The 230,686-nt window shown below is 35.2% G+C and carries 224 protein-coding genes and 1 tRNA gene (1 of these 225 cut by a window edge); 98 read left to right on the forward strand and 127 right to left on the reverse strand.

Features of this window, described 5'->3' with window-relative positions:
* Positions 1-355: 355 nt before the first annotated feature.
* From H3U97_RS06990 to murA, 6 genes are all read right to left on the reverse strand, one after another.
* Complete coding sequence (locus tag H3U97_RS06990; protein WP_198198599.1) at positions 356-1,426, reverse strand: acyltransferase; 1,071 nt, start codon at positions 1,424-1,426, stop codon at positions 356-358.
* A gap of 151 nt (positions 1,427-1,577) precedes the next feature.
* On the reverse strand, positions 1,578-1,829 hold the full coding sequence (locus H3U97_RS06995) for a GNAT family N-acetyltransferase (RefSeq protein ID WP_198192348.1): 252 nt from the start codon (positions 1,827-1,829) through the stop codon (positions 1,578-1,580).
* Positions 1,830-2,004: 175 nt separating this feature from the next.
* On the reverse strand, positions 2,005-2,967 hold the full coding sequence (pfkA, locus tag H3U97_RS07000; protein ID WP_065577808.1) for a 6-phosphofructokinase: 963 nt from the start codon (positions 2,965-2,967) through the stop codon (positions 2,005-2,007).
* 93 nt (positions 2,968-3,060) lie between these two features.
* Positions 3,061-3,957, reverse strand: a complete 897-nt coding sequence (locus H3U97_RS07005; RefSeq protein WP_198198600.1) for a cation diffusion facilitator family transporter — start codon at positions 3,955-3,957, stop codon at positions 3,061-3,063.
* A gap of 11 nt (positions 3,958-3,968) precedes the next feature.
* Positions 3,969-4,544: a DJ-1 family glyoxalase III gene (locus tag H3U97_RS07010; RefSeq protein ID WP_198198601.1), complete on the reverse strand. Its 576-nt coding sequence runs from the start codon at positions 4,542-4,544 to the stop codon at positions 3,969-3,971.
* Positions 4,545-4,597: 53 nt separating this feature from the next.
* Entirely contained in the window at positions 4,598-5,851 is a 1,254-nt protein-coding gene (gene murA, locus H3U97_RS07015; RefSeq protein WP_086321235.1) for a UDP-N-acetylglucosamine 1-carboxyvinyltransferase, read from the reverse strand.
* Positions 5,852-6,154: 303 nt separating this feature from the next.
* Here murA and H3U97_RS07020 point away from each other — a divergent pair, with 303 nt between their 5' ends.
* The 4 genes from H3U97_RS07020 (at position 6,155) to can (ending at position 9,333) form a co-directional block, all read left to right on the forward strand.
* Entirely contained in the window at positions 6,155-6,352 is a 198-nt protein-coding gene (locus tag H3U97_RS07020; RefSeq protein ID WP_034883017.1) for a YbdD/YjiX family protein, read from the forward strand.
* Positions 6,353-6,369: 17 nt separating this feature from the next.
* Positions 6,370-7,404 (forward strand): GTP-binding protein, encoded by a 1,035-nt coding sequence (locus H3U97_RS07025; RefSeq protein WP_198198602.1) that lies wholly within the window; start codon positions 6,370-6,372, stop codon positions 7,402-7,404.
* Positions 7,405-7,558: 154 nt separating this feature from the next.
* Positions 7,559-8,617 (forward strand): FAD-binding protein, encoded by a 1,059-nt coding sequence (locus H3U97_RS07030; RefSeq protein ID WP_198198603.1) that lies wholly within the window; start codon positions 7,559-7,561, stop codon positions 8,615-8,617.
* A 56-nt stretch (positions 8,618-8,673) separates the two neighbouring features.
* Positions 8,674-9,333: a carbonate dehydratase gene (gene can / locus H3U97_RS07035; RefSeq protein ID WP_065577815.1), complete on the forward strand. Its 660-nt coding sequence runs from the start codon at positions 8,674-8,676 to the stop codon at positions 9,331-9,333.
* A 2-nt stretch (positions 9,334-9,335) separates the two neighbouring features.
* Here can and nrdG read toward each other — a convergent pair whose 3' ends face one another.
* From nrdG to trxA, 5 genes are all read right to left on the reverse strand, one after another.
* Positions 9,336-9,800 carry an anaerobic ribonucleoside-triphosphate reductase-activating protein gene (nrdG, locus tag H3U97_RS07040; protein WP_065577816.1) on the reverse strand — a complete coding sequence of 155 codons (465 nt, stop codon included), beginning with the start codon at positions 9,798-9,800 and terminating at the stop codon, positions 9,336-9,338.
* Between the two features lie 17 nt (positions 9,801-9,817).
* Entirely contained in the window at positions 9,818-11,953 is a 2,136-nt protein-coding gene (nrdD, locus tag H3U97_RS07045; RefSeq protein ID WP_198192344.1) for an anaerobic ribonucleoside-triphosphate reductase, read from the reverse strand.
* Positions 11,954-12,327: 374 nt separating this feature from the next.
* Positions 12,328-13,743: an NADP-dependent phosphogluconate dehydrogenase gene (gene gndA, locus H3U97_RS07050; RefSeq protein ID WP_198198604.1), complete on the reverse strand. Its 1,416-nt coding sequence runs from the start codon at positions 13,741-13,743 to the stop codon at positions 12,328-12,330.
* A gap of 178 nt (positions 13,744-13,921) precedes the next feature.
* On the reverse strand, positions 13,922-15,184 hold the full coding sequence (gene rho / locus H3U97_RS07055; protein ID WP_065577819.1) for a transcription termination factor Rho: 1,263 nt from the start codon (positions 15,182-15,184) through the stop codon (positions 13,922-13,924).
* Between the two features lie 326 nt (positions 15,185-15,510).
* A complete protein-coding gene (gene trxA, locus H3U97_RS07060; RefSeq protein ID WP_086356641.1) occupies positions 15,511-15,837 on the reverse strand; it encodes a thioredoxin TrxA in 327 nt (108 codons plus the stop codon).
* A 153-nt stretch (positions 15,838-15,990) separates the two neighbouring features.
* Here trxA and rhlB point away from each other — a divergent pair, with 153 nt between their 5' ends.
* Positions 15,991-17,217, forward strand: coding sequence for an ATP-dependent RNA helicase RhlB (gene rhlB / locus H3U97_RS07065; protein ID WP_198198605.1), 1,227 nt, complete (start codon positions 15,991-15,993; stop codon positions 17,215-17,217).
* 87 nt (positions 17,218-17,304) lie between these two features.
* Here the strand turns inward: rhlB and H3U97_RS07070 are convergent, their stop codons facing one another.
* Positions 17,305-17,922 (reverse strand): TfoX/Sxy family DNA transformation protein, encoded by a 618-nt coding sequence (locus H3U97_RS07070; protein WP_065651301.1) that lies wholly within the window; start codon positions 17,920-17,922, stop codon positions 17,305-17,307.
* Positions 17,923-18,258: 336 nt separating this feature from the next.
* Here H3U97_RS07070 and H3U97_RS07075 point away from each other — a divergent pair, with 336 nt between their 5' ends.
* Positions 18,259-18,903 carry a hypothetical protein gene (locus H3U97_RS07075; RefSeq protein ID WP_034903558.1) on the forward strand — a complete coding sequence of 215 codons (645 nt, stop codon included), beginning with the start codon at positions 18,259-18,261 and terminating at the stop codon, positions 18,901-18,903.
* Here H3U97_RS07075 and glnB read toward each other — a convergent pair.
* Both glnB and H3U97_RS07085 read right to left on the reverse strand, forming a co-directional pair.
* Complete coding sequence (gene glnB / locus H3U97_RS07080; RefSeq protein WP_065577823.1) at positions 18,896-19,234, reverse strand: nitrogen regulatory protein P-II; 339 nt, start codon at positions 19,232-19,234, stop codon at positions 18,896-18,898. The two genes, H3U97_RS07075 and glnB, sit on opposite strands and share 8 nt — an antisense overlap.
* A gap of 25 nt (positions 19,235-19,259) precedes the next feature.
* The gene (locus tag H3U97_RS07085; protein WP_370545680.1) at positions 19,260-20,867 is read right to left on the reverse strand and encodes an NAD+ synthase; all 1,608 of its coding nucleotides are present in this window, start codon (positions 20,865-20,867) and stop codon (positions 19,260-19,262) included.
* A gap of 113 nt (positions 20,868-20,980) precedes the next feature.
* Here H3U97_RS07085 and aroB point away from each other — a divergent pair, with 113 nt between their 5' ends.
* Together aroB and H3U97_RS07095 are read left to right on the forward strand one after the other, a co-directional pair.
* On the forward strand, positions 20,981-22,060 hold the full coding sequence (aroB, locus tag H3U97_RS07090; RefSeq protein ID WP_065577825.1) for a 3-dehydroquinate synthase: 1,080 nt from the start codon (positions 20,981-20,983) through the stop codon (positions 22,058-22,060).
* A 259-nt stretch (positions 22,061-22,319) separates the two neighbouring features.
* Entirely contained in the window at positions 22,320-23,390 is a 1,071-nt protein-coding gene (locus H3U97_RS07095; protein ID WP_065577826.1) for a 3-deoxy-7-phosphoheptulonate synthase, read from the forward strand.
* 58 nt (positions 23,391-23,448) lie between these two features.
* On the opposite strand, the gene purL is transcribed toward H3U97_RS07095, so the two are convergent.
* The 4 genes from purL to H3U97_RS07115 form a co-directional block, all read right to left on the reverse strand.
* Complete coding sequence (gene purL, locus H3U97_RS07100) at positions 23,449-27,351, reverse strand: phosphoribosylformylglycinamidine synthase (protein WP_198198607.1); 3,903 nt, start codon at positions 27,349-27,351, stop codon at positions 23,449-23,451.
* Positions 27,352-27,717: 366 nt separating this feature from the next.
* Positions 27,718-29,394: a glutamine--tRNA ligase gene (gene glnS / locus H3U97_RS07105; RefSeq protein WP_198198608.1), complete on the reverse strand. Its 1,677-nt coding sequence runs from the start codon at positions 29,392-29,394 to the stop codon at positions 27,718-27,720.
* Between the two features lie 205 nt (positions 29,395-29,599).
* Positions 29,600-30,943 (reverse strand): ATP-binding protein, encoded by a 1,344-nt coding sequence (locus tag H3U97_RS07110; RefSeq protein ID WP_198198609.1) that lies wholly within the window; start codon positions 30,941-30,943, stop codon positions 29,600-29,602.
* The gene (locus H3U97_RS07115; protein WP_034901879.1) at positions 30,940-31,668 is read right to left on the reverse strand and encodes a response regulator transcription factor; all 729 of its coding nucleotides are present in this window, start codon (positions 31,666-31,668) and stop codon (positions 30,940-30,942) included. Before H3U97_RS07115 ends, H3U97_RS07110 begins: the two co-directional genes overlap by 4 nt.
* 161 nt (positions 31,669-31,829) lie before the next feature.
* On the opposite strand from H3U97_RS07115, the gene H3U97_RS07120 reads away from it, so the two are divergent.
* The 4 genes from H3U97_RS07120 to H3U97_RS07135 are packed head-to-tail and all read left to right on the forward strand — an operon-like array spanning position 31,830 to position 34,158.
* Positions 31,830-32,558, forward strand: coding sequence for an MtnX-like HAD-IB family phosphatase (locus H3U97_RS07120; RefSeq protein ID WP_065577830.1), 729 nt, complete (start codon positions 31,830-31,832; stop codon positions 32,556-32,558).
* A 10-nt stretch (positions 32,559-32,568) separates the two neighbouring features.
* Positions 32,569-33,402 carry a carboxylesterase gene (locus H3U97_RS07125; RefSeq protein ID WP_034901882.1) on the forward strand — a complete coding sequence of 278 codons (834 nt, stop codon included), beginning with the start codon at positions 32,569-32,571 and terminating at the stop codon, positions 33,400-33,402.
* Positions 33,402-33,758 carry an EamA family transporter gene (locus H3U97_RS07130; RefSeq protein ID WP_034901884.1) on the forward strand — a complete coding sequence of 119 codons (357 nt, stop codon included), beginning with the start codon at positions 33,402-33,404 and terminating at the stop codon, positions 33,756-33,758. Before H3U97_RS07125 ends, H3U97_RS07130 begins: the two co-directional genes overlap by 1 nt.
* A 1-nt stretch (position 33,759) precedes the next feature.
* Complete coding sequence (locus H3U97_RS07135; protein ID WP_065651308.1) at positions 33,760-34,158, forward strand: multidrug efflux SMR transporter; 399 nt, start codon at positions 33,760-33,762, stop codon at positions 34,156-34,158.
* A gap of 62 nt (positions 34,159-34,220) precedes the next feature.
* Here the strand turns inward: H3U97_RS07135 and H3U97_RS07140 are convergent, their stop codons facing one another.
* The 3 genes from H3U97_RS07140 to H3U97_RS07150 all read right to left on the reverse strand — a co-directional run bounded on the left by H3U97_RS07140 (position 34,221) and on the right by H3U97_RS07150 (position 37,622).
* Positions 34,221-35,093: an arginase family protein gene (locus tag H3U97_RS07140; protein ID WP_086321223.1), complete on the reverse strand. Its 873-nt coding sequence runs from the start codon at positions 35,091-35,093 to the stop codon at positions 34,221-34,223.
* Positions 35,090-36,139, reverse strand: a complete 1,050-nt coding sequence (locus H3U97_RS07145; protein ID WP_198198610.1) for a GNAT family N-acetyltransferase — start codon at positions 36,137-36,139, stop codon at positions 35,090-35,092. The genes H3U97_RS07140 and H3U97_RS07145 overlap by 4 nt, the downstream gene beginning before the upstream one ends.
* 73 nt (positions 36,140-36,212) lie before the next feature.
* Positions 36,213-37,622, reverse strand: coding sequence for an aspartate aminotransferase family protein (locus tag H3U97_RS07150; RefSeq protein WP_086356644.1), 1,410 nt, complete (start codon positions 37,620-37,622; stop codon positions 36,213-36,215).
* A gap of 167 nt (positions 37,623-37,789) precedes the next feature.
* Here H3U97_RS07150 and H3U97_RS07155 point away from each other — a divergent pair, with 167 nt between their 5' ends.
* From H3U97_RS07155 to gyrB, 7 genes are all read left to right on the forward strand, one after another.
* Positions 37,790-38,539, forward strand: a complete 750-nt coding sequence (locus H3U97_RS07155; protein WP_081298796.1) for a MipA/OmpV family protein — start codon at positions 37,790-37,792, stop codon at positions 38,537-38,539.
* 119 nt (positions 38,540-38,658) lie between these two features.
* On the forward strand, positions 38,659-39,567 hold the full coding sequence (locus tag H3U97_RS07160) for a recombination-associated protein RdgC (RefSeq protein ID WP_065577834.1): 909 nt from the start codon (positions 38,659-38,661) through the stop codon (positions 39,565-39,567).
* Between the two features lie 186 nt (positions 39,568-39,753).
* Entirely contained in the window at positions 39,754-40,854 is a 1,101-nt protein-coding gene (ompA, locus tag H3U97_RS07165) for a porin OmpA (protein ID WP_065577835.1), read from the forward strand.
* A 165-nt stretch (positions 40,855-41,019) separates the two neighbouring features.
* A complete protein-coding gene (gene dnaA, locus H3U97_RS07170; protein ID WP_198198611.1) occupies positions 41,020-42,378 on the forward strand; it encodes a chromosomal replication initiator protein DnaA in 1,359 nt (452 codons plus the stop codon).
* 15 nt (positions 42,379-42,393) lie between these two features.
* Positions 42,394-43,497, forward strand: coding sequence for a DNA polymerase III subunit beta (gene dnaN, locus H3U97_RS07175; protein WP_034901901.1), 1,104 nt, complete (start codon positions 42,394-42,396; stop codon positions 43,495-43,497).
* 53 nt (positions 43,498-43,550) lie between these two features.
* Positions 43,551-44,621, forward strand: coding sequence for a DNA replication/repair protein RecF (gene recF / locus H3U97_RS07180; protein WP_065577837.1), 1,071 nt, complete (start codon positions 43,551-43,553; stop codon positions 44,619-44,621).
* Positions 44,622-44,663: 42 nt separating this feature from the next.
* Positions 44,664-47,075 carry a DNA topoisomerase (ATP-hydrolyzing) subunit B gene (gyrB, locus tag H3U97_RS07185; protein ID WP_198198612.1) on the forward strand — a complete coding sequence of 804 codons (2,412 nt, stop codon included), beginning with the start codon at positions 44,664-44,666 and terminating at the stop codon, positions 47,073-47,075.
* 137 nt (positions 47,076-47,212) lie between these two features.
* Here gyrB and H3U97_RS07190 read toward each other — a convergent pair whose 3' ends face one another.
* The 13 genes from H3U97_RS07190 to gss all read right to left on the reverse strand — a co-directional run bounded on the left by H3U97_RS07190 (position 47,213) and on the right by gss (position 67,437).
* Complete coding sequence (locus H3U97_RS07190; protein ID WP_198198613.1) at positions 47,213-48,697, reverse strand: VWA domain-containing protein; 1,485 nt, start codon at positions 48,695-48,697, stop codon at positions 47,213-47,215.
* A gap of 62 nt (positions 48,698-48,759) precedes the next feature.
* On the reverse strand, positions 48,760-50,127 hold the full coding sequence (locus H3U97_RS07195) for a VWA domain-containing protein (RefSeq protein ID WP_198198614.1): 1,368 nt from the start codon (positions 50,125-50,127) through the stop codon (positions 48,760-48,762).
* Between the two features lie 7 nt (positions 50,128-50,134).
* Entirely contained in the window at positions 50,135-50,626 is a 492-nt protein-coding gene (locus tag H3U97_RS07200) for a hypothetical protein (RefSeq protein ID WP_034901911.1), read from the reverse strand.
* A 2-nt stretch (positions 50,627-50,628) separates the two neighbouring features.
* Positions 50,629-51,318, reverse strand: a complete 690-nt coding sequence (locus H3U97_RS07205) for a hypothetical protein (RefSeq protein WP_198198615.1) — start codon at positions 51,316-51,318, stop codon at positions 50,629-50,631.
* A gap of 2 nt (positions 51,319-51,320) precedes the next feature.
* Positions 51,321-52,925 carry an SUMF1/EgtB/PvdO family nonheme iron enzyme gene (locus H3U97_RS07210; protein ID WP_198198616.1) on the reverse strand — a complete coding sequence of 535 codons (1,605 nt, stop codon included), beginning with the start codon at positions 52,923-52,925 and terminating at the stop codon, positions 51,321-51,323.
* Positions 52,882-54,105 (reverse strand): ABC transporter permease, encoded by a 1,224-nt coding sequence (locus tag H3U97_RS07215; RefSeq protein WP_198198617.1) that lies wholly within the window; start codon positions 54,103-54,105, stop codon positions 52,882-52,884. The genes H3U97_RS07210 and H3U97_RS07215 overlap by 44 nt, the downstream gene beginning before the upstream one ends.
* Positions 54,106-54,109: 4 nt before the next feature.
* Positions 54,110-54,826: an ABC transporter ATP-binding protein gene (locus H3U97_RS07220; RefSeq protein WP_198198618.1), complete on the reverse strand. Its 717-nt coding sequence runs from the start codon at positions 54,824-54,826 to the stop codon at positions 54,110-54,112.
* A 1-nt stretch (position 54,827) separates the two neighbouring features.
* Positions 54,828-56,792: a vWA domain-containing protein gene (locus H3U97_RS07225; protein WP_198198619.1), complete on the reverse strand. Its 1,965-nt coding sequence runs from the start codon at positions 56,790-56,792 to the stop codon at positions 54,828-54,830.
* 13 nt (positions 56,793-56,805) lie between these two features.
* Positions 56,806-57,846, reverse strand: coding sequence for a hypothetical protein (locus H3U97_RS07230; protein ID WP_198198620.1), 1,041 nt, complete (start codon positions 57,844-57,846; stop codon positions 56,806-56,808).
* A 134-nt stretch (positions 57,847-57,980) separates the two neighbouring features.
* Positions 57,981-60,656 carry a putative virulence factor gene (locus tag H3U97_RS07235; RefSeq protein ID WP_198198621.1) on the reverse strand — a complete coding sequence of 892 codons (2,676 nt, stop codon included), beginning with the start codon at positions 60,654-60,656 and terminating at the stop codon, positions 57,981-57,983.
* A complete protein-coding gene (locus tag H3U97_RS07240; RefSeq protein WP_198198622.1) occupies positions 60,653-63,679 on the reverse strand; it encodes a virulence factor SrfB in 3,027 nt (1,008 codons plus the stop codon). The genes H3U97_RS07235 and H3U97_RS07240 overlap by 4 nt, the downstream gene beginning before the upstream one ends.
* A gap of 8 nt (positions 63,680-63,687) precedes the next feature.
* Positions 63,688-65,325, reverse strand: coding sequence for an SrfA family protein (locus tag H3U97_RS07245; protein ID WP_198198623.1), 1,638 nt, complete (start codon positions 65,323-65,325; stop codon positions 63,688-63,690).
* A gap of 219 nt (positions 65,326-65,544) precedes the next feature.
* Positions 65,545-67,437, reverse strand: coding sequence for a bifunctional glutathionylspermidine amidase/synthase (gene gss, locus H3U97_RS07250; RefSeq protein ID WP_198198624.1), 1,893 nt, complete (start codon positions 67,435-67,437; stop codon positions 65,545-65,547).
* Positions 67,438-67,625: 188 nt separating this feature from the next.
* Between gss and ybeD the strand changes: the two genes are divergently transcribed.
* Positions 67,626-67,892 (forward strand): DUF493 family protein YbeD, encoded by a 267-nt coding sequence (gene ybeD, locus H3U97_RS07255; protein ID WP_065577848.1) that lies wholly within the window; start codon positions 67,626-67,628, stop codon positions 67,890-67,892.
* A 65-nt stretch (positions 67,893-67,957) separates the two neighbouring features.
* Here ybeD and adk read toward each other — a convergent pair whose 3' ends face one another.
* From adk to putP, 11 genes are all read right to left on the reverse strand, one after another.
* A complete protein-coding gene (gene adk / locus H3U97_RS07260; RefSeq protein WP_065577849.1) occupies positions 67,958-68,602 on the reverse strand; it encodes an adenylate kinase in 645 nt (214 codons plus the stop codon).
* Positions 68,603-68,641: 39 nt separating this feature from the next.
* Positions 68,642-68,893, reverse strand: coding sequence for a zinc-ribbon domain-containing protein (locus tag H3U97_RS07265; protein WP_198192321.1), 252 nt, complete (start codon positions 68,891-68,893; stop codon positions 68,642-68,644).
* A gap of 3 nt (positions 68,894-68,896) precedes the next feature.
* A complete protein-coding gene (gene der, locus H3U97_RS07270; RefSeq protein WP_198198625.1) occupies positions 68,897-70,363 on the reverse strand; it encodes a ribosome biogenesis GTPase Der in 1,467 nt (488 codons plus the stop codon).
* Positions 70,364-70,381: 18 nt separating this feature from the next.
* The gene (bamB, locus tag H3U97_RS07275) at positions 70,382-71,554 is read right to left on the reverse strand and encodes an outer membrane protein assembly factor BamB (protein ID WP_065577851.1); all 1,173 of its coding nucleotides are present in this window, start codon (positions 71,552-71,554) and stop codon (positions 70,382-70,384) included.
* Positions 71,555-71,580: 26 nt separating this feature from the next.
* Entirely contained in the window at positions 71,581-72,315 is a 735-nt protein-coding gene (locus tag H3U97_RS07280; RefSeq protein WP_065614692.1) for a tetratricopeptide repeat protein, read from the reverse strand.
* Between the two features lie 23 nt (positions 72,316-72,338).
* Positions 72,339-73,616: a histidine--tRNA ligase gene (gene hisS / locus H3U97_RS07285; RefSeq protein ID WP_110452987.1), complete on the reverse strand. Its 1,278-nt coding sequence runs from the start codon at positions 73,614-73,616 to the stop codon at positions 72,339-72,341.
* Positions 73,617-73,640: 24 nt separating this feature from the next.
* Entirely contained in the window at positions 73,641-74,750 is a 1,110-nt protein-coding gene (gene ispG / locus H3U97_RS07290; RefSeq protein ID WP_198198626.1) for a flavodoxin-dependent (E)-4-hydroxy-3-methylbut-2-enyl-diphosphate synthase, read from the reverse strand.
* Between the two features lie 86 nt (positions 74,751-74,836).
* Entirely contained in the window at positions 74,837-75,277 is a 441-nt protein-coding gene (locus tag H3U97_RS07295) for a RodZ family helix-turn-helix domain-containing protein (protein ID WP_065577855.1), read from the reverse strand.
* 58 nt (positions 75,278-75,335) lie between these two features.
* Positions 75,336-76,202, reverse strand: coding sequence for a pyridoxal kinase PdxY (gene pdxY / locus H3U97_RS07300; RefSeq protein WP_065614695.1), 867 nt, complete (start codon positions 76,200-76,202; stop codon positions 75,336-75,338).
* 4 nt (positions 76,203-76,206) lie between these two features.
* Positions 76,207-77,478, reverse strand: a complete 1,272-nt coding sequence (gene tyrS, locus H3U97_RS07305; protein ID WP_232343774.1) for a tyrosine--tRNA ligase — start codon at positions 77,476-77,478, stop codon at positions 76,207-76,209.
* A gap of 51 nt (positions 77,479-77,529) precedes the next feature.
* Positions 77,530-79,023 carry a sodium/proline symporter PutP gene (gene putP / locus H3U97_RS07310; protein ID WP_065614696.1) on the reverse strand — a complete coding sequence of 498 codons (1,494 nt, stop codon included), beginning with the start codon at positions 79,021-79,023 and terminating at the stop codon, positions 77,530-77,532.
* A 262-nt stretch (positions 79,024-79,285) separates the two neighbouring features.
* On the opposite strand from putP, the gene nth reads away from it, so the two are divergent.
* Together nth and smrB are read left to right on the forward strand one after the other, a co-directional pair.
* Entirely contained in the window at positions 79,286-79,924 is a 639-nt protein-coding gene (gene nth, locus H3U97_RS07315) for an endonuclease III (RefSeq protein ID WP_198198627.1), read from the forward strand.
* Positions 79,925-79,931: 7 nt separating this feature from the next.
* Positions 79,932-80,477, forward strand: a complete 546-nt coding sequence (gene smrB, locus H3U97_RS07320; RefSeq protein WP_086353772.1) for an endonuclease SmrB — start codon at positions 79,932-79,934, stop codon at positions 80,475-80,477.
* 336 nt (positions 80,478-80,813) lie between these two features.
* Here smrB and cgtA read toward each other — a convergent pair whose 3' ends face one another.
* The 4 genes from cgtA to rplU all read right to left on the reverse strand — a co-directional run bounded on the left by cgtA (position 80,814) and on the right by rplU (position 83,614).
* Positions 80,814-81,977 (reverse strand): Obg family GTPase CgtA, encoded by a 1,164-nt coding sequence (gene cgtA, locus H3U97_RS07325; protein ID WP_198198628.1) that lies wholly within the window; start codon positions 81,975-81,977, stop codon positions 80,814-80,816.
* Entirely contained in the window at positions 81,977-82,942 is a 966-nt protein-coding gene (locus tag H3U97_RS07330) for a DMT family transporter (RefSeq protein WP_065614699.1), read from the reverse strand. The genes cgtA and H3U97_RS07330 overlap by 1 nt, the downstream gene beginning before the upstream one ends.
* 87 nt (positions 82,943-83,029) lie before the next feature.
* A complete protein-coding gene (gene rpmA, locus H3U97_RS07335) occupies positions 83,030-83,290 on the reverse strand; it encodes a 50S ribosomal protein L27 (protein ID WP_034883716.1) in 261 nt (86 codons plus the stop codon).
* A 15-nt stretch (positions 83,291-83,305) separates the two neighbouring features.
* Entirely contained in the window at positions 83,306-83,614 is a 309-nt protein-coding gene (rplU, locus tag H3U97_RS07340) for a 50S ribosomal protein L21 (RefSeq protein ID WP_065577863.1), read from the reverse strand.
* 462 nt (positions 83,615-84,076) lie between these two features.
* On the opposite strand from rplU, the gene H3U97_RS07345 reads away from it, so the two are divergent.
* The 13 genes from H3U97_RS07345 (at position 84,077) to edd (ending at position 97,436) form a co-directional block, all read left to right on the forward strand.
* The gene (locus H3U97_RS07345) at positions 84,077-84,574 is read left to right on the forward strand and encodes a MarR family winged helix-turn-helix transcriptional regulator (RefSeq protein WP_065614700.1); all 498 of its coding nucleotides are present in this window, start codon (positions 84,077-84,079) and stop codon (positions 84,572-84,574) included.
* Positions 84,575-84,632: 58 nt separating this feature from the next.
* Entirely contained in the window at positions 84,633-85,769 is a 1,137-nt protein-coding gene (locus tag H3U97_RS07350) for an HlyD family secretion protein (RefSeq protein ID WP_086359394.1), read from the forward strand.
* Positions 85,766-86,926 (forward strand): ABC transporter permease, encoded by a 1,161-nt coding sequence (locus tag H3U97_RS07355; protein WP_198198629.1) that lies wholly within the window; start codon positions 85,766-85,768, stop codon positions 86,924-86,926. Before H3U97_RS07350 ends, H3U97_RS07355 begins: the two co-directional genes overlap by 4 nt.
* Before the next feature lie 392 nt (positions 86,927-87,318).
* Positions 87,319-88,101 (forward strand): transcriptional repressor AgaR, encoded by a 783-nt coding sequence (gene agaR, locus H3U97_RS07360; protein ID WP_065577866.1) that lies wholly within the window; start codon positions 87,319-87,321, stop codon positions 88,099-88,101.
* Positions 88,102-88,152: 51 nt separating this feature from the next.
* Entirely contained in the window at positions 88,153-89,319 is a 1,167-nt protein-coding gene (locus H3U97_RS07365) for an SIS domain-containing protein (RefSeq protein ID WP_198198630.1), read from the forward strand.
* Between the two features lie 44 nt (positions 89,320-89,363).
* On the forward strand, positions 89,364-89,852 hold the full coding sequence (gene agaV / locus H3U97_RS07370) for a PTS N-acetylgalactosamine transporter subunit IIB (RefSeq protein ID WP_065577868.1): 489 nt from the start codon (positions 89,364-89,366) through the stop codon (positions 89,850-89,852).
* A 16-nt stretch (positions 89,853-89,868) separates the two neighbouring features.
* Positions 89,869-90,651, forward strand: a complete 783-nt coding sequence (gene agaW, locus H3U97_RS07375; protein WP_065614704.1) for a PTS N-acetylgalactosamine transporter subunit IIC — start codon at positions 89,869-89,871, stop codon at positions 90,649-90,651.
* A complete protein-coding gene (locus H3U97_RS07380; RefSeq protein ID WP_065577870.1) occupies positions 90,641-91,537 on the forward strand; it encodes a PTS system mannose/fructose/sorbose family transporter subunit IID in 897 nt (298 codons plus the stop codon). Before agaW ends, H3U97_RS07380 begins: the two co-directional genes overlap by 11 nt.
* A gap of 8 nt (positions 91,538-91,545) precedes the next feature.
* Positions 91,546-91,983: a PTS galactosamine/N-acetylgalactosamine transporter subunit IIA gene (gene agaF, locus H3U97_RS07385; RefSeq protein WP_065614706.1), complete on the forward strand. Its 438-nt coding sequence runs from the start codon at positions 91,546-91,548 to the stop codon at positions 91,981-91,983.
* The gene (gene nagA / locus H3U97_RS07390) at positions 91,973-93,133 is read left to right on the forward strand and encodes an N-acetylglucosamine-6-phosphate deacetylase (protein ID WP_198198631.1); all 1,161 of its coding nucleotides are present in this window, start codon (positions 91,973-91,975) and stop codon (positions 93,131-93,133) included. Before agaF ends, nagA begins: the two co-directional genes overlap by 11 nt.
* 226 nt (positions 93,134-93,359) lie before the next feature.
* Positions 93,360-94,613 carry a bifunctional glucose-1-phosphatase/inositol phosphatase gene (agp, locus tag H3U97_RS07395; protein WP_086321197.1) on the forward strand — a complete coding sequence of 418 codons (1,254 nt, stop codon included), beginning with the start codon at positions 93,360-93,362 and terminating at the stop codon, positions 94,611-94,613.
* 448 nt (positions 94,614-95,061) lie between these two features.
* Positions 95,062-95,589 (forward strand): gluconokinase, GntK/IdnK-type, encoded by a 528-nt coding sequence (locus H3U97_RS07400; protein ID WP_198198632.1) that lies wholly within the window; start codon positions 95,062-95,064, stop codon positions 95,587-95,589.
* Between the two features lie 41 nt (positions 95,590-95,630).
* Entirely contained in the window at positions 95,631-97,436 is a 1,806-nt protein-coding gene (gene edd / locus H3U97_RS07405; RefSeq protein ID WP_086321196.1) for a phosphogluconate dehydratase, read from the forward strand.
* A gap of 105 nt (positions 97,437-97,541) precedes the next feature.
* Here the strand turns inward: edd and H3U97_RS07410 are convergent, their stop codons facing one another.
* A complete protein-coding gene (locus H3U97_RS07410) occupies positions 97,542-99,263 on the reverse strand; it encodes a thiamine pyrophosphate-dependent enzyme (protein WP_198198633.1) in 1,722 nt (573 codons plus the stop codon).
* Between the two features lie 260 nt (positions 99,264-99,523).
* Between H3U97_RS07410 and H3U97_RS07415 the strand changes: the two genes are divergently transcribed.
* From H3U97_RS07415 to fmt, 3 genes are all read left to right on the forward strand, one after another.
* Positions 99,524-101,392: an SLC13 family permease gene (locus H3U97_RS07415; RefSeq protein WP_065651339.1), complete on the forward strand. Its 1,869-nt coding sequence runs from the start codon at positions 99,524-99,526 to the stop codon at positions 101,390-101,392.
* Between the two features lie 89 nt (positions 101,393-101,481).
* Complete coding sequence (locus H3U97_RS07420; protein WP_198198634.1) at positions 101,482-101,823, forward strand: hypothetical protein; 342 nt, start codon at positions 101,482-101,484, stop codon at positions 101,821-101,823.
* A 126-nt stretch (positions 101,824-101,949) separates the two neighbouring features.
* Complete coding sequence (fmt, locus tag H3U97_RS07425) at positions 101,950-102,915, forward strand: methionyl-tRNA formyltransferase (RefSeq protein ID WP_110452978.1); 966 nt, start codon at positions 101,950-101,952, stop codon at positions 102,913-102,915.
* Positions 102,916-102,951: 36 nt separating this feature from the next.
* Here the strand turns inward: fmt and tehB are convergent, their stop codons facing one another.
* Positions 102,952-103,812: an SAM-dependent methyltransferase TehB gene (gene tehB, locus H3U97_RS07430; protein ID WP_065577879.1), complete on the reverse strand. Its 861-nt coding sequence runs from the start codon at positions 103,810-103,812 to the stop codon at positions 102,952-102,954.
* A gap of 194 nt (positions 103,813-104,006) precedes the next feature.
* Between tehB and fabI the strand changes: the two genes are divergently transcribed.
* Entirely contained in the window at positions 104,007-104,795 is a 789-nt protein-coding gene (gene fabI, locus H3U97_RS07435) for an enoyl-ACP reductase FabI (protein WP_034902336.1), read from the forward strand.
* Between the two features lie 427 nt (positions 104,796-105,222).
* Here fabI and ppnP read toward each other — a convergent pair whose 3' ends face one another.
* Positions 105,223-105,513, reverse strand: a complete 291-nt coding sequence (ppnP, locus tag H3U97_RS07440) for a pyrimidine/purine nucleoside phosphorylase (RefSeq protein WP_034902339.1) — start codon at positions 105,511-105,513, stop codon at positions 105,223-105,225.
* A gap of 275 nt (positions 105,514-105,788) precedes the next feature.
* Between ppnP and slyD the strand changes: the two genes are divergently transcribed.
* From slyD to H3U97_RS07455, 3 genes are all read left to right on the forward strand, one after another.
* Complete coding sequence (gene slyD, locus H3U97_RS07445; RefSeq protein WP_034902343.1) at positions 105,789-106,361, forward strand: peptidylprolyl isomerase; 573 nt, start codon at positions 105,789-105,791, stop codon at positions 106,359-106,361.
* Positions 106,362-106,526: 165 nt separating this feature from the next.
* Positions 106,527-107,198, forward strand: coding sequence for a DNA repair protein RadC (gene radC / locus H3U97_RS07450; RefSeq protein ID WP_034902346.1), 672 nt, complete (start codon positions 106,527-106,529; stop codon positions 107,196-107,198).
* Between the two features lie 49 nt (positions 107,199-107,247).
* Positions 107,248-107,451, forward strand: coding sequence for a SlyX family protein (locus tag H3U97_RS07455; RefSeq protein WP_034902349.1), 204 nt, complete (start codon positions 107,248-107,250; stop codon positions 107,449-107,451).
* Positions 107,452-107,734: 283 nt separating this feature from the next.
* Here the strand turns inward: H3U97_RS07455 and rplQ are convergent, their stop codons facing one another.
* The 37 genes from rplQ to iscR form a co-directional block, all read right to left on the reverse strand.
* Entirely contained in the window at positions 107,735-108,121 is a 387-nt protein-coding gene (gene rplQ, locus H3U97_RS07460; RefSeq protein ID WP_034884211.1) for a 50S ribosomal protein L17, read from the reverse strand.
* A 29-nt stretch (positions 108,122-108,150) separates the two neighbouring features.
* A complete protein-coding gene (gene rpoA / locus H3U97_RS07465; RefSeq protein WP_034902352.1) occupies positions 108,151-109,140 on the reverse strand; it encodes a DNA-directed RNA polymerase subunit alpha in 990 nt (329 codons plus the stop codon).
* Positions 109,141-109,165: 25 nt separating this feature from the next.
* Positions 109,166-109,786 (reverse strand): 30S ribosomal protein S4, encoded by a 621-nt coding sequence (gene rpsD / locus H3U97_RS07470; RefSeq protein WP_065577881.1) that lies wholly within the window; start codon positions 109,784-109,786, stop codon positions 109,166-109,168.
* A gap of 46 nt (positions 109,787-109,832) precedes the next feature.
* Positions 109,833-110,222 (reverse strand): 30S ribosomal protein S11, encoded by a 390-nt coding sequence (gene rpsK, locus H3U97_RS07475; protein ID WP_025314405.1) that lies wholly within the window; start codon positions 110,220-110,222, stop codon positions 109,833-109,835.
* A 15-nt stretch (positions 110,223-110,237) separates the two neighbouring features.
* Complete coding sequence (rpsM, locus tag H3U97_RS07480; RefSeq protein WP_034902358.1) at positions 110,238-110,594, reverse strand: 30S ribosomal protein S13; 357 nt, start codon at positions 110,592-110,594, stop codon at positions 110,238-110,240.
* Between the two features lie 173 nt (positions 110,595-110,767).
* Positions 110,768-110,881: a 50S ribosomal protein L36 gene (rpmJ, locus tag H3U97_RS07485; RefSeq protein ID WP_034884218.1), complete on the reverse strand. Its 114-nt coding sequence runs from the start codon at positions 110,879-110,881 to the stop codon at positions 110,768-110,770.
* Between the two features lie 26 nt (positions 110,882-110,907).
* Positions 110,908-112,245 (reverse strand): preprotein translocase subunit SecY, encoded by a 1,338-nt coding sequence (gene secY / locus H3U97_RS07490; protein WP_065577882.1) that lies wholly within the window; start codon positions 112,243-112,245, stop codon positions 110,908-110,910.
* 8 nt (positions 112,246-112,253) lie between these two features.
* Positions 112,254-112,688, reverse strand: a complete 435-nt coding sequence (rplO, locus tag H3U97_RS07495) for a 50S ribosomal protein L15 (RefSeq protein ID WP_034902361.1) — start codon at positions 112,686-112,688, stop codon at positions 112,254-112,256.
* Positions 112,689-112,693: 5 nt separating this feature from the next.
* A complete protein-coding gene (gene rpmD, locus H3U97_RS07500) occupies positions 112,694-112,873 on the reverse strand; it encodes a 50S ribosomal protein L30 (RefSeq protein ID WP_025314400.1) in 180 nt (59 codons plus the stop codon).
* Positions 112,874-112,879: 6 nt separating this feature from the next.
* Positions 112,880-113,380 (reverse strand): 30S ribosomal protein S5, encoded by a 501-nt coding sequence (rpsE, locus tag H3U97_RS07505; RefSeq protein WP_025314399.1) that lies wholly within the window; start codon positions 113,378-113,380, stop codon positions 112,880-112,882.
* A gap of 14 nt (positions 113,381-113,394) precedes the next feature.
* Positions 113,395-113,748, reverse strand: coding sequence for a 50S ribosomal protein L18 (rplR, locus tag H3U97_RS07510; protein WP_034902364.1), 354 nt, complete (start codon positions 113,746-113,748; stop codon positions 113,395-113,397).
* A 9-nt stretch (positions 113,749-113,757) separates the two neighbouring features.
* Positions 113,758-114,291 (reverse strand): 50S ribosomal protein L6, encoded by a 534-nt coding sequence (gene rplF / locus H3U97_RS07515; RefSeq protein WP_034902367.1) that lies wholly within the window; start codon positions 114,289-114,291, stop codon positions 113,758-113,760.
* A gap of 11 nt (positions 114,292-114,302) precedes the next feature.
* Positions 114,303-114,695 carry a 30S ribosomal protein S8 gene (gene rpsH, locus H3U97_RS07520; RefSeq protein WP_034902370.1) on the reverse strand — a complete coding sequence of 131 codons (393 nt, stop codon included), beginning with the start codon at positions 114,693-114,695 and terminating at the stop codon, positions 114,303-114,305.
* Between the two features lie 17 nt (positions 114,696-114,712).
* A complete protein-coding gene (rpsN, locus tag H3U97_RS07525) occupies positions 114,713-115,018 on the reverse strand; it encodes a 30S ribosomal protein S14 (RefSeq protein ID WP_025314395.1) in 306 nt (101 codons plus the stop codon).
* A gap of 11 nt (positions 115,019-115,029) precedes the next feature.
* Complete coding sequence (rplE, locus tag H3U97_RS07530; protein WP_025314394.1) at positions 115,030-115,569, reverse strand: 50S ribosomal protein L5; 540 nt, start codon at positions 115,567-115,569, stop codon at positions 115,030-115,032.
* A gap of 17 nt (positions 115,570-115,586) precedes the next feature.
* Positions 115,587-115,901, reverse strand: coding sequence for a 50S ribosomal protein L24 (gene rplX / locus H3U97_RS07535; RefSeq protein ID WP_034884230.1), 315 nt, complete (start codon positions 115,899-115,901; stop codon positions 115,587-115,589).
* A gap of 10 nt (positions 115,902-115,911) precedes the next feature.
* Positions 115,912-116,283 (reverse strand): 50S ribosomal protein L14, encoded by a 372-nt coding sequence (gene rplN, locus H3U97_RS07540; protein ID WP_025314392.1) that lies wholly within the window; start codon positions 116,281-116,283, stop codon positions 115,912-115,914.
* 195 nt (positions 116,284-116,478) lie between these two features.
* The gene (gene rpsQ, locus H3U97_RS07545) at positions 116,479-116,739 is read right to left on the reverse strand and encodes a 30S ribosomal protein S17 (RefSeq protein ID WP_025314391.1); all 261 of its coding nucleotides are present in this window, start codon (positions 116,737-116,739) and stop codon (positions 116,479-116,481) included.
* A gap of 1 nt (position 116,740) precedes the next feature.
* Positions 116,741-116,932 (reverse strand): 50S ribosomal protein L29, encoded by a 192-nt coding sequence (rpmC, locus tag H3U97_RS07550; protein WP_034902373.1) that lies wholly within the window; start codon positions 116,930-116,932, stop codon positions 116,741-116,743.
* Complete coding sequence (gene rplP, locus H3U97_RS07555; RefSeq protein WP_025314389.1) at positions 116,933-117,343, reverse strand: 50S ribosomal protein L16; 411 nt, start codon at positions 117,341-117,343, stop codon at positions 116,933-116,935.
* Between the two features lie 12 nt (positions 117,344-117,355).
* Entirely contained in the window at positions 117,356-118,093 is a 738-nt protein-coding gene (rpsC, locus tag H3U97_RS07560) for a 30S ribosomal protein S3 (protein ID WP_034884234.1), read from the reverse strand.
* Between the two features lie 14 nt (positions 118,094-118,107).
* Positions 118,108-118,440, reverse strand: a complete 333-nt coding sequence (gene rplV, locus H3U97_RS07565) for a 50S ribosomal protein L22 (protein WP_034884235.1) — start codon at positions 118,438-118,440, stop codon at positions 118,108-118,110.
* 13 nt (positions 118,441-118,453) lie between these two features.
* The gene (rpsS, locus tag H3U97_RS07570) at positions 118,454-118,732 is read right to left on the reverse strand and encodes a 30S ribosomal protein S19 (RefSeq protein ID WP_024496505.1); all 279 of its coding nucleotides are present in this window, start codon (positions 118,730-118,732) and stop codon (positions 118,454-118,456) included.
* A gap of 19 nt (positions 118,733-118,751) precedes the next feature.
* Complete coding sequence (rplB, locus tag H3U97_RS07575; RefSeq protein WP_034902376.1) at positions 118,752-119,576, reverse strand: 50S ribosomal protein L2; 825 nt, start codon at positions 119,574-119,576, stop codon at positions 118,752-118,754.
* 18 nt (positions 119,577-119,594) lie between these two features.
* Positions 119,595-119,897: a 50S ribosomal protein L23 gene (rplW, locus tag H3U97_RS07580; RefSeq protein ID WP_034885052.1), complete on the reverse strand. Its 303-nt coding sequence runs from the start codon at positions 119,895-119,897 to the stop codon at positions 119,595-119,597.
* Positions 119,894-120,496: a 50S ribosomal protein L4 gene (gene rplD / locus H3U97_RS07585; protein ID WP_034902381.1), complete on the reverse strand. Its 603-nt coding sequence runs from the start codon at positions 120,494-120,496 to the stop codon at positions 119,894-119,896. Before rplD ends, rplW begins: the two co-directional genes overlap by 4 nt.
* 16 nt (positions 120,497-120,512) lie before the next feature.
* A complete protein-coding gene (rplC, locus tag H3U97_RS07590; RefSeq protein ID WP_034902384.1) occupies positions 120,513-121,139 on the reverse strand; it encodes a 50S ribosomal protein L3 in 627 nt (208 codons plus the stop codon).
* 31 nt (positions 121,140-121,170) lie between these two features.
* The gene (rpsJ, locus tag H3U97_RS07595) at positions 121,171-121,482 is read right to left on the reverse strand and encodes a 30S ribosomal protein S10 (RefSeq protein WP_006120582.1); all 312 of its coding nucleotides are present in this window, start codon (positions 121,480-121,482) and stop codon (positions 121,171-121,173) included.
* 357 nt (positions 121,483-121,839) lie between these two features.
* Positions 121,840-122,775 (reverse strand): pseudouridine-5'-phosphate glycosidase, encoded by a 936-nt coding sequence (locus H3U97_RS07600; protein ID WP_034902387.1) that lies wholly within the window; start codon positions 122,773-122,775, stop codon positions 121,840-121,842.
* A complete protein-coding gene (locus H3U97_RS07605) occupies positions 122,772-123,863 on the reverse strand; it encodes a PfkB family carbohydrate kinase (RefSeq protein ID WP_174564987.1) in 1,092 nt (363 codons plus the stop codon). Before H3U97_RS07605 ends, H3U97_RS07600 begins: the two co-directional genes overlap by 4 nt.
* Positions 123,864-124,030: 167 nt before the next feature.
* A complete protein-coding gene (gene fdx, locus H3U97_RS07610; RefSeq protein ID WP_034902394.1) occupies positions 124,031-124,369 on the reverse strand; it encodes an ISC system 2Fe-2S type ferredoxin in 339 nt (112 codons plus the stop codon).
* Between the two features lie 14 nt (positions 124,370-124,383).
* Positions 124,384-126,243 carry a Fe-S protein assembly chaperone HscA gene (gene hscA, locus H3U97_RS07615; RefSeq protein ID WP_198198635.1) on the reverse strand — a complete coding sequence of 620 codons (1,860 nt, stop codon included), beginning with the start codon at positions 126,241-126,243 and terminating at the stop codon, positions 124,384-124,386.
* Between the two features lie 38 nt (positions 126,244-126,281).
* Positions 126,282-126,800, reverse strand: coding sequence for a co-chaperone HscB (gene hscB, locus H3U97_RS07620; RefSeq protein ID WP_198198636.1), 519 nt, complete (start codon positions 126,798-126,800; stop codon positions 126,282-126,284).
* 13 nt (positions 126,801-126,813) lie between these two features.
* A complete protein-coding gene (gene iscA / locus H3U97_RS07625; protein ID WP_034902400.1) occupies positions 126,814-127,137 on the reverse strand; it encodes an iron-sulfur cluster assembly protein IscA in 324 nt (107 codons plus the stop codon).
* Positions 127,137-127,523, reverse strand: coding sequence for a Fe-S cluster assembly scaffold IscU (gene iscU, locus H3U97_RS07630; RefSeq protein WP_034884104.1), 387 nt, complete (start codon positions 127,521-127,523; stop codon positions 127,137-127,139). The genes iscA and iscU overlap by 1 nt, the downstream gene beginning before the upstream one ends.
* Before the next feature lie 16 nt (positions 127,524-127,539).
* The gene (locus H3U97_RS07635; protein WP_086353762.1) at positions 127,540-128,754 is read right to left on the reverse strand and encodes an IscS subfamily cysteine desulfurase; all 1,215 of its coding nucleotides are present in this window, start codon (positions 128,752-128,754) and stop codon (positions 127,540-127,542) included.
* A 30-nt stretch (positions 128,755-128,784) separates the two neighbouring features.
* Positions 128,785-129,240: a Fe-S cluster assembly transcriptional regulator IscR gene (gene iscR, locus H3U97_RS07640; RefSeq protein ID WP_034902406.1), complete on the reverse strand. Its 456-nt coding sequence runs from the start codon at positions 129,238-129,240 to the stop codon at positions 128,785-128,787.
* A gap of 163 nt (positions 129,241-129,403) precedes the next feature.
* On the opposite strand from iscR, the gene sltY reads away from it, so the two are divergent.
* Both sltY and trpR read left to right on the forward strand, forming a co-directional pair.
* Positions 129,404-131,344, forward strand: coding sequence for a murein transglycosylase (gene sltY / locus H3U97_RS07645; RefSeq protein ID WP_198198637.1), 1,941 nt, complete (start codon positions 129,404-129,406; stop codon positions 131,342-131,344).
* An 11-nt stretch (positions 131,345-131,355) separates the two neighbouring features.
* On the forward strand, positions 131,356-131,646 hold the full coding sequence (gene trpR, locus H3U97_RS07650; RefSeq protein ID WP_207463508.1) for a trp operon repressor: 291 nt from the start codon (positions 131,356-131,358) through the stop codon (positions 131,644-131,646).
* A gap of 38 nt (positions 131,647-131,684) precedes the next feature.
* On the opposite strand, the gene robA is transcribed toward trpR, so the two are convergent.
* The 3 genes from robA to H3U97_RS07665 all read right to left on the reverse strand — a co-directional run bounded on the left by robA (position 131,685) and on the right by H3U97_RS07665 (position 134,043).
* Complete coding sequence (gene robA, locus H3U97_RS07655; RefSeq protein ID WP_065651351.1) at positions 131,685-132,605, reverse strand: MDR efflux pump AcrAB transcriptional activator RobA; 921 nt, start codon at positions 132,603-132,605, stop codon at positions 131,685-131,687.
* Positions 132,606-132,690: 85 nt separating this feature from the next.
* The gene (gene nfuA, locus H3U97_RS07660; RefSeq protein WP_198198684.1) at positions 132,691-133,269 is read right to left on the reverse strand and encodes a Fe-S biogenesis protein NfuA; all 579 of its coding nucleotides are present in this window, start codon (positions 133,267-133,269) and stop codon (positions 132,691-132,693) included.
* 102 nt (positions 133,270-133,371) lie between these two features.
* The gene (locus tag H3U97_RS07665; protein WP_065651352.1) at positions 133,372-134,043 is read right to left on the reverse strand and encodes a phosphoribosyltransferase family protein; all 672 of its coding nucleotides are present in this window, start codon (positions 134,041-134,043) and stop codon (positions 133,372-133,374) included.
* A 254-nt stretch (positions 134,044-134,297) separates the two neighbouring features.
* On the opposite strand from H3U97_RS07665, the gene H3U97_RS07670 reads away from it, so the two are divergent.
* Positions 134,298-134,864: a peptidylprolyl isomerase gene (locus tag H3U97_RS07670; RefSeq protein WP_065651353.1), complete on the forward strand. Its 567-nt coding sequence runs from the start codon at positions 134,298-134,300 to the stop codon at positions 134,862-134,864.
* 78 nt (positions 134,865-134,942) lie between these two features.
* Here H3U97_RS07670 and H3U97_RS07675 read toward each other — a convergent pair whose 3' ends face one another.
* Both H3U97_RS07675 and pepB read right to left on the reverse strand, forming a co-directional pair.
* A complete protein-coding gene (locus H3U97_RS07675) occupies positions 134,943-135,977 on the reverse strand; it encodes an SEL1-like repeat protein (protein ID WP_198198638.1) in 1,035 nt (344 codons plus the stop codon).
* A 66-nt stretch (positions 135,978-136,043) separates the two neighbouring features.
* The gene (gene pepB / locus H3U97_RS07680) at positions 136,044-137,324 is read right to left on the reverse strand and encodes an aminopeptidase PepB (protein ID WP_034901472.1); all 1,281 of its coding nucleotides are present in this window, start codon (positions 137,322-137,324) and stop codon (positions 136,044-136,046) included.
* Between the two features lie 101 nt (positions 137,325-137,425).
* On the opposite strand from pepB, the gene H3U97_RS07685 reads away from it, so the two are divergent.
* Entirely contained in the window at positions 137,426-138,190 is a 765-nt protein-coding gene (locus H3U97_RS07685; protein WP_086353756.1) for a tyrosine-protein phosphatase, read from the forward strand.
* Positions 138,191-138,245: 55 nt separating this feature from the next.
* Here the strand turns inward: H3U97_RS07685 and H3U97_RS07690 are convergent, their stop codons facing one another.
* Positions 138,246-138,863 carry a 4'-phosphopantetheinyl transferase superfamily protein gene (locus H3U97_RS07690; protein ID WP_198198639.1) on the reverse strand — a complete coding sequence of 206 codons (618 nt, stop codon included), beginning with the start codon at positions 138,861-138,863 and terminating at the stop codon, positions 138,246-138,248.
* 98 nt (positions 138,864-138,961) lie between these two features.
* Between H3U97_RS07690 and metC the strand changes: the two genes are divergently transcribed.
* The 3 genes from metC (at position 138,962) to H3U97_RS07705 (ending at position 142,980) form a co-directional block, all read left to right on the forward strand.
* On the forward strand, positions 138,962-140,179 hold the full coding sequence (gene metC, locus H3U97_RS07695; protein WP_198198640.1) for a cystathionine beta-lyase: 1,218 nt from the start codon (positions 138,962-138,964) through the stop codon (positions 140,177-140,179).
* Between the two features lie 11 nt (positions 140,180-140,190).
* Positions 140,191-141,495: a tRNA lysidine(34) synthetase TilS gene (gene tilS, locus H3U97_RS07700; RefSeq protein ID WP_086353753.1), complete on the forward strand. Its 1,305-nt coding sequence runs from the start codon at positions 140,191-140,193 to the stop codon at positions 141,493-141,495.
* A gap of 315 nt (positions 141,496-141,810) precedes the next feature.
* Entirely contained in the window at positions 141,811-142,980 is a 1,170-nt protein-coding gene (locus H3U97_RS07705) for a serine hydrolase (RefSeq protein ID WP_086353752.1), read from the forward strand.
* A gap of 321 nt (positions 142,981-143,301) precedes the next feature.
* Here H3U97_RS07705 and H3U97_RS07710 read toward each other — a convergent pair whose 3' ends face one another.
* Positions 143,302-145,503: a cation-translocating P-type ATPase gene (locus H3U97_RS07710; RefSeq protein ID WP_198198641.1), complete on the reverse strand. Its 2,202-nt coding sequence runs from the start codon at positions 145,501-145,503 to the stop codon at positions 143,302-143,304.
* 204 nt (positions 145,504-145,707) lie between these two features.
* Between H3U97_RS07710 and H3U97_RS07715 the strand changes: the two genes are divergently transcribed.
* Complete coding sequence (locus H3U97_RS07715) at positions 145,708-146,028, forward strand: helix-turn-helix domain-containing protein (protein WP_198198686.1); 321 nt, start codon at positions 145,708-145,710, stop codon at positions 146,026-146,028.
* Between the two features lie 88 nt (positions 146,029-146,116).
* Here the strand turns inward: H3U97_RS07715 and suhB are convergent, their stop codons facing one another.
* The gene (suhB, locus tag H3U97_RS07720; RefSeq protein ID WP_086353750.1) at positions 146,117-146,920 is read right to left on the reverse strand and encodes an inositol-1-monophosphatase; all 804 of its coding nucleotides are present in this window, start codon (positions 146,918-146,920) and stop codon (positions 146,117-146,119) included.
* A 272-nt stretch (positions 146,921-147,192) separates the two neighbouring features.
* Here suhB and H3U97_RS07725 point away from each other — a divergent pair, with 272 nt between their 5' ends.
* From H3U97_RS07725 to H3U97_RS07745, 5 genes are all read left to right on the forward strand, one after another.
* Positions 147,193-147,345, forward strand: coding sequence for a hypothetical protein (locus H3U97_RS07725; protein WP_165755129.1), 153 nt, complete (start codon positions 147,193-147,195; stop codon positions 147,343-147,345).
* Positions 147,346-147,516: 171 nt separating this feature from the next.
* Positions 147,517-148,917 carry a VENN motif pre-toxin domain-containing protein gene (locus H3U97_RS07730; RefSeq protein ID WP_198198642.1) on the forward strand — a complete coding sequence of 467 codons (1,401 nt, stop codon included), beginning with the start codon at positions 147,517-147,519 and terminating at the stop codon, positions 148,915-148,917.
* 3 nt (positions 148,918-148,920) lie between these two features.
* On the forward strand, positions 148,921-149,235 hold the full coding sequence (locus H3U97_RS07735; protein WP_086353747.1) for a hypothetical protein: 315 nt from the start codon (positions 148,921-148,923) through the stop codon (positions 149,233-149,235).
* 761 nt (positions 149,236-149,996) lie between these two features.
* Complete coding sequence (locus tag H3U97_RS07740; RefSeq protein WP_198198643.1) at positions 149,997-151,157, forward strand: VENN motif pre-toxin domain-containing protein; 1,161 nt, start codon at positions 149,997-149,999, stop codon at positions 151,155-151,157.
* Positions 151,158-151,264: 107 nt separating this feature from the next.
* Positions 151,265-151,594, forward strand: coding sequence for a hypothetical protein (locus tag H3U97_RS07745; RefSeq protein ID WP_198198644.1), 330 nt, complete (start codon positions 151,265-151,267; stop codon positions 151,592-151,594).
* Between the two features lie 70 nt (positions 151,595-151,664).
* Here the strand turns inward: H3U97_RS07745 and H3U97_RS07750 are convergent, their stop codons facing one another.
* Positions 151,665-151,967, reverse strand: a complete 303-nt coding sequence (locus H3U97_RS07750) for a SymE family type I addiction module toxin (protein ID WP_198198645.1) — start codon at positions 151,965-151,967, stop codon at positions 151,665-151,667.
* 271 nt (positions 151,968-152,238) lie between these two features.
* On the opposite strand from H3U97_RS07750, the gene H3U97_RS07755 reads away from it, so the two are divergent.
* From H3U97_RS07755 to csdE, 8 genes are all read left to right on the forward strand, one after another.
* Positions 152,239-152,625: an EndoU domain-containing protein gene (locus tag H3U97_RS07755; protein WP_370545681.1), complete on the forward strand. Its 387-nt coding sequence runs from the start codon at positions 152,239-152,241 to the stop codon at positions 152,623-152,625.
* A 3-nt stretch (positions 152,626-152,628) separates the two neighbouring features.
* Positions 152,629-153,120, forward strand: a complete 492-nt coding sequence (locus H3U97_RS07760) for a hypothetical protein (RefSeq protein ID WP_198198646.1) — start codon at positions 152,629-152,631, stop codon at positions 153,118-153,120.
* Positions 153,113-153,565, forward strand: coding sequence for a hypothetical protein (locus tag H3U97_RS07765; RefSeq protein ID WP_198198647.1), 453 nt, complete (start codon positions 153,113-153,115; stop codon positions 153,563-153,565). Before H3U97_RS07760 ends, H3U97_RS07765 begins: the two co-directional genes overlap by 8 nt.
* Before the next feature lie 14 nt (positions 153,566-153,579).
* Positions 153,580-154,122: a hypothetical protein gene (locus H3U97_RS07770; RefSeq protein ID WP_198198648.1), complete on the forward strand. Its 543-nt coding sequence runs from the start codon at positions 153,580-153,582 to the stop codon at positions 154,120-154,122.
* 677 nt (positions 154,123-154,799) lie between these two features.
* Complete coding sequence (locus H3U97_RS07775; protein WP_065651370.1) at positions 154,800-155,795, forward strand: peptidase U32 family protein; 996 nt, start codon at positions 154,800-154,802, stop codon at positions 155,793-155,795.
* A gap of 139 nt (positions 155,796-155,934) precedes the next feature.
* Positions 155,935-156,813, forward strand: a complete 879-nt coding sequence (locus H3U97_RS07780; RefSeq protein WP_065577912.1) for a U32 family peptidase — start codon at positions 155,935-155,937, stop codon at positions 156,811-156,813.
* The gene (gene csdA / locus H3U97_RS07785; protein ID WP_198198649.1) at positions 156,782-157,993 is read left to right on the forward strand and encodes a cysteine desulfurase CsdA; all 1,212 of its coding nucleotides are present in this window, start codon (positions 156,782-156,784) and stop codon (positions 157,991-157,993) included. Before H3U97_RS07780 ends, csdA begins: the two co-directional genes overlap by 32 nt.
* A 63-nt stretch (positions 157,994-158,056) precedes the next feature.
* Positions 158,057-158,455, forward strand: a complete 399-nt coding sequence (gene csdE, locus H3U97_RS07790; protein ID WP_034901495.1) for a cysteine desulfurase sulfur acceptor subunit CsdE — start codon at positions 158,057-158,059, stop codon at positions 158,453-158,455.
* A gap of 58 nt (positions 158,456-158,513) precedes the next feature.
* Here the strand turns inward: csdE and dolP are convergent, their stop codons facing one another.
* The gene (dolP, locus tag H3U97_RS07795) at positions 158,514-159,086 is read right to left on the reverse strand and encodes a division/outer membrane stress-associated lipid-binding lipoprotein (RefSeq protein ID WP_065577915.1); all 573 of its coding nucleotides are present in this window, start codon (positions 159,084-159,086) and stop codon (positions 158,514-158,516) included.
* A 240-nt stretch (positions 159,087-159,326) separates the two neighbouring features.
* Between dolP and H3U97_RS07800 the strand changes: the two genes are divergently transcribed.
* Together H3U97_RS07800 and H3U97_RS07805 are read left to right on the forward strand one after the other, a co-directional pair.
* Positions 159,327-160,025, forward strand: a complete 699-nt coding sequence (locus H3U97_RS07800) for a DUF1266 domain-containing protein (RefSeq protein WP_198198650.1) — start codon at positions 159,327-159,329, stop codon at positions 160,023-160,025.
* A complete protein-coding gene (locus H3U97_RS07805; protein ID WP_198198651.1) occupies positions 160,022-162,703 on the forward strand; it encodes a hypothetical protein in 2,682 nt (893 codons plus the stop codon). Before H3U97_RS07800 ends, H3U97_RS07805 begins: the two co-directional genes overlap by 4 nt.
* 84 nt (positions 162,704-162,787) lie before the next feature.
* On the opposite strand, the gene H3U97_RS07810 is transcribed toward H3U97_RS07805, so the two are convergent.
* The 3 genes from H3U97_RS07810 to xthA all read right to left on the reverse strand — a co-directional run bounded on the left by H3U97_RS07810 (position 162,788) and on the right by xthA (position 166,841).
* Positions 162,788-164,458 (reverse strand): molecular chaperone HscC, encoded by a 1,671-nt coding sequence (locus H3U97_RS07810; protein WP_232343782.1) that lies wholly within the window; start codon positions 164,456-164,458, stop codon positions 162,788-162,790.
* Between the two features lie 197 nt (positions 164,459-164,655).
* Positions 164,656-166,005: an exodeoxyribonuclease VII large subunit gene (xseA, locus tag H3U97_RS07815; protein ID WP_198198653.1), complete on the reverse strand. Its 1,350-nt coding sequence runs from the start codon at positions 166,003-166,005 to the stop codon at positions 164,656-164,658.
* A gap of 29 nt (positions 166,006-166,034) precedes the next feature.
* Entirely contained in the window at positions 166,035-166,841 is an 807-nt protein-coding gene (gene xthA / locus H3U97_RS07820) for an exodeoxyribonuclease III (protein WP_198198688.1), read from the reverse strand.
* A 115-nt stretch (positions 166,842-166,956) separates the two neighbouring features.
* Between xthA and tyrA the strand changes: the two genes are divergently transcribed.
* From tyrA to lysS, 23 genes are all read left to right on the forward strand, one after another.
* Positions 166,957-168,078 (forward strand): bifunctional chorismate mutase/prephenate dehydrogenase, encoded by a 1,122-nt coding sequence (tyrA, locus tag H3U97_RS07825; protein ID WP_198198654.1) that lies wholly within the window; start codon positions 166,957-166,959, stop codon positions 168,076-168,078.
* A 90-nt stretch (positions 168,079-168,168) separates the two neighbouring features.
* Positions 168,169-169,506, forward strand: a complete 1,338-nt coding sequence (gene glmM, locus H3U97_RS07830) for a phosphoglucosamine mutase (RefSeq protein ID WP_198198655.1) — start codon at positions 168,169-168,171, stop codon at positions 169,504-169,506.
* Positions 169,507-169,758: 252 nt separating this feature from the next.
* Positions 169,759-170,541 carry a F0F1 ATP synthase subunit A gene (gene atpB / locus H3U97_RS07835; RefSeq protein WP_034901508.1) on the forward strand — a complete coding sequence of 261 codons (783 nt, stop codon included), beginning with the start codon at positions 169,759-169,761 and terminating at the stop codon, positions 170,539-170,541.
* A 36-nt stretch (positions 170,542-170,577) separates the two neighbouring features.
* The gene (gene atpE / locus H3U97_RS07840; RefSeq protein WP_034901511.1) at positions 170,578-170,808 is read left to right on the forward strand and encodes a F0F1 ATP synthase subunit C; all 231 of its coding nucleotides are present in this window, start codon (positions 170,578-170,580) and stop codon (positions 170,806-170,808) included.
* Positions 170,809-170,832: 24 nt separating this feature from the next.
* Positions 170,833-171,303, forward strand: coding sequence for a F0F1 ATP synthase subunit B (atpF, locus tag H3U97_RS07845; protein WP_034901512.1), 471 nt, complete (start codon positions 170,833-170,835; stop codon positions 171,301-171,303).
* A gap of 13 nt (positions 171,304-171,316) precedes the next feature.
* Entirely contained in the window at positions 171,317-171,850 is a 534-nt protein-coding gene (gene atpH, locus H3U97_RS07850; RefSeq protein ID WP_065614741.1) for a F0F1 ATP synthase subunit delta, read from the forward strand.
* A gap of 11 nt (positions 171,851-171,861) precedes the next feature.
* Positions 171,862-173,403 (forward strand): F0F1 ATP synthase subunit alpha, encoded by a 1,542-nt coding sequence (atpA, locus tag H3U97_RS07855; RefSeq protein ID WP_198198656.1) that lies wholly within the window; start codon positions 171,862-171,864, stop codon positions 173,401-173,403.
* A gap of 14 nt (positions 173,404-173,417) precedes the next feature.
* A complete protein-coding gene (gene atpG, locus H3U97_RS07860) occupies positions 173,418-174,287 on the forward strand; it encodes a F0F1 ATP synthase subunit gamma (protein WP_065614742.1) in 870 nt (289 codons plus the stop codon).
* Positions 174,288-174,334: 47 nt separating this feature from the next.
* Positions 174,335-175,717: a F0F1 ATP synthase subunit beta gene (atpD, locus tag H3U97_RS07865; protein ID WP_034901521.1), complete on the forward strand. Its 1,383-nt coding sequence runs from the start codon at positions 174,335-174,337 to the stop codon at positions 175,715-175,717.
* A 26-nt stretch (positions 175,718-175,743) separates the two neighbouring features.
* Complete coding sequence (locus H3U97_RS07870) at positions 175,744-176,169, forward strand: F0F1 ATP synthase subunit epsilon (RefSeq protein ID WP_034901523.1); 426 nt, start codon at positions 175,744-175,746, stop codon at positions 176,167-176,169.
* Positions 176,170-176,435: 266 nt separating this feature from the next.
* Positions 176,436-179,645 (forward strand): exodeoxyribonuclease V subunit gamma, encoded by a 3,210-nt coding sequence (gene recC, locus H3U97_RS07875; protein ID WP_198198657.1) that lies wholly within the window; start codon positions 176,436-176,438, stop codon positions 179,643-179,645.
* A gap of 8 nt (positions 179,646-179,653) precedes the next feature.
* Positions 179,654-180,451, forward strand: a complete 798-nt coding sequence (locus H3U97_RS07880) for a TatD family hydrolase (RefSeq protein WP_198198658.1) — start codon at positions 179,654-179,656, stop codon at positions 180,449-180,451.
* 43 nt (positions 180,452-180,494) lie between these two features.
* Positions 180,495-181,460, forward strand: a complete 966-nt coding sequence (locus H3U97_RS07885; protein ID WP_198198659.1) for a bile acid:sodium symporter family protein — start codon at positions 180,495-180,497, stop codon at positions 181,458-181,460.
* 129 nt (positions 181,461-181,589) lie between these two features.
* The gene (locus tag H3U97_RS07890; RefSeq protein WP_198198660.1) at positions 181,590-182,978 is read left to right on the forward strand and encodes an MFS transporter; all 1,389 of its coding nucleotides are present in this window, start codon (positions 181,590-181,592) and stop codon (positions 182,976-182,978) included.
* A 19-nt stretch (positions 182,979-182,997) separates the two neighbouring features.
* The gene (locus tag H3U97_RS07895; protein WP_034901529.1) at positions 182,998-183,630 is read left to right on the forward strand and encodes an MBL fold metallo-hydrolase; all 633 of its coding nucleotides are present in this window, start codon (positions 182,998-183,000) and stop codon (positions 183,628-183,630) included.
* Positions 183,631-183,753: 123 nt separating this feature from the next.
* Complete coding sequence (locus tag H3U97_RS07900; RefSeq protein ID WP_034901530.1) at positions 183,754-184,344, forward strand: biotin transporter BioY; 591 nt, start codon at positions 183,754-183,756, stop codon at positions 184,342-184,344.
* Entirely contained in the window at positions 184,314-184,907 is a 594-nt protein-coding gene (locus H3U97_RS07905; protein ID WP_198198661.1) for a YiiX/YebB-like N1pC/P60 family cysteine hydrolase, read from the forward strand. The genes H3U97_RS07900 and H3U97_RS07905 overlap by 31 nt, the downstream gene beginning before the upstream one ends.
* Before the next feature lie 94 nt (positions 184,908-185,001).
* Positions 185,002-185,077 (forward strand) — tRNA-Asn (locus H3U97_RS07910).
* A gap of 212 nt (positions 185,078-185,289) precedes the next feature.
* The gene (locus H3U97_RS07915; protein ID WP_198198662.1) at positions 185,290-186,018 is read left to right on the forward strand and encodes a type 1 glutamine amidotransferase; all 729 of its coding nucleotides are present in this window, start codon (positions 185,290-185,292) and stop codon (positions 186,016-186,018) included.
* Positions 186,019-186,046: 28 nt separating this feature from the next.
* Positions 186,047-186,877, forward strand: coding sequence for a VanW family protein (locus H3U97_RS07920; protein ID WP_198198663.1), 831 nt, complete (start codon positions 186,047-186,049; stop codon positions 186,875-186,877).
* 134 nt (positions 186,878-187,011) lie between these two features.
* Positions 187,012-187,638: a Fe-Mn family superoxide dismutase gene (locus tag H3U97_RS07925; protein ID WP_198198664.1), complete on the forward strand. Its 627-nt coding sequence runs from the start codon at positions 187,012-187,014 to the stop codon at positions 187,636-187,638.
* A 174-nt stretch (positions 187,639-187,812) separates the two neighbouring features.
* A protein-coding gene (prfB, locus tag H3U97_RS07930; protein ID WP_108720963.1) for a peptide chain release factor 2 occupies positions 187,813-188,911 on the forward strand; the annotation gives its coding sequence in 2 pieces (ribosomal slippage) (positions 187,813-187,887 and positions 187,889-188,911; 1,098 coding nt in all).
* Between the two features lie 31 nt (positions 188,912-188,942).
* A complete protein-coding gene (lysS, locus tag H3U97_RS07935) occupies positions 188,943-190,457 on the forward strand; it encodes a lysine--tRNA ligase (protein ID WP_065651387.1) in 1,515 nt (504 codons plus the stop codon).
* A gap of 371 nt (positions 190,458-190,828) precedes the next feature.
* Here lysS and H3U97_RS07940 read toward each other — a convergent pair whose 3' ends face one another.
* The 4 genes from H3U97_RS07940 to ung form a co-directional block, all read right to left on the reverse strand.
* On the reverse strand, positions 190,829-192,082 hold the full coding sequence (locus H3U97_RS07940) for a uracil-xanthine permease family protein (RefSeq protein ID WP_370545526.1): 1,254 nt from the start codon (positions 192,080-192,082) through the stop codon (positions 190,829-190,831).
* A gap of 107 nt (positions 192,083-192,189) precedes the next feature.
* Positions 192,190-192,816, reverse strand: a complete 627-nt coding sequence (upp, locus tag H3U97_RS07945; RefSeq protein ID WP_034902911.1) for a uracil phosphoribosyltransferase — start codon at positions 192,814-192,816, stop codon at positions 192,190-192,192.
* Positions 192,817-192,977: 161 nt separating this feature from the next.
* Complete coding sequence (gene gntR / locus H3U97_RS07950; RefSeq protein ID WP_065614755.1) at positions 192,978-193,982, reverse strand: gluconate operon transcriptional repressor GntR; 1,005 nt, start codon at positions 193,980-193,982, stop codon at positions 192,978-192,980.
* Positions 193,982-194,668, reverse strand: a complete 687-nt coding sequence (gene ung, locus H3U97_RS07955) for a uracil-DNA glycosylase (protein WP_198192266.1) — start codon at positions 194,666-194,668, stop codon at positions 193,982-193,984. Before ung ends, gntR begins: the two co-directional genes overlap by 1 nt.
* Positions 194,669-195,061: 393 nt before the next feature.
* Here ung and grcA point away from each other — a divergent pair, with 393 nt between their 5' ends.
* The gene (gene grcA, locus H3U97_RS07960) at positions 195,062-195,445 is read left to right on the forward strand and encodes an autonomous glycyl radical cofactor GrcA (protein WP_034902904.1); all 384 of its coding nucleotides are present in this window, start codon (positions 195,062-195,064) and stop codon (positions 195,443-195,445) included.
* Positions 195,446-195,505: 60 nt separating this feature from the next.
* Here the strand turns inward: grcA and H3U97_RS07965 are convergent, their stop codons facing one another.
* Genes H3U97_RS07965 through H3U97_RS07980 form a run of 4 tightly spaced genes read right to left on the reverse strand, consistent with a single transcriptional unit; the run spans position 195,506 to position 198,481 of the window.
* Positions 195,506-196,561 carry a tyrosine-protein phosphatase gene (locus tag H3U97_RS07965; protein ID WP_198192265.1) on the reverse strand — a complete coding sequence of 352 codons (1,056 nt, stop codon included), beginning with the start codon at positions 196,559-196,561 and terminating at the stop codon, positions 195,506-195,508.
* A 3-nt stretch (positions 196,562-196,564) separates the two neighbouring features.
* On the reverse strand, positions 196,565-197,833 hold the full coding sequence (locus tag H3U97_RS07970) for a PTS sugar transporter subunit IIC (RefSeq protein WP_198192264.1): 1,269 nt from the start codon (positions 197,831-197,833) through the stop codon (positions 196,565-196,567).
* Between the two features lie 16 nt (positions 197,834-197,849).
* Positions 197,850-198,158, reverse strand: a complete 309-nt coding sequence (locus H3U97_RS07975) for a PTS sugar transporter subunit IIB (RefSeq protein ID WP_034902901.1) — start codon at positions 198,156-198,158, stop codon at positions 197,850-197,852.
* A gap of 17 nt (positions 198,159-198,175) precedes the next feature.
* Positions 198,176-198,481, reverse strand: coding sequence for a PTS lactose/cellobiose transporter subunit IIA (locus H3U97_RS07980; RefSeq protein WP_034902898.1), 306 nt, complete (start codon positions 198,479-198,481; stop codon positions 198,176-198,178).
* Positions 198,482-198,651: 170 nt separating this feature from the next.
* Between H3U97_RS07980 and H3U97_RS07985 the strand changes: the two genes are divergently transcribed.
* The gene (locus H3U97_RS07985; RefSeq protein ID WP_198198665.1) at positions 198,652-201,348 is read left to right on the forward strand and encodes a sigma 54-interacting transcriptional regulator; all 2,697 of its coding nucleotides are present in this window, start codon (positions 198,652-198,654) and stop codon (positions 201,346-201,348) included.
* A 379-nt stretch (positions 201,349-201,727) separates the two neighbouring features.
* Here the strand turns inward: H3U97_RS07985 and H3U97_RS07990 are convergent, their stop codons facing one another.
* The 4 genes from H3U97_RS07990 to dnaK all read right to left on the reverse strand — a co-directional run bounded on the left by H3U97_RS07990 (position 201,728) and on the right by dnaK (position 206,228).
* On the reverse strand, positions 201,728-202,363 hold the full coding sequence (locus tag H3U97_RS07990) for a peroxiredoxin-like family protein (protein ID WP_065577929.1): 636 nt from the start codon (positions 202,361-202,363) through the stop codon (positions 201,728-201,730).
* A complete protein-coding gene (locus H3U97_RS07995; RefSeq protein ID WP_198198666.1) occupies positions 202,360-202,857 on the reverse strand; it encodes a MarR family winged helix-turn-helix transcriptional regulator in 498 nt (165 codons plus the stop codon). Before H3U97_RS07995 ends, H3U97_RS07990 begins: the two co-directional genes overlap by 4 nt.
* 194 nt (positions 202,858-203,051) lie before the next feature.
* Positions 203,052-204,182 (reverse strand): molecular chaperone DnaJ, encoded by a 1,131-nt coding sequence (gene dnaJ / locus H3U97_RS08000; RefSeq protein WP_065577931.1) that lies wholly within the window; start codon positions 204,180-204,182, stop codon positions 203,052-203,054.
* Positions 204,183-204,308: 126 nt separating this feature from the next.
* Entirely contained in the window at positions 204,309-206,228 is a 1,920-nt protein-coding gene (gene dnaK, locus H3U97_RS08005) for a molecular chaperone DnaK (protein ID WP_198198667.1), read from the reverse strand.
* Between the two features lie 229 nt (positions 206,229-206,457).
* On the opposite strand from dnaK, the gene satP reads away from it, so the two are divergent.
* Complete coding sequence (gene satP / locus H3U97_RS08010) at positions 206,458-207,036, forward strand: acetate uptake transporter (protein WP_034903495.1); 579 nt, start codon at positions 206,458-206,460, stop codon at positions 207,034-207,036.
* A gap of 70 nt (positions 207,037-207,106) precedes the next feature.
* Here the strand turns inward: satP and H3U97_RS08015 are convergent, their stop codons facing one another.
* From H3U97_RS08015 to polA, 12 genes are all read right to left on the reverse strand, one after another.
* Positions 207,107-208,042, reverse strand: coding sequence for a hypothetical protein (locus tag H3U97_RS08015; RefSeq protein ID WP_198198668.1), 936 nt, complete (start codon positions 208,040-208,042; stop codon positions 207,107-207,109).
* Positions 208,043-208,162: 120 nt separating this feature from the next.
* Positions 208,163-208,606: a PTS sugar transporter subunit IIA gene (locus tag H3U97_RS08020; protein ID WP_065651396.1), complete on the reverse strand. Its 444-nt coding sequence runs from the start codon at positions 208,604-208,606 to the stop codon at positions 208,163-208,165.
* Between the two features lie 15 nt (positions 208,607-208,621).
* Positions 208,622-209,119 carry a PTS sugar transporter subunit IIB gene (locus H3U97_RS08025; RefSeq protein ID WP_065577934.1) on the reverse strand — a complete coding sequence of 166 codons (498 nt, stop codon included), beginning with the start codon at positions 209,117-209,119 and terminating at the stop codon, positions 208,622-208,624.
* 38 nt (positions 209,120-209,157) lie between these two features.
* Entirely contained in the window at positions 209,158-210,018 is an 861-nt protein-coding gene (locus tag H3U97_RS08030; protein ID WP_065577935.1) for a PTS system mannose/fructose/sorbose family transporter subunit IID, read from the reverse strand.
* A 43-nt stretch (positions 210,019-210,061) separates the two neighbouring features.
* Positions 210,062-210,886 carry a PTS sugar transporter subunit IIC gene (locus tag H3U97_RS08035; protein ID WP_065577972.1) on the reverse strand — a complete coding sequence of 275 codons (825 nt, stop codon included), beginning with the start codon at positions 210,884-210,886 and terminating at the stop codon, positions 210,062-210,064.
* A 61-nt stretch (positions 210,887-210,947) separates the two neighbouring features.
* Entirely contained in the window at positions 210,948-211,928 is a 981-nt protein-coding gene (locus H3U97_RS08040) for a D-isomer specific 2-hydroxyacid dehydrogenase family protein (protein WP_198198669.1), read from the reverse strand.
* Positions 211,929-212,266: 338 nt separating this feature from the next.
* On the reverse strand, positions 212,267-213,940 hold the full coding sequence (gene asnB, locus H3U97_RS08045; RefSeq protein ID WP_198198670.1) for an asparagine synthase B: 1,674 nt from the start codon (positions 213,938-213,940) through the stop codon (positions 212,267-212,269).
* A gap of 164 nt (positions 213,941-214,104) precedes the next feature.
* The gene (locus H3U97_RS08050; protein WP_198192256.1) at positions 214,105-214,449 is read right to left on the reverse strand and encodes a YdbL family protein; all 345 of its coding nucleotides are present in this window, start codon (positions 214,447-214,449) and stop codon (positions 214,105-214,107) included.
* 141 nt (positions 214,450-214,590) lie between these two features.
* A complete protein-coding gene (locus H3U97_RS08055) occupies positions 214,591-214,776 on the reverse strand; it encodes a YnbE family lipoprotein (RefSeq protein WP_173795303.1) in 186 nt (61 codons plus the stop codon).
* A gap of 18 nt (positions 214,777-214,794) precedes the next feature.
* Positions 214,795-216,399 (reverse strand): YdbH domain-containing protein, encoded by a 1,605-nt coding sequence (locus H3U97_RS08060; protein WP_065651398.1) that lies wholly within the window; start codon positions 216,397-216,399, stop codon positions 214,795-214,797.
* A gap of 58 nt (positions 216,400-216,457) precedes the next feature.
* A complete protein-coding gene (gene gltX, locus H3U97_RS08065; RefSeq protein WP_086321139.1) occupies positions 216,458-217,888 on the reverse strand; it encodes a glutamate--tRNA ligase in 1,431 nt (476 codons plus the stop codon).
* Between the two features lie 272 nt (positions 217,889-218,160).
* The gene (polA, locus tag H3U97_RS08070; RefSeq protein WP_198198671.1) at positions 218,161-220,935 is read right to left on the reverse strand and encodes a DNA polymerase I; all 2,775 of its coding nucleotides are present in this window, start codon (positions 220,933-220,935) and stop codon (positions 218,161-218,163) included.
* A 204-nt stretch (positions 220,936-221,139) separates the two neighbouring features.
* On the opposite strand from polA, the gene folE reads away from it, so the two are divergent.
* The 5 genes from folE (at position 221,140) to ispH (ending at position 227,247) form a co-directional block, all read left to right on the forward strand.
* Positions 221,140-221,799 carry a GTP cyclohydrolase I FolE gene (gene folE / locus H3U97_RS08075; RefSeq protein ID WP_065577943.1) on the forward strand — a complete coding sequence of 220 codons (660 nt, stop codon included), beginning with the start codon at positions 221,140-221,142 and terminating at the stop codon, positions 221,797-221,799.
* Positions 221,800-221,922: 123 nt separating this feature from the next.
* Positions 221,923-222,861 carry a bifunctional riboflavin kinase/FAD synthetase gene (ribF, locus tag H3U97_RS08080; RefSeq protein ID WP_065577944.1) on the forward strand — a complete coding sequence of 313 codons (939 nt, stop codon included), beginning with the start codon at positions 221,923-221,925 and terminating at the stop codon, positions 222,859-222,861.
* Positions 222,862-222,898: 37 nt separating this feature from the next.
* A complete protein-coding gene (ileS, locus tag H3U97_RS08085; protein ID WP_198198672.1) occupies positions 222,899-225,706 on the forward strand; it encodes an isoleucine--tRNA ligase in 2,808 nt (935 codons plus the stop codon).
* A gap of 118 nt (positions 225,707-225,824) precedes the next feature.
* On the forward strand, positions 225,825-226,295 hold the full coding sequence (gene lspA, locus H3U97_RS08090) for a signal peptidase II (RefSeq protein WP_198198673.1): 471 nt from the start codon (positions 225,825-225,827) through the stop codon (positions 226,293-226,295).
* A 1-nt stretch (position 226,296) separates the two neighbouring features.
* Positions 226,297-227,247: a 4-hydroxy-3-methylbut-2-enyl diphosphate reductase gene (gene ispH, locus H3U97_RS08095; protein ID WP_198198674.1), complete on the forward strand. Its 951-nt coding sequence runs from the start codon at positions 226,297-226,299 to the stop codon at positions 227,245-227,247.
* On the opposite strand, the gene H3U97_RS08100 is transcribed toward ispH, so the two are convergent.
* Entirely contained in the window at positions 227,244-227,498 is a 255-nt protein-coding gene (locus H3U97_RS08100) for a YfhL family 4Fe-4S dicluster ferredoxin (RefSeq protein ID WP_065614797.1), read from the reverse strand. The genes ispH and H3U97_RS08100 overlap by 4 nt on opposite strands.
* A 269-nt stretch (positions 227,499-227,767) precedes the next feature.
* On the opposite strand from H3U97_RS08100, the gene H3U97_RS08105 reads away from it, so the two are divergent.
* Both H3U97_RS08105 and H3U97_RS08110 read left to right on the forward strand, forming a co-directional pair.
* Positions 227,768-228,961 carry an efflux RND transporter periplasmic adaptor subunit gene (locus tag H3U97_RS08105; RefSeq protein WP_198198675.1) on the forward strand — a complete coding sequence of 398 codons (1,194 nt, stop codon included), beginning with the start codon at positions 227,768-227,770 and terminating at the stop codon, positions 228,959-228,961.
* 1 nt (position 228,962) lies between these two features.
* On the forward strand, positions 228,963-230,686 hold the 5' portion of the coding sequence (locus H3U97_RS08110) for a MacB family efflux pump subunit (RefSeq protein ID WP_198198676.1). Its footprint extends 247 nt past the window's final position; the window shows 1,724 of its 1,971 coding nt (coding positions 1-1,724); the start codon lies at positions 228,963-228,965; its stop codon lies off the right edge, out of view.

The raw sequence follows: 230,686 nt of genomic DNA on the forward strand, positions 1-230,686 counted from the left end.
TGTTTCAGTTTGCTGTCTCAAGGGCTGCGTATACTACGCTACACCTTTTTATTCGTCAAGATCTTTTTTTAAAATTTTTGACCTTGCTCACTAACACGACCTTTGTCTGCTTGTCGCTGACGCCGTGTCAGTGGATGCGCATTATAGGCACTTCATTTTTTTTGGCAAGTGAAAAATTACAATTAGGATTCTGTTTGTTTTTTATTTGTTCAATGCTCATATTGGTATATTCATAATATATATCTACCAAGAATTATAAACAAAATAAAAAACAAAGATTTGCTGTAAATGACACTATTCAACATCCAAAAAATAAAAATATCTATCTTTTTTCTCTTTTAGTAGCAATTTTATTTTAACGATTGCCACCAATTAAATATTTTGCTTTATCTTTAAATATTAACTTTATTAGATTTGCAATAATGATACTTATCGTTAATGCAGATATTAAAAAGCTAATTGCACCAAGTGAAGCTAATTGTCCGTTATCAGTTTTAATCACGTCCGCTATTGGTGAATTACCCACTTGTTGTTCCAAAAGTAACACGATAATTTCATGAATAAAGTAAATAGGAAAACTGATATTAGCCATATATGAAAAAAACTTATATGTTCTTCCATGTTCATTCTTACGATTTAAACCATCTAAAAAGTAAAGCGCTAAAATAAACAAAATAATTTTTTGTAATGTATCATAATAAAGTTTTTCAACACCTAGATGGTCAACATAACGATAAGCAAATGGGATACAAAAACATAAACCAAAAAAGAAAATCACTAATAATAGATTATCTTTAACTAGTTGCATAATTTTTTCATAATTCTGTTTTATCATCATACCGGTTAAATAAACCGGTCCATAATGCAACAAATTTAATAACGGTTTTGTATAATCAGGTTTAGTAAACATAACTATCCAGAACATTGAAATCAAACCAATAATAATCAGACTTTTTTGAGACCACGAATATAATAAAGGACTGATTGCAAAAATCATGATAATCATCGGCATAAACCACAGTGGTAACAATTGTGTTCCTGTCAACATCATTCTAACAATAGAACCAACCGCACTCGGTTCAGTAAATGAAAAAAAAGGTAAACTGGATAAAGACTGATAGTGAAAATAGAGAAAACAGAAGATCGATACCGATATATATGGACATACTACCGTTTTGAATTTAGATAAATAATATTCTCTTACTTTATATTTGTAGGTCAGATGTTGAAATAAAAAACCCGCAATTAGTACAAAAAAGGTGGTGAAGTTAAAAGCAAATAAATTCAAAAAAGAAAATAAATAACTATTAGCAATTAAATTGCTATTTTTAAATACGCCTAAGCAATGACTAAAGACGATCATGATGATAGCTACGCCACGCAATACATGAATAGAATGGATTTTTTGGGGTTTGACTGTTGTCATTTTAATAAGCAAAATATAACAAAGAAAATTTAGCATACATTAGCACAAAATCTGCTAAGAAAAACTAGGATTATTATAGAAAAACAATAAAATATTTCTTGACAAAAGCTGGAGAAAATTACAAGAGGTCTATATATAAAATGGACTTTATTTAGTTATTCAATTTATTTTTAGCAAACGAACATAAAGGTATAATTTCACGCTTTTCTTGCTGTAATGTTTTCACAACAAGTTCAAGCAACTTATCTGCAATACCGTGACCTCGATAAGCAGGATCAGTAAATGTATGATTAATCGTTGCCTTATCATACCCAATTCGAGTAAATGTCATTTCTGCTATTTCTTGATTATTATCATTACAAACATAAAAACGGTCATTATCTTGCTTATATTGTAGTGTCATAAAAACCTCAAATTTGTATCGAAATTGATTAAATATGACCAGAAGAATACTTTGAATATTTATTGAGTAAACAATCTTTATAAAATCAGTAATGTGAATAATTGATATATTTATTTAAAAGCTTAGCCTTATCAATTATTCACATCTTATTGTTCGATTATCAATGGAGCAATTTTTAGAATAAACGTTTTGCAGTGTTATAAAGATCCATGTCAAATGGTCTTTTCATATTATTAATCGCATCAATAATATCATGATGGACTAGCTTACCATTTTGAATACCGACACTACGGCCTGCATGACCTTTGATAAGTAATTCAACAGCATAAGCCCCCATGCGTGAACCTAAAATTCGGTCATAAGGCACTGGAGAGCCACCACGTTGTACATGTCCTAAAACTGTTGCTCGAGTTTCATGATGAACAGCCGCTTCGATATCTGCCGCTAATTGGTTAACATCACACATATTTTCAGTCACAGTAACTATCGCATGTTTTTTACCTTTAGCAAAGCCTAATTTTATCTCTTCAATTAAGTCTTCTTTAGTATAAGAAACTTCAGGGATAATCATAAACTCACACCCACCAGCAACTGCTGCATTTATTGTCAAATCACCGCAATCACGGCCCATGATTTCAATCACAGAGATTCGATGATGCGAAGAACAGGTATCTCTTAATCTATCGATAGATTCTACAGCGGTGCCTAAAGCAGTAAAATAACCAATAGTATAGTCAGTTCCACGAATATCGTTATCAATGGTGCCAGGTAAACCAATACATGGAAAACCTTCTTCAGTTAAACGCATCGCCCCCATATAAGAACCATCACCGCCAATTACAACTAATGCATCGATTTGATGTTTCTTTAAATTAGCGATCGCTTTTTTTCTAACTTCTTGGTCTTTAAATTCAGGAAATCTAGCTGATCCTAAGAATGTACCGCCACGAGTAATAATATCTGAAACGCTAGAACGATCTAACTGAACGATTCGATCTTCACACAGACCTAAATAACCATCATAAATGCCAAAAACATCTAATCCTTCAGTTAAGGCGGTTCTCACAACACCTCGAATAGCTGCATTCATCCCTGGCGCATCACCACCACTGGTTAAAATACCTATTTTTTTTATCATACAAAATAACTCCAATATATAAACCTTCGGTTATTATAAGGTCATAATAATTAACTAACAATAAAAGTTTAGAAGCTATTTTGATTAGTTTCTCTACTTATTCATTTCTAAGGGAACAACAGAAACAGGATCTTGATGAATAATCACAGTTGCAGGCGCAAATTCTTGAGCAATATGTTTCTCAATCGCATCGGCGACTGCATGCGCTTTGATTAAAGGCATATCATCGTCTAATTCAAGATGTAACTGTATAAATTTTAACGGACCAGCTTGTCGAGTTTTCAAATCATGAAAACCATGTACATTTGAGTATGAAGAAACAATTTCACAAATTTTTTGGTTATCACTTTCTGATAAAGCTTTATCTAACAAGTCTTGAATTGCACTATAGGCTATTTTATAAGCATTATAAAAAATATATAACGCAATAAAAAAAGCAAAACAGGCATCAGCATAAGTAATACCGTACCAACTTAAAAATAGAGCTACTATAACCGCAATATTCATAAACATATCAGAAGAATAGTGCAACATATCAGCTTCAATTGCTTTACTTTTAGTCTGTTTTATTACATATTTTTGATATAGAACTAATACCCCAGTTACAATAACTGAAATCACAGATACGGCAATACCTAATAAAGGTGAGGCTATTGCTACAGGATGAATAATAGATTTAATACTTGAAATTAACAAAATAGTTGCAGAACCAATAATAAAGGTGCTTTGTGCTAATGCAGCCAACGATTCGGCTTTTCCGTGACCAAAAGTATGATCATCATCAGCCGGTTTTAATGCATAACGAACTAAGAAAAAGTTAAGTCCAGATGCAAGTAAATCAATACTTGAATCTAAAAGAGAGGCAAACAAACTCATCGAGCCAGTAAACCAGCACGTAAGTAATTTTATAATAATTAGGAAAACAGAAATTAAAACAGCACTTAGTGTTGCCCTTTTAATTAACTTTTCGTACAAATGTGATTTTGACATTTGTTACCTATTTATTGGTAGGATGCTATCCCTTGTGGTAGAACCAATTGAGCGGCAACTTGAGCTGCAGCCTTTTTGTCTAATAGAATTTCAATAATTTTCAATGCAAAATCAATAGACGTTCCAGGACCTTGACTGGTAATGACTCTATTTTGTGCATCAAAATAAACTCTATCCGATTTCCAATGTTTAAAAGCATCTCTCGTTTCGGGATAACCGGTCATATATGCATCTGGAAATAAATTATGATGTTGCAGAACCATTGCCGGAGATGCACAAATGGCAGCAATCAAATTGCCGGCTTGATGTGATTGTTTTAATTTTTTAATTAATTGCGGGGAGTCACGAAAGTTTTCCGCACCTTTTAATCCACCAGGTAAAATAATCACATCAAAATCAACATTACTAACTTCTGAAAATACTTTTTGGGCTAAGATTGTTACTCCACGAGAACACTCAACTAGTCTATCTTCTGTGATACTAGCGTAAGTAACATTTATTCCGGCTCGAGTTAATAGATCAATAGTTGTAACAGCTTCGGTTTCCTCACAGCCATTCGATAAAAAAACTAATGCTTGCTTTGTCATATTACACTCCTTTTTATCTAATAGCTGTGTTTAAACAGCGTCAAAAATTAAAACTATTTTACTCGTTCGATATTAGCGCCCAATTTTCTAAGCTTCTCTTCAATATTATCATAACCACGATCAATATGGTAAATACGATCAACAACTGTCGAACCTTCAGCGATACATCCGGCTAAAACTAAACTTGCTGAAGCTCGTAAATCAGTCGCCATAACTTGAGTACCACTAAGTTTTTCGACACCATGAGTAATTAATGTATTACCTTCGATTTCGCCATGTGCCCCCATACGAATAAGTTCTGGCACATGCATAAAGCGATTTTCAAAAATCGTTTCTTTGATGATTCCAGTTCCTTCTGCCACCATATTTAATAATGAAAACTGGGCTTGCATATCCGTTGGGAACCCCGGATGTGGTGCAGTATGAATATTTACAGCTTTTGCTCGTTTGCCTTGCATATCTAAACAGATCCAATCTGCACCTGTTTCAATATTAGCACCAGCCTCCTTCAATTTTGATAGCACAGCATCTAATAAATTTGGATCAGTTTTACGACAAGTTATTTTACCTCTTGAAATAGCAGCTGCAACCAAAAAAGTTCCTGTTTCAATACGATCAGAAACAACCTCGTGTACGCCACCACCCAGACTAGTAACACCTTCAATTTCAATACGCATCGTGCCAACACCGGTAATTTTAGCGCCCAGCATATTTAAGAATTTTGCGGTATCAACAATTTCAGGCTCACAAGCTGCATTTTCTATTATAGTTTTACCTTCAGCTAAGGTTGCTGCACACATAATTGTTACTGTCGCCCCAACACTCACCTTATCCATAACAATGTGAGCACCTTTTAAACGACCATTAACTGTTGCTTTAACATATCCTTCATCTAAAGTGATTGTCGCACCTAACTGTTGTAAACCAGTAATATGCAAATCTACAGGTCTTGCACCTATTGCACATCCACCCGGTAATGAAACTTGCCCTTGCCCAAATCGAGCAACCAGTGGACCTAAAGCCCAAATTGATGCACGCATGGTTTTGACGAGTTCATAAGGTGCACAATAATTGTCAATTTGGCCAGCATCAAGATGAATAGAACCGTTACGTTGGTATTTCACGCCTAATTGCGCAAGCAATTCAAGTGTTGTATCGATATCTTTTAATTTGGGAACATTTTGCAACTCAACTGGTTTTTCAGCCAAAATTGCAGCAAATAAAATAGGTAGCGCAGCATTTTTAGCGCCAGAAATGACAACTTCCCCATTTAAAGAAGTAGGGCCAGTAACGTGAAACTTTTCCATTGTTAACTCTTATTCATTTTAAATGGCCGTTATTATAGAAGTTATTTATCAATAGATAAATGAATTTTACCAAAATATAATGACTAATTTATCTTCACTAAAACAACCCAACACAATTTCAATTATTTAATATACCTCTTTTATTTTTACTAAATTTTATTTAATAAATTAGATTAAAATTATTATTAATCAGAGATTGACTCACTTCACATCGACATTTATAGTGAGATTGATATCTTTGAAAATATCAACTGTTTAAAAATAAAATAATTTTAACTGCTTTGTTTAATAAAAGAGATAAATATGTTTGACTCAATCGCTAAAGCTGGAAAATATTTAGGTCAAGCAGCCAAACTAATGGTTGGGATTCCCGATTACGATACGTATGTACAACATATGAAACTAACTCATCCAGAACAAACACCTATGACTTATGAAGAGTTTTTTAAAGAACGACAAGATGCTCGTTATAGTGGTAAAGGTGGCTTTAAGTGTTGTTAAATAGAAAGGAATAGTTTATGACACAAGATATTAGCACTTCCTTGTTACCAGTTACCTTATTAACTGGTTTTCTCGGCTCAGGAAAAACAACACTCATCAATTACCTGCTTGAAAATAATCACAATGAAAAAATAATGATTATTGAAAATGAATTTGGTCCAGTAAATCTTGATAGCAACTTACTTACACCAAATCATGATATTCAAATTGTTGAAATGACCAATGGTTGCATTTGTTGTACTGTGCAAGGTGAATTGACCAAAGCACTCCATCAATTGCACGCAGAAAGACAAGCTGGTAAATTGCAATTTGATAGACTTATTATTGAAACCACTGGGCTTGCCGACCCGGCACCTATTATTCAAACTTTTTTTATTGATGAGCTAATTAGAGAAACCATTAGACTTGATGCAATTATTACGATTGTTGATTCTCAACATATTTTGCAACATTTAAATGAACATCGAGTTGCTGTTTCTCAAATTGGTTTTGCCGATCGTATTATTTTATCTAAAACCGACTGCATCACCGAACAACAACAAATTGAAATTCTAAATCGCCTTCAGAAAATTAATAGTAAAGCAACTATCTATCAAGCGATTAATGGTAAAATTTCCAAATCACAATGGTTAGATATCCATGCTTTTGATTTAGATGAAGAATTAGTTCTTAATAAAGGTTTTTTTATTGTTAATCCATCCAAACAGTTAGAAACTAATTTTAAAACAATTCCATATCAAACCTCATCCTGGAATGATGATATCTGTTCCTATCTTTTTGAAGCTGGAGAGCTTGATCTTAAAAAGATTGGCTCATTTATGGAAAATCTAGTTGAAAAATATGGCAATGATATGCTCCGCTATAAAGGAATACTTGCAATTAAAGACAATAACCAAAGGCTCATTGTTCAAGGAGTCCATAAAATTGTCGGTTTTGATTACGGTTCTCCATGGCAACAAGCTTCCGAAAAAATATCTCGCTTAGTTGTGATTAGTCGAACTTTACCATTTGATGAATTAAATAAGGAATTTTTACAGACGGTAGCAAATTAACTGATCACAATTAATTAAAATCGACTAAAAAACCCCTTTCCTCAAAATTTTTTAGTAAAATCGAATAAATCTTCGATTTTACTATTAACTGCCTTTTTATCGAATGTGGTAAAATGGTCAACTTTCAACCAAATAAAATAGACAACACAAGAATATGGATTACGATATTGCCATCATTGGACTTGGACCTGCCGGTAGCACGCTCGCTCGGTTACTTAGCCCATCTTTTAAGATCATTGCATTAGATAAAAAACATCAAGCTGGTGATGAAGGTTTTCAAAAACCATGTGGTGGCTTATTGGCTAATGATGCACAAAAAGCGTTTGTAAGACAAAAGCTAAATTTACCATTGGATATATTAACTGATCCGCAAATTTTCAGCGTAAAAACCATCGATCTGCAAACGAAACTGATCCGTAATTATCAACGCAGTTATGTCAGTTTTGATCGACATAAATTCGACCTATGGTTAAAGTCGCTTATACCAAATAGTGTTAATGTGTTACATAATACGCTATGCAAAGAAATCAGAAGAGTCATTGATGGATATCAAGTCACTTATATTGATGAAAGTAAAATTGAACATAAGATTACCGCTAGATACGTAGTTGGAGCTGATGGCGCAAATTCAGTTGTGAGACGTATGCGCTATCCTAATCATTCCATTAGACAATATGTTGCTATCCAACAATGGTTTACAGACAACCATAAAATTCCTTTTTATTCTTGTATTTTTGATAATAAAACCACAAATTGTTATGCATGGAGCATCTCCAAAAATAAACATTTCATTTTTGGTGGCGCCTTCCCTAAAAAGACAGCCAATCAACATTTCGAGTTATTAAAAGAAAAATTAGCTCAACAAGGTTTTATTTTTGGCGAACCATTAAAAACCGAAAAGTGTCTTGTTGTTTATCCAAACCGATTCCGAGATTTTTATACTGGTAATGAAAATATCTTTTTAATTGGTGAAGCTGCGGGCTTTATTAGTGCTAGCTCACTAGAGGGTATCAGTTATGCTCTTGATAGCGCAGAAATTCTTAGCAAAATATTAAATAGTGGCGTAGCAAAACCTAATAAACATTATTATCAAAAAACAATGCCTTTACGCTTTAAACTATATAGCAAAATTATTAAAGCAAAAATTCTTACTACGCCAATATGGCGAAAGTTAATAATGAAAAGTAAAATTCAGCATATAAAAACAATTTAGTTAATACAAAATTAGCAAATGTTTCTAACAATGAAATATAACAAGGAATAGACATTATGTTTGATGTTAGCGATCTTATTCGCTTTAATCACGAATGGTCAGAAAAAATAGAACAAGAAGATCCTGATTTTTTTAAACAGCTTGCCATTGCTCAGAACCCAAAATTTTTATGGATTGGCTGTTCTGATAGTCGAGTACCAGCTGAAAAATTGATTAAATTAAAACCCGGGGAATTATTTGTTCACCGTAATGTTGGTAATTTGGTTATCCATACCGATCTTAACTGTTTATCTGTCGTGCAATATGCCGTTGATGTACTTGAGATAGAAGATATTATCATTTGTGGACACTTAGGTTGTGGTGGAATTAAAGCTGCAGTCGAAAATCCCGATCTAGGTCTAATTAACAATTGGTTATTACATATTCGTGACTTATGGTTCCGTTATAGTTCTTTAATTGGCGAGTTTCCCGCCGATATTCGTTTAGATATTTTATGTGAGCTTAATGTTATTGAACAAGTTTATAATCTAGGACATTCAACCGTTATTCAATCCGCATGGCAAAGAGGCAAAAAAGTTAATTTACATGGTTGGGTTTATGGGATTGATAATGGCAAGATTACTGACTTACATATTACATCATCAAGTAGTGAAAACCTTGAAATCAATTATCGAGAAGCTATTTCTTATCTGTTAAATTTGCATAAATCACAATAATTTTACTTAAATCGATGGATAATTTGATTACTGCTGCCTCGCCATAAAAGTTTGGGATCAGCCAGTTCTTGCACAAATTTGCCATCAATCAAAACATCTATATAGGGAACTACAGCTTGTTGAGCATCGGTTAATTCATCAAGCTTATAGCCTGTCCACAACCAAATATCTTTATTATCACACTCATTTTTTACTCGTTTTACCAGTTTTAAAATGGCAGGGACATTTTGTGGGTGCAAAGGATCACCACCAGAAAGTGATAATCCTTGGCGTTTTATTTCAGTATCTTGTAAATCTTTAATAATTTGATCTTCAAGTGATTGTGTAAATGGCTTACCAGAGTTTATTCCCCATGTGCTTTTGTTATAACAGCCAGGACATTGGTGTACACAGCCGGCAACAAAAAGTGCACAACGAGTCCCTTCGCCATTAACAACATCAACAGGATAATAACGATGATAATTCATAATGATAAAATAATTTATTAGCCTATTTGCCCATTGTCTAAATGTTTAACTCGGCGTTTGACTTCTTCTTGTTTACCCGCATTAAATGGACGAGCATCAGGGCTACCTAAATATCCACAAACACGACGAGTCACAGAAACTTTAGCTGAATCATGATTACCACAGCTAGGACAAACAAAACCTTTGCTAGTACATGAAAATTCACCGGTATAACCACATTCATAACATTCGTCAATTGGCGTATTGGTACCATAATAAGGTACACGCGTATAGCTGTAGTCCCACACATCTTCTAATGCTTTAACATTATTAATCATGTTAGGGTATTCGCCATAACAAATAAAACCACCGCTTGCTACTGCTGGATAAGGTTTTTCAAATTCGATTTTTTCATATGGATTCACTTTTTTCTCAACATCAAGGTGGAAACTGTTAGTATAGTAACCTTTATCTGTTACTCCAGGAATAATACCAAATTCAGAAGTATCTAAACGGCAGAATCGGTCGCATAAGTTTTCACTCGGTGTACTATATAAACTAAATCCATAACCAGTCTCTTTTTTCCATTGTTCAACCGCTTTAGCTAAATGTTCAACGATTGCTACACCTTTATTACGTAAGGTTTCACTATCGAATGGATGAGTTTGGTTACCATAAAGTGCATTTAAAGTTTCATGCAGACCAATATAACCTAAAGAGATTGATGCACGGCCATTTTTGAAGATTTCAGAAACACTGTCATCTTCTTTTAAGCGAACACCACAAGCACCTTCCATATATAAAATCGGAGCAACACGAGCTTTCACACCATCAAGACGAGCAATACGAGTCATCAATGCCTTTTTACAAAGAGCTAAACGTTTGTCTAAAATTTCCCAGAAACGAACTTCATCACCTTTAGCTTCAATGGCGATACGAGGTAAGTTAAGACTAATAACACCTAAATTATTCCGGCCATCATGAATTTGTTGACCGTCTTCTTCATAAACACCTAAAAAGCTACGGCATCCCATTGGTGTTTTAAATGATCCAGTTACTTCAACGACTTTATCGTAATTTAAAATATCTGGATACATACGTTTACTTGCACACTCTAATGCTAACTGTTTAATATCATAATTAGCATCACCTTGTTTGTGATTAATACCATCTTTAATGGCAAACACTAATTTAGGGAATACCGCCGTTTTATGATTTTTACCTAACCCTTTTATTCTCACTTTTAAAATTGATTCTTGAATTAACCGCGATTCCCAACTTGTTCCTAAACCAAAACCAAAAGTAACAAATGGGGTTTGTCCATTAGCAGTATGCAAAGTATTTACTTCATATTCTAAAGATTGAAATGCATCATAACACTCTTTTTGGGTACGACTTTCCGCATAAGCCTCAGGATTTGGAATATTCCATTCCTCAGCAACTTGCTTATGTTTTTGATAACTAATAGTGACAAATTTTGCTAAAATTTCATCAATACGATTTATGGTGGTACCACCATAAATATGACTAGCAACTTGCGCAATAATTTGAGCTGTTACTGCTGTTGCTGTTGCGATAGATTTTGGCGGTTCAATTTCAGCATTACCCATTTTAAAGCCATTAGTTAACATGCCATCTAAATCAATTAACATACAGTTAAACATTGGGAAAAATGGCGCATAATCAAGGTCATGATAATGTATTTCACCACTATCATGCGCGCGCGAAATATCCTTTGGTAATAAATATTGTTTCGCATAATGTCGAGCAACAATACCTGCTAATAAATCGCGTTGAGTAGGAATGACTTTACTATCTTTATTCGCATTTTCGTTCAAAATAGCGACATTACTTTGTTCTATTAGCCCACGAATATCTTGATTTAAACGGCTACGCTCTTCACGAGCACGGTCACGATCATGTCGATATTCAATATAGGTTCTTGCTAATTTTTTATAAGGCCCTGACATTAGTTGATTTTCAACAACATTTTGAATTTCATTAATATCGACACTTTCACGATCCATCATTTGATTAGTCACTACGCGAGCCACCGCTGCACAATAATCTGGATCGTTAACATTAGCCGCAACAGCTGCTCTTATAATAGCATCTTTAATACGAGTCTCATTAAATGCAGTCTGACAACCGTCACGTTTGATTACTACGGGCATATATACTCCTCAATATTCATTAATAGTTAGCGCTTAGCATGAGTTTTTATCGACCTTAATAGTTAATGTTCTTATTCAAAACTATTGATTTTTTATTAAAATATGAGGCTTTTTGATATAAACTCGGATTTTCACATCGCTTTAGAAAATACTATATATAGTAAATATGTTTGAATTATACACCATATATTGTGTTTTTCTAGCTTTTTAAAAAAATAATTTACTTGACAAAGAAAACCCAATAATCACAAGTCTTCCGGTGAATAGCATTAAAAAAATTTGAATAAATAGGATATAAAAGGTAAATAAATTTTATAAGAGTACAAATTAATTTTGCACTCTTATATAAGAACAAGTATAGATATTAATCAGAATTAAGATTCAATATTTAACCAATCAGTATGGAATACACCTTCTTTATCGATTCGTTTATAAGTGTGCGCACCAAAATAATCTCGTTGAGCTTGAATCAAATTAGCCGGTAATACTGCTGAACGATAACTATCATAATATGCGATTGCAGCCGACAGTGTAGGAACAGCGATACCATGCGAAACAGCTAAACAAATTACATCACGCAATGATTGTTGATAAGCTTCAACGGTTTTAGAAAAATATGGCGCTAAAAGTAAGTTATCAATATTATTATTTTCATTATAAGCATCAGTAATTTTTTGTAAAAATTGTGCCCGAATAATACAACCTGATCTAAAAATCTTAGCGATTTCACCATAATTTAATTGCCAATTATAATGTTCTGATGCAGCTTTTAATTGCGCAAACCCTTGTGCATAAGAGATAATTTTCCCCATATAAAGCGCTTTACGAACTTTTTCAATTAATACTTGCTTATCTCCTGTAAATGCCTCTTTACTAGGCCCTTTTAGTACTTTTGACGCAGCAACACGTTGATCCTTAATCGCTGAAATATAACGTGCAAATACCGATTCAGTAATTAAAGATAATGGTTCGCCTAAATCTAATGCGCTTTGGCTTGTCCATTTGCCAGTACCTTTATTACCTGCCGCATCCAGAATCTTATCAACCAAATAATCGCCATTTTCATCTTTATGTTTAAAAATATCTGCCGTAATTTCGGTTAAATAACTATCTAACTCACCTTTATTCCAATCAGAAAAAACGTCAGAAAGTTCATCATTAGTTAATCCACCTACATGTTTTAAGACACTATAGCTTTCAGCGATTAATTGCATATCACCATATTCAATGCCGTTGTGAGCCATTTTAACATAATGTCCGGCTCCATCAGGACCTATATAAGCTACACAAGGTTCCCCATTTGCTTTTGCAGCAATTTTTTCTAAAATTGGTGCAACAAGTTCATAAGCTTCTTTTTGACCGCCAGGCATAATTGATGGCCCTTTTAATGCGCCTTCTTCTCCACCAGAGACACCTGTCCCAATAAAATTAAAGCCTTCATCGGATAACATTTTATTACGACGAATTGTATCCTCAAAATAAGCATTACCACCATCAATAATAATATCACCTTTATCTAACAAGGGTCTGAGTTCATCAATGACAGCATCAGTACCTTTACCTGCTTGCACCATAATTAGGATACGGCGAGGTTTTTCCAAAGAATTAACAAAATCTTCAATACTATAATAAGGAACCAATCGTTTATCAGAATGTTCAGCTATAACCTCTTCTGTTTTATCTCTAGAGCGATTGTAAATTGATACTGAAAATCCGCGACTTTCAATATTCAGTGCTAGGTTTCGCCCCATAACGGCCATTCCGATGACACCGATTTGTTGTTTAGACATAATTTGGCTCCTCTACTTTACTTGATTTAATCTTTATAACCTTACAAGATTTGATATTACTGCGCTAACACAATTATTTAGTCGCAATTAGATTACATTCTGCCATAAAAAAAGCCGTATCAATACTTAATACGGCTTTTTTTCATAACTTTAATTAAATTGCTTTAAACAAAGCAAATTATGAGCGTTTCATCATTTCAAAAAACTCGTCATTAGTTTTAGTCATGGCAAGTTTGTCGATTAAGAATTCCATTGCGTCAATTTCGCCCATTGGATTGAGAATTTTACGTAAAATCCACATTTTTTGTAATTCGTCAGGAGAAGTCATTAAATCTTCTTTACGAGTACCTGAACGGTTAAAGTCAATAGCAGGAAATACGCGACGTTCAGCAATTTTACGCGATAAATGTACTTCCATATTACCAGTACCTTTAAACTCTTCGTAAATAACTTCATCCATTTTAGAACCGGTATCAATTAGAGCAGTCGCTATAATTGTTAAACTACCACCTTCTTCCACATTACGAGCCGCACCAAAAAAGCGCTTAGGGCGATGTAAGGCATTAGCATCAACACCACCTGTTAATACTTTGCCTGATGATGGGATAACAGTATTGTATGCACGCGCTAAACGAGTAATTGAGTCTAATAAAATAATGACATCTTTTTTGTGCTCGACCAAACGTTTTGCACGTTCAATTACCATTTCGGCAACTTGAACATGTCTTGCCGCTGGTTCATCAAACGTAGAAGCAACAACTTCACCTTTAACTAGGCGTTGCATTTCAGTCACTTCTTCTGGTCGCTCATCGATCATTAAAACAACTAATTCACACTCAGGGTGATTAACCGCTAAACTTTGAGCAATGTTTTGTAGTAACATGGTTTTACCCGCTTTAGGTGGCGCAACAATCAAACCACGTTGACCTTTACCAATTGGAGAGGCTAAATCAAGTACTCTTGCGGTAATATCTTCGGTTGAGCCATTGCCTCGTTCCATACGTAAGCGAGAGTTTGGGTGTAGAGGAGTTAAATTTTCAAAAAGGATCTTATTGCGAGCGTCTTCGGGTTTATCGTGGTTAACTTCATTTACTTTTAATAAAGCAAAATAACGCTCACCTTCTTTTGGCGGTCTAATTTTACCAGCTATAGTATCACCTGTTCGTAAATTAAAGCGCCTAATTTGACTTGGTGAAACATATATATCATCAGGCCCTGCTAAATAAGAACTATCAGCAGAACGCAAAAAGCCAAAGCCATCTTGCAAAATCTCGAGAACACCGTCGCCAAAAATATCTTCACCACTTTTAGCGTGCTGTTTTAAGATTGCAAAGATAATATCTTGTTTTCTAAGACGGGCAAGATTTTCAAGCCCCATTTTTTTCTCACCAAGCGCTACAAGCTCGGCGACAGAAGTGTTTTTTAATTCAGTTAAATTCATAGTTTTAAAAATTCTTGAGGATAAAATTGATATGTTTGCAATTACTGCTTTTGTTGTATATTTCTTTCATTTACTTATAAAAATTTCTCTTTCAAGCAATGTGTAAAATTAATTATTACTTAGCTTTTGATGATAATTACGCGATTGGATATTGAATTTACACCACTTTATCAAGAAAAACAATGGATTGCTGAAAGGGGTTTCTGTAAGATTTCAAGCAATTTACACTAAAATTATAGGGATGTCTATATTTTTGATTATATTTTATAGAAATAAAAATAATAAGCGCCTTTATAAACGCTTATTACTAATATTCATTGAACAAATTAAAGTTGTGGGTCGATAAATGCTTTAAGTTGTGCTTTTGATAAGGCACCTACTTGAGTAGCTACTAATTGACCATTTTTAAAAATTAACAATGTTGGAATACCACGAATACCAAATTTTGGCGCTATACTCGGATTTTGTTCTACGTTTAATTTGGCAATAATAATTTTATCACCATATTCTTGAGCGATTTCCTCTAAAATAGGGGCAACCATTTTACAAGGTCCACACCATTCAGCCCAAAAATCAACTAATACAGGCTTTGTTGATTCATTAATTGTTTTATCAAATGTAGCTTCAGAAAGTGAAACAATGCTATGACTCATTTAATTATCTCCTAAGGAATTTATCTGAAATTATATTAGGATATTTTCATATCTACTGCTAGTAATTATTATAATAGGATATAATTATTAGTGAAGTTGTTGTATTTAGTATGTTACAATTGCCAAATTCTGATAATTATATTTTAAACAATAATGATTCAATCATATCTTACAAAAACAACTTTCAATCAATTTCCCCTGCATCCATTAGTTATAAAAGCATTGGAGAAAAAAGGTTTCGTTTATTGCACCCCAATTCAAGAACAAACATTACCATTAACCTCAAAAGGAATTGACATTGCAGGACAAGGACAAACTGGTACGGGTAAAACGATTGCGTTTTTGGCTTCAACATTTAATCATTTATTGAATAATGATCCATTACCCGATTATAAGCCGAATCAACCACGAGCTATCATTATTGCGCCAACGCGTGAATTAGTAGTACAAATTTATCATGATGCGCTACCTCTTTCAGAAGAAACTGGTATTAAATTAGGATTAGCTTATGGTGGTGATGGTTATGATAAACAATTAAAAATGTTGTCTTCTGGTGTTGATATATTAATTGCTACCACTGGTCGACTAATTGATTATGCAAAACAAGATTATATTAACTTAGAAGCAATTCAGGTCGCCGTTCTTGATGAAGCAGATCGTATGTTTGATTTAGGTTTTATCCGTGATATTCGTTGGATATTTAAACATATGACATCACCTGAAAAACGCCTCACTATGTTATTTTCAGCAACTTTAACCCATAATGTTCGTGAACTTGCTTTTGAATATATGAATGAACCACAATATATTGAAGTTGAACCAGAACAAAAAATTGGTCATAGGATTAAAGAAGAACTATTTTTCCCATCAAATGAGGATAAATTAGCTTTACTACAAACTTTAATTGAAGAAGAATGGCCTGACCGCTGTATTATATTTGCAAATACTAAAGTTGCTTGTGAGAAAATTTGGCGCCATTTAGTGGCTGATGGTCATCGTGTCGGCTTATTGACTGGTGATATAGCACAAAAAAAACGTTTATCTATTCTTGATAAATTTACGCAAGGTGATCTTGATATATTAGTCGCAACCGATGTTGCTGCACGAGGTTTACATATTCCAAATGTAACCCACGTTTTTAATTATGATTTACCTGATGATTGTGATGATTATCGACATCGAATTGGTCGAACCGGCCGTGCAGGAGCTGAAGGTTATTCAATTTCATTAGCTTGTGAACGTTACTCTCAAAACCTACCAGCTATTGAAAAAGCAATTGATCACGCTATTCCGGTTAGTCAATATGATCCTCAAGCATTACTCACCGATCTACCTACGCCAAGACCTTTCAAAAGAACAACTCGTAGAAAGCCGTCATAATAAGCTAATAGCTAGCGAATTAATTTAATACCATCATTAAACCAATAAATTTAATGATGGTATTTAACTTAAAGGATAAACCGACAATTAATCGACATTTTGCTTGGTTTGCAAAAACTCCTGATAAGCTAACTCTATTTCTTTTTTCAAATCTTGAGATAATAATGCTACATGTTGGCCAGATAATGCGCCATATAATCCAAATAAAATATTAAGTGATAATTTCGGATTCTTATGTTTAATTCGGTAATAAGTTTCCAAGTAACCCTTTCTTTTAAAACTCTGAATATCGGTAATATCAACACTTATCATTAGTTTTTCTAATGATATTGTCATATTAGGTAACGCTTTTAAACGATTTTGAGTTTTTGCTAATTTTTCGCTTTGATCTTGTTTAGCATGCTCAATGACTATTTTTACAATATCATGTAACTGCTTACGGTCTGTCAGTAGGTTGTCCCCGACTTTATAATAATCAAGTAATTTATTTGAACCTTCAAAAACCAAATTAAGAGGCTGCATTCCTAGTTCAATAAAAAGTGATCGATAATTAGGATGAGCTCTTAAATAAACATTTTTTTGATCAACCCACCCGAACATAGTTGACTCACTATTAAGACTAAATCCGCCAAAAAACGATCTTATCGAAACGTCTTTAAAGCCAGAAAACTCTTGTTTTATTTTTTCCGCTAATTTTCTACGCATAATAAGTTCCTTTTTAACTTACTCGTTTAAGTAATTTTAGTGAGTTATTTTTATGTTAAACTATAGCAATTACCTTGATATTTAAATAATTATTTATTATAAATTGATAAATATGGGATCTGTCTTCCATAAATGAACATTAATAATATTTATGCTTGATTAATTATATTTTTTTGTTCTAAAAAATTATGGCTTTTTTAATCGTTCAAATTTGCAGCATCTCTTAATATTTCTTTAAAAAAGAAAAGCTGTTTTTACATTGTTATTATGTTGTAATAATTATACAATCAATAGTAGTTAATTTAATGGTAGATATTTTTTTCAAGATGAATCAACATGTTTAAAAACGTTTTTATATTACTGTTTATGTTTTTTACATCAACCGCATCAGCCGACAAATTAGCTTTGATTGATGCATTAACATCTTGTAATCCTGATTTTTTTAAACATGTATATGAACACAAAGATGAGCTAAAAGATCACACTAACGTCAAAATTTTTAATCAAAATCAAGCTTATATTCCTGTTGAAAACCGTAGTGATACGACAAAAAACTTCGTCTATTTTCAAAGTCCAATCATATATAAAAATCTTAAGCTTATTGGTTACTATGATAGTGCTATGGATTTAAAAAAAATGGGTAAATATTATTTTTGGGGTTTTATTATCGAAAATGATATCCACCAGATCCGCGATAGCTTAGATTTTTTAGAATGGAAAAATATGGAAGATAACCTGCTGTATATTGCTAATCCAAAAATTCGAAGCATTAATGACGATATTCAAGTTTGGCATAAAAATACCGGCTCTGTTGTTGGTGTAAAAACAATTCCTGCACCTAATACAACTGAAAAGTTATTATTACTTGAAAAAGGCGATAATATGCACCTTCTGATTTGTTCAATTCAAGGCGTTATTACTAATAATCTAATTAAGCAAGAACGCCCTGATATTTATGCAGATATGATGCTAATTAAATAGCCGACTCATCCATTTCGCCAGTGCGAATACGGATCACCTGCTCAACGTTATAAACGAATATTTTACCGTCACCAATTTTACCTGTTTGCGCTGTTTTCATAATAGTTTCAATACAGGTTTCTAAAATATCATCGGGTACCACAAGTTCTATTTTTACCTTTGGTAAAAAATCGACCATATATTCTGCACCACGATAAAGTTCAGTATGTCCTTTTTGACGACCAAAACCTTTCACTTCAGTCACGGTCATACCTGTAATACCTTGATCAGCAAGTGCTTCTCGAATATCATCTAATTTAAAAGGTTTGATAATTGCTTCAATTTTTTTCATATCTCTATTTACCCTTAATTCGAGATTACCAATTCTTAAATCCAAAAGCAGAAGTAATTGGATAGCGTCTGCCTTTACCAAAGTTACGTGCAGTAATTTTTGGACCTACTGCTGATTGTCGCCTTTTATATTCGTTAATATCAACTAATTTAATAACACGTCTTATTGTTACTTCATCATAACCTTGTGCAACTAGTTGTTCAATCGAAAAATCCTGTTCTACATAACCCTTTAATATTCCATCTAAAATATCATAAGGAGGTAAGCTGTCTTCATCTTTTTGATCTGGAGCAAGTTCAGCCGATGGAGGACGAGTAATAACGCGTTCTGGAATAACATAAGAGCGACTATTTCGATATTTAGACAATGCAAATACCATAGTTTTAGGTACATCTTTAAGTACATCAAAACCACCCGCCATATCACCATAAAGTGTTGCATATCCGACAGACATTTCACTTTTATTACCTGTTGTTAATACGAGCCTACGACGTTTATTTGACAAAGCCATTAAAATAACACCTCGACAACGTGCTTGTAAGTTTTCTTCGGTAGTATCTTTTTCCGTACCTAAAAACATCGGTGTTAAAGAGATCATGAAGGCATCAAACATCGGTTCAATTGAAATAATATCAAACTCAACCCCCAATATTTCCGCCTCTTCCTTTGCATCAGCGATACTAATATCAGCCGTATAACGAAATGGCATCATAACAGCCTGTACTTTATCTTTACCTAACGCATCAACGGCAATAGCTAAAGTTAACGCTGAATCAATGCCACCTGATAACCCTAATACCGCACCTTGAAAACCATTTTTAGTAATATAATCACGCGTTGCAAGTACTAACGCATCATAAACAGCCGCTAATGGATCGTCATTAAGGCTAGTTATTGGTTTATAATTATCATTGAGCTGAAAAATAGATATTTGCTCTTCAAACGAATTTAATCGCTGGACGATATCACCCTTTTCGCTACAGACAAACGAACCACCATCAAAAACAAGCTCATCTTGGCCACCAATTTGATTCACATACACAATTGGTAATGTGGTTCTTACTGCATGTTGTTTAATAAGTTCCTGGCGATACTGCGGTTTTTCATAGGCGTACGGTGAAGCATTAATCGAAATAACCAAATCGGCACAGTTTGCTGCAATACGATCAATGGGTTCACATTGCCAAAGATCTTCACAGATTAATAAGCCAACTTTTTTACCTTTAAAATCGACCACACAAGTTTGCTCACCAGCAGTAAAATAACGTTTTTCATCAAATACATCATAATTAGGTAATTGCTGTTTGTGATAACACGCTAATTGCTGTCCATTGAGAAATAGTGACAATGAGTTATATATCAAACCATCTTGCCAATGAGGATGACCAACAATTACTCCACATTGTTTACTAGCTTGTTTGATGGCCGATAACGCTTGTTGGCAACGATTTTTAAAGTCATCACGATAAATTAAATCTTCTGGAGGGTAACCACAAATTGCAAGTTCAGAGAAAATAATAAGATCATGAGATGAATGGCTTTGCATCAATTCAATGATTTTCTGAGTATTACCTTCAATATCACCTACACGCCAATTTTTTTGTGCTAATACGAAAGATAAGGACATATAAATTCAACATTACAGATAAAAATTGGCAGTAAGTTTAAATGATTCTAAGTTGCGCTGCCACTTTTTTATCGTTAACATGCAATATTAAATTGGCATAAACTTGTTTGGAAATAATTATGCAAAAGATCCTAGATGTAGCATTAGAAAATCGCAGTTATCCTATTACTATTGGTGAAAACTTACTTAGTCAATTCGAACATTTCAAACTACACAGCGGCCAGCGAGTACTTATTGCCACGAATGACACGATTGCCCCGCTTTATTTACAGCATTTGATAGATATGCTTGAGGCTCATGGGATAAAAACAGATTTTGTTATAGTCCCTGATGGCGAACAATATAAAACCATGGAAACATGGAATCAAATTCTAACCGCTCTACTTGCCAATAATCATACTCGAAATAGCATCCTTATAGCGCTAGGTGGCGGTGTTATTGGTGATGTTGCTGGTTTTGCTGCTTCTGCTTATCAACGAGGAATTAAATTTATACAAGTACCAACAACGTTATTATCACAAGTAGATTCATCCGTTGGAGGAAAAACAGCCATCAATCATCCTCTAGGTAAAAATATGATTGGTGCATTTTATCAGCCACAAGCTGTCGTTATTGATATTAATTGTCTTAAAACTCTACCACCACGAGAGCTTTCAGCCGGTTTAGCCGAAGTAATTAAATATGGCATCATTATGGATTCTGAGTTTTTTAATTGGTTAGAAACGCATATCGATGATCTACTTAATTTAGATGTAGATGCCTTGAGTTATTGTATTTATCACTGCTGTAAACTAAAAGCACAAGTCGTTGCCGCCGATGAAACAGAACAAGACATGCGTGCTATTTTGAATCTTGGTCATACTTATGGTCATGCTATTGAAGCGGAACTCGGCTATGGTAATTGGTTACATGGTGAAGCAGTTAGTGTTGGTATGTTAATGGCGGCACAAACAGCTAAATTGCTTGGTAAATTGACTGATAAAGATATTGAACGAATAAAAAATCTATTAATTAAAGCTAAACTACCAGTTAAAAGACCGGAACGAATGACAATTGAATCTTATATTCCACATATGCTACGAGATAAAAAAGTTCTTTCAGGACAAATTAGATTGGTCTTGCCAACTAAAATAGGTGCAGTTGAAGTCATTGATGTTGTTGATAAACAATTGATATTAGAAGCAATATCATCTATTTAAATTCTCATTTTTTCACATAACCGGCTATATTCAATATACGGATGCATGCAATTCTCTCACCGCATCCGTACATATTTATTTACACCCACTCAAGTTAAATTATTAATACCTGTAAATATTAGCTTACAAAACATTAATTAATCTAACAATAAGTTAATTTTTGATTTACTATTCCGTAATTTTGTGTTTACATATTGCTTGTTTATGTAATTAATATTTTACATATAAAAATATGAATGATTTTAACAAGGAAAACCAAATGTTAAAAGATACACTAAATAATGTTCGAATCAGAGATGAGCATATGTTAATCACGCCCGAAGAAATAAAAAACCTTTATCCATTATCATCTGAATTAGAAAATCAAATTGCTTCATCCCGACAAACCATTGTTGATATTTTAGAACGTCGAGATCACCGATTACTTATAGTTTGTGGTCCCTGTTCTATTCATGATCCTGATGCAGCTATTGAATATGCACATAAATTAAAAAAACTTTCTGATGAAGTGAAAGATAACTTATTTATTGTTATGCGAGTTTATTTTGAAAAACCAAGAACCACTGTTGGTTGGAAAGGTATGATTAATGACCCGCATATGGATAGCTCATTTGATATTGAACATGGCTTAAAAAAAGCACGTAAGTTGTTACTTGATATCACTAAGATTGGATTACCAATTGCGACAGAGGCGTTAGATCCAAACACTCCGCAATACATTGGTGATTTAATCAGCTGGTCAGCTATTGGAGCGAGAACAACTGAATCACAAACCCACCGAGAAATGGCTTCTGGACTATCAATGCCTGTTGGTTTCAAAAATGGCACAGATGGTAGTTTAGACGTAGCAATTAATGCAATGAAATCAGCTTCAATGGCACATCGATTTGTTGGAATTAACCAAAAAGGACAAGTTACAGTATTACAAACTTTAGGTAATCCACATGGTCATGTGATCCTTAGAGGCGGAAAAGCACCTAATTATGATGCTGAAAATGTCGCTTTATGTGAACAGCAAATGGATAAGGCTAAATTAGTCCCTAACTTAATGATAGATTGTAGTCATGCTAATTCCAATAAAGATTACCGTAATCAACCTATCGTTGCAGACTCGATTATTGAGCAAATTAAGCAAGGCAATAACTCGATTATTGGTGTCATGATAGAGAGTAATTTATTTGAAGGTAATCAATCATCTGAACAACCAAAAGAAAATTTCAAATATGGTGTATCCGTTACTGATGCTTGTATTAACTTTGAAACGACTGAGCAATTATTGCGAAGAATGAATAATGATTTAGCACAGCCGTTAAAGAGTAGAAAAAAGTAAACAGTTAAAGATAAAGTTATCTTTATAAATCGCCGACTATTGTCGGCGATTTTTTTTACTAACTAAGTTGCTTACGAGCATTACGGAAAATTCTCATCCATGGGCTATCTTCACCCCAATTATCTGGATGCCACGAATTGGTTACCGTTCTAAATACTCGTTCTGGGTGCGGCATCATAATCGTTGCTCGACCATCACTTGAGGTTACCGCGGTAATACCATTTGGTGAACCATTTGGATTTGCCGGGTACTGCTCTGTCACTTGACCAAAGTGGTTAATATAACGTGCGGCAACCAAACCTGAGTTTTCTAAATCAGTTAAATGCGCTAAATCACGGGTTTCAACTTGACCTTCACCATGTGAAACCGCAATCGGCATATGCGAACCTGCCATATCGGTAAATAGTAATGACGGACTAGATTGAATTTGAACTAAACTAAAACGCGCCTCAAAACGTTCCGATATATTACGAACAAAGCGAGGCCATAACTCAGCACCTGGTATCAGTTCTTTTAAATTCGACATCATCTGGCAGCCATTACAAACACCTAACGATAAAGTATCATTGCGATGGAAGAATTGCTCAAATTCATGACGGACTTGTTCATTAAATAAAATAGACTTAGCCCAACCTTCACCAGCCCCTAATACATCGCCATAAGAAAAACCACCACAAGCAACTAACGTATTAAATTGATTCAAAGTCACTTGACCTGATAATAAATCAGTCATATGGACATCAATTGACTCAAAACCCGCTCGAGCAAATGCTGCTGCCATTTCAACATGTGAATTGACACCTTGTTCACGTAAAACTGCAACTTTAGGCTTCACGCCTTTGACTATGTAAGGTGCAGCAATATCTTGCTCAATATCAAAAGTAAGATGAACATTTAAGCCTGGATCATCATCATTTTGCTTAGCTTGGTGTTCTTGATCTGCACATTGTGGATTATCACGTAAGCGTTGCATTTGCCAAGTGGTTTCTGCCCACCATTTTCTTAATGTCAATCGCGATTCGCTATACACCACGGCGCTATTATTACGAATAATAAATTGCTGTCCTGTTTTAGCGGTTCCTAATGTATGAATCGCCTGAGATAATCCAAACTGCTTAAAGCATGTCATGACTTTTTCTAAATCACCATTACGAATTTGAATAACTGCGCCAAGTTCTTCATTAAATAGTGAGGCAATGACATCGCTACCAAGTGAATTAATATCAATATCTATACCACAATGTCCGGCAAATGCCATTTCTGCTAAGGTTACCAATAAACCACCATCAGAACGGTCGTGGTAAGCAAGTAAGGTATTTTGCACAACTAAACTTTGGATGGCCTGATAAAAAGCGGCTAATTCTTTAGCATCATGAACATCCGCGGTTCTTTGCCCTAGGTGACGATAAACCTGCGCTAATGCTGTAGCCCCTAATGCTTGATGACCTCTAGATAAATCAATAAATAGTAATAGATTATCCTCATCTGTACAAAGTTGGGGGGTAACTGTTTTACGCACATCTTCAACTCGCGCAAATGCGGAAATTACCAATGATAACGGCGAAGTTACCGTTTTTTGCTCACCATCTTGTTGCCATGTTGTTTTCATTGACATGGAGTCTTTACCAACCGGAATGGCTAATCCTAAAGCTGGACATAACTCTTCACCAATGGCTTTAACGGCTTGATAAAGACCAGCATCTTCACCTGGATGACCAGCTGCAGCCATCCAGTTAGCTGAAAGCTTAATACGTTTAATGTCGCCAATATTTGTCGCAGCAATATTGGTAATTGCTTCACCAACCGCTAATCTAGCTGATGCAGCAAAATTAAGTAGAGCAACCGGGGCACGCTCCCCCATCGACATTGCTTCACCGTAATAACTGTCTAAACTTGCTGTTGTCACCGCGCAATCGGCAACCGGCACTTGCCAAGGTCCAACCATCTGATCACGAGCAACCATACCTGTTACCGAACGATCACCAATGGTAATTAAGAAAGTTTTTTCCGCCACAACTGGCAAATGTAATACTCGTTTTACCACATCATATAAATTGATATCGGATGTTGAAAAATGATCACCTTCTGCTTGGCTAGATTTAACATCTCGTAACATTTTTGGCGTTTTACCCAATAGCACGTCTAACGGTAAATCTATTGGATTATTATTAAAATGTTCATCATGTAACACGACCGCTTTATTAATTGTAGCTTCACCAATTACTGCATAAGGTGTACGTTCACGCTTACAAAGTTCATCAAACAATTCTAAGCTTTCTGGGTGAATAGCCAGTACATAGCGCTCTTGTGATTCATTACACCAAATTTCTAACGGTGACATTCCGGGTTCATCACTTAGTATTTTGCGCAATTCAAATTGACCGCCACAACCACCATCACTAACTAGTTCAGGCATCGCATTGGACAAACCACCAGCACCAACATCATGAATAAATAAAATTGGATTTTTCTCACCAAGTTGCCAACAACGATCTATCACTTCTTGGCAACGACGCTCCATTTCTGGGTTATCACGTTGAACTGAAGCAAAATCAAGATCAGCATCTGATTGTCCTGATGTCATAGATGAGGCCGCACCACCACCTAGACCAATATTCATGGCAGGCCCACCTAATACAATTAATTTGGAGCCGATAGGAAATTCACCTTTTTGAATGTGTTCTCGACGAATATTTCCTATACCACCGGCTAACATAATCGGTTTATGATAGCCTCTGACTTCTTCACCATTAAAGCTATTAACTTTCTCTTCATAAGTACGGAAATAACCTAATAATGCTGGGCGACCGAATTCATTATTAAATGCCGCGCCACCTAAAGGTCCATCCATCATAATATCGAAAGCACTTACAATTCGATCGGGTTTACCAAAATCTTGTTCCCAAGGTTGTTCAAAATTAGGAATACGCAGATTCGAAACCGAAAAACCTACTAATCCTGCTTTGGGCTTGGCACCTTTTCCGGTCGCTCCCTCATCACGAATCTCACCACCACTACCGGTTGCCGCACCCGGCCAAGGTGATATTGCCGTTGGGTGATTATGGGTTTCCACCTTCATTAAAATATCGGCATATTCCTGATGATAATCATAGCTTCGATTATCATAATCAGCAAAGAATCGTCCAACTTTCGAACCATCCATAACAGCGGCATTATCCTTATAAGCGGATGACACATAATCTGGCGTATGTTCAAAAGTATTTTTGATCATTTTAAATAATGATTTTGGTTGTTTAACACCATCAATAATCCAATCAGCATTAAATATTTTATGACGACAATGTTCAGAGTTTGCTTGACCAAACATATAAAGCTCAATGTCAGTCGGATTACGGTTTAATTTCTGAAAATTCTCAACCAAATAGTCAATTTCATCTGGTGCTAAAGCCAAACCTAATTTTAGATTAGCTTCCTCTAATGCTTGACGACCTTGTCCTAACAAATCAATAATTGTTACTGGTTTGGGTTGATCAACCCTAAATAATTGTTCAGCTTGCTCAAAACTGCTTAAAACGGTCTCCATCATTCGGTCATGTATCAAGCCCAGAAAAGCATTTTTTTGACAATCAGTTAACGGAGAACTAGCTTGCACATAATAAGCAATACCTCGTTCTATTCGATGGATTTGTGATAATCCACAATTATGTGCAATATCAGTAGCTTTAGATGACCATGGCGAAATAGTACCTTCGCGTGGAGTAACTAAAAAGAGTATTTTACTGGTTTTATCTTCGACATCTATTTGTGCACTTTTAGGGCCATATTGTAACAACTTATCTAAGGTTAATTGTTGTTGAACAGTTAATTCAGCACTTAAATCAATAAAGTGAATGTATTGGGCTTCAATATTTGTTATAGGGATAGATTGTTCACGACAAGAGGATAAAATTTTATTAATACGAAATGCAGATAGAGCAGAAGAACCAGCTAAAATTTTCATGCTAAGAGTACTCTTTTTAAGCCAAAATAGGAAAAAAATAGAACAACATTATAAAATAAACTGACCAAAGAGGCTATCTTAAAAATCATAATATAATGTAATCAAAGAATTTTGAGGAAAGGGGTTTTTTAACGCTCAATTCGGCTTTTTATGATTATTTAAAACACTACAATTTTTTAAAATAAATCTTTAATGTTTATTATTAAATTAAGAAATTTTTTAATTACAATCAGTTAGTAATCATTATTATAAGGATTATATTCATACGGCAAAAGTAAGCCAAACTAACCTTCTGACGATGATATCAATAAAAATATAAAGTAGAGTAGATTAATACGCCAACTAGAGTTGGCGTATTGATTATGATTAAGCTTCGTTCCAACTGTCTCTTAATCCCACTGTTCGATTAAATACTAAATTATCTTCAGTGGCATATTTACTATCAAGACAAAAATAACCTTCACGTTCAAATTGATAAGCTTGTTCTGCTTCAGCTTTTTGCAAACTAGGTTCAACAAACCCATGTTTAATAATTAATGAATTTGGATTGATGGTTGATAAAAAGTCCTCTGCACTACCTGGATTTGGAGTATTAAATAGCCGGTCATAAAGACGAATTTCAGCTGGCTTAGCAAATTTAGCTGACACCCAGTGAATAACTCCTTTAACTTTACGTCCATCTTCAGGATTTTTATTTAATGTGGCAGGATCATAACTACAATAAATAGTTTGAATATTACCGTCCGCATCTTTTTCAACACGCTCTGCTCGTATCACATAAGCATTACGCAAGCGAACTTCTTTACCTAATACTAAACGCTTATAATTTTTATTAGCTTCTTCCCTAAAATCAGCTCGATCTATATAAATTTCACGCGTGAATGTCACTTCTCGATGACCTAATTCTGGGCGATTAGGGTGATTTGGCATGCTAAGTACTTCATCTAGTGTTTCCGAAAAGTTTTCAATGACAACTTTAACAGGATCCAGTACCGCCATTGCTCGTGGCGCATTTTCATTGAGATCTTCACGAATACAGAACTCAAGTGTACTCATTTCAACGGTATTTTCTTGTTTAGTTACACCAATTCGATGACAAAATTCACGAATTGATGCCGGTGTATAACCACGGCGACGCAGACCCGATACGGTAGGCATCCGAGGATCATTCCACCCGTCAACAATTTGTTCAGAAACTAACTGGGTTAATTTTCGTTTAGAAGTAATCGCATATTCAAGATTTAATCTTGAAAACTCATACTGATGCGGTCTTGCTTCAATAGTAATATTATCTAAAACCCAATCGTACAAACGACGATTATCTTGAAACTCAAGTGTACAAAGTGAATGGGTTATATTTTCAATAGCATCCGAGATACAATGTGTAAAATCATACATTGGATAAATACACCATTTATTGCCTGTTTGGTGGTGCTCAGCAAATTTTATACGATATAACACGGGATCACGCATAACAATAAATGGTGATGCCATATCGATTTTTGCTCTTAAACAAGCTTTACCTTCTGCAAATTTACCTTCTTTCATTTGGATGAATAATGCTAGGTTTTCTTCAATGCTTCGATCACGATAAGGGCTATTTTTACCTGCTTGTGTTAATGTTCCACGATATTCGCGGATTTCATCAGCAGACAACTCATCAACATAAGCAAGACCTTTATTAATCAGTTCTATTGCATATTCATATAAACGGTCAAAATAGTCAGATGAGTAACAAATTTCACCATCCCACTGGAATCCTAACCAACGAACATCTTCTTTTATAGATTCAACGTATTCGATATCTTCTTTGGCAGGATTGGTATCATCAAAGCGTAAATTACATTTACCCTGATAATCTTGCGCAATTCCGAAATTTAAACAGATAGATTTTGCATGACCAATATGTAGATAGCCATTAGGTTCAGGTGGAAAACGGGTATGGGTTGTTTTATATTTTCCAGCCGCAAGATCTGCATCAATAATTTGACGAATAAAGTTAGTTGGACGAGTTTCGTTCTCTGTCGGTAATACACCGCTCATAAAAAAACCTCTAATTATATATGTTTACTCATGACCAATTTAGAAATGAGATTTTTCTCTTTTATCATTTGACCAAAGAATATAACAAATTTTTTGTTTTTTCGAAACGTTAAAACAAGAGTTTTAAGTTATCTAAAAAATATTGTTATTTAAATCTATATCTTTCTTAATAGTTTTTGATTAAATTTTATTAAATCTGGCTTGATTATTCATCACCTGATTTTATCGAAACCACAAATCTAGCGCCCCCTAATGGACTCGTCACCACAAAGGCTTTACCGTCGTGGAATTCAGCCATTAATTTTACATAAGCAAGCCCTAACCCATATCCGCCAGTTGAACGTGTGCGGCTAGTATCAAGTCGAGCAAAAGGCATAAAAATTTTTTCACGAGCATCAAAAGGAATACCTGTCCCATCATCATCAATCTCTAAAATCACTCGATGATCCTGTTTCGTGATATTCAACACAGCTTTATGTGCAGCATATTTAAACGCATTGAGTAGTAAATTTTTGACAATAGTTTCAGCCAAATTAGTATCAATTTTGGCTTCTACATCTTGACTATTACAAACTAGCTCAAACCCTTCTGGTTTAAATAGTGCTAATGATTGACAAACTTTTTCGCCCCATTCTTTCAACGATACATTAGTAAGATTTAATTCGATGTTACTCTGCTGCATTTTGAAATAATTCAAGCTGGCATTAATTAGCGTTTCAAGTTCGTCAATATCATCGCTCATCCCTTTTTGCAGTAATGCTTTTTCATGCTCATCAGTAGACTCTTCAAGCATACTTAACTCAAATCGCATCCGTGCAAGTGGCGTGCGAAGTTCATGAGCCATTGCATGCGAAATCGTTTGATTGGTACTAACTAAATGTTCTATGTGAGTCCCCATGTTATTAAGTACATTAGCTAACGGTTTGAATAACCAACCTTTCACATTTTCAGTACGTGCTTTTAAATTTCCCTGCCCCAATTGCTCTGCGGTTTGACGAATATTAACCAGATCTTTCCAAACAGCACTAAAAGCAAAATAGATTAAAATAAAAAAGATAATGGCACTAAACAAGGCCCAAATAATAAGAAATACACTCAACGACATGGTATTCGATTCTAATATATCGCGCATTAAAATCGGACCTAGTTGCAATAGATGTCCATCCTTTAAATCAATATAGACAACCTCGTCATCACCATCATAAGCAAAACCGAGTTTTTCTAACTCTTTTTTAACGGAATGAGACAAGATAGTCTGTTCTGGTAAAACTTTTATTGGATAACCAAAAGAAGGCTGTAATTCATTCACTACTTCTTGCAATGGACGTTGCTTATTTTCATCAATGTGTTTACGAATTAAGTTGACAGTTCCACGTTGTGATTCACGAAAAACAATATGATCATCAGGCATATCAGTCAATGACGAAGGCAATGAATCGAATACTAATAATGCACCATAAGCAATAATACATTGTAATGAAAGCAAAATAACGAGATAAAAAACGATACGGCGATTGAAGAATAGCGGTTTAGCTAATAATTGTTTCAATGGTTTTCCCCTTCACGCATAAATAGATAGCCTTTTCCGCGCACGGTTTTAATCCGCGATGAGTTGTCAGGATCATCTAGTAATTTGCGTCGTAATCGAGAAATACGCGCATCAATAGAACGATCGCTACCGTCAAAATCAATACCTCTTACTTGAGAAAATATATCGTCTCGCGATAAAATCTTACCGGCGTTATTTGCTAATAACCAAAGTAAATCAAATTCTGCCGTAGTCAAATCGATATCTTGCCCATCTAATAACACTCTTCGATTTTCACCATCAATAACTAAATTATCAAAGACCAGACTATTATTGTTAAACGAAGTTATTAGTTCCTTATAGCTTTCTTTATCGGTTTCGATCTGTTTTCGCCGTAACAATGCACGAATACGAGCAAGTAATAACCGCGGTTCTACAGGTTTAGCTAAATAATCATCTGCACCTAACTCTAAACCGACAATTTCATCAATGTTGTCTTCACTCGCGGTCATAATCAAAATATAGTTTGTAAACCACGAACGTATATCTCGACATATATCGAATCCAGATTTTTCTGGTAGCATGACATCTAAAATAACTAGATCGGGGTTGATCTGTTGTATTTTTTCTTCGGCACCGGCACCACTATTATGCCAATCAACCATATACCCCTGACGGATTAAATAAACTTGGATTAAATTGGCTAATCTTTCATCATCTTCGATGATTAATATACGTTCACTCATTTTCGGCTCTCTTTACCGTATAATGTGTACTTCAAAATACCTTATTATACAGGTAAATGAAGCCTCGTTACAAAAGATATACAAAGAGCCTACAAAGTTTACGACCGCTATATGAGAGAATTGGCGCCAATATCTATAACTAAGCAATTTTTACGTTAACTATGAATACTTTTTCATCAATTACTAATCACCTTTTTCAGCCATCTTATACTCACCACCAAAACCCTATTATTTTATGTGATTTTGATGGCACAATTAGTGTTAAAGATGTTACTGATACTTTACTTAGCCAATTCGGTCAAGATGGTTGTGATGAACTTGAGGAATTATGGCTTAGCGGCAAAATCGGCTCTCAAGAATGTATGAGTAAACAGATTGCATTAATGGATGCTAGTCTGGATGAACTCAATCAAGCATTAGCAAAAATTGAAATTGATGATAATTTTAAAGCATTTATTAATTACACCGAAAAAAATCATATTCCAGTTCATGTAGTTAGTGACGGCTTAGATTATGCTATCCAATTTGTCTTAAAACGTCATGGTATTGAGCATCTACCTATTTATGCCAATAAGTTAATGCATAATAATCAACGAAGTTGGCGCCTAGAGTTCCCATTTGCCAATAAGGATTGTATTAAACAAAGTGGTAACTGCAAATGCAATCATGTTAAACAACAGCAACATTTCCCTCAGATACTATATGTTGGTGATGGTACTTCTGATTTTTGCGTTTCTCATCATGTAGATCTGGTTTTCGCCAAAGATAAGTTGATTAATTACTGTGAAAAAAACAATATTAAGCACAGTGCTATTGAGAGCTTTGCTGATGTAACCGAAGCATTAAAACAGATGCAACAAACACTAATTCCAGTCATGGCGGTAAAATAAAGGAATAATAATGAGTACAATTGAAGATTTATCTTATTTTTTACCTGGTAATAAAAATGGCGTGCTATTAATTCACGGTTTAACTGGTACACCAAATGAAATGCGTATTTTAGCCAATGGTTTACATAAAGCTGGATTTACTGTGTATGCAATACAGCTAGCTGGTCACTGTGGTACAGAAGCAGATCTATGTAAAACAACTTGGCAAGATTGGTATAAAAGTGTTCAAGATGGTGCTGATTATTTAGCTCAACATGTTGATAATCTGTTTGTCGCAGGTTTATCTATGGGCGCATTATTAGCGTTAAAATTAGCTGCCGATCGTCCCAATCAAGTGAAAGGTGTTGGTGTTTTAGCGCCTACATTTTCTTATGATGGCTGGAGCATGCCATTTTGGGCTAAAAAATTCTTCTTTTTATTAGTCTATTTCAAAAAACTTGGTATTTTTCAAAAAGTATCTTTTATTGAAAAACCACCTTATGGCCTTAAGGATGAACGGATTCGAGCCGTTGTATCTGAAAGTATGTTAAGTGGTGATGCAGCATCTGCTGGATTGGCAGGTAACCCTTTCCCAGCTTTAGCTGAAATGCAGTTATTGGCTAAACATATGCGTCAGGAGTTACCTAAAGTTACCTCGCCGTGTTTAATTATGCATTCAGGTAATGATGACATTGCCAATATTGAAACAAATGCAAAACTAGTTGAAAAACACGTATCAGGCCCAAAACAGTTAATCGTATTAAATGATAGTTACCATTTAATTACCATTGATAGCCAACGCCGAGAAGTGATTAAAGAATGTGCTTCATTCTTTAATCATATTGTAGAAGGAAATCAAGCATAATGTCATCCTTAGTTATTTTTCTTTGGGTTAGTAATATCTGTTTTGATACTTTAGGACAAGTTGCCTTTAAATATGCGGCAATATCACCGACCAATCGAGATGGTTGGTACTATTGGTTGGATTTGGCTAAAAATCATTGGATTTGGGTAGGAATAGCCTCTTACATTGCCGAATTTTTATTATGGCTAGCCTTTTTAACCTTAGTGCCACTTTCACAAGGCGTATTACTCGCCTCATTCAATATTATTACTATCATGTTAGTCGGTCGAATTCTTTTCAAAGAATTACTCACCCTTTATCGCATTATTGGCATGTTATTAATAACTGCTGGTGTTATTTTTGTGGGGATGTCTTAATATGGCTAAGTTCTATTTGATTGGTTTTACCGTATTACTAATGTTTGACACTATTGCCCAGTGCAGTTTCAAATTGGCTGCAGAGCATGCTCAACCGCTTGCGATGAGTTTTGAATGGATTGTTAGGGTGTTTTCTGGCCATTGGATTTATGTATCAATTGCGGGTTATATTTTTACTTTCTTCACTTGGATGACTTTATTAAAAAAAGCACCTGTAGGACCTGCTTTTGCAGCGTCTCATTTCGAAGTCGTCACGGTAATGATTGCATCAGTTTGGTTATTTAATGAACCAATAACATTATTTAAGTTAATCGGAACAATATTGATTGTTTCAGGAATTATGTTTCTAGCATTGGCAGAAAGTAAACTAACTAATAAAAACATTCATAATAGTTATTAATCAAATCTAAATCAAAAATCAAGCCTAGCTATATTTCATTGAAGAATAACAGAGTAACAATACTAGGCTTTTAAAGCATTTAATAATGTTAAATTGAGTTGATGTTGTTCTTGTTGCCAATCATTTAAGTTTTCTAATGATATTTCTGGTTGTTTATCTAATGAACTAAGTAATCGTTTAAACCAGCTTTTCGGTTGCCATATTGATAATTCACCAGTGATATCACTACCAATAATTCGTGGTTTAATTGAGGAAATAGTATCTAGTAAGTGATAGGTTTGCAGTTTTCCTTGATCCCAATTAGTATGAATAACCTCTTCACTTAATACGTCTTTATCTATCGATAAATATATTGGCTTAGTATTACGATATTGCTCAGATAAAAACTGGGTAATCAAATCATCAGGCGAATCAAAATGACGAAAAGCATGATTTAAACCAATTCTTTTCGCCCAAGAAACATTGACATCTAAGCTCCAATAGGTCAGTTTTTTATGAAAAAGTGGTGACCATCTATTTTCCCAAAAATGCCATAAGCCAATATCATTAGAGGTTATGCCTAACACATGGACATGACTCACGAATGGTAAACTTGCTACATAGCTCACCCATGAGCCACAGTGCACTCCAAATAGATAACGCATATTGTCTGGATGATTATCAAAAATAATCACTTCAATTGGATTATCTGCTGAATATTGCTTAGCAAGTTGCTCAATTAGTAATAACGAAATATGATGATAATCACCGCTCCCCATCAATACTGTGCCATAGTTTTCTGGTAATGCTTGTTGTAATTGCATTTTAAATTTTTGGAAATTTTTTTCATTACAACCAAAACGAATTACATCTTGCCACTGCGTGAAATCAATCGTTTTAGCGTCATTAATTTCACCTACGCTTTGATCAAAATTAAGGATAACCGGCAATGTCATGCTACTTTCTCCTTATCGGTTTCAAAATGGCCTATTAATTTACGTAAAATTACTCTTAACAGAGGATTTCGAATATAAACTAGATGTTTGGTTAAAGTAAAACTAGCACCTAACGAAGCTTTAACTTCGGGATCTGTCCAACCGGCGACATAACTACTTAGTTTCTGTTGTAACGCATATTCAAGATTAACAAACCAGCTAACAAAATAGAGATTCAATTCCCGTGCCTGCGGATAAACCATACCAATATACTTATCAATTAGAACATTATTCACCACAAAACAGATGTTATAACCAATTAATTGGCCATTATAGTGATAAGTGAAAATACGCCCATTTGCTGCTTTACTTTGCAATAATTGGACAAAAAATGGCTTGGTTAATAAATCAAAATGGACTTCACTTTGTTCATATACATTAAGATAAAGCTGATAATATAAATCAAGATTAGCATCATCAAAAAAACAGTCATCACCAGTTTGTAAAATATTAATCTCTAATTTTTCACGTGACTTAAGTTTTCTTCTTAAATTCTTACGACGGCTATAGGATAATTTTGCCAAAAAGTCATTTATCGATTCAAAATCGATTGGAACCCACGCTAAAGCTTGTCCTTCAACCTCAATAAAACCATTATCTTTTAATGAACCAATAACCTGTTTAGAATATTGATTATCCTGCTTACTAAGTAAAGGCGAGTCAGAAGGTAAATCTTTTACAATAGTAAAAGGATATTTCTTTGCATATGCCGTTTTAACATTATCAGCTAATTGCTGCGCATTCACTTTATCAGTTAACAAGCTGTATTCAGAAACTGTCGTTCCGACAAAACATGTCCTTGGTTGTAACCAATGTCGCCATTTCCGATAAAAAGGCAATTTATGAACTTTATGTTTAAAATCATTATCGGCAGTTGTGAGCAAATCAAACTTAGCAGAAAAAGCTGGCACGCCATCTTCACTCATCCAGCTTGTAAATTCTTGTGGTGGATGAGAAATAAAATTATTGATTAGTTCATTTGGTTCTAGTTGGTTAATATATCGCATAACTTTCTATAAAGGATCGGGTATAACTAGAATCCCGCTAACACATATTAGCGGGATTATTTTGCTTTAAGACTTAAAGTTCTTTTTTAGCTCGAGTAATTAATTGGTCAAGTAATTCAATACCTTGATCGATTTCTTGACGAGTAATATGTAATGAAGGAGCAAAAGTGATAACATTTTTGTAATAACCACCAATATCAAGCACTAAGCCCATTTTATTACCTTTCCAATCAAGATCACCTGACATACCGATATCAACCATTTTATCAACTAATGCTTTGTTAGCTGTAAAACCGTCATCGGTACAAATCTCAGCACGTAGTGCAAGACCTAAGCCATCAACCTCACCAATTTCTTTATGTTTCTTCTCAAGTGTTTTTAATCCTTCAAGGAAGTATGCACCACTTTCCATCACCATTTTTTCGTAATCGGTTTCTGAAGTCATTTTTAATACTTCTAAACCAACCGCAGTACCTAATGGATTTGAAGCAAAAGTTGAATGTGTTGAACCAACTGGGAATACTTCAGGATTAATTAACTCTTCTCGAGCCCATAATCCTCCAAGTGGATTTAAACCATTAGTTAATGCTTTAGCGAACACAACTACATCAGGTTTAACATCAAAGTGTTCGATTGACCATAGTTTACCAGTACGATAAAAGCCCATCTGAATTTCATCAACGACTAATAAAATACCATATTGATCTAAAACTTTTTTCAGACCTTTAAAGTAGTTACGAGGCGGAACAATATAACCACCCGTTGCTTGTAATGGTTCTGCATAAAATGCTGCATATTCAGCTTGTCCAACTTTTGGATCCCAAACTCCGTGATATTCTGTTTCGAATAAACGAGCAAATTCAGCGACTAAATGTTCACCATATTCTTCTGAAGTCATTCCTTTAGGGCGACGGAATGGATATGGGAAAGGAACAAACATAGCACGATCACCAAAATGACCATAACGACGACGATAACGATAACTTGAAGTGATTGATGATGCACCAAGAGTACGACCATGGTAACCACCTTGGAAAGCAAACATTAGTGATTTACCGCCGGTAGCATTACGCACTACTTTTAATGAATCTTCAATACATTGTGAACCACCAACATTAAAATGCACACGGCCTTGGTAACCAAATCGTTTTTCCATACCTTGAGCAATAGTTTTTGCTAATTCAATTTTAGTTGGATGAAGATACTGACTTGCACATTGCGGTAAAGTATCGATTTGTTTTTTAAGTACATTATTTAGACGCTCATTGGCATAACCAAAGTTACAAGCTGAGTACCACATTTGTAAATCAAGAAAGGCTTTACCTTCTTTATCATACATGTAGCTACCTTCACAGCCATCAAAAATCTTCGGTGGTTCAACGTAATGCACGGTATCACCAAATGAGCAATATTTTGCTTCATCAGCTAATAATACTGCGTCGTCAGGGCGACTGTTAATCATTTCTTTAGTTGGTTTACTCATAATTTATCTCACTAATCCATATTCAAATATGACAAAATGTGGCATTATTATCGGAGAAAAGTGATTGTAACAATGTACAATTACTGTATAGATTTTGTGACGACAGACTTGAGATAAAGAAATCACAATAGCTCTCGTAAACCATATCACTATGAATAGGTATTAAAATGAAAAGAATAAGCTGTATAATTTCGCTATTATCAATGTGTTCTCTAGGATATACGCAAATTGTATCAGCAGAATCTAACTCATTGGGAATCGGTCTAGGTTGGTCAACTTCACCATATAAAAGTTATAGTTCAAACTACTATCCTATACCACACATTGATTATGACAATGGCTCGTTTTTTATTGATGATCTTTCTGCTGGAGTTTATGCACTCAATGATGATAATCAAAGTCTATCCTTTGGCGCTCGCTATTTAGCTAATGAATTTAAACCTCACGATTCTGATAATCATAAACTAAAACAGCTTGATAGCCGCCACTCAACCCTACTTGCTGATATTGAATATTCACTTAATACCAATTGGGGAATTTTTTCTAGTAGTATTGGCGCTGATATCCTTGATAATAGTAATAGTATTTTAGTTAATGCTGATTATACTGTGCCTTATATTGAAAATAATTTGATTGTTGCACCAACTATCGGTATAAATTGGGCAAATAATAAACATAATGACTATTATTATGGGATTTCGCACAAAGAATCTGCACGTTCAGGCTTAGGTTATTTCAATGCTGATAGCTCTTTTACGCCTTACTTTGAAATTGCGGCTCAATATTCGTTAACAGATAATATTGCAACCTTTGGTGGAGTCCATATTGATAAACTAACAGGCGATGCAGCCGATAGCCCAATGGTTGATGATAGTACGGTAACATCTATTTATATGGGTGTATCTTATAAATTTTAAAGAATTTTTTATCAAATCTTATTACTAAGGCGATAATATATTATCGTCTATGAAATTTTTATTATAAATCGTTATGATAAAATAAACTTCATAAAGCAAATTTTTGGAAATATAACACTATGCTTTGGTTTAAAAACGCAATTATTTACCAACTTAATAATGACAATTTACTTGATAAACAAACTATTGAACAAGCGCTTAAATCGGCTTCATTTTCGCCGTGCGGTAATTTAGATACCACTAAGATGGGATGGGTTTCGCCTTATAATGATAATAACTTAGATAATTTCATTATTGATATGCAAGGACATTTACTGTTACGGATTAAAAAAGAAACTAAAATATTACCAGCGCCAGTAATTAAACAAGCACTAATTGATAAAATTGATAAACAAGAGAAAGCATTAAGTCGAAAGCTCAGCAAAAATGAAAAAGCAACACTAAAAGATGAAGTAATGATCGATTTAATGCCTAGAGCATTTAGTAAATATAACCATTATTGGTTATGGATCGATACTGAAAATAGAAGAATTATTATTGATTGTAGTAGTTTTAAACTAGCTGAAGATATTTTAGCAATTTTACGTAAAGAGCTTGGATCTTTAGCATTAACCCCATTATCAATTGATAAACCACTTGAAAAGATAATGACTACTTGGGTTAAAGAAAAGTTAAATTTCCCTCCTTTTATACTAGGTGATGAAGCTGAATTAAAAGATCCACTGGAAGGTAATGGAATTATTAACTGTAAAAACCAAGATATTACTAGCGACGAAATGTTAGTTCATTTAGATTCTGGTAAATGGGTAACCAAACTTAAAATTATTGATGAACGTGGTATCAATTTTATTATAAACCCAGACTTTACATTGAAAAAAGTAAAATTTGATTCTATTATAATGGACGAAAATGAAGATATTGGTTCTGATGAGTTTGATAAACGACTTGAAGCGGATTTTTACATTATGGCCAATACTTTATCTAACTCTATAAATGATTTATATATTACAGTTAATAAAATTGGTTAATGCCAATTAAAGTTATTTAATTTTTAAAATGTAGGATTATTCTATCTAGCTTTGCGCAATTTATGTGCTATAATTAAAGCTAGATTATGTGTAACATAATTATTAGTAATATCTATTTATAAGAAGTAAATTTAAACAATAAAATCAAATTAAACAACGTCTATAACAAATAAGTTGAGGCAAAAAATGAAAAAAACGACTCTAGCTCTAGCAATTGCAGTTGCAAGTTTAACCGCTACTGCCGCTAATGCAGCATATGAAGACAACACTTTTTATACAGGTGCTAAATTAGGTTGGTCAGAACTTTATAAATTAGATGCAAAAAAAGTTCGTGCTTTTGATGATGTAAGTATAAAAACATCTAATCGCAGTAATGTTGCTGGCGGTGCATTCTTAGGTTTCCAAGCTAATCCTTACTTAGCATTTGAATTAGGTTATGACTGGTTAGGTTCAGCTAAATACAAAAGATCTTTTCATTATGCAGGTAAAGGATACGATTTAGGAAAAAGTAAAGTTTCTGCTCAAGGCGTTTCTTTAACTGGTAAATTAAGTTATCCATTATCATTTATCTCTGACGATTTAGATATCTATGGTCGTGCAGGTGGAATGGTAACTATCGCTAAATGGAAAAATGGTGGTTTGACTAAAGATCTTTATGGTAAAGGCGGAACAAAAACTGATGTATCACCTGTTTACGCTTTAGGTCTTGATTATCGTCTTAACGAAGACTTCTCAACTCGTTTAGAGTATCAATATGTTCAACATATTCATACTAAAACTGATGCATCTCCAGACGCAGGTACTGTTAGCTTAGGTATCACTTACCGTTTAGGTTCACCAGCGGTTGCGGCTCCAGTTGAAATCAAAACTGAAGTAAACCGTTATGTGTTAAATGAAGATGTGTTATTTGCTTATGCAAAAGCTGACTTAAAAGCAGAAGGTCGCCAAGCACTTGATAACTTATTAGCAACTCTTGTTAAAATTAACCCATCTGAAAGTGCTATCGTAGTAATTGGTCACACTGACCGTATTGGTTCTGATAACTACAACCAAAAACTATCAGAACGTCGTGCTCGCACTGTATTAAACTACTTAGTACAAAAAGGTGTACCAGCTGAAATTATCACTTCACGTGGTATGGGTAAATCACAACCAGTTACTGGTACTAAATGTAATGCACTTCGTGGCGCTGACTTAAAAGCATGTTTAGCACCAGATCGTCGTGTTGAAATTGAAGTTAAAGCACGTAACGTTCAAGAAGTTCAAGTAATTGATCAAACAAAATAATAATTGTTGATTAATGATATCTGTTAAAACCCAGCTTCAAGCTGGGTTTTTTATTTATACCCTTTGTTAATTAATAAATTATATCTTGTTTTTAAGCTATAAATTATCCACAAAAAAGATTATAATTATCGCAATATTGTTAGTATCCTAATTAAAGGAGTAGCCGTGCCTACTGCAATTTGGCAAGATTGTCTTTCTCAATTACAAGAGGCCCTTCCAACAACAGAGTTCAACTTATGGATTCGCCCGTTGCAAGCAGAAATGATTGAGAATAAACTTTATATTTATGCGCCCAATAGATTTGTATTAGATTGGGTCAAAAATAAATATTTAACGACTATTTCACAGCTATTAAATACACTTTTAGGTAATGATTCTTTAAAATTATATCTTGAAGTCGGCTCCACTCTGTCAGTAGAAAAAAAATCTGAAGTTAATCAATCTAAGCCTGATATTGCCCCAGCTTGGAAAACAACCAAAGAAAACAATAGTAACCACACATATTATTCAGGAATTAATCATAAACATACATTTAATAGTTTTGTTGAAGGTAAATCTAACCAACTTGCTGTAGCTGCAGCAAAACAAGTCGCTGAAAACCCAGGAAAAGCTTATAACCCATTATTTTTATATGGATCAACTGGGTTAGGTAAAACCCATTTATTACATGCAGTTGGTAATGAAATTATAGCCGGCAAAGCCAATGCCAAAGTGGTTTATATGCACTCAGAACGCTTTGTGCAAGATATGGTAAAAGCACTACAAAATAATGCTATTGAAGAATTCAAAAATTATTATCGTTCGGTTGACGCACTACTTATTGATGATATCCAATTTTTTGCTAATAAAGAACGATCTCAAGAAGAATTTTTTCATACCTTCAACTCATTATTGGAAGGTAATCAACAAATAATCTTAACTTCTGATCGTTATCCTAAAGAAATTAATGGTGTTGAGGATCGTTTAAAATCGAGATTTGGTTGGGGGTTAACCATTGCTATCGAGCCACCTGAGCTTGAAACTCGAGTTGCGATTTTAATGAAAAAAGCGGAAGAAAATAATATAAAACTACCTGAAGAGGTAGCATTTTTCATTGCTAAACGTTTGCGTTCCAACGTGCGTGAATTAGAAGGAGCATTGAATCGTGTGATAGCCAATGCCAATTTTACAGGTAAATCTATCACTATTGATTTTGTAAAAGATGCTTTGAAAGATTTACTTGCCTTGCAAGAAAAATTGATTACTATTGAAAATATTCAAAAAACGGTTGCTGAATATTATAAAATCAAAGTTTCTGATTTATTATCAAAACGTCGCTCTCGTTCAGTTGCAAGACCAAGACAGGTCGCTATGGCTTTAGCAAAAGAGTTGACGAATAAGAGCCTTCCAGAGATTGGAGATGGTTTCGGCGGTAGGGATCACACAACTGTATTACATGCTTGCCGAAAAATTGCAGAATTGAAAGAAGAAAGCAATGATATTAAAGAGGATTATTCCAATTTAATTAGAACATTATCAACTTAAAAAAGAATTAACACTATGAAATTTATTATAGATCGTGAAAAACTTATTAAGCCCTTACAGCTTGTTAGCGCACCGTTAAGCAGTCGCCCTACTTTACCTATTTTAGGTAATTTATTATTACAAGTTATTGATAATACATTATCAATGACCGGAACCGATTTAGAGATTGAGATGATATCTCATCTTCCTTTAACCGAACCTTGTGAGCCAGGGGCAACAACTGTTCCCGCAAGAAAGTTCCTCGATATTTGCCGAAATCTACCAAGTAATGCCCAAATTTCGATAAGCGTTGACGATAACCGATTAATTATTCAGTCTGGACGTAGCAAATTTTCCTTAGCCACATTACCTGCGACAGATTTTCCTAATTTAGAAAATTGGCAAAGTGATGTTGATCTATCCATACCACAAAAGACAATCAAACGACTTATTGATGCAGTCCAATTTTCAATGGCGAATCAAGATGTAAGATATTATTTAAATGGTATGTTATTTGAGATCGAAGATGGATTATTAAAAACCGTTGCGACAGATGGTCATCGTTTAGCTGTGTGTGCTCAACCCGTAGGTCAAAATATCGCGGAATCTTGTTCAGTTATTTTACCTAGAAAAGGGGTAATAGAACTAGCTAAACTGGTTAGTGACAATGATGAGCTAGTAAATATGCAGATTGGCAATAATAATTTACGTGTTAATCTTGGTGATTTTACCTTTACTTCAAAACTTATTGATGGAAGATTTCCTGATTATAAACGAGTGATGCCTCGTAATCCGGACAAACCACTTGAAGTATCATGCGAAGAGCTTAGAAATGCATTATCACGAGTGGCAATTCTGTCAAACGAAAAATTTCGTGGTATAAGATTATATGTACATAACAACCAAATAAAAATCACAGCAAATAATCCTGAACAAGAAGAAGCGGAAGAGGTGATTGATGTAAAATATGAATCACAAGAGCTTGAAATTGGCTTTAATGTGACTTATTTATTAGATATATTAAACACACTAAAATGTGATAGCGTACAATTATTATTAACAGATGCAACATCTAGTGTGCAAATTGAAGATATCAATAATCAATCGGCTACTTATGTTGTTATGCCAATGCGCTTATAATAAATAAATAACTATCTATCAAACTTCCGGTTTCGGCCGGAAATTTTACCAACATGACTCTTTCACAAATCAAAATCCACAATTTTCGAAACATTGATTATGCTGAATTATCATTATCAAATCATTTCAATTATATAGTTGGTGATAATGGTAGTGGAAAAACCAGTCTACTTGAGGCTATTTATATGCTTGGCCATGGCCGAGCATTTAGACATATTCAATCAAATAGAATCATACAACATGAAAAGCCTGAGTTAGTTTTATTTAGCCAAATAGAGTCATCTCAACAAATTCGCACAATAGGATTATCAAAAACACGAAATAATGATAATACGATAAAAATCGATGGTGATGAAGGATTTCGATTAACTGACTTAGCTAAGCTATTACCTATTCAACTTATTACTCCAGAAGGATTTGATTTACTTACTGGTGGTCCAAAATATCGTCGCGCGTTTATAGACTGGGGATGTTTTCACCATTACCCAGAATTTGTATCACTATGGAACAATTTAAAACGATTATTTAAACAAAGAAATGCGTTATTAAAACAATCTTCTAACTATAATCAATTATTACCTTGGGATAAAGAACTAATACCAATTGCCGAAAAAATCAGTCAAATTAGAGCAGATTATAGTCAAAATATATTTCCGCAAATTATAGAAACTTGTCGGAATTTTTTACCTGAGTACCAACTAAATTGCCAATATTATCAAGGTTGGGAATATGGGATGAATTATTCTGATATTTTATATAAACAATTTGAGAGAGATAAATTCATTAATTACACTTCATTAGGCCCACATAAAGCCGATATAAAATTACGTATAGATAACATTCCAGTAGAAGATTTGCTATCTCGTGGACAATTAAAATTACTCATGTGTGCATTACGTTTATCACAAGGTGAATATTTTTCAGAGAAAACCGGACTATCATGTATTTATTTAATAGATGACTTTACTTCTGAACTGGATCAAAATAAACGTAATCTATTAGCTAAGCGGTTAAAATCAGCTAAATCTCAAGTTTTTATTACTGCAGTTAATCAAGAACAAATTACCCATATGATCGATGAAAATGATAAGATTTTTCACATAAAATCTGGTATAATTTCTTAAATATATAGAATGATATAAATAATTAAACAAGTCGAGAAATCCATGTCTAACTCTTATGATTCTTCAAGCATTAAAGTACTTAAAGGACTTGATGCGGTTCGAAAACGTCCAGGAATGTATATTGGTGATACTGATGATGGTACAGGCCTTCATCATATGGTTTTTGAAGTGGTAGATAATGCCATTGATGAAGCATTAGCGGGTTATTGTCACCATATCGAAGTTACTATTCATCCAGATAATTCTGTTTCAGTACGAGATGATGGCAGAGGAATTCCTACCGGCATCCATGAAGAAGAAGGTATTTCTGCTGCAGAAGTTATTATGACCGTTTTACATGCTGGTGGTAAATTTGATGATAATTCATATAAAGTATCCGGTGGCTTGCATGGTGTAGGTGTCTCGGTTGTAAATGCATTATCGGATAAATTAGAATTAGTTATTTACCGTGAAGGTAAAATCCATAAACAAACTTATCATTTAGGCGTGCCAGAAGAACCACTTAAAGTTATTGGTGAAACGACTGAATCTGGTACTTATGTTCGCTTCTGGCCAAGCCCAGAAACTTTTTCTAATATTGAGTTTGTCTACGATCATTTGGCGAAAAGATTACGTGAGCTATCATTTTTAAATTCTGGTGTTTCAATAAAACTTACAGATGAACGAACTGGTAAAAGTGAACACTACCATTATGAAGGTGGTATTCAAGCATTTGTTGAATATTTAAATAAAAATAAAAATCCAATCCATCCAAAGATTTTTTATTTTAGTACTGAGAAAGATAATATTGGTGTCGAAGTTGCTTTACAATGGAACGACGGCTATCAAGAAAATATCTATTGTTTTACCAATAATATTCCTCAACGTGATGGCGGTACCCATTTGGCTGGTTTTCGTGGAGCAATGACTCGTACACTAAATAACTACATGGAAGCTGAGGGATACAGCAAAAAAGCTAAAATCAGTGCCACAGGCGATGATGCACGTGAAGGGCTAATTGCAGTAGTATCAGTAAAAGTGCCAGATCCTAAATTTTCATCACAAACCAAAGATAAATTGGTTTCGTCTGAAGTAAAATCAGCGGTTGAATCAGTGATGGGTGAAAAATTAGCTGAGTATTTACTGGAAAATCCATCGGATGCCAAAATTGTGGTTGGCAAAATTATTGATGCCGCTAGAGCTCGTGAAGCAGCACGAAAAGCACGAGAAATGACACGCCGTAAAGGTGCTTTAGATTTAGGTGGCTTACCAGGTAAACTAGCTGACTGTCAGGAAAAAGACCCCGCATTATCAGAACTTTACTTAGTGGAAGGGGACTCTGCGGGTGGTTCTGCAAAACAAGGGCGTAACCGTAGAAATCAAGCAATTTTACCGTTAAAAGGTAAAATCCTTAATGTTGAAAAAGCCCGTTTTGACAAAATGCTTTCGTCTCAAGAAGTCGCAACTTTAATTACTGCTTTAGGTTGTGGTATTGGTCGTGATGAATATAATCCAGATAAAATGCGTTATCACAGCATTATCATCATGACCGATGCGGATGTGGATGGTTCACATATTAGAACTTTATTGTTAACCTTCTTCTACCGTCAGATGCCTGAAATTATTGAACGAGGTTATGTTTATATCGCACAACCGCCACTTTATAAAGTTAAAAAAGGCAAACAAGAACAATATATTAAAGATGATGATGCAATGACTCAATTCCAAATTGCTCTAGCTTTGGAAGATGCATCACTACATGTTAATGATCATGCCCCAGCTTTAGCCGGTGAAGCTTTAGAAAAATTAATTGCTGAATACCAAAAAGTTGAAAAACTAATTACTAAAATGGAACGTCGCTATCCAAAAGCGTTATTATCTGAATTAGTCTATCAAGATGTATTGGATGAAAATATCTTAAAAGATCAACAAAAAGCTGAAAACTGGGCAAAATCAATTGTTCAAAAATTATCTAATAAAGAACAACATGGTAGTACCTATCTTTATAGTGCCGATTACAACGAGAAAGCAGCGTTATACATACCGGTTATTAAAGTAAGAACGCACGGTGTTGATACCAATTACACACTAGATCAAGTATTTATTCATAGTAATGAATACCGAAATATTTGCCATTTAGGCTCACAATTGAAAGATTTACTGGAAGAAAGTGCATTTATACAACGAGGCGAACGAAAACAACCAGTAAGCTCATTCGAAGAGGCTGTTGATTGGTTAATTCGAGAATCTCGCCGTGGATTAACTATCCAACGTTATAAAGGTTTAGGAGAAATGAACCCCGAACAACTATGGGAAACAACCATGGATCCAACCAGTCGTCGTATGTTGCAAGTAACCATTAAAGATGCAATTGAAGCAGATCAATTGTTTACTACATTAATGGGAGATGAAGTCGAACCTCGTCGACTATTTATTGAGGAAAATGCATTAAAAGCAGCTAATTTAGACTTTTAATAACAATTATTTAATCAATAAAAAACCAGACATCCTGTCTGGTTTTTTTACTATTTTTAATAGTTATTTTTATTAAAGATAACTATTGATTAAAATCTAGTTCAAATCATTCGGCATTATCAATTTTATTTATCTGTTTACTGGCAAACAGGACGATTAATTTTTAAATCAGATACCGCTTTATTCATCTGTCTAATCATATCTTTAGGACTCTGTGCAATATAAACTTTACCTCGAGTAGCGTTAGCAACACAATCTATTTTATGTTCACCCGCTATATCAACGATATTTATCTTAAGTCGAGGTTTCTGAGCTGCAATATAATTAGCTAGAGTACAAATATTATTTCTTGAGCAGTTATCATCGCCATCACTGATTATAAGGATATAATCATCTCGTTTTACACCATCCAGCATTTTACTTGCTTTTTCTAATCCGCTATAAAGTGGTGTGCCTCCGCCACCAGCTGCACTTGGTGTTAATCGATTAATTTTACTTTTTAAAGCGCCTCTGCCCGAATAATTATAAAATGGCGTTGTATCTGCCGCTGGACAACTATTTAATGCCACTAATGCTATATTAATATTTTGTTGAATTTTATCGATACTAGTCAATGCCACTTTTTTACTGGTTGATAAACGAGTCGGTAGTCGAGACATCCGTTTTTCATACGCAATTCTTTCTGATGCAGGCATATAGCTAGGGTAGCCATGGGTTAGATAATTAAAATATTGCTGAACTTGTGAAGGAGGCTCTGCTAATGTTACCGTCATTGATAAAGAATTATCAAAGATCAACGCCATTTTGGATGGATTAGAATTTTTTACCAATTCTTCCTTAGTAATACAATTTGGTGGATTTTTCACTTTTGGCGCTGGTTTAGGTTCTGATTTGCTAACCGACTCTGGTGTTGGGTCAGGTACAACTACAGGTTGTGGCTCTGAAACTTGTGGTTCTGGTTTCAATTCAGGTTTAGGTTTAATGACAAGTTCTGGTTGTTTTGCAAATTCAACGGTTAGTTCAGTTTTTTTCGGTTCAATTGGTTGTGTAATCGCTGGTTCGACGATTGGTTCCACCTTGCTAGTCTTTTTAAAAGGTTTAAAAAAGAACCATAACAAACCTAAAATTAATAATAAAAATAAAACTAATATTAAGGTGTACCACCATCGCCAAAAACCTTTTGGCGCGACAATAGGAGGTTCAGGAAATACAATTGGCTCAAAAGTATCAATAATAACTGGTTCATTATTGATCACATAAATCAGATTATTTGGACTTTTAATTCTTGCTAACCATGAAGAAACTAAATTTCTTTGTTGATTATTTAAAGGAATTAATTTTACAGTTGTTTCAATATCATTGATTCGAGTATGTAAAGCATCTTCAATTACTGCTTTTTGCGAGGCGTCATTTATATCATTAAGTGATATAGGTTGACCTTCAAGGTTTGTATACCAAGCAATATATTGGTTATTTTCTATTAATTTTGGTGAAGCAAAAATTGAAAATGTTCTTGCTGTCAAATGAGGTTTAAGTATCGAAAGTAAAGAATTATACTGTTCCAGTGACTGCATCTTGTCTACATTATTATGATCAAAAGCAATACGAGTTATTCTTTGCATCTCTAAACTTATTCCTTATTACTAAAAAATTAGTATAAAAGCCCATTGGTTAACTAAATATTTTATTTACAAATAGGTTTACTAATATTCATATCTGAAACGGCATTACTCATTTGATTGATAAGCTCGGTTGGATTTTGAGCTATATAAACATTACCGCCAGTGCTTTTTGCTACACAATCTATTTTATGCTGTCCAGCAATATCAACAATATTAATTTTTAAACGAGGTTGTTCTGTAGCTATTTCATTAGCAAGAGTACATATATTACTTTTAGTACAATTATCCTCACCATCACTAATAATTAATATATAATCATCACGATTAATGCCATCAAGCATTTTACTGGCCTGTTTAACACCGCTATATAATGGTGTGGCACTATTATATTCTAATGGCTGCAACCGTTTAATTTTACTTTTTAATTTTTCTCTATCTTCATAAGGATAGAATGATGTAGTTTGTGCAGCCGGACAACTTGTTAACGTTACAAGTGAAACATCTATATTTTGTTGTATTTTATCAATACTGGTTAATGCCACTTCTTTACTACTTGATAAACGATTAGGTAATCTGGTCATTTTTCTTTCATAAGCTTCGGCTTCTTTTTCTGTCATCGAATAGAAATCACTTTTTAAATATTTATCGATACTTTCTTGTGATTCCATTAAGGTTAAAGTCATTGAGGCTGAATTATCAAATATCATCACCATTTTAGAAGCAGACTTATTGTTAGTTAATTCTTCTTTAGTTATACAATTCTTAACTTCCGTTACAGGTTCTGTTTTTGGTTCTAAAGCATTGGGTTGTTCAACTACGGGGGTTGATTCAACTTCTTTTTTTTCAGTATTTTGCGAAATTATTGGTAGCGTATCTGATACTTTTTCTTTGCCATAAGGACAAAAAAAGTACCAAACAAGACCAATTAATATAATTAAAAACAGTACAAGCAATAAGCAATACCACCAACGCCAAAATGATTTTGATGTTGGTGGTATTGCTGTAGGTTCAGGTAAAATCGGAGCTTTAAATGAATTAACAATAACAGGGTCATCATTAATTACATAAATGGTATTTCCTGAGTTTTTTATTCTCGGTAACCATGCAGATATTAATGCTTGTTCCTCACTTGTGAATGACATTGATTTGATTACGAGTTCAAGGTCATTAATTCGCGTATTCAGCTTTTTTTCTATCTGCTTTTTATATTCTTCACTTTCAATATCATCAAGTAAAATAAGTTGCCCTTCTAAATTACTATACCAACCAATATATTGATTATTATCAATTATTTTTGGTTGAGCTAAAATCGAAAATGTTCGTTCAGTTAAATTATTTTTTAGCAATGCTAATAAAGAGTTATATTCTTTTAACAAAGAAATCTTATCCGATTCACTCTGATCAAATATAACTCTTGTTATACGTTGCATGGCTAAATTATTTACCTAAATTTAAAGCTTTTTGTAACTGTTGAAGTTTTTTATTTAACTTATCTAATTCAACTTGTTTTTCAAGTTCAGATGAATTGGAATTGTTAACTTTCTTCAACTGTTGCTCAATATCATTAACTTGTGCTTGTAAATCATCACGATTTTTAGCCTTTTGTTTTACTTCACTAGTTAATTGAGTTAATTCTGTTTTTAATTTTTGCAACTGTGTCTGTTTTTGTTTCACACTTAATGAAGTCGAATTTTTTTGTCTTTCAATCGTTGCATAAATTTCTCTGAATTGTGCATTAGCTCGTTTTTCATTCTCTAAAATTTGCTCTTTTTTATCAATACGAGCTTGATAGTTACCTGAATAATTGCAACTAATTTTATCCATAATACCAATGTTAGTATTAGTTGGGTCACATTGTTCTGGCGTTGTCGAACACCCCGTTATAAGTAACAATGGACTAAGTAAAAATATAATAGATATCTTTTTCATATTTAGCTTACCCTTACAGCTGAACGTTGTTGAGTAACAAGATTAATTTGTTTTTCAAGTACCGCAATTTGTTTATGTAACTGATTAATTTCTTTATCAAGTTTTGACACATTTATACCTGATTGTCGTTCTTGTGAAGAAATTGAAACCCAATCATTTTCAACTTTTTTCATGCGTGATAATTTATCTTTCAAATAAGCAATGTTAGCGTCTATTTGAGTCAGATCTTTTTGGGCCTGTGTTTTAGTGACTGATTGAGAATTAATTTGTTTATTTAACGATTTTAATGTTGCCAAGTTTTTATCTAAAACAGCTCTCGCACTTTCAGTTATAGCTTGGACTTCATAGGTATTTTGCTGAACATCTTGAATATAAACATCAAGTCGCATTTCAGCATCAGCATATTCAGCTCGTTTAGTATCAAGATAATAATTGGCCCCCATCATTACCCCACAACCAACAGCGGCTGAAGCAAGGCATGCCCCGGTTTTACCACCCAATAAAACACAACCAATACCACCGATTCCGGCACCTATAGCACAAGACTGCCATGCTGATTTACTAAAAAATTTGGCGCTATTACTTTTGCTTAAAGCTGGATCAACATCTTTTGAACTTGCACCACCTGATGCTTGACAACCTGATAGAATCAAGGAGATACACAAAGTTATTGTTACTATTAATTTATTCATTATTACTTTCCTTTTATTTCATTACACGTCTCAAGCCAATTTGTTCGGTCGATCTTCCCTGATTCAATATATTTATTAATATGTTTGAAATAGAGTTTTAAGTAATCGCTCATATTAGCTTTACCACTATTTTCAAGTATAAATTGCGTAGGTTTAGATTGATTATTAATAATATCCTTATCATAATTTGTTGCAGTATTTACAATAGTATCTGAATAGTATTTTAATATAAAATCACGTGCATTTTTAGACTCATTTAGGACATTATTTAAATCATTTAGTTTCACTTTGGAACACATATTATCTTCATTCAATGTCTCTATTTCATTTGGATCACATACCTCATTAATCATTGTTTCATATAAATTATTATTATATTCAAATTTAGCATTTAAATCGGAAACATTAGCACATAAAAAAGCACCCAATTGTAATGCTGATTGAATAGAGCGATCTCTTTGTTCATCACGAGCTTGATTGGCACTACGTAAAAGAGCATTAAGTTGATTTAATTCTTTTTTAGTTTTTTCATCATCAACTTGCTTGGTAATTTTTTCTAACTCACTAACCACATTATCATCTTTTGAAAGACCCGCTTGGTTACCCAGTTCATTCCATTCTTTGTCGAGTTCTTTTACTAGCTCATTCGACTGTATAACTTCAGTTGTATATACTAAACGAAATCCGACATCTTTGCTTTTATAAGCACTTTGAACATCATAGTAAGGTTTTTCTATTTTTAACGAAGTAGTTATTGATGCTTCAGGCGTTAAATAACTTCCTCCGCGAACAGTAATACCTCCTTGCTGACCATGATAACGATCAAGTTTATTCATCCGAAATGAATCGAACATCATTTCACTCGCATTACCCAAAATATCATAAAGACCAAGCGGATTGGCTTCTAACCGACCAATAAGTTGTAATTTACCATTGGCTGATTTTGCACCAGAAAACCAAGCATAATTTTCTAAACTATTCCCCATAGGAAATTTTGATTCACGAAATTCTGACTCAGTAACTTTAGCACCACCTCTTGCAGCGTATTCCCATTCAGTATTCGTTGGTAAACGAAAATAACCTTTTGGAACATCATTTGATCTATTTTTTGTTTGTTCAATTAACCAACGATTATATTTATCCGTAAAAGCCACGGCATCAAACCAACTAATATCAGTAATAGGAAAAGCAAGATTCGTTTTAGCTGTTGGGCAATTATCATTCATAACAGATTGATATTGAAGAGCGGTAATTTCATATTTGCCAATAAGATAATATCTTTCGGCACCACCCTCAGAAAAACTACCTGAGATATAATTAGGTGTTGCATACTCAGCGAAACCAAGTTCTTTTTGGTTATTACCTAAAATAATTTTAATATCATCTAATGGTTTACGTGTTGATGTAAAGACTTTTTTCATTACCAGACTACCTTCACATGGCATAGGTAGAATAACATCATCATTGTCAGGTTTAGGATTATAAAATTTACTATCCCAAGGCTGAGCATATCCACTACTAGGAATAAAACTGAAAGCAATTACCCAAAAAATAGGCTTAAACTTACGCTTCACGTAGGCTTTCTGCTGGTTGAATACTAATGGCACCTCGTCCTCCTATCGCAACAACAATGAATGATATCAATAGTGTTAATATAAATGCGATAATAAAATGATAAAATTGTAATTGACTAACAATTGGTTGTGAAACTAAATTTTTACCTAAAACGAGATTAAATGCACAATTTCCTAATAAAAATAGCAAACATGATACGATAAAAGCTAAGCAGCTTAACGTCATTGCCTGCATCAGTAAATAGAACATAACTTGCTTAGATTTAAATCCTATAAGCCTCATGAAAGCAATATCTTTACGTTTTCGCTCTATATTAGATAAAAATGAACCACTAAAAGATAATATACAACCAAAAATTGCCGTAATAGCAATCACACTAAAAATAAAACCTAATACTCGGTCAATGGCTTGCATATTTTCAATCGCACTAGCCTGAGTTCTCGTCTCTATATTTTTTTCACGTAATTTAAATGCTAAAGGAGCAACATCATCCAGAGAGTTAGCATAAATTCGCGCTCTAGCAAATGAATCCGGATAGGTAAAATTAACTAAACCAGTTCCTGTTGGAAAAGTTTCACTTTGATAACCATCATAGAAATGTTCCATTTCAATCAAAAGGTCTAAACTGATAAAACCAGCAGCTCGACTATAATAAACTTCAGGAATAATGCCAATAACCTCTAATTCAGTTATCCCTTTTTCCAATTTACCATCTAGTTGTCTGGTGATGACCATCTTTATTCGATTACCAATTTTTATTTGCATTTTCTCAGCAGCTAAAGAACTCAATAAAATTTGGTCTTTTTTATCAATCAAAGGCATATCTTGAGTTATTGGATCACCTTTTGCGGTTGGAATAATTTCAGCATTATTAACAAAATGACTTGAATCATTAAGCAAATCAGCTTGAGTATTCAAAGAACGAGTAAGCGGAATAACAAACGCTGTTTCAGGTTGCTTTGCAATCCAATCAAACATTTGTTGATTAAGTTGTAAATTACCGACAATTTTTATCTCTAAATTTTGTGGATCATTAAGTAACTGATGGCGTAGCTGAGCGACAACACCATACTTCAAACTAAACAACAGCAATAATGGCGTAATAACAGATATTATAGATGCGATAATACAAAATGATACTTTCTTGTCATACCATAAATCGGCCAATGATAACCGAGTAATAAATCGCCATTTTGATGTTACATTATCCATCTTTTTACACCTTACTTGATAACGGTAAAAATTCTGATGATTGCGTAGAGGATAATTTTGCCGATAAAGTAAACAATCCTTTATTTTCAATCCGTTGCCAATCATGAGTGACAATCAGAGCTGCAATATTATCTTGTTGAGCTTGCTCTATAATTAAATCAAATAGTAAATTAGCATTATAAGGGTCAAGTGCAGAAGTTGGTTCGTCAGCTAACAGTAAAGCAGGTTTATGAATAATCGAACGTATGAAAGATGCTCGTTGTCTTTCACCTATTGATAACTGTTTAGGATATTTATTTAACAAATGACCAATATTCAATTTATCAATTAAGTAATCAAATCTGGTAACATCAATATTTTTTTGTAATAACTTCGCTGATAATAAAATATTATCTTTAATATTTAAAAACGGTAATAATCCACCTGTTTGTAACATAAATCCCAAATATTTAGCTCGTATAGTCGCTAATTCATTCTCATCATTGCGTTGAATCACATCAGCAATATCGTAATTTTGATTATCAACCATAAGATGATAATGGCTTATTTCATCAGGCTGTAAGATCATACCGATCATTTCGAGTAAAGTACTCTTACCACAGCCACTATCACCTTTAATGACAACAACCTGACCGGCTTTAACCGAAAGTTCTGGTAGGCAAACTTTAAAAAAAGATTTGCCTATCGGCCTAGAAATTACCAAGTTATGAATAGTTAACATTTTATGGCAACATTTCTAATGGTACAGGATAGACATTTTCACGTGGATCACTACCTTCAGATAGTGAAATCCAACGGTCAACATCAGCATTACATTTTTGATAATAACGGACTTTACTATTTAGATTACGAATAAACTTTTCTTGTTCAATTCCACTCATACTTTTCCATGTTTCTTGGTCAAGACCTGTTACATCACTTTTATAGGGAATATTATCTAAATACTCGCCAAGTAAACCTAAATCAGCAATCTTAGTGACAGAATCTGATTTTAATTTATTTGGATCTTGTCCCATTGCAGCAGCAACAGAACGTAGTTGCGAAAACATATCATCAGCTGAAATTAATCCATCATTAGCTGCATTAGCAATCTTAGTCACAATATCACTCAAATCACTTAATTGTGATTTAGTTAACAAAATTCGTGGTTCCGCAGTTGGAATTGTCGGTTTAACAAAATCTTTATCAGCAATCCATGCTTTGAAAACAGTTGGCGCTTTAGTTCCTTTAGTATCACCTAGATAAGCTAATTGCATCGCCTTACTCAATAGTAAAGCATCTTTTAACATATTAGAGTTATCATCATCTTTAGCATTAAGCGCATTACCAACTGATGATTCACCTTTATAAGCTAATTTAACTTGCTCTGATAAAGCTTGTGCTAATGAATCTACTTTCTTTCCAAACTCATTAACATCACCAGCATTAACGGGATAATATAATGATTTATGAATAAAATCGTTATAAGTCAAGTCAGAATATTGAGCTGCGGCAACTTGATGATCCTTTTCACCACTTTTTGTTTTTAAATGTAAGGCATAAATTGCAACCCCTTTATGTTGTGCTTCAAGTCGCAATTGGGCAGCATCCATACCGGTGCTTGAAAGCTTATCATCACCAGGAATAGCGCTGGCATCAGTAATCAAAATCATATATCGAGCGCCAAAACTATTCCAATTAATATCATTCAATGCTTGCGATACACCAGCATAAGAGTCTTCGGCAAAATAAGCAGTAGATACTGATGCTTGTTTAAGTGAAGCACTCAACGTTTTAAAATCATCTTTATTTTTTACTTTATTTGGATCTGCAAAAACTTTACTAACAAACTCTAATTTATCTGAGGCTTTTAAACTTGAACGAAACGAAATCAAACCAAATTTAACTTGATCTTGTAAATGTTCTTTTTCAATATGTTGATAAACTCTTTCCACCGCTTCTTTGGTCCTAGAAATATAAGGATCCATTGAAATAGTTGAATCAATAACAAATACAATAGCAGCCTTAAACGGTGCAACTTGATTACTGTTATCATCAGAAGATGAATTCGTAGATTTGTTATTATTTTTAACGACTGTTTCTTGTTTACTAACCGAAGCAACCTCTAAAATTCTTTCATAAAAACCTTGACCATTCATTACCTCTTCACCCTGTAAGATAGGTAATAAATAAAAATTACTTTTAAAATCAATAAATTCTTTAGGTTCTTGAGCCACCACTTGTGGTGCGACTTTATTCTCTTTTAATGCATCACGAATAGGTGTTACTAATGTTTCCGGTTTATCAGCATCAACAATTGTTGATAAAGAAGCTTTATCTTTAAAAAATAATAAAGGATCACGTTCAACAGGATTAGTAAAAACTAAAGTCAATTGCATATTCCAAGCAACAGCACAGGAATTATTAATCCAACCAACAGTTTTACCATATGAATCAGGTCCGACATTTAACCATTCTTGATTATTTTCGTTTTTACGTTCGTACACATAATAACGAGAAAAAGCAGGTACTGATTGACCAGTAGCATCATTAATATTTTTTTTCAACTCACAAGTTGGTGTACTCAAGACTCGCTGATAAAGTGTTGTTTTACCGGCTTGCTTTAATGGTTCTAAAGCCGAACTAACCAAAGGTAAGCAAGTCAGGCTAAATCCGAAAATCAATGTTGAAATTACTGTTTTTTTCATACCTGCACCTTAATTATTTTTGTAATTCTGCTAACCGTTCTTTAGCCAACTCATTATTTGGATCATTATTTAATGACGTTTCATACCAATAAATTGCCGTTTCTTTATCAGCCTTAAAACACTGGTTATCTTGATAAAACTTCATATCGTATTCTTTCGCATAAAGTAGAGCCACTTTGGCATTCAATAAAGATTGATTTGCATATAAACGCTGTGCGATATTACATTTATTAGCTTGTTTGGCCTGATTTATGATATCAATTACGGTGTCAGTATCAGGTTTACTCTGTAAACATTGCTGAATAAAAGATAAATCATCGGTTGTAACATTAGCAACATTACATTGACTATTACTTTGAGTTAGAGACGTTAAAGGATTTTTACCTTGAGAGAATAAGAAATACCATACTCCAACACCAATCCCAGCTAAAGTTAGCAGAATGACAAAAATAATAATAAACAACCCTAATTTACTTTTGGTTTTAGCGGGTAGTGGTGATATTGCTGGTGCAGGCGTTACTTCTATTTCCGTTTCTATCTCTTTTTCAGGCTCTGCTTTTACCTCATTTTCAATCTCAATTATTTGTTCTTCGGTTTCTGGCTCTACAGATTGAGAATCATCAGATTCAACAAGATTTGAAGTTACTTTATCCGACTCTAATGTATTTTGTTCAATCTCATCAGATATTGATGATTGGGTATTTAAAGCAGATGAAGGGAATACTGTTTCAGCAATACTTACCACTCCTCTATCAGTATAGTTTTGATTCTGTTTATCACGAATTTCGATAAGGAATCTAACACGATTTTCTTGAGATAATAAAGAATCAACTAGCCATTCACCAACTAGGCCACTTAATTGTTCATTATCGACAGACATGTTAGTTACAGTATGCCAATTCTTTTCCGGACCCCATTGATTCAGTCCAGACAAATAATAACCGTCTTGGTTACGTTGAATAAGCAGATCAACATCAGCACTACCACTCCATTTTTGAGCCAAAAATTTAGCAATGCCTGGTTTATCGCCTTCTAATTCAATTCTTAATGCCATGATATCCTCTATTTCATCACTATGATTGTATCAAATGGTTTGGTACATATTTCATAATGTAAGGTAGTTTTAAAACTACCTTATTGTTATTAATAATTATTAAATTATTGTCATTTAATATATTCACAATAATACTAATGTATTTGTGATTGCTTAAAACAAGTTAAAATTTCACCAAGTTGAGAGTTTTGTTCTTGACTTATTTCACGGCCAGCATGGTGACCAACATTTTCTTGAGCAAGCGTTGCAAAGGCAATAAACCAATCAAATATAGCAAACTGAGAATAATTTTTAGTCTTATCATCAAGTACCGGTAATGGATGTGACAATTGACTTGAGAATTGACTCAATGGCGGTGAAAATATCGGCTTACCTTGATTAACACGGCTAACAGGGATATTGCTTGTTTGCCCAGGAATAAAACCAAGCCATGCAATAAAATCAGCCAATAACATATTAATAGAGCTAACCTGCCGAGACTCAAGATCATCACGCTTACTACCTACATTTTCATTAGCTAAAACTTTTTCAGTTAAGCTAGTATCAAGTTTCAAACGGTTAGCACCCGTAATCAACTCTTCAACAATAAAAGAGAGTGCTTTCTGATCAATACTGAAAAATTGTAGAATATGTTTATCTAATACAATATTTCTTAAATGTTCTAGCCATGCAGTAAACACATTTTTAGCAAATTTTGATTCGCTAGCGATATTAGCAACTACCTGTGGTTGTAAAGGTGAATTTACTTCCGGAAAAAGTTCAAAGTCGGTATTTAAACCAAAATCGTTTGAAGAATTATCGATTACGTCATCACCGCTAGTATTGCTGATATCATTATCCATATGGCTAGAATGATATAGAGCTCGAATAGTTTGATCCGGCAATTCTAAAACTTTAAGTAATTCACCTAATAATAATGCTTTTCCTTGTAGTTCTTTTACAACATTATTAATTATCTGTTTTTTCTTACCTAATTCTTCATCGCTACCAGCTTGATACCAAGTATCAAAACGCATATTGATAATATAATCAATTTGTTCATTAAGTTGTTCAACAATCCGCTGTTGTTTAACTTCAGTAATGGCGACTTGTTCTAAATACTGGCTAATTCGGCCAATGCCACCATCATTTAATTGTAACATCGCATCCCACGCTTGATCAGGAGCGTTGACATACTCTTGAATATCTGGATTTTCAACGAATGTATTTTTCAACATTAACATTTCTTGTCGATAATTTTCATTGTAAGACAATTCAATATTTGCTTTAGCATCGACATTTAAAAATGGTACGTCAAATCCTGGTTTACGGACCAAAAATACATTGTTAAATTTACCATCATTTGACCAATTGGATAGCCAATCATAACTACCAAAACGTTCTAAAATGGTCTGCTGTAATAAGCCACCTTTACCCCAAGTATTTCTTAAATTGTCTTGGGATAACGACAATGATGCGCCAATTCGTTTATCAAACATCGTGATAGCCCATAGTAATCCAGCTTTCTTTGTTGCTCTTTTATCAGCTGTTTCGCCTTGGGTTTTATCAATCCATCTTTGTAATACTGGACCAACATCATTAACATCTGATTGTTTATCCGATGGCGTACAAACTACCAAAACATTCATCTCTTGGCTATCAGTGTATTTTTCAAAAAGATAAGCGACTTTACCGCGTAATAAAAGTTGAGCGATAGGATTACCTTCTTTGACATCAGAAATAGAAATTAAATTTAATCGACCACGATATCCTGGGAAATCAAGCAGATCGACATTCTCAAAAGTAGGTACACGAGTTTGATTCACTAATGGGAAGATCAATTCTGCAGTTAAAAAGGCTAATTGCGCTAATGATATTGATGTTGGCACTCCATTAAGTGGCGTAACTGTTACCGATGAATCATTTTCAGTATTTAACCTTTCAAGCATATCGACATTCATGATGCTATCAATCTGTGATTTAGTACCATCACCATTGTCCTTAACTAACACGGTGAGGGGCGCATAAATGGTATTTACATGATTTAAGCTTAATAAGGTTGTCGCCAATTGAATATAAATTGCTGTAAGTTCACTGATACCACCCCATAACACAGAAAATAAAGCACCACGGTCTGTAATCGAAAGATAAGGTAACAATGACATGGCTTTTTCCCAATAACCACCTTTCAATCCTTCAAGTGAATTGCCAAAATTTTCAGATAAATAATCATACAGATCAACGATATCATCTTCAGTTATACCGCCGGTGTAATCAGCTTGCTTTTTACTTTCGATACGTTGAATAAGTTGATTTAACTCTGAAAACTCAACTTTATTGATAACTTTTTGTTGATCAAAATCTTTAAAATAGGCATTAATTAAGATTTTAACAATTTCTATTTCTTGAAATAATTTCAACTCTAATGGATAGTTGGCAATACCACCTTTGGCTGTCCGACTAAACCGAGTAACAAGTCCGGTTGCCTCTTTACCTCCACCGACAGGATTAACGTGATCAATAAAATCTAAAACTTCATTATCAACTACTGTTTCAAGTTTACCATTTTCACCGGCTGCTAATGCTGAAATAAGATAAGATTTACCTGCTTGTGACAAACCAAAAAAACCGACCGCAACGGATTTAGTCGACACATCACCTAAACGTTTAGCACTATTACGTAATCGGCGAAGATCAAGAATTAAATTATCAGCTTCATTATGCAAACGTTTCGATGAATCTCGGGTTTGATTGACCCATTCAATTGCCTGTGCTGATGCTTGATAAATCTGTTCCCAAGATTTAGGAAGTTGTTCGTTTAAATTTTTCATCGTTTTATCATTCCACTATCAAGCCAATATTGTGTGCTAATTAGGCCAGAATTAACCATTGTATTTAGACTAAGCTTTATATCTTTGGTTTTACTGCAAGCACGTCCATCAGAAGCTTTGACATCTTTAATATAGAAATTCTCAACTGTTTTTTGTCGATTTTTTATTCCTAATGTTACTTCTAAAACTACTCCTTCAGCACTTAATCTTTTAGCCACATCACTATTTTCAATAGTTAAAATATAAATTGCTGAGGCAGGCCAACGATCAATTTCTAACTGTTTGAAACCAAGTCTTGTTGTGCCTCGAATTTCAAAAGAGATCTCAGGAAAATCATAATCAGGATCATCTAAATCGATATCTTGATAATAAATATTTTCTTTTTTTATCATATTTAGATTATCTAATAGACCAATATATTTAACCGTTGAATACAAATCCATATTGGCGGATCTAAAATAAAAATTAGCTAATCTTAGGTTTTTACTTAAGAAACATAACATGGCTCCAACTGCTGCTGTTGTTTTAGGATCATCAATGCGCTCTTGTTTATGGAAAGGATACCAGCCACCGGTATAATAACCATGTAATGGTAAAACACGCCCTGCTGGAATAGATAAACGAGAACAGAAATAGCTTTGTACACCAGGTAAACGAGATGGTCGACCGGTCAATAACAATACATCACATTGATAACAGCTAATAATTTCAGATAAGGCATCGAATGTTTTACAAATATTATAATAATCACCACGAATAAATAAGTGATGAATACGTTTAAGATTTATTTCAACATTTAAATCAAGAACGGAAAATTCAGGATCATTTAGAGCTCGACGAACCGGTTCATTAATAAAATTAAGAACATTATCTGTCATCACATTATTTCGTAATAACTCACCAAAAGTCATGTTATACACATGTTTTTCGGAATGTAATGGTTCATAAAGTTCATATAGTTTTAATACCTGTAATCCGACAGGTGTAAATAACTGTAAAGTTAATTGTTGTCGTAACACAGCATCTTGAATTGATACCTGCTGTGAACCAATAATTGTCGATAAAATCGGATTAGGATCAACAAGTCCAACCTGTTTTAATCCATTAGTTAATGAAGATAAAACTGTATCTTGGATGATATCAAGCAAAATATCATCACCTGCAACTTTAAAGCCATCACGAAAGCGTTGAGTTGGAATAAGGTAAGCATTACTACTATTAAGTTGTTTATTGGCTCCATAATCCAGTTCGTAATCATTGATGACCAAATCTGTTGTTCCACCACCAATATCAACTGTGGCAATTGTTAGTTTTTGTTTATTGGTTTTGTCTGGTCGTACCATTGAAGCAATAAATTCTTCTGAACGACCATTATAATTGTTCTGCGTTTCGTTAAAGAGATAAACAACTTGGCCACAGGTTGCTTCGTCCCATTGAATATAAACTTCAGGAATATTTGGCCAAATACTTTTCAATTGCTCAGGATTACTAAAATCAATATTATCTTCAGAATTATCCCAACCTAAGCTTTTCCAAACTAGGCCAATAGCTTGATAAACACAGCTTTTAAATATTGCTTGTTCTGGTTTAGGCATTGCCGGTGGAATGGTAAGAATAATAGAACGCAAATTACGCGGTGTTCTTGCGTGTTCAAGCTTGTTGCGTTGAGCGACACTATTAATTTGCATTAGAGCATGCATTAATACTTCACATAGCATAAATGTCATTAGTGAACTACGTGAATATTTTGGGTGGAAAACGGGTATTTTTCGGTCAAATTCTTCCTCAATTTCATTACTGAGGATATGCAGTGCTTCACCATACTCGTTAATTAGACTTGAAAATGGCTCTGCGGTAGCAAATGGCTCATGATCACTTTTGACATAATGAGAATTAAATCGCCAACCTTGCTCATACTTTTCTTGATCCCATAAATAACGTTTCGGGCTTGAAAGTCCGGTAGCACCTTCATTCCCTTCGCGGCGACTAGCTAAACGGCTCGCTTCTTTTCCAACCCGAACAATACTTGGCCAGCGGAATGTATCTCGTCTACCACTTTGTAGTGAAAAGTGTTCTTTACCAAAAAAAGTTTGCGCAAATTCTACTCGACTTTCGAATGGTTCATTATAGATATGTTCAGGCTGGGTTAAATCTCGAATTTCAAGCTCATAACGACGATTTAAACTATCTTTATCTTGAATATGATCTTCTATTAAAATGCCACATGTTCTTGAGTTACCAACATCTAAAATCATATCAACAGGAATCGATTTAATCACATCATCTCGATTATTCGAGACAATTTTAATTTTTGGTAACTGTAATGAATCAGCAAGCAAACTAAGAATATTTAAATAATGACCATAATAAGCTTTATTAGCTATTTCTAAATCAATATCGTCTTTATGTACTTTTAGACGTTCTGGTTGAGGCGCTAATTCTTGGAATAAATCAATCAACCAACTGGTGATCCATTTTTGCTCTAAATACCATGAAACTTGATCCGAACGATGAGCTAAACTAAATACGGCACCGGTTTTTACATCATTTTCCGTTGGTGCTAAATAAGCAACATCCTGCATATTGGTAAAAATTTTTGTATCAAAGGCAAAAGTAATACGATGAGTATTGCCATCTGGATCTTCACCTTCAGGAATATTAACAATTCGCACTCGACTCCAGTTATGAGGTCCTTTATCGAAGCGCTCTGGCGGAATTGATCTGAGAATTGGAACTGGCAACCAAATACCATCATATAGTTTTAAGGATTGCTCAACACTAATCTCTTGAGTAGGTGTGACAGCAAAAGAAAGATTATCTGGTGCAAAAAATTTACCATTATCGATATCTTCAATTAATCTAACTAACGCTCCACTTTCTGATGGATCAATAAAACAGCCATTAACTTTACTGCGCCATTGATTATCTTTCCAATCTATTTTTAATGCAAAATCAAGAAATTGAATCCCACTATTCATGATAAGTGTAACTTCTTGACCGTAGTTGCGTATTTCTGGAAGCATATACAATCCTATTGTTTTTTCATCGTAATTGGGAACGAAGTCCCGTTATCATAAATTCCCTGACAATCAGCTTGATTGTTTTTGCCTGATTTACACTGAATTTTTGGTAATTGATATTTAGTATTATCACTGCAAATGGCTTCGGTATTACCAGTAATATTTAAATTAGCATTTTGGATACCTGTGCCAACTTTACCAACACATTTAACGCCATCACTACGAGTAACCGTAACTTCGCCATTACCTTGATTAAAATTATAACTTAATTGTAATGGTTTACCTGTTGCTTTATCTTGAATACCAGCACCAACTGACCATTGACCATTTAAAAAGTTTGTTGATCCCTGTTTTAACGCGTCAGCAGGCAAAGATAAATTATTTACTTGATTAGCATTTGCATTAGCTTGATTGCCTTGATCAGAATTACTATTCGTTATAGCTGGTTTATTATCTAAATCAGGTGTTGGTGGCACTTGTCCATTTTTATCATCTTTATTTTGCCCATCTTGATTATCTTTTTTATCATCAGATGGATTAGCATTACTGCCTTTATCACCTTTATCAGCTTGATTTCCCTGTTCACCTTGTTCGCCATTATTTCCTTTATCATCAGGTGAAGTCGTAGATTGAGGTTGATCTGTAGCACCATCTGAATTTACATTATTGGCTATTCCTTGATCTGGTGCGGTTGCTGCCGAATTATCAACTACAGCTGGATCTGTAGCAATACCATTAATTGGCTGTACATTAGGATCTACTGCAACTTTTCCATTTGGTACTATACCATTAACCACAGTAACAGGTTTATCATTAACCTCTTTGATTTCTGGCTCAGGATCTTTTTTCTCTTGCTTGTCCTCTTTATCATTTGCCACTGTTGGAACCGGAATATCAACTTTACTATCTAATGATATTTTAGGATCGATAGATACACTTGGCTTCCAGCTACAACCTTTTAACCAAAAAATTGCTAATAATAGTAGTAATAACAAAGGTAATAATCCTAACAACCATATCCACCAACGCTTCCACCAAGGTTTTTTAACAATAACAGGGGCTTGTACTGGAGCAGTGGCTGCAACCTTTGGAGCAGCTTTTCGAAATGCTTCTAAACAGTAAAAAGGTGAAGTTGCTTGTGGGGTCTGAGGGTTAACAAATCCCCAAAAAGTGATAACCGGTTTACCATTGACAATATAGACAAACTGATTACTAGGGAAACGTAATGCCATTAAATTAGGTTCAAGACTATCTGAGCTCTGTTTTGGATCGTAAATCAATCGACTAAAAAGTAATTGGTCGCCTTCTAGATTAGGATTATTTGCTAATTTTTGTCCTAACTCAATGACTTTATTTTCGAATTCTTTCAGTAAAACTAGTGCAGACTTTTGTTCATCTTCACTAGCTGAAGTCCACGGGATGATATCATATTGACCATCAGGTAGTTCTGAGTCGAAGGGAATGTACCAATCAACAATATTTCCCTGATCATTACGTTGGGGAATAGCTAAACAATCAGAGTATTGGCGGCCTAATTTAACTCGGAACATTTCACGGATTTGCGAAGCGACAAGATAAGCTGCTTTGCCGTCATGTCCGAGCATTTTAAAGTCTTTAATATCGCCACTGCGCAATAATGTATTTGCCATATATCCTGATATTCCTTTATTTTGATTATATTTTTAATAATTATTATTTGTAATAAATCAATTCTATCAAAAAAGTTAAGTTATTGTCATTGTCAATCAAATAGATAAGATATTTTAGTTATTTTTAATAAAATGAAAATATCTTAATTAGCTCTGTTTAATTAAACAACAAAACTCACCATCTGTCATTGGCAAATTGATGTTTAAAAACCCCTTTCCTCAACTTTTTTTGTAAAATTGTTTAATAAATTCCTCATCAGTTAAGACTCGTAAAGGCTGCATATCACTTTCCCCCCTTATAACTAAAGAAGGATCTGAACGTAAACAAGCTCCACCATAATGACCACCAACGGTAAAGGTACAAATTTGTAAATAACGATCATCAACTTTAGGTAAACACCATAGTTCTTGATAAATGTTTTCTTGTTTAGCAAATCGGCCAACCGTTTTATCCAATACTTGCTCATGACGACCAACTAACTCGATATCACTCCCCCTGCGCCCAGCAATCGGCTTAATGGCATAACCTTTTTTTATTAAGTTGTCATTGAGTTCAAATGTAGATTCCAGCAGATAACGATGGTTTGGAAATAGCGACCATAATACAGGTAAAATAGCTTTGTTACTTGGGATGACTGTCCATAAAGGCTCAAAAACAGACACCTCAGGTCGAAGTAACACATCTATTAATCTTACCGAATTTTCTGGATGCCACGTTCTAATTGGTAATCCAGCCACTTGGGCTTCACTCTCTTGACGAAGTTGTTCAAGTACAGTTTCCCATGCCCAAGTTTTCCATACGCAGGTGACCTGACGTTGCTCATCATCTACTAATCGACCTCGTTTATCCCAACTGAGACCTGAGAGTCCACGTAAAATCTTGCTTTCAAATCCAGCTTGAGTCAGCGCTTTTTGCATAAATAATGCATGATAATTTTCTTCGCTATCATTATCTTGCATGATATGTACAAATGCTTTTGCATCACTATGTTTCCAACAGTTAGCTAATGCATTAAGTAGACCAGCACTAGGATTTACTCCAGCATTTAATTCGGCTTGTATTGCCCAATTTTGTAAAATTTGTCCAGCTTCGGTATGGCATGAAGCTGAATCAGCATTATATTCATAAACTTTAAAGCCTCTTTCATCCATACAGAAATCTATTCGGCCGGTTATCATCTGATAACGGCGTTGTTGCCATGATAATCTAAGCCGAGGCCAAAGTATTTCGGGAATATTAAAATTACACAATAAATTATCATCTTTTAAAACTTTATCGGTAGCATGCAAATACATCAAATGAAGTTCGTTTGTTGCACGAATAAGCTCCTGTTCAGCGCTTTCCGAAATAGTAAAATAACGATACTGATCATCATGGCTTATGGCATGTCCAGTTGCTGACACATATGCACTTTCTAATGGATCACTCTCGTTTAACCATTTTTTATCAAATTGACCATGATTTTCGATATGAACACTATGGATATCGAGTAAATGCTTAGCAACATTCGGTTGTGGTAAACTATGAAGAGTATTGTCTGTTTGAATCATCCAACCTAAAATTTTAGTATCATCAAAAGTGTCGTGTACATAATAGCCATCATTGGATACCGTCATTTTTAATTCTCGAGTCCATTGTTGACCAATAGGAAGCCGAGTATGGACAACATTTTGTTCGGCAATTCTAATTTTATTATCAAAAACTTCAGTAATAATCGCTACATGACCAGTTCTATCAAACATACCGCCGTCATCCCATATTAACAATGCTCCCGCTTCTGGCATTTTTTTGCTACCATTAGCAAATGCTTGCAATGGTAAAATGGTTTCATTGATCACTTGACGAAGAAATCGTAATGAAAATATTTCATGAGCCATACCGACATCAGTAAAGACAATCCCATAATTTAGAAATAAAAATCTTCTAGCAAATTCGACACATTGCCACTTATAGCCCATATACTCATGACCTGAATAACTTCTGAATGATGCATCATTAGGGTATTGTTCAGGATTTAATGTTTCATAATCAGAAGAGTAAATAGCAACACCACCCGGTGCATAGCCAAGTAATGTACCAAAAGGTTCTTTGTTAGCTGATTGGGATAACATGTTATTTTAGCCTTTTAAAATAATAGTAAGGTAGGTTTTACTAAGCTATGTTAGAATTTGACTATCATAGATCAAATTATAGGCTTTAAAAAGTAATGTTTATTATTCTGAACTTGAAGAATAATAAACTGACTATATATATGGAATATCTTTAATAGCTGTATTGATAAAACGAGAAAAAGACTATTATGCAACAAACAAAATTAAATGAATTATTAGATTTCCCTTGTTCTTTCACTTATAAAGTAATGGGTGAAGCAAAACCAGAATTAGTTGATAAAGTTGTATCCGTGATTCAACGTCATGCACCAGGGGATTATACGCCGTCGATCAAACCAAGTAGTAAAGGTAATTATCATTCAGTATCCATTACCATTAATGCAACCCATATTGATCAGGTAGAAAATCTATACAAAGAATTAGGTGAAATCGATATCGTAAGAATGGTTTTATAATCTTTATTTTACGAAAAATAAGATAATTATTAAAAGAGGGATAATTTGATCCCTCTTTTTTTGAATTAGCCTAAAATTTTAGTCAATTCATTGGTCACAGCGGAAACAGCTTGTGTCCCATCAATACGGAAATATTGAGTTCGACCTTCTTTGGCTTCATGTTGATAATATTTGACTAATGGTTTAGTCAAATCATGATATTCAACAAGACGTTTACGGACGATTTCTTCACTATCATCTTTACGAATAGTTAAAGGTTCGCCAGTTACATCATCAATATTTTCAACTTTTGGTGGATTATGACGAACATGGTAGACACGTCCTGAGCTTGCATGAATACGACGACCACTCATACGGTCAATAATCACTTCATCAGGCACATCAAATTCAAGTACGAAATCAACATCGATACCCGCTTCTTTCATTGCATCTGCTTGCGGCACAGTACGAGGAAAACCATCTAATAAAAAACCATTTTTACAATCGCTTTGCGCGATACGCTCTTTAACTAATGCAATAACTAACTCATCAGTAACAAGCTTACCATTATCCATTAGCTCTTTTGCTTGTAAACCTAATGGACTTTCTGCTTTTACTGCTGCACGCAACATATCGCCAGTTGAAATTTGTGGAATTCCATATTGTTGCATAATAAATTGTGCTTGAGTTCCTTTTCCTGCTCCTGGTGCGCCTAATAAAATAATTCGCATAAAATAACCTCTTATGGCTTTAAATATAGATACAATTTTCTATTCTGGTAAATAATGAAATATCACTTTACTGCTGGAAATTAAGCCATCAGTGTGACAAATATAGTTAATAGCGCCACAGCCTTTAACCATTTGCGCATTTTGTCGGCAAATTGGGCAAATATACTGTTCTTGATAATGCTGTTTGCAATGAGGACAATCATAATGTTGTGGCGAAACAATACTCATTCTATTATGACACTTAGGACAAATACCTTCTTGCCCACCATCTATCATCTTTGTTTCTGTCATAAGTTATTTACGACCTCGTACATGTTTCATTAAACGACGACGTTTACGTTGTTGCGAAGCAGTCAAACTATTTTTTCGACCTTCGAATGGATTGGCGCCTTCTTTGAATTGAATTCGTATTGGCGATCCCATAATTTTTAAGGAACGTCTAAAATAGTTCATTAAATAACGTTTATAAGAATCAGGTAAATCTTCAACTTGATTACCATGAATAACCACAATGGGAGGATTATAACCGCCGGCATGGGCATATTTTAATTTAACACGACGTCCTCTGACCAATGGTGGTTGATGGTCATCTTGTGCCATTTGCATTATTTTAGTTAATAATGCAGTATTAACACGACGTGTAGCACAATCATATGCTTCTTGAATTGAATCAAATAAGTTACCTACACCACTACCATGAAGCGCAGAGATAAAGTGTAGACGAGCAAAATCGATAAAATCAAGTCGATCATCTAACGTAGTTTTCACTTGTTCTTTAATATCTTGTGATAAACCATCCCACTTATTAACAGCAATAACCAGTGAGCGCCCACTATTAATAATAAAGCCAAGCAAAGACAAATCTTGATCAGAAATACCTTCTCGGGCATCAATGACCAAAATTACGACGTTAGCATCTTCAATTGCTTGTAACGTTTTAATAACCGAGAATTTCTCAACTGTTTCGGTTACCTTACCTCGTTTACGAACACCAGCAGTATCGATCATAATATATTCACGATCATCGCGTGTCATTGGTATATAAATACTGTCACGTGTTGTACCGGGCATATCATAAACCACAACCCTTTCTTCGCCTAAAATTCGATTAGTTAGTGTTGACTTACCAACATTTGGTCTACCAACAATAGCAACTTTGATTGGTTGGTTGATGAGCGACTCGGCTTCATCTTCAATATCATCATAAGATTCAGGAAGAACGTCATCTAGCTCATCCTCTGACAAGACTTCATTTTGATCATTGGCAAAATGAAAAATAGGATCGAGCACCGTTTCGATTAATACATTCACTCCACGACCATGACTCGCGGCAATCGGATGAATGTCACCTAATCCTAAACTATAAAAATCAGAGATTGCGCTATCGGCATCAATACCATCAATTTTATTAGCAACTAAAAACGTTGCTTTTTGGCGAGATCGAAGATGTTTAGCAATTGCATGATCAGCTGGCATCGCACCGGCCCTTGCATCTACAAGAAATAGTACGATATCCGCTTCTTCAATTGCTTGTAAGGATTGTTCTGCCATAAAGCTTTCAACCCCATCTTCAGTGCCATCAATACCACCTGTATCAATGACTATATATTCGTGCCCTTTCATTTCGGCTCGGCCATACTTACGATCTCGCGTTAATCCAGGGAAATCCGCCACTAAGGCGTCTCGAGTTCGAGTTAATCGATTAAATAGAGTCGATTTTCCTACATTCGGACGACCAACTAGTGCGACAACAGGTACCATATTTATTCTCTAATTACCTTAATTTTTTGTGAATGCGTAAATATCACCATTTTTAGCTTGGACAATAATTTTATTATCTACAACTAATGGCTTCGAAATCAATCCACTGCTACTTACTTGTGTTTTAGCAACTACTTCTCCATTATCTTGATTTAACCAATAAAGATAACCCTCAAAATCACCAACAACAATATAATTTTGATAAATAACCGGATCGGTTAATTGACGATGTAACAAACCTGCCTGAGTCCAATTCACTGCACCACCATTTTTGCTTACTGCTTGAACATTGTCATCTTGATCCACGATAAATAACTGATGTGAATCAACGGCAAAGCTATGGGTAGATCCCATTTCTTTACGCCATACAATTTGCCCATTACTTAAATCAAGTGCGACAACATTACCATTATAGCCAATTGCATATGCCAAATTACCTTCAATAACTGGGGTTGAATCAACATCATTTAATTTGTCAATTTCAGTCGATCCACTTGGTTGAGATATGCGTTGCTGCCAAATAAGTTGTCCATCATTAAGATAGTAAGCATTCACGTGACCTGTATCATCACCAAGTATAGCGGCGCCATGAGCAATAGTTGGTGTTGAATTACCTCTTAATGAAAGTGTTGGTACTTCAAGAACAACATCCCATACATCTTCACCTGTGTTACGATTCAAAGCTTGTAAATTACCGCTAGCGGTATGAATTATTAGTTTATCATCAGAAGATACTGGGCGAGCCAGTACTTCACCTTTAACCGGTTTTTCCCAAATTACATTACCATCATTACGATCTAATGCGTAAACAACCGCACGTTCACTACCGACATAAACATATCTATCATCAGCACTTACACCGCCAGAAAATAACGCTGTTTTACTGCTAAATAATGTACTTTGTGATAAATTTTTGTCCCATATAGTATGACCAGTTGATAAATCAATCGCTTTAACTTGCCCACTACGGCTAGCAACATAAATAGCATTATCGTAATTAATTGGCCCTAATAATGAATAAACATGTGTATTGCCTGCTGTGCTATTTCGCCATATTTCTTGGATTGGAAATTGGTTATCCACTTTTGGTGAAGGTGAAATTTGGACAATTTCTTCTTCGCCACCAAACAATGAACACCCCGCAAGTGAAAACATAAAAACACTCATAAACAGACATTTTGATAACTTCATCGTATAGATCCTTATATCAGGATAAATTAATCTTCATTTTCTTTAGCTGCGTTTTTTTGGGCTTCAGCTTCTTGCTTAGCTTTTTCCTTAGCGGCAGCTTCTTCTTGTTTAGCTTGTTCAGCTTGTTGTTTATCTTTAAGATATTGAGCTTGATTTAACTTCATTTTGATATTTTGCTCTAAGGCTTGAGTAGGTGATGAACTTAATGCAACATTATAAGCCTCCACAGCCTCATTGTAATTGTTCATTTTCACCAATATATCGCCACGAATATCATTAACTATCGGCGCCCAACTTTTTTCGGTTACTTTAGTTAAAGTCGCCAAACTTTCTTGATAATGTTCTAGTTGATATTGTATTTTTGCAATACGAATATAACTTATTGATTTAATGATATCTGAATCAGTTTTACTTAACGTATCTGTAAGTAATTTTTCTGCTCCAGCATAATCTTTTAATTGTTCTACATAAAATTTTGCTGCTCTAAAATTAGCAAAAACACTATAAATAGTATTATTATCTTTAGCAAAAGAGACTAATTCATTAACTGAATCAGGATTATTATTATCTAATTTAGCAATTAATTGTTCATAATGATCGGAAGATTCTATCACTTTTTCTAATTTATAAGACTGCCAATAACGCCAGCCATAAAAAGCTAGTAATCCAATTACAATAACCGCAACAATGATTTTCCACGTTTTAGCAAGAAATTCTTTTATCTCTGAAACTTGTTCTTCGCCAGACAATTGATGACTCACGTTTTTCTCCTATTTTCCTTAATTTACAATATTGCTAAACAAGTTTGAACAATCTCTTTTTCTGCAACTTCAACTTGTTCGCCTGTTTGTAAATTTTTAATTGTAACTGATTGATTAGTAATTTCGTTTTCGCCAATAATTACAGCTATTTTAGCACCTAATTTGTCCGCTTTGGCAAATTGTTTTTTAAAATTACTACTACCGTAATTAGTCACAATTCGCTTATCAGTTAACCCATCACGGAGTACTTCTGCCATTTTTTGAGCTGCAGCTATCGTTTTTTCATCCCCCGAAGATATCATATAAATATCAATTGAACTATCTCGATTTAATGAAGGATTAACTGCTTGTACTAATAATACCAAACGTTCAACCCCCATGGCAAAACCAACTGCTGGTGTGGGTTGTCCTCCAAGTTGGCTAACTAGACCATCATAGCGTCCACCGCCACAAACTGTACCTTGAGCGCCTAAACTACTCGTTACCCACTCAAAAACTGTACGGTTATAATAATCTAAACCACGCACCAATCTTTGATTAATATTATATTTTATTCCTGCACTATCTAATAATTGACACAAACCATCAAAATGAAGTTTAGATTCTTCATCTAAATAATCAAATAATTTTGGTGCTTGATTAAGTAATTCTTGAATAACAGGATTTTTGGAATCTAACACCCGTAATGGGTTAGTATACATTCTACGTAAACAATCTTCATCTAATTTATCTTTATGTTGCTCAAGAAAACTGACTAAAGCATTACGGTAATTTGCTCTTGCTTCAACTGAACCAATAGAATTAAGTTCAAGTGTTGTATGCTCTTCAATACCAAGTGCTTTCCAAAAACGTGCCGTTAATAAGATAAGCTCGGCATCAATATTAGGTCCTTCAAGGCCAAAGACTTCAACACCAAATTGATGAAATTGACGATAACGCCCTTTTTGCGGTTTTTCATAACGAAATGCCGGCCCTAAATACCATAGTCGTTGTTCTTGGTTATAAAATAGACCATGTTCAATACCAGCTCGTACACAACCAGCTGTAATTTCAGGGCGGAGAGTAATACTTTCATCATTACGGTCATTAAAAGTATACATCTCTTTTTCAACAATATCGGTAACTTCACCAACTGCACGTTTAAATAGTGCAGTATCTTCAACGATCGGTGTTCTAATTTCATTATAACCATAACTATTTAGTACACCTTTAACAATTTTTTCAATTTGTTGCCATGTTGCACTATCATTCGGGAGTAAATCATTCATTCCCCGTATTGATTGGATTTTTTTCTCTGCCATTTGTTTATTCGCTATCTAATAAAGTTATAGTTCAGTTGTTGCAATTCTATTTTTTAAAATTGATGCCTTAGCACGAATTTTAGCTTCCAACTCATCTATCATTTGTTCATTATCAATACGCCCTATGCGCACACCATCTTCATAAAAACCACTTTTGTTGTGACCGCCAGCAACACCCATTGTAGAGGCTAAAGCTTCGCCCGGACCATTCACAACACAACCAATAATCGATACATCCATTGGTGTTATTATATCTTCTAGTCGCTGTTCTAATGTATTAACAGTACTAATTACATCAAACTCTTGCCTTGAACAGGTTGGGCAAGCAATAAAATTAATACCTCTAGCTCGAATACGTAGCGATTTTAAAATATCAAATCCAACTTTAACTTCTTCCGTTGGATCAGCTGCAAGGGAAACTCTTAATGTATCACCAATCCCTTCCGATAATAATAAGCCAAGCCCAATCGCTGATTTTACCGCACCACTACGCACTCCACCAGCTTCGGTTATTCCTAGATGCAAAGGTTGCTTAATTTGTTTTGCCAATAATCGGTATGAATCAACAGCAGTAAAAACGTCTGAAGCTTTTACACTTACCTTAAATTGGTCAAAACCTAGCCTATCAAGTATATCTACATGTCGCATAGCAGATTCGACTATCGCTTCAGATGTCGGCTCGCCATATTTTTCCTGAATATCTTTTTCCAGCGAACCTGAGTTTACACCAATTCGGATCGGAATATTTTTATCCTTAGCACAATCAACAACCGAGCGAATCCGTGATTCATTACCAATATTACCTGGATTAATCCGTAAACAATTCACACCATATTCAGCAACCTTTAAAGCAATGCGATAATCAAAGTGAATATCAGCAATAAGTGGAACTTTTACTTGTTGCTTAATTATTTTAAACGCCTCTGCAGCATCCATAGTTGGAATAGAAACTCGAACAATATCAACCCCTACCCGCTCAAGAGCTTGAATTTGAGCTACTGTTTTTTCTACATCGGTCGTTCGAGTATTCGTCATCGATTGCACAGCAATCGGCGCACCACCGCCTATTGGCACATTACCAACGTAAATTCGGGTTGATTCTCGCCTAATAATTGGTGACTCTTGATGACTCATAAGATGCCTAATCATATTACAAAATAACTAGGACGCAATCTTAACAAGATTTAAGGCAAATGTCTGTATGTGAATAAGAAAATTTGCTAACTGTTAACGCGATCTGAAGGCTGTGGAGAAATATAATGACTAACTTCAATAAAGTTACTTTTATTTTGTGAATTGACATAGTATAAGCCAACACCTAATGCACAAACTAAAGCAAACAAGCCAAAAAAGAACGGTTTCTTACTACGTTTTGTTTTACTATATATCGGCTTAGGTTTTTTAGTTTCTTTTACTAAATATTGTTTAGCTAAAATTTCGAGATGAGGTTGATATTCATCTGCTGATAAGCCAACAATATTGGCATATGAACGAATATAACCTTTAACAAAAACAAAAGGGGCATGAAGTAACTGATCATTTTCAATTTCAGAAATGACTGCCGTTCTAACATGAATTTGTTCAGCAATATCTTTTTGCGATAAACCCATATTACTTCTTAAATCGGAAAGAATCTTACCCAATGAAATACTGTCTTCCATTAATCCCCTCATTGTCTTACTATCCGCAATTTTTTGTTATTTTTACATATTTTCGCAATTAATCAATTCTTTTTGCTTTAAACCACTGTTTAGGGGTTTCTATTTCATTCTGTGCGGCTACTAATTGCAATTCATATTCATTTTGTCTTAATGTTTCAAGCATAACCGCATAAACCGCCGATGTAGTATGCTCAAATGCTTCAACCATAGATTTACCAAGCATAATATTTGCTAAAAACAACCCACTAGTCATATCGCCAACACCAACTGGTTGTTTGACTCCAAAATCGACTAACGGCCGATCAATATGCCAAGCTTCATTTTCTGTTACTAACAACATTTCAAAACGATCTTGTTGATAGCCCGCTCTACTTAGATGTTTAACTAAAATTGCTTTAGGCCCTTTTTCACAAATTGAACGGCATGCTGAGATTGCTTGACTGACATTATTAATCGGCTGTTTACCGTTAAGTTCTTCTAATTCTAAAATATTCGGTGCCATCATGTCTGATATGGGTAAAGCTGTATTACATAAAAATTCTGCTACACCAGGAGCGACAAAGCATCCTTTTTCGGGATGCCCCATTACAGGATCACAAAGATAAATTGCTTCAGGATTCTCAGCTTTTACTTTTTTCACAATTTCAATAATTGCATTACCTTGTTCTGGTGACCCCATATAGCCACTTAATACGGCATTACATCGTTGTAATTCGCCAATAGCATTAATCCCATCAGCGATATCGGTTAAATGAGATGCAGGCATTACCGTTCCAGTCCATTGCCGATATTGAGTATGGTTTGAAAATTGTACCGTATTTAATGGCCAAACATTCACACCTAAACGACGCATTGGAAATACAGCAGCACTATTACCTGCATGACCGAAGACAACATGCGACTGAATCGATAATATATTTTTCATGCAATCATCTCCAAATAAGTAAGCAATAGTATTTTTTACCTCGACGCAGTAATGTGTAACGATTAAATAACTTATCACTATCAGAAAAACGATAATCTGTTGTTGAGTTACGTTCACCATTAACGGAAATAGCATTGGAATCAATCATTGTTCTTGCTTGACCTCTTGATGGCGCAAATTCAGCATTAACAATGGCTTGTTGTAGATCTACATCACCTTCAATGCTGGCTGTTGGCATGCCATCTTGAGCTAATTGTTCAAAATCAGCTTCAGATAAATCGGTTAATTTACCAGAAAATAAACTTTCAGTAATACGTTTTGCCGCTGTTAGTCCTTCTTCACCATGAACTAATCGAGTCACTTGTTCGGCAAGTACATACTGAGCTCTAGGTGCAATGCCACTATTCTTATCTTCTTCTTCCAATGCATCAATTTCTTCCAATGACATAAAAGTAAAGAATTTAAGGAATCGATAAACATCAGCATCAGCAGTATTAATCCAAAATTGATAAAATTTATATGGACTGGTTTTTTTCGGATCTAGCCATACAGCACCACTTTCAGTTTTACCAAATTTAGTTCCATCAGATTTAGTAATTAATGGTACAGTTAAACCATATACTTGTTTCTGGTGTAAACGACGGGTTAAATCGATACCAGCAGTAATATTACCCCATTGATCAGAACCACCAATTTGTAACACAACATTATATGCTTTATTAAGACTTGCAAAGTCATAAGACTGTAACAAACTATAAGAGAACTCAGTAAATGAAATACCTGATTCATCACGGTCAATACGTTGTTTAACGGATTCTTTGTTAATCATTGCATTAACAGAAAAATATTTACCAATATCTCGTAAAAAAGATAAAACATTCATGCCACCAAACCAATCATAGTTGTTGGCAACAATAGCGGCGTTATCACCACATTCAAAATCTAAAAATGGCGATACTTGTTGTTTAATCTTTTCACTCCATTCAATTACCGTATCTTCAGTATTGAGTTTACGTTCAACAGCTTTAAAACTTGGATCGCCAATTAATCCTGTCGCACCTCCAACTAAAGCTATTGGCTTATGACCAGCCAATTGAAAACGTTTCAAACAAAGCAATGGAACTAAATGACCAAGATGCAAACTATCAGCGGTTGGATCAAAACCACAATATAGTGCAATAGGATTTTGCTCAATCAGTTCCATTAACGCTTTTTCATCAGTAAGTTGAGCAATCAGTCCACGCTCTTGCAGTTGTTTGATCACATTTTTTGTCATGATATTTTACCTATTAAATTTGTTACGTTTATATTCTACTTTAATTAAATTCTATACTGTTTTATTGTGGTATTTTTTATACGCTTGTTTGAAATGGTCTTCAACTATTTCGTTCGGTTTTTTATCTAATAAGCTAAAAATAATGATTGCTATTGACGCAAATAAAAAGCCAGGAATTAGTGAATATAAATTAAGCCAATTAAAATTAATCCAAAGCAAGACCGTAATTGCACCAGTTATCATACCTGCTAATGCACCATTGCGGGTCATTCGAGCCCAAAACACCGAGAATACAACAATCGGACCGAATGCGGCACCAAAACCAGCCCAAGCATGGCTAACTAAATCAAGTACACTGTTATTAGGATTGATCGCTAATAAAATAGCAATAACAGAAACTAATAACACCATTACACGACCAACCCAAACTAATTCTCGCTGCTTAGCCTTTGGTCGAATAAAAGCGCGATAAAAATCTTCTGTCAATGCACTTGAACAAACCAATAATTGACAACTTAAGGTGCTCATTACTGCGGCTAGAATAGCTGCTAGCAAAATACCAGCAATCCATGGGTTAAACAGTAATTTAGATAATTCAATAAAAATACGTTCATGTTTTCCATTATCAATTAGATAAGCTAAGTTAGGATTATTAGCAAAAAAAGCAATACCAAAGAAACCAACTGTAATTGCGCCAGCTAAACATAAAATCATCCATGTCATACTAATTCGACGAGCATTTTTCATTACTTCATGAGAATCAGCAGCCATAAATCTAGCTAAAATATGTGGTTGACCAAAATAACCAAGTCCCCAACCTAACAATGAAATAATGGCAATCAAATCCATATGAGCAAAGATATTTGTATAATCAGGATTTAATGATTGAATGTTAGCCATTGCATCAGTGAAACCACCAGCATTAATCATTACCATAATTGGTGTTAAGATTAGAGCAAACATCATTAAACTTGCTTGAATTGTATCGGTCCAACTTACCGCTAAGAAACCACCAATAAAAGTATAAGCAATTGTCGCTCCAGCACCTGCTAGCATTGCCCAGCCATAACTAAGCCCAAATGTACTTTCAAATAATTTAGCGCCAGCAACTACACCTGAAGCACAATAAATGGTAAAAAAGATTAAAATTATTACTGCTGAAATAATTCTTAATAGTGAACTATTGTCATCAAATCGACGAGCAAAATAGTCAGGTAAAGTTAATGAATTATGATTTATCTCAGTGAAAACTCTTAATCTACCGGCAATCAGCAACCAATTTAGATAAGCGCCAATTATTAATCCTATAGCTATCCAGCTTTGCGAGATACCAAATAAGAACACTGCACCCGGTAATCCCATTAATAACCAACCACTCATATCAGAAGCACCAGCAGAAAGTGCAGTAACGACACTGCCTATGCGACGTCCACCTAATATATAATCACCAAAGTTTCGTGTTGCACGAAATGCAAAGAAACCAATCGCAATCATTCCTAATATGTAAACAGCAAAGGTGACAATCATTGGTAATGACATTTTTATAATAAACCTTGATCGATGAAATTAAAAAATAGTTGGCTAGCTTATCATAAAAAGCCCCTGCTAAAAAGCTGGCGATTTTGCTATATCTATCTTAGCTATAAAAGCTAGTATTACAATTCAATCCACAAAATAAAAATATCTTCAATTTTTTAAATAGATACATTGTTAATAGTTTCAACCTATATAAAAACTCAATATATCCTAAGGTAAAATATCATATAATGTATATAATATTGATTAACTTTTTTATTTATAAAATATTGTGAAACAATCAACTCGAATTGAAATTTTAGAAAGATTAAAAGAGCATATTAAAGATCCTACAACTGAATTGGTATATAAAACACCATTCGAGTTACTTATAGCTGTTGTACTATCCGCTCAAGCCACCGATGTTAGTGTGAATAAAGCGACTAAACCATTATTTGCTATCGCAAATACCGCAGAGCAAATTCTGGCGTTAGGCGTCGATAAATTAAAAGATTATATCCGAACCATCGGTTTATATAATAGTAAAGCTGAAAATATCATCAAAACTTGTCAGATTTTGGTTGATAAATACCAAGGTGAAGTGCCTGAAAATTTTGCTTCATTAATAGCTCTTCCTGGCGTAGGTAGAAAAACAGCTAATGTTGTTTTAAATACCGCGTTTGGTTGGCCAACTATTGCTGTCGATACGCATATCTTTAGAGTAAGTAACCGAACAGGATTTGCACCAGGTAAAACGGTTGAAGCTGTCGAAGAAAAACTACTTAAAGTGGTTCCAGTTGAGTATAAAATAAATTGTCATCATTGGTTAATATTACATGGTCGATATACCTGTATAGCTAGGAAGCCACGCTGCGGATCTTGCGTTATTGAAGATTTGTGTGAATATAAAGAAAAAGTTTATCCAGAGTAAAAAATCAATGCCAAATAAATTTAAATTAGAAGATGAAGATATCAACTTGTTTAAAAGTAGTATTGGGAATGCCAAACAACTTAAACAAGATACCGTTATTCATAAACCAGTAAAACGATCTCAAAAGCTAATTGATAATCAAAAGCTTCAACATGAAAAAGTAAATAATGAATTTTACTTTTCTGATGATTACCAACCACTATTACAAGAAGATCCTATTCGTTACATTCGTGAAAATGCGGATACTAATGAATTAAAAAAATTGCGACGAGGATTTTATTTACCCGAGTTTTTTTTAGATCTACATGGATTAACTCAGCAAGAGGCAAAAAAAGAAATCGCTGCACTTATTGCTGCTTGTTTACGTGAAAATGCCAATTGTGCTTGTATTATGTATGGACATGGAAAAAACATATTAAAAAAACAAACGCCAATGTGGTTAGCCCAACATCCACATGTAATTTGTTTCCATCAAGCACCAAAAGAGTTTGGTGGTAACGCGGCATTATTAGTTTTATTTGATATCAATAATCCATCAGTTAATCTAAGATAATTACTAATAGATATATAGTAAACAATAAAAAAGCCAGCTTAGTTTTACTAGGCTGGCAAACATTGGAAGCAATGTGAGCAATGTCATACTTTTTTAGAAGTCTTTCGACGCTCTAACAAAGCACAACTGAATGATAATCATTCTCATTATTAAAAGCAAGTTATTTTTTTGACTATTTTCAAAAAAATGACAAAATTTTGTCAGTTTAACATATGTTTTTATATTAACATTTTGTTTTTATAAGGAATATAATTGAGAAGAGCAGGGTGATTTGCCCCTGCTTGTTGGAATATTTAACTATAAACAAACCATTATAATTAACTTTTGGGAATAGTTTTATTTTTGATAGATAAACTCAACACCCTCTTCATCACTTTCATCCCAATCATCAAAATCATCGTCATCCAAAGCATCATCCATCACTTGTTGATGGTAATCATCCCACATAAATTCTACTTTTTCAGGGGAATTATTCTCTTCTTCGGTCTCCCGAGGATGCGCATTGATATACTCCATCAAATCCCAGCATAGTGCTTTTACACCTTCACGGTTAACTGCCGAAATAACATAATATTTATCATCCCAATTTAAAGCTTGGGCAATTTCGGCTGCTCGTTTTTCACTCTCTTCGCGGCCTAATACATCCATCTTATTGAACACTAACCAACGCGGTTTATTGGCTAACTTTTCACTATATTGATGTAGTTCTTGGATGATAACTTTGGCGTTTTCAATCGGATCTGAACCGTCAATTGGCGCAATATCAATTAAATGCACTAACACACGGCAACGTTCAAGGTGTTTTAAAAAACGAATGCCAAGCCCTGCACCATCTGATGCGCCTTCTATCAACCCAGGAATATCGGCAACCACAAAACTCTGTTCATTATCCATTCTAACCACACCTAAACTCGGTACTAAAGTTGTGAATGGATAATCAGCTACCTTTGGTTTAGCGGCTGAAACGCTACGAATAAACGTTGATTTACCTGCATTAGGTAGACCTAACATACCAACATCGGCAAGTAATAACAGTTCTAATAAAACATCTCGTTTTTCACCTGGCGTACCATCAGTTTTTTGTCTTGGCGCACGGTTGACTGAGGATTTAAAACGGGCATTACCCAGTCCATGAAAACCACCTTTAGCAACCAGAACTTTTTGTTGATGATGAGTGAGATCGCCAATAATTTCACCGGTATATTTATCGGTTATGCGTGTACCAACTGGTACTTTAACGGTAATATCTTTACCTCTTTTACCAGTACAATCTGAACCTTGGCCATTTTGACCACGTTCTGCTCGGTAGTTTTTTTCAAATTGAAAATCAACCAATGTATTTAAATTTTCATCGGCAATAAAAAATACATCACCACCGTCTCCACCATCGCCACCATCAGGACCACCTTTAGGTATATATTTTTCTCGGCGGAAACCAACACAACCATTTCCGCCATCACCAGCTTCGACACGAATTGAAGCTTCATCTACAAATTTCATTATTTGTCCTCTTTCTTTCGGTTAATCAGCCAGCCTTTTCTTGGTTGCCATAAATGGTGTCCAACTGTTGCAAACATTGCCCCAGCGACCACAGATACTGCGCCAATATAACCTAAAATATTTAAATATTGCATTGCAAACTTTTCTGGCCATAGTAAAGCAAATAAATCTGAAAAAATCAGTGCAAAAAGTGGTGTTAATGTGGTTATTGCACTTACTTGTGCTGCTTGCCAACGTTCCATGGCCATAACCAAAGCACCATAAGCAATAATAGTATTCAACCCGCAAAAAATAATAGCAAACAATTGGCTAAAATCAGCACTGGCTATTTTCGTTGGTGATGCTAGAGGCCATAAAAAAATACTACAAATAAGATAAATCAACCAAAGTAGCTGTTCTGCTCGTAATTTTTTTAATAATACTTTTTGTGCTAACGCATAACATGCCCATGAGATAGAAGCCAGTAAGGCCAGCCAAACACCTATGCCATATGAAGACATATTAGCAAAAAGATCAGCTAGATTTTCATTAAAAAACAACCCTAACCCTATTAATAATATGGTAATACCAATAATTTGTGTTGGTCTTAATTTTTCTTTGAAAATAATTGCACTGGAAATCATAAATATTACAATTCCAGTTTGGCCAACAACCTGAGCAGTAGTTGCAGATAAATACTGCACAGCTGTTGCAAAAAGAGCAAAATTACCGAGTAGACCAAATCCAGCAATCATCAATAGGATAAAACGGCGACGTTTTTTGAACATAGCTAAATTAGGAAACTGTTTTTTATAAGCCAGCCATAGTGTAATACCGATAGCGGAGATACTTAATCGTGACCAAGCTAATGTTAATGGATCAATAACAACTAATGCATATTTCATAGCAATTGGCACTAGTCCCCACATAACGGCTGTTAACATGGCTAATGCAAAACCTAATTTAACATTTTGCTGTTTTATCATAATGAATTAATTTATATAAATTTCAAGAAATGAAAAAAGCCCCACAATAACTGTGAGGCTTCTATAACTTCTTAAACCGCTAATTTATTAGCTGTTAGCAACTACACTAACATAACGGCGATTTTTAGGTCCTTTAACTTCGAACTTAACTTGTCCATCAACTAAAGCGAATAGGGTATGATCACGACCACAACCTACGTTAGTACCTGGGTGGAATTGAGTTCCACGTTGACGAACTAAAATGTTACCCGCAAGAACTTCTTGAGAACCATAACGTTTAACACCTAAACGTTTACTCTGGGAATCACGACCATTACGTGATGAACCACCAGCCTTCTTATGTGCCATTGTTCGATACTCCTATTAAGCGATTGCAGTGATCTTCACATCAGTGAACCACTGACGGTGACCTTGTTGTTTACGATAGTGTTTACGACGACGGAATTTAACAATTTTCACTTTCTCGCCACGACCGTGCTCAACAATTTCTGCTTTAATTGTTGCACCTTCAACAAACGGAGCACCAACTTTGATGTCTTCACCATTTGCTACCATTAAAACTTTATCGAAAACAACTTCTGAACCTGTTTCGACTTCAATTTTTTCCAAGCGAACGACTTGTCCTTCGCTAACTCGGTGTTGTTTACCACCACTTTGGAAAACTGCGTACATACTTAACTCCGCAATAAAAAGCAGACGATTCCTGATTAAAAATATATGTCTGCATTGATTAATCTTATAGGGCGTGAATTTTACGCAAAATTTATGCTTGTTGCAAGCGCTGTTTAATAAAAGATCGCAAAAAGTCACAAAAAAGATCTTAGACCAGCAATTTTCACACTACAATATAGTTAAATTATTATTTATTTGAACAATATTGATTGTTAAAAATAATAGAGACTATAACTATTAGTATAGTTATTATCAATTCAAACAACTATTGATGAAAAAAAATCCATATATAAAAGTTAACATGAACAACTATATAACATTACTTATACTTTTCTCAAAAAAATTTACGATAGCACTGAAAATAACTAATTCAACTAGTACATTAAAATAGCCATAAAAAAGGATTGCCAATTAGTGGTAAATAAGTATAATTAGCCGACTAAATAAATTAGGTAATGACAATTGAATTACAATTCAAGAATACTTCCTTCTCGCGAAACTTTAGCAAAAGCACAAAGATTTAATGATGAAATTATTGAGGTTTCAGGCGTTGATCTTGTCTTAAGTTTAATCACCACCGCCGATTTAATTCGATCAAATATTTATGCACAACTAGCCAAAGATTATGATGTATCTGAAGGAAAATTTGCCTTGTTAATGTCACTATATAGTGAAGGAGAAACTTGCGCTAGCGAGTTAGCATTAAGAGTTGGCGTAACACCAGCAACCGTTTCGGTAATGGTGAAACGAATGTTAGCAGCACCCGATCCTTTAATATCAATGACCAAAAGTGGAGAAGATGGCCGCTCTCGACTAATTACCCTTACTGCAACAGGGGAAAATCTTATCCAAAAGGCATTACCTAATCACTTAAAATCGATTCGTGCTTTTGCTCAAGTCTTAAATCCACAAGAGCAGGAATCTTTAATTGCAATGTTACGCAAATTATTGCGTAAATAATTGCCAATAATTATTCATAATCATGATATTTTAACAATATACTTAGCTGACTAAATAAATGAAAAATAAATTAAACTTAAATTTACCCAAAAACATTAAAATTCCTGCTATATTTTTATTGCTACTTCTATTTGGATCTACATTAATTTGTCTTGGTTCAAGAAATGATGCAGTAACTGTTGCTAAAAGTATCAAATCAGGGGTATTAACCGCTGATGAAATCAATGTTGCCTTTCAAAATGTAGGTGGAAAAGTAATTAAACGCTTTGTCCAAGAATCACAATTCGTTAAAAAAGGCGACCCATTAATGCAACTTGAAGATATTGATACCAAGCTATCAATTGATCGCTTGCAAGCATTAGTTGATAGTCAAACTGCTGCTGTTAATCAAGAACAAGCAGCAATCGAAATCACTGAAAATGAAATCAATCTTAATGAGTTATCAACTTGGCGAAAAATTGAGGAAGTTAAAGCTAATCTTGAAGCGGCAAAGTCTGCTCGTGATCTAGCTAATACTGAATTTCAACGCCATACTCAATTAAGAAAAACGGGTGGTACTTCTCAATCACAACTTGATGCAGCACGAAATGTCTACATTAGTACCAAAATGCAAGTGGTACAGATTGAAAGCCAATTATCAACCTTAATGATTGGCGCAACTCCAGACCAAATTAACCAGTTTGAACAAACTAGAAATGCCACAGGTATGACATTGCAATCGATTACTATTGATCGACAAAAACTGCAAAATCGTCAAAATCAGCTTGCTCAAATTAAAGCGCAATTAGCACAAGCTCAAGCTGATTTAAAACAATTACAAGTCAATTACGATCGACTAACATTAGTTGCGCCAGAAGATGGTAAAGTTCTAAAACTGATGTTTGAAGATGGTGAGATGGCACCTGCTGGAGCACCAGCTGTATTATTAGAAACGGATCGTAAATATGTCGATATCTATGTTAATGAAAAAATGGTCAATGATTATCAACCAGGCACAAAGGTGAAGGCGAATGTTATCGCATTAGATAAAACAGTAAAAGGCACCGTTCGATTTGCAACTGCTGCGCCATCATTTGCTGACTTACGCATGACTCGAGAACGAGGACAGGCTGATTTAACATCTTACCAAGTTAGAATTTATATGGAATCTATTCCACAACTATTAACCGGTATGACAATTGAGGTTGATCAATGATGCGACAAAACATCATTAAATCTATGCTTGAAGAGCTTGATGCTATGTTATCAGGCCACTTCATTCCTTATTATAAAGTGTGCTTAGGTTTAGCAGCAATCGTATCACTTATTTTTTCAATTGTTCTGAGCCATGGTTCAGTTTTTGAAGGAAAAATCGCCGTTATTGATCTTGATGGTTCTAATTATTCAACTGAATTAATCAGTAAGGTAAATACGTCACCATTTATTGAAATAACAGAAGTGATTCGATCGCCAGTTAATCCAATTACATTGGTTTCTCATGATCGTAATTTAGGCGTGTTATATATTCCTAAAGGGTTAGAAAAATCGTTAAAAAAAGGTGATCAGACGGTTAAATTAGGTTATTTTGCTGATGACTCAAATGATGCCCAAAATGCTAAAGTAATGCAAAGCCTGAATGAAATTATCCCTGAATCAGGTGCAGAATTAAGTGTTGGTAAAGTTGCAGCATTAGGACTAGGTCGAGAAGCAACAGAAGCGACCTTATCACCAATGCAATTAAAAACGAGAACCATGTTTAATCCAGCTAGTTCATCAACAATATCCACTATTATCTATTTTGTTTACTTCTTTTCATCATTAACCTATGGTTTAACCTCGTTAATGATTATTGGTCGATTAAAAACCATGGGGATGTGGAATACAGTAATTGAACGTGGTTTTTTACCATTATTAGCCAGAACAGTGCCTTATGCCCTATTTTATACAACGGCTTTAACCTTAATCACGGCAATATTGGTAATATTTGGTCAACTACGCTTTGATGGTAACTATTTTACTTTCGTACCAAGCATTTTTATGACTGGTTTAGCTTTTGGTTGGTTAGGTTTACTACTATCTTGGAAAACTAACCATCCTGGCGAAGGAGCTAGTAAAATGATTTTCCTTGTCCCTCCCGGCTTTATTATGGGTGGTTCAACCATGGCTGTAGGTATTATGCCAATATGGGCATTTTATGTTAGTCATGCCTTTCCATTAGTTTGGTTATTTCGCTTTTTTCGTGATATAGGCATCCGCGGACGTTCATTTATCGATATGCTATCTACATATGGTATTTTCATTATCTATTTAACAATTATTGCTTTCGTCGTAATGATGTTTGTTAATCGCAGTAAAAATAACCAACCAGAATAAAAAATAACCTCATGAATTATTGAAACACCAATCGGTGTTTCAATATCAACTGCAGTATTCTCTTGATTATAATTTTCAATTAACAACCTTATAATCAATTACATTCATAAATTTGTGATATAGATCACATTAAACAGTGAAAGCGAATATTCATTTATTGTTTAGTTTACTTTCTTTTATGTGATTTCTCTTTTAAGTTAAATTTTTGAATAATAAGATTAATCTCCTTTTTATTGTTTACCTTTCACATTGAAACCTTTCGTTTCGTTTCAAATGAAAATAATATTTCAATTTTTCCTTTTATAATCAGTTTTGTGACCTATCTATCATTTTTCGATCCCTTATCTATGTTTAAATTTAATAAAGGAATGAAAGTTGAACGAGTGGTAAAAATGAATAAAGAAATAATCAATACTTTGCAGCGTAGAGAAAAAATTATTCATTTACTCGATACAGAGAATACCGTATCAGTTAATAAATTAAGTAAATTATTTAAAGTATCTAGCGTTACCATCCGAAACGATTTAAGACACCTTGAAGAAAAAGGTTGTATATTGCGCTGTTATGGTGGCGCAATGTTAAATAAATCCTTTGCATTGGATAAGCCATTATTAGACAAAAGCCGTATCAATTCGATCATAAAAAATAAAATAGCTCAGCGAGCTGCTGAAATGGTTAATGATGGAGACCGAATCATTCTCGATTCAGGATCGACAACAGCAGCTATGGTTCCCTATTTACGTAACAAAAAAAACTTAATTGTCTTTACTAATGCAGTAAATATTGCCTATGAATTATCAACTAATAACGACATAGAAGTAATTATTGCTGGCGGTAACATCAGAAAAAAAGCTTACTCCATTTCCGGTCCTACAGTAGAACAACAATTAAGAATGTACCATTTTGACAAGCTTTTTTTAGGTGTTGATGGTTTTGATCTAGATGCTGGCATTACAACACCAAATTTCGGTGAAGCCAATGTTAACAGGGTAATGTGTCAAGTTTCTGGGCAAATTATCGCAATGACGGACTCAACAAAATTCGGTCGTAAAAGTTTCTGTACGATTGAAAAAATTAATCTAATTAAAACCCTAATTACTGATACAAAAATTCCAAAAGATTATCTAGAACAATTACATAAATTAGGAATAAATGTAGTAATTGTAGATGATTAAACGTTATAAATTTATTGAAATGATTAAAAAGGATATAGAAGGATATAGATTATGCAAAAATATTTGAATTATTCGTTAGATTGGTTAGAACAACACGGAGCTCAACATACTGCGAAAGAAATTTGTCAACAACCACAAATTTGGCGAAATTTATTACAAATCATTTTACAAAAGCAAAATCAGTTACAATCATTTTTACAACCTTTACTTTCCGATCCAAATCTAGAAATAATTTTGACCGGAGCCGGCTCATCTGCTTTTGGTGGTGTTGCTCTAGCACCATGGCTAAGAGAACAGACTCATCGTAACGTTCACGCTTATGCTACAACAGAGATTGTCACTAATCCTCAGCAATATTTATCACCAAATAAAAAAACGTTAATTGTCTCATTTGCGCGATCAGGAAATAGTCCAGAAAGTGTTGCTGCAGTAAAATTAGCAGATCAAATAGTTTCTGACTGTTATCATCTATTTTTAACCTGTAACCCAACCTGTGCATTAACAGAGTATGCGGCTAAAGAAAATAATTCTAAGCGTATTTTACATCTGGTCATGCCTGAAGGAACTCATGACTTAAGTTTCGCAATGACATCGAGTATTAGTAGTATGATGCTTGCCACCCTTTTATTGCTAGACAATGTTGATTTAGAAAAAGCACACAATGCAGTAATGGAAATTGCCAGTATTTGTGAAGAGAAGCTTTCAAGCTGGCAATCAATAACCAAACAGTTAGCCAGTAAAGAACATGATCGCGTTATCTATGTTGGTAGTAGCTGCTTCACAGGTATTGCACAAGAATCTGCATTAAAAATTTTAGAATTAACCGCCGGTAAAGTAGCAACCCGCTTCGATTCAATATTAGGACTACGTCATGGTCCAAAATTTATGGTTGATAAAAAAAGTTTAGTTGTCTGTTTTTTCTCAAGCGAACCATATGTTCACCAATACGATATTGACCTATTTAATGAACTTGTTCATGACAAAATTGCTGCTGACGTCATTGCACTAACAAGTCAAGAGAGTATTGATCAACAAATATTATCGGTGGATAGCAAACTCCCTGATTGTTGGTTGATATTTCCTTATCTAATTTTCGCACAAATGTTAGCGTTTGAAAAATCACTTTATCTTGGATTGACTCCAGATAACCCTTGTCCAACAGGAGAAGTCAATCGAGTAGTAAAAGGCGTTAATATTTATCCATTTAATAAAAATTAATCATCTGAATATGTTAAACAAATAAACAAAAGGACTTAATAGCAATGAGCACACCTAATATTCTTATGACACGTATCGATAATCGTTTAGTTCATGGTCAAGTTGGCGTAACTTGGGTTAATGCACTTGGTGCGAATCTATTATTAGTCGCCAATGACAGTGCTTCGCAAGATCCAGTCCAACAAAATCTAATGGACATGGTTGTCGCTGAAGGCATTCAAACTCGTTATTTTACCTTACAAAAAACTATCGACATTATTGGCAAAGCCGCAGAAAGGCAAAAAATTTTCATTGTCTGTAAAACACCACAAGATGTATTAACCCTCGTTAAAGGCGGCGTACCAATCAAATTTGTCAATGTTGGCAATATGCATTTTTCCGAAGGTAAAAAACAAATTCATAAAACAGTTTCTGTCGATGAATCAGATATCGCAGCATTTAAAGAACTTGAACAATTAGGCGTAACTTGTGAAATCCGCCGAGTACCTGATGAAGCTGGCGAAAAAATAGCGGATTTAATCAATCTATCTTAACTTGAGGGAGCATACTATGTTAATGGATGCATTATTAATTGGACTTCTAGCCGGTATAGCTGGTGTAGATTTATTTGATGGCCTGACTCATTTACACAGACCGATCGTAATAGGGCCGTTAGTTGGATTAATTTTAGGTGATGTTACAACCGGTTTATATGTTGGAGGATCATTAGAACTGGTATGGATGGGAATGGTACCGTTAGCAGGGGCACAACCACCTAATGTGGTTATCGGTGGTGTGATAGGTACTAGTTTTGCAATCTTAACTCATGCAGATCCTAAAGTTGCAATAGGTATTGCCGTACCATTTGCTATTGCAGTACAAGGATGTATCACTATTTTATTCACCATATACTCACCAATGATGCATAAATGTGATCGTTTCGTTGATCAACTCAATTTTAAAGGAATTGAATGGGTTAACTATCTTGGTATGATTATTCTTTTTGGTTTCTATTTTATTGTTGCTTTCTTACCTATCTACTTTGGTGCTGATGCAGCAACAGCACTAGTTCAGAAATCACCACAATGGTTGCTTGATGGTCTTAGTGTTGCTGGAGGTATGATGCCTGCCATCGGTTTTGCAATGCTAATGAAAATTATGATGAAAAAAACCTATATTGCTTATTTCATTTTAGGTTTTCTTGGTGTGACTTTCCTTAATTTGCCAATTTTAGCAATTGCATTAGGCGCTTTAGCTATAGCAATGATTGATTTCTTTAATTATGGCCGTGAAAACAACGATAGTAACAAGCCAGTAAGCTCAGATTCAGTGGAGGTGGAAGATGGAATTTAATAACGATCATGATAAAAAAATGGCCGAGAAAGAAGCAAAACGTATGGAACAAGCATTAGCGACAAGCAAAGCCACAACCGATACTTTTTATGATCAAAGCCAAGATGTAACACTAACCAAAGGTGATATTAACCGGATGGCATTTCGTTCTCTTGCTTTACAAGCATCGTTCAACTATGAACGTATGCAAGCTGGAGGTTGGCTTTATACTATCTTGCCAGCATTACGTAAAATACATAAAAACAAAGATGACCTTAAAAATTCGATGCATATGCATATGGAATTTATTAATGTCCATCCTTTTGACGTAACTTTCCTTTCAGGGTTAGTTCTTGCCATGGAGAAAGGCAAAGAAAATATTTCAACTATACGCGCAGTGAAAGTGGCGTTAATGGGACCATTAGGTGGAATCGGTGACGCATTATTTTGGTTAACTTTACTACCAATATGCGCTGGAATTGGTGCATCGTTAGCTTTAGAAGGTAGCTTTTTTGGACCAATAATTTTCCTACTAATGTTTAATATTGTGCATTTTGGTTTACGTTTTGGTTTAGCTCATTATGGTTATCATGCCGGTACCAGTGCTTTACCTTTATTAAAAACACACACAAAACGTATCTCACATGCTGCATCTATAATTGGTATGACAGTAATAGGCGCATTAGTTGCTTCGTATGTACATTTATCTACACCGTTAGAAATAAATGCAGGACAGGCTCATGTTGCGCTACAAGCTGATGTATTAGATAAATTGATGCCCAATATATTACCACTTGGTTTTACCTTAATTGTTTATAGTTTAATGAAACGTAATTTCTCACCAGTAAAATTAATTGGATTAACCGTTATTATTGGTGTTGTAGGTAAATTAGTTGGATTTTTATAGAGGAAATTATGTTAGGGATAATATTAACAGGCCACGGTAGCTTTGCTACCGGGCTTTACGAAGCCGCCACCCAAATTATTGGTAAACAACCACAATTTACGGCTATAAATTTTCCTGATGGTATGAGTAGTGAACAATTAGAGGAACAATTGCACCAAGCATATCAAGAAACTAATAGTGGTGATGGTGTCTTGTTTTTAACAGATATTGTCGGAGGTTCTCCATTTCGATTATCGGCGATTTTAAGTTATCAACAACCAAATATTGAAGTAATTGGTGGTATTAATATGCCGCTTTTACTTGAAATTTTGTTACTACGTGAAAATTTAGATATTACAACCATTCGTCAAGAAACTATTGAAAATGGTAGGCAAACAATAACTAGCTTATGGCATGAACATCAAAAACAGTCAACTATTGATAAGGAATGTTCTGATGGAATTTAAACAAATTTGTGCTCAAAAGGTTTTAACTCCTGTTGGTTGGATTGATAATGCAATTATCAGTATTAATAATGGAAAAATTATTGATATTCAACCTAGTGAGAAACCTTGTACGAACCAAATAAAACTGTTACCAGCGCTCATAGATACCCATATTCATGGCGTCATGGGCGCTGACACTATGGATGCTACTCATGAATCATTAAATACCATAAGCTGTTTTTTAGCACAACGTGGTGTTGGTGCTTTTTTAGCAACAACAGTAACTGAAAGTTATGAAAAGATTGAAGCTGCATTAATACAAGTTAAAAACAGTATAAAAAAAGGCGTTTCAGGTGCCACATTATTAGGTTCGTATTTAGAAGGGCCTTTTTTTAGTGATATACATAAGGGCGCTCATCCTGAAGAGTTTCTATGTGCACCAGATCGTGCAATAATTGAAAAATGGTTATCGTTAGCTGAAGGAACTTTGAAATGTATAGCTTTAGCACCAGAATACCCCAATGCCCTCTCTATTATCAAGTGGTTAAATGAACAAAAAATCCGCGTTATGTTAGGACATACTAATGCCGACTATCAAACAATTAAAGATGCAATATTAGCTGGCGCAAGCGGCGTGGTACATTGCTATAACGGCATGTCTGGATTACATCATAGACAACCGGGCGTTGTTGGTGCAGCATTAAGTATCGATAACTGTCAAACTGAAATTATCGCCGATGGCCACCATGTTCATCCAGCAGCGATTAAAATCGCCCATAAATGTTGTGGAAAAAATCTGTTACTAATTACCGATGCAATGCAAGCAACAGGAATGCCAAATGGCGATTATTATTTAGGTAAATTACTAGTACATATGCAAGATGATGTTGTTCGGACTGATAATGGTGGTTTAGCTGGTAGCACGTTGACCCTTGAGCGTGCGGTAACTAATTTTGCTGATTATACTAATATACCTTTCGAACAGGCTTGGTTACATGGTAGTTATTATCCAGCTAAAGCATTAGGGATTGATGATACTTTAGGTAGTATTGCGCCAAACAAATTAGCCAATTTAGTATTATTAAATGATGATAATCAAATTGTTGCAACCATTATAAATGGTAATGTTATTTATCAAACATCAGATGATCTTAGCAATATTTTGATTTAAAAATCTATACGCTTTTTAATAAAATGAGAGGTATAAGGTTTAATCGTGTAGGCGTCTACATGTCTATTAAATCCATTTTCTTTCCTCTTATTATATAAGGATCGATAAGTAATATAGAGTAAAAATATACTATTTAATTGAAATAATTATTGGTGTTTACCTCCTACTTATCACAAGCAATATCATGGTGATCTTATCTCCTCGAACGTTACTTAAGAGGTTATTTATGCGAAAATTAAAATTAATATTAGGCCTATCTTTTGCTTTATCTTTCTCAACACAAGCATTAGAAACAGTAGATAATTATACATTAGAACAAGTGGTGGTTTTCAGCCGTCATGGATTACGAGCTCCATTAGCTAGTCCAAATAGTACTTTAGGTAAAGTAACCCCTAATCAATGGCCACAATGGGATACACCTGCTAGTTATTTAACTACCCGAGGTGGAGTATTAGAAAGTTATTTTGGACATTATTTTAGTGAATGGTTAGTTGACAATAAATTATTAAGCGAAAATACATGTCCAACAGAAAAAGAAGTATATATTTATACTAATAGCTTACAACGAACTATCGCAACTGGTCAGTACTTTGCGGTTGGCGCTTTTCCTGGTTGCATTGTCCCAATTATTCATAAAGAAAAATTAGGCACTATGGATCCTACATTCTTTCCTGTAATTAAAGATGATAGCCCAACATTTAAAGAGTCTGCCATTGCATCAATCAATCAAATTGCTGATACAAATGGTATTGAAGGTTTAAATAAAAAATTGGATAACGCCTATAATGACATGTCCAAAATAATCAATTACGCAAATTCGGCAAATTGTTTAAATGATAAACAATGTGATTTTACTGCTTTACCAACTAAACTTATTATTGAAAAAGGCAAAGAACCAGGTATAACAGGTCCTCTTCGTACTGGAACATCAATTGCGGATGCCTTTATTTTACAATATTACGAAGGGGCACCATTAACCGATATAGCCTGGGGTAAAATAAAGAATAACAAGCAATTTGAGAAATTAGTCGCTATCAAAGAAAATTATAATACCGTATTATTTGGTTCGCCTGTTGTAGCCAAACAAATCGCAGCCAATTTAGTTAATTATATCAATCAAACATTTTCAGAAAAAAACAACAAAAGCAAATTTACGTTTTTAGTCGGCCATGACTCAAATGTTGCATCACTATTTTCCGCCATAAAAATTAAGTCGTATACACTGGCAAATCAATTTGAAACTACACCAATTGGTGGAAAAGTTGTATTTCAAAAATGGCGCGATAACAAGACTGGTGAAGCATTAATGAAAATTGAATATTTTTATCAGTCAACCGATCAAATTCGTAACTTGACCCAATTAAATAGGAAAACTCCTCCGCAAAAAATTGTATTAGAAATGGAAAATTGTCCAACGAATAAAGATGGTTTTTGTTCATTTTCAACATTTAAACAAATCATGAATGATGTTACTAAATAATGCTTGATATATTGATTGTATGCTTAGGTTTAATAAAAATTTGGGCATACAATCAAAAATTTATTATTTAACAGTTATATTAGTAATCTATACTTAAATCATGACTTATCAAAGTCTACACACTATCTAAAGAAAAAGTTTACCACAACTTCAATAACTAATTTAATCAACATAGATGTAATATTTTGATTATAAAAATTATTTTCAAATCGTTAACTAGCAACTAGTTTCATTTCTACAAGCCCCTGTACATTCACTTTAACTTAGTTTCCGAAAATGGCTATAAATCATAGTGAATGCAATAAAACAAAGAAAAATAGCCAGATGAGTATTTTTTGGTCGCAAATAAAAATATGATCTAGGTCACAAAAGAAACTTTTTTATATTGCAATAAAAGAATATAGTGACAAAATGTTACCCGTAACAGAGTGGTTTAGAGAATAAACTAATGACCGAGAAGAAAAATATTTTCATTTTTATGGGGGTATCCGGAAGTGGTAAATCAGTTGTTGCTAAACAAATTACCGATAACCTAAATGCGGCTTTTTTAGATGGCGACTTTTTACATCCCAAAGCCAATATATTAAAAATGCGTAGCGGTATTCCGCTAAATGATGAAGATAGACTGCCGTGGCTAAATCTAATTAGTAACGCCGCATTTGCGATGAGTAACGTCAATGATGTTTCGATCATAATTTGTTCCGCATTAAAACAACAATATCGAGATATTATTCGTGGCGAAAATAAAAATATTCACTTTATTTACCTAAAAGGAAGTTTTGCGGTTATTGCACAGCGTCTAGCTGAACGTAAAGGACATTACCAAAAATCTGGCATGTTACAGTCACAATTTGACACCTTAGAAGAACCTACTGCCGATGAAAAAGATGTCTATGCTATCAATATTGAACAATCGCTAATTGATGTTATTAATGAAACTACGCAGGTTATTAATTCAATATGTAATTGTGAATAAATTTATAACAATAAAAAATAAAAAAGATCGGAGAGGTTAATGTGAATTCCACTATTTTAGCTGTAACGCAGCGTATTATTAATCGTTCTAAAGCATCACGTGAGGCTTATTTACAAAAAATAGAACACGCTATGTTAAAAAAAGTCACTCGAGCAAGTTTACCTTGTAGCAACTTAGCACACGGCTTTGCCGCTTGCTGTTTAGATGATAAAAATGATCTTAAAAATATACTAAAAAGCAATATCGGCATTATCAGTTCTTATAATGACATGTTATCTGCACATAAACCTTATGAATCTTACCCCGAACAAATTCGCAAAGTATTACATGAAATAGGTGCTGTTGGTCAAATGGCCGGTGGGGTACCCGCCATGTGTGATGGAGTAACACAAGGTGAACCCGGAATGGAAATTTCACTCATGAGCCGAGATGTTATTGCAATGTCAGTTGCGGTTGGCTTGTCGCATAATATGTTTGATGGTGCTCTTTATCTTGGCGTTTGCGATAAAATTTTACCAGGGTTATTTATTGGAGCGCTATCTTTTGGGCATTTACCGGCTATTTTTGTCCCTTCAGGACCAATGCCATCAGGCCTATCGAATAAAGAAAAAGTTCGTATTCGCCAACTTTATTCGGAAGGAAAAGCATCACGTGAAGATCTATTAGAATCTGAATCTGCATCATACCATTCTAGCGGAACCTGTACTTTCTATGGTACAGCGAATAGTAACCAAATGGTCATCGAATTAATGGGTTTACATTTACCTGGTGCAGCCTTTGTACATCCAGAAACAGCATTACGTTACGAATTAACAAATGCAGCCGCAAAACAGATTACGCGCTTAACGAACCAATCAGGTAATTATATGCCTGTCGGTAAAATGGTTGATGAAAAAGTCATTGTTAATGGCTTAGTTGCTCTATTAGCAACAGGTGGGTCAACCAACCTAACCATGCATATTGTTGCTATGGCTAAAGCTGCTGGTATTATTATTAATTGGGATGATATTTCTGATTTATCAACTGTTGTACCGCTACTTAGTCGAATATATCCAAATGGACCTGCTGATATCAATTATTTCCAAGCGGCTGGTGGAACGTCATTACTTGTAAGAGAATTATTAGCTGGCGGCTTATTACATGAAGATGTTGAAACCGTTGTGGGGCGTGGACTAAGCCGTTATACCAAAGAACCAATTTTAGAAAATGGCAAACTAATTTTCCGTGAAGGCCCTACTAAATCTTTAGATGAAAATGTGATTGCATCAATCAAAAAGCCTTTCAATTCCCATGGTGGACTAAAGGTTATGTCAGGCAATTTAGGTCGAGCCATAATGAAAACATCTGCTGTTACTGCAGAGCATCAAATTATTGAAGCTCCTGCCGTAGTTTTTAATAGTCAATATGATTTAGATGCAGAATATAAAGCAGGCAACCTCAATAAAGATTGTGTTGTAGTTGTACGCTATCAAGGGCCAAAAGCTATCGGGATGCCGGAACTACATAAATTAATAACACCATTGGGCGTGTTACAAGATCGCGGTTATAAAGTTGCCTTATTAACTGATGGTCGCTTATCTGGCGCCTCAGGTAAAGTACCAGCTGCAATTCATGTCACACCTGAAGCTTATGCTGGAGGATTGTTAAGCAAAGTACAACAAGGCGACATGATTCGTGTCAACGGTCAAACTGGCGAAATCACATTATTGGTCGACGAAGCGGAACTAGCAATGCGACAAGCAGAACCAATCGATTTAACCGATTCACATCGAGGCTTTGGCCGAGAACTTTATTCGGTTATTCGAGAGAATCTTACTTCAGCAGAAGAAGGCGCCGTTAGCTTTTAATTCAACTTATCTGCCGCCATATGCGGCAGATATCGTTAAAATTAGGCTAAAAAACCCCTTTCCTCAAAATTTTTTAAGATAATACTCAATTGTTAACTTTGTGATTTATTTTTTAACAAAATTATCCACCAACAAATTAACCACATCTTTCATTTTGCCATGCAATGATGCTTTTACACTATAAAGCGCCATTCCCATCACTTGTGAACTATGTATTTCCGGCGGCATAACTAGTTCATACTCACTTGTTTTAACATCTAATAAAGCTGGACCAGGATGAGCCAAGAATGATTGCACGGCCGCTTCAAGCAAATCAGAATTATCAACTCTAATTGAATACAAACCCATTGCATCGGCAACTTTAGCAAAATCAGGATTTTTTAAATCAGTATAGTGATCGACAAGCCCTTCCGATTTTTGTTCTAATTCAACAAAATTAAGTGAACTATTATTTAGTACGATAACTTTGATGGGTAGATTCTCCTGAATTGTAGTCAATAAATCACCTAACAGCATACTAATACCACCATCCCCGGATAAGGTAATAACTTGACGATGAGGAAAGGCTTTTTGCACACCCAATGCTTGTGGCATCGCATTGGCCATAGTGCCGTGTTTTAAACTAATAACGGTACGTCTTTTACCATTGGTTGAGAAATGGCGACATGCCCAAACCATCGCCGAACCAACATCAGCACAAAGTACCGCATCATCATTAGCATATTTATCAATCAATTCGGTTAAATATTGCGGGTGAATAACTGTTTTTGATGGTATCGCTTTTTTATTTAATTTATCGATTGCTTTAATGTGTAATTCACAACATTTATCCAAAAATGTCGTATCTGTTTTTTCGTCAACTAGTGGTAATAATGCCGCTAAAGTTGCTTTGCTTGCCCCAACTACACCAACCTCTACACTATGGCGGTGACCAAGATGAGTAGCATCGATATCGACCTGAATAATTATTGTATTATCTGGATAAAACTGAGACCAGGCAAAATCAACACCCAACATTAAAAGCACATCACAATCTTTAATAGCCGTGGCGCCAGACTCCATACCAAACATCCCCGTCATACCGACATTATAGGGATTATCATATTCAACAAAATCTTTAGCTCTTGATGTGTGGACTATTGGTGATTTTAATTTATGAGCCAAATCAACTAATTCATCATGAGCGTCTGATACCCCATGCCCAGCAAAGATTGTCACTTTACTATTTTCATTTAAAATTTTAGAAATTTTAGCCAACTCATCATCAGATGGACGAATAATAGGATTCGGGTGATAGATATTGTATTCACTGTTATCCTCAACTTTAGTTAAACTAATATTGTAAGGAATAACTAAAACAGCAACCCCACGCTGATTAATCGCAGCTTGAACTGCTGCAGTGGTAATTCGCCTTGCTTGAGTTGGATCAGTAATTTGCTGACAAAATACAGAACAGTTTTTATAAACTGCTTCAAAGTCAACTTCTTGCGGAAAATCCGTTCCTTGTTGAGAAGTAACCAACTGACTAGCCAATAAAATAAGCGGTACTTTATTACGTTGTGCTTCATAAATACCATTAATAAAATGTAAACTTCCCGGTCCACAAGAACCAGCACATGCTGTTATTTGATCGGTCAAATAGGATTCAGCGCCAGCAGCAAAAGCGCCAACTTCTTCATGACGAACATGTACCCACTCAATATCACTTTTTTTAATAGCGGAAGTAATCTGATTTAATGTATCACCAACAATACCATAACAATGTTTCACACCGGCTTGAGCTAAAACATCAACAATAATCTGTGCAACTGATTTTTTTGATGACATACGGTCTCCTCAATATGGTTTAGAATTAAACAATTCAAGTTAACTAACTTACACCTAAGTTTTATGAATGCGAATAGTCGGAAAATAAAACAGCAGAAAATGTTAAAAATGTCATAATGACAAATGACGGCATGGAATAATCTTTATTTGAAGATATTCCCTATTACTATAAATCAAGGTATTATGTCGAAAATCTACTCAACACTATAGAGCTACTTTTTGTGGAACATTTGTCATCTGGGCATAGTTTTGTATCATCAATGTCGGCTTTTTTGCCTAGTTATATAATCGAATATTATCCTCTTATTACTGTTTGTTTATTACTTTTTATTGCTATTCTACTGTTTTCATTCAGTAAATTAAGAATGGATATTATCGCACTTCTCATTATAACCGCAATCACCGTTACCGGGGTATTAACCCCTGCAGAAGCACTTTCAGGATTTAGCGATCCAAACATTATCTTAATCGCATTGCTATTTGTTATTGGGGAAAGCCTAGTAAGAACCGGTATCTCTTACAAAATGAGTGAATACATATTAAAAGCAGCGGGTCAAAATGATATACGAATTATAACATTTATTATGTTAGGTATAGCATTATTAGGATCGATCATGAGCTCAACAGGTGTTGTAGCAATATTTATTCCAGTAGCGATTAGCATTGCCAATCATACCGGTATACATGTAAAAAAACTAATGATGCCACTATGTATTGCTGCGCTAATTAGTGGCATGATGACCCTAGTTGCTACTGCACCAAACCTAGTAGTGAATAGTGAACTGAGTCGAGCAAATTTAACCGAGTTTAGTTTCTTCTCTATTACACCAATAGGTCTTGGAGTATTAATCGTTGGTGTTATTTATTGCGTACTAACTCGCAATTGGTTACTGACAGCCGACCAAATTACACCAACCAATAGTCAACCACAAAGGCGTAAAATTACCGACCTGATTAGAGATTATAAATTAATTGGTCGAGCGCATCGAGCGCAAATTCTTGCAGGATCCCCTTTTGTTGGTCGAACTATTGACGGTTTACATTTACGCAGTGAACACGGAGTAAATGTTATTGGTATCGAACGTTGGCGAAAGTTTCAAAAAGTCCTTATTCCGGTTAATGGAACCACCGAATTTAGAGAAAACGATATTCTTTTATTGGATATGTCCCATTCCGAAGCAGATTACCGTACATTTTTAACGACCAATAATCTTGAACCCAAAATTTTACGTGGTGAATATTTTTCTGAACAAGTAAAAGAAGTTGGCATGGCCGAGGTAGCATTACTCCCAGAATCATCATTATGTGGTAAAACGCTTAATGAGATAGATTTTAGAAGTAAATATTTTTTAACCGTGATTGGTATTTGGCGAAATCATGCTCCTGTTGAGACTAATAACTTATTCCAAGAACGCTTAGAAATGAGTGATACACTTTTGGTGTGTGGCGATTGGGGATCAATCCAAAAACTTCAAACTCGTACCAGTGATTTTGTGGTGTTAGATTATCCATCAGATATTGATGATGTAGCCCCTGCTAGCTCGCAAGCCTATATAGCACTATTTAATCTAGCCTTAATGATCATCTTAATGGTTACCGGAATTGTGCCAAATGTTGTTGCCGCGCTCATCGCCTGTCTATTAATGGGAGCAACACGTTGTATTGATATGGCTAATGCCTATAAATCGATTCATTGGCCAACATTAATTCTCATTATTGGTATGATGCCTTTTGCAGTAGCTTTAAATAAAACTGGGGGAATTTCATTAATCTCGGAATGGCTTGAAATTCATTTACGATCGTTTGGTCCTTATATGGTGTTAACCTTTATCTTTTTATTGTGCTCAACGGTGGGATTATTTATTTCTAATACCGCAACAGCAATTTTGATTGCACCAATTGCGATTGATTTAGCCATAAAATTTGGCTATTCACCGTATCCATTTGCTATGACAGTGGCGATTGCAACATCGGCTTCATTTATTACACCTGTTTCATCACCAATTAAAACAATGGTAGTGGCTCCAGGAGGATATAGCTTTAGTGATTTTGTTAAGATTGGCGTACCATTAACTTTTCTAGTGATGGCTGTTGATATAGCATTAGTACCAATCTTTTTTCCATTTTAAATAATAAGAAAATATTTATCACAATATATGTTACTGTTGCTATAAAGTGTCTGGATGATAAGATAATTTAAGGAATAAGGAGTTAGAAAATGAGTAATGCTCAACAATTTTTCATGTTTATAGGCATAATGACATGCCTAATTGGCAGTTTTAGTTTATTTATTTATATATTAACAGTGTTACATACATTAACAGTAAAAAAATCAATAAATAATAATAAAACATCAGATGAAAGATTAATCAAATTATATAATGATGCGAAAAATACTATTGATAATAAATCTAAAATTATCATAACGGCGGTTGTTATGGGCATATTTTGTGGCGGAATTTTTGGTGGATTTTTTTACTATTATTTTATCAAAAAACTTTTTACCAACTCTTATGAAATTTACAAAAATGCGATGATTCAACGTAACTTACCGCTGTAACCTACGTAATATTTTTTATATAACACAAAAGTGATATCTATTAGGGGTATACTTTTGTGATTAAAGATTCTTAGAACAATTTGAAGTATACTATCTATTATATTTTGATTATGGATATTATCACTCATGACATCAACAACAAATCCCTTAAATATTATTTTTGCAGGTACACCTGATTTTGCTGCCACACATTTAGAAGCATTAATTAACTCAAACCATAATGTCATCGCCGTCTTCAGTCAACCAGATAGACCTGCAGGTCGAGGAAATAAATTAACGGCAAGCCCAGTAAAACAATTAGCAATCGAAAATAATCTTCCCATTTATCAACCGGCCACACTAAAAACAGAAGAAAATCAGCAAATCATTGCCGATCTAAATGCTGATATTATGATTGTGGTTGCTTATGGATTGATTTTACCTCAAGCTGTGCTTGATATGCCAAAGCTAGGATGCTTAAATGTTCACGGTTCTTTATTACCTCGATGGCGAGGTGCAGCGCCAATTCAGCGCGCCTGTTGGGCTGGTGATAGTGAAACCGGCATCACCATTATGCAAATGGATGCTGGCCTTGATACCGGTGATATGCTGTATAAATTAGCTTGTCCAATTGAAGCGAATGATACTAGTGCAACATTATATGAAAAATTGGCTAAATTAGGCCCTCAAGCATTACTTGATACGCTAACACTAATTAACCAAGGAAAAGTTAAACCTGAAAAGCAACAACAATCACAAGCCACTTATGCCGAAAAATTATCTAAACAAGAAGCTAAATTAGATTGGAATTTATCAGCGAAACAACTGGAACGATGTGTGCGGGCATTTAACCCGTGGCCAGTTAGTTATTTTGAAATAAATGGTGAACCCGTAAAAGTTTGGCAAGCTCAAGTTATTACTGTTGAACATAATCAACCCATCGGCACCATTTTGCAGGCTGATAAAAAAGGCATCTGTATTGCCACTAGCGATGGGGCGTTAAATATGACAGTATTACAACCAGCAGGTAAAAAACCAATGTCAGCCCAAGATTTATTAAACTCTCGAAAAGCGTGGTTTGAAGTTGGTAAAATACTGGGTAATAACCAATAGTAAAAAATAATATATTACAGGAAACATCCTGTAATATTATGGTTTTTTGGCGAATAGTGTCGCAAAACGGAGTTTTATTCGGTTGCCATGGATATCCGTTTTATGCAATTCGCCAACATCCTCATTATATTTTATAATCTGCCAATCCTGATAATAATTACGTAATTCATTCTCTTTAAACGTAAACGAAAAGCCAACTGTGCAAGGAAAATCATCCGTTGACATAGCACAAACAATTAAATTATAACCGCCTGATTTAGTTATCGTTTGCATATTGTGAATAATATCGGGAATTCTATTAGGTTGTAAAAACATCATCACAACGGTTGAAATAATTAAATCATAATTACCTGTTAAATTAGCTTGGTTTATATCATAAATAGATGCATTGATATGCGCTAAATGATCATTGGCAATAATTTGCTGTAAATTATTAATACTCATCTCTGACTTATCAACGGCATCAACATCAAAACCAAGTAGCTGCAAATAGAGTGAATTACGACCTGAACCACAACCTAAATCTAACGCTTTTCCGGCTTGAATCATTTGACAGATTTCTGATACGTCAGAATGGGTTTGCGTCATTTGATATTTTTTATGTGTATAATCTTCAGGTTGGCAATAAAAAGCCAGTTGGCACTGTAAATCATCGGATACATTAGCTATTCGATGCCATTGTTGAGGCTGAATAAAAGGCGGTTGATGCTCAACATCAAAAACATGTTGCGAAATGATCTCGCCTTGCTCGGTTAACATATCAAAATTCACACGACCTTTAATAATGTTTAATTTTGCCCATGTTCCTACTTGGGTATTATGCTTTTCACAAAACATTTTCGGTAGAGTTGTTACATCCCAAACTGGTAGCGTTTTATAGCAAACTAAATCTTTCATCACTATTTACCAAACGAAGCTATTTAATAGTTGAGTATTATAGTCAACTATTAACCCAATAAACAACCTCTTTTTTAAAAATAAAATGGCAATTAAATAGGTAAAAATGAATTTATAGTAGCGAAGTTAACTATATCAACATATAATCATCAACATTCTAGACTATATAGTAAAAAATATTAGAGGAATAATTTATGGGATTTTTAACAGGTAAACGCATACTGGTTACCGGCGTGGCAAGTAATCGTTCTATTGCTTACGGTATTGCAAAAGCGATGCACCGAGAAGGTGCTGAATTAGCTTTTACTTATCAAAGCGAAAAATTAAAAGGCCGCGTTGAAGAGTTTGCTGCTGATTTTAATTCTAAAATCGTTTTACCTTGCGATGTGGCACATGATGACAGTATCACATCGTTATTTACTGAGTTAGCAAAAACATGGGATAAATTTGATGGTTTTGTACACGCTATTGCTTTTGCGCCAGGAGATCAACTAGATGGTGACTATGTTAATGCCGTAACGCGTGAAGGTTTTGCAATTGCCCATGATATCAGCTCTTATAGCTTTGTCGCGATGGCTAAAGCGTGTCGTTCAATGCTTAATCCTGATTCAGCATTAGTTACCCTTTCTTACCTAGGTGCTGAGCGTGCAATTCCTAACTATAATGTGATGGGTCTTGCTAAAGCATCTCTAGAAGCAAACGTACGTTACATGGCTAATGCTATGGGACCTGAAGGTATACGTGTAAATGCGATTTCAGCAGGTCCTATTCGTACTTTAGCGGCATCAGGTATCAAAGATTTCAAAAAGATGTTATCACACTGTGAATCAGTCACTCCTATTCGCCGAACAGTAACCATCGAAGATGTGGGTAATTCAGCAGCATTCTTATGTTCGAACCTATCTTCAGGTATTACCGGTGAAGTTATTCATGTAGATGGTGGATTTAGCATCGCTGCTATGAATGAATTAGAACTTAAATAATATAAACTTAAATGAAATAAGGTGTCAGAATAAATAACTGACACCTTATTTTTTAATTTATCACCGTGATATTTTTTATCTTAACCTCTAGATAATCAAACTTTTGTATAGAGTAAATTAATATTGCTGTCTAATTCAAAACATAAAATTTTTACTAATTAATTTTATCGGTAAATTCTTGCTATATTAGCTAATATAAATCAAAAGCTCAGTATCTTAATTCTAAAAATTATCTATCACTTTTTGACAATTAAAATACAATTATGATGATTTAATAATCATTAAGTCTATTTTATAGAACCTTAAAAATCTAATAAATTATCATTACCCAAATAACATATGATCAAATTTTTCAATAGAATATAAATCGTGCTGTAGAATCCAATGGTTAATTTAATAATATTATTTGTAATACATTGGTGCATCTTTATTTTGCGAGGTAACGACACAAATAAGCGGTTGGTTCTGAAACCTGAACATCGAATTTGCTTTCTTTAGCAATATGAAAAACTTGTCCAGCTTCAAATATTTGCCAATCATTTGCCGTAGGCAATAACACTTTAAGTGAACCGGTTATGACGGTCATTTCCTCTGGATTATCAGTATTAAAAATATATTCACCTGGCAACATCACGCCAACAGAGACTTTACCGGTAGAACCATTTTCAAAGCCGATAGATTTCACTTTCCCTTCAAAATAATCATTAACTTTCAACATAAAATCCCCCTTTCCTCACTATTTTTAGTCATTAGCAATAATTTAATATTAGTTACAATAAAGTACTGTTTAAAATTCACGCTATCAGCTTAATTGATTTCAACTAGCTATCCAACTATTATTTACCAATTAAAATTGGTCTCTTGAAACAAAAGCACTTCAAAAAAATAAAACATTAGCAAAACTAGTTAAAATACGAAAAAATAGCATACAGTTGGATTTTTTTCCGTTAAAATCTAACACTATTTGCTCAGTAACAGTTTGTTGGAGAAAACATGAAAATAGCAAAAAACACAGTGGTAAGTTTAGCATATCAAGTTCGTACTAAAGATGGTGTTTTAGTTGATGAAGCAACAACAGTAGCACCACTCGAATATCTACACGGTGCAGGAAACTTATTACAAGATCTTGAAAATTCCTTAGAAGGCCATCAAGTTGGTGATAAATTTGACGTTGAACTAGTTAATCCTTATGGTGATTTTAATGATGCACTAGTACAAAATGTGCCACGTGACGTTTTTGTTGGTGTTGACGAACTTGAAGTCGGTATGCGTTTTTTTGCTGACACTGATCAAGGCTCTTTACCTGTTGAAATTACTGCAATTGATGGCGATAGTGTAACTATCGATGGCAATCATATGCTAGCAGGCCAAGATCTAAATTTCAATGTCGAAGTATTAGCAATTCGTGAAGCAACACCAGATGAAATATCGCATGGACATATTCATGGTGCGCATGGTCACGACCACGGGCATGGTGGCTGCGGTTGTGGCGGACATGACCATGATGAAGATGAAGAAGAAAGCGGTTGTTGTGGCGGTGGTCACGGCGGATGTGGCTGTCATTAGTTTTCAAATAAATAACCAGTTAAAAAGCGCTAACAAGCGCTTTTTTATTTGCTGTAAAAATAATTTCATTACTGCGAACTTGTTCACAACGTTATATATCTCTACTTATTATTTTTCACAACATAGCTAATAATCACATTTTGTGTGAATAACAAGAATCCAATTATGTCAGAAAAAAAAACCACCTTAATGCCTCGAGAAAAATTATTACTATTTGGTGTCGAAACACTATCTGATGCGGAATTACTCGCCCTTTTTTTACGCACAGGTATACGTAATTTACCTGTCCTAGATTTATCGCAAAAATTATTAAATGAATTTGGCTCATTTTATCATTTAATAAATGCTAGCCACGATGAGTTTTGTAAAAAACAAGGTCTTGGAACTGCAAAATATACTCAGTTAAAAGCGGTTGTTGAACTTTCTAATCGTTATTTGAAAGTTAAAATAAGCCATGAAAATTACTTAACATCGCCAAGCTTGACCCATCATTACCTAGCTAGTCGCTTAATGGATAAAGATCGTGAAATTTTTATGGTGATATTTTTAGACAATCAACATCATGTCATTACTTCTGAAGAGATGTTTGTTGGAACCTATAATTGTGTAGAGGTTCATCCGAGAGAAGTAGCTAGACGGGCATTACAACACAATGCAGCAGCATTAATTTTAGCTCATAATCATCCATCAGGATTGGCTGAACCAAGTCAAGCTGACCGGATATTAACAAAGAAAATTGAACAAGTTTGTGAATTAATAGATGTTCGCATTGTTGATCACCTTGTGATTGGTAAGGGAGAGTATGTTTCTTTTGCCGAACGAGGATGGATTTTATAATTACTTTTACTTACAATATAAAATTACTAAACCAATTAATGAATAAACTATGAACCAACAACTGGAATTATTAGAAACTAAAGTCGCATTCCAAGAAATGACCATTGAAGAACTCAATCAAATGGTTGTTAATCTTCAAGCAGATATCAGCAAACTTAAAGAACAATTAATGTTATTGTCACAAAAGTTACAGGCTACACAAACCTCAAATATTGCTAATTTATCAGAAGAAACACCGCCTCCTCACTATTAACTACGAGTTTAATAATTCGAGGAGCTCTAAAATCTACTTTTTACCAATAAAATTATACCCTCGATAAGAAAGCAGAGAAATTAAAATCAAGAAACAACTGACCCATTTTGTCCATCGCCCAAATAAACAATTACGCCAGCTAAAGTTGTAAATACCGACTCTAAATTCATAATTATTGCAAAGCAAATCGTAAAATTGTAGTAATAAAAATACTCAATTAGGTAATATCTAGATAATAAAAAACCGGCTAAATAGCCGGTTTTAGTTTAAGCTTTAATTATTTTTATTCAGCTGCTGCTTCTGCTTCTACCGCAGGGCGATCAACTAATTCAATATAAGCCATTGGAGCATTATCTCCATCACGGAAACCACATTTTAAAATGCGAACATAACCACCTGGACGGGTAGCAAAACGTGGACCTAAATCTGAAAATAATTTTTTTACTGTATCTTTATCACGGATACGAGCGAAAGCCAGACGGCGATTAGCTACGCTATCGCTTTTAGCTAACGTAATTAACGGCTCAACGACACGACGCAACTCTTTTGCTTTAGGCAATGTTGTTTTGATAATTTCATGTTCAACTAATGAACTTGTCATATTACGAAACATCGCTTGACGATGGCTGCTATTTCGGTTCAGTTGACGACCACTTTTACGATGGCGCATAACTTTATCCTTCTTATATAAATTTTATCTTAGTCTTCAACAATACTTGCTGGTGGCCAATTCTCAAGACGCATGCCTAAAGATAAACCACGAGATGCGAGCACGTCCTTAATTTCAGTAAGAGATTTTTTACCAAGATTAGGGGTTTTAAGTAACTCGACTTCAGTACGTTGCACTAAATCACCAATATAATGAACTGCTTCTGCTTTTAAGCAATTAGCAGACCGAACAGTTAATTCCAAGTCATCTACTGGACGTAAAAGAATTGGATCAAATTCCGGTTTATCTTCTTTGACTTCTGGTTGACGTACATCACGTAAATCAACAAAAGCTTCAAGTTGTTCAGCCAAAATAGTAGATGCGCGACGAATAGATTCTTCTGGATCGATAGTACCATTAGTTTCCATATCGATAACCAGTTTATCTAAGTCGGTACGTTGTTCCACACGAGCAGCATCAACAGAATATGCAATACGCTCAACTGGACTATAACATGCATCAACTAATAGACGACCAATTGGTCGCTCTTCATCTTCTGACTTAACTCGAGCAGAAGCAGGGACATAACCACGTCCTCGTTGTACACGAATACGCATACTAATTGAAGCATTGGCATCAGTAAGATGACAAATTACTAAATCAGGATTAACAATTTCAACATCACCATCGTGAGTGATATCTGATGCAGTTACAGCACCAACGCCTGATTTATTTAAAGTCAGCATAACATCATCTTTAGTATGTACACGAACCGCTAATTTTTTCAAATTAAGCAGAATATCAAGCACATCTTCTTGAACGCCTTCTTTAGTACTATACTCATGCAGAACACCGTCAATTTCAACTTCGGTCACTGCATATCCCGGCATAGATGATAATAAAATGCGGCGTAGTGCATTACCTAAAGTATGACCAAAACCACGCTCAAGTGGCTCTAAAGTCACTTTCGCATGAGTTGGGCTGTATTGAACAACGTCAACTAGGTGAGGTTTTAAAAACTCTGTTACAGAACCCTGCATTATGTCCTCTCTTAAGTGCTAAACTTTACTTAGAGTAAAGTTCGACGATCAAATGTTCGTTGATGTCAGCAGATAAATCTGAACGTTCTGGTAAGCGTTTAAATACACCTTCCATTTTGCTAGCATCAACTTCTAACCATGTTGGTTTTTCACGTTGTTCAGCTAACTCTAAAGCGGCTTTAATACGTGCTTGTTTTTTTGATTTTTCGCGAACACTAATAACATCTTCAGGTGAAACTTGATAAGATGCGATGTTCACAACATGACCATTAACAAGAACAGCTTTATGACTAACTAATTGACGAGCTTCAGCGCGAGTTGCACCAAATCCCATACGATAAACAACGTTATCTAAGCGACGTTCTAAAAGAGCAAGTAGGTTTTCACCAGTATTACCTTTAATACGTGCTGCATTTTTGTAGTAATTACGGAATTGACGCTCTAGAATTCCATAAATACGTCTAACTTTTTGTTTTTCGCGTAACTGAACACCATAATCTGATAAACGCGGTTTACGCGCACCATGTTGTCCAGGAGCTTGTTCTAACTTACATTTACTGTCAACCGCTCGGACACCAGATTTAAGGAATAAATCTGTACCTTCACGACGACTTAATTTGAGCTTTGGTCCCAAATATCTTGCCATTTTTTTTCTCCAATAATCCTATAAACATTCAATGTTTAATAAAAAATTAAACACGACGTTTCTTTGGTGGACGACAACCGTTATGAGGAATCGGAGTAACATCAGTAATATTAGTGATGCGATAACCCGCTGCATTTAATGCACGAATTGTTGACTCACGACCAGGACCAGGTCCTTTAACCATAACTTCCAGATTCTTAATTCCGTAGTCTTTTACAGCTTCGGCACAACGTTCTGCTGCTACTTGAGCTGCAAAAGGAGTTGATTTACGAGAGCCGCGGAAACCAGAACCACCAGCGGTTGCCCAACCCAACGCATTACCTTGACGATCGGTAATTGTTACGATTGTATTGTTAAATGATGCATGAATATGAGCTATACCATCAGAAACTTGCTTTTTAACACGTTTACGTGTACGAACAGGTGTCTTTGCCATTTATTATCACCTCAATTATTTCTTGATTGGCTTACGCGGTCCCTTACGGGTACGAGCGTTAGTCTTAGTGCGTTGACCACGGACAGGAAGTCCACGACGATGACGCACACCACGATAACAACCAAGGTCTAATAAACGCTTGATACTCATAGTTACTTCACGACGTAAATCACCTTCAACAGTGAATTTAGCGACTTGTTCGCGTAACTGTTCAATCTGATCTTCAGATAGTTCTCTGATCTTAACATGTTCAGGAATACCCGCTTCAGCACAAATTGTCTTTGCACGAGTACTACCGATACCATAAATTGCTTGTAACGCAATAACAGTATGTTGTTGATCAGGAATGTTAATGCCTGCTATACGGGCCACTATGCACTCCTTTATTGTTAATGTTCAGCAGATCCACCATACTGAAAAGCCCGTTTTCAGGATACTCAAACAATGGATCTACAAAAAAATTTTTTAGGCTGGCTATTCTAGCCAGCTTTACTATACTTTGGCAAGTAAAATATGCAAAAGTTCAACTTTACAGTTAAATAATATTAACCTTGACGTTGTTTATGTTTACCTTCAATGCAAATAACACGAACAATGCCATTGCGTTTGATGATTTTACAATTTCTGCATAATTTCTTGACTGAAGCACGAACTTTCATTTTTTTCTCCGTAACTTCTGGCTAACTTATCGGCCATAGCCTTTAAGATTCGCTTTCTTTAACACTGACTCATAACGATTTGGCATCATTAAAGTCTGTACTTGTGCCATAAAATCCATGATTACAACAACCACAATTAATAATGATGTTCCACCAAATTGAACTGGAACTTTCATTGCGCTTGTCATAAACATTGGTACCAAACATACAAGAGTAATGTAAATAGCGCCGATTAGCGTTAAACGTGTCATTACTTTGTCAATATACTTCGATGTTTGTTCACCTGGACGGATACCTGGAATAAATGCACCTGATTTCTTTAATTGATCTGCTGTTTCTCTAGGATTGAAAACCAATGCTGTATAGAAGAAACAGAAGAAGATAATCGCGGCGGCAAAAAAGATTATGTATAACGGTTGATCATGAGAGAAGTATTGTCCAATAAGAACAAAGACATATCTCCATCCTTCACCATTTCCTTGGAACCAAGAAGCCATCATTGATGGTAACATAATAATTGTTGAAGCAAATATTGCAGGAATAACACCTGCCATATTAATCTTCAATGGTAAATGTGTACTTTGTGCAGCATACACACGACGGCCTTGCTGTCTTTGAGCATAATTAACAACTATACGTCGTTGACCACGTTCGACAAAAACAACAAAGTAAGTCACACCAACCACTAATGCTGCTACGACTAATAATAAAATCGGATGCAATGAACCAGAACGAGCTTGTTCAATTGTTTCATATATTGCATGAGGAAGACTTGCCACAATACCAGCAAAGATAATGATAGAAATACCATTACCTACACCGCGTTCCGTGATTTGCTCACCCAACCACATAAGAAACATAGTGCCAGTAACTAAGCTAATCGATGCAATAAAATAGAAAGAAAATCCTGGGTTAATCACTACATGACTATAACCAGGAATATTCGGTAAACCAGTCGCAATACCAGCTGCTTGTACAATTGCTAAAGCTAATGTGCCATAACGGGTGTACTGACTGATTTTTTTACGACCTGATTCACCTTCTTTCTTCAATTCTGCTAATTTAGGGTTAATTGCCGTTAATAACTGCACAATAATAGATGAAGAAATATAAGGCATTATCCCTAAAGCAAAAATTGAAGCACGGCTTAAAGCACCACCAGAGAACATATTGAACATACCAACAATACCATTAGATGATGATTGTAGTAAGTCCGATAACGCTTTAGTATCAATACCAGGAACCGGAACGTAAGAACCAAGACGGAAAACAATAAGCGCTAAAAGCACAAATAATAAACGTCTTTTAAGCTCACCACTACCGCCTCGTGTGCTTTGAAAATCTAATCCTGGTTGCTTTGCCATCTTTCTAATTATTCCTCAATTTTTCCGCCAGCAGCTTCAATTGCAGCTTTAGCACCTTTAGTTACTCGAATACCACGAACTGTTACTGGTTTAGTAACTTCTCCAGATAACATGATTTTTGCATATTCGATTTGTGAATTAATCACATTAGCAACTTTCAAGCTATTTAGGTCAACAATATCACCTTCAACTTTCATTAAATCAGAAAGACGAACTTGTGCTGTTACCATAGCTTTACGTGAGGTAAAACCAAATTTTGGTAAACGACGATATAAAGGCATTTGACCACCTTCGAAGCCACGACGAACGCCGCCACCTGAACGTGATTTTTGACCTTTGATACCACGAGTACCAGTTTTACCTAGCCCTGAACCGATTCCTCGGCCCACGCGCTTAGATGCATGCTTTGAACCTTCAGCAGGAGATAAAGTATTTAAACGCATTACTATTACTCCTCAACTTTAACCATGTAATAAACTTGGTTTACCATACCGCGGATTGCTGGTGTATCTTCACGTTCAACAGTATGACCAATACGACGTAATCCTAAACCAACTAACGTTGCTTTATGCTTCGGTAGACGGCCAATAGAACTACGAGTTTGTGTAATTTTAATTGTCTTTGCCATGGCTAATTACCCCAAAATTTCTTCGACGGTTTTACCACGCTTAGCAGCAACCATTTCTGGAGATTTCATATTTTCTAAGCCATCAATAGTCGCACGAACCACGTTAATTGGGTTAGTAGAACCATATGCTTTAGCTAGAACGTTACGAACACCAGCAACTTCTAATACAGCACGCATTGCACCACCGGCGATAATACCAGTACCTTCTGATGCTGGTTGCATGTAAACACGAGAGCCTGTATGAGCACCTTTAACTGGATGCTGTAAAGTATCGTTATTTAACGCAACGTTAATCATATTACGACGTGCTTTTTCCATTGCTTTTTGGATTGCTGCTGGCACTTCACGTGCTTTACCATATCCAAAACCAACGCGGCCATTACCGTCACCAACCACTGTTAGTGCAGAAAAACTAAAAATACGACCACCTTTTACGGTTTTAGAAACTCGGTTAACTGCGATTAGTTTTTCCTGCAGTTCACCAGCTTGTTTTTCGATGTTTGACATCTTTAACTCCTACCTTAGAACTGTAGGCCAGCTTCGCGAGCAGCATCTGCTAGCGCCTGAACTCGACCATGATATTGGAAACCTGAACGATCAAAAGAAACTTCTTTGATATCTTTCGCTAATGCGCGTTCTGCAATTGCTTTACCAACTGCTGCTGCTGCATCTTTGTTTCCAGTGTATTTTAAACTTTCACTGATAGCTTTTTCTAATGTTGAAGCCGCTGCCAGTACTTCTGATCCGTTTGGTGCGATAATCTGCGCATAAATATGACGCGGAGTACGGTGAACTACTAAGCGAGTTGCAAGTAGTTCTTGCATCTTACGACGCGCTTTAGTTGCACGACGGATACGAGCTGATTTCTTATCCATAGTGTTACCTTACTTTTTCTTAGCTTCTTTAGTACGCACAACTTCATCTGCGTAACGAACACCTTTACCTTTATAAGGTTCAGGACGACGATAAGCACGGATATCAGCAGCTACTTGTCCAATTAACTGTTTATCAGCACTTTTCAGAACGATTTCAGTTTGCGAAGGACATTCAGCTGTTACACCTGCAGGTAATTGGTGATCAATTGGATGTGAATAACCAAGAGATAAGCCAATTGTATTACCTTTAACTTGTGCACGATAACCGACACCAACTAGCTGAAGTTTTTTAGTAAAACCTTCAGTAACACCAATAACCATTGCATTAATCAATGCACGAGCAGTACCTGCTTGCGCCCAAGCGTCAGCAAAACCGTCACGAGGCGCAAATGTAATCTGGCCTTCTGCTTGATTAATAACAACTGCATTATTTATTGTACGAGATAACTCGCCATTTTTACCTTTAATCGTAATTACCTGACCATTGAGTTTTACCTCTACGCCAGCAGGAACAACGACAGGTGCTTTTGCAACACGAGACATTTTTTTCTCCCTTACGCTACGTAGCAGATAATTTCACCACCAAGACCTGCTTGGCGTGCTGCACGATCAGTCATAACACCTTTAGAAGTAGAAACAACTGCAATACCTAATCCAGCCATTACTTTTGGTAATTCATCTTTACGTTTATAAATACGTAAACCTGGACGGCTAACACGTTTAATACTTTCTACTACAGCCTTACCTTGGAAATATTTTAAAGTGATTTCCAATTCTGGTTTAGTGTCACCAACTACTTTATAGTCCCCGATATAACCTTCTTCTTTTAGCACATTGGCAATTGCCACTTTTAGCTTAGAGGAAGGCATGGTGACTGCAACTTTATTCGCAGCTTGACCGTTACGAATGCGGGTCAACATATCTGCTATAGGATCTTGCATGCTCATCTATAACACTCCCCTGATTACCAACTTGCCTTTTTAAGACCAGGAATCTCACCACGCATGGCTGATTCACGAACCTTAATACGGCTTAAACCAAACTTACGAAGGACGCCATGAGGACGACCGGTTTGACGACAACGACGACGTTGACGTGATGGACTAGAATCACGAGGAAGCGTTTGCAATTTAAGCACTGCATTCCAACGATCTTCATCTGATGCATTAAGATCAGAGATAATCGCTTTTAATTCTTGACGCTTTGCAAAATATTTTTCTGCTAGCTTTACGCGTTTTTTATCGCGTTCAATCATTGATTGTTTAGCCATTATGCCCTACCTTACTTACGAAATGGGAAGTTAAAGGCAGATAATAAAGCTCGGCCTTCTTCATCAGATTGTGCTGTTGTTGTGATAGTGATATCTAAACCACGAACACGATCAACTTTATCATAATCGATTTCAGGGAAAACGATTTGTTCACGAACACCCATGCTATAGTTACCACGACCATCGAAAGATTTTGCGCTTAAACCACGAAAATCTCGAGTACGAGGAAGAGCAATATAAACTAGACGTTCAAAAAATTCCCACATACGTTCGCCACGTAAAGTGACTTTACAACCAATAGGATACCCTTGACGGATTTTAAAACCAGCAACTGATTTGCGTGCTTTAGTGACTAGTGGTTTTTGACCACTGATTGCTGCTAAATCTGCAACCGCATTATCTAATAATTTCTTATCAGTAATTGCTTCACCCACACCCATATTCAAGGTGATCTTTTCGATCCGAGGGACTTGCATGACAGATTTGTAGCCAAACTGTTCTTGCAGTTTATTTACTACCTGTGCTTTGTAGTAATCATGCAGTTTCGCCATCGTACACTCCAAATTACTTAATTGATTAATTTATTAGTAGACTTATAAAAACGGACTTTTTTACCGTCTTCAAAACGAAAGCCTACGCGATCTGCTTTGCCTGTATCTTGGTTAAAAATTGCTACGTTAGAAACGTTAATTGGCGCTTCTTTCTCAACAATTCCACCTTCTTGATTTAATGCAGGTACTGGTTTTTGGTGTTTTTTCACCAAATTGATACCTTCAACAATCACTTTACCAGTAGACAAAACACTTTTTACTTTACCGCGTTTACCTTTATCTTTACCGGCTAACACGATAACTTCATCTTCTCGACGGATTTTAGCTGCCATTACCCGCTCCTTACAGTACTTCTGGTGCTAATGAAATGATCTTCATAAACTTCTCAGAACGAAGTTCACGAGTGACCGGTCCAAAAATACGCGTACCAATCGGTTGCTCACTGTTATTATTTAAAATAACACAAGCATTGCGATCGAAACGAATGACAGATCCATCAGGACGACGAACACCTTTTCGAGTGCGCACCACCACAGCTTTAAGTACATCACCTTTTTTAACTTTACCACGTGGAATAGCTTCTTTAATGGTAACTTTGATGATATCACCTACCGCTGCATAACGACGATGCGATCCACCGAGAACCTTGATACACATTACGCTACGTGCGCCAGAGTTATCAGCAACATCGAGCCTAGTCTGTTCTTGGATCATTTTAATGCTCCGTATAAATTAATTATTGTCTAATCTACCTTCATCCACCTCAACTACCATGGATAAGAATAGACAACCAAAAACCCACTTACGTGAGGGCGCATAGTATAACACCACTCAAATAAAATGGATAGCATAAAATAAACGGCCGGTGAGCCGTTTATTATATTATGTACAGTTTTTAATCAAATTTGATTAGCTAACTGCTTTTTCAACGATTCGAACAAGAGTCCAAGATTTGGTTTTTGATAATGGACGACACTCTTTAATTTCTACAGTATCACCAATACCACACTCGTTGTTTTCATCATGTACATGCAATTTAGTCGTACGTTTAATGAACTTACCATATAACGGATGCTTCACTTTACGTTCAATAGCTACAGTAATAGATTTATCCATTTTGTCGCTAATAACACGACCTTGCTGAGTACGAATTTTTACTTCAGTAGTCATATTACGCACCCGCCTTCTCAGTTAATAACGTTTTAACTCGTGCAATATTACGACGCACTTGTTTTAACATATGAGTTTGTGTTAACTGACCTCCAGCTAATTGCATACGTAAGTTAAATTGCTCACGTAATAAATTAAGAAGTTCAGTATTTAACTCTTCAACGCTTTTTTCGCGTAGCTCTTTTGCTTTCATTTACATCACCGTCTTAATCACAAAGGTGGTTTTAATTGGCAGTTTTGCAGCTGCCAACGCAAATGCTTCACGAGCAACTTCTTCCGGTACACCGTCCATTTCATAAAGGACTTTACCTGGTTGAATCTGAGCAACCCAGTATTCAACGTTACCCTTACCTTTACCCATACGCACTTCAAGTGGTTTTTCAGTAATTGGTTTATCAGGGAAAACTCGAATCCAGATTTTACCTTGACGCTTAACTGCACGAGTCATTGCACGACGTGCTGCTTCGATCTGGCGCGCAGTCAAACGACCACGACCCACAGCCTTAAGACCGAATGTACCGAAACTTACATCAGTACTCACAGCAAGACCACGATTGCGGCCCTTGTGCACTTTACGGAATTTTGTACGCTTTGGTTGTAACATCAGCGACGCTCCTTATTGTTTTCGGCCTTTGCGCTGCTTTTTCGGTTGAGCAGCAGGTTGTTTTTCTGCTTGTTCAACGGCAGCCATACCACCAAGGATCTCACCTTTGAAGATCCACACTTTAACACCAATAATACCATAGGTAGTCAATGCTTCTGATAAACCATAGTCGATGTCCGCTCTTAATGTATGTAATGGTACGCGACCTTCACGATACCACTCACTACGAGCAATTTCAGCGCCGCCTAAACGACCACTTACTTCAACTTTGATACCTTTAGCACCCGCCTTCATTGCATTTTGAACCGCACGTTTCATTGCACGACGGAACATAACACGGCGTTCTAACTGAGAGGTAATACTGTCAGCAACTAATTTAGCGTCTAGTTCTGGTTTACGAACTTCAGCAATATTAATTTGTACTGCAACATCACGTTTCTCTTTTTTGTCTTTGTATTTATTGACAATAGAAGCTACGGCATTACGTAATTTTTCAACGTCCTCACCTTTTTTACCAATCACAATACCTGGACGAGCAGTGTGAATAGTAATGCGAACGTTAGTTTCTGCTGAACGATCGATAACAATTTTAGAGATTGATGCTTGTGCTAATTCTTTATTTAAGAATTCACGCACTCTAAAATCACTTTCTAAATTATCAGCGAATGTCTTTGTACCCGAATACCATGTAGATGTCCAAGGCTTGACGATGCCTAGTCGGATACCATTTGGATTTACTTTTTGACCCATTGCTATTCTCCAGCCTAGCGATCTGAGACGATCACGGTGATGTGACTCGTACGCTTCAAAATTCGATCTGCACGACCTTTCGCACGAGGCATAATACGCTTCATGGTTGGGCCTTCGTCTACGAAAATTTTCGCAACTTTCAGATCATCAATATCAGCACCATCGTTATGCTCTGCATTAGCAATAGCAGACTCTAATACTTTTTTAACAAGTACAGCCGCTTTTTTATTGGTGTACGTTAAAATATCAAGTGCCTGAGACACTTTTTTACCGCGAACAAGATCTGCAACTAAGCGAACTTTTTGTGCAGAAGAACGAGCGTGGCGGTACTTTGCAATTGTTTCCATCTCTTTCTCCTACTTATTTCTTCTTAGCTTTCTTATCCGCAGCGTGGCCGCGATAAGTACGAGTCGGCGCGAATTCACCCAATTTATGACCAACCATTTCGTCGGAAACATAAACTGGAACGTGCTGACGACCATTATGGACAGCGATGGTCAATCCGATCATGTTAGGAAAGATCGTTGAACGACGGGACCAAGTACGAATTGGTTTCTTGTCCCCGCTTTCCACCGCTTTCTCTACCTTCTTCAGCAAGTGTAGGTCAATAAAAGGACCCTTCTTGAGAGAACGTGGCATAGCTAATCCTCTATATTAATTATTTCTTATTGCGACGGCGAACAATATACTTATCAGTACGTTTGTTGCTGCGCGTTTTCAATCCTTTGGCTTTTTGACCCCATGGAGACACAGGATGTTTACCAAAGTTACGACCTTCACCACCACCATGTGGATGATCTACCGGGTTCATTGCTGTACCACGAACAGTAGGACGAACACCACGCCAACGCGTTGCACCCGCTTTACCTAGTACGCGAAGCATATGTTCTGAGTTACCCACTTCACCAATAGTGGCGCGGCAATCAGATAATACTTTACGCATTTCACCTGAACGTAGACGTAATGTTACATAAGCACCATCACGAGCAACGATTTGAACATAGCTACCAGCTGAGCGAGCAAGTTGTCCGCCTTTACCTGGTTTCATTTCAATATTATGCACGGTAGAACCTACTGGAATATTGCGCATTGGTAAACAGTTACCTGTTTTAATCGCTGCATCAACACCAGATTGGATCTGATCACCTGCTTTTAAGCCTTTAGGCGCTAAAATATAACGACGTTCACCGTCTTTATATAGAACCAATGCAATATTTGCACTACGGTTCGGATCATATTCCAAACGTTCAACAACTGCTGGAATACCATCTTTATTACGCTTAAAGTCGACAATACGATAATGTTGTTTATGACCACCACCGATATGACGGGTAGTGATACGACCATTATTATTGCGACCACCAGTTTTGCTTTTTGTATCAAGCAACGGTGCATAAGGCTTACCTTTATGCAACTCTGGGTTAACCACTTTAACAACGTGGCGACGACCCGGAGATGTAGGTTTACACTTAACAACTGCCATTGTTCTTACTCCTCCGAATTACTCAGCGACGCCAGCAAGGTCTAAATTTTGACCTTCTGCTAAAGTAACGTAAGCTTTTTTCCAGTCGCTACGGCGACCGATTTGTTGACCACGACGTTTTACTTTGCCTTTAACAACAAGAGTATTAACGTCATCTACTTTGACTTCAAATAGTTGTTCAACTGCGGCTTTAATCTCTCTCTTAGTAGCATCTTTAGCAACTTTCAATACTAATGTATTTGTTTTTTCCATTGAAATAGATGCTTTTTCAGAAACATGTGGTGCTCGCAGGACTTTAAGCAGACGCTCTTCACGAATCATGCTAACATCTCCTCTACTTGTTTAACGGCATCAACAGTGATAACCACTTTGTCAAATGCAATCAAACTAACTGGATCAATACCTGCCACATCACGCACATCAACTTTATATAAGTTACGTGCTGCTAAGAAAAGATTTTCATCAACTTCAGAAGTAATGATTAGCACATCTTTTAGGTTCATATCATTTAATTTCTGAGTTAATAATTTAGTCTTAGGTGCTTCAACAGTAAATGTTTCAACCACGATTAAACGTTCTTGACGCACTAATTCAGAGAAAATACTCTTTAATGCACCACGATACATTTTACGGTTAACTTTTTGGCTATGATCTTGTGGTTTTGCTGCAAATGTTACACCACCACTACGCCAGATTGGGCTCTTAATAGAACCTGAACGAGCACGACCTGTGCCTTTTTGACGCCATGGTTTTTTGCCTGAACCAGCGATTTCTGCACGAGTTTTTTGTGCGCGAGAGCCTTGACGAGCAGCAGATGCATAAGCAACAACTACTTGGTGAACTAACGCTTCATTAAACTCACGTCCGAAGGTAGTTTCGGAAACAGAAAGCGCTTGCGCGTCTTTTACTACTAATTCCATCTCTATCTCCTCGACGTTAAGCCTTGATTGCCGGTTTAACAATTACGTCACTATTGATCGCGCCTGGTACTGCACCTTTAATTAATAAAAGGTTACGTTCAGCATCAACACGAACAATATCTAAGTTTTGAACAGTTACACGTTCATTACCTAAGTGACCTGCCATTTTACGACCTTTGAACACTTTACCTGGAGTTTGGTTTTGACCAATAGAGCCATGACCACGGTGTGCCAAAGAGTTACCATGAGTAGCATCTTGAGTGCGGAAATTCCAACGTTTAGTTACGCCAGCGAAACCTTTACCTTTAGATGTACCAGTAACATCAACTTTTTTAACGTCTGTGAAAATATCAACGTTAATGCTTTGACCTACAGTATATTCGCCTTCTTCAAAACGGAATTCCCATAGACCACGACCAGCTTCAACGCCAGCCTTAGCGAAATGACCTGCTTCAGGTTTATTTACTCGGCTTGCTTTTTTGCTGCCAGTAGTAACCTGAATAGCTTGATAACCGTCATTTTCAAGTGTTTTAACTTGAGTAACGCGGTTGCTTTGAACTTCAACTACGGTGACAGGAATAGAAACACCCTCTTCGGTGAAGATTCGTGTCATTCCTACTTTACGACCGATTAAACCAATCATTGTTTCGACCTCTCAATCATTCAGCTTAGGATTAACCTAAACTGATCTGCACATCAACACCGGCAGCAAGATCTAGACGCATTAAAGCATCAACTGTTTTTTCAGTTGGCTCTACAATATCAACTAGACGTTTATGAGTGCGAATCTCATATTGATCACGCGCATCTTTATTAACGTGCGGAGAAATCAATACTGTGAAACGCTCTTTGCGTGTCGGTAATGGAATAGGACCACGAACTTGTGCGCCAGTGCGCTTCGCAGTTTCTACAATTTCAGCAGTTGATTGATCAATCAAACGATGATCAAACGCTTTTAACCGGATACGGATTCTTTGGTTCGACATGAGACCAGAGCTCCACTATTTAAAAGTTATAACAAAAGATTACTCCTCTTGCCCTGTTTCGATTGACAGGAGAGTGTAATCCGTTCTTTTCGTAATCCCCAAATCGGAGATATTGTTGATATAATTCAATATTTTGACATAAAGACTATATCTTTTTACGCATTTGTTTATTGAAAAATCAGCAAACAAAGTGCGACAATTATACGGGATTTATTGGCTAATGCAAGGAGTAATTATAAAAACTTGTATATAATTATCTAATTGATTAGCTAATAATGAAACAGTAATCATAGTGATGCTGTTCCATTATTTAAAAGCAGTTTAGATTACAAAATACAATCTTTATTTGCATTAAATTTATTTACTATTGCAATAACTCATCGCAATTTCAGAAGCTAATTTTGCATTATTAAAGACAAGGTTGATATTTGCTTCTAAACTATCACCACCAGTTAATTCCACTACTTTTGCCAATAAAAATGGGGTAGTTTCTTTACCTTTAATTCCTTGCTCTACTGATTCTTTTAAGGCTTTTTCAATTGCTGCTGAAATTAACTCTTCATCCATTGCATATTGTGTTGGGATAGGATTAGCAACCACAACCCCACCATTTAAGCCTAAATCCCATTTTACCTTAATCATCTCAGCTATTTGTTTGGCACTATCTAGTTTGACACTAACATCAAATGGGCTAGTTCGACTAAAAAATGACGGTAGTTTTTCAGTTTGATAACCAACCACAGGAACACCAAATGTTTCAAGATATTCCATCGTTAAACCTAAGTCTAAAATTGATTTAGCACCAGCACAAACAACTGCAACACTAGTATTGGCAAGTTCTTGAAGATCGGCAGAAATATCAAATGTATGTTCTGCCCCACGATGAACACCACCAAGCCCACCAGTTGCAAACACACGAATACCGGCTAATTCAGCGATAATCATGGTTGCGGCAACGGTAGTTGCACCATTTTGTTTATTAGCTACAACTACTGGTAAATCTCGACGACTCACTTTAGTTACATTTAATCCTTCTTTACCAAGAATTGTTATCTCTTCTTTTGACAAACCAGCTTTTAAACGACCATTAATTACCGCAATAGTGGCAGGTATTGCGCCATTTTGTCTGACAATTTCTTCTACTTTTAATGCAGTTTCAACATTTTGTGGATATGGCATACCATGTGAAATAATGGTAGATTCTAATGCCACAACCGGTTGATTATTTTCAAGAGCTTGTTTAACTTCAGGCGAAATATCAAGATATTGATTATATTTAGACACATTGTTCATGAAAGGGACTCCAAAATATTTTGAACACAATTAATTGATAAATTAGGATTATTAGTAAATTCAGATGATAATGTTAATGCCGAACAAGCTTGACCAAATCTCACACTTTGATAAAAACTCAGTCCATTCAAGTAACCTTGAACAAGCCCTGCAAGCATTGCATCACCAGCACCAGTAACGCTGACAATATCAGTTGGAATGGATGCAGACCAACCACGATCACCATTGATTTCGCTATAATAAACACCATCAGCACCAGCGCTAATTGCAATTCGTTGCACGCCTTGCTGATGGAACCAGTCAACCACTTTAGGAATATCGTCATTAGTTTCGATTTTTATTCCACTTAAAATTTCGGCTTCTAGTCGGTTAGGTTTTAAAGTATGAATATATGACAACCAAGCTTTAATCTTATGAGACTTAAATGCAGATACAGTATCAACAAAAATAGGCACTTCCCCAGCATTATTAAACAGCCATGTTAATGCTTCTTGTTGCAAATTACAGTCGATAACTAGTAATTTAGCATGCTGAATTAACTGCTTAGATTCATTTAATAAACTTGGTGTTAGTTTGTTAATAATATCCATATCATTAATAGCTATCACCATTTCTCCTGATTGATCAAGCAGAGAGAGGTAAGTTGAAGTACTATCGCCTTTTATCACATGGCAATGCTCCATATTAACACCGGCTTTTCGGGTATGTTCAATAAGCTGGGCACCATAGAAATCATCGCCAATCATTGAAATAAGATGGGTATCAAGTCCTAAAAGCGCCAAATTTTCAGCAATATTTCGCCCTACACCGCCAGGAGTACAACGAATCTTACCAGGATTAGAATCTTGATAAACTAACTTTTCATCTGAATATCCGGTCACATCCATGTTACAAGAACCCACGACAACCACATGATTATTTTCAGACAAAAGATAACCTTTTCCTTTTATATAACCTTTTTGAGTCAAAGTCATAATGTAACCAGCTACACTAGAACGGGTAATGCCTAACATTTCAGCAATCACTTGTTGTTGGATGAAGGGATCTTTGCGAATAATCGTAAGAATCTGCTTTTCTCTTTGATTCATAAACACCTGTCTATTTTTAAGCATATGTTTAGTCTGTGACTATAGCAGAATCATTATCAAGTTGAAAGCAACTAAGTCAATTAGGTAAATAAAATGAGATAATTATCACAAGTAAAAATTTGAGGAAAGGTGTTTTTACAGAAGGATGTCGCCATAAAGGCGACTAATTAATGATCTTCTTTGGCGTGATTAAGGCTATATCTTGGAATTTCGACTTCAAGATCTTCATCGGCTACTCGAGCTTGGCAACTTAAACGACTATGAGGCTCGACACCCCAAGCTTTATCTAGCATATCATCCTCTTGTTCATCACTTTCTTCAAGTGAATCAAATCCTTTTCGGACAATACAGTGACAAGTTGAACAAGCACAAGACATTTCACAAGCATGCTCTATTTCGATGTCATTGCGCAAAGCGACATCTAATATTGATTCGCCTTCTTCGGCCTCAACAGTTTTTCCTTCAGGACAAAGATCAGCATTTGGTAAAAAGGTAATTTTTGGCATAATAATCTCATTGGTTAAATATCATCAACGCTATGCCCGGTTAAGGCATCACGTATTGATCTATTCATACGTTTAGCAGCAAAGGTTTGTGTTGCGTTATCAACATGTTTAATTTGCTGCTCAATCAAAGAACAATCATTAGATTCCGTTGCTTGTTGCAATTTTTGCTTGGCATTCAAGATAAGATTAAGTTCCTCTTCATCTAATAAATCAGCATCTTTATCTAGTGCAGATTGTAATGTTTCAAGTACTCTGGCTGCCTCTACTTTCTGTTCGGCAAGCTTTCTTAGTTGTTTATCTTGATTTGCATAATTGATTGAATCTTGAATCATGCTAGCAATTTCGTTTTCTGACAGTCCATAAGAAGGCTTAACTTGAATCGCCGCCTCAATCCCGGTCGATTTTTCCATTGCCGTAACACTCAATAAACCATCAGCATCGACTTGAAAGGTAACTCGAATATGCGCACCACCTGCTGGCATAGGAGGGATCCCTCGCAAAGTAAATTTTGCTAACGAACGGCAATCGGCAACACTTTCTCGTTCACCTTGCAAAACATGAATCATCATCGCCGTTTGGCCATCTTTAAATGTGGTAAACTCTTGTGCTCGAGCGCATGGAATTGTGCTATTACGAGGAATAATTTTTTCAACTAATTCCCCCATAGTTTCAATCCCTAAAGATAAAGGAATAACATCCAGCAATAACATGTCTGAATCAGGTTTATTGCCAACCAGTATATCCGCCTGTATTGCGGCACCAATGGCAACAACTTTATCTGGATCAATCGAGGTTAAAGGTTCAGTTTTGAAATAACGACCAACTAATTGCCTTACTAATGGCACTCGAGTTGAGCCACCGACCATCACAACTTCACTAACTTCATCAAAATCAATTTGTGCATCTTTCAATGCACGGCGACAAACTGCCAATGTTCGTTTAACTAAAGGTTCAATTAAGTCTTCAAATTGTTTACGAGTTATTGTTAAAGATTGCCCTTCTATATTCACTAAAGCAGAATCTTGCTGGCTTAATATAATTTTAATTTTAACTGCTTCATCGATAATTTTTTGGTTTATATATGGGTCAGAATTGTTATTTAAACCTAACTGTACTTTTAAATAATCAGCAAGTAATCGGTCAAAATCATCACCGCCAAGTGCTGAATCTCCTCCGGTTGCTAAAACTTCAAATACACCTTTATGTAGACGTAAAATAGAGATATCAAATGTACCACCACCTAAATCATAAACAGCAATAACACCTTCTTTACCTGAATCTAAGCCATAAGCAATAGCAGCAGCAGTTGGTTCATTCAGTAATCTTAAAACATGTAATCCAGCTAATTTAGCCGCATCCTTAGTTGCTTGTCTTTGCGCATCATCAAAATAAGCTGGTACTGTTATTACTGCGCCATCAATCTCACCATCTAAGCTTTGTTTAGCTCGATCGGCCAAAGCAATCAAAATTTCAGCTGAAACTTGTACTGGATTAACTTGCTGATTAGGTAAATTTAATAAAGGAACGCCATTATCAGTTTGTGAAAAAGTATAGGGAAAGCGTGAACTATCAATATCAGTTAAGCTTCTTCCCATTAAGCGTTTTATTGAACTAACCGTATTCAATGGATCATTGGCTGCATTAGTTTTAGCATTTTTACCGACAGTAATAATAGTATTATCATCATGGTCAAGGCCATAATACACAACAGATGGTAATAATGCATTACCATCTAAATCTGGCAAAACTTCTGCTTGCCCACTACGAACTGTTGCGACTAAAGAATTAGTTGTCCCTAGATCTATGCCAATAGCTAATCGACGTTGATGAGGTTCTGGGGTTTGTCCCGGTTCACTGATCTGTAATAATACCATTTGATCTATCTCTAATTGATGTGTTACTTAATCTTAAATTATAGAGCAAATTGCTTTTCTTGTAACTTTTCGATCTGTTCAATCAATCTAGCAAGATAACGGATTTTATAGATTTGATTAACTGCGCTTTGCCAATCTTGTTGGGACATATGTTGCAATAGCTGATGATAGACTTGTTTTTTTCGTTGCGAAATTTCCGAATGAAAATCATCTAACAGATCAATATTATTTTGATTTTCAATATCATCCAATTTTTCACGCAAACTAAATTGTTCCATTAAAAAATCGGCATCATGAATAATATTTTGCTCTGTTGCAACATCAAAACCTTGCAATGATAAAAAGTATTCAGCCGCTTTTATCGGATTTTTTAGGGTCTGATAACCATCATTGATCATTGCCGACTTTTGAATAATCGCCACTTTTTCATTATCTGTTGCCTGAGCAAAATTATCAGGATGATATTGCCGTTGCAATTGTTGATAGTTAGTCGTTAACTGACCATTATCAATAGGTAATTGAATTGGTAATTGAAATAATTCAAAGTAATTAATCACAATTCATGTCCCATTAAACATTAAAGCTTTCGCCACAACCACATTCATTGCTAGCGTTAGGGTTATTGAATTTAAAGCCTTCATTTAGACCTTCTTTAACAAAATCAAGTTCTGTTCCATCAAGATAAACTAAACTTTTTTTGTCAATGATCACTTTGACATCTTTATCTTCAAAAACACTATCATCATCATTAATGATATCAGCAAATTCTATTACATAAGCCATTCCCGAACAGCCAGAAGTTTTAACGCCTAACCGAAGCCCAACCCCTTTACCTCTGTTAGCTAAAAAGGCCTGAACTCGATTTGCTGCGCTATTAGTTAATGTGATTGCCATTAACGTTGTCCTTTTTTGGTTTTATAATCATCAATTGCTGCTTTAATGGCGTCTTCCGCTAAAATTGAACAGTGAATTTTAACTGGAGGCAAAGCTAATTCTTTCGCTATATCAGTATTTTTTATTGCTTCAGCTTCATCTAATGATTTACCTTTAATCCATTCAGTCACTAATGAGCTTGAGGCAATTGCACTACCACAACCATAAGTTTTAAATTTGGCATCCTCAATAATACCATCATCATTAACTTTGATTTGTAACCGCATTACATCGCCACATGCTGGTGCACCAACCATACCACTACCAACATTTGGATCATTTTGATCAAAAGAACCTACATTGCGTGGATTTTCATAATGATCGACGACTTTTTCACTATATGCCATAATTTACTCCTAATTTTTAATGGGCTGACCACTTAATTTTTGTTAAATCAACACCATCTTTAAACATTTCCCAAAGTGGAGAAAGATCTCTTAATTTACCGATAGAATCTTTAATTAACTTAATTACATAATCTACTTCTTCTTCGGTACTAAATCGACCAAATGAAAATCTTATTGAACTATGGGCAAGTTCATCATTAAGTCCTAGTGCTCGTAATACATAAGACGGCTCTAAACTTGCAGAAGTACATGCTGAACCAGATGATACTGCTAAATCTTTTAGCGCCATCATAAGTGATTCACCTTCAATATAAGCAAAGCTTACATTTAAAATATTAGCCACACCATGCTCTAATGAACCATTAAGATAAACTTCATCAATATCTTTTAATCCATTCCATAAACGAGTTTTTAGAGCTAAAAGACGTGGTATTTCTGTTGTCATCTCTTCTTTTGCTATACGGTACGCTTCACCCATACCCACAATTTGGTGTACCGGTAAAGTACCAGAACGCATACCGCGTTCATGTCCACCACCATGCATTTGGGCTTCAATACGTACTCGTGGTTTACGTCTAACATAAAGTCCACCAATGCCTTTTGGCCCATAGATCTTATGACCAGAGAACGACATAAGATCGACTTTTAATTTAGTTAGGTCAATCGGTAATTTACCAACACTTTGGGTTGCATCAACATGAAATACAATGCCTCTTTCACGGCACATTTCGCCGATTTTTTCGATATCCTGAATAACACCAGTTTCATTATTAACGTGCATAATTGATACAACAGTTGTGTCACTACGCATCGCTGCAGCCAGTTTATCAAGATCAAGAATACCATTTGATTCTGGTGCTAAATAAGTCACTTCATAACCTTCTCGTTCTAATTGACGACAAGTATCAAGCACTGCTTTATGTTCCGTTTTACAGGTAATAATGTGCTTACCTTTAGCATGATTAAAATGCGCCGCACCTTTAATGGCTAAGTTATCGGCTTCTGTCGCGCCTGAAGTAAATACAATTTCACGTGAATCGGCACCAATTAAGTCAGCAATTTGATTTCGTGCAATATCAACGGCTTCTTCAGCTTGCCAACCAAATTTATGTGAACGAGAAGCGGGGTTACCAAAAACACCATCGGGTGTTAAATACTGCATCATTTTTTCAGCTACTCTAGGATCTACAGGCGTTGTTGCTGCATAATCCATATAAATAGGTAATTTCATTAATTACTCCCAATTACAAATTCTGTATTTTTAATTAATTCTGTTTTGATGAAGATGACTTTGTCGATTAAAGACGGCTTTCACTTCTTGATTATTAACCAATTCGCTTAAAGTAATGCTGGTCAAAAAATCATTGATTCGCTCACTCAAGTCATTCCATAAACTATGGGTAAGGCATCTTACACCATTTTGACATCCGGTATTACCGTGGCATTTAGTCGCATGAACAGTTTCATCAACAGCTTTTACAATTGAGCTAATCGCAATTTGCTCCATACTACGGCCGAGTACATAACCACCACCAGGACCTCTAACACTTGAAACTAAACCATTTTTACGCAATCGTGAAAACAGTTGTTCTAAATAAGATAGTGAGATTTCCTGACGTTCTGAAATATCAGCAAGTGATACAGGGCCTGATTCTGAATGCAGTGCTACATCTAACATAGCTGTCACTGCATATCGCCCTTTTGATGTCAATTTCATTAATCATTCCCCTATATTTAATAGTAAATATTTTATATATCCATTACTTTTAGTCAAGTATTTAGTTGACTATTTTAGTGGGAATTAAGTTATCAGTTCTTCATCGACGAAATATACGGGAATATGCTAATCTAATAAACTAATTTGATACAGGAGTTTAAGAATGAATTTAGTAATACGCTGGTGTTTAATATTAAGCATACTTTGGGCTAAAAGTGTGTTTGCGGAGCCTACTTTGAATGATTTGCGACAAAATTACCAAAAGTGGCAAAACACTTATCAATCATTAACTTTTGATGAACAACAGAAATTACTAAAACAATTAAAAAACTATCCACTATACCCTTATGCTGCTGTGCAATTTTTTCAAAACAACATTAAAACAGTATCAACACAAGCTGTGAGTGATTTTGCAAAAAAATATCATGATTTCCCATTAACATCGTCATTAACTCAGGCTTATATAACTGAGCTGGCTAACCGTCAAGACTGGAATGCAATTATCACTTTTCCTATAGATAATTCCATTGCCTCTAATTGCCGATATCAGTATGCAAAATTACAACAACATCAAGATAAAGCGGTATTCGATAATGTTGAATCGCTATGGTTAACAGGTAAAGAATTGCCTTCGGCTTGTGATCCTTTATTAGATGCATGGTCAAAAAGTGGTAAACGCACAGCAAATATTATTTTATTACGCATAGAACTAGCTTTAGAAAACAACAATTTAAAATTAGCTCGCCATTTAACCAACTTACTAGATGATAACTATCAAACAACCAAAAATCATTTATTAGCTATTTTTGATAATCCGCGAAAAATTGAAGATTTTTCAAAAAATATTAAAACGAGTACCTTCACCCAAAAAATTGTTTTAGCTTCTTATCCTCGGTTAGTTAAAGCTGACAAAAAAATGGCTGCGGTATTATTACCACAACTAATAAAAAAACAGAATTTCACTGATGATGAGCAAATTAAATTACAACAAAGCTTAGCCAATAGTTATTTTAGTGATTCAGCAACCCCAGAACAGATCAAATGGCGAGATAATTATATTAGCAAAAGTCACGACTCAATTTTAGTTGAAAAACGTATTCGCATGGCTATTGATGCTAATAATTACAAAGATATTGCACATTGGCTAAAACAACTAACTCCAGAAGATCAATTAAAAGAGGAGTGGCAATACTGGCACGCTCGAGTATTACTCAATAACAATAAAACCAACGAAGCAAAACATATCTTAAAAAGTTTAACTAATAAACGTGGTTTTTATGGCATGGTAAGTGCACAAGCTCTTAATCAACCATATACTATTAATAATTTATCGAAAAAGATCCCGACTGCAGAAGTCAATGCACTTAAAGCCAAGTATGACCAGCAACCATTTGCGATTAGAATTAAAGAATTAAGATTATTAGGTATGTTAGGGGAGTCAAAACAAGAATGGCGATATGTACTTAAAAACCATACAGCAGAAAATGAATATTTAGATTTAGCTAAATACGCTTATCAAAAAGGTTGGGGAGAACTAAGTATACAAGCAACAATATCTGGTAAACTATGGGATAATTGGACTGAACGCCTACCTATCATGTATAAAAACTTATATAATGATGCCTTGAAAGATAAAGCGATTCCATTATCTTATGCTTTAGCAATAACTCGGCAAGAAAGTGCATTTGACACCACGATACAGTCTCCAGTTGGAGCCAGTGGTTTAATGCAATTAATGCCAGCAACAGCTAAGGAAACAGCCAAAAAAATCAGTAATATTACCTATTATTCACCAAGCCAACTGTTTGAACCGACAACGAATATACAGTTAGGTACTTATTTTTTAAATAGTGTTTATTTACAAAATGATAACAATCGTATTTTATCCTCGGCGGCATATAATGCTGGTCCTGGCCGAGTAAAAAAATGGTTGAATAATAGTAATGGAAAACTTGATGCTATCGCATTTATTGAAAGTATTCCCTTTAATGAAACTCGAAATTATGTCAAAAGTGTATTAGTTTATGATTATATTTACCAATATATTTTAGGAAATCAACACCCTCATATACTGACAACAAACGAATTTAATAGACAATATTAATGGTGCATTACATGAAAACTAAAGAATGGAACCAAACGGTTGAAATATTACACCAAGCATTTAATAGTGGTTATTCATTAGATATATTGAAATTACTGATGACCGCTGATGAACGGGATGCATTAATCACAAGAGTTAAAATTGTCCGATCATTACTGGATGGCTCAATAAATCAGCGCCAACTTAAAGAACAATTAAAAATTGGCATTGCCACTGTTACCAGAGGATCGAATAGTTTAAAAGAAGCAACACCTGAATTTAAAGTGTGGTTGGAAAACATTCTATTGAAATCAGATAAATAAAATAATAGTCAATATTTATAAAAACTAGTTAAAGTAGACTATAACAAGTTTGACTGGATATTGACTTCATCATCTGCAACCACAGGTACACAATAATCACATTCCATAGTATGGATATCTTCAAAACATTTAATCGTATCATCATGATGATTATGATGAATCTCAATTAAACAGCTTGAAGTGCGTAACCGAACTTTCAATGCTGGCATTGCAGCTAAATGGACTTGAGAAATAAAATCGCTGAAATTTTCTAGCGAACCGATATATTTAAAACAAAGATATAAACCACCTTCATTAACAATTGGTTCTATATGCTCAAGATTATTATTATGATCTAAAGCAATTGTATATAAAAGTTCTTGTTCATTAGCATTATCTTTACTTTTCAAAATGCGGCTAAAAGCAAAAATCTTATCCGGTAAACTGTCGCTATTGTGAGCATAATGGGATAAATAATTTTGAAAAAACTGCGATCTTAATTTATTTTCTTCATCTAAAATTTGACTCAAATTACAATTATTTTTGTAAGAGATCCCCCAAAAAGTTTGTTTCGGCATATTCACAAATTTAGGTTCAGGTAAAGAAAGTCGATTTTTATTTAATTCAATAGCAGGAGTTAACCCGGTAGGATCCCAAAATTCACCACGACGATAACTTGCTGGTGTTTCATTAAATTGCTTTTTAAAAGAACGAGTAAAAGTTTGCTGCGAATCAAAACGATATTGCATAGCAATATCTAAAATAGGTTTACTTGTCATGCGCAAAGATAATGCCGCATAAGTTAATCTGCGGTGACGAATATAAGTACCAAGTACTTGACCAGTTACTTCTTTAAACATCCGTTGTAAATGCCACTTCGAATAACCTGATTTCTGGGCGACATTATCAATAGATAAGGGTTGCTCCAAATTTTTTTCAATCCAAACGATAAGATCTGAAATAATACTAACTTGATTCATATAACCCCATCATGATGTGAATTGGCAAACATTATGCGATTATGACTTAATCACAGCAATAAGCAAGATGTAAATCGAAAATTTTTTAACAATATGAATGGCTTCCAGCTTGATGTTCGGTAATATCTTTTACGCCTGCCAGTTCAGGGAATTCAGCAAGTAGCTGTTTTTCAATCCCCTCTTTTAAAGTGTAATCGACCATCGAACAACCATTACAACCACCGCCAAATTGTAATATCGCATAATTATCATCGGTTAATTCAATCAAACTCACATGACCACCATGACTAGCTAATTGCGGATTAACCTGTGCTTGAATAACATAATTGACGCGTTCAATTAACGGCGCATCATCGGCAACCTTTTTCATTTTTGAATTTGGTGCTTTTAAAGTTAATTGAGAACCTAATTCATCTGTTACATAATCAATCACCGTTTCCGCTAAAAAAGGAGCGCTAATTTCATCAATATAAATAGAAAAACCAGCTTGTTGTTGTTCTTCGATATCGCTATCTTCTACAGTATCTGCTGGGCAATATGAAACCCCACATTCTGCTGATGGTGTGCCAGGATTAATAACAAAAACCCGAATTTGTGTACCATCAGGCTGATTAGCAAGTAATTTTTTAAAATGTTGTTGCGCTGATTCAGAAATGGTAATAATAGACATAATCCCTCACTTTGACACGATTGACATTAATCATCACTAACATCATCGATAATAGTTGACTAACCTTGTTGGTCATTATAGGGGGTGTTTTAGATTTTACAAGATGGTGCGACATAAACAAACTACCTGAATATAGTTTGCCCCACATTGTTTTAACTGTTGGCTAATGGCATTTATGGTATTGCCGGTAGTAACAATATCATCAATAAGCATTATCGATTGATGGGTTAAATCATCGCGGCAACTAAATAAGGTTTCAACATTGGTTATTCGTTGCTTACGCGATAGATACTTTTGATCGTGTGCCACTGACTTTCGTGATAACAGATAAGGTTGAAAATCACAATTTAGCCATCTGGCTATCGGTTTCGCTAATAATGCCGCTTGATTAAATCCTCTAGACCAATAACGAAAATGGTGCAATGGAACACAAGTTACAATATCTGGTTTAACCAAACCACTACTCAACCGTCGTTGATACCAAGCTAAAAACATTAACCTGGCCAAAGCATTAGTTAACTCAGTTTTACGATAAAATTTTAAATGTTGGATTAATTTTTTTAACGGTGCCGTATATTCTGTTACTGCAACCATTTCATCCCAATAAGGCTGCTTATCACGACATCGATAGCAGATTTTGGTTGATAATGAATGAGGAAGGCTACATTGATAACAAATCTTATTAAATTTTGGTAAGTTTTTCACACATTGACTACAAATCCCATGATGAGGCAACACTAAAGGCATATTACATAAAATACATCGCATAATGATTCATCGCTTAGCAAAAAATTTTGAGGAACAGGGTTTTTTATCTACAAAATAAGCTTAAAAATGGAAATAAAATAGAAAATAAACTCACTAATAATATGAATTATAATAAATAAAGAATATTTTTTATTTATTAATCGCAATACTGGAAGCTATTACCCAAAATTTTAGTTATTTAGTCATATTAATCATTTCAATTCATCTAATATTCGGTATAATTTGCCTACTATTTTGGAGTAAGGATTTGTTAAATGAAAAAAATCAAACTATTACTTATATCATTACTATTAAGCCTTGTTTCAACTGTTGCTTTGGCTGATAGCAAAGTATTATTACAAACCAGCATGGGCGATATTGAAATTGAATTAGATAGCGAACATGCACCAATTACCACGAAAAATTTTCTTGATTATGTCAATAACGGTTTTTATGAAAATTTAACCTTCCATCGAGTCATTCCTGGATTTATGATTCAAGGCGGTGGAGCTGATGATCAATTAAAATTCAAAGAAACTCAACAACCAATTAAAAATGAAGCCAATAATGGCTTGAAAAACGATCGCGGAACTATCGCAATGGCAAGAACCAATGCTGTAGATAGCGCAACCAGCCAATTTTTTATTAATGTGGTCAATAATGATTTTCTTAATTACCAATCACCAGTCCAATATGGTTATGCTGTTTTTGGTAAAGTCGTTAAAGGAATGGATGTCGTTGATAAAATTGTTAACGTAGCCACCAAACGCATGGGACCACATCAAAATGTCCCTGTTGAACCAATCTATATTAAAAAAGCAACAGTGATTGAAGATAAATAATAGGTTTTTCTAAAATTAATCAACACTTAAAGCAAACCACCTTAGAGATTTAAGGTGGTTTTTTATTAAATCATAGGATTATATTTTTAATTCATCACAAGCAAGTTTATGACCTTGGCTACAAGACTGTTTTAAATAATTTTTAGCTAAAGATTTATTTTGCTTTATACCATCACCGTACTTATACATAAGCGCTAAATTGTATTGCGCGCTGGAGTAACCTTGCTCCGCTGCTTTTGTATACCAATATACCGCCTTCTGTTTATCCTGCTTTATGCCATCACCTTGATTATACATAAGTGCTAAATTATATTGTGCGTAGGATATACCTTGTTCTGCTGCTTTTGTATACCAAAAGAAAGCTTTAAGTTTATCTTGCTTTATACCTTCATCGTCATCATACATAAGCCCTAAGTTATATTGTGCGTAGGAATAACCTTGCTCCGCTGCTTTTGTATACCAATATATCGCCTTCTGTTTATCCTGCTTTATACCATCACCTTTATCATGCATAAGTGCTAAATTATATTGTGCAATGGATACACCTTGCTCTGCTGCTTTTGTATACCAAAAGAAAGCTTTAAGTTTATCCTGCTTTATGCCATCACCTTTATCATACATAACTGCTAAATTATTTTGTGCTTTGGAGTCACCTTGCTCTGCTGCTTTTGTATACCAATATACTGCCGTTTGTTTATTCTGCTCTATACCTTCTCCTTTCTCATACATAACTGCTAAATTATATTGTGCTCTGGAGAGATTTTGTTCTGCTGCTTTTTCAAACCAATATGCTGCTTTAAGTTTATCTTGCTCTATTCCTTCATCGTCATAATATATAACCGCTAAATCATTTTGTGCGGTAGAATCTCCTTGCTCCGCTGCTTTTGTATACCAATACACCGCCTTTTGTTTATCTTGTTCTATTCCTTCACCATCATCATACATACGAGCTAGATTATATTGTGCCACTTTGTCATTTTCTTCTGCTTCTTGTGTACATTCAACAAGTGCCTTTTCATAATTTTTATTTTCAAATTCTGTTGCACAATCCCTCGCATAAGTAGCAAAAGAAAATAAGAGGGGTATAACTAATAGTAACTTTTTTATGTTCATGATATTCCTTATATATTTATCAACTTTTTTAAAATTCTATTTAATGCATCATAAAATCATTACTAATCATTTTAATATAGTTAACAAATTAGCTAGCGTTCTTACCCCGATACCTGTTGCGCCAGTTGCCCATAAAGCGGTGGCACTTTTGCGGAATGTCGCTGAACAGTCAATGTGTAGCCAATTTTGTTTATAATTTTTAATAAAATGAGATAAAAATGCCGCGGCAGTGCTGGCACCAGCGGTATTGGGTAATCCTGAATTGGCTATATCCGCAAACGATGATGGAAATTGGCTACGATGAAAATCAGCTAATGGTAATCGCCAAAAAGCTTCATGTTCCGCTTGGCTACTTGCCAATAATTGATTAGCAAATTTGTCATCAAATGAGAGTAATGATTGATAATCGTTACCTACTGCAATTTTTGCTGCTCCAGTAAGGGTTGCGCAATCAATAATATAGTGAGGCTTATCACTGTCAGCACTAATTAACCCGTCAGCTAAAACTAATCGTCCTTCCGCATCGGTATTATCCACTTCAACTGTTTTACCATTACGATATCGAATAATATCACCCAGTTTAAATGCCTTACCACTCACCAAGTTATCAGCACAACATAGATAAAGTTTAATACGATGTTTAACTCCTCGGGCAATAGCAAGTGCCAGAGCACCAGTTACTAATGCCGCGCCCCCCATATCCGATCGCATTGATTCCATAAAACTGCTTGGCTTTAAGCTATAACCACCTGAATCAAAAGTGATACCTTTACCGACTAAACAAGCAACAATTGGCGCTTTGGGGTTGTTAGTCGGATTATAATCAAGCTCAAGTAACGCTGCCGGCCGATCTGATCCTTTGCCAACCGTATAAATTCCCATATAATCCTGTTCTTTTAATGCTTCGCCGGAAATAATGTTATAAGTAATATCTGAGGAATAATTGCTGATTAAGTTTGCACTTTGCGTGGCCAATTCTAGAGGACTTAATGTTTCTGCTTGTTGATTAACAATATCTCGACACCAATCAATAATCGCTAAGCGATATTTTAGTTCTTGTTTATCTTGGCTATTAAGTTTTGCCCAACTCACCTTATTATTATTTTTGGCATTACGATAACCGAGCCAAAAATGCCAACACGATTCTAGATCCCAATTATCACCACTAAGTTTAACCGACTTAATACCTTGATTATCTAATTTTCTTGCTGCTCGCTGAATGGCGCCATGTCGATGATCCGGTTGATAATGAATGGTAACAGCATCATCTGAAAAACTAAGTAACGCCTCTTTTCCCCACTTTGATGGTGCAGGTTTTTCCGAAAGTAATATAGATAAACTCGACATAATAAATTCCTCAAGCAATAAAAATGCAAAAACGATAAATCAATTCTAATCAGAAACATGTTAAGATAGCAAGCAAAGTTAAGCATAAATAAGGACCTATAATGACATCAGTTGTACCAATCCAAAATGGCATCAATTTTCGTGACTTAGGTGGCATTAAAACCAGTGATGGTCGCCAAATTCGAACAGGAATGTTGTATCGTTCAGGTGAATTTTCACGTCTTAATGATAGTGAAAAAAATTTTTTATCTGATGAGCTTAATTTGCATTATGTATTAGATTATCGTGATCAACATGAAATTGATCGTCATCCCGATAATCTTTGGAATAACAGTCAATATATTAATGTGCCAGCAAACCCATTAAGTGATGAAATTACAGCAAGCCTAACCAGTGATGATATTTTCGTTATGAAAAAATATTCACCGTTTGATTTTATGATTAAACTTTATCAATTATTACCTTTTAATAATCTTGCTTATAAAAAGTTAACATCACTACTACTTAGTGCTAATGGAAAACCCTTAGTGCAACATTGTGCAGTAGGTAAAGATAGAACTGGTGTTGGCGTAGCTTTAACCCTATTTGCATTGGGGGTAAGTGAAGACGTAGTTATGCAAGATTACTTACTTACCGAGCGCCATTTAAATGATTATCGTCAAGCCATACTCAGCCAAAATGAAAGTAAATTATCGGCTGAAGAGTTTGAGAAACAGAAAATCATTTTTGCGGCTAAACAAGAGTTTTTAACCGCAGCTCTTGATGAAATCAAAAAACGCTATACCACCATCGACGATTGGTTAACTAAAGAGTATCAATTGGATGATAAAAACAGGAAAATTCTGCAAGATATTTATTTAATTTAATTAATCTAAGTGTATGGATAATCACCATACACTTATGATCAATTTGTCCGTAACATTAAGATTGTAAGATAAAATCGGTGATAGGTTTATTCTGATTAACAGCAAGATGAACCGATGCCACTTGCTGATATTGATAATAAAAATCTTGGCCAAATGGCGCACTAATCAACTGGTTTGCGACATCAACTTTTACCGATTTCATTTGCCAAACGCCTTTGGCATATAATTTAAGAGCTGACTCTTTTAATGTCCAAAGTTGCCAAAATGCGGTTAAAGTATCACGTTGTTTTAACATCCATTGATATTCATCATTAGCAAAAATACTTTCAGCGACATTCAAATAATTTTTACGCTGCCTAGCAACTTCAATATCAAGGCCGATTTGACCATTTAGCGATATTGCAACCGCCATCCAATCTTGGCTATGACTAATATTAAAATCAGGAAAATGGTTATCTAAAAAGCAAGGTCGGCCATTATCGCCAACTATCATGCTCGGTAAAGTATCAATTTGACAATACTGTTTAAGCAAACTCGCTAACATTGAACGACAGACTAAAAACTGTTTTTTTCGTGAACCACTTAATGACTCAGCATCATCAATGACCTGTGGTGATAATAGCGAATAGTTCACTTCAACCATATCTAAATGAGCAAGTTGGACAATTAACATGTTGTGTAAGCCAATTTAAATAAAAATTATTTTTTACTATTTTAACAGCATGCTATGCTAACTGTTATCGAAATTTATCGGTTTACTAAGGATGCATCATGTCATTACAAACAAAATTAGTTCATGCTGGTCGAAAAAAACGCTATACCCAAGGTGCAGTTAATTCAGTTATTCAGCGAGCATCATCGCTAGTTTTTGATTCAATTGAGGTCAAAAAAGAAGCGATGGAAAATCGCACTAAAGGAGCACTATTTTACGGTCGTCGCGGCACATTAACTCATTTTGCCCTGCAAGATGCCATGGTGGAAATTGAAGGTGGTGCTGGTTGCTACCTCTATCCTTGCGGTGCGGCAGCCATTGCAAATGCCATTTTAGCTTTTGTAAAAACCGGTGATCATATTCTGGTATCAGAAGCCAGTTACGAACCAACGCAAGAATTTTGTGAACATATACTCAAAGATTTTGGTGTGGAAACCGATTATTTTTCTCCGCTAATTGGTCGTTATATCACGAATCATATTAAACCAAATACCAAAGTGGTATTTCTTGAATCACCAAGCTCAATCACTATGGAACTGCATGATGTACCAGCAATTGTTAAAGCGATTCGCAGTGTTAATCCAGAAATTGTCATTATGATGGACAACACTTGGAGTGCTGGCGTTTTATTCAAAGCATTAGAGCACGATGTTGATATCTCTATTCAAGCCGGTACTAAGTATTTAATTGGTCACTCTGATGCTATGTTAGGTACTGCTGTTGCTAATCAACGATGTTGGGATCAATTACGTGAACGTTCTTATCTAATGGGACAAATGTGTGATGCCGATACCGCTTATATGGCAGCACGAGGATTACGAACCTTAGCGGTCAGGTTAAAACAACATCACGAAAGTAGCTTAAAAGTGGCAAACTGGTTAGCTAATCATCCTAAAGTGGCAACTGTTAATCATCCGGCTTTGGCAAGTTGTAAGGGACATGAGTTTTTTAAACGTGATTTTAGTGGTGCTAGTGGTCTATTTTCTTTTGTACTTAAAGATCATTTAAGCGACGTGCAACTATCTGATTTCTTGGATAATATGACTCACTTTTCAATGGCGTATTCATGGGGTGGATTTGAATCATTGATTTTAGCCAATCAACCTGAAGATCTGGCAAAAATACGCCCGGTATCAGGTGTGGATTTCACGGGTACATTAATTCGATTACATATTGGCCTTGAAGATCCTGATGATTTAATCGCCGATCTTGCCGCTGGCTTAGATAGAATTAAATTGCATAAAAACAAAGTGAATGCATTACAAAGTTTAGTATAAATGGATAACCGATGAGTCATCAAAATCAAGCTAAGACTAAAAGTATTATTGAACAAACAATTTTACAACATCTAAACGGTCGACAATCGCTACTGGTTGCTTTTAGTGGTGGTGTCGATTCGACTGTTTTACTGCAAGCATTAGTCAACTTGAGACAAAAGTCACAAAATTTACAACTTAGAGCCATTTATATTCACCATGGTTTAAGCAAAAACGCTGATAGTTGGGCGGAACATTGCCAGCAACAATGCAATGTTTGGCAAATTCCTTTGATTATTGAAAAAGTCAAACTTGATAGAGCGGCGGGCAATATTGAAGAACAAGCCAGAGAAGCTCGCTATCAAGCTATTTATCGACATTTAAAAAGTGATGAGTTGTTATGTACTGCCCAGCACCTTGACGATCAATGTGAAACTTTCTTCCTAGCCTTAAAACGTGGTAGTGGCCCAACAGGATTATCCGCTATGCCTCTTGAAAGTGGTCAACATCTTCGGCCATTATTAACGATCTCGCGTGAAGAAATTGAACAATATGCCAATCAACATCTATTAAGTTGGATTGAAGATGAAAGTAATCAAGACGACCATTATGACCGTAACTTTTTACGTTTAAAGGTACTGCCAACGCTTAATCAGCGTTGGCCACATTTCTCGCAAATGGTGGCACGTAGTGCCGAGTTATGTCAACAGCAAGAAGCATTAATCCATGAGCTTTTATCGACAGAATTTAAGCAAATTATTGGCAATGCCAAACAACTTAATATCCAACCACTACGTGATTATTCAGATTATAAACGTAATGCAATATTGCGGATGTGGTTTAAAGAACAACATATCGGCATGCCAAGTCAAAAGCAACTGTCATTAATTTGGCAAACCGTTATTCAAGCGAAAGAAGATGCTAATCCACAATTTATTTTACATAACCGACAGATTCGCCGCTATCAAAACCAACTCTATTTATTACCTTTATATCAAGATATTGAACAGCAAATCCTGCCTTGGGATTTAAATACTTCGCTAACCTTGCCGGATAATTTAGGCGTATTACAGTCCAATTATCAAACCAAGTTAACTTGTCGTTTACCACAAAAAGAGGAAAGCGTTTCGGTGCGTTTTCATGCCCAAGGTCAATTTCAAATTGTGCAGCGCAAAGGATCACGATCAATAAAAAAACTATGGCAAGAACACCATATTCCACCTTGGCAGCGCACTCGTATTCCATTAATTTACTATAATGAACAATTGATTACTGCCGTCGGGGTATTTGTTACTGAACAAGGTAAGGGATCACAAGTTGGTTTTAATCTAAAATAAATCATAAAAATAAAATGTGCTTGAGTCTAATTGACACGAAATCGAATTCAATCATACTAACCTGAATTGGATTATATAATTAAGTAACCTCATACATAACAGAGCTATCGTTCTTCATGGCTAAACAGCATACACTTTACACTTACAAATTAAATGGAACTGATAATAGAAAAATAATGTTAAATTACATAAGTATAACTATTAATAGGAAACCAACTAAACATCGTCAAAATAAATTCATTTAGCATATTTATTATCTTACAAAAAACATATACTATTAGGTGAAATAATAATCAATCAAGAGTTAAGACAAAAATGAAAGTTAGTCGTTTTTCTGCAAATGTTGGACAAGCAATCAATAAAGTGAATCAATATGCGATAGATAAAAAACATATAGTTGGATCTGTTGTTATGGTTGCTAAAGAGGGACAAATAATCTATCAACAAGCATCCGGCTATGCTGATAAAGAACAAAAATTAACCATGCAAGTTGACTCACAATTTTTGCTTTCATCCGTTACCAAACCGATAGTTAGTGCAGCCGCATTATATTTAGCAGAAAAAGGGCTACTAAAATTGGATTCGCCTGTTACTGATTATCTACCTTATTTCACTCCAAAACTAGAAAATGGCCAGCAACCAGTTATTACTTTGCATCACTTATTAACCCATAGTGCGGGACTAAAATATCGTTTTTGCGAACCTCATGGTGAAGGCATTTATAATACATTACAGATTTCAGACGGCTTTGATCAAATAGCAACTGATTTAGATGAAAATCTTCATCGATTATCAAAAGCTCCTCTTCTTTTTGCTCCTGGAACAAATTGGTGTTATTCATTGGCATTAGATGTCCTAGGTGGAGTATTAACTGCTGTCACTCAACAGCCATTAGAAGAAATAATAAAAACTACCATAACGATTCCTTTGAATATGTCAAAAACCGGCTTTACCATACCAGATAATAATCAATTAGTTACTCACTATTATAATGCTTTACCGGAACCATTACCTATGCCAAGCCCTTATTTTATGCAATTAGATGAATCATCGAATAACGGGATTGTTTCTTATGATCCTAAACGCATATTTAATCCTAAAGCCTATCATTCAGGTGGGGCTGGTATGGTTGGTACTGCACCTGATTTTATGCAATTTCTGTTATCACTAACTTCAATAAATAATGATTTAAGTAACAATAAACTAATGGATACAATGGCGAAGTGTTATATAAATAGTAAATATGGTACAAAAGGACCAGGATGGGGATTCGGTTATGGTGGTGCGGTGCTTGATGACCCGATCTTAGCACAAACACCTCAGAGTAAAGGAACTATTCAATGGGGTGGTGTGTATGGTCATAATTGGTTTTATGACCCTCAACAAGAATTAGCTGTAGTCATTTTGACTAATACCGCAATTGAAGGAATGTTGGGACGCTATCCAGTAAAAATTAGAGATGCTATTTATCATTGTTTAGCATGATACTATTCCGATAGGAAAATTTTGTCGGTTTTTGGCTTTAATTTATCTGAAAATGATTTACCGATTGAAAAAACACCCTATAAGATGGTGCTTTTTCAATCAAGTATTTGAATTTTCATATAGTGAAATATTTATACTTATCCAATTAATCGTTTTTTCAGTTAGTTTCATTCTGATTTATATTATATTCGCCACTAATCTACTCCTTGTTAGATCTGAGCAATAAAAAGGATCCAAAATCAACTAATTTGGAACAATATTTGCATTAATGACTTGTTCTAAAATTAATTTATTACCATAAAGAATTAGGTCAAAATAAAATTATTTTGACCCAGAACGTGCTTGCCAACGTTTTAACAATAAAGCATTAGTCACCACACTTACACTGCTAAGTGCCATAGCCGCACCGGCTATCATTGGATTTAAGAAGCCGAAGGCAGCGAGTGGAATGCCAATTAAATTGTAGAAAAATGCCCAAAATAAGTTTTGTTTAATTTTATTGTAGGTTCTTCGTGAGATATCAATGGCATCAGCAATTAAAAATAGATTGCCGCGCATCAAGGTTATACTTGCTGCATGCATAGCGACATCTGTCCCCGTTCCCATGGCAATACCAATATCAGCCGCAGCTAAAGCTGGCGCATCATTAATACCGTCACCCACCATTGCCACTTTATGATTGCTATCACTATTGTTATTATTTAGACTTTCTTTTTGTAATTGATAAATATAATTGGCTTTATCTTGCGGTAAAACCTCTGCAATAACTTTATCTAAATTTAATTGCTGTGCTACATAATTAGCCGCTTGTTGATTGTCGCCGGTTAACATAACCGTATTTACGTTGAGTTGATGTAATGCATCAATGGCGCTTTTCGCTTCCGATTTAATCACATCGGCAAAACCAAATAAGGCTAATATCACAACACCATTTTCCGATTGCTGTTTGGCTAAAAATGAGATTGTATAACCTTTTTGGGTAAGTTCATTAATTTTATCCTGCATATCCACAAAATAGGCATTTAACGATTTCATCCAACGTAAACTACCTAAATAATATTCATGATTATCAATCGTTGCCATTACCCCTGAACCAGCAACTGAGGTAATATTCTGTGCATAATTATACGATTTAGCTTTCGCTAAAATTGCTTTAGCGAGTGGATGTTCACTTCCAGCTTGCATTGATGCCGCTAGTGCGAGAATTTGATCGGCAGTTTCTGTGCCCATTACATCCAGTTCAACTAATTCTGGTTTACCAATGGTTAATGTGCCAGTTTTATCAAATGCTACCGTATTAATGTTATGTAAGGTTTCAAGCGCCTCGGCATCTTTAATCAAAATACCATGGCGAGCAGCAACCCCCGTACCAACCATTATGGCGGTTGGTGTCGCCAATCCTAATGCACATGGGCAAGCAATCACTAACACGGCGACCGCATGTAGTAAAGCTTGCTGCCAATCATGAGAAATAACGCCCCAAGCAAGCAGTGTAATTAGTGCAATCAATAAAATCACGGGGACAAAAATAGCACTAATCCGATCGACAATACGTTGAATTGGTGCTTTTTTCGCTTGCGCAGACTCAACCATAGCAATAATTTTCGATAACGTAGAATCAGCTTGAACGGCCGTGGTTTTTACCATCAATAACCCTTCGCCATTAATGGTGCCACCAGTTACCACACTATTGAGGGTTTTACTAACCGGGAAACTTTCCCCCGTCAACATCGATTCATCACAACTCGATGCGCCGTCAATAACCACACCATCTACCGGAATTCGTTCACCAGGTTTGATCACAACCACATCATCGACCTTAACCTGACTTATCGGCAAACTTACCTCTTGATCACCTTGTCGAACTAACGCGACTTCCGGGCGCAGCGCGGAAAGTGCCTCAATCGCTTGGGTCGTTTGATGTTTGGCTCTTGACTCTAACCATTTACCAATCAAAATTAACGTAATAATAACCACCGATGACTCGAAATAGAGATGATCGTTATTACCAATAATAAGCTGATAAAGTGACAATCCATAAGCTGCACTGGTACCAATTGCCACTAACAGATCCATATTACCGGACAACGCCTTGGCAGCATTAAAACCACTACGATAAAATTTAGCACCAAGCCCAAATTGCACCACCGAGGCAATCACTAATTGCAACCAAGCAGGCATCATCCAATGAATGCCAAATGGCTCAAGTAACATCGGCAATACAAAAGGAATCGCTAAGATAACCGAGATAATAATCGGCCAGAGTGACGCTTGCTTATTTATATCTTTGGCGTGAATTTCCGGCTCACTAATCTTTACCGCGTGGTAACCGGCTTTATCGACTGCTGCCATTAAGGTTTCTAATTGCACATTCGTATTGGCTTCAACTGTTGCCTTTTCTGTCGCAAGGTTAACACTAACATCAATCACGCCATCAATCTTTTTTAATGCTTTTTCAACACGACTAACGCATGATGCGCAGCTCATCTCTTCCACAAAAAAACTATATTCGACGGTTTTCATTTGATGTTTCCCTTGGTTTTTGATGTGATTTATATAGCTATTGTAATATTAATTATCCTTTTAACAAGAATGCACTTTTTTGATATATACTACCTAAAAAGATACTATTGAGATAATAATGTGAAAAATAATCCGATTAATACCACTTGTTGTGGAAAAGAACATCAACCTATCACCTGTTGTCCAGTTGATGCCACAATTAATATGATTGGTGGTAAATATAAATCGCTCATTTTATGGAAACTGATGACCGAAACCACCTTGAGATTTTCGCAATTACAGAAAGAAATTCCAACCGCTACCCCGAAAATGTTAACCCAACAGCTACGTGAACTTGAAGCAAATGGCCTAATTCATCGACACGTTTATCCCGTCGTACCACCTAAAGTAGAATATTCTTTAACCAACTTTGGCAAAAGTATCAAACCAGCCCTCGAATCAATGTATACTTGGGGTAGTGACTATTTAAACAATCAAGGCTTACAAGTTAATTGTTCCATGACAGCAATAACTGATCCACAATGACCAATAGCAAATTTATTTTTTTTGATAAACGGTATAAAGACAAAATGCAGGGATAAGACAGCCCCGCATTTAGATAAAGAAAGTAAAACTAATTACGCAAATTTTCTGGCCAATCGTTTTGAGTAGAAACAAGCAGATCTTTAACGATTCTTGGATTGCCTGCAACTATGTTACCAGAAACCATATAATTATTACCGCCAGCAAAATCAGTAACCACGCCACCAGCTTCACGTAAAATCAGCTCACCTGCAGCAATATCCCATGGTTTTAAGCCAATTTCAAAAAAGCCATCTAAGCGCCCTGATGCGACATAAGCCAGATCTAACGCGGCTGAACCACTACGACGAAAATCACCACATTTAGTAAATAGCTTTTGCAATACCGCGAAATAACAATTACTGTGTTGTTTAGCTTTAAAAGGAAAAGCTGTTGCAAGCACACTACCCTCTAAATCTTTCGCATTACTTACTCGAATACGGTAACCATTTAACTGCGCACCTTTACCTCGAGCAGCCGTGAAGAGTTCATTACTCATCGGATTATACACGACAGCAACTTCCGTTTTACCTTTAACTCGAGCGGCAATCGAAACCGCAAAATGAGGAATATTCTTAATAAAATTAGTAGTACCATCAATTGGGTCGATAATCCATTGCGTGTCAGCATCATTACCTTTAGCCAGTCCGCTTTCTTCGGCAATAATCGTATGGTCAGGATACGCTTTTTTGATTGTTTCAATAATTAAAGCTTCAGCAGCACGATCGGCGTTAGTAGCAAAATCGTTAGCACCTTTAGTGTCAATTTCGATTGAACTTGGATTTTCATAAGCCTTAATGGCCACATTACCTGCTTTACGAGCAGCACGAATAGCAATATTCAGCATCGGATGCATAATTTTCTTCCAATTGATGATGTTAAAGAACGGGTTGATTTAGCAACACAGCAAGTATTACTAAAAATTGTCGCATAGTATAAAGGTTTTATACTTACTTTGCCAGCCGAGCGACGATAAATTGAAAAATAGACACAATTAATGCAAAAAATCAGGTTATATCAATGTTATAATAACTATCATGGTATAGACTTCTCAATTATTTTTACAAAATAAACCTAAATAAAGCAACTCAAAATAACCATTATCTAAAAAATAATTAACCAATTAGAATGGTTGTTGGTAGTAATGTTTTTTCACCGACCAGTGGCCAACCAACCATTTATTACCACAACGATGAAGCCTCGAATATTACCCATGCGGCAATTAGTGACGGTGAATTAATCATTCGTGACCCAGATAAGCAAACACAAGATATTAATTAACTCAGTCATGATACCGAAAATGCCCATAGCAAACTCAAAACAATCTTTAATAAAGAGGATGAGCAGACCAGATTAAACATTGTTACTAGCTTAAAAGAGTTAGGAGAGCAGGTTAAAGAGCTCGAACGCACTATTCATAAAGATGCCGGTAAAGACTCACAAGATGGCAAAATGGGCAATGACTTTAGTAAAGGCGTTGACTCAGCCGTATCGATTATTACCGGCATTATCACCGGCGATATGACCGGCGGCTTAGCTGGCGCTAGTGCGCCATGGCTAGCTGAGCAGATAAAGATACAAGCCGGTGATAACGAAACCGCAAGGTTAGTTGCCCATGCAATACTTGGTGCGGTAGTTGCTGAGCTACAAGGCAACTCAGCATTATCTGGTGGAGCGGGTGCAGTGGTGGGTGAAGTTGCGGCAGATATCATCCGCAAACAACTGTATGGCAAAGAAGTCAAAGATTTAACCGAAGCAGAAAAACAAACCATTAGCGCACTATCTCAACTAGCATCCGGCCTTGCGGTAGCTGCCGGCGGTGGTAATTTTGGCGATGCCAGTGCGGCTATTAGTAGCAGTAAAAATGCGGTTGAGAATAATTATTTAAACTCAGATGAGCATCAAACCAAAAAAGGTTTAGAATACAAAGAAAGAAAAGGTATATTAACAGATGAAGAAAAAATGGAATTACTTGAACTTCGTCTTAAAGATGATAGTTTAAGTGATGCATTAATAAATGCGTGTATTGATGTAAATAGTGATGAATGCCATGTGGAACGCCAGAAAGCCTACGATGCTTTAAAAACTTATAAGTATTTAACTTATTCAAATCCTCCAAATGCTCAAATTGGTTACCAAGAAATTGAGCATTTATTGAACAGCACATCAGCAGCAGCAAATGAATTCCATGCTATTTATAATGGATATGTAGTAAGTTTTAAAAGTTTTGGTTACAGTGATGAAGAAGCTCAAGTAATGGCTGGTAGAACCATTGCAATAATGATGATGATTAATGGTTTGGAAGGGCATTTTGCTTTACCTATAATAAATAGAGCATTAAAAGGAAGTAAATTATCAACGGCCAATAAAAGTAAAACTAGTAATATAACGGGAAAATTAGATAAAGATTATTTTGAATCAGTATATGGAAAAGAAAACGTTCAACAAGGTGGTGGAAATTATAAAGAAACAAAGGATAATATAAATAATAATCATGCAGCAAATCAACAGGCTAATAAAAGCAGTAATTTTGATGAACATGTAGTAAATGAGAAAGGCTTGGGGAATGCAGGAAAGCAAACAAATAGATTCGAACCTACAACATTAAGTGAATTACACTCTGATCTTATTTCTAAAGGCTTTCAATTAAAAGGAACTAGTACTGGAGGATATACAACTTATAAACATCCTGACGGACGTATTGTTACAGTAAAACCTACTGGTGAGGTTATCCCTACGAAACCTAAGATTGCGGAAAATGGTAAGAAATACAATGAAAGAACTGACTATGAATTTAATAGATTGAAAGATCAAAGTCATTCAACTGGTCATTTTATCAATAGGGATAAATAATATATGAAAGATCATTATTTGAAATTGGTTGACGTTAATTTATCGTTTTTTTCTGTTAAATTAGATAAAAATGAAGCTAATATAGAAATTTTAAATATGGATAATGGCGACAAGGTTTGCACCATTAATATAAATAACATTATCACATTACAATATCAAAATAATATTGATGAAGAGGATATTTTACCTGCATATATAGGTGAACTTGAGATATTAAAGAACTCAGATGATAATGTATATTATTTAAAGATGCAAGGTTGGGTAGATTTATCCTTAGTTTGTGTAAATTGTTCTATAAGTTATCCATATACAATATAGTTGTTCATCAAGATTCTTCGCCCAAAGAAGGGGGAAAATCTTTGTTTGTACTTTTTATTGCTGAAATTTAAGGGAGATAACTCTGAACCTGATCTAATTCTTGGATGATAACTTATCTATGATATCATAAACAGTATAATTAGCTTACGCAGTGTTTTACTTGTGGTTATTACAGTTTTTGCCGCAGGATAAGGGGCTAGTCATGATTAGTTTTGTCATAAAGTATCGAATATTTTATAAAAAAAGTAACACACATCCTTCATACACATAACCAAAGCAAAAAACATAAAGCAGTTTTATTAACTTGAGCTAAAAAATTTCAAAATGTCCATATAGAAAGATGTGCTATCAAATGTGCATCCTTCTATTTATTTTTACAAATAAACCTCAATAAACCAAATCAAAATAACCATTATCTAAAATATAATCAAAAAATTAGGATAATTGTTGATAGCAGTTTTTCACCAACCAGTGGCCAACCAACCATTTATGACCACAACGATGAAGCCTCGAATATTACCCATGCGGCAATCAGTAACGGTGAGTTAATCATTCGTGACCAAGATAAACAAACACAAGATATTAATGAACTCAGTCATGATACCGAAAATGCCCATAGCAAACTCAAACCAATCTTTAATAAAGAGGATGAGCAGACCAGATTAAACATTGTTACTAGCTTACAAGAGTTAGCGTCACAGGTTAAAGAGCTTGAACGCACTATTCATAAAGATGCCGGTAAAGACTCGCAAGATGGCAAAATGGGCAATGACTTTAGTAAAGGCGTTGACTCAGCCGTATCAATTATTACCGGCATTATCACCGGCGATATGACCGGCGGTCTTGCTGGCGCCAGTGCGCCATGGTTAGCGGAGCAGATAAAGATACAAGCCGGTGATAACGAAACCGCGAGGTTAGTTGCTCATGCAATACTTGGTGCGGTAGTGGCTGAACTGCAAGGCAACTCAGCATTATCTGGTGGAGCCGGTGCAGTGGCTGGTGAAGTTGCAGCAGATATCATCCGCAAACAACTGTATGGCAAAGAAGTCAAAGATTTAACCGAAGAAGAAAAACAAACCATCAGCGCATTATCTCAACTAGCTACTGGTCTTGCCATAGCCGCTGGCGGTGGTAATATTAGCGATGCTAGCACAGCAATTCGTAGCAGTAAAAATGCGGTTGAGAATAATTATTTGAGTGTAAATGAAGCTAAGCGAAAAGCTTATTTGACTTGGATAAAGCCAAACTATCTAGGTGAGGAATTAACAGAAGATGAAAAGAAAGAATTAGAAAATCTCAATAAACTAGATAAAGAACGAGATCAAATTTTACAGGATAATTGTTCATTGGGTAACATCTCAAGCTCAGCTTGTAAAGGATTGCTGCAAGAAGCATGGGAAATGCAGAATGAATATGAAAAAGAGGTTGCTAGAAGTTTAACAAATGCTGATTTATATAGAGAAGACTCAAAAAATCTTAACGAAGCATTAGTCGGTTTAGATCCCAACAGCATTATTCATTTAATTTCAATTGAAGCAATTGCAAAAGAGACAGGTAGAGATATAAAAGATGTTGCTCAACAGTATAAATATGTTATGGCTGCACATGGAATTGTATCTTCATTGGCTGGTTTGTATGGAGGAGTAAATTTTACGCAACCAAATACCAATATAGGTAAACCCGGTAATATTGTTAATAAGGTTGATGATATTGCTGTAAAAGGGAGTATTCCCGAAATTAAAGGTACTCAAGTCGGATTAAGAGATCCTGCTCAAATTGATTTAATGAAAAGCGATATGCTAAACGGAAGTTTTGAGTTCACGGCTACAAGAGGAAAAATTGCAGGATATATTGATAGTAAAGGAAATTATTATATTACCGAAGGTCATCATAGAATGGCAGCAGCTCAAGAAATATACTAAACTACAGGTGATGCAACATATATCCATAAGCTATTAGAAAATGGTAAATGGGATAAAACTAATAAAGTCCCTGTTGATGCACGGCCTCTACCAACAAGGAAACCATGATGAAGAAAAATGAAATATATGTGGAAATGTTAGGACGAACATTAACTTATATAAGAAACGTGCAGTCACAAGACTCGACTAGAAAGGCGAAAGATATATCATGTTATTATGAGGCTGAATTAGTTCATAATTTATTAATTACTATTTTTGATGCTGAATTTGAGCAGCATGATATTTGGTTTTTAAATCATCAGGCTCGATATTATTATGAGAACTGTAATACCGAAATATCTATTAATTATGATAAGCAAGTTAGTTTTATTAAAGAACTCTTTGCTATGGTTCCTGTAGAACTTAAAAATAAGCTGACATGGAATGGACCCATATAATTTGATCCATTACATGCCATTAGTGAAGTTAACCTCAACTCAATGATAGGGTGGATTCTGACTATCCGTTTTACTGATTAAGCTTAACGGTGATATCACAGATGCGCTGCTGGGTCTGTTGTATCTCTTCGAGTAACTTACGGTTATCCGTCTGGTGTTTAGGTTCGGTGATGATGACTAAACAACCCTGCATCACCCGGATAATCAGCGGTGTACCGGTGGTAAACCCGGCCTGATTTAGCCATTTACCCTTAAGATGAATAGCCGGAATACTGTCATCACTGCGGGACGGCAGATTACCAACGGTGTAATGCCGTTCAATCTTGCTCTTCTGGACAATCATCTTATCCAACGTAGAATATACCTTAGTCATAATAACTACTCCTATAGTTGTTGTGATTAGTAGGTTAGCGGTGGTGGTACACCGTTAATCTGCGTCTATTTTACTGCTCTTCTTTAGCCGCCTTGTCTTATTCAATCAACTGCTTAACCTGATGTTTTAAAATAATGCTGGAAAAGGCACGACGAGTACAGAAAGTAAAGTAGGAGAGTATCTCAAAGACTTTAAACCATCACCAACACCGACCGAGTTAGTTCAACAACAAGCTGGTAAAGGTACTCAGGTAACAATCAATACCGATCACATTTTAAATGGTGAAATTAAGACTTATAGAGACGGCACGAATGTTGGAACAGGAGGACATTATTTAAAAGATCCAAATATTAAAGTAGATAAGTGGTCAGGTGAAGCCGATGCAAATGGTGTCACGAAAGGGTATATATCGGTCAGAGATCCTGCTACAGGTAAGTGGTATGAAAAGCAGGCTGAAACCACATTCTTCCCTAAGCATTGGTCTAAACGTCAAACGGAAATGGAAATAAAAAGTGCTTTTGAAAATTCAAAACCAGATCCTAATTATGAAGACAGGTGGATAGGAATATCTTCAAGTGGAATAAAAATAGGAGGTTACTATAAAATACCAAATGGTACTGGCGCAACGGCGTGGCCGATTTATAATAAAGGTAAATAATGTATGAAAAATAGAAAAATATATTTATATTGGACGGATTTTTATGATGGATTCTGTCCATCAGGAAGGTTGCCTGAGGAAAATATTCGATATACACCTAAACAAGGTTACGGTGTATGTGAGATTGCATGTTTTCTATTTGATGAAATCCAATACTCAGTTAACTCAGTCAATATCTGGATTAATAATCTAACCGATTTAGCGAATAGTCGAGCACCGGACGGCAAGTTTGCTGTTGGTAATGCTCATTGGGTATTAATTACCGGCGATTACGTTTTTATTGGTAATGAATATGTTGAAAGGCAACAGGTGATCCTTACTAGGGAACAGCTTTTATATATTCTGGAACAATATAAAGCCTTTTTAGAAGGGAACAATGAAGATCCTAATAATCCACCCGCTCCGATAGATGTAGAGTTTATTGCCGAAGGGCAAGAGGCGGTTGATCTTTATAATAGTTTAGAAGGAAGTCATCAAGTTTTCTATCTTGAATAACGAGGATGAGCAGACCAGACTAAACATTGTCACTAGCTTAAAAGAGTTAGGCGAACAGGTTAAAGAGCTCGAACGCACTATTCATAAAGATGCCGGTAAAACGTTAACTCCTGATTTTAATGCTCAGGAAAGCTATCTGAATGGTCAAAAGGTAAAATGGGGAACAGACGGGAGTGTAAGACCAGATTTTTGTAATGGTACTACTTGTTCAATAGAAGTAAAAAATTATGATATACAAAATAATATTAATGGTTTGATTGATAATGTTTCCAAACAAGCCATTGAGAGAAAAAAACATCTACCATCAGGAGTACAACAATTAGTTGTAATAGATATTCGCGGTCAAAAAATAACTGCCGCACAGCAATTTAAAATAAAACAGGGTATAAAAAATAAATCAAATGGAATAATTAAGCCTGAACAAATTGAATTTAAAACAAAATAGGAGGTGAGTAAATTATGTTAATAAAAATTGGTTTCAGAGGTGGTGGGTCAGTATATGAATTAGGTACAGATAGTGATATGCAGCTATTTTTTGACTGCATTTCATATTATGTTTTACCTAAATATCCTGACCAAAATTGGTCACTGATTACTGACCGCTTATATCGTCGTTATTTAAAATTAGAAGAGTTAGATGCCGCCGTAGCATTAATGAAATTGGTAGAAAAAGAGTTTAAACAGTTGGATAGAGAAGCATTTGATTGGAGTAAAATATTATCAGGTCAAGTTAAAAGTGATTTAGATAGAACTAAATCAACTTTATTTGAAATTTTTGGTGAATATTTTGAAGCATTTTATGAGTGTATTGAATGTGCTATAAGAAATTATGAATGGTTTAAATCAGATCCCGATTATAAATATCAGCCGGTAATGGTAGCATATACTACAATACCGGATTTAATTACCTACAAGCTGATCCCTTTATCTGTTTTCGATAATTTACAACCTGATGAAAAACCAATTTGGTGGACAGGTAAAATTCCTAAAACCACAACTTAGTTACTTTTTAACTTACCTCTAATCCCCTTTACCTAAAAATTTTAAGGAAAGGGGGGGGATAGATATTATTACTGATTTTAATTTCACATTAATATTGTATTATTGAGTTCATTTAGTCTAGTATTTCCAAATCCTGATGTCTAAAATTATCTTCAGCGACTTATTATTGCTTAATTAATAGCCCACGGATATTCAAATATCAATAAGACGGTATACACTCCTCAATTATTTTTACAAAATAAACCTAAATAAAGCAAATCAAAATAACCATTATCTAAAAAATATAATCACCAATTAGAACTGTTACTGGTAATGACAGTTTTTCACCGATTGGTGGATAACCTCGTTTATTACCACAACGATGAAGTATTGAATATCATTCATTCAACAATAAGCAATGGTGAATTAATCATGTTGCTATATTTTATTGGGGAAAATATAAAATAAACATTTCTAAGTCGCAGGCGCAAGTCACTAACTTTTACCTAGGTATAGCAAAGATTATGCCTAGGTAGTTGATATCAGAAACAATTTCACTATTAATTATCTTTTTACATGACACTATTGATCTATCATTTATTATGTTTTTAGTGACTTTGCCTGCTTTCTATTCGCATTACAGCCAGAATTATTGCATAATACACGGCGAATAAAATGCAGAATCTAAAGGTATAAATATGGAACTTCTTTGCCCTGCCGGCTCGTTACCATCATTAAAAATAGCAATCGATAACGGTGCTGATGCCGTTTATATTGGTTTGAAAGATGATACCAATGCTCGTCATTTTGCGGGATTAAATTTTAATGAAAAGCGTTTAATTGAAGCATCCGAATATGTACATAAGCATGGTAAAAAGTTACACATCGCAATTAATACCTTCGCTCATCCGGAAAACTTTGAGCGCTGGCAATATGCAGTCGATACAGCAGCAAACATTGGTGCCGATGCCCTAATCATTGCTGATTTAGCCATGCTTGATTATGCAGCCGAAAAACATCCTAATCTTGAACGCCATGTCTCGGTTCAAGCATCATCAACCAATGAAGAATCAATTAAGTTTTATCATAATAACTTCCAGGTGCATCGTATTGTTTTACCGCGAGTGTTATCCATGCATCAAGTAAAACAGTTATCACAAGTCTCTCCAGTGCCATTGGAAGTGTTTGCATTCGGCAGTCTATGTATTATGGCGGAAGGTCGCTGTTATTTATCCTCATATTTAACCGGTGAATCTCCCAATACCGTAGGAGCTTGTTCACCAGCGAAATTTGTCCGTTGGGAAGAGACCGATAAAGGACTTGAATCTAGACTGAATAATGTATTAATCGATTGCCATAAGAAAGGTGAAAATGCGGGTTATCCAACCTTATGTAAAGGACGCTATTTTGTTGGCGATGAACTTTATCATCCTATTGAAGAACCAACAAGTTTAAATACCATTGAACTATTACCTGAACTATTTGCGGCTAATATTGCCTCAGTAAAAATTGAAGGTCGCCAACGTAGTCCAGCTTATGTGGAACAGGTGACCAAAGTTTGGCGACAAGCTATTGACCGTTATAAAGCGAATCCTCAAACATTCCAAGCAGAAAAGAATTGGATGGATACATTAGGATCAGTATCAGAAGGTACACAAACGACATTAGGTGCTTACCACCGTAAATGGCAATAAAATATAAACATATTTACTCATGTTTACCAATAAAATAAATATGATACTCATCTAAATGACTTTTGATATTAGCGTTAGAAAACAGCTATCAAACATTGACTATTTAAAATAATTAAATACAGATATAGTGAGCAAGACTATGAAATATGCGTTAGGCCCTGTGCTTTATTATTGGCCTAAAACTGAAACTGAAGCCTTTTATCAAGCCGCTAAGGAAAGTGAAGCGGATATTATTTATATGGGCGAAACAGTATGTACCAAACGTCGGGAAATGAAAGTACCCAATTGGTTAGATTTAGCTAAAGAAATTGCTAAATCTGGTAAACAAGTCGTACTTTCTACCCTAGCACTGCTTGAAGCACCATCAGAACTAATTGATTTAAAACAATTAGTTAATAATGGTGATTTTTTAATTGAAGCTAATGATTTGGCGGCAATTAATATTGCTCATGACAATAATTTACCTTTTGTCGCTGGTCCGGCTATTAACTGTTATAACGCATTAACCCTAAAATTATTACAAAAACAAGGTATGGTGCGTTGGTGTATGCCAGTTGAACTTTCTCGCGATTGGTTAAGCAATGTTTTAAAACAATTTGATGCATTGAAAATTGAACGCAATTTTGAAGTTGAAGTATTTAGCTATGGTTATTTACCATTAGCTTATTCTGCCCGCTGCTTTACTGCTAGATCGGAAGATAAACCAAAGGATAAATGTGAGACTTGCTGTATTAAATATCCCGTTGGTCGAGAAGTATTTTCTCAAGAGCAACAAAAAGTATTTGTCCTTAACGGTATTCAAACACAAAGTGGCTACTGTTATAACTTAGGTAACAATCTAAAAGAGATGAAAGGATTAGTTGATATCGTGCGTATTTCTCCGCTTGGAATTGAAACACTCGAGGTAGTTAAGCAATTTAGAGCTAATGAAGAAGGACTAAATCCTTTACACATTGAACATAAACGAGACTGTAACGGTTATTGGAATGGAATTGCAGGACTTGAACTTACACAATAATATGCTGCTACTCGAAAAATTTAGGGCAGATTTCCCTGCCCTAACTAGCCATAATGTGTATCTTGATTCAGCAGCTACAGCACTGAAACCACAAGCCATGATCGATGCAACTGTTGAGTATTACGGGCATAACACTGCAACAGCGCAACGTAGTTTGCACCAAGATGCGCTACAAGTCACCGCAACGATTGATCAAACTAGGAAAAATATTGCTGATCTACTTCATGCTAAGTCAAATTGTGAAATAATTTGGACTCGTGGCACAACCGAATCAATCAACTTAATTGCCCAAAGTTATGCCAGAGCACAATTACATATAGGTGATGAGATCATTGTTAGCGAGTTAGAACATCACAGCAACTTGTTACCTTGGCTTATTGTGGCGAAACAAACTGGCGCCAAGATCATTAAATGGTCAGCAGATATTGATGAGCTTTCAAGATTACTCTCAGCTAAAACCAAAATTGTTGCCATAACTCAAATGTCTAACGTTACTGGTTTTTGTCCAGATTTAGCCAAAATTAGCCAACTAGTTCATCAAACCAATGCGGTATTAGTCGTGGATGGCGCACAAGGCGTTGTACATCATCCGATTGATGTTGAAAAATTAAATATCGATTTTTATGCCTTTTCTGCTCATAAGCTATATGGCCCAACTGGATTAGGGATACTATATGGAAAACAACATTTACTCAAACAAATGGATGTTTGGCATGGTGGTGGTAAAATGTTAAAAACGGCTTCATTTACCGAATTTACAGTTGAAGATCTTCCCTATAAATTTGAAGCGGGTACGCAAAATATAGCTGGTATTATTGGTTTTAAAGCAACCTTAGATTGGTTAACAAAGTGGAATGAAACACAATTAGAAAGTTATATAACACAATTAGCTGACTATACTGAATCAAAATTAAGTCAATTAACCAATATACAATTTTATAGTGTTAACAATAGCCCTATAATTAGTTTTAATATACAAAACATTCATCATAATGATGTCGCTATTTTATTAAGCGAACAAAATATTGCCATCCGAACCGGTGAATTGTGTGCTAAACCACTTATGGATAAACTTGGTTGTCATGGTGTTATTCGCATTTCACTTATGCCATATAATAATCAGCACGATATTGATCATTTTATTACAGCATTACAAAATTCCATTGAATTACTCACGTAAACTATATCTGTAGTTAATCAAAGAAACGTTAATGACTTGTTCAATCACTAATCGGTTTTAATTATGCTATCACAACAAACTTTATTTGAATTATTTTCTAAACAACATAACTGGCAAGATCGTTATAGACAATTAATTGCCTTAGCAAAACAATTACCTGATTTTCCGGATATAAAAAAAATAGAATCCAACCAAATTTATGGTTGTGAAAATCGGGTATGGCTAACTAATGAAAAACAATTAGATAATACTTTTACCTTTCAAGGTGATAGTGAAGGTAGAATCGTAAAAGGATTGTTAGCTATTTTAATCATTATTGCCAATCATAAAACAGCAGAACAAATCCAAAGCATCGATTTTCTTGCAATATTAAAGCAATTAAAAATTACTGATGAGTTGAGCCAATCTCGGCTACAAGGGATTGAAAAAATAATTGAGCGTATTAAGTTAGCGGGTAGCTAGTAAAAAAGGGAGGATAATTTCTCCCTTTTTAAAGCTTTTTAGTTTTTACAATTAGTGATTAACGTGTAGTAAATAATGTAACAACTTTCTTGACACCAGCAACTTTACTTGCAACAGTAGCGGCTTCTTGCCCTTCTTCACTGCTAACAATACCGATTAAAAATACCTCACCATTTTCCGTAACGACTTTGATATTACGTGCTTTTGTTTTGGAATTTAGTGTAAGTTGGGATTTAACTTTGGTGGTTATCCACATATCATTGGTGATTGTTCCTGCTCCAACCGGTTCTCCAGCACGAATTTGGTTATAAACTTTCTTAACTCCTTCAACTTGATAAGCTAGACGTTCAGCTTTTTCAATCTGTTCAGCATTGGCTTGGCCTGTCAAAATAATATTGCCATCATAAGTACTTGAAGAAATACGAGAGCCAATAAAAAAAGGACCATTTTCACTTAATTTACTGTTCATTCTGGTGTTCAGGGTCGTATCATCAACTTGTGTTCCTGTGGTACGCGGATCGGTGGCAACTTTTGCGGTAGCACCAGCACCGACGCCAATAACAGCAGCAACACACCCTTGTAACATTAATGTGCTAGTTACTAATGCTGTTACTAAAATAAATTTTTTCATTATCACTCCTTTTATTTACTACCCAGTAGAATTCAAATACTGATGAACAGTTTTTATTATGCCTTGTAGATATAGTTTTGCAAAATAATTTTATTGTTCTAAAAAATAAAATCTCTCGATTTTTTTAGCTAATCTATAGCAAAAAAGTAATTAATTTAATTATTATAACAAGCATTTATTTTTTCATAAAATCTGTTATCTTTTATTAAAAGGTCGTATAAAAATTAATGGAATAAAGCTATGAATCAAGATTATATCGATTGGTTATATGGTCTATCAGCACCAATGGTTGCCTTAAATAAAGAGTGTGGCGCAAGTTATACATCACCCTTTTTTTTTCCTGAGGATAAATATACCGATTTGAAACAAGACTGGGGTATTGATTCGCGAGAAACACTATTAGCAATGGTTTTTAATATGGTCGATGATGGTCATGCAACAGCCTTATCTAAACATTATTTTATGTATCCTCGCCTATCGGCATTAGATTGGTTAAATTATATCGAGAAACAGAGCGATTACGATAAAGTTTTGCTCGAATTTGTTGAACAGACTTATTCCGAATGTGGCACAGGAGGCATCCGTAGTTGGGATTACGCACGTATGGGATATATATTGCGTAATGGCATCACCAATAAATTTATTACTGAAGAAGAAGCCCTTTGGATTTTGTATAGAATAGGACTGCGAGCACAATACTATTATTCATCATGGCAAAGTTATTTTTCTGGTTGGTTTGTCGGTTATCAATATTGGGAATCATTGACTAATAAAGAAGATTTAGAAAGATTACGTTGTGACTTATGCCGTTCATCCCAAACATGGACTATGACTAAATTGTATACCGACGAAGATTCCCCTTATCATCACCTGCCTTGGAATATTGATATAGATGAATTGGAAAAACCTGAATCATTAATGGAGTATGCTTGGTCATGAATAACAATTTTTGGCAATTATTAGCAATTGAGAAAACTACCGATATCGCCGTGATTCGACAAGCATATCGGGCAAAACTACCTGAATATCATCCTGAAACAGATCCTGATGGTTTTAAAGCGCTACGCGAAGCCTATGAATTAGCAATGCAGTATGCAAAATCACCAGAATCAATGGCTGATGATTTAAATCAAGAACAGCCTACTGAAGAAGTTATTAAACCACTCACCGCAGAAGAGCAACAAGTCAAAGAAATCTGTGATAACTATCAAGCACTACTCGATGATCCGGTTCGATGCCATAATGTGAATGAGTGGCATAAATTTGTTGCTTCATTTTATGATTACCCAATGTCTATAATAGAAATTGCTAAATGGAAAATGTTAGATATCAGTTATGACACTGTGACGATATCACTATCATGTGTGAAAATATTAGCTGATAATCTACGCTGGCGTCAGCAAATAAATAGTTATTCGCCCAACGACGCTGATATGTATGAAAATTTCTTCGATCATATTGATCGTGGTGATTTTTTTGATTATGACAGCTTACCAAAGACAAATAAAGCCGTACAAAATGTAACCATCGACTATGCTCGTTGTGCTAGATGGCTTTTCTGGGAAAAACCAGCAGCAGAATTAACAGAATATTTATCTATTCATACTGTAGTTTACTTACCTGATAATCCCGAGTTCATGCAAGAACTAGCCAATTGGTATTATTTTGCTAAATCGCCAAATAGAGGATTATTAGATTATGCCTTAACTTGTATTGACGATCCTAATCAAGAACAGCAAATACAAGAACAATGGAAAGCTGTCGCCGCAATGCAGTATTCACTGCTTGAAGACGAACAAAACGCCTTATTACTTTGGTTAGAACTTTATCGTTTACCGCAATATCAAGAAAAGGCGACCAGCTGGTTAATGTTATGGTGTTCCAAGAATCGGTTTGATTATCTACCATTATTAATTCTGGCATTAAACCAATCTTATTGTTTAACGGCAGAAGATCAGGAAACTTATATATATAGTATTCCGCAATTTACGCCATCAACAATTTCTCGACTACTGAAATTTAGGAAACAAAACTACAGCAATGAAATTGCGGCTGTTATAACCTGGGCTCTGGATAATCATTGGAATTATCGTCAAGTTCTACACACTTTATTATGCGATGATGGAAACAATCGGTTATATCGTTTATACCGACATGCAATCATGCTACGACACGGTAATAAAACACTTTTACAAGAAATCTTAGCTGACTCAAGTGAAGATGAGTTTGAACAATTTATTTTACAAAATTTACAGCGTCAAGCTAGACAACACCTTGAATGGCTCACTAATTTGCCACCCGTTCAGGAGTTTAAACAATGGTTGTACCAAAGTGATGAAAATGCAACTATCCCGACTAAATTTGATCCAGATAACGAAAAAGGCAATCAGTTTTTATATGGTCGATTATGGTTAGATAGATTCGATGATATCCCATTTGTCGCCAAATTACATTTATACCGCAATGTAACTTATCGAAATATGGAAATGTTTGATTGGCCGGTATATTATCAATTTAGGGGGTTTAATAATTTACCTAAATCACCTGAACAATCAATTATTGAGGCTGATAAGAATGCTTATTGGCAATGGTATCGTTACTGTTTATTAGCCATTACTATTGCCAATTCACCAATTAAAGCCGCAGACTTTATTCGTGAAAAAGATAACTTATTTTTACTCCCAGAAAATGATCCGCTAGTGCCGCTGATCAATACCTTTAAGTCTAACGAATGGCAAAATGATACACAATTATATAATTTAATCGATACTGATAACCAGTTGATTGGCAGTATGTTGGTTAATTATCCAAATTCAATTGAGACGTTTACCGACTCGCCAGAAGAAGTTAATTGGGATGAAATTGAACAAATAGTTGAACAAAGATGGGCAAATAAACTAGCCAACAAACCAGTAAGTTGTTTAATGTTACTGTATATGATTGTTTTTGATAAACCAAATCAAAAAACAAAACTACACCAAATACTACAAAAACTTGCTGGCGATGATCTACAGTTAAAAAAACTTGCTAACGCATTTTGTGATAAATTATCTATTCCATCATCCCTTAAAAAACATAATGATGAATTGCAAAACATAGATAAATTATATGCTATAAATAAAAAGTTAGACAAAGATGATTCGCTATGCGAAGAAGAAGATATCGAAGTACTAGAAGAAATTGGACAAAATAATGATAATAATAGCATAATTAAATTATCCTCAGCATTGCTGTTAGCCAAAAATATGGATCACCAGAAAAAGCTGCAATCAAAATCATTTCCGCCAAATGAATGGTGGCAAATTTGGCGTTGGAAGGGGCGAACAAATTTAACTGGTTTCTTAAAACAAATGGGCTACGTCAGTTTACCTTTATTTTTTCTAATAATAGGAGCAGCAGGAAAAACTAATTTAAATCATCCAATTATGCTTGTATTATGCGGATTAGCAACAATCAATAGCGTTTTGGCAATAAAACGACGCTTAAATGACTGTTATTCTAATGGAGGTATCTATTATTTTGTATCCGCCACAATTTTATTACCATTTCTATTATTGCCGTGTTGGCTTTCAACTGTTAATGAAACCAACCGCTACGGACCACCAATACAAAAATAATTAGAAAAAATGAATCATCTACATATCCCCTTTGAAACACTATTTTCTGATTAGCAAAGGGGATAATTTTAGAAAAAGTAATGATTATCGATTAAGCTCGCTAAGATTTACCTCTATCTCACTGCGTACTTGCTCGATTTCTTCAGGATTCTGCTGATCGAGTACTTGCATAAAAGCTTCAATATATGCTCCAATTAATATTCGTTCATCACCCAATGACTGTGCCCATGCTCGTTCTAGTCGCGCTAATAAAGTACGATTTGGCATTTCATCACGCGGATGAATCTTAAGGGCCGCTAGACGTTCATGGCTCTCTTGTTTTTGCTTATCGGTTAACCCTATTGGACTATGATCAATCACTTTGCCATGCAATTCGCCAGTTTCAAGCAATACCACATCAACTTCGAGCAAACCATTTAAATCATAACTAAAACGAACATCAATCCCTTGTATTTTTTCCATTGGCTTTAAAGGAACTTCAAATTCATCAATTAGAACATTATTTTCTACCCGAGGGTTTTCACCTTGATAAACTGAAAGCATAATGCTTTTTTGTTGTGGGTGGGTCGTAGAAAAGGTTTTTACTTTTGACGTTGGAACAATCGTATTACGTTCAATAATCGGCGAAAATAAACCATTGATATTACCAGAACTACTTTCAATGCCTAGCGTATATGGGCACACATCGGTAAGAATCACTTCTTCAACATCAACATCACGTAAACGACATGCTGCTTGCACTGCTGCACCTTGTGCCACGATAGTCGTAGGATTAATGTGACGATAAGGTAATTTGGCAAATAATTTGGTTACTAACTCTCGAACTACACCTAACTGCGATGAACCACCAACTAAGACTATATGCTCAAGTTCATTAGGTTTTAAGCGAGCATCACTTAGAGCCTGTTCAACAGGTGCTCGTAAGCGATTAAGTAAAGGTAACCAAATTGATTTAGCTCTTATTTCATTTAATGAAAATTGCCATAACTTATCTTGCCAAGACCAAGTCAAATTATGTATTTGTTCACCATTTAGCTTACATTTTAGTTGTTCAGCTAAATCTAATAAGCGAGCATAATCATCAACAGGTATATCAGATTGTTTGAGTTCCCATTCGCTTAAACAAGCTTTAACAAGTTCATGAGTAAAATCTTCACCACCTAAGTAATTATCACCAGCTGAAGCATGAACCTCAATGATTGGCATGCTATATTCCAAAACAGTAACATCAAATGTACCACCCCCTAAATCAAAAACTAATGTATTACCAGATTGTTCTTCATGTAATCCATACGCCATGGCGGCGGCAGTCGGTTCATTAATTAAACGCACGGCATTTAAGCCGGCCAGCTCAGCAGCAAAGCGAGTCTGTTTACGCTGCTCATCATTAAAATAAGCAGGTACGGATATTACTACATCACGAATCTCTTGTTTTAAAAAAGCTTCAGCATCAGCTTTTAATGATTTTAAAACCAATGCAGAAAGTTCGGTTGGAGTAAATTTTTGCTCACCTAATTCAAAAATTTTACTTGAGCCTAAAAAACGCTTGAATGCCGCGGCACTACGGCTAGGATGAGTGGTTAAACGTGATAAAGCAGCATGACCAACTAAAATAGAGTTATCTTCATCAATGCTAACCACCGATGGCGTAACAACTTCGCCGATAGCGTTGGGAATAAGCGTTGATTGACCATTTTGCCAAACACAAATCAAACTATTGGTAGTACCTAAATCAATACCTATTGGAGGATGCATAACCACTTTATTCTCTTAGTATTTTTTAATAAATTTTTTGGATATTATATCCTTAATACTATTTAAGATACAATTTTATCCAATTTCGAGCATTAAATTTATTAAAAGTGTAGATTAGGAATAAAAACAGAATAGTTAAATAAAGCGCTAATTTTTAATTAAGCTATAATAAGTTAATTTTTCAAGCCTAAACGTAACTATTGTGAATTAGATTTTTTATTAATCTCAATAATTTGACTAGTTACTTTGCCACTTTTTAACTGTGTTTCAATCATTTCTCCAATAACGACTTGTTCAACTGTGCGTATCACTTTGTGTTGCTGATTAGTTGTTACTGAATAACCTCGTTCTAGGGTTGCTAGTGGACTAACACTATTAAGTTGAGATGTTTGTAATACAAACTGATGTTTAGCATCTGTCAGCTTGTTTTGAATTAAATTAATGAGTTGCTGCTGTTTTTGTTCAAGACTTTGCTCATAATAAAGAATTTTATGTCGTGGTGAAACACGAACTAAACGTTTATCAAGTAGGTTATGGCGATAAGATTGCCTTAATAAATATTGCTGCATATTTTCAAACAAGGCATGACGACCACTTAATAAACGACTTAATTGTTTTGATAATTTTGCTTGAGGGTGCTGTGTTTGTAATTGATGGCGCCATTTATTTAAGCGTTCTCGTCGACGCATTAGATAGTAATCCATCGCCATGCATAAATATTGTTCTTGAACTTGCAAACGCTTAATTTGCTCTAGTTTGTCTCGACTTACCAGCTCAGCCGCTGCAGAAGGCGTTGCTGCACGAACATCAGCAACAAAATCAGCAATCGAAAAATCGACTTCATGACCAACAGCACTGACAATCGGTAATCGGCTAGCAAAAATTGCTCTTGCAACCACTTCTTCATTAAATGCCCAAAGATCCTCAAGTGCACCACCACCTCGCCCAACTATTAGCACATCACATTCTTGGCGAATATTGGCAATTTCAATCATCCTTGCTATTTGGGCAGCCGCTTCATTACCTTGTACCTGAGTTGGATAGATAATCAAATGCAAACTAGGATCGCGTCGATTTAATATCTGACAAATATCATGCAACGCAGCACCAGTTGCTGAAGTAATAATTCCAACCGTACGAATATTATCGGGTAATGTTTGTTTATAAATAGGATCAAACAATCCTTCTTCTGACAGTTTTTGTTTTAAATGCTCAAATTTTTGTTGTAACAGTCCCGCACCAGCGGGTTGCATTTTATTAATGACCAATTGATATTCGCCACGTGCTTCATAAAGCGTTACCGAAGCATTTACCAACACTTGTTGACCATTTTGTGGAGTAAATCCGGTGCGGAAATTACTATTACGAAACATAGCACACCGCACTTGAGCAACTTCATCTTTTAGTGTGAAATACCAATGGCCAGAAGAAGGGCGAGAAAAATTGGAAATTTCCCCCACTAACCAAATTTGTCCAATCGCGCCAGAAAGCAGTTCTTTAACGATTTGGTTAAGATCTTTGACCGATAAAATTGAACTGCTTTGCATACTATTATCCTCATGGTTGAAGTTGAAGTTTAATCTAAATCAAATTCTACCCAGATCGGTGCATGGTCAGATGGTTTTTCCATGCTTCGAATATCATAATCGATCCCAGTTTGTTGACAATATTGCAGTAACTTTTGGCTGGCTAATATTAAATCAATTCTTAATCCTGTTTCACTATCAAATCCTTTGGAACGATAATCAAACCATGAATATCTTTGCGATTCAGGATTAGCATGACGATAAGTATCAGTATAACCAAGAGACATTAAATTATTTATCCATTCACGCTCTTCAGGCAAAAAAGAACATTTACCAGTACGCAACCACCGTTTACGACTATCATCAGAAATACCAATATCTAAATCGGTTGGACAAATATTCATATCACCCATAATTAAGGATAATTGACTATTAAGTTGCTGGCTTTGTATGTACTGATTTAAATCCTGATAAAATTTACGTTTAGCAGGGTATTTGATTTCATGGTGTAAACTTTCTCCCTGCGGAAAATAGCCATTGATAACCATTAAATTACCTTGGCTAGTCGGTAATTCAGCCATAATTAATCGGCATTGTGCGCCTTCCTCATCAGTTGGAAAACCACATTGGACTGACAATGGTTTTTGCTTAGTCAATAATGCCACGCCATAATGCCCTTTTTGACCATGATAATGTAAGTGATAACCAAACTGCGCCAGTTCCTCAACAGGAAATTGATCGTTATGAACTTTGGTCTCTTGCAAGCCAATTATATCCGGTTGATGTTTATCAATAATTGCAGCTAATTGATGAATTCTAGCCCGAAGACTATTAATATTAAATGAGATAACTTTAATCATAAATTTATTGTATTTGATTTAATTTTGCAATTGACCCATGCTACCAAAAATACGTTATACTGTTAAGCAATTACAGTAAAAGCTATAACTTGTGATAAAGGATCCAGCAAATATGTCAAAGGAATTACTTGCATTGCGCAATAAAATTGATGAAGTTGATCAATCGATTTTATCTTTAATTAGTCAGCGACTAGCATTAGTCGCCGAAGTTGGCGAAGTGAAAAGCGAGCATGGAATTCCAATTTACGATCCAAAACGTGAAGCGGATATGTTAGCTAAACGGAAACAAGAAGCCGAAGATTTAGGTATATCACCAGCGCTAATTGAAGATATTTTACGCCGCTTAATGCGTGAGTCTTATATTAGTGAAAACGACAAAGGTTTTAAAAAGGTTTACACTGGCAAAGGATCAATTGTCATCATTGGTGGTAATGGCCAAATGGGTAGACTATTTGCCAGACTATTTACCCTGTCAGGTTATACAGTCAAGACCTTGGGTTCAAAAACCATGCATCAAGCAGCCGAAGTCGTTGCTGATGCTGCTGCAGTTATTGTGACCGTACCGATCAACAAAACATGTGAAATTATTGAACAATTACCACCACTACCTAAAGATTGCATTTTAACTGATTTTACTTCAATCAAAGTCAAACCGTTACAAGCGATGTTAGCTAAGCATACTGGTCCTGTCGTTGGCTTACATCCAATGTTCGGCCCTGATGTACCTAATTTAGCTAAACAAGTTATTGTTTACTGCCAAGGACGATATCCGGAACAATACCAATGGTTAATTGAACAAATGCGGATTTGGGGAGCAAATTTATGTGCGATTGATGCAAAAGAGCATGATAAATGCATGTCATTTATTCAAGCATTGCGTCATTTTACTTCATTCTCATATGGTGTGAATTTACAACGAGAACACGCTGATTTAGAACAGCTAATTACCCTATCATCACCAATTTATCGACTTGAATTAATGATGGTAGGCCGGTTATTTGCTCAGGATCCAGAACTTTATGCCGATATTATCATGGCATCAGATGCCAATATTGAATTAATTAAACGTTACTATCAATGTTTTGGGCAAATGGTTAAATTAATCGAACAAAGAGATAAAACCAAATTCATTGAGAATTTTAATGAAGTAACCAAATGGTTTGGTAAATATGCCGAACGTTTTATTAAAGAAAGCCAAGTATTATTGAAGTTTGCTAACGATAATCGAGAATAGTTTAGCTAAGCACTTTTATAAAATAGCAGTAACGTTAACATTATAACGCTGGCAATGAGTTAAATAAAAAATTCTGTATGAGGAAATAACATGTCTAATCGGAAATATTTTGGGACAGATGGTATTCGAGGAAAAGTTGGAGAATATCCTATAACGCCTGATTTTGCTCTCAAATTAGGTTGGGCTGCTGGGCGAGTACTGGCTAAAGATGGTGTAAAAAAAGTCATCATCGGTAAAGATACTCGCATTTCAGGCTATATGCTGGAATCAGCATTAGAGGCAGGATTTGCTTCGGCTGGTGTTGCAGCTGCATTTACTGGGCCAATGCCAACACCAGCGATTGCTTATTTAACTCGCACATTTCGTGCTGATGCAGGTATAGTCATTTCTGCCTCACATAATCCTTTCTATGATAATGGCATTAAATTTTTCTCAAACGAAGGACGCAAACTTGATGATGCAATTGAGTTAGAAATCGAAGCACAACTAGAGAAAGAGATCGATTGCGTCGAATCAAAACAGTTAGGTCGAGCCAGTCGAATAACCGATGCTGCTGGTCGCTATATTGAATTTTGTAAAAGTACTTTTGATCACGATTTAAGTTTATCAGGCCTAAAAATTGTGGTGGATTGTGCCAATGGTGCCACTTATCACATTGCCCCGAAAGTATTGCGTGAGCTTGGCGCTAAAGTAATCAAAATTGGTTGTGACCCTGATGGCGTGAATATTAATGAAAATTGTGGTGCCACTGATGTAAAAGCGTTAACTGAGCAAGTTATCAATGAAAAAGCCGATTTAGGTTTCGCTCTTGATGGTGATGGCGACCGTATTATTATGGTTGACCATAAAGGTAATAAAATTGATGGTGATTTAATTATTTATATCATCGCTCGAGAAGCATTAAGACAGGGTCAGCTTAAAGGTGGTGTGGTTGGTACGCTAATGAGTAATATGGGACTGGAAATCGCCCTTAAAAATCTTGGAATTCCATTTGTAAGAGCAAAAGTCGGCGATAGATATGTACTTGAAATGCTAGTTGAAAAAAATTGGCGATTAGGCGCTGAAAATTCAGGTCATGTTCTACTGCTAGATAAAACCACTACCGGTGATGGTATTGTTGCTGGCTTACAAGTTTTAGCTGCCATGGTACGCAATAATATGTCATTAGCTGATTTATGTAGTGGTATGACAATGCTACCACAAATATTAATTAATGTTCGTTTCTCAGGTAAAGATGATCCATTAATGAATCCTGAGGTCAAATCAGCCATTGCGCAGGCAGAACAACAACTCAGTAATAATGGACGAGTGCTCATACGTAAGTCAGGCACAGAGCCTCTTATTAGAGTGATGGTTGAAGGTAGCAATCAATCACAAGTTCAGCAACTTGCGGAACAAATTGCTAATGCAGTTAAACAATCAAATTAGCCTATTTTTTCTACATTAATTAGGCAATTGGTGAAAATTATTTCTAATAAAGTGAGTAATAAAGCTGTTATTCTTTACGCAAAATTAGTAAAAAGTGTCTAAATTATTTATTTTTTTAATCAGTTGTTGACTTAATATAGGCAATTAGGTTTAAAATAACAGCTTCGGTTATTGCAGTAATTGTTTATACCTTTTAAGGTATAAAATATAACAAGCTGTAGTTTTTATTTTTGAAATAGGTAAGAGGGTTATATGGCAGTTTCCTCTCCAGCTTCACCGCAAGCTTATATAAAACACCATCTTGAGAACTTACAAGTCGGTTCTGGTTTTTGGACCTTTAATCTTGATTCCTTGTTCTTTTCAATTTTACTTGGTGTGCTGTTTTTATGGATTTTCCATCGTGTTGCAAGGAAAGCAACGAGTGGCGTACCAAGTAAACTTCAATGTGCAGTCGAGATGATCTTTGAATTTGTCAATAATACCGTCAAAGACATGTTTACTGGCCAAAATAAACTCATTGCCCCTTTAGCTCTTACTGTGTTTATTTGGGTTTTCTTAATGAATCTGATGGATCTTATTCCAGTTGATTTCTTACCTTACGCTGGACAATATTTAGGTTTATCACATTTAAGAGTCGTACCGACAGCTGACGTTAGTATTACCATGTCAATGTCTTTAGGCGTATTTGCGCTTATCATCATCTATTCAATCAAATATAAAGGGATTACAGGTTTTATTAAAGAATATACTTTACATCCTTTTAATCATTGGGCATTTGCACCAATTAACTTAGTCCTAGAACTTGTTAGTTTATTAGCTAAACCTGTCTCATTAGGATTACGACTTTTCGGTAATATGTATGCTGGTGAACTTATCTTCATCTTAATTGCTGCACTATTACCTTGGTGGTCACAATGGGTATTATCATTACCATGGGCTATTTTCCATATTTTGATAATTACCTTACAAGCATTTATTTTTATGGTGTTGACGATTGTCTATTTAGCGATGGCTTCGGCAACAGAAGATCATTAATTTTTAAATTTTTTTGATAATAAACTGGAGTATATAATGGATAGTATGTTATTTGTAGCCGCAGGCATAATGATGGGATTAGCTGCAATCGGTGGTGCAGTTGGTATTGGTTTATTAGGTGGTAAATTCTTAGAAGGTGCTGCTCGCCAACCAGAATTAATGCCTATGTTACGTACCCAATTCTTTATCGTTATGGGCTTAGTTGATGCGATCCCTATGATTTGTGTAGGTATTGCGTTATATGTCATTTTTGCTGTTGCAGGCTAATAATAATTTAAGAGGAATTGTCTCATGAATATGAACGCAACTCTCCTCGGCCAAGCAATTACATTTGTATTGTTTGTTTGGTTCTGTATGAAGTTTGTTTGGCCACCCGTTATCCGAGCGATTGAAAAACGCCAAAAAGAGATAGCAGATGGACTTGCTTCAGCAGAAACAGCAAAAAAAGATTTGGAATTAGCCAAAGCAAATACATCTGACATAATGCAACAGGCTAAGGTTGAGGCTAATGCAATTATTGAGCAAGCGAATAAACGCAAAGCAGCCATTCTTGAAGAAGCACAACAAGAAGCTTCTCGTGAAAAAGAAAGGATTGTTGCTCAAGGACTTGCTGAAGTTGAAGCTGAGCGCAAACGCGCTAGAGAAGAGCTTAAACAACAAGTCGCTACACTCGCTATTGCCGGTGCAGAAAAAATTATTGAACGTTCTGTTAATGAAGCCGCTAACAGCGACATCATTGATAAACTCGTAGCTGAACTATAAGGAGAATAGAGCAATGGCTGACTTAATTACGATTGCTCGCCCTTATGCTAAAGCCGCTTTCGACTTTGCTGTTGAAAAAAATAGCATCGAATCATGGCACAAAATGTTGGTGTTAACATCTGAAGTGAGCAAAGATGCTCAAATCAGAAGTATCTTAACATCTGACATGAAAACTGATTCAGTGGCTAACTTACTCATCAATATCTGTAAAGATGTATTAGATGAGTTTAGCACTAATTTTATTAAAGTTATGGCTGAAAACAAACGTTTATCGCTTCTTCCTGAAGTGTTAAGTTTGTTTGAGCAATACTGTTTAGATAAAGAAGCACAAGCAGATGTTGAGGTAATTTCTGCTAATGAGCTTACCAGTGAACAACTTGATAAAATTTCTGTCGCAGTCGAAAAACGTTTATCACGAAAAGTAAAACTAAAATGTCATATTGATAAATCGCTCATTTCTGGTTTTATTATTCGTACGGGCGATATGGTTATTGATAGTAGTATCAGAGGGCGTCTAAATCGACTAAATGACGCTCTACAGTCTTAAGGGGACTGATAATGCAGCTAAATTCAACTGAAATAAGTGAACTAATTAAAGAGCGGATAGCTCAGTTCAATATTGTGAGTGATGCTCACAATGAAGGAACTATCATATCTGTAAGTGATGGTATTCTTCGAATCCACGGATTAACTGATGTAATGCAAGGTGAAATGATTGCATTACCAGGCAACCGTTATGCAATGGCATTAAACCTTGAAAGAGATTCTGTTGGTGCTGTGGTCATGGGACCATACGAAGACTTATCTGAAGGGATGAAAGTGCAATGTACTGGCCGTATTTTACAGGTACCAGTAGGTGATGGTTTATTAGGCCGTGTTATTAATACTCTCGGTGAACCAATTGATGGTAAAGGTTCTATTCAACATGATGGATTTTCACCAGTAGAAGTGGTTGCTCCAGGTGTTATCGACCGTCAATCAGTTGACCAAGCATTACAAACTGGTTATAAAGCGGTTGACTCAATGATTCCAATCGGTCGTGGTCAACGTGAACTTATCATCGGTGACCGTCAAACAGGTAAAACCGCATTAGCAATTGACGCCATTATTAATCAACGTGATTCTGGTGTTAAATGTATCTATGTTGCAATCGGTCAAAAACAATCAACTATTGCTAACGTAGTGCGTAAACTTGAAGAGCATGGTGCACTTAAAAACACAATTGTGGTGGTGGCATCAGCATCTGAATCTGCAGCATTACAATACTTAGCACCTTACGCTGGTTGTGCCATGGGAGAATACTTCCGTGATCGCGGTCAAGATGCATTAATTGTTTATGATGATTTATCAAAACAAGCGGTTGCTTATCGTCAAATTTCATTATTACTTCGTCGTCCACCTGGACGTGAAGCTTACCCTGGTGATGTATTCTATCTTCACTCTCGTTTACTTGAACGTGCAGCTCGGGTTAACGAAGCTTATGTTGAGGAATTCACTAAAGGTGAAGTAAAAGGTAAAACAGGTTCATTAACTGCATTACCAATTATCGAAACTCAAGCAGGTGACGTTTCAGCGTTCGTACCAACTAACGTAATTTCGATTACTGATGGTCAGATCTTCCTTGAAACTAGCTTATTTAACTCAGGTATTCGCCCAGCGGTAAACCCAGGTATTTCGGTTTCTCGTGTTGGTGGTGCTGCGCAAACTAAGATAATGAAAAAATTATCTGGTGGTATTCGTACTGCACTTGCACAATATCGTGAATTAGCAGCATTCTCACAATTTGCCTCTGACTTAGATGAAGCAACAAGAAACCAATTAAGCCACGGTGAAAAAGTAACTGAATTACTCAAACAAAAGCAATACTCACCAATGACTGTTGCTGAGCAATCAATTGTACTTTACGCTGCGGAGCGTGGTTATCTAGAAGATGTTGAACTTGCAAAAGTATTAGCATTTGAAACAGCACTTCTTGCTTATGCCCATAGTCAATATGCCGATTTTGTTAAACAAATCGACGAGACAGGCAATTACAACGATGAGATTGAAAGTAAGTTAAAAGCAATGCTTGAAAGCTTTAAATCAACTCAAACTTGGTAAGGGTGAGGTAACAAATGGCTAATGCAAAAGAAATTAGAACGAAAATTGCCAGTATCCAAAGTACGCAAAAAATCACCAAAGCGATGGAAATGGTAGCTAATTCTAAAATGCGTAAAACGCAAGATAGAATGGCGGCTAGTCGTCCATACGCTGAAATGATTCGTGAAGTAATTGGACATTTAGCGTTAGCTCAAATAGGCACTAAACATCCTTATCTGGAAGAAAGGGATGTTAAGCGAGTTGGCTATCTTATCATTTCAACCGATCGTGGTTTATGTGGTGGATTAAATATCAATCTTTTCAAAACTGTTATTGCTGATATGTCAGCATGGCAAGAGAAAGGCGTTGAAGCAGATGTTGCTTTAATTGGTTCTCGAGGTGTTTCGTTTTTCTCTTCAGTAAAAACCAACATCTTAACCCAAGTAACCAATTTAGGTGATGAACCAACTTTATCTGATTTAATTGGTCCGGTAAAAACAATGCTTGAGGCATATGACAACGGTAAAATTGATAAACTATATATTGTAACCAATAAGTTTATTAACACCATGTCGCAAAAGCCAACAATACAGCAATTATTACCATTACCGGCTTCAGAAGATAAAGAACTTAAAGCTTCATCATGGGATTATATTTATGAGCCGGATGCAAAATCATTATTAGATGTGATTTTACGTCGTTATATTGAATCACAAGTCTATCAAGCGGTGGTTGACAATTTAGCGAGTGAACAAGCAGCAAGAATGGTGGCCATGAAGGCAGCAACCGATAACGGTGCAAATTTAATTAATGAATTACAAATTGTGTATAACAAAGCCCGTCAAGGTGCGATCACAAATGAATTAATTGATATTGTATCTGGTGCAGCTGCTGTTTCAGGTTAGTGCTAAATATTGGCTTATAGTTAAGAAAAAGACGTAGAGGATTAAAAATGGCTACTGGAAAGATTGTCCAGATCATCGGTGCGGTGGTTGATGTCGAATTCCCAGAAGATGCAGTACCAAAGGTATATGATGCATTAGAAGTGGAAACTGGCACTGATAAATTAGTTCTGGAAGTTCAGCAACAATTAGGTGGTGGCGTTGTATGTTGTATCGCAATGGGCTCATCTGATGGTTTAAGACGTGGACTTAAAGTAGTAAATACAGGTCACGGCATTGAAGTTCCTGTAGGAACAAAAACACTTGGCCGTATAATGAACGTACTAGGTGATCCTGTTGATAAAGCAGGTCCAATTGGTGAAGAAGAACGTTGGGCGATTCACCGAGCAGCACCAACATACGAAGAGTTGGCTAACTCAACAGAATTACTTGAAACTGGTATCAAAGTTATCGACTTAATTTGTCCATTTGCAAAAGGTGGTAAAGTCGGTCTATTTGGTGGTGCAGGTGTTGGTAAAACTGTAAACATGATGGAATTAATTCGTAACATCGCGATCGAGCACTCAGGCTACTCAGTATTTACTGGTGTAGGTGAACGTACTCGTGAAGGTAACGACTTCTATCATGAAATGAAAGAATCAAACGTACTAGATAAAGTATCGTTAGTTTATGGTCAGATGAATGAGCCACCAGGAAACCGTTTACGCGTAGCGTTAACTGGTTTAACCATGGCAGAAAAATTCCGTGATGAAGGTAAAGACGTACTATTATTTATCGATAATATTTACCGCTATACCTTAGCCGGTACCGAAGTATCTGCACTATTAGGTCGTATGCCATCTGCGGTAGGTTACCAACCGACATTAGCAGAAGAAATGGGGTTATTACAAGAACGTATCACCTCAACTAAAACAGGTTCAATTACCTCAATCCAAGCAGTATATGTACCTGCCGATGACTTAACTGACCCATCGCCAGCAACAACCTTTGCTCACTTGGATGCAACAATCGTATTAAGTCGTCAAATCGCATCATTAGGTATCTACCCAGCGGTTGACCCACTTGACTCAACCAGTCGTCAATTAGATCCACTTGTAGTTGGGCAAGAACATTACGATTGTGCTCGTGGCGTACAGTCAATTCTTCAACGTTATCAAGAATTGAAAGATATCATTGCGATTCTTGGTATGGATGAATTATCAGAAGATGATAAATTAACTGTTGCTCGTGCACGTAAGATTCAACGTTTCTTATCTCAACCATTCTTCGTTGCAGAAGTGTTCACCGGTTCACCAGGTAAATATGTACCATTAAAAGACACAATTAGTGCCTTCAAAGGTATCATGAATGGTGATTATGATCATATTCCTGAACAAGCATTTTATATGGTTGGTTCAATCGACGAAGCGATTGAGAAAGCGAAATCTCTCTAAGAGATTTATAGAACGGAGAGAGCATTATGGCACTAACTTCCTATCAATTAGAAGTTGTTAGTGCTGAATCTCACCTTTTTTCAGGTGATGTTCAGCGAATCAGAGTCACAGGACGAGAAGGTGAACTTGGGATTTATCCTGGTCACACTCCGTTACTGACAACCATTAAGCCGGGAATGGTCGGGATTGTTAAAGCCGATGGTGAAGAAGAGTTTATTTATCTATCTGGCGGTATTTTAGAAGTACAACCAACCATGGTAACAATCTTAGCTGACACCGCCATTCGTGGTGAAGACTTGGATGAAGCAAGGGCTCAAGAAGCAGTAAGACAAGCGCAAGAACACATTAATCACCCTAGCGATGATATGTCTTTTGCTCAAGCATCTGCTGAACTTTCAAAAGCCTTAGCAAAAATACGAGTTATAGAATTAACTCGTCGTTTAGGACAATAAGGATTATTGATCACTAAACTAGGCAATAAAAGGCTACAAATTAATAAATTGTAGCCTTTTTTATTATTTGCTGAACGACTATTTGAATTATTACTATCTAAAAGACACAATTTTTACCTCTAAAAAACCCCTTTCCTCAAAATTTTTATAAACCATTGGTATTTTATATAGTTATTTAGTTATAAAAAGTTACTATTTAAACATGGCTAGATTTATTAATAGCAATCAGCGATAATCTGATTAATTCTATTAATATTAATGTAACTATGTTCACCATTTATCATTCAAATCAAGTCGATTTACTCAAATCACTCGTTAGCGAATTAATGCGCAGAGATCCGCTAGAACAGGTTTTTATGCCTGATATGGTTATGGTGCAAAGTCAAGGTATGGCACAATGGTTACAAATTAAATTAGCCAATGATCTAGGGATTGTTGCTAATGTTGATTTTCTCTTTCCAAGCCAATTTATTTGGCAGTTATACCAAACTCTGTTACCTAATTCACCTCAGGAAAATAGTTATAATGTCGAATCAATGACTTGGCGTTTGTATTATCTATTGCCAAAAATAATCGAGCGACCTGAATTTGATACCATTAAACATTATCTTAATATTGATAAAGAAGAACGAAAACAGTATCAACTAGCGACCCGAATCGCACAATTATTTGACCAATATTTAGTTTATCGCCCTGACTGGTTAGCCAAATGGGAAAACAAGCAAACGGTAGCTGAACTAAATCATCATCCAGATGAAATCTGGCAATCTGAATTATGGCGGCAACTAATTGCAATTAGTCAACCTTATCATCGTGCCAATATCTATCAGCAAATGTTGGACATTTTGTTAGATAATGATTTCGATCGCACAAGATTAAAATCATTACCGAAACGAGTCTATATTTTTGGTATTACCTCACTACCGCCAATTTATTTGTCATTATTATCAGCACTTGGTCAACACATTGATGTCCATTTAATGTTTAACAATCCTTGCAAATGGTACTGGGGCGATATTGTAGAAAAACAGCTATCAGAGATCCAAAATACACCTAATAATATTCCTAACCCATTATTAACATCTTGGGGTAAATTAGGACGAGATAACCTATTTTTATTGCAGGAATTCAATAATAAACAAGACATTGATATTTTTGTCGATCATGAGCGAAAATGTTTATTAGATTCAATTCAGCAAGATATTTTAGAACTTTATCAAACCAGTGATGTAAAAGCGCCGATAAAGAAAACAGATAGATCCGTAACCTTCCACGCTTGCCATAGTGAACAGCGCGAGGTCGAAGTACTTTATGATTATCTATTATCTGCATTTGATGCCGATCCAACACTTGAATTACGTGATTGTATTGTCATGGTTTCAGATATTGATAAATATGTACCCTATATTCGGTCAGTATTCGGTAACGCTGAAGGACAACGCTATTTACCATTCACAATTTCCGATCAAAAAGCGCGTAACATTGATCCAATGGTGCAAGGATTTTTTGCTATATTAAACTTTACCGAAAGCCGCTTTACCGCTGAAGAGTTATTTAATCTACTTGAAATTCCAGCCATTGCTGAAAAGTTTGCCATAAGTGAGTCACAACTAACTTTATTACATACTTGGATTATTGAATCAGGCATTCGTTTTGGTCTAGAAAATGCTCACAGCTGGCTCTTTGGTCTTGAACGATTATTACTTGGTTATACCATGAATAGCGAACAAGGTGGTTGGCAACAGATATTAGCTTATGATGGTGCTACCGGCTTAGATGCTGAATTAATCGGTCAGTTAGCAGAATTTATAAAATCGGTACGCAAATGGCTAACTATTTTAAGTGAAGACAAACCGTTATCAGAATGGCAAAGTTGCTGTATTGAGCTTATCAATGACTTTTTTGTTAGCGATACTTCGCGCGAGTCAATTTTGCTAATGATCCAAGAAGAGTGGCAAAAGCTGATCAGCAGTGGTTTAAATGCCAATTTTACCGACAACATCTCGATAACTATTTTACATGATGCAATGCAATCACGCTTGGAACAAAATCATTTAGCCCATCGATTCTTAGTTGGTAAAATAAACTTTTGTACCATGATGCCTATGCGCTCGATTCCGTTTAAATTGGTTTGCTTGTTAGGTATGAATGATGGTGATTATCCAAGAACATCTTTACCTTTAGATTTTGACTTAATTGCTCAAAACCCTCGTCGAGGTGATCGTAGTCGACGTATTGATGACCGTTATCTGTTTTTAGAAGCTATTTTATCTGCACAAGATCAACTCTATATCAGTTATATCGGTCGAGATATGAAAGATGATAGCGAACGTTATCCGTCAGTATTAGTCGATGAGCTTTGGGATTATATTGTGCAGTATTATCATGATGCTACTGATAAAAATTCAGATAAAAACACGCCTTTAATTGATAATTTAAGAACGTTGCATACTCGCACACCATTTAATCCACAAAATTTCTTAAATGAACCTAAAAGTTATGCTGATGAATGGTTACCTGCCGCATTAAAAGCGGGAGAAAACCAATCATTTATCAGCGGTATTAGCAAAGTCATTGTGGATAATATTAATCTAGATGAATTAAAACGTTTTTATCAACACTCTATTCGGTTTTTCTTACAAAAACGCTTTAATTTTTACGTCAATTATTTAGATGACACCTTGCCCGATGCTGAAAACTTTAGCCTAGATAACTTAAAACGCTATCAACTTAATCTACAAATTTTAAATGAAATGATTGCTAAAGATTCACAAGGTTGTGATAACTTTTACCAACGACTTAAGCTAACAGGTGAATTACCAGATGGTGCCTTTGGTGAGATTATTTATGATGAACTATGTGAAGCACTGCAACCTTTAGCCAATAAAATCATTGAAGAGAGAACCAATCCATCAACCTTAGAGGTAAATTTAACCATTTCGATAGATGAACAACATTATCAATTACAAGGTTGGCTAACCCATATTCAAGCAGATGGTATTTTAACTTGGCGCCCAGCTAAACTCTCAATTCGTGATGGTATGTCATTATGGATCGACCACTTAATTTACTGTATTTTGAATTGGGATAAAACCGACAGCCAAAGTCGCTTATATGGCCGAGAAGACAACCAATGGCGATTTTTACACATTGATGCCCCACAAGCGTTAACCCTATTAACGGATCTCGTTGAAGGTTTTATAAAAGGTGTCAACCAACCACTATTAATGCCATTACAAAGCGCATGGAGCTGGTTACTTGCTGCATATAATCCAAAAACAGGACAAATTGAACCTAGTGAAAAAGCAATAAGCAAATTATTAACCACTTGGCAAGGTGGCCAATTTCTTACCGCAGAATGTGATAGTTATTACGCAAGGCTTTATCCCGAATTAACCGATAATCTAATTGAACAAATAATACAGTTTGCTCAGCGATATTTATTGCCGATATTATTACATCAAGTCGAAGAATAGGAGGCACTATGTTTATCGATACGCATTGCCATTTCAATTTTCCTGCTTTTGTTACCGATCTCGATAATTCAATCAATAATATTCGCCAAGCTAAAATTAATAGCTTAATTATTCCTGCTGTATCAGCAGAACATTTTAATCAAATATTACAACTCACTGAGCAATATAGTGAACTTTATGCAGCACTCGGTTTACACCCTATCTATCAACACTCATCGGCTGATCTTGAACAACTATCAGATATAGTTAGTACTCACCCAACAAAATTAGTTGCCATTGGTGAAATTGGCTTAGACCGTTATGACCAATCTGTTGATTGGCAACAGCAACTAGATTTTTTTCGAGCTCAATTAGTATTAGCCAAGCGCTATGATCTACCCGTTTTAATCCATTCACGCAAAACACACGACATTATCTATCATGAATTACATCAAGCTAATTTGCCATGTCGAGGGGTGATCCATGGCTTTTCAGGTAGTTATCAACAGGCATTGCAATTTATTAAATTAGGCTATTATATTGGTGTTGGTGGGGTAATAAGTTATACCAGAGCCAATAAAACTCGCCAAACCATTGCAAAAATACCGCTGGAAAGTTTAGTGTTGGAAACTGATGCACCTGATATGCCGTTAAGCGGTCGCCAAGGACAAATAAATCGTCCCGAAAACATTGTCGATATCTTTAATATTCTTAGTCAATTGCGAACAGAACCGCCTTCACAAATAATTAACACCATCTTAACAAATACCTTGACGCTATTTAGTAGAATTAATAGAATGGAAATTACAAATCCAATCAAAAGATAACCATTTAATTATTAATGATTTATCAATAAAAAGGTGATATTTTATGTCGCAGCGCTATAGTCAACTTTTTGTACAATCCATTATTTCATTAACTCGATTATTCCCATTATGGGCAATTCTTTGTGCACTAGCTGCCTATTTTTCACCTGATACCTTCCTACCTGTGCGACCACATACATCACAATTATTAATGTTTGTCATGTTTACCATGGGGGTAACGTTAAGTATTGATGATTTTAAACGCGTCGTCACCAAACCGAAAGCAGTCATAATTTGTACTTTACTGCATTATATTGTAATGCCAGTGACTGCGTTAATCTTATCTAAATTATTCACTATGCGGCCAGAGCTATTAGTCGGCATGGTTCTTGTAGGGAGCGTTGCTAGTGGTACCGCCTCTAATGTAATGATTTATCTCGCTAAGGGGGATGTCGCGTTATCGGTCACCATCTCATCGGTATCAACCCTAGTTGGCGTTGTAGTCACCCCATTACTGACATTATTGTTAGTTGGTACTACCGTTGAAGTTCCGGTTTGGGATATGTTGGTACATATTGTCCAAATTGTGCTCATCCCTATTATTTTAGGTTTAATTGTCCACCACTTTTTAAATCCTGTGGTAAAAAAATGTGAACGCTTTTTGCCACTGTTATCGATGCTTTGCATTTTATTAATTATTTGTATAGTTGTTGCTGGCAGTCATGCACTCATTGCTCAAGTAGGTATAACCGTTATCTTTGCCGTCATTATTCATAATGGTGTTGGTTTATTGGGTGGTTATTGGGGAGGTCGTTTATTTGGTTTTGACGAGTCCACTTGTCGAACTATGTCTTTAGAGGTAGGCATGCAAAACTCAGCGTTAGCTGCAACATTAGGTACAACCTACTTTTCAGCATTATCGGCACTACCTGCTGCGGTCTTTTCTGTTTGGCACAATATTTCTGGCTCACTATTGGCTGGTTATTGGCAAGGAAAACCCGTTAAAAATAAGAAAAAATCCAGCAATTAACAGAGCATATTGTAAAATAGCATTCATTAGCTCTCTTACTCAATCATACCCGATGAGTAAGAGAGTATAATCTTAGGGTTAATAAAACTCCTCTGCTTCCAGCATATCAATCAATTTTAGGCTGAACAAATGAATAGCGAACTACAGTTACCACCTTTTGTCTATCGTATATTACCTTGGATTGCTGCATTTGCTTTTTTTATGCAATCACTCGATACCTCAATTCTAAATACTGCTTTGCCAACTATGGCTAAAGATCTCAATGAATCGCCATTAAATATGCAATCAGCGGTAATCTGCTATGCGTTAACTTTGGCGCTGTTTATCCCGGTAAGTGGCTATTTATCTGATAAATTTGGTACTAAAAACATCTTCGTTATGGCCGTATCGCTTTTTACATTAGGATCACTACTGTGTGCTTTATCCAATTCATTAATTTTCTTAGATATATCCAGAGTAATTCAAGGTATTGGTGGTTCAATGATGGTACCAGTTTCTCGCTTAGTTTTGATTAAAGCATTTAAACGTAACGAGTTTTTAGCAGCATTAAATACCGCAACAATACCAGGATTAATCGGACCAGTACTAGGGCCAGTTTTAGGCGGTTATCTAGTCGATATGGTGAGTTGGCATTGGGTATTTTTGATTAACTTGCCAATTGGGGTTTTAGGGGTATTTATTAGCTTAAAGTATATGCCTAACATTAAAGGCAAACATATGCCTTTTGATTTCTTTGGTTTTCTTTTTATCGTTATTACTTTTATCAGTGCCACCCTTAGTGTCGAATGTTTAAATCAAGGTCAACAATATTATTTACCAATAACACTTGCCATCATCAGTCTGATTTTTTTATTTATTTATCGAACCTATGCGCAAAAAAAATCTGGGCCACTATTTCCACTATCATTATTTAATATCCGGACGTTTAAAATTGGTATTATCGGTAATTTAGTTTGTCGATTGGGCATTTCTGGAGTACCTTTCCTTATTCCACTATTTCTACAAGTTGGCTTTGGTTATTCAGCAATTTTTGCTGGCATGATGTTAGTCCCCATGGCTATTGCTTCAATTTGTACCAGATTTTTTATTACGCGGATTCTTGCTCGTTTAGGTTACCGTTTTGTATTGGTTGCTAATACCATCTTAGCTGGAATTTTGATTCTTTTAATGTCATTAATAAACTTAGCGACACCATTAGTAATATTAGGCATTTTGTTATTTTGCATTGGCGGAATCAATTCAATGCAATTTACCTCAATGAATAGTATAACATTAGCTAATTTACAAGGTGAAAGCACCAGCAGTGGTAATAGTTTAATGGCGGTTAATCAGCAATTAGCCATTAGCTTTGGTACTGGTTTTGGTGCGGTATTAGTAAGATTATTCAGCAATTCAACAACTACTATTCACGCATTTCAATTAACCTTTGTTATACTAGGTATTGTGACTATGCTATCAAGCATGATTTTTGCGCAACTAAACACACAAGATGGTAAAAATTTAACGAATCGGCGCTAAGCAATTAAGGGAGAATTATATGTTTCAGTATCAAATCATTCCAGTTACCCATTTTCAGGAAAACTGTAGCATTATTTGGTGTGATGAAACAAAGGAAGCCGCATTTATCGATCCGGGTGGCGAAGCAGAACTACTTAAAAAAGCGGTTGAAAAGCTTGGTGTTAACATCAAACAAATACTCCTAACTCATGGCCATTTAGATCATGTTGGCGCAGCAATTGAATTAGCGAAACATTATAATGTTGAGATCCTTGGTCCTAGCCAAGAAGATGAATTTTTATTGTCAAACTTACCACAACAATGCATGCAATTCGGGTTTCCATATATTGACAGCTTTTTACCGGATCGTTGGTTAAAGGAAGGTGAACAAGTGAAAGTCGGCAATATCACTTTAGATATTCTATTCTGTCCCGGCCACACTCCCGGTCATATCGTATTTATTAATGCTAAAGATAAAATTGCTTTTGTTGGTGACGTATTATTCAAAAGCAGTATTGGGCGAACCGACTTTCCTCGAGGAAATCATACTGATTTAATTTCCTCTATCACAAATAAACTATTTCCGCTTGGTGATGATTTTATCTTTGTTCCCGGCCATGGTCCGATGTCGAGCTTTGGCAATGAACGAATGACAAATCCTTTTTTAGTTTAAAACAAATTTAGTTTAAAACAAAATTCCCCCAACAAATGTAAACTATTTTATAAAAAAATAGTTTACATACTTTGTTTTTGTATTATTATGGCACTACTATTTAGCTTTTAATGGTAGAAAATAATGAAACAACAATTAACATCGTACTATCCAACTTATATTAATACACTGTTTAACTTATCCTCTTGGCAACGTAAGTTGTGCGCAGTAACTTGTGCCGCATTGCTGCTAGGTGTTGCCGCAAATATCAGTATTCCAACCTATCCGGTACCATTCAGTCTACAATCATTAGGCGTGCTTCTGATCGGAGCTTGTTTGGGGCGTAAATTAGGTGCTCTAGCAATTCTTCAATACCTATTTTTAGGTGCATTAGGATTGCCACTATTCGCCAATGGTAGCGGTGGCATTATGGCGCTTGCATCTCCTTCTGCTGGTTATTTATATGGTTATGTATTTAGTGCTTATTTAGCTGGATATGCAGCAGAAAAAGGTTACGATCGTCGTTTTCTGTTAGGCTTAGTTGCCTTTGCTTGTGCTCACCAATTATTATTTGTCTTTGGTGTGGTCTATTTAATGGGGTATTTACATATTTCCCTTAGCGAAGCGATACAAGTAGGTTATTTACCTTTTGTTGGTGTTGATGCACTTAAATTTATCATCGCAACTTGTGTCATGTTTTCATTATGGCGTCATCACGCGAAAAAACATCAATAAAAATGCAATCTGGCGATATTATTTTTCAATCCCAGCATGAAGAAAGCGAATTTAATAAAGCGATTACGCATTCTGGTTCACAGCTTAGCTCGGATGAGATAATCAATCAGATAAGCCATGTTGGTTTATATATTAGCAATAATATCGTCATTGAAGCCACTCAAAAACATGGGGTAATCCAACAGCCCCTTAACAACTTTTTAGCTAGCGCTCAATATAATTTAGTCGCAACCATTTATGATGATTCCGTCATTAAAAACGCATTAATGCGAGTACAAACCTGTCTAGGGTTGCCTTATAACCATAGTTTTCGCGAAGATGATAAAGGGTTTTACTGTAGTGAACTGATTACTTATGCCTTCAAGTACCCATCTGGTGAAGATTATTTTCAACGTTATCCTATGAACTTTAGCGATTTAGCCACAGGCCAAATTCTGCCTTATTGGATCAAATATTATCAAGCATTAAATCAAACGATCCCTGAAGGAGAACTAGGATCACATCCACAACAACTCCTCAGACAAAAGACATTATTCAAGACAATCCAAATACTTGAAGCATAATAATCGAGATAATCTGCTACAAAAAACGCATTTTAAACAATTTAGCTATTGACATAGCGTCATTAAATCTATAATATGCGCGCTACATTTCGGTTCCTCCATAGTTCAGTCGGTAGAACGGCGGACTGTTAATCCGTATGTCACAGGTTCAAGTCCTGTTGGAGGAGCCAACTTTCCGAAAGTTGAAATCTGCTCAAGCAGATTTTTTTATGCCTATTATTCTCTGTTCTATAACTCATTCGTTCATCGCCTACTAATATCTTTGCTATTGTCTTTCTTAATAAAAGATTCATAATAATTATTGCGCTTAATTTTCCATATTCATATCTAATAGCAATTGAGTACTCTGAACGATAATAGTTAGGTTAAAGGAGATTTACCAATGCATTTGCATTTTATTATTCATGAAGATTTCGAAGCTCCTGGAGCTTATGAGCAATGGGCTAAAGAACATCATTATACCATTAGTTATTCTCGTGTTTATCTTGGTGAATCTCTCCCCAACAATGTCGATAATATTGATATGTTGATTATTATGGGTGGCCCACAATCACCAGCAACAACCAAACAAGAGTGCCCGCATTTTGACTCACTAGCTGAACAAGCTGTAATATTATCAGCTATCAATTCAAATAAAATCGTTATCGGTGTCTGTCTTGGTTCACAATTAATTGGTGAAGCATTAGGTGCCCCACATGGACATAGCCCGGAAAAGGAAATCGGTAAGTTCCCTATTACCTTAACTGAAATGGGTAAAAATAATCCTTTATTTACTGATTTTGGCAATAGTTTAGCTGTCGGCCATTGGCACAATGACATGCCTGGTTTAACCCAAGCAGCACAAATTATTGCTTATAGTGAAGGCTGCCCACGGCAAATCATTGCTTATGGTCCTTTAGTATATGGTTTTCAATGCCATATGGAGTTAACTCCAGAAGTTGTTGAACAGCTAATTGCTCACTCTGAAAGTGATCTTAATCAAGCGGCAAAATATCGTTTTGTTGATACACCTAATCAACTTCGTTCGCATGATTATTCTGAAATGAATCAAAAACTGTTTGGCTTTCTAGATAAATTAAGCATTAATTATTTATCAACTATAGCAAAATAAGCAATTCAGTGGTTAGGGCTGTTGTTGTATGCAAAAGACTATTGTAGATAAACCTAAAAAACGCAGTAATTTAAGATTAAAATTAGGTAAGGAGTATTTTATTCTCAAACGTAAACTAGATTGGTGGCGCAACCGTCACGCCTATAGCGTAATTGATAAGAATAATAATACTTGCTGCTATTCTCATAAAAAACATCAATCGGTATTGTTAAGACAGCTGAAAGATGTTGATATGTATTTGCAATATAACAAAATCACTAACCTGCGCTTAGCAATTGAACAGCTCGACGGTTCGATAATTAAGCCCAATCAACGATTTTCAATTTGGCAAAAAGTTGGTCGGCCATCTAAGAAACGTGGCTTTTTAGAAGGTCTCTCATTACATAATGGCCAAGTCGGCAAAGATATCGGTGGTGGTTTATGCCAACTTGGTAAGTTGATTTACTGGATGGTATTACATTCAGATTTAACCATTATTGAACGGTGGCGTCATAGTTTTGATGTTTTTCCGGATGTTAACCGTACTATTCCATTTGCTTGTGGTGCGACACTTGCTTATAACTATATCGATTTACAATTACTCAATAAAACCAATACAACCTACCGACTTAATCTTTGGTTAGATGATGAATATTTACATGGTGAACTACTTGCCAATACACCGTTATCTTATCACTATGAAATATTTGAAACCGATCACGTTATTGAACAACAATGGTGGGGCGGATACACTAGACACAACAAGATATGGCAACGTAAAACCCATTTGCTCGATAATCAAATAGAGGAAAAACTCATTAGCGAAAATCATGCAATTATGATGTATACACCTTATTTAACGCAGCCAAACGAAGTATAAAAATCATACGGCAATGATATTAAATTAGATAGTCATAAGCTATCTAAACAATAGTTTGTGGGATATATAGATAGACCGTATACTCGATAGTATAAATAAGTTAATAATACTTAATAAATGAAAGGAGCAATTTCATGGCTTATACATTACCCCCTTTACCTTATGCTTATGATGCTTTAGAGCCTTATATCGATACTGAAACAATGCATCTTCATCATGACAAACATCATCAAACTTATGTAAATAATGCTAATGCATTATTAGAATCTCTACCTGCTGAAGTTAAAGACTTTTGCCCTGAAACATTACTAAAAAATCTAGACAAAGTACCTGCAGACAAAGTTACTGGTGTTAAAAATAATGTTGGTGGTCATGTTAACCACACCCTATTCTGGGAATTATTAAAAGTTGGAACTGAACTTAAAGGTGAACTTAAAGCTGCTATTGAAAAAGACTTTGGTTCAGTTGATGCATTTAAAGAAAAATTCTCAGCTGCTGCGGCAACGCGTTTTGGTTCTGGTTGGGCATGGTTAGTATTGAAAAATGATAAGCTAGAAGTGGTTTCAACTGCTAATCAAGATTCCCCAATTATGGGCGAGAAATTTGCCGGTGTTTCAGGTACACCAATTTTAGCGCTTGACGTTTGGGAACACGCTTATTATTTAAAATATCAAAACCGTCGTGCTGATTACATCGGTGCATTTTGGAATGTTATTAACTGGGATAAAGTAGCTGAATTATACGCAGAAGCGAAAAAATAAGCTCGTTTAAAAATATCACATTATAAAAATGACGCAATACGCGTCATTTTTTATTTATTATTCATTTACATTATTATCAATGATGTAAACAAATTGGTAATTGCTAAGTTATACTTAAATCCGTTACAATGTAGGATTAATTAAAAAACTTAAAAATTAACAAAACAGCATAATATGTTTGAAATTAATCCTATCAAATCGAAAATAGCCGAATTAACCGAGCGAACAGATGTGATTCGGGGGTATCTTTGACTACGATCTCAAGAAAGAACGTCTTGAGGAAGTCAATGCTGAATTAGAACAATCGGAAGTTTGGGCAGATCCAGAAAAAGCACAAGCATTAGGTAAAGAACGAGTAATGCTTGAAGAGATCATCAACACCATTAATTCATTAGATCAAGGACTTGACGATGTTGAAGGCTTACTTGAACTTGCTGTTGAAGCTGAAGATCAAGATACTTTCGATGAAGCAAATCTAGAACTAGAGCAATTAGAAAAAAAACTGGCTGGTCTCGAGTTCCGTCGAATGTTCTCAGGTGATTATGATAGTGCTGATTGTTATTTAGATATCCAATCTGGCTCAGGTGGTACAGAAGCACAAGATTGGGCGGAAATGCTACTTAGAATGTATCTCCGTTGGGCTGAATCAAAAGGATTTAGTACCGAAGTGATGGAAGTATCAGATGGTGATGTAGCAGGCATAAAATCGGCCACCATTAAGGTATCTGGTGATTATGCTTATGGTTGGTTACGTACCGAAACTGGCGTTCATCGCTTAGTACGCAAAAGTCCATTTGATTCAGGTAACCGACGTCATACATCATTTGCATCAGTATTTGTCTATCCAGAAATTGATGATAATATTGATATTGATATCAACCCTGCCGATCTACGTATTGATGTTTATCGCGCATCTGGTGCAGGTGGTCAGCATGTTAATAAAACTGAATCTGCTGTTCGTATTACCCATGTGCCAACAGGGATTGTGACTCAATGTCAAAACAATCGCTCTCAACATAGTAATAAAGATCAAGCGATGAAGCAGCTCAAAGCGAAACTTTATGAGCTGGAAATGCAGAAAAAGAATGCCGAAAAACAGCAGATGGAAGAAAATAAATCCGATATTGGTTGGGGTAGTCAAATCCGTTCATATGTACTTGACGACTCAAGAATTAAAGATTTACGTACCGGCGTCGAAACCCGTAATACTCAAGCCGTTTTAGACGGTGATTTAGATCAATTTATTGAAGAAAGCTTAAAAGCAGGTTTATAACCCTGTTTGGTGATAAATAAAAGGTAATATTATGTCAACACAGCAAGAGCAACAAAACCATATTGAAGAGTTAAACAACGAGCTTACAATACGTCGTGAAAAGCTAGCTGCAATTCGCGAACAAGGTATTGCTTTCCCAAACGATTTTCGTCGTGACGCAATCTCAAGCGAACTTCATAAATTGTATGATGATAAAACTAACGAAGAGCTAATCGAAAATAAAATTATCGTTACTGTTGCTGGTCGCATGATGATGCGCCGTATTATGGGAAAAGCATCATTTGTATCACTACAAGATGTAACTGGACAAATCCAGCTTTATGTCACTCGTGATGATCTACCAGAAAATTACTATAACGAACAGTTTAAAAAATGGGATCTTGGTGATATTGTTGGTGCTAAAGGTTATTTGTTCAAAACCAAAACTGGTGAGCTTTCAATCCATTGTCAAGAAATTCGCTTATTAACAAAAGCACTACGTCCATTACCAGATAAGTTCCATGGCTTAGCCGATCAAGAAATGCGTTATCGTCAACGTTACCTTGATTTAATTACTAATCAACAATCACGCGATACCTTTATTGCTCGCTCTAAAGTGGTAACTGAAATTCGTAACTTCATGTTAGAAAACCACTTTATGGAAGTCGAAACACCAATGATGCAAGTTATCCCTGGTGGGGCATCAGCTAAACCATTTATCACTCATCACAATGCGCTTGATCTAGATATGTACTTACGTATTGCGCCAGAACTTTACTTAAAACGTTTAGTTGTTGGTGGATTTGAACGAGTATTTGAAATCAATCGTAACTTCCGTAATGAAGGGGTATCACCACGACATAATCCAGAATTCACAATGATGGAAATGTATATGGCTTATGCCGATTACAAAGACTTGATTGTATTAACCGAAGCATTATTCCGCCGTTTAGCTATCGCAGTAACGGGTGATGCAGTTGTACAGTATGGCGAGCATACATTTGATTTTGGAAAACCATTTATCAAAATGACAATGCGTGAAGCAATTTGTCATTATCGTCCTGAAACGAATAATGCCGATTTAGATGATTTTGATAAAGCATGTGCGATTGCCAAAGATGTGGGAATCAAAGTAGAAAAAGGCTGGGGATTAGGTCGAGTTGTAACTGAAATTTTCGAAGAAGTTGCTGAAGCTAACTTAATACAACCAACTTTTATCACCGAATATCCAGCTGAAGTATCACCACTGGCTCGTCGTAATGATGAAAACCCATTTGTCACTGACCGCTTTGAATTTTTCATCGGTGGACGAGAAATTGGTAATGGTTTCTCAGAACTTAATGATGCAGAAGATCAGGCGCAACGTTTTGCCGATCAAGTATCACAAAAAGATGCTGGTGATGACGAAGCAATGTTCTATGATGAAGATTACATTACTGCATTAGAACATGGTTTACCACCAACTGCAGGCCTAGGGATCGGTATTGACAGAACTGTAATGTTATTTACCAATAGTCATACTATTCGTGATGTCATTTTATTCCCAACAATGCGTCCAATTAAATAACGGTTGTTACTTACTATTAAACCAAACTCACTTATTGAGAAATAAGTGAGTTTTTTATTTTTCAAAAACCCCTTTCCTCAATTTTTTTAAAATAGCTTTACTGTTTGGAAGTTATTACTCACTTACGTTTGTAAACAACATACAGTAAATCAAATCTATTTTATTATGCAAAAATAATAGTTATTAAGTTAATCCTAACGCTTAAAATTAGAATTTGATCAATGTACTCTTAATATTTTTTATAAAAGTTAGTACTTGCTGACTAAAATAATTATTTATTTAGTAAAACGTAGAGATCTTATAGAGTAGTAAAAAAAGGAAATATGATTAGCCGTTAATCGATTTTATGATTAACGGCGAGAATGTTTATCTTAGTTATTGGTTTTAGTTTGTTGCGGTAAGATTAAATTTAACACAATGGCTAAAATCCCACATAAACTAATACCCTGTAATGCATAAGAACCAAAATCGAAGATCATGCCACCAATACCAAATACTAGTACTAACGAGACGATACACATATTCCGTGATACAGAAAGATCAACTTTATGTTTAACTAAAATATTAATACCAACCGAAGCAATTGAACCAAATAACAGCACCATGATTCCACCCATTACGACAGTTGGAATTGAGCTTAAAAATGCCCCTATTTTACCAATGAAAGACATTAAGATTGCCCATAACGCCGCCCAAGTCATTACCTGAGTTTTAAAATTGCGGGTTAATGTTACCGCACCAATAACTTCAGCATAAGTAATACATGGTGGCCCACCAAAAAATCCTGCTGTTGTAGTAGCCAATCCATCACCCAACAATGTCCGCTGTAAACCAGGTTCACGAGTATAATCTTTACCTGTTACAGCACCAATTGCCATAATATCCCCCACATGCTCAATAGTTGGAGCAATCACAATAGGTATCATATATAAAATAGCTTGCCACTGAAACTCGGGAAATGTGAAATCAGGTACTTTAAACCATGGGGCATCAATAACCGGTTGAAAATTGACAATACCAAAAGCACATGAAAGTGCATATCCAACCACAATACCGGCAATAATCGGAACCAATCTAAAAAAGCCTTTTGCCCAGATAGCAACAATTAAAGTGGTTAACAAAGAAGCCATGGAAATAATGATAAGTTGATAATTTTCGGCTTGAAGTCCACTATCTTTACCCATAGCCATACCAACTGCAACGGGGGCTAATGATAAACCAATTACCATAATAATTGGCCCGGTAACTACCGGCGGTAAAATCCGATCGATAACATTGTTACCATTAATTTTGACCAGAAAAGCAAAAAACATAAATACCAAACCAGCGGCAACCAATCCACCTAAAGTTGCCGGTATTCCCCATTGAGCTACACCAAAAGAAATTGGAGCAATAAAAGCAAAAGAAGAGGCTAAAAATACCGGTACTTTATTTTTGGTTGCAAGTTGAAATAACAATGTACCGACACCGGCAGTAAACAATGCTACATTTGGATTTAAACCAGTTAACAGTGGCACTAAGACTAAAGCACCAAAAGCGACAAACAGCATTTGAGCACCAGTAAAAATATCTTGCCAAGCTGGTTTTAATGGTGAAGTATCATTTTTAATTTCATCATTATTGATTTTAACCACGTTTTCCTCTCTTCTTAAACTTCTTTTTGCTAATAGCAAATTAATTATTAAATAGCAGACATAAAAAAACCGGATAAACCGGTCTAAAAATTGAGATTTTATTTAGTACCAAATATTTTGTCTCCGGCATCACCTAGCCCAGGTAAAATATAGCCTTTATCATTTAGACGTTCATCAATTGATGCCGTATAAAGTTCAACATCAGGATGAGCTTGTTCTAATACTTTGATACCTTCTGGAGCAGCAACTAAAACTAACACTTTGATATTTTTACAGCCTGCTTTCTTAAGTAGATCAATAGTTGCCACCATTGAACCACCGGTTGCTAGCATTGGATCAACAACTAACGCCATTCGTTCTTCAATATCAGAAGTGAGTTTTTGGAAATAAGGAACCGGTTCAAGTGTTTCTTCGTTACGATAAAAACCAACAACACTGATTCTTGCACTAGGTATGTGTTCTAATACGCCATCCATCATACCTAAACCAGCACGTAGAATAGGAACAACAGTAATTTTTTTACCTTTAATACGTTCTACTTGCACAGGGCCACACCAACCTTCAATGGTTACGGTTTCTGTTGGTAAGTTAGCGGTTGCTTCATAAGTTAATAAACTACCAACTTCACTGGCAAGGTTTCGGAAATCTTTTGTGCTAATATCGTGTTCACGCATTAAGCCAATTTTATGGCGAACTAGAGGGTGTTTTACTTCAACAATTTTCATGGGGGCCTCAGTGTTATTCTTTGATGATCTAATTAGTAGGTGTAAATAACCACTGAGAGGCGATTTTAGCATAGATATCAAATCATGAAAACCTGAAATCCATCCCAACCTAATCAATAATGTGATAATGATATAAATTTTAGAAAATATTTTAAAATTAATTACAAACTTTCACCATCAAGATATTCAACAGGTAAATCGATGACCTTTTCAGCAATATTTTCACCATTTATACGTTTCAAGAGTAATTCCGTAGCAATTTTTCCCATTTCAATTCTTGGCGTATGAATGGAAGCTAATTTAGGATTCATATACTGGCCAATTTTATGGCCATGAAAACCAACAATCGCTATTTGTTTAGGTATTTCAATACCAATACGCTGACATTCAAGTAATACACCTAAAGCCAAATCATCATTGGTACTAAAAATACCATCAACACATGGATATTCTTTTAATATCTGGTGTAAAAATCTCGCTCCCAAATCATAAGATGAGGCTTCTTTAGTGGCTAATGTTTTAGGCATTAATCCTGCCTCTTGCATGGCTTTTTCATAACCTTGTTGCCGAATAATACTACGTTGATCTTGTCTTGCACTAAAATAGACAATGTGACGTCGTCCTTTATTTATCATGCGATGAATCATATTTTTTGTAGCCGTAAAATTATCAAATCCAACAGCCATATCAATGCAAGGCGACACACTATCCATAATTTCCACTACTGGGACACCTGAAATTTCAATCATCTTTAAGGTAGCTGGATTATGTATCCTTTCCGTCAAAATTAATCCATCAATATTATAAGACAGTAAAGAACGGACTCGTAACTCTTCTTTATCAGCGTTATATCCGGTGTGAGTGATCATGGTTTGATAACCTTGCACGTCGGAAACCATCTCAATACCTTTTAAAATATCAGCAAAAACTTGGTTAGTTAACGAGGGAAATACAACTCCAATAGCATGACTTTTGGCATTTGATAACATATCAGGAGCTTTGTTAGGAATATACCCGAGCTTATCAATAGCTGATGATATTTGTAATTGAAGTGATTCAGATACAAGCTTAGGATCTCGCAAAAAGCGACTTACTGTCATTTTGCTGATCCCAACTAAATTAGCAATTTCCTGTAAACCTGGACGGCGTTTCTTATTACTACTCATTAACTTTTTTCCGGTAATCGTGGTTGCCAATCGATAGGCGTTTTACCATGCTGTAAAATAAAATTATTGGCTTTTGAAAAGTGTTTACAACCAAAAAATCCACGATGAGCCGATAATGGTGATGGGTGTACCGCCGTTAACACATGGTGTTTTTGACGATCAATAAATTGACCTTTTTTTTGCGCCGGAGAGCCCCAAAGTAGGAAAACAACACCCTCTAGATATTTATCAATTGCTGCAATAACATGATCAGTAAAGGTTTCCCAACCTATTTTGGCATGAGAGTGAGCTTGACCTGCTTCAACCGTTAATACGTTATTGAGTAATAAGACACCTTGAGTAGCCCAATAGCCTAAATAGCCATGATTAGGTATCGTGAATCCTTCAATATCAGTTGCTAACTCTTTATAGATATTTAATAACGAGGGAGGCGGTTTGATTCCGGGTAATACAGAAAAGGATAAGCCATGAGCTTGATTTGGGCCATGATAAGGATCCTGCCCTAGGATCACTACTTTAATATCACTAAATGCAGTAAAGCGAAAAGCATTAAATACATCGTGCTGGGGTGGGTAAATAATTTTACCTTGTGCACGCTGCGTTGCCACAAACTGCATTATATGTTGAAAATAGGGCTTCTCTTTTTCAGAGCCAATAACATCATTCCATGTTAATTGATTACTCATATTTGACCTTTGCAATTATTTTATCTAGTTCAACACTGGATTTATTGATGATATCAATTATACCTAAAAATACCAATAAACCTACTGATAATCAATGATGAGAAAAGTACTCTTCATTCAACAGTAAATAAGCGTTCAACGAATAAAAAGACAAATAAAAATAACTTGTTTAGTTTAAGATCATCAAAATATTACTTAAATTGCAAGTGACAATAAAAGATTACCTATTAATAAATATAAAGTTATGTGCAAAAATTGGGTAAACCTACACAATCAACGGTAAAACTTATCAGATTAATAGCTTTTTTTGATTTTAATCAAATTTTGAAAGTGCTATATTACTTATAAATAGTTTAGGACAATAAGGTCCAGATCCATTAGGAGGATTTAAAAATGATTACAGGTATCCAAATTACTAAAGCAGACAATCAAGCACTACTTAACTCTTTCTGGTTGTTAGATGATTCAACAAAAGAAGCTCGTTGTGTTGCTGCTAAATCAGTTTACAAAGAAGATCAAATCGTCCCAACTGCGGAACTTGGTCAATTCGAATATCGTGAAGTTCCATTAGATGTAGCACCAACAATTAAAGTTGAAGGTGGTCAACATTTAAATGTAAACGTACTTCGTCGTGAAACATTAGAAGATGCAGTACAACATCCAGAAAAATATCCGCAATTAACAATTCGTGTTTCTGGTTATGCAGTTCGTTTTAACTCACTAACTGCTGAACAACAACGTGACGTTATTGCTCGTACATTTACTACTAAAATGTAATTTACAGAGTATAAAATAGTGTAAATTAGATTAACCCAGTTTAATACTGGGTTAATTTTTTTAATAGAGATAATTTTGTTTTATCTTTTCTCTCTCGCTTTCTGTTATTTTTAACGCTTTAGTTAAATATTCCGCAATTGAGCCGAATCTTGTACGCATTTCATCAAATGCAGCTTCAAGGTAACTACTACGCGCTTCCATCATAGAATACAAAAAAGCTAATATTTCAGCATTATCGGTCTCTTTTTTATATTTCTCCATTCTACGCATATTACGCGAATACCTTAATTCACTTGTCATTGCATAATCTAATAATATAGTTTGTTCATCAACACCTAAAATAGCTAATATAATAGCTATACCGAAACCGGTTCTATCTTTACCTCCTCGACAATGTTGTACTATCGCTAAGTTTCGGCTATCTAAAATAATATCAACAAGTTCTCTGTATATTTTGGCTGTTTCAGGATTACGAATAAAATCACGATTTTGTTCTTGCATAATTAGCCCAGAACCATCAATAACCATTTTGCCATTTTTGCTTTGGCTTAAACTAATGAGTTCCTGTATTTTTTCATGATCATTACTAGCTTTAGCTGCTAACTCTGCTGAAGATGCATCGGGAATTAAACGAAGTGTATTTAGCTGATTATTCCACAAGCGATTGGGCTGTTTGCTGTATTCTTTTTCATTACGATAATCAATAATAGTATGAAAATTTGCCGTATTTAAATATGCGATATCCTTATCTGTCAAATTATGTAAATGATCTGAACGATAAAGATTACCCCATCTAACAGTTTTACCATCACCAGTTCTATAGCCGCCAATATCACGAAAATTATTTGCACCTTCCAATGGCAGAACACGTTCTGCAGTCACATAATTTTGACCATTAATATCAAGGATAAAATAGCAACGTTTATCATCAAGAATATCTAAATCAATGCTTGATTGTGTTGTTTGAGTAAGTATAGTTTTTTCAGCATTTTTTATATCAGCACTATCACTCAAATAAATTTTTACCTCTTGCGATTGTGCTGGTGATTGCCAACTTAGACGCACACGGCTTGGTGTTAATCTTTCAACTGCATTAACTATAATATTATTGTGCATCTATTATTTCTCCGTTGTCGCTTGTTCAATACTAAGTTTTTGTTTATCCATGTAACGAACAAATGGAAAGTAAACTAACATAGCAACAACTAACAATACCACATGCCATATTGCCATTTGCCAACCACCAATCATAAATCCTTTAATAATTTCAGGCGTTCCAGCCGTTGGTAGAGGCATACCATTAACACGAGGAATAATACCAATCAATGTAGCAAAATAAGATAAGCCGACATTAATTGTTCCAGCAAAAATCAACGGTAAAAATAGAATTGGATTTAATACCATAGGTAAACCAAATTTATAAGGCTCACTAATACCAAAGCAACCAGGTATAAAGCCAATCTTACCTAAACTTTTCATTTGTTGGCTCTTACAGCGTACTAATAAAATAGATAATGCCAAATAACGCGGTCCTTTTTGTGCATTAATAAATGTCATTGTGACAATAAATGGTAATGCCTGACCTGCTTGAAATGCTTCTAAATTAGCGATATCAAAAGGATAGAATAAGGCATATAAGATAGCCGAAGTCGCCATTGAACCGTGAATACCAAAGAACCATAAAAATTCCGCTAAAAATACAATTAATAACGCTGCTGCTAAACTTGCACCTAAGCCTTGAAGCGGTACTTGAATTATGGAATAAATTAAATTATGTACATTATCAAATTCGGTAAGACCAACTAACGCATTAATTAGAGCAAAGACTACGGCAATAATAAATGCGGGAATAAGACTGGAAAAAGATTTTGAGACAAAATCAGGTACTGACTCAGGCATTTTTATCGTTAGTTTACGATTAAGTAAGAAAATATAAAAACGTGTAGCAAATAATCCTACTAACATCGCAACAATCATTCCTCTTGAACCAACATACAAGAGATCAATGGCTGCAATACCGTTGGTTTTCATTGGAGTGATAAAAAGGAAAGCCATTAGCCCCATTAATGCAGCTAAAATACCATCTTTTTTATGTAATTCTGCCATCTTATACGAAATAGCCACTACGACATAGAGTGAAATCACGTTCATGGTGACTACTGAAGCAACTTTAAAAGCGGATTTCAATCCTGTTGCCACTAATACTGCCTGATAAGATTCTATATTTAAACTATTTAAAACCGCAACAATCGAGCCTACCATCATGACAGGTAATAGCATCATCATGCCACTTGAAACAGCTTGCACAGAATAACTTGATTGAATAGAGCCAATAACCTTTTGCAATTTTGCTCTAAAACTCATTAGCGTTTCTTTATTATTTATCATAATAAAATCTCTCTTATTAGCTGATTCCATTGTCTAAAATTTCTAAGGCAGTTTTTAACACCTTTTCACCATTCATCGTTCCATAGTCTAGAGAATCAATAACAACTATTGGAATGTCATGCTGTTTTTTTAAGTTTTCATAGATATACTCTATTTGCGGTCCTAACATAATAATGTCCAGATCATCATATTGATCTAATTCAGTTTCGCTTACTGCATTAATATTGACATCAATACCGATCTTTTCCGCAGACTCTTTCATTTTTTTGACTAACATACTGGTAGAGAATCCACCCATACAAGCTAGCATAATGTTATAAGTCATATTAATTACCCCTTTAATTATTTATCTTTTAATATTTCTATAATTTCAATGGCTAAGTCTCGCATTGAAATTGCATTCATTAAGTGATCTTGAGCATGAATAATCAGTAACGAAACTGGAATATGATTACCCTGAATCTCGTTTTGAATTAATTCAGTCTGTGTTTTATGCGCAATCGCTAAAAATTTTTTTACTTCTTCAATTAAACTATCGGCTTGTTCAAAATTACCTTTACGAGCAGCCCTAATTGCTTTTAGGCAGCGACTTCTTGCATCACCGCTATTGGTAATTAGTTGCATTACAATCTCTTCATACTCATTCATTAATTTTTCCTCAGTTTGATATATTTCATGTAATAAATAACAGCAATAACCGTGCCAAAACAAAATAAATTAAAAATAATCAATAATTAATTTTTTAAGTTACTAATGTGTTTTTATGTGTTTTAATACACATTAAGGAATAGATTTGCTAAAACACATTAGGATGTGAAATGTTAAGAATTGAGATTATTTTCCAAAAATTACAGGAATTAACGCTAAAAAACAGTGAAGGAGTTACTACTTCTGAACTTGCCACATTACTGAATTATTCTCGGGCAAATGTTAGCCACGAATTAAATCAGCTTATTAAGCAAGGAAAAGTGGTTAAAGATAAAGGAAAACCAGTCAAATATTCTATTGCTAAATCTTCGATAAAAACCGAAAACAAACCAAATTTCAAATTTGGTGAATTCAAAAATTTTATCGAATCTAGCACCAGTTTGCATACCTTGATTGAACAAGCTAAAGCAGCTATATTTTATCCTCCTCATGGTATGAATATTTTAATTACTGGTGAGACAGGAGTTGGCAAATCACTGTTTGCCGAACTGATTTATAACTATGCTAAAAGTGTCAATAAAATTAGTCCTGATGCGCCATTTATCCACTTTAATTGTGCTGATTACGCTTCAAATCCACAATTACTTTTAACCCAATTATTCGGCTGTAAAAAAGGTGCCTATAGTGGTGCAATCGATGATCGTGAAGGTTTAGTTGAAAGGGCGCACACCGGACTGTTATTTTTAGATGAAGTTCACCGTTTACCACCAGAAGGACAAGAAATATTTTTTACTTTTATTGATAAAGGCCTTTTTAGACGACTAGGTGATACCGTAGAACGAACAGCACAAGTTCGCATTATTGCCGCAACGACAGAAGATCCGAATTCAGCATTATTGCGTACATTTACTCGTCGCTTTCCTATGAATTTAACCATTCCGCCTTTAAGAGCAAGAACTTTTGAGGAAAGATTTAATCTAATTCAAAATTTCTTTAATACCGAATCGGCACAATTAAAAGAAAAAATTGTCGTATCAAGTAATGCCCTTCGCGCTTTGTTAGGCTATAACTGCCCTAATAATATAGGGCAACTTGAAGCTGATATTCGTTTTATTTGTGCAGCCGCCTATGCCAAACATATTTCCTACAGTAATTCAGAGTATATTTATATTAATAGTGCTCTATTACCAAATCATATCAGTGAAGCATTATTGATTGAAACACAACATCGCCAAACGTGGAATAAAATCATTGGTATTAATCGAAAAAATATTATATTTCAGGGAGAAGATAATAAGATCCTATATGAAAATAATAAATCTAATGATATCTACGATATCGTAAATCGAAAAATCGCTGAATTAAAAACACAAGGTAGGGGAAATTTCGAACTCGAAGAAGAAATTGAACAAGAGATTCAGGATTATTTTTATACCTATATTTATAATAATACTAAAAAATATGATAAGAATAAGTTGAAAAATATAATTTCAACTAAAGTATTACGTTTAACTGAAGCCTTAATTGAACAGGCTGAAAACAGTTTACAGTGCAGCTTTAATAATCGTATTTATTATAGTTTAGCTAACCATATCGAACAGACATTAAAGCGAATAAATAGCAATCAAAAGATTAGTCATCCGCAATTAAATAAAATCCGAACGAATTATCCAAATCAATTTAATGCTGCACTTGATTGTCTCACAATGATTGAACACATTATGGATACGACACTGCCCATTGATGAAGCTGCTTATCTGGCCATGTTTTTTATATATGGTACTAATAATCCTATTTTACCTTCAAATAATGTGCAAATTGTCGTTATTGCTCACGGAGATAAAACCGCAACGTCAATCACGAAAACAGCACATGACTTACTTAACATTGAATATGCACTTGCTTTTGATGTGCCACTTGATGAATTGCCACAAAAAATTCTCGAAAAAATTATTAACCATATTCAATTAACTAAAAATAAATCAGACATGCTATTACTGGTTGATATGGGATCTTTGAAAAATTTTGGTGAAGAGATAGAGGCAAAATGTAATATTAAAACCAAAACAATTCAACTGGTTAGTACTTTACATGTGATTGAGGCAATTCAAAATGCAATGAATGGATATTGCTTAGAAGAAGTATATGAGAATGTCTTACAAATTCATATGCTTAATCAAGCACCATTAGTATCAGCACCGCAAGAAGAGAGTTTAGTTAATAAAAAATTAGCCATTTTAATTATTAATGTGCCGAATAAAAGTACCAATATCACCATAGATTTATTAAATAATGTACTTTCATATCGACAAAATATCTTAGACATTATTGCACTTAGTTTATCTCACGAAGATGATAAATTATTTAAAGAAATCGAAGAAATTCAGCAAAGCCATACGATTGTTGCTATAGTGAGCCCATTTAACTTTAATACTTCAATAAGCCAATTCGATTTAACATCATTAATTTATCCGGACAATATTAAGAAATTACAGCAATTAATTGATATTGAAACCATTTACTCTTTAATCGAAAAAACACTTTCGAATATTTTATCCAATATTGAACCACGCGATTTACTAACCGATATTAAGCATTTTAATGAAAATATAACCCGTAAATTTAATATTAGAGTATCAAATAATACTTTGATTGGACTGGTTATGCATATCGCTTGTATGCTTGAACAGATAATTAATGGCGAGCAGAGCAAGGTTAAATTTATTGATAGACAAAATTATATTCGTAAGTATAGGAATGAATATTCAATTATTAAAGATGAATTAGTTGTCTTCGAAGAAAAATATAAAATTACCATTCCTGAAGAGGAGATCTGCTATATATTAAAATTCTTTAACCACCTTTAGAAAAAATGGCAATATGAAGCCATACTCCTGATATGACCTGATCGATAAAGCCCGTAATATCACGGGCGGTTATGAGGTTATTTAAAAATTAGGCCTGTTTTTTGCCAACAAAAAGATGAGCAAATTAATATTAAAATCCCCAATATTGCGAAGATAAAGTATAGGCCAATATAGGCTTTTTTCTTTATCTTCACAAGCTGTTACCTTATAACTCACTCACATCAGAACAATAGCGTTATGTTATTGCGTATGTTCTCACAACTAAAATGTAACTTTATAGTTTTAATTAAATTTAATATAAAAAGGGATAATATAAATATTATCCCTTTTTATATCAGATTAGTAACATTTCATATTGCTAGATAAATTTAAATTTTTATTACTTTAATACATTTATTAATTCAGATATATCAGCTCGTTCCATATAATTAGCATTAACATAAGCAAAATAAACCTTTTTATCTTGCCCAATTAAATAAGTTGCTGGTATTGGTAATGTATAACTATCATCATCATTAAAATCGAATAAATTAGCACCTAAACTCTTATATAATTCTCGCATTTTTTCAGGTAATGTGAATACTAAACCAAATTGGTTAGCTATGTTGTTTTTAATATCTGATAGTATCGTTATCGACATCGATTTTTCTTTTTTTAACTGTGCACTAATTGCAGCTTTCTGCGGTGAAATAGCAATGAAATGTGCATTTTTTTGCATCAATTCTAAGTTATTTTGAAAATGTTCTAATTCTTTTACACAGAACGGGCACCAACTACCTCGAAAGAAACTAATAATTACGGGTTTGGATTCCAGTAATTTATATAAATTGATTTCTTCATTATCAGTTGATATTAGTGAAAAGTCTGGTGCAATATCGCCACATTGTAAAGCATGACTATCTAGTTTTTCATTTAACATATCAGTTAATGAGTTATTTAACATATTTAGAACATCTGGGGGTAATTGTGTTAATAGATCTTGTCTTAATATTTTTAAGTCTTCGATTACTTTCATTTAATAATTTCCTTTTTTGATACATTTTCATGAATTTGGCTTAATACCTTTTTGAATATAGCAACATCATTATCAGATAAATTATTAGTTATTTTTTCTATCCAAAAACTGTGCTCTTTTAACGTTTCCGTCAATAAATCCATTCCTGCTGGGGTTAAACAAATAATGGAAATTCTTTTGTCATTTTCATCATTTCTTTTTGATACTAGCTCATCATTAATTAGAGAACTAACAAGTGTTGTTGTTGAAGCTTTAGTTATCCCTAATAATTTAGCAATTTCTTGCAAAGATAATTCTTGGTATTCTTTCAGTAAAACTAAAATAATTAGTCGACTTTCTGAGAGATGATATTTTTGAAGACGTTTAGCACACTCTATATCGATCAGATTAGCAACAGATAATAATGTAAAACATGTTCTAATCTTTTCTAAATCAACCGTATTTTGTTTTTTCAAAATATTGCAAAAAGATAAATAGCGATTTTCGAGTTGCATGTATTATCCTCCAAATTAGTTAGCCCCCTTACTAATTAGATATATTAAATACTATATGACTTAATGTCAAATTATGAATATTTAATAATAAAGGAAAAATTAAAGTTAACTGAAATGAAAAATATTAAGATATCAATAGAATAAAAAAATCGAGCCTTAATCATAAGGCTCGATTGTATAATCAATAACGAATGTTATCCAAAAAATTTCTTCACTTTATCAAGAAAGCTTTTTTCTTTTGGACTGTGTTTTGAGTTTTTATCCGATTTAAAACTTTCGCCTAACTCTTTTAATAACTCTTTTTGTTTGCTAGTTAGATTAACTGGTGTTTCAACTGCAACATGGCAATAGAGATCACCTACAGCACTGCCTCGTAATGATTTAATGCCTTTTCCACGTAATCTAAACATTTTACCGGTTTGTGTTTCGGCCGGTATGGTTAGGCTAACTTTACCGTTCAGGGTTGGTACTTCAACCTCACCACCTAGTGATGCTAACACAATATTAATTGGAATTTCGCAATGTAAATTAGTGCCATCTCGCTCAAAGATTGCATGCGGTTTTACTTGTACTTGTACATATAAGTCACCAGCAGGTGCACCGTTTAATCCAGCTTCACCTTCACCTGAAAGTCGAATACGGTTTCCTGTATCAACCCCAGCAGGAATAGTAACAGAAAGTGTTTTAGTTTTTTGAACACGTCCTTCACCATGACATTTCTTACATGGATTTTTAACCACTTTTCCACGCCCATGACAAGTCGGACACTCTTGCTGTACGGCAAAAAAGCCTTGTCGCATTTGCACAACACCAGCACCGTGACAGGTATTACAAGTTACAACATCTGAAGCTTTTTCAGTTCCTTGACCATGGCAAACATCACAATTAACCCAAGTTGGTACTTTAATCTCTTTGCTTACACCGCTAGCAGCTTCTTCTAATGTTAATGAAATATTATATTGTAAGTCATTACCACGCGATGCAGCTTGACCTCGTCCTCGGCCACCACCGAAGAAATCACTGAAGATATCATCAAATGCAGAACCGCCGCCAAAACCACCAAAACCGCCGAACCCACCTGCGCCACCTTGCCCTTGTTCAAAAGCAGCATGGCCATACTGATCATAAGCAGCTTTCTTTTGTGGATCGGTTAAGATTTCATAAGCTTCTTTAACTTCTTTGAATTTTGCTTCAGCTTCAGCTTTGTTATCCTGATTTTTATCCGGATGATATTTCATGGCTAGGCGTTTGTAGGCTTTTTTTATCTCAGTTTCACTGGCATTTTTACTCACGCCTAATGTTTCATAATAATCTTTCTTCGCCATAATTAACCTTTAAATTTAATCATTATATAAACAACTAAACGGGCTTGAGTTACCTCGCGCCCGTTTAATGTTTTACATGTTTAAAACTCGTTGCAATAACTCATTAAAAAACATATCAGTTAATGCTTATTTTTTTTCATCATCAACTTCTTTGAAGTCTGCATCAACAACATCATCTTGTCCTGCAGCACTTCCGCTATTTGCTTGACCTGCAGATTGATCTGCTTGAGCTTGATGTTGAGCTAACTCAAGTAATTTTTTTGAAGCTTCCATTAATGCATTAATTTTAGCTTCGATCTCTGCTTTGTCTTCACCGCGGGCGGCATTTTCTAAATCACTCACAGCACTTTCAATAGCTGTTTTATCATCAGCTGATAATTGATCACCAGCTTCAGTCACTTGTTTACGAGTTGAGTGAACAAGATGATCAGCTTGGTTACGAATTTGAGCTAATTCTTCAAATTTACGGTCTGCATCAGCATTTGCTTCAGCATCATTTACCATTTTTTGGATCTCTTCTTCGCTTAATCCTGAAGAAGCTTTAATGGTAATGTTTTGCTCACGACCAGTATTTTTATCTTTTGCTGATACATGCAAAATACCATCAGCATCAATATCAAAGGTTACTTCGATTTGTGGCATACCACGTGGTGCAGCTTGAATACCATCAAGGTTAAATTGACCTAATGATTTATTGTCACTTGCACGTTTACGTTCACCTTGTAATACATGGATAGTTACGGCTGATTGATTATCTTCAGCAGTTGAGAATACTTGACTATGTTTTGTTGGGATAGTCGTGTTTTTCTCAATTAAGGTAGTCATTACACCACCCATTGTTTCAATACCTAATGATAATGGTGTTACGTCAAGTAATAATACATCTTTAACATCACCACCTAATACACCACCTTGTACTGCTGCACCAACAGCTACTGCTTCATCAGGGTTAACGTCTTTACGTGGTTCTTTACCAAAGAAATCTGCAACAGCTTTTTGAACCATTGGCATACGTGTTTGACCACCAACTAAGATGACATCTTTAATATCAGAAACACTAAGACCGGCATCTTTTAATGCTGTTTTAACAGGTTCCATTGAACGTTTAACTAAATCTTCAACTAATGATTCAAGTTTAGCGCGAGTCACTTTGATATTTAAGTGTTTTGGCCCACTTGCATCAGCAGTAATATACGGTAAGTTAATATCAGTTTGTTGAGCTGATGATAATTCAATTTTCGCCTTTTCAGCAGCTTCTTTTAAACGTTGCATTGCTAATGGATCATTTTTAAGATCAAATCCTTGTTCACGTTTGAATTCGTCAACTAAATAGTTAATTAAACGTGAGTCAAAGTCTTCACCACCTAAGTGAGTATCACCATTTGTTGCTAATACTTCAAATGTTTTTTCACCATCAACTTCATCAATTTCGATAATTGAGATATCAAAAGTACCACCACCAAGGTCATATACAGCAATAGTACGGTTACCAACATCTTTATCTAAACCATAAGCTAACGCTGCTGCGGTTGGCTCATTGATAATACGTTTTACATCTAAACCGGCAATACGACCAGCATCTTTGGTTGCTTGACGTTGTGCATCATTAAAATAAGCAGGAACAGTAATAACTGCTTCTGTCACAGGCTCACCAAGATAATCTTCTGCAGTTTTCTTCATTTTCTTTAATACTTCAGCAGAAATTTGCGGTGGAGCAATTTTTTGACCTTTAACATCAACCCAAGCATCACCATTATCAGCTTTAACAATTTTATATGGCATAATACCAACATCACGTTGTACTTCAGCATCTTCATAACGACGACCGATTAAACGTTTAATTGCAAATAATGTATTTTGTGGATTGGTTACGGCTTGGCGTTTAGCTGGTTGACCAACTAAGATTTCACCATCTTGAGTGTAAGCAATGATGGAAGGGGTTGTGCGATCACCCTCGGCATTTTCTAATACTTTTGCTTGACCATTATCCATTACTGCAACACATGAATTTGTTGTACCTAAATCGATACCAATAATTTTACCCATAATCTTTTCTCCTCAAACCTGTATTTTATTTCTTATATATAAGACTGAAAACATCGTTTTCAAGTCCCATTTTAGATAAAGAAATGTTTTTGTTTTCACATAAATGGGAACAATATTATTAATATCAAGGGGTGATACAAAATTATTTTTTACAAAATCTTGATTATCAGCTTTTCAACACTTATTATTGCCGCTCTTTTTTTTACTAAAATTAATTTATAGGATCCTTATGGAACAAATAAAACTTGCAAATCCAGGTCCACTTGGACTAATGGGTTTTGGTATGACTACAATTTTATTAAATATTCATAATGCAGGATTTTTTCCAGTTATGACGGCAATCGTTTCTATGGGTATTTTTTATGGTGGATTAGCCCAAGTAATCGCAGGAATTTTAGAATTCCGTAAAGGAAATACCTTCGGAACAACCGCGTTTACTTCATACGGTTTCTTTTGGATTGCTTTAGTTGGTATTTGGTATTTACCTACTTCACCAGCAACTGCACCTACCGATGCAACTTTTTTAGGGATTTTTCTAGCACTGTGGGGTATTTTTACCGCATTTATGTTTATTGGTACATTAAAAGCTAACCGAGCATTACAATTTGTTTTTGCCAGCTTAACCATTTTATTCGCTCTATTAGCAATTGGTAATATTTCTGGTAACCATGACATTATTCATATTGCTGGTTTTGAAGGCATAATTTGTGGTGCGAGTGCAATTTATCTTGCGATGGCTGAAGTTCTAAATGAACAATTTGGTCGTACAATTCTACCTATTGGTGCAGCAAAAGGTGCTACACATTAGTTCATCATAATTCTGATACCTACCCAATTCTATCGGTAGGTATCAAGTTCTTTTCCGCAACAATCCATTATCATTTTTCATTCATCAATGCTCGGCATACATCTCGTAGCGATTGTGTATGTTTTTCTAATCTTTCATCAGATAAATAATTATCTTTAGACGAGTGAGCATTTTTTATAAGAATTTTATTATCTTCATTTATATGACCTGATGTGATCATAATGTAATTAGATAATTGAGTTTCAATACTCCCATCATGAAAATGAACATCCGCTATATTTAGATCAGATCCTTGTGGTTTAAAAAAAACTAAATCATCACCGTTCGCAATACTATCCAAGAAAATAAATTTTTTATCTTTGATTTGTTTAGCATAGCTTTCTAACATTTTTAAACCATATTGGCCACTATTGCCGCCATCATAAAGAACAAAAGCAATTTTTTTCTTTTCTTTTTTATCTAACTTATTAATAAGATTAATAATAGTAATAATACTTGATGAATTACAAATGAAATTTTTAGTGTTTGGAATGCCACTTTTAAATTTGGCAATTAAGAAAAACAATAGCACTGTTGAAACTATAGCTGAAATGCCAGAAACACTAAAAAAGCCATTAATACGGATATCAGGTAAAAAAACGAGGTAATTTAATATTAATGATGCAATGAATAAAAATATAAACGGGGCAACACTAATAAAGTAAGTCAGCTTACTAAATTGTGATTGAAAAGCATACGTTTTCTGCAAATTAAAATTATTGATGCCTGTATCGTAATTAGTACAAATAACGACCTCTGCTTTATTAAGATCGCCGATATAAGCATTATAATAATTTTGATAACGTCTAGTTGCTAATTTTAATTTAGATAGTTTCGCATCCACTTGATAACCTAATGGCGCTAATTCCTTAGATATTACCCTTAAAAAAGAGATTTTCTCTTTTGGATTAAACCTTTTACCAAATATGATGCCATATCGTAAAATCAGATCTTTCAATATTTCCATTATTAATAAACTATTTTTAAATAAAGTTAGACAATATAGTTAATATGATTTTTAAAATCATATTAACTATAAATAGATTAAGATAAAAATTAACTTAATAACATTAAATTAGTTATTACATTAATAGTCATCATCATTTTCATTGTTGTTTGATTGAGATATGTTGGCAATGGCATCTTGAATATTTTCATGCCCAGCCTCGATACATTCGGCAGTAAGATCATTCAATGACACAGAATCTCTATTACATACTGCATTAATTACCATAGGCAGACTCATACCAGTAATGACTCGAACATTCATACCAAGCTCATTCCATTGTGGAACGCATTGCATCGAAGCATTATATGGAGATGCGCCATAAAGGTCGACAAATATAAGAACACCATCGCCAGAATCTAAAGATTTTGAACAATTGAATAAATCAGTTTTTAACTGATTTATATCTTGTCCAGGATTAAGTGATAATGATTCAAATTGGCTTTGTTCTCCAACAATCATTTTCACACTGTCTTTTATTCCAGCCGCCATACTTCCATGGCTAACTAATAAAACACCGATCATATTATTAATCCTATATTATTCAAACATTTTAATTACTTCACTTAAAGGTACTTTCTTTAATGAAGGCGTTGCTTGGCAATAAATATCCATATTCGGAAAACTATTTTGTAAATCAATTAATAAATCGAGTTGCTCTTTATTAATCGATACTTCTTTAATGATTGAGGTTGCCCCTGGTACCAGTGGTAAACCGCCAATATTAAGATTAGTTACAGGTACGCCAGATTTAATAATTTTATACATTACTTCAATATTTTTAGTAATTAAAATAACGTTAAAATCATCATATTGACGATCGTTCCAATACCTAACCGCACCATCTTCTTTTAATACTCTAATTTTATGACCAGTGCTGGCACCTGCGCCAAGAATAATATTTTTGGTGAATTCATCATTTGCCGAATAATCATCTGCAACAAATAAGGCATTAGCTCCGGCCGCTTTTGAAACATTTGTTGCAACTTGACCATGAATAAGACGACTATCAACCCGAGCTAAAACAACTTTTCCCATAATTTAAAACCTCTATTATTATTTATATTTAATTATTTTTATAAAATACCAATTGCGGCTAAAACACCAAGAATAACAGTTAGCCCAATTAAAGCTCTTGTTACTTTCAATCCTTTCTTAGAAAAATAAAAATACAGTCCCATTACAACAACAAGCGGTAATACTCCAGGTAAAATCTTATCCAGTGTATCTTGTATAATGAAATCTTTACCAGATAAGGTAAATTTTAAACTTGAAGAAACTTTAATATAGCTAGCAGCTAAAATACCCATCATAAATAGACCTAAAATAGATAAGGCTTCTATGATCATCTGCATCTTATTTCCAACGACTTCTGTTGCCGCATTTCTACCTAATTTAAATCCTAATTGGGCAAAATAGTAACCAACAAATAGTTGATATAAAACAAATGCAACAAATGGGAACAATGCACCTATCGCTAAACCTTCTTGCGCCCAAGGTAATGCGATGGCAATAAAAATATATTGTATAGTACCCGAGTCAATCGCATCCCCGATACCAGCCAAGGCTCCCATTAAACCGGCTTTAGTGTTATAAAGCACATCATTATCGATACTAATCGGTTTGTTTTGATAAACTTCATCAGCACGCACCGCTTCTAGTGAAGCCATAATTCCTGAAATTGTTCCACCACCCCACGTAATTTGAGTATTAAAAAATAACAAATGCCGTTGATAAGCAGCAGCTAATTCACTTTTTGATTTATATAACTTTTTAAGAATTGGCATTAATCCCCACATTAATGATGCCGCAAGATAACGGTCAAATGAGTGTGGAATTTCATTGGCATAATACCAACGTAACCATGCAAATGTGATATCTTTTTTAGTAATCGTTTCTGGCTTTAGATCAATACTTTCTTGTACTATTTCTGTCATTATAAAATTCCTCTTTCTAATTTATTAATCAAATAACTAATGATTAATAATCATCGTCATCAACTTGATTGTTATTATTTGAATTATTTCTAGGTTGATCTACCGCAGAATTTACTGCTTCATTTTTTGCAAGAACAAAAATAAACGCAACTATTGCACCAACTATTGCGTAAGTTACCATGGTAACATTTAGTGGTTTGGCAATAACCGCCATAAAATAGGCAAGTAAGAAGAAAATGATGTAGCTTTTTTTACCAATAACATAAATGGTTAACGCAATACCCACAGCAGCAAGACCGTCACCAATTACATTAAGAATATGGAAAACTAGTCCTCCGGCATTCGATTTAATTACATCAGCAATAATTGGTGCCCCAAAATATAACGCAACAAACATAAACGGTATGAACAATGCAAAGCTACAAATTATTGGTAATACGATGATAGAAAAGGTTAATCCTTTACTATTAGCTTCTTCGGCATATTTTTCTGTTAATTTCATAATCATGGTATTAAAGAAAAATCTTAATTGATACAAGTAAGATCCTAATAATCCTACCGGTACTGCCACAGCAACAGCAGCTTTTGGTTCCATTTTACCCAACAGTGCGACGGTGACAGCAACTGCTGTTGCTATAGCTGGTTCTGATGGCATTTGCCCACCAGGCGAAAAAACACCCATATAAATCAACTGAATAGCTGCTGTTGTTATCATTGCATTAGGAATGTCATTAAACACAATCCCAACGATTAAACCGGTCATCATTGGTGTAAATCGCAACGTTAAAGTAGCACCACCTAGACCCCGAGACATTACCATTGCAACCCATATTGATATAATAGCTGCTTGAAGAAACGTTACATGCATTTCTTGCATATATAAACTCCTTACTATTTTTATAATTAATTAGTTAGTTTCAGTTAAATGATTAAGAAACCACCGATTGTAGCTCTAAGTTATTAACAAAATTTTCTACATCTTGTACACATTTTTCCCCCATACCTTGCAGACATTCAATTGCATAAGCAGAAGTATGCGGCGTAACAAGAACTTTAGGATGTTTAACTAAAGGATGATCACTGTATGAAGGTTCAACATACATGACATCTGTTGCGTGACCAGCTACAGTGCCATTATCGAGCGCATTTAAAAGTGCAGTTTCATCAATTAATTCGGCTCGAGCAGTGTTAGTTATATAAACGCCTTTTTTCATCAAAGAAAATTGCGGTGCTTTTAAAATATGATAACTAGTTTCATTTAATGAGGCATTTAACGAAATGATATCTGCATTTTGCAGTAAATAATCTAACTCAACAATTTCAATATTATTTTTGTTAGCCCAATCAACATTAACTTTTGGGTCAACCGCCAATAGGCGAGCATTAAATCCATGTTTGAAAATTTCTGCCACGCGACTACCAATGTTGCCACAGCCAATAATACCAATTACTTTACCCGTAACATTGATACCTAAAAAAGAGGCTCTTTTCTTCCATTCATTTGATTTAACCGCTTCTTGTGATTGAACTGTTTGTCTAATTAATGCAAGTAAATTAGTCACTGCATTTTCAGCAACAGCATCACGTTCAACCAAAGGAGGTACGATAGTAACTATTGTGCCATGCTCTTTGGCAGCAACAACATCAACATTATTAAATCCGATGCCATGACGGGAAAGTAATAGTAGCGGTTGTTTTTTATTATCAAAAAACTCTTTGTTAAAAAAAGGACGGACACTGGCAATAACAATATTAAAATCTTGCAATGCTTCAGCTAATTCCTTCCCTGGAATATTATTTTCAAAAGTAAAATGTTTTACTTCACCTATTTTTTCTAATCTTTCTAGATGATTAGGAAAATATTTTCCAAAACTACTTGAGTTGATTATAGCGATTTTATAATTTTTCACTCAATGCTCCTAATTCATGATTTATATACTTATATAAAGTTATTTATAGGAATATAAATATTATTTTATTTCCATTCAGCCACAATGTGACTGGTAACATTTAGTATAGTTTATAAACTTTTTAAAAAAGTGAATTTAGATCACATATTTAATAAAAAATTATTTTCTATAATTATTAGAGAGCAAGCTGAATAAATAAGAAAGGAAAATTGGAGAATAATTGTTTGAATATATTAATTATTTTCATAATCGCATAATCTAAATATGAAAATTTTTAACAAATTATTTAGATATAAAAAAAGGGCATAATGCCCTTTTTCAGATTGAATTAGTTAATACTACTTTTTATAAGCATCATTATGTACACCAACCGCTGCGCGGCCTGATGGATCATTTAGATTTTTAAATGACTCATCCCATTCGATCGCTTTAGCTGTTGAACAAGCTACTGTTGGACCACCAGGTACGCAATGTGCAGCACTTTCAACTGGGAATAATTCATCAAAAATTTCACGATACATATAAGCTTCTTTTGAAGCTGGAGTATTGTATGGGAAACGGAATTTTGCATTTTCCAACTGTTGATCGGTAATTTTGCTTTCGGCAATCTCTTTTAAGGTATCGATCCAACTATAACCTACACCGTCAGAAAATTGCTCTTTTTGACGCCAAACCACTGATGCTGGTAAATAAGATTCAAATGCTTCACGAACAATGTGTTTTTCCATTTTACCGTTACTACCACACATTTTATCTTGTGGGTTAATGCGCATAGCAACATCTAAGAATTTTTTATCTAAGAATGGTACCCGAGCTTCAACGCCCCAAGCAGCCATTGCTTTATTAGCACGCGCACAGTCATACATATGCAGTGCCGCTAATTTACGCACAGTTTCTTCATGGAACTCTTTAGCATTTGGCGCTTTGTGGAAATAGAGATAACCACCAAATACTTCATCAGCACCTTCACCTGATAGAACCATTTTAATACCCATAGCTTTAATTTTTCTTGCCATTAAGTACATCGGTGTTGAGGCACGAATCGTTGTTACATCATAAGTTTCAATGTAATAAATTACATCACGAATTGCATCAATCCCTTCTTGTATTGTGAAGTTAATTTCGTGGTGAACAGTACCTAAATGATCAGCAACGGCTTGAGCAGCTTTAAGATCAGGTGCACCTTTTAAACCAACCGCAAATGAGTGTAATTGTGGCCACCATGCTTCTGATTTTTCATGATCCTCAACTCGACGCGCAGAAAACTTTTTAGTAATCGCTGAGATAACTGAAGAATCAAGTCCACCAGATAGTAAAACACCATAAGGAACATCAGACATAAGATGGCTTTTTACTGACTCTTCTAATGCAACACGAAGTTCATTGATATCTGTCTTATTATCTTTGACATTATCATATTCCATCCAATCTCGTTTGTAGTAGGTCTTAATTTCACCCTCGGTGCTAGATAGATAACAACCAGGAGGAAATGCTTCAATGGTTTTACAAACAGGTACTAAAGCTTTCATCTCAGAAGCAACATAAAATGTACCATTTTCATCATATCCCATATACATTGGGATAATACCAATATGATCGCGACCAATAAAATAGGTACCTTTGTTGATGTCATAAAGAATAAAAGCAAACATACCTTGTAGTTCATCAAGACAGTGAATACCTTTTTCTTGATATAAGGCTAGAATAACTTCACAGTCAGATCCTGTCTGAAATTCATAACGATCTTTGTACTGATTTCGGAGTTCTTGATGATTATAAATTTCGCCATTTACCGCTAAAACTAGGGTTTTGTCTTTATTATAAAGCGGTTGAGATCCTGTATTAACATCTACAATTGATAAACGTTCATGAGCTAAAATAGCTTTATCAGAAGCAAAAATACCAGACCAGTCAGGTCCACGATGACGTTGTAGACTTGATAGTTCTAATGCTTTTGTTCGTAGTTGTTCTGGATCTGATTTAATATCAAGAATACCTAAAATCGAACACATTGATTTTCTCCATTTAAAATCGCCAAAGCGATACTATTTACAAATAAAACTTATTTTAAATATTATTACAAGCAAAGCATAAAAATAACAGCATACACATTATTGGTTAACAATTAAAGTACAATATCATTATACTTTTTCTATTGTTGTAATAAAGTTTGCTATTATTTTTTTAACCACTGCCCTTGTTTTTCTATATATTGGCCTGCTGGCGTTTTTTCTTGTGCTTTACTACCAGCTCGGCTCTGCACGTCAGACAATGGTACTTTAGTTTCTGCAGATACTTTTTGATATTGCTGTTTGCGAGCCTGATTAATTAATTGAGCAATTTCGCTAGCATTACCTTCATTTTTGACCACGCCTAGGTAACCATCAGCTTGTTCACCAACCAACCCATTAGCTTTGGCTTGACTTAATTCATTAATTGCCTGATCTAAATTTAAAGCAAAAACTGGTAAAGCTAATATTATTGATAATAATGCTATCGTTGCTTTTTTATAGATATTCATAATAACCCCCTTATTAAATACATCATATTAAATTGTATTAAATATGTGTAAAATTTATTAAAAAATCATCTTATGTTCCGCAAGAGTAATTTTTTAGATTCATGACATTATTTGTAAATAACGACCGATAATAATATTAATTTAGTATAAACCTGATTTATTGATAATGTTATCTAAGGCTTTATCAACTTTAATATTAATTTCATGATCAATCTTAACATTCAAATTGATATTAATTGGTTCATTTGGCGCTTGTACCTTGACCGTTGGTGTACAGCCAATTAATACTGCGCTACACACGATAATAGTAATCATATTTTTTAGCATAATATAGCCTCTTATCTATCAAGATTTCCTTTTCAAATACGCTTCAATACGTTTTCGTATGGGTTCGTTAATCTGATCGGAAAGTTGTAAACTTATCAACAATTTTGCAATATTTTCTTCAAGATTAATATTTAAATTTACTGCTTTACCATTCTCAACATCTCGGTTATTGCCTTGGATATTTAATCCTAACTTAGCAATCTCATTAGCATAATTAACCGTACCTGACAATTTAGTATAATGAAAATTTTTAATAATATCAGTGAGAATTTTCATATTAGGATTGGCTTGTGCATAATTTTGCAATGCTGAATTTTCAAACCGTAAAAAGCCCTCATTAACCGTTACTAATTGACCATTTTTGATAATAACTTCGGTCAAAGCAGTGCCTTTTTTAGTAGAAGGTAATAAAGTAATCGGTAAAACACCATCTATCGCCCCTTCTCCAGCTAAGCCTTCGGCGGGATATTTTGTAAAAATATCTTTTAACTGTATCTTTTTTAACCTTAAAGTAAATTTTTGGGGTAATTTTGCTAAATTCAATTGCCCTTTATCAAGAGAAACAGAGCCAGAAAAAATAGCTGCTTGTGCTAATTGCCATTTTACAACTCCTTTATTTGGTGCAGCTAAAGATGCTGAATAACTTCCAGCTAATTTTATTTTTTCAAAAATAACACCAATATTCACTTGTTGAATGGTTAATGCTGAAGTTGTAACAGTAAATTGATTATTGTTAAATAAAAGATTTATATCCCCCAAGGCGGATTTAAATTCGCTAGCTTTATATATGCCGTCAAATTTATTAATTGTTAATGTTGATTTGACGCTAACTTGATTAGCTTTAAATGGAATAGGCAATACTGCATCAAGTGTTAATTTTCCGATTAATGGTTTAATAATTAAATCATCGAAGAAGTTCGCTTTTTCAATATTAACTTGTGCTTTATCGGTACTCTTTAAAGTAAATAGCTTATCGGTTAAAACACCGCTGAATGGTAAAGTTAAACTACCTTTTTCAATACCAAAATACGATAAGGATGTGGTCAAAACACCATTTTCAATTTCAATTGATGAATTTAATTGATTAAATGAGATATCAGCAGCAAGCGTTGCCATATCCTGAGTGTTACTGGCTAAATTGAGTTGCAAAGTATTTTGATTTTTAACTACTGCAACTTTCAGATTAAATAACTCACTATCTTGCTGGTGTAATGTTAAATGTTCAATGTTAATATTTGTTGGTAACCAGGCAATAATAGTTGAGATCAATGAAGGTTCAAAAGTAGATTGATCAAGTTTTTGTAATTGATCATCAGCAACCTTCGCTACAGCTTGTGTATTGGTTAAATCGGCTTTTTGCCAATAGATATCGATATTTTTAGCGCTTAGCTGTGACCATGATATTTTCACATCGCTGGCTGTTACTGATAATTGTGATGGCTGAGCAATATTTAGTTCAGCAAAAAATAAACCATCCCAGCTGATGTTAATACCTTGCCAGTCTATCGAAAGATTATATTCATCCTTAAATGCTAACCAATAACGCCATCCAGATAAACCTACTATGATTATAATCAACAGTATAAACGACGGAATCCAATAACGTTTCTTTAAGCGAGCCATAATAAACTCTCAACAAGATAAAGTGAATCGCCGAGTTATTATCGGCGATTAAATGAGATTATGCTTGAGTTTGTTCTCTGTTAGCAATATAAGCCAATGCTTTATCTATACGGGCTAAGGTGCGTTTTTTTCCAACCGCATAAACAGTAGCATCAACTGAAGGTGATTGACCAATTCCGGTTACAGCAACCCGAAGAGGCATACCAACTTTACCCATACCAACCTCAAGCTCTGCTGCTGTTGCTTCAATGGCATGATGAATTTTATCTATTTGCCAATCAAAATCAGAAATTGCTTCAATTTTAGCCTTAACCACTTCTAATGGCTCTTTGGCAACAGGGCGCAAATGCTTTTTAGCAGCATCAGCATCAAACTCAGCAAAATCTTGATAACAATAGCAACTTGATTCAGCCATTTCTTTCAATGTTTTACAACGTTCGCCAAATAATTTGACGATAGTAATCAAATCTGGGCCTTGAGTTAAATCATAACCTTGTTGATTCATATGCCAAACTAAATGTTGCGCGACATAATCAGCATCTAAATGGTTAATATAATGATGATTTAACCAAAGTAATTTTTCAGTATTAAATGCACTTGCCGACTTACTGACTGCATCTAAAGAAAAGTAACTCACCATTTCTGGCACCGAGAATATCTCTTGATCACCATGAGACCAACCAAGCCTAACTAGATAATTTAATAGTGCTTCAGGCAAATAACCATCATCACGATATTGCATAACACTTACCGCACCATGACGTTTCGAGAGTTTTTGCCCATCATCACCTAAAATCATCGATACATGACCATATTCAGGCAGTGGAGCCCCTAATGCTTTTAAAATATTAATTTGTCGAGGGGTATTATTAATATGATCTTCACCACGAATAACATGGGTAATTTCCATGTCCCAATCGTCTACCACGACACAAAAATTATAAGTTGGAGATCCATCAGTACGACGAATTATGAGATCATCAAGCTCTTTATTGGCTATTTCGATCGGTCCACGAATTAAATCATTGAATATCACAACGCCATCAACCGGATTAGCAAAACGAACAACATGCGGTTCGCTATGGGAATGTTGTTTTTGCACTTCATCACAGCGGCAATGACCATCATAACGCGCTTTTTCGCCTTTAGCCATTTGCTCTTCACGCAATTTTTCTAGGCGCTCTTTTGAACAATAACAACGATAAGCCGTACCATTAGCTAACATTTCATCAATCACTTGATTGTAACGATCAAAGCGTTTAGTTTGAAAATATGGGCCTTCATCCCATGATAATTTCAACCAATTCATTCCTTCCATAATCGCTTCAATCGCTTCTGGCGTTGAACGCTCAAGATCGGTATCTTCAATACGTAATACGAAAGCGCCTTGTGCATGGCGAGTATATAGCCAAGAATAAAGTGCTGTACGGGCACCACCCACATGTAAGTAACCGGTTGGGCTCGGTGCAAAACGGGTTTTAATTTTCATGAAATAATCCTATTAATAACAAAAAAGAACACTCAAACGTCAATTCGTTGCTCGCGCTCTTCTTTATTTAAACTCTTCTCATAAATGAGAAAAGTACTAACATTTTGTAATAAATTCAATTTAATTGATTATTCTAACATGCCAAAAGGTTTCGGCAAGCCATCGCTAATAGCATAAAATTAACAACTATTTTATAAAAGTATTGAATAATTAACTATATATTTTAGTATAAAAATCAAACTATAACGTATAAGTTAATTTTAATAAAAAGATTAATGCGCTTCATCCCAATTATTACCAATACCAACATCAACTTTTAACGGTACTGAAAGTTGGTAACAATTCTCCATAATTGATTTAATCAACGCACTATATTCACTCACCAACTCTTCTTTAACCTCAAACACCAGCTCATCGTGTACTTGCATCACCATTCTGATATTACCTGTCGGTTGTTTTTTTATCCACTCACTCATTTTAATCATAGCGGTTTTGATGATATCTGCAGCAGTACCTTGCATAGGAGCGTTAATTGCCGCACGTTCAGCACCGCGTTTTTCAATACCATTGCCAGAAATGATTTTTGGTAAATATAATCGTCTTCCGGATAGAGTTTCCACATAACCTTGTTGCATTGCCAATTGGCGTGTTTCTTCCATATAAGTTTGTACGCCAGGATAACGTTCAAAATAACGATCAATATAGGATTGTGCTTCTTTACGAGGAAGATTAATTTGTTTCGATAATCCAAATGCACTCATACCATAAATCAAACCGAAATTGACTGCTTTTGCACGTCGTCTCTCTTCGGCTGTAATATCTGCCTCTGGTTTAGTTAATACTTCACTCGCGGTGACCCTATGAATATCTTTATCATTAGCAAAGGCGCTAAGCAGACTTTGATCTTGTGATAAATGCGCCATAATGCGCAACTCTATTTGCGAATAATCGGCTGAAATAATCTTATAACCATTTGGTGCAATAAATGCTTGCCGAATTCGCCGCCCTTCTTCATTACGTACTGGGATATTTTGCAAATTCGGATCATTTGATGACAACCGCCCTGTTACCGTACCTATTTGGTTGTAATTGGTATGAATTCGATGGTCTATTGGACTTACCATCAGTGGTAATTTATCAGTATAGGTATTTTTCAGTTTTGCCAAGCTACGATAAAACAAAATTTTACGCGGTAAAACATACTGCTCAGCAAGTTCACTCAACACATCTTCACTAGTTGATGGATCACCTTTTGGTGTCTTTTTTAAAACAGGTAACTGGTGTTTATCAAATAAAATAGCTTGAATCTGTTTTGGTGACGAAGGATTAAATTTTTCACCTGCGAGGAAATGTAATTCGGCCTCTAATTCTAGCATTTTTTTATTTAATTCAATGGAATAGTCATTTAACTGTTTAGTGTCAATTAACACTCCTGTCCTTTCCATATCGGCCAACACAATCGCCAATGGCATTTCAATATCGGTAAATAACTTGCTGAGCTTTTGGTCTTTTTCCAGTTCCGGCCATAGTTTCTGATGAAGTTGCAGAGTAACATCTGCATCTTCAGCGGCATATTGCGTAGTTTTTTCAACTTCAATAACATCGATAGTGACTTGTTTTTTGTCAACCTTGGTTAATTCATTATAAGTAATAGTTTTAAGATGCAAATAACGATTTGCCATACTATCCATATCGTGTCGTTCATTACTATTTAAGACATATGACTCCAACATTGTATCATAAGCAATACCTTGCACATGGATATCATAATTAGCTAACACACTATAATCAAATTTGGCATTTTGGGCGATTTTCTTAATTGCGGGGTCTTCTAATATTGGTTTTAATTTAGATAATACCTCATTTAATGGTAATTGATCTGGCACACCAAGATATTGGTGATTAATTGGAATATAAGCAGCTTGATGAGGTGTAACGCTTAGCGATATGCCAACCAATTTAGCATGAAGATGATCAACATTATCCGTTTCTGTATCAAAAGCAAACTGCTGACAGTTAGCTAATTTACTGATCCAATCATCTAATTGCTCATGGGTTAATATACATTGATAATCTGTATCAATCTTATCTTTAACGGTATCGTTTTCCTGTGAAAATAATGACATATTTTCAATATCATTAGCAGTTAGTTTTTGTTTTTTTAAAAAATTACCCGCTATTAATTCTTTTTGCCAACGATGAAAACCATAATAAGCAAATAATTCGACTAATTTATTTACATCAATATCTGAAACAAGTAGTTGTTCATTGGTAAAATCTAATGCTACATCAGTTTTAATGGTAGCTAATAGATAAGAAAGCTCAGCATCCTTTTGATTGTCTATTAATTTTTGCTTTAATGATTTAGCACCTCGAATCGATAAATTTTCAATATCGTCTAAATGGTCATAAATATCTTGTACACTATCAAAAGCCGTTAATAAAGCTTGTGCTGTTTTTTCTCCAATCCCAACTACACCAGGTATATTATCGGAATTGTCGCCTCTTAATGCTAAATAATCTATAATTTTTCCTGGTGGCACACCAAATTTATCCATGACTCCTTGCGGATCAAGCACCGTATTATTCATGGTATTAATCAGTGTAACTTTATCACTCACTAATTGCGCTATATCTTTATCGCCAGTACTAATGAGTACCTGAAGATTTTCTTTTTCTGCTTGTCTGGCTAAAGTCCCGATCACATCATCAGCTTCAACACCTTCAATGCAAAGTAATGGTAAACCCATCGCTTTTAAAATGGTGTGAATTGGTTCAACTTGTGGCTGTAAATCTTCCGGCATCTCGTCACGTGTTGCTTTATATTCACTATAAATTTCATTACGAAACGATCCACCTTTAGCATCAAAAACTACCGCAACATGGGTAGGATTATATTGATTCATCAAGCTACGAATCATATTAACAACACCAAAAATTGCCCCAGTCGGTTCACCATTGGCATTGGTTAAAGGCGGACATGCAAAAAAAGCCCGATAAAGATAAGAAGATCCATCAATTAAAATAATTGGCGCATTATTTGGCATAAATAGTTACCCAAATGTTATTCAATTTAATAACCATAAGTATAACCTAATTAACAACAATATTCTCGTTGGCTCCGATAATATAGTGTAAAAATAATCCAGATAATAACAATCTTTTATTCAATCCAATTAATGAAAATTACTGTATATCACAATATGAGTAATATATAATGTGACATCTATTTTCGCCTGAGTACTAAATAAATGACAGAATTAAGTCCCGCTGCACAAAAAGTCAAAGAAGCATTAGCAGCTAAAAATCTTGAAACCCCATCATGTCGTTTAGCTATGGAAAATAGCGAACGGAAAGCTAAAATAGAAGCGCACTTCCGAGAAATCATGAAACTCATGGAACTTGATTTGCATGATGATAGCCTTAGCGAAACGCCACACCGCGTTGCCAAAATGTATGTTGATGAGATCTTTTCCGGACTTAACTATCATAACTTCCCCAAAATCACCCTGATTGAAAACAAAATGCAGGTTGATGAAATGATCACTGTTCGTGATATTACATTAACCAGTGTTTGTGAACACCATTTTGTTACCATCGACGGTAAAGCGACCGTTTCTTATATCCCCAAAGATAAAGTGATTGGTCTATCGAAAATTAATCGGATTGTTGAATTTTTCTCCCAGCGTCCGCAAGTACAAGAAAGATTAACCCAACAAATTTTGGTTGCCTTGCAAACATTATTAGGCACAGTCAATGTTGCCGTTTCAATTGACGCTACCCATTATTGTGTGAAAGCTCGTGGTATTAAAGATTCCAATAGTTTAACCACTACTACCGCATTAGGTGGCGGATTTAAAACTAATCCAAGTACTCGACAAGAGTTTCTAAGAGCATTAAAACACTATTAATCAATCACAATATTGCTGATACCGCCATAAAAAGGCTAATTGTTATTACGTGCATCTTCAAGAAAGATTGGTATAATTGGCAGCTATTTTAGTGAAAACATAATAATTAACTAACACGCTTTAATGAAGATAATCCGCGGTATTGAGAATTTAAACAATGAATTTACTCAATGTGTAGTTACATTGGGCAACTTTGATGGTGTGCACTTAGGACACCAACAATTAATAAATCATTTAATAGAACAAGGTAAAAAATTAAACTTGCCAACAGTGGTTATGTTATTTGAACCTCAACCTTTAGAGTTTTTTAGCAAACAAAATGCCCCGGCAAGATTAACGTCATTTAAAGAAAAAGTGCAGTTAATTGAAAAACTCGGTATCGACTATATTATCGCGGTTCCCTTTACCCAAACCTTTGCCAATATGTCAGCTAATGCATTTATTCAAGATTGGTTGATTAACAAATTGAGTGCTAAATATATTGTTATTGGTGATGATTTCCAATTTGGCCGTGACCGCAAAGGCGATATCAATCTGTTACAACAATATACTCAAAATAACCAATTTTCGGTTGAAAGTATGCCAACCTTTGTTTGGAATAATTTAAGAATCAGTAGTACAGCTGTTCGTGAAGCACTGTTTAATAGTGATTTTGAATTAGCTCGTTGCCTTTTAGGTCGTGATTACGCCATTCAAGGCAGAGTGGTGCATGGTAATGCGTTAGCAAGACAATTAGGATTTCCAACCGCCAATATTCATTTGAATCGAAAAAAACCTGCTTTACAAGGGGTCTATTTTGTCAAAGTCAAAAACTGTTGTAGCAATCAATATTATCATGGCATTGCCAATATCGGTATTAGACCAACCATTGAAGGTAAAAAAGCAATTTTAGAGGTGAATATATTTGACTTTTCAGGTGATATTTATGGACAATATTTAGACGTTATCTTTGTCTGTAAATTACGCGATGAGAAAAAATTTGACTCTTTAGCAGATTTAAAACAACAAATTTCACAAGATGTTTGCACTGCGAAACAGATCAGTGCAAAATTAACCAATTAAAAAGTAGTATCAACAAAAATAACTGGAATAAATCAGCATGACAGACTATAAAAACACATTGAATTTACCGGAAACTGGATTCCCTATGCGAGGCGATCTTGCTAAACGTGAACCAGCTATGTTGCAAAATTGGTATGATAAAGAACTTTATCGCAAAATCCGTCAAGTAAAAAAAGGCAAAAAATCTTTTATTTTGCATGATGGCCCTCCTTATGCAAACGGAAAACTTCATATCGGTCATGCCGTTAATAAAATAATTAAAGATATTATCATCAAATCTAAAGGTTTAAGTGGTTATGACTCCCCGTATATTCCAGGATGGGATTGTCATGGATTACCGATAGAACAAAAAGTTGAAGAGCAGGTTGGTAAACCAGGCGTAAAAGTAACACCAGCTGAATTTCGCCAAATTTGTCGTGATTATGCGGCTTCACAAGTTGAACTACAAAAAGCTGATTTTATTCGTATGGGTGTACTTGGCGATTGGCAAAATCCATATCGTACAATGAATTATGATACTGAGGCGAATATTATTCGGGCTTTAGGTAGAGTGATCGAAAATGGTCATTTAGTCAAAGGGGCTAAACCGGTTTATTGGTGTACCGACTGTATGTCAGCCTTAGCGGAAGCCGAAGTTGAATATTATGATAAATCATCACCGGCAATTGATGTCAAATTTAAAGCAACTGACAATCAAGCAGTAGCAAACAAATTCGGGATTAATACTGATTTAACTATTTATGCGGTTATCTGGACCACCACACCATGGACATTACCAGCTAGCCGAGGAATTGCGCTTAATGCAACGGTAGAATATCAATTAGTCCAAATCAATGATAAAGAGTGCTTAATTTTAGCTGCTGATTTAGTTGAATCAGTCATGAAACGTGCTGATATCACTGATTGGAAAATCTTAGGTTCTTGCCAAGGTGATGCGCTTGAATTATTACGTTTCAAACATCCGTTCCTCGATTTTGATGAGCCAATTGTACTTGGTGAACACGTTACTGTTGATGCGGGTACTGGTGCTGTTCATACCGCTCCAGGTCACGGTGCTGAAGACTTTATCGTTGGCCAAAAATATGGCCTTGAAGTCGCCAACCCAGTTGGAGGTAATGGTTGTTATTTACCAGGAACAGGCGCTGGTTTAGATGGTTTATTCGTTTTTAAAGCCAATAAAGTAGTCATTGAGCTATTAAAAGAACACAATGCACTATTACATTTTGAAAATATTGAACATAGTTACCCGTGCTGTTGGCGACATAAAACACCGGTAATTTATCGTGCAACACCACAATGGTTTATCAGCATGGATAAACAAGGTTTGCGTACTCAATCGCTAAAAGAGATTAAACAAGTTCGTTGGATCCCTGATTGGGGTCAAGCCCGAATTGAAACAATGGTGGCAAATCGTCCGGATTGGTGTATTTCACGTCAACGTACATGGGGCGTACCAATGACGTTATTTGTACACAAAGAGACTGAAGAGTTACATCCAGACACACTACAGTTAGTCGAAAAAGTCGCTAAATTAGTTGAGCAAAATGGTATTCAAGCATGGTGGGATGCCGATATTAAAGATCTATTAGGTCCCGATGCCGATGATTATCGTAAAGTACCAGACACGCTAGATGTATGGTTTGATTCAGGTTCAACATTCTACTCAGTTGTTGGCGTACGTCCTGAGTTTGAAGGACATGAAGCGGATATGTATTTAGAAGGTTCAGATCAACATCGTGGTTGGTTTATGTCTTCGTTAATGTTATCAACTGCAATTGATAACAAAGCACCATATAAACAAGTATTAACGCATGGCTTTGTGGTCGATGGACAAGGTCGTAAAATGTCTAAATCGCTAGGTAATATCGTTACACCACAAGAGGTAATGAATAAATTAGGTGCCGATATTCTACGATTATGGATTGCTTCAACCGATTATTCAGGTGAAATGAGCTATTCAGATGAAATCATCAAACGAGCAGCTGATAGCTATCGTCGTATCCGTAATACTGCCCGTTTCTTATTGGCTAACTTAAATGGTTTCGATCCAGTTAAAGATATGGTTAAACCTGAAGATATGGTGGTACTCGATCGCTGGGCAGTCAGTGTGGCAAAAGAGGCTCAAGAACAGATCATTCAGGCTTATGAAAACTATGATTTCCACAAAGTTGTACAACGTATTATGCAATTTTGTTCAATTGAGATGGGGTCATTCTATTTAGATATTATCAAAGATCGACAATATACGGCGAAAAGCGATAGTATTGCCCGTCATAGCTGTCAAACGGCGTTATATCATATTGCGCAAGCAATGGTTCGTTGGATTGCACCTGTTTTATCATTTACTGCAGATGAAATTTGGCAATATCTACCGGCAACAGAAAAATCAGAATTTGTGTTTGAAGATGAATGGTACACATCACTATTTAGCCTGTCTGAGAGTGAAACACTAAATAGCGCTTACTGGGCACAAATTTTAACTATTCGTAGTGAAGTGAACAAAGTGTTAGAGCAAGGTCGTAATGATAAAGTCATTGGAGGCTCACTCGAAGCAGCAGTTACACTTTATGCCAATAGCGAAATTGCTACGGCACTTGCGAAATTAGAAAACGAATTACGTTTTGTATTACTGACTTCACAAGCAAGTGTTAAACCGTTAGACAGTGCATCACAACAAGCAGTACAAAGTGATATTCAAGGTCTTAAAATTGAGCTTGCTAAAGCACAAGGCGATAAATGCCCTCGCTGCTGGCATTATACTGTTGATAACAATCCTACCACTCACTTATGTAAACGCTGTGAAGAAAATATTCATGGCAATGGTGAAGTAAGACATTTTGCTTAACCACTAACAGTTAGTGATAGGAATAGAAAAGAGCTATAAAAATAATCTTATAGCAATTAACTAAGTACATTTACCGCCGACGATTGTCGGCGGTATTATAATAATGAGCATAGACTATATGAAAAAAGATAACGGACTTTACTGGTTATTATTGGCGGTAGTGGTTTTTGTTATAGATATCGCAAGTAAATTTTGGATTGTAAAGAATTTTTTCCTTTTTGAATCAGTAAATCTACTTCCCTTCTTCTCAATAACATATGTCCGCAATATTGGTGCCGCATTCAGTATATTTGAAGGTCAACGCTGGATACTGGCAGCAATTGCCTTTATTGTCAGTACAGTAATTATTTATATGCTATATCGCAATAAGCATAAACAAAAACTAGAAAACTTCTCATTAGCATTAATTTTAGGCGGTGCGTTAGGCAACCTATTCGACCGTCTCTATCACGGTTTTGTTGTTGATTTCTTAGATGTTAATTTTGGTGATTGGCATTACCCAACGTTTAATATTGCCGACTGTGCTATCTGTTTAGGTATTGGCGTCTTTATCCTAAGCAATTATGTAAAACCGAAAAAGACGGATTAACATGCAGATTATCCTTGCTAATCCACGTGGTTTTTGTGCTGGTGTAGATCGAGCGATAACCATCGTTGAACGAGCAATCGAACTGTTTGGCGCACCGGTTTATGTGCGCCATGAGGTCGTTCATAATCGTTATGTGGTTAATCGTCTTAAAGAATTAGGCGCAATATTTATTGAAGAAATCAATGAAGTACCTGATGATAGTATCCTGATTTTTTCCGCTCATGGCGTATCTAAAGCGGTTCGAGATGAAGCTAAACGTCGTCAACTACGGATATTTGATGCAACATGTCCTTTAGTTACCAAAGTTCATATGGAAGTTGCTAGAGCAAGCTATCGAGGAGAAGAAGTTATTCTTATTGGTCACGCTGGCCATATTGAGGTCGATGGTACTATGGGGCAGTATAGCAATCCTGACGGTGGTATTTATTTAGTCGAATCCATTGAAGATGTGCAGAACCTGCAAGTAAAAAACGACCAGCATCTCTGTTTTACAACCCAAACAACGTTATCTGTTGATGATACTGCTGAGATAATTGCAGCGTTAAAAAATCGCTTTCCGAATATTCGCAGCCCTCGTAAAAATGATATCTGCTATGCGACCACCAATCGCCAGCAAGCAGTAAAACAGCTATCATCTCAAGCCGATGTGGTTTTAGTGGTTGGTTCGAAAAACTCGTCAAACTCAAACCGATTAGCTGAACTGGCAAGGCGAAACAGTAAACATGCTTATTTGATTGATTTCGCATCCGATATTAATCTTGAGTGGCTAGTTAATGCTCGAACTATCGGCGTAACAGCTGGAGCATCAGCACCAGATATTTTGGTTAAGCAAGTTATCGATCATCTAAAAAGTCTAGGTTGTACATCATTGGTTGAAACCGAAGGAATTTCAGAGAATATCACCTTTGAAATTCCAAAAGAATTACGCATAGAGATTAAATCGACTAACTAAGAAGAATGGGTTAGTTGCTTAAATTTTTCTAATAACTGCTCTTGGCTTTCGACACAATCTGGATCAGCAATAATTGCATTTTGAATCGGACAAACTCGCTGGCAAGTCGAATGATCATAATAACCAACACATTCAGTACATTTATTTGGATCAATTTCATAAGTATCAAACCCCATTGAGATAGCCTCATTTGGACACTCGGGTTCACACATATCACAATTAATACACTTTTCGGTTATTTTTAATGCCATTGCTATAATATCTTTAACCAGTAAAAAAATTGGCGCCATTATAACGCAATCGCCAATAATTCCTAATACGGATCTACATTGCTATCGCATGATTATTAAAATTTTTGCAAAAAATTTTGAGGAAAGGGGTTTTTTAAAACAAAATTCAGCACAAAAGCTAATTAATTTTCATAAAAATTACAATTTATTATCTTTAGTTATCATTGCAAATTAAATTAATACGTTACAATGCTCAAAAAAATAACAAAAGAAATAAAAGGATGAAAAGATTGGCAAAATTCTTAACATTTAGATCCATCGTTATTACGGTTATTGGTTTAATTCTGCTGTACATAGTAAAATTAATTTTATTTCCTGCTGAACCAAACATTAATTATATAACGTCAACGGTCACTAAAGCGAATATTGAGAAAACGGTACTTGCTGATGGCACTATAAGTGCTTTCAAACAAGTTAGCGTTGGTGCGCAGGTTTCTGGGCAAATTAAAAAATTGTATGTTGAGCTCGGTGATGAGGTTAAACAAGGTGATATGATTGCTGAGATTGATGATCTTAAGCAAAGCAATGATCTTAAACAATCCGAGGCGTCTCTTAATAGCTTAGAAGCCCAACGAACCTCGAAGCAAGCAAAATTAGTCAATTATCAATTAACCTATGATCGTCAATTAAAGTTGGTTAAAAAAGGGGTTGGCGTCCAATCTGATTTAGATTCTGCCAAAGCAGATCTTGATGCAATTAAAGCCGATATTGCTGCCCTTGATGCAGATATTGTTAGTGCTCAAGTTGCAGTTGATACTGCAAAAGTCAATTTAGGCTACACGAAAATACGCGCACCAATTGATGGTGTTATTGTTGCTATTCCAGTTGATCAAGGACAAACCGTAAACTCGGTACAAAGTGCACCAACTATCGTTAAAGTTGCCCAACTGGAGAAAATGACCATTGAAGCACAAATTTCCGAAGCTGATGTTATCGGTGTTAAAAAAGGAATGCCGGTTTATTTCACTATATTGGGACAACCAAACAAGCGTTTTGATGGACTAACATTGCGAGCTATTGAACCAGCCCCTGACTCAATTAATACCGAAAGCTCAGCTAACTCAAGTACGTCATCGACCACCAAAAGTGCAATTTATTATAACGGTTTACTGGATGTCGATAATCCTGATCATATTTTACGTATTTCTATGACAGCTCAAGTTTATATTGTACTAGCAGAAGCAAAAGATGTCCTAACCATTCCATCACAAGCTATCCAAAAAAATACAGATAAAGATAAAGCGATTGTTTATGTTCTGAATAATCAAAATAGTATCGAAGAGCGAGAAGTCAATTTAGGGATTAATAATAATATTAATGTTGAAATCAAATCAGGTCTTAAAGAAGGAGAAGTTGTCGTTGTTAGTAGTGCAAATGGTGCAACATTTAATCCAAATAACAAAGGACCAAGGATAAGATTCTAAGATGACCAACAATAATACTCCATTAATAAAACTTGAGAATATTATTCGTGAATTTCCGGCTGGAGATTCTACGATACAAGTCCTAAAAAGCATCAACTTAACCATTAATGCCGGAGAAATGGTTGCCATTATAGGGGCCTCTGGTTCTGGTAAATCGACTTTAATGAATATTCTTGGTTGTCTTGATAAGCCAACTGAGGGAATTTATTCCATTGGTGGCCGAACAACGAGTCAATTATCGCCGGATGAATTAGCTGAGTTACGCCGTGAACATTTTGGCTTTATCTTTCAACGTTATCATTTATTAAATGCCTTAACCGCACAAGGTAATGTGGAAATACCGGCAATTTATGCTGGTGTGACCAATGAACAACGGCAAAGCCGTGCCACCAACATTTTATCTCGTTTAGGCCTTGCCGATAAAATAAATAATAAACCCAATCAATTATCCGGTGGCCAGCAACAACGAGTAAGTATTGGACGGGCATTAATCAATGGCGGGCAAATTATATTAGCCGATGAACCAACTGGCGCACTCGATCGTAAAAGTGGTTTAGAAGTCATGGCTATTTTACGAGAGTTGCATCAACAAGGGCATACTGTCATTATCGTTACCCATGACCCCAATATTGCCCAAAGTGCCGAAAGAATTATTGAAATTAGTGATGGCAATATTATTTCCGATTCAATTAATCCTAATTATTGCTCTGAACAAGCTAATAATCGACAAGTTAAGCAAATCGAAATAACCAAAACTCAAGATAATTTTTCAGCTAAATATTACCGTTTTCGCGATGCGTTTAAAATGGCAATATTATCCATGTTGTCACAACGATTACGAACTTTCTTGACTATGTTGGGTATTATCATTGGTATTGCTTCAGTGGTCTCTATGGTTGCTTTAGGGGAAGGAACAAAGCAGAAAATACTCTCTAATATTAATTCATTAGGCACCAGTACTTTAGAAATTTATGCCGGCAGCGGTATTGGTGATCGCAATGCTGATAAAATTACTACACTAAGATCATCGGATGCTGATTTTCTAGCTCAACAAAGTTTTGTTCATAGTACCACGCCTAACCTTTCTACTAGCGTCTATTTTCGTATTGATAATTTAGCGGTTACTGGGACAGTTAATGGTGTCGGCGAGCAATTTTTTGCCGTACGTGGCTATACAATCAGTAAAGGTATTGCCTTCGATGAAACAGCGGTAAGCACTTCTGCACAAGAGGCGGTAATTGATGAAAATACCGTTAAAAGATTATTTAGCGATCAAGATCCAATAGGTAAAATTCTCATGGTTGGTCAATTACCGGTTAGAATCATTGGGGTTGCGACCAAACAACAACAAGGATTTGGTAATAATGAAAGCCTTAATATATGGTTACCTTACACGACGGTAATTAATCGTATGGTTGGGCAAACATCATTAAAAAGTATTACTGTTCGAATAAATGATAATGTTGATTTAAATGTTGCCGAACAAGCGATTAATAAAATTATGTTGCAACGTCATGGTAGTAAAGATTTCTTTATCTTTAATTCAGACAGTGTAAGAGAAACCGTTAATTCTTCTGCTTGGGTATTAACTTTGCTGAGCTCAACTATCGCATTAATTTCTTTGATTGTTGGTGGTATTGGGGTAATGAATATTATGCTGGTATCAGTAACCGAAAGAACTCGGGAAATTGGTGTCCGTATGGCAGTTGGGGCACGTTCTAGTGA

Origin of the sequence: Gilliamella sp. W8128 (genome assembly GCF_016100545.1) — a bacterium.
Taxonomy (GTDB): domain Bacteria; phylum Pseudomonadota; class Gammaproteobacteria; order Enterobacterales; family Orbaceae; genus Gilliamella; species Gilliamella apis.

Bases quoted from the DNA above. Each gene is read 5' to 3' on its own strand.
- H3U97_RS06990 (WP_198198599.1), bottom strand. From the start codon at position 1,426: ATGACAACAGTCAAACCCCAAAAAATCCATTCTATTCATGTATTGCGT.
- H3U97_RS06995 (WP_198192348.1), bottom strand. From the start codon at position 1,829: ATGACACTACAATATAAGCAAGATAATGACCGTTTTTATGTTTGTAAT.
- pfkA (WP_065577808.1), bottom strand. From the start codon at position 2,967: ATGATAAAAAAAATAGGTATTTTAACCAGTGGTGGTGATGCGCCAGGG.
- H3U97_RS07005 (WP_198198600.1), bottom strand. From the start codon at position 3,957: ATGTCAAAATCACATTTGTACGAAAAGTTAATTAAAAGGGCAACACTA.
- H3U97_RS07010 (WP_198198601.1), bottom strand. From the start codon at position 4,544: ATGACAAAGCAAGCATTAGTTTTTTTATCGAATGGCTGTGAGGAAACC.
- murA (WP_086321235.1), bottom strand. From the start codon at position 5,851: ATGGAAAAGTTTCACGTTACTGGCCCTACTTCTTTAAATGGGGAAGTT.
- H3U97_RS07020 (WP_034883017.1), top strand. From the start codon at position 6,155: ATGTTTGACTCAATCGCTAAAGCTGGAAAATATTTAGGTCAAGCAGCC.
- H3U97_RS07025 (WP_198198602.1), top strand. From the start codon at position 6,370: ATGACACAAGATATTAGCACTTCCTTGTTACCAGTTACCTTATTAACT.
- H3U97_RS07030 (WP_198198603.1), top strand. From the start codon at position 7,559: ATGGATTACGATATTGCCATCATTGGACTTGGACCTGCCGGTAGCACG.
- can (WP_065577815.1), top strand. From the start codon at position 8,674: ATGTTTGATGTTAGCGATCTTATTCGCTTTAATCACGAATGGTCAGAA.
- nrdG (WP_065577816.1), bottom strand. From the start codon at position 9,800: ATGAATTATCATCGTTATTATCCTGTTGATGTTGTTAATGGCGAAGGG.
- nrdD (WP_198192344.1), bottom strand. From the start codon at position 11,953: ATGCCCGTAGTAATCAAACGTGACGGTTGTCAGACTGCATTTAATGAG.
- gndA (WP_198198604.1), bottom strand. From the start codon at position 13,743: ATGTCTAAACAACAAATCGGTGTCATCGGAATGGCCGTTATGGGGCGA.
- rho (WP_065577819.1), bottom strand. From the start codon at position 15,184: ATGAATTTAACTGAATTAAAAAACACTTCTGTCGCCGAGCTTGTAGCG.
- trxA (WP_086356641.1), bottom strand. From the start codon at position 15,837: ATGAGTCATAGCATTGTTTCACTTTCTGAAGCTACATTTGATAAAACA.
- rhlB (WP_198198605.1), top strand. From the start codon at position 15,991: ATGATTCAATCATATCTTACAAAAACAACTTTCAATCAATTTCCCCTG.
- H3U97_RS07070 (WP_065651301.1), bottom strand. From the start codon at position 17,922: ATGCGTAGAAAATTAGCGGAAAAAATAAAACAAGAGTTTTCTGGCTTT.
- H3U97_RS07075 (WP_034903558.1), top strand. From the start codon at position 18,259: ATGTTTAAAAACGTTTTTATATTACTGTTTATGTTTTTTACATCAACC.
- glnB (WP_065577823.1), bottom strand. From the start codon at position 19,234: ATGAAAAAAATTGAAGCAATTATCAAACCTTTTAAATTAGATGATATT.
- aroB (WP_065577825.1), top strand. From the start codon at position 20,981: ATGCAAAAGATCCTAGATGTAGCATTAGAAAATCGCAGTTATCCTATT.
- H3U97_RS07095 (WP_065577826.1), top strand. From the start codon at position 22,320: ATGTTAAAAGATACACTAAATAATGTTCGAATCAGAGATGAGCATATG.
- purL (WP_198198607.1), bottom strand. From the start codon at position 27,351: ATGAAAATTTTAGCTGGTTCTTCTGCTCTATCTGCATTTCGTATTAAT.
- glnS (WP_198198608.1), bottom strand. From the start codon at position 29,394: ATGAGCGGTGTATTACCGACAGAGAACGAAACTCGTCCAACTAACTTT.
- H3U97_RS07115 (WP_034901879.1), bottom strand. From the start codon at position 31,668: ATGAGTGAACGTATATTAATCATCGAAGATGATGAAAGATTAGCCAAT.
- H3U97_RS07120 (WP_065577830.1), top strand. From the start codon at position 31,830: ATGAATACTTTTTCATCAATTACTAATCACCTTTTTCAGCCATCTTAT.
- H3U97_RS07125 (WP_034901882.1), top strand. From the start codon at position 32,569: ATGAGTACAATTGAAGATTTATCTTATTTTTTACCTGGTAATAAAAAT.
- H3U97_RS07130 (WP_034901884.1), top strand. From the start codon at position 33,402: ATGTCATCCTTAGTTATTTTTCTTTGGGTTAGTAATATCTGTTTTGAT.
- H3U97_RS07135 (WP_065651308.1), top strand. From the start codon at position 33,760: ATGGCTAAGTTCTATTTGATTGGTTTTACCGTATTACTAATGTTTGAC.
- H3U97_RS07140 (WP_086321223.1), bottom strand. From the start codon at position 35,093: ATGACATTGCCGGTTATCCTTAATTTTGATCAAAGCGTAGGTGAAATT.
- H3U97_RS07145 (WP_198198610.1), bottom strand. From the start codon at position 36,139: ATGCGATATATTAACCAACTAGAACCAAATGAACTAATCAATAATTTT.
- H3U97_RS07150 (WP_086356644.1), bottom strand. From the start codon at position 37,622: ATGAGTAAACCAACTAAAGAAATGATTAACAGTCGCCCTGACGACGCA.
- H3U97_RS07155 (WP_081298796.1), top strand. From the start codon at position 37,790: ATGAAAAGAATAAGCTGTATAATTTCGCTATTATCAATGTGTTCTCTA.
- H3U97_RS07160 (WP_065577834.1), top strand. From the start codon at position 38,659: ATGCTTTGGTTTAAAAACGCAATTATTTACCAACTTAATAATGACAAT.
- ompA (WP_065577835.1), top strand. From the start codon at position 39,754: ATGAAAAAAACGACTCTAGCTCTAGCAATTGCAGTTGCAAGTTTAACC.
- dnaN (WP_034901901.1), top strand. From the start codon at position 42,394: ATGAAATTTATTATAGATCGTGAAAAACTTATTAAGCCCTTACAGCTT.
- recF (WP_065577837.1), top strand. From the start codon at position 43,551: ATGACTCTTTCACAAATCAAAATCCACAATTTTCGAAACATTGATTAT.
- gyrB (WP_198198612.1), top strand. From the start codon at position 44,664: ATGTCTAACTCTTATGATTCTTCAAGCATTAAAGTACTTAAAGGACTT.
- H3U97_RS07190 (WP_198198613.1), bottom strand. From the start codon at position 48,697: ATGCAAAGAATAACTCGTATTGCTTTTGATCATAATAATGTAGACAAG.
- H3U97_RS07195 (WP_198198614.1), bottom strand. From the start codon at position 50,127: ATGCAACGTATAACAAGAGTTATATTTGATCAGAGTGAATCGGATAAG.
- H3U97_RS07200 (WP_034901911.1), bottom strand. From the start codon at position 50,626: ATGAAAAAGATATCTATTATATTTTTACTTAGTCCATTGTTACTTATA.
- H3U97_RS07205 (WP_198198615.1), bottom strand. From the start codon at position 51,318: ATGAATAAATTAATAGTAACAATAACTTTGTGTATCTCCTTGATTCTA.
- H3U97_RS07215 (WP_198198617.1), bottom strand. From the start codon at position 54,105: ATGGATAATGTAACATCAAAATGGCGATTTATTACTCGGTTATCATTG.
- H3U97_RS07220 (WP_198198618.1), bottom strand. From the start codon at position 54,826: ATGTTAACTATTCATAACTTGGTAATTTCTAGGCCGATAGGCAAATCT.
- H3U97_RS07225 (WP_198198619.1), bottom strand. From the start codon at position 56,792: ATGAAAAAAACAGTAATTTCAACATTGATTTTCGGATTTAGCCTGACT.
- H3U97_RS07230 (WP_198198620.1), bottom strand. From the start codon at position 57,846: ATGGCATTAAGAATTGAATTAGAAGGCGATAAACCAGGCATTGCTAAA.
- H3U97_RS07235 (WP_198198621.1), bottom strand. From the start codon at position 60,656: ATGAAAAATTTAAACGAACAACTTCCTAAATCTTGGGAACAGATTTAT.
- H3U97_RS07240 (WP_198198622.1), bottom strand. From the start codon at position 63,679: ATGCTTCCAGAAATACGCAACTACGGTCAAGAAGTTACACTTATCATG.
- H3U97_RS07245 (WP_198198623.1), bottom strand. From the start codon at position 65,325: ATGGCAAATACATTATTGCGCAGTGGCGATATTAAAGACTTTAAAATG.
- gss (WP_198198624.1), bottom strand. From the start codon at position 67,437: ATGTTATCCCAATCAGCTAACAAAGAACCTTTTGGTACATTACTTGGC.
- ybeD (WP_065577848.1), top strand. From the start codon at position 67,626: ATGCAACAAACAAAATTAAATGAATTATTAGATTTCCCTTGTTCTTTC.
- adk (WP_065577849.1), bottom strand. From the start codon at position 68,602: ATGCGAATTATTTTATTAGGCGCACCAGGAGCAGGAAAAGGAACTCAA.
- H3U97_RS07265 (WP_198192321.1), bottom strand. From the start codon at position 68,893: ATGACAGAAACAAAGATGATAGATGGTGGGCAAGAAGGTATTTGTCCT.
- der (WP_198198625.1), bottom strand. From the start codon at position 70,363: ATGGTACCTGTTGTCGCACTAGTTGGTCGTCCGAATGTAGGAAAATCG.
- bamB (WP_065577851.1), bottom strand. From the start codon at position 71,554: ATGAAGTTATCAAAATGTCTGTTTATGAGTGTTTTTATGTTTTCACTT.
- hisS (WP_110452987.1), bottom strand. From the start codon at position 73,616: ATGGCAGAGAAAAAAATCCAATCAATACGGGGAATGAATGATTTACTC.
- ispG (WP_198198626.1), bottom strand. From the start codon at position 74,750: ATGAGTCATCAAGAGTCACCAATTATTAGGCGAGAATCAACCCGAATT.
- H3U97_RS07295 (WP_065577855.1), bottom strand. From the start codon at position 75,277: ATGGAAGACAGTATTTCATTGGGTAAGATTCTTTCCGATTTAAGAAGT.
- pdxY (WP_065614695.1), bottom strand. From the start codon at position 76,202: ATGAAAAATATATTATCGATTCAGTCGCATGTTGTCTTCGGTCATGCA.
- tyrS (WP_232343774.1), bottom strand. From the start codon at position 77,478: ATGACAAAAAATGTGATCAAACAACTGCAAGAGCGTGGACTGATTGCT.
- smrB (WP_086353772.1), top strand. From the start codon at position 79,932: ATGCCAAATAAATTTAAATTAGAAGATGAAGATATCAACTTGTTTAAA.
- cgtA (WP_198198628.1), bottom strand. From the start codon at position 81,977: ATGAAATTTGTAGATGAAGCTTCAATTCGTGTCGAAGCTGGTGATGGC.
- H3U97_RS07330 (WP_065614699.1), bottom strand. From the start codon at position 82,942: ATGATAAAACAGCAAAATGTTAAATTAGGTTTTGCATTAGCCATGTTA.
- rpmA (WP_034883716.1), bottom strand. From the start codon at position 83,290: ATGGCACATAAGAAGGCTGGTGGTTCATCACGTAATGGTCGTGATTCC.
- rplU (WP_065577863.1), bottom strand. From the start codon at position 83,614: ATGTACGCAGTTTTCCAAAGTGGTGGTAAACAACACCGAGTTAGCGAA.
- H3U97_RS07350 (WP_086359394.1), top strand. From the start codon at position 84,633: ATGAAAAATAAATTAAACTTAAATTTACCCAAAAACATTAAAATTCCT.
- H3U97_RS07355 (WP_198198629.1), top strand. From the start codon at position 85,766: ATGATGCGACAAAACATCATTAAATCTATGCTTGAAGAGCTTGATGCT.
- agaR (WP_065577866.1), top strand. From the start codon at position 87,319: ATGAATAAAGAAATAATCAATACTTTGCAGCGTAGAGAAAAAATTATT.
- H3U97_RS07365 (WP_198198630.1), top strand. From the start codon at position 88,153: ATGCAAAAATATTTGAATTATTCGTTAGATTGGTTAGAACAACACGGA.
- agaV (WP_065577868.1), top strand. From the start codon at position 89,364: ATGAGCACACCTAATATTCTTATGACACGTATCGATAATCGTTTAGTT.
- agaW (WP_065614704.1), top strand. From the start codon at position 89,869: ATGTTAATGGATGCATTATTAATTGGACTTCTAGCCGGTATAGCTGGT.
- H3U97_RS07380 (WP_065577870.1), top strand. From the start codon at position 90,641: ATGGAATTTAATAACGATCATGATAAAAAAATGGCCGAGAAAGAAGCA.
- agaF (WP_065614706.1), top strand. From the start codon at position 91,546: ATGTTAGGGATAATATTAACAGGCCACGGTAGCTTTGCTACCGGGCTT.
- nagA (WP_198198631.1), top strand. From the start codon at position 91,973: ATGGAATTTAAACAAATTTGTGCTCAAAAGGTTTTAACTCCTGTTGGT.
- agp (WP_086321197.1), top strand. From the start codon at position 93,360: ATGCGAAAATTAAAATTAATATTAGGCCTATCTTTTGCTTTATCTTTC.
- H3U97_RS07400 (WP_198198632.1), top strand. From the start codon at position 95,062: ATGACCGAGAAGAAAAATATTTTCATTTTTATGGGGGTATCCGGAAGT.
- H3U97_RS07410 (WP_198198633.1), bottom strand. From the start codon at position 99,263: ATGTCATCAAAAAAATCAGTTGCACAGATTATTGTTGATGTTTTAGCT.
- H3U97_RS07415 (WP_065651339.1), top strand. From the start codon at position 99,524: ATGTCGGCTTTTTTGCCTAGTTATATAATCGAATATTATCCTCTTATT.
- H3U97_RS07420 (WP_198198634.1), top strand. From the start codon at position 101,482: ATGAGTAATGCTCAACAATTTTTCATGTTTATAGGCATAATGACATGC.
- fmt (WP_110452978.1), top strand. From the start codon at position 101,950: ATGACATCAACAACAAATCCCTTAAATATTATTTTTGCAGGTACACCT.
- tehB (WP_065577879.1), bottom strand. From the start codon at position 103,812: ATGAAAGATTTAGTTTGCTATAAAACGCTACCAGTTTGGGATGTAACA.
- fabI (WP_034902336.1), top strand. From the start codon at position 104,007: ATGGGATTTTTAACAGGTAAACGCATACTGGTTACCGGCGTGGCAAGT.
- ppnP (WP_034902339.1), bottom strand. From the start codon at position 105,513: ATGTTGAAAGTTAATGATTATTTTGAAGGGAAAGTGAAATCTATCGGC.
- slyD (WP_034902343.1), top strand. From the start codon at position 105,789: ATGAAAATAGCAAAAAACACAGTGGTAAGTTTAGCATATCAAGTTCGT.
- radC (WP_034902346.1), top strand. From the start codon at position 106,527: ATGTCAGAAAAAAAAACCACCTTAATGCCTCGAGAAAAATTATTACTA.
- H3U97_RS07455 (WP_034902349.1), top strand. From the start codon at position 107,248: ATGAACCAACAACTGGAATTATTAGAAACTAAAGTCGCATTCCAAGAA.
- rplQ (WP_034884211.1), bottom strand. From the start codon at position 108,121: ATGCGCCATCGTAAAAGTGGTCGTCAACTGAACCGAAATAGCAGCCAT.
- rpoA (WP_034902352.1), bottom strand. From the start codon at position 109,140: ATGCAGGGTTCTGTAACAGAGTTTTTAAAACCTCACCTAGTTGACGTT.
- rpsD (WP_065577881.1), bottom strand. From the start codon at position 109,786: ATGGCAAGATATTTGGGACCAAAGCTCAAATTAAGTCGTCGTGAAGGT.
- rpsK (WP_025314405.1), bottom strand. From the start codon at position 110,222: ATGGCAAAGACACCTGTTCGTACACGTAAACGTGTTAAAAAGCAAGTT.
- rpmJ (WP_034884218.1), bottom strand. From the start codon at position 110,881: ATGAAAGTTCGTGCTTCAGTCAAGAAATTATGCAGAAATTGTAAAATC.
- secY (WP_065577882.1), bottom strand. From the start codon at position 112,245: ATGGCAAAGCAACCAGGATTAGATTTTCAAAGCACACGAGGCGGTAGT.
- rplO (WP_034902361.1), bottom strand. From the start codon at position 112,688: ATGCGTTTAAATACTTTATCTCCTGCTGAAGGTTCAAAGCATGCATCT.
- rpmD (WP_025314400.1), bottom strand. From the start codon at position 112,873: ATGGCAAAGACAATTAAAATTACACAAACTCGTAGTTCTATTGGCCGT.
- rpsE (WP_025314399.1), bottom strand. From the start codon at position 113,380: ATGTCAAACATCGAAAAACAAGCTGGTGAACTGCAGGAAAAACTAATC.
- rplR (WP_034902364.1), bottom strand. From the start codon at position 113,748: ATGGATAAGAAATCAGCTCGTATCCGTCGTGCAACTAAAGCGCGTCGT.
- rplF (WP_034902367.1), bottom strand. From the start codon at position 114,291: ATGTCTCGTGTTGCAAAAGCACCTGTCGTTGTTCCTGCTGGCGTAGAG.
- rpsH (WP_034902370.1), bottom strand. From the start codon at position 114,695: ATGAGCATGCAAGATCCTATAGCAGATATGTTGACCCGCATTCGTAAC.
- rpsN (WP_025314395.1), bottom strand. From the start codon at position 115,018: ATGGCTAAACAATCAATGATTGAACGCGATAAAAAACGCGTAAAGCTA.
- rplE (WP_025314394.1), bottom strand. From the start codon at position 115,569: ATGGCGAAACTGCATGATTACTACAAAGCACAGGTAGTAAATAAACTG.
- rplX (WP_034884230.1), bottom strand. From the start codon at position 115,901: ATGGCAGCTAAAATCCGTCGAGAAGATGAAGTTATCGTGTTAGCCGGT.
- rplN (WP_025314392.1), bottom strand. From the start codon at position 116,283: ATGATCCAAGAACAGACTAGGCTCGATGTTGCTGATAACTCTGGCGCA.
- rpsQ (WP_025314391.1), bottom strand. From the start codon at position 116,739: ATGACTACTGAAGTAAAAATTCGTACTCAGCAAGGTCGTGTTATTAGC.
- rpmC (WP_034902373.1), bottom strand. From the start codon at position 116,932: ATGAAAGCAAAAGAGCTACGCGAAAAAAGCGTTGAAGAGTTAAATACT.
- rplP (WP_025314389.1), bottom strand. From the start codon at position 117,343: ATGTTACAACCAAAGCGTACAAAATTCCGTAAAGTGCACAAGGGCCGC.
- rpsC (WP_034884234.1), bottom strand. From the start codon at position 118,093: ATGGGTCAAAAAGTAAATCCAAATGGTATCCGACTAGGCATCGTCAAG.
- rplV (WP_034884235.1), bottom strand. From the start codon at position 118,440: ATGGAAACAATTGCAAAGTACCGCCACGCTCGTTCTTCTGCACAAAAA.
- rpsS (WP_024496505.1), bottom strand. From the start codon at position 118,732: ATGCCACGTTCTCTCAAGAAGGGTCCTTTTATTGACCTACACTTGCTG.
- rplB (WP_034902376.1), bottom strand. From the start codon at position 119,576: ATGGCAGTTGTTAAGTGTAAACCTACATCTCCGGGTCGTCGCCACGTT.
- rplW (WP_034885052.1), bottom strand. From the start codon at position 119,897: ATGATTCGTGAAGAGCGTCTGCTTAAAGTCCTGCGAGCACCACATGTT.
- rplD (WP_034902381.1), bottom strand. From the start codon at position 120,496: ATGGAATTAGTAGTAAAAGACGCGCAAGCGCTTTCTGTTTCCGAAACT.
- rplC (WP_034902384.1), bottom strand. From the start codon at position 121,139: ATGATTGGTTTAATCGGTCGTAAAGTAGGAATGACACGAATCTTCACC.
- rpsJ (WP_006120582.1), bottom strand. From the start codon at position 121,482: ATGTCGAACCAAAGAATCCGTATCCGGTTAAAAGCGTTTGATCATCGT.
- H3U97_RS07600 (WP_034902387.1), bottom strand. From the start codon at position 122,775: ATGAACAATGTGTCTAAATATAATCAATATCTTGATATTTCGCCTGAA.
- H3U97_RS07605 (WP_174564987.1), bottom strand. From the start codon at position 123,863: ATGAATCAAAGAGAAAAGCAGATTCTTACGATTATTCGCAAAGATCCC.
- fdx (WP_034902394.1), bottom strand. From the start codon at position 124,369: ATGCCAAAAATTACCTTTTTACCAAATGCTGATCTTTGTCCTGAAGGA.
- hscA (WP_198198635.1), bottom strand. From the start codon at position 126,243: ATGGTATTATTACAGATCAGTGAACCGGGACAAACCCCAGAACCTCAT.
- iscA (WP_034902400.1), bottom strand. From the start codon at position 127,137: ATGGCAATCACATTAACTAATAGCGCAGCAAATCGAGTTCAGGCCTTT.
- iscU (WP_034884104.1), bottom strand. From the start codon at position 127,523: ATGGCATATAGTGAAAAAGTCGTCGATCATTATGAAAATCCACGCAAT.
- H3U97_RS07635 (WP_086353762.1), bottom strand. From the start codon at position 128,754: ATGAAATTACCTATTTATATGGATTATGCAGCAACAACGCCTGTAGAT.
- iscR (WP_034902406.1), bottom strand. From the start codon at position 129,240: ATGAAATTGACATCAAAAGGGCGATATGCAGTGACAGCTATGTTAGAT.
- sltY (WP_198198637.1), top strand. From the start codon at position 129,404: ATGAATTTAGTAATACGCTGGTGTTTAATATTAAGCATACTTTGGGCT.
- trpR (WP_207463508.1), top strand. From the start codon at position 131,356: ATGAAAACTAAAGAATGGAACCAAACGGTTGAAATATTACACCAAGCA.
- robA (WP_065651351.1), bottom strand. From the start codon at position 132,605: ATGAATCAAGTTAGTATTATTTCAGATCTTATCGTTTGGATTGAAAAA.
- H3U97_RS07665 (WP_065651352.1), bottom strand. From the start codon at position 134,043: ATGCGATGTATTTTATGTAATATGCCTTTAGTGTTGCCTCATCATGGG.
- H3U97_RS07670 (WP_065651353.1), top strand. From the start codon at position 134,298: ATGAAAAAAATCAAACTATTACTTATATCATTACTATTAAGCCTTGTT.
- H3U97_RS07675 (WP_198198638.1), bottom strand. From the start codon at position 135,977: ATGAACATAAAAAAGTTACTATTAGTTATACCCCTCTTATTTTCTTTT.
- pepB (WP_034901472.1), bottom strand. From the start codon at position 137,324: ATGTCGAGTTTATCTATATTACTTTCGGAAAAACCTGCACCATCAAAG.
- H3U97_RS07685 (WP_086353756.1), top strand. From the start codon at position 137,426: ATGACATCAGTTGTACCAATCCAAAATGGCATCAATTTTCGTGACTTA.
- H3U97_RS07690 (WP_198198639.1), bottom strand. From the start codon at position 138,863: ATGTTAATTGTCCAACTTGCTCATTTAGATATGGTTGAAGTGAACTAT.
- metC (WP_198198640.1), top strand. From the start codon at position 138,962: ATGTCATTACAAACAAAATTAGTTCATGCTGGTCGAAAAAAACGCTAT.
- tilS (WP_086353753.1), top strand. From the start codon at position 140,191: ATGAGTCATCAAAATCAAGCTAAGACTAAAAGTATTATTGAACAAACA.
- H3U97_RS07705 (WP_086353752.1), top strand. From the start codon at position 141,811: ATGAAAGTTAGTCGTTTTTCTGCAAATGTTGGACAAGCAATCAATAAA.
- H3U97_RS07710 (WP_198198641.1), bottom strand. From the start codon at position 145,503: ATGAAAACCGTCGAATATAGTTTTTTTGTGGAAGAGATGAGCTGCGCA.
- H3U97_RS07715 (WP_198198686.1), top strand. From the start codon at position 145,708: ATGATTGGTGGTAAATATAAATCGCTCATTTTATGGAAACTGATGACC.
- suhB (WP_086353750.1), bottom strand. From the start codon at position 146,920: ATGCATCCGATGCTGAATATTGCTATTCGTGCTGCTCGTAAAGCAGGT.
- H3U97_RS07725 (WP_165755129.1), top strand. From the start codon at position 147,193: ATGGTTGTTGGTAGTAATGTTTTTTCACCGACCAGTGGCCAACCAACC.
- H3U97_RS07730 (WP_198198642.1), top strand. From the start codon at position 147,517: ATGGGCAATGACTTTAGTAAAGGCGTTGACTCAGCCGTATCGATTATT.
- H3U97_RS07735 (WP_086353747.1), top strand. From the start codon at position 148,921: ATGAAAGATCATTATTTGAAATTGGTTGACGTTAATTTATCGTTTTTT.
- H3U97_RS07740 (WP_198198643.1), top strand. From the start codon at position 149,997: ATGGGCAATGACTTTAGTAAAGGCGTTGACTCAGCCGTATCAATTATT.
- H3U97_RS07745 (WP_198198644.1), top strand. From the start codon at position 151,265: ATGAAGAAAAATGAAATATATGTGGAAATGTTAGGACGAACATTAACT.
- H3U97_RS07750 (WP_198198645.1), bottom strand. From the start codon at position 151,967: ATGACTAAGGTATATTCTACGTTGGATAAGATGATTGTCCAGAAGAGC.
- H3U97_RS07760 (WP_198198646.1), top strand. From the start codon at position 152,629: ATGAAAAATAGAAAAATATATTTATATTGGACGGATTTTTATGATGGA.
- H3U97_RS07770 (WP_198198648.1), top strand. From the start codon at position 153,580: ATGTTAATAAAAATTGGTTTCAGAGGTGGTGGGTCAGTATATGAATTA.
- H3U97_RS07775 (WP_065651370.1), top strand. From the start codon at position 154,800: ATGGAACTTCTTTGCCCTGCCGGCTCGTTACCATCATTAAAAATAGCA.
- H3U97_RS07780 (WP_065577912.1), top strand. From the start codon at position 155,935: ATGAAATATGCGTTAGGCCCTGTGCTTTATTATTGGCCTAAAACTGAA.
- csdA (WP_198198649.1), top strand. From the start codon at position 156,782: ATGGAATTGCAGGACTTGAACTTACACAATAATATGCTGCTACTCGAA.
- csdE (WP_034901495.1), top strand. From the start codon at position 158,057: ATGCTATCACAACAAACTTTATTTGAATTATTTTCTAAACAACATAAC.
- dolP (WP_065577915.1), bottom strand. From the start codon at position 159,086: ATGAAAAAATTTATTTTAGTAACAGCATTAGTAACTAGCACATTAATG.
- H3U97_RS07800 (WP_198198650.1), top strand. From the start codon at position 159,327: ATGAATCAAGATTATATCGATTGGTTATATGGTCTATCAGCACCAATG.
- H3U97_RS07805 (WP_198198651.1), top strand. From the start codon at position 160,022: ATGAATAACAATTTTTGGCAATTATTAGCAATTGAGAAAACTACCGAT.
- H3U97_RS07810 (WP_232343782.1), bottom strand. From the start codon at position 164,458: ATGCATCCTCCAATAGGTATTGATTTAGGTACTACCAATAGTTTGATT.
- xseA (WP_198198653.1), bottom strand. From the start codon at position 166,005: ATGCAAAGCAGTTCAATTTTATCGGTCAAAGATCTTAACCAAATCGTT.
- tyrA (WP_198198654.1), top strand. From the start codon at position 166,957: ATGTCAAAGGAATTACTTGCATTGCGCAATAAAATTGATGAAGTTGAT.
- glmM (WP_198198655.1), top strand. From the start codon at position 168,169: ATGTCTAATCGGAAATATTTTGGGACAGATGGTATTCGAGGAAAAGTT.
- atpB (WP_034901508.1), top strand. From the start codon at position 169,759: ATGGCAGTTTCCTCTCCAGCTTCACCGCAAGCTTATATAAAACACCAT.
- atpE (WP_034901511.1), top strand. From the start codon at position 170,578: ATGGATAGTATGTTATTTGTAGCCGCAGGCATAATGATGGGATTAGCT.
- atpF (WP_034901512.1), top strand. From the start codon at position 170,833: ATGAATATGAACGCAACTCTCCTCGGCCAAGCAATTACATTTGTATTG.
- atpH (WP_065614741.1), top strand. From the start codon at position 171,317: ATGGCTGACTTAATTACGATTGCTCGCCCTTATGCTAAAGCCGCTTTC.
- atpA (WP_198198656.1), top strand. From the start codon at position 171,862: ATGCAGCTAAATTCAACTGAAATAAGTGAACTAATTAAAGAGCGGATA.
- atpG (WP_065614742.1), top strand. From the start codon at position 173,418: ATGGCTAATGCAAAAGAAATTAGAACGAAAATTGCCAGTATCCAAAGT.
- atpD (WP_034901521.1), top strand. From the start codon at position 174,335: ATGGCTACTGGAAAGATTGTCCAGATCATCGGTGCGGTGGTTGATGTC.
- H3U97_RS07870 (WP_034901523.1), top strand. From the start codon at position 175,744: ATGGCACTAACTTCCTATCAATTAGAAGTTGTTAGTGCTGAATCTCAC.
- recC (WP_198198657.1), top strand. From the start codon at position 176,436: ATGTTCACCATTTATCATTCAAATCAAGTCGATTTACTCAAATCACTC.
- H3U97_RS07880 (WP_198198658.1), top strand. From the start codon at position 179,654: ATGTTTATCGATACGCATTGCCATTTCAATTTTCCTGCTTTTGTTACC.
- H3U97_RS07885 (WP_198198659.1), top strand. From the start codon at position 180,495: ATGTCGCAGCGCTATAGTCAACTTTTTGTACAATCCATTATTTCATTA.
- H3U97_RS07890 (WP_198198660.1), top strand. From the start codon at position 181,590: ATGAATAGCGAACTACAGTTACCACCTTTTGTCTATCGTATATTACCT.
- H3U97_RS07895 (WP_034901529.1), top strand. From the start codon at position 182,998: ATGTTTCAGTATCAAATCATTCCAGTTACCCATTTTCAGGAAAACTGT.
- H3U97_RS07900 (WP_034901530.1), top strand. From the start codon at position 183,754: ATGAAACAACAATTAACATCGTACTATCCAACTTATATTAATACACTG.
- H3U97_RS07905 (WP_198198661.1), top strand. From the start codon at position 184,314: ATGGCGTCATCACGCGAAAAAACATCAATAAAAATGCAATCTGGCGAT.
- H3U97_RS07915 (WP_198198662.1), top strand. From the start codon at position 185,290: ATGCATTTGCATTTTATTATTCATGAAGATTTCGAAGCTCCTGGAGCT.
- H3U97_RS07920 (WP_198198663.1), top strand. From the start codon at position 186,047: ATGCAAAAGACTATTGTAGATAAACCTAAAAAACGCAGTAATTTAAGA.
- H3U97_RS07925 (WP_198198664.1), top strand. From the start codon at position 187,012: ATGGCTTATACATTACCCCCTTTACCTTATGCTTATGATGCTTTAGAG.
- lysS (WP_065651387.1), top strand. From the start codon at position 188,943: ATGTCAACACAGCAAGAGCAACAAAACCATATTGAAGAGTTAAACAAC.
- upp (WP_034902911.1), bottom strand. From the start codon at position 192,816: ATGAAAATTGTTGAAGTAAAACACCCTCTAGTTCGCCATAAAATTGGC.
- gntR (WP_065614755.1), bottom strand. From the start codon at position 193,982: ATGAGTAGTAATAAGAAACGCCGTCCAGGTTTACAGGAAATTGCTAAT.
- ung (WP_198192266.1), bottom strand. From the start codon at position 194,668: ATGAGTAATCAATTAACATGGAATGATGTTATTGGCTCTGAAAAAGAG.
- grcA (WP_034902904.1), top strand. From the start codon at position 195,062: ATGATTACAGGTATCCAAATTACTAAAGCAGACAATCAAGCACTACTT.
- H3U97_RS07965 (WP_198192265.1), bottom strand. From the start codon at position 196,561: ATGCACAATAATATTATAGTTAATGCAGTTGAAAGATTAACACCAAGC.
- H3U97_RS07970 (WP_198192264.1), bottom strand. From the start codon at position 197,833: ATGATAAATAATAAAGAAACGCTAATGAGTTTTAGAGCAAAATTGCAA.
- H3U97_RS07975 (WP_034902901.1), bottom strand. From the start codon at position 198,158: ATGACTTATAACATTATGCTAGCTTGTATGGGTGGATTCTCTACCAGT.
- H3U97_RS07980 (WP_034902898.1), bottom strand. From the start codon at position 198,481: ATGAATGAGTATGAAGAGATTGTAATGCAACTAATTACCAATAGCGGT.
- H3U97_RS07985 (WP_198198665.1), top strand. From the start codon at position 198,652: ATGTTAAGAATTGAGATTATTTTCCAAAAATTACAGGAATTAACGCTA.
- H3U97_RS07990 (WP_065577929.1), bottom strand. From the start codon at position 202,363: ATGAAAGTAATCGAAGACTTAAAAATATTAAGACAAGATCTATTAACA.
- H3U97_RS07995 (WP_198198666.1), bottom strand. From the start codon at position 202,857: ATGCAACTCGAAAATCGCTATTTATCTTTTTGCAATATTTTGAAAAAA.
- dnaJ (WP_065577931.1), bottom strand. From the start codon at position 204,182: ATGGCGAAGAAAGATTATTATGAAACATTAGGCGTGAGTAAAAATGCC.
- dnaK (WP_198198667.1), bottom strand. From the start codon at position 206,228: ATGGGTAAAATTATTGGTATCGATTTAGGTACAACAAATTCATGTGTT.
- satP (WP_034903495.1), top strand. From the start codon at position 206,458: ATGGAACAAATAAAACTTGCAAATCCAGGTCCACTTGGACTAATGGGT.
- H3U97_RS08015 (WP_198198668.1), bottom strand. From the start codon at position 208,042: ATGGAAATATTGAAAGATCTGATTTTACGATATGGCATCATATTTGGT.
- H3U97_RS08020 (WP_065651396.1), bottom strand. From the start codon at position 208,606: ATGATCGGTGTTTTATTAGTTAGCCATGGAAGTATGGCGGCTGGAATA.
- H3U97_RS08025 (WP_065577934.1), bottom strand. From the start codon at position 209,119: ATGGGAAAAGTTGTTTTAGCTCGGGTTGATAGTCGTCTTATTCATGGT.
- H3U97_RS08030 (WP_065577935.1), bottom strand. From the start codon at position 210,018: ATGACAGAAATAGTACAAGAAAGTATTGATCTAAAGCCAGAAACGATT.
- H3U97_RS08035 (WP_065577972.1), bottom strand. From the start codon at position 210,886: ATGCATGTAACGTTTCTTCAAGCAGCTATTATATCAATATGGGTTGCA.
- asnB (WP_198198670.1), bottom strand. From the start codon at position 213,940: ATGTGTTCGATTTTAGGTATTCTTGATATTAAATCAGATCCAGAACAA.
- H3U97_RS08050 (WP_198192256.1), bottom strand. From the start codon at position 214,449: ATGAATATCTATAAAAAAGCAACGATAGCATTATTATCAATAATATTA.
- H3U97_RS08055 (WP_173795303.1), bottom strand. From the start codon at position 214,776: ATGCTAAAAAATATGATTACTATTATCGTGTGTAGCGCAGTATTAATT.
- H3U97_RS08060 (WP_065651398.1), bottom strand. From the start codon at position 216,399: ATGGCTCGCTTAAAGAAACGTTATTGGATTCCGTCGTTTATACTGTTG.
- gltX (WP_086321139.1), bottom strand. From the start codon at position 217,888: ATGAAAATTAAAACCCGTTTTGCACCGAGCCCAACCGGTTACTTACAT.
- polA (WP_198198671.1), bottom strand. From the start codon at position 220,935: ATGCCAAATAATGCGCCAATTATTTTAATTGATGGATCTTCTTATCTT.
- folE (WP_065577943.1), top strand. From the start codon at position 221,140: ATGACAGAATTAAGTCCCGCTGCACAAAAAGTCAAAGAAGCATTAGCA.
- ribF (WP_065577944.1), top strand. From the start codon at position 221,923: ATGAAGATAATCCGCGGTATTGAGAATTTAAACAATGAATTTACTCAA.
- ileS (WP_198198672.1), top strand. From the start codon at position 222,899: ATGACAGACTATAAAAACACATTGAATTTACCGGAAACTGGATTCCCT.
- lspA (WP_198198673.1), top strand. From the start codon at position 225,825: ATGAAAAAAGATAACGGACTTTACTGGTTATTATTGGCGGTAGTGGTT.
- ispH (WP_198198674.1), top strand. From the start codon at position 226,297: ATGCAGATTATCCTTGCTAATCCACGTGGTTTTTGTGCTGGTGTAGAT.
- H3U97_RS08100 (WP_065614797.1), bottom strand. From the start codon at position 227,498: ATGGCATTAAAAATAACCGAAAAGTGTATTAATTGTGATATGTGTGAA.